General features: G+C 55.4%; 166 protein-coding genes, 1 other RNA gene, 1 pseudogene and 1 riboswitch. Of the genes and pseudogenes, 109 read left to right on the top strand and 59 right to left on the bottom strand.

Annotated features, from left to right (window positions below):
• From ACI9KD_RS00005 to rhlB, 6 genes and pseudogenes are all read left to right on the top strand, one after another.
• Window positions 1-754 (top strand): annotated as a pseudogene (locus ACI9KD_RS00005) (glutamyl-tRNA reductase); the annotation flags it as partial.
• Window positions 751-1,836, top strand: a complete 1,086-nt coding sequence (prfA, locus tag ACI9KD_RS00010; RefSeq protein ID WP_414979083.1) for a peptide chain release factor 1 — start codon at window positions 751-753, stop codon at window positions 1,834-1,836. The pseudogene ACI9KD_RS00005 and the gene prfA, both read left to right, overlap by 4 nt.
• Window positions 1,836-2,672, top strand: coding sequence for a peptide chain release factor N(5)-glutamine methyltransferase (prmC, locus tag ACI9KD_RS00015; RefSeq protein WP_414979084.1), 837 nt, complete (start codon window positions 1,836-1,838; stop codon window positions 2,670-2,672). The genes prfA and prmC overlap by 1 nt, the downstream gene beginning before the upstream one ends.
• Before the next feature lie 43 nt (window positions 2,673-2,715).
• Window positions 2,716-3,468, top strand: a complete 753-nt coding sequence (locus ACI9KD_RS00020; RefSeq protein ID WP_414979085.1) for a HesA/MoeB/ThiF family protein — start codon at window positions 2,716-2,718, stop codon at window positions 3,466-3,468.
• 127 nt (window positions 3,469-3,595) lie between these two features.
• Window positions 3,596-4,180 (top strand): DoxX family protein, encoded by a 585-nt coding sequence (locus ACI9KD_RS00025; RefSeq protein ID WP_414979242.1) that lies wholly within the window; start codon window positions 3,596-3,598, stop codon window positions 4,178-4,180.
• Window positions 4,181-4,237: 57 nt separating this feature from the next.
• Window positions 4,238-5,503: an ATP-dependent RNA helicase RhlB gene (gene rhlB, locus ACI9KD_RS00030; protein ID WP_414979086.1), complete on the top strand. Its 1,266-nt coding sequence runs from the start codon at window positions 4,238-4,240 to the stop codon at window positions 5,501-5,503.
• A 184-nt stretch (window positions 5,504-5,687) separates the two neighbouring features.
• Here the strand turns inward: rhlB and cysZ are convergent, their stop codons facing one another.
• Window positions 5,688-6,416 carry a sulfate transporter CysZ gene (cysZ, locus tag ACI9KD_RS00035; protein WP_414979087.1) on the bottom strand — a complete coding sequence of 243 codons (729 nt, stop codon included), beginning with the start codon at window positions 6,414-6,416 and terminating at the stop codon, window positions 5,688-5,690.
• 163 nt (window positions 6,417-6,579) lie between these two features.
• Between cysZ and smrA the strand changes: the two genes are divergently transcribed.
• On the top strand, window positions 6,580-7,185 hold the full coding sequence (gene smrA / locus ACI9KD_RS00040) for a DNA endonuclease SmrA (RefSeq protein WP_414979088.1): 606 nt from the start codon (window positions 6,580-6,582) through the stop codon (window positions 7,183-7,185).
• 9 nt (window positions 7,186-7,194) lie between these two features.
• Here the strand turns inward: smrA and ACI9KD_RS00045 are convergent, their stop codons facing one another.
• From ACI9KD_RS00045 to gatC, 4 genes are read right to left on the bottom strand one after another with little or no spacing between them, the layout of a single operon-like run.
• Window positions 7,195-7,485 (bottom strand): PA4642 family protein, encoded by a 291-nt coding sequence (locus ACI9KD_RS00045; protein ID WP_414979089.1) that lies wholly within the window; start codon window positions 7,483-7,485, stop codon window positions 7,195-7,197.
• Between the two features lie 12 nt (window positions 7,486-7,497).
• Entirely contained in the window at window positions 7,498-8,952 is a 1,455-nt protein-coding gene (gene gatB, locus ACI9KD_RS00050) for an Asp-tRNA(Asn)/Glu-tRNA(Gln) amidotransferase subunit GatB (protein WP_414979090.1), read from the bottom strand.
• On the bottom strand, window positions 8,949-10,421 hold the full coding sequence (gene gatA / locus ACI9KD_RS00055; protein ID WP_414979091.1) for an Asp-tRNA(Asn)/Glu-tRNA(Gln) amidotransferase subunit GatA: 1,473 nt from the start codon (window positions 10,419-10,421) through the stop codon (window positions 8,949-8,951). Before gatA ends, gatB begins: the two co-directional genes overlap by 4 nt.
• A 1-nt stretch (window position 10,422) precedes the next feature.
• Complete coding sequence (gatC, locus tag ACI9KD_RS00060) at window positions 10,423-10,710, bottom strand: Asp-tRNA(Asn)/Glu-tRNA(Gln) amidotransferase subunit GatC (protein WP_414979092.1); 288 nt, start codon at window positions 10,708-10,710, stop codon at window positions 10,423-10,425.
• A 228-nt stretch (window positions 10,711-10,938) separates the two neighbouring features.
• Between gatC and ACI9KD_RS00065 the strand changes: the two genes are divergently transcribed.
• From ACI9KD_RS00065 to ACI9KD_RS00090, 6 genes are read left to right on the top strand one after another with little or no spacing between them, the layout of a single operon-like run.
• Window positions 10,939-11,976: a rod shape-determining protein gene (locus ACI9KD_RS00065; RefSeq protein ID WP_414979093.1), complete on the top strand. Its 1,038-nt coding sequence runs from the start codon at window positions 10,939-10,941 to the stop codon at window positions 11,974-11,976.
• Between the two features lie 31 nt (window positions 11,977-12,007).
• On the top strand, window positions 12,008-12,883 hold the full coding sequence (gene mreC / locus ACI9KD_RS00070) for a rod shape-determining protein MreC (RefSeq protein WP_414979094.1): 876 nt from the start codon (window positions 12,008-12,010) through the stop codon (window positions 12,881-12,883).
• The gene (gene mreD, locus ACI9KD_RS00075) at window positions 12,876-13,361 is read left to right on the top strand and encodes a rod shape-determining protein MreD (protein WP_414979095.1); all 486 of its coding nucleotides are present in this window, start codon (window positions 12,876-12,878) and stop codon (window positions 13,359-13,361) included. The genes mreC and mreD overlap by 8 nt, the downstream gene beginning before the upstream one ends.
• Window positions 13,361-13,957, top strand: coding sequence for a Maf family protein (locus tag ACI9KD_RS00080; RefSeq protein WP_414979096.1), 597 nt, complete (start codon window positions 13,361-13,363; stop codon window positions 13,955-13,957). Before mreD ends, ACI9KD_RS00080 begins: the two co-directional genes overlap by 1 nt.
• On the top strand, window positions 13,954-15,408 hold the full coding sequence (gene rng, locus ACI9KD_RS00085; RefSeq protein ID WP_414979097.1) for a ribonuclease G: 1,455 nt from the start codon (window positions 13,954-13,956) through the stop codon (window positions 15,406-15,408). Before ACI9KD_RS00080 ends, rng begins: the two co-directional genes overlap by 4 nt.
• Window positions 15,409-15,435: 27 nt before the next feature.
• Window positions 15,436-19,356, top strand: coding sequence for a YhdP family protein (locus ACI9KD_RS00090; RefSeq protein ID WP_414979098.1), 3,921 nt, complete (start codon window positions 15,436-15,438; stop codon window positions 19,354-19,356).
• Here the strand turns inward: ACI9KD_RS00090 and yjgA are convergent.
• The 13 genes from yjgA to ACI9KD_RS00155 all read right to left on the bottom strand — a co-directional run bounded on the left by yjgA (window position 19,307) and on the right by ACI9KD_RS00155 (window position 29,267).
• Window positions 19,307-19,849 carry a ribosome biogenesis factor YjgA gene (gene yjgA / locus ACI9KD_RS00095; RefSeq protein ID WP_414979099.1) on the bottom strand — a complete coding sequence of 181 codons (543 nt, stop codon included), beginning with the start codon at window positions 19,847-19,849 and terminating at the stop codon, window positions 19,307-19,309. The genes ACI9KD_RS00090 and yjgA overlap by 50 nt on opposite strands.
• Window positions 19,842-21,194, bottom strand: a complete 1,353-nt coding sequence (mgtE, locus tag ACI9KD_RS00100; protein WP_414979100.1) for a magnesium transporter — start codon at window positions 21,192-21,194, stop codon at window positions 19,842-19,844. The genes yjgA and mgtE overlap by 8 nt, the downstream gene beginning before the upstream one ends.
• Complete coding sequence (locus tag ACI9KD_RS00105) at window positions 21,191-21,460, bottom strand: HPr family phosphocarrier protein (protein ID WP_414979101.1); 270 nt, start codon at window positions 21,458-21,460, stop codon at window positions 21,191-21,193. Before ACI9KD_RS00105 ends, mgtE begins: the two co-directional genes overlap by 4 nt.
• 8 nt (window positions 21,461-21,468) lie before the next feature.
• Window positions 21,469-22,323, bottom strand: a complete 855-nt coding sequence (gene rapZ, locus ACI9KD_RS00110) for an RNase adapter RapZ (protein WP_414979102.1) — start codon at window positions 22,321-22,323, stop codon at window positions 21,469-21,471.
• Complete coding sequence (locus ACI9KD_RS00115; RefSeq protein WP_414979103.1) at window positions 22,323-22,823, bottom strand: PTS sugar transporter subunit IIA; 501 nt, start codon at window positions 22,821-22,823, stop codon at window positions 22,323-22,325. Before ACI9KD_RS00115 ends, rapZ begins: the two co-directional genes overlap by 1 nt.
• A gap of 7 nt (window positions 22,824-22,830) precedes the next feature.
• The gene (gene hpf / locus ACI9KD_RS00120) at window positions 22,831-23,118 is read right to left on the bottom strand and encodes a ribosome hibernation-promoting factor, HPF/YfiA family (RefSeq protein WP_414979104.1); all 288 of its coding nucleotides are present in this window, start codon (window positions 23,116-23,118) and stop codon (window positions 22,831-22,833) included.
• Window positions 23,119-23,190: 72 nt separating this feature from the next.
• Window positions 23,191-24,672, bottom strand: a complete 1,482-nt coding sequence (locus ACI9KD_RS00125) for an RNA polymerase factor sigma-54 (RefSeq protein ID WP_414979105.1) — start codon at window positions 24,670-24,672, stop codon at window positions 23,191-23,193.
• A gap of 251 nt (window positions 24,673-24,923) precedes the next feature.
• Window positions 24,924-25,649, bottom strand: a complete 726-nt coding sequence (lptB, locus tag ACI9KD_RS00130) for an LPS export ABC transporter ATP-binding protein (RefSeq protein ID WP_414979106.1) — start codon at window positions 25,647-25,649, stop codon at window positions 24,924-24,926.
• A complete protein-coding gene (lptA, locus tag ACI9KD_RS00135; protein WP_414979107.1) occupies window positions 25,627-26,238 on the bottom strand; it encodes a lipopolysaccharide transport periplasmic protein LptA in 612 nt (203 codons plus the stop codon). The genes lptB and lptA overlap by 23 nt, the downstream gene beginning before the upstream one ends.
• Window positions 26,222-26,800 carry an LPS export ABC transporter periplasmic protein LptC gene (gene lptC, locus ACI9KD_RS00140; RefSeq protein ID WP_414979108.1) on the bottom strand — a complete coding sequence of 193 codons (579 nt, stop codon included), beginning with the start codon at window positions 26,798-26,800 and terminating at the stop codon, window positions 26,222-26,224. Before lptC ends, lptA begins: the two co-directional genes overlap by 17 nt.
• Complete coding sequence (locus ACI9KD_RS00145) at window positions 26,797-27,312, bottom strand: KdsC family phosphatase (RefSeq protein ID WP_414979109.1); 516 nt, start codon at window positions 27,310-27,312, stop codon at window positions 26,797-26,799. The genes lptC and ACI9KD_RS00145 overlap by 4 nt, the downstream gene beginning before the upstream one ends.
• Entirely contained in the window at window positions 27,309-28,286 is a 978-nt protein-coding gene (locus tag ACI9KD_RS00150; RefSeq protein ID WP_414979110.1) for a KpsF/GutQ family sugar-phosphate isomerase, read from the bottom strand. The genes ACI9KD_RS00145 and ACI9KD_RS00150 overlap by 4 nt, the downstream gene beginning before the upstream one ends.
• 6 nt (window positions 28,287-28,292) lie before the next feature.
• Window positions 28,293-29,267, bottom strand: coding sequence for a calcium/sodium antiporter (locus tag ACI9KD_RS00155; RefSeq protein ID WP_414979111.1), 975 nt, complete (start codon window positions 29,265-29,267; stop codon window positions 28,293-28,295).
• Between the two features lie 234 nt (window positions 29,268-29,501).
• Here ACI9KD_RS00155 and ACI9KD_RS00160 point away from each other — a divergent pair, with 234 nt between their 5' ends.
• The 5 genes from ACI9KD_RS00160 (at window position 29,502) to hisD (ending at window position 33,821) form a co-directional block, all read left to right on the top strand.
• On the top strand, window positions 29,502-30,203 hold the full coding sequence (locus tag ACI9KD_RS00160) for an MlaC/ttg2D family ABC transporter substrate-binding protein (RefSeq protein ID WP_414979112.1): 702 nt from the start codon (window positions 29,502-29,504) through the stop codon (window positions 30,201-30,203).
• 133 nt (window positions 30,204-30,336) lie between these two features.
• Window positions 30,337-30,579: a BolA family protein gene (locus ACI9KD_RS00165; protein WP_414979113.1), complete on the top strand. Its 243-nt coding sequence runs from the start codon at window positions 30,337-30,339 to the stop codon at window positions 30,577-30,579.
• A gap of 15 nt (window positions 30,580-30,594) precedes the next feature.
• Complete coding sequence (murA, locus tag ACI9KD_RS00170; RefSeq protein WP_414979114.1) at window positions 30,595-31,857, top strand: UDP-N-acetylglucosamine 1-carboxyvinyltransferase; 1,263 nt, start codon at window positions 30,595-30,597, stop codon at window positions 31,855-31,857.
• Between the two features lie 21 nt (window positions 31,858-31,878).
• Entirely contained in the window at window positions 31,879-32,529 is a 651-nt protein-coding gene (gene hisG, locus ACI9KD_RS00175) for an ATP phosphoribosyltransferase (RefSeq protein ID WP_414979115.1), read from the top strand.
• Window positions 32,529-33,821, top strand: a complete 1,293-nt coding sequence (hisD, locus tag ACI9KD_RS00180) for a histidinol dehydrogenase (protein WP_414979116.1) — start codon at window positions 32,529-32,531, stop codon at window positions 33,819-33,821. The genes hisG and hisD overlap by 1 nt, the downstream gene beginning before the upstream one ends.
• A 44-nt stretch (window positions 33,822-33,865) precedes the next feature.
• Here hisD and ACI9KD_RS00185 read toward each other — a convergent pair whose 3' ends face one another.
• Entirely contained in the window at window positions 33,866-34,963 is a 1,098-nt protein-coding gene (locus ACI9KD_RS00185) for a S1C family serine protease (protein WP_414979117.1), read from the bottom strand.
• Between the two features lie 75 nt (window positions 34,964-35,038).
• Here ACI9KD_RS00185 and ACI9KD_RS00190 point away from each other — a divergent pair, with 75 nt between their 5' ends.
• Window positions 35,039-35,800, top strand: a complete 762-nt coding sequence (locus ACI9KD_RS00190) for a Nif3-like dinuclear metal center hexameric protein (RefSeq protein ID WP_414979118.1) — start codon at window positions 35,039-35,041, stop codon at window positions 35,798-35,800.
• A gap of 37 nt (window positions 35,801-35,837) precedes the next feature.
• Here ACI9KD_RS00190 and ACI9KD_RS00195 read toward each other — a convergent pair whose 3' ends face one another.
• On the bottom strand, window positions 35,838-36,314 hold the full coding sequence (locus ACI9KD_RS00195; protein ID WP_414979119.1) for a YhcB family protein: 477 nt from the start codon (window positions 36,312-36,314) through the stop codon (window positions 35,838-35,840).
• A gap of 158 nt (window positions 36,315-36,472) precedes the next feature.
• Here ACI9KD_RS00195 and zapE point away from each other — a divergent pair, with 158 nt between their 5' ends.
• The 7 genes from zapE to ACI9KD_RS00230 all read left to right on the top strand — a co-directional run bounded on the left by zapE (window position 36,473) and on the right by ACI9KD_RS00230 (window position 42,636).
• Window positions 36,473-37,570 carry a cell division protein ZapE gene (zapE, locus tag ACI9KD_RS00200; RefSeq protein ID WP_414979243.1) on the top strand — a complete coding sequence of 366 codons (1,098 nt, stop codon included), beginning with the start codon at window positions 36,473-36,475 and terminating at the stop codon, window positions 37,568-37,570.
• Window positions 37,571-37,721: 151 nt separating this feature from the next.
• On the top strand, window positions 37,722-38,150 hold the full coding sequence (rplM, locus tag ACI9KD_RS00205; RefSeq protein WP_414979120.1) for a 50S ribosomal protein L13: 429 nt from the start codon (window positions 37,722-37,724) through the stop codon (window positions 38,148-38,150).
• 8 nt (window positions 38,151-38,158) lie between these two features.
• A complete protein-coding gene (rpsI, locus tag ACI9KD_RS00210) occupies window positions 38,159-38,551 on the top strand; it encodes a 30S ribosomal protein S9 (RefSeq protein ID WP_414979121.1) in 393 nt (130 codons plus the stop codon).
• Window positions 38,552-38,837: 286 nt separating this feature from the next.
• On the top strand, window positions 38,838-39,461 hold the full coding sequence (gene petA / locus ACI9KD_RS00215; protein ID WP_414979122.1) for a ubiquinol-cytochrome c reductase iron-sulfur subunit: 624 nt from the start codon (window positions 38,838-38,840) through the stop codon (window positions 39,459-39,461).
• The gene (locus ACI9KD_RS00220; protein WP_414979123.1) at window positions 39,461-41,488 is read left to right on the top strand and encodes a ubiquinol-cytochrome c reductase; all 2,028 of its coding nucleotides are present in this window, start codon (window positions 39,461-39,463) and stop codon (window positions 41,486-41,488) included. The genes petA and ACI9KD_RS00220 overlap by 1 nt, the downstream gene beginning before the upstream one ends.
• Before the next feature lie 131 nt (window positions 41,489-41,619).
• A complete protein-coding gene (locus tag ACI9KD_RS00225) occupies window positions 41,620-42,225 on the top strand; it encodes a glutathione S-transferase N-terminal domain-containing protein (RefSeq protein ID WP_414979124.1) in 606 nt (201 codons plus the stop codon).
• Window positions 42,226-42,240: 15 nt separating this feature from the next.
• Window positions 42,241-42,636 carry a ClpXP protease specificity-enhancing factor gene (locus ACI9KD_RS00230; protein WP_414979125.1) on the top strand — a complete coding sequence of 132 codons (396 nt, stop codon included), beginning with the start codon at window positions 42,241-42,243 and terminating at the stop codon, window positions 42,634-42,636.
• 71 nt (window positions 42,637-42,707) lie between these two features.
• Here ACI9KD_RS00230 and ACI9KD_RS00235 read toward each other — a convergent pair whose 3' ends face one another.
• From ACI9KD_RS00235 to ACI9KD_RS00250, 4 genes are all read right to left on the bottom strand, one after another.
• A complete protein-coding gene (locus tag ACI9KD_RS00235; RefSeq protein ID WP_414979126.1) occupies window positions 42,708-43,298 on the bottom strand; it encodes a BON domain-containing protein in 591 nt (196 codons plus the stop codon).
• 7 nt (window positions 43,299-43,305) lie between these two features.
• Window positions 43,306-43,848 carry a phosphoheptose isomerase gene (locus ACI9KD_RS00240; RefSeq protein ID WP_414979127.1) on the bottom strand — a complete coding sequence of 181 codons (543 nt, stop codon included), beginning with the start codon at window positions 43,846-43,848 and terminating at the stop codon, window positions 43,306-43,308.
• Window positions 43,849-43,903: 55 nt separating this feature from the next.
• On the bottom strand, window positions 43,904-44,260 hold the full coding sequence (locus ACI9KD_RS00245; protein ID WP_414979128.1) for a YraN family protein: 357 nt from the start codon (window positions 44,258-44,260) through the stop codon (window positions 43,904-43,906).
• Between the two features lie 71 nt (window positions 44,261-44,331).
• Window positions 44,332-46,191 carry a penicillin-binding protein activator gene (locus ACI9KD_RS00250; protein ID WP_414979129.1) on the bottom strand — a complete coding sequence of 620 codons (1,860 nt, stop codon included), beginning with the start codon at window positions 46,189-46,191 and terminating at the stop codon, window positions 44,332-44,334.
• A 69-nt stretch (window positions 46,192-46,260) separates the two neighbouring features.
• On the opposite strand from ACI9KD_RS00250, the gene rsmI reads away from it, so the two are divergent.
• The 21 genes from rsmI (at window position 46,261) to mutT (ending at window position 70,352) form a co-directional block, all read left to right on the top strand.
• Window positions 46,261-47,100 carry a 16S rRNA (cytidine(1402)-2'-O)-methyltransferase gene (gene rsmI / locus ACI9KD_RS00255; protein ID WP_414979130.1) on the top strand — a complete coding sequence of 280 codons (840 nt, stop codon included), beginning with the start codon at window positions 46,261-46,263 and terminating at the stop codon, window positions 47,098-47,100.
• Between the two features lie 60 nt (window positions 47,101-47,160).
• An RNA gene (gene rnpB, locus ACI9KD_RS00260) (RNase P RNA component class A) lies at window positions 47,161-47,519 on the top strand.
• Window positions 47,520-48,077: 558 nt separating this feature from the next.
• Entirely contained in the window at window positions 48,078-48,533 is a 456-nt protein-coding gene (gene mraZ / locus ACI9KD_RS00265) for a division/cell wall cluster transcriptional repressor MraZ (protein WP_414979131.1), read from the top strand.
• Window positions 48,534-49,460 (top strand): 16S rRNA (cytosine(1402)-N(4))-methyltransferase RsmH, encoded by a 927-nt coding sequence (rsmH, locus tag ACI9KD_RS00270; protein ID WP_414979132.1) that lies wholly within the window; start codon window positions 48,534-48,536, stop codon window positions 49,458-49,460.
• Entirely contained in the window at window positions 49,457-49,735 is a 279-nt protein-coding gene (gene ftsL / locus ACI9KD_RS00275) for a cell division protein FtsL (protein ID WP_414979133.1), read from the top strand. The genes rsmH and ftsL overlap by 4 nt, the downstream gene beginning before the upstream one ends.
• Complete coding sequence (locus ACI9KD_RS00280; protein ID WP_414979134.1) at window positions 49,732-51,459, top strand: peptidoglycan D,D-transpeptidase FtsI family protein; 1,728 nt, start codon at window positions 49,732-49,734, stop codon at window positions 51,457-51,459. The genes ftsL and ACI9KD_RS00280 overlap by 4 nt, the downstream gene beginning before the upstream one ends.
• The gene (locus ACI9KD_RS00285; RefSeq protein WP_414979135.1) at window positions 51,456-52,937 is read left to right on the top strand and encodes a UDP-N-acetylmuramoyl-L-alanyl-D-glutamate--2,6-diaminopimelate ligase; all 1,482 of its coding nucleotides are present in this window, start codon (window positions 51,456-51,458) and stop codon (window positions 52,935-52,937) included. The genes ACI9KD_RS00280 and ACI9KD_RS00285 overlap by 4 nt, the downstream gene beginning before the upstream one ends.
• Window positions 52,934-54,313: a UDP-N-acetylmuramoyl-tripeptide--D-alanyl-D-alanine ligase gene (locus ACI9KD_RS00290; protein WP_414979136.1), complete on the top strand. Its 1,380-nt coding sequence runs from the start codon at window positions 52,934-52,936 to the stop codon at window positions 54,311-54,313. The genes ACI9KD_RS00285 and ACI9KD_RS00290 overlap by 4 nt, the downstream gene beginning before the upstream one ends.
• Window positions 54,307-55,389 (top strand): phospho-N-acetylmuramoyl-pentapeptide-transferase, encoded by a 1,083-nt coding sequence (gene mraY, locus ACI9KD_RS00295; RefSeq protein WP_414979137.1) that lies wholly within the window; start codon window positions 54,307-54,309, stop codon window positions 55,387-55,389. The genes ACI9KD_RS00290 and mraY overlap by 7 nt, the downstream gene beginning before the upstream one ends.
• Before the next feature lie 20 nt (window positions 55,390-55,409).
• Window positions 55,410-56,759: a UDP-N-acetylmuramoyl-L-alanine--D-glutamate ligase gene (gene murD / locus ACI9KD_RS00300; protein WP_414979138.1), complete on the top strand. Its 1,350-nt coding sequence runs from the start codon at window positions 55,410-55,412 to the stop codon at window positions 56,757-56,759.
• Complete coding sequence (gene ftsW, locus ACI9KD_RS00305; RefSeq protein WP_414979139.1) at window positions 56,756-57,910, top strand: putative lipid II flippase FtsW; 1,155 nt, start codon at window positions 56,756-56,758, stop codon at window positions 57,908-57,910. The genes murD and ftsW overlap by 4 nt, the downstream gene beginning before the upstream one ends.
• Window positions 57,907-58,980, top strand: a complete 1,074-nt coding sequence (murG, locus tag ACI9KD_RS00310; protein ID WP_414979140.1) for an undecaprenyldiphospho-muramoylpentapeptide beta-N-acetylglucosaminyltransferase — start codon at window positions 57,907-57,909, stop codon at window positions 58,978-58,980. The genes ftsW and murG overlap by 4 nt, the downstream gene beginning before the upstream one ends.
• Window positions 58,977-60,401 carry a UDP-N-acetylmuramate--L-alanine ligase gene (murC, locus tag ACI9KD_RS00315; RefSeq protein ID WP_414979141.1) on the top strand — a complete coding sequence of 475 codons (1,425 nt, stop codon included), beginning with the start codon at window positions 58,977-58,979 and terminating at the stop codon, window positions 60,399-60,401. Before murG ends, murC begins: the two co-directional genes overlap by 4 nt.
• A complete protein-coding gene (locus ACI9KD_RS00320; RefSeq protein WP_414979142.1) occupies window positions 60,398-61,345 on the top strand; it encodes a D-alanine--D-alanine ligase in 948 nt (315 codons plus the stop codon). Before murC ends, ACI9KD_RS00320 begins: the two co-directional genes overlap by 4 nt.
• Entirely contained in the window at window positions 61,345-62,151 is an 807-nt protein-coding gene (locus ACI9KD_RS00325) for a cell division protein FtsQ/DivIB (protein ID WP_414979143.1), read from the top strand. The genes ACI9KD_RS00320 and ACI9KD_RS00325 overlap by 1 nt, the downstream gene beginning before the upstream one ends.
• A 7-nt stretch (window positions 62,152-62,158) precedes the next feature.
• Window positions 62,159-63,388 (top strand): cell division protein FtsA, encoded by a 1,230-nt coding sequence (gene ftsA, locus ACI9KD_RS00330; protein WP_414979144.1) that lies wholly within the window; start codon window positions 62,159-62,161, stop codon window positions 63,386-63,388.
• Window positions 63,389-63,452: 64 nt separating this feature from the next.
• On the top strand, window positions 63,453-64,634 hold the full coding sequence (gene ftsZ, locus ACI9KD_RS00335) for a cell division protein FtsZ (protein ID WP_414979145.1): 1,182 nt from the start codon (window positions 63,453-63,455) through the stop codon (window positions 64,632-64,634).
• 90 nt (window positions 64,635-64,724) lie between these two features.
• Window positions 64,725-65,645, top strand: a complete 921-nt coding sequence (gene lpxC / locus ACI9KD_RS00340) for a UDP-3-O-acyl-N-acetylglucosamine deacetylase (RefSeq protein WP_414979146.1) — start codon at window positions 64,725-64,727, stop codon at window positions 65,643-65,645.
• A gap of 293 nt (window positions 65,646-65,938) precedes the next feature.
• On the top strand, window positions 65,939-68,656 hold the full coding sequence (gene secA / locus ACI9KD_RS00345; protein ID WP_414979147.1) for a preprotein translocase subunit SecA: 2,718 nt from the start codon (window positions 65,939-65,941) through the stop codon (window positions 68,654-68,656).
• A gap of 54 nt (window positions 68,657-68,710) precedes the next feature.
• Window positions 68,711-69,913 (top strand): bifunctional glutamate N-acetyltransferase/amino-acid acetyltransferase ArgJ, encoded by a 1,203-nt coding sequence (gene argJ / locus ACI9KD_RS00350; RefSeq protein WP_414979148.1) that lies wholly within the window; start codon window positions 68,711-68,713, stop codon window positions 69,911-69,913.
• A gap of 7 nt (window positions 69,914-69,920) precedes the next feature.
• A complete protein-coding gene (gene mutT / locus ACI9KD_RS00355) occupies window positions 69,921-70,352 on the top strand; it encodes an 8-oxo-dGTP diphosphatase MutT (RefSeq protein ID WP_414979149.1) in 432 nt (143 codons plus the stop codon).
• Here mutT and coaE read toward each other — a convergent pair.
• Genes coaE through pilB form a run of 4 tightly spaced genes read right to left on the bottom strand, consistent with a single transcriptional unit; the run spans window position 70,349 to window position 74,879 of the window.
• Window positions 70,349-70,957, bottom strand: a complete 609-nt coding sequence (coaE, locus tag ACI9KD_RS00360) for a dephospho-CoA kinase (protein WP_414979150.1) — start codon at window positions 70,955-70,957, stop codon at window positions 70,349-70,351. The two genes, mutT and coaE, sit on opposite strands and share 4 nt — an antisense overlap.
• Complete coding sequence (locus tag ACI9KD_RS00365; RefSeq protein WP_414979151.1) at window positions 70,954-71,841, bottom strand: prepilin peptidase; 888 nt, start codon at window positions 71,839-71,841, stop codon at window positions 70,954-70,956. The genes coaE and ACI9KD_RS00365 overlap by 4 nt, the downstream gene beginning before the upstream one ends.
• A 42-nt stretch (window positions 71,842-71,883) precedes the next feature.
• Window positions 71,884-73,101, bottom strand: a complete 1,218-nt coding sequence (locus ACI9KD_RS00370) for a type II secretion system F family protein (protein ID WP_414979152.1) — start codon at window positions 73,099-73,101, stop codon at window positions 71,884-71,886.
• Window positions 73,102-73,157: 56 nt separating this feature from the next.
• A complete protein-coding gene (gene pilB / locus ACI9KD_RS00375) occupies window positions 73,158-74,879 on the bottom strand; it encodes a type IV-A pilus assembly ATPase PilB (RefSeq protein WP_414979153.1) in 1,722 nt (573 codons plus the stop codon).
• A gap of 382 nt (window positions 74,880-75,261) precedes the next feature.
• Between pilB and ACI9KD_RS00380 the strand changes: the two genes are divergently transcribed.
• The 5 genes from ACI9KD_RS00380 (at window position 75,262) to ald (ending at window position 80,643) form a co-directional block, all read left to right on the top strand.
• Entirely contained in the window at window positions 75,262-75,708 is a 447-nt protein-coding gene (locus ACI9KD_RS00380; protein WP_414979244.1) for a pilin, read from the top strand.
• A 141-nt stretch (window positions 75,709-75,849) separates the two neighbouring features.
• Window positions 75,850-77,790 carry a hypothetical protein gene (locus tag ACI9KD_RS00385; protein ID WP_414979154.1) on the top strand — a complete coding sequence of 647 codons (1,941 nt, stop codon included), beginning with the start codon at window positions 75,850-75,852 and terminating at the stop codon, window positions 77,788-77,790.
• The gene (locus tag ACI9KD_RS00390) at window positions 77,787-78,554 is read left to right on the top strand and encodes a hypothetical protein (RefSeq protein WP_414979155.1); all 768 of its coding nucleotides are present in this window, start codon (window positions 77,787-77,789) and stop codon (window positions 78,552-78,554) included. The genes ACI9KD_RS00385 and ACI9KD_RS00390 overlap by 4 nt, the downstream gene beginning before the upstream one ends.
• 12 nt (window positions 78,555-78,566) lie before the next feature.
• Complete coding sequence (locus ACI9KD_RS00395; protein ID WP_414979245.1) at window positions 78,567-79,433, top strand: glycosyltransferase family 2 protein; 867 nt, start codon at window positions 78,567-78,569, stop codon at window positions 79,431-79,433.
• An 85-nt stretch (window positions 79,434-79,518) separates the two neighbouring features.
• Window positions 79,519-80,643 (top strand): alanine dehydrogenase, encoded by a 1,125-nt coding sequence (gene ald, locus ACI9KD_RS00400; protein WP_414979246.1) that lies wholly within the window; start codon window positions 79,519-79,521, stop codon window positions 80,641-80,643.
• Window positions 80,644-80,705: 62 nt separating this feature from the next.
• Here the strand turns inward: ald and ACI9KD_RS00405 are convergent, their stop codons facing one another.
• On the bottom strand, window positions 80,706-82,880 hold the full coding sequence (locus ACI9KD_RS00405; RefSeq protein WP_414979156.1) for a malate synthase G: 2,175 nt from the start codon (window positions 82,878-82,880) through the stop codon (window positions 80,706-80,708).
• A 94-nt stretch (window positions 82,881-82,974) separates the two neighbouring features.
• Window positions 82,975-83,940: a LysR family transcriptional regulator gene (locus tag ACI9KD_RS00410; RefSeq protein ID WP_414979157.1), complete on the bottom strand. Its 966-nt coding sequence runs from the start codon at window positions 83,938-83,940 to the stop codon at window positions 82,975-82,977.
• A 136-nt stretch (window positions 83,941-84,076) separates the two neighbouring features.
• Here ACI9KD_RS00410 and ACI9KD_RS00415 point away from each other — a divergent pair, with 136 nt between their 5' ends.
• Window positions 84,077-85,837, top strand: coding sequence for an acyl-CoA dehydrogenase (locus ACI9KD_RS00415; protein WP_414979158.1), 1,761 nt, complete (start codon window positions 84,077-84,079; stop codon window positions 85,835-85,837).
• Entirely contained in the window at window positions 85,837-86,325 is a 489-nt protein-coding gene (gene rraA / locus ACI9KD_RS00420) for a ribonuclease E activity regulator RraA (RefSeq protein WP_414979159.1), read from the top strand. Before ACI9KD_RS00415 ends, rraA begins: the two co-directional genes overlap by 1 nt.
• A gap of 45 nt (window positions 86,326-86,370) precedes the next feature.
• Here rraA and nadC read toward each other — a convergent pair whose 3' ends face one another.
• Complete coding sequence (gene nadC / locus ACI9KD_RS00425; RefSeq protein ID WP_414979160.1) at window positions 86,371-87,216, bottom strand: carboxylating nicotinate-nucleotide diphosphorylase; 846 nt, start codon at window positions 87,214-87,216, stop codon at window positions 86,371-86,373.
• Between the two features lie 117 nt (window positions 87,217-87,333).
• On the opposite strand from nadC, the gene ampD reads away from it, so the two are divergent.
• The 4 genes from ampD to ACI9KD_RS00445 all read left to right on the top strand — a co-directional run bounded on the left by ampD (window position 87,334) and on the right by ACI9KD_RS00445 (window position 91,939).
• Window positions 87,334-87,936, top strand: a complete 603-nt coding sequence (gene ampD / locus ACI9KD_RS00430) for a 1,6-anhydro-N-acetylmuramyl-L-alanine amidase AmpD (RefSeq protein WP_414979247.1) — start codon at window positions 87,334-87,336, stop codon at window positions 87,934-87,936.
• A complete protein-coding gene (locus ACI9KD_RS00435; RefSeq protein WP_414979161.1) occupies window positions 87,933-88,805 on the top strand; it encodes a hypothetical protein in 873 nt (290 codons plus the stop codon). The genes ampD and ACI9KD_RS00435 overlap by 4 nt, the downstream gene beginning before the upstream one ends.
• A gap of 95 nt (window positions 88,806-88,900) precedes the next feature.
• Window positions 88,901-90,517, top strand: a complete 1,617-nt coding sequence (locus ACI9KD_RS00440; RefSeq protein ID WP_414979162.1) for a sigma 54-interacting transcriptional regulator — start codon at window positions 88,901-88,903, stop codon at window positions 90,515-90,517.
• Between the two features lie 42 nt (window positions 90,518-90,559).
• Window positions 90,560-91,939, top strand: coding sequence for a protein kinase domain-containing protein (locus ACI9KD_RS00445; RefSeq protein ID WP_414979163.1), 1,380 nt, complete (start codon window positions 90,560-90,562; stop codon window positions 91,937-91,939).
• Here ACI9KD_RS00445 and ACI9KD_RS00450 read toward each other — a convergent pair.
• Genes ACI9KD_RS00450 through ACI9KD_RS00465 form a run of 4 tightly spaced genes read right to left on the bottom strand, consistent with a single transcriptional unit; the run spans window position 91,936 to window position 96,405 of the window.
• Window positions 91,936-92,808 (bottom strand): ketopantoate reductase family protein, encoded by an 873-nt coding sequence (locus ACI9KD_RS00450; protein WP_414979164.1) that lies wholly within the window; start codon window positions 92,806-92,808, stop codon window positions 91,936-91,938. The two genes, ACI9KD_RS00445 and ACI9KD_RS00450, sit on opposite strands and share 4 nt — an antisense overlap.
• On the bottom strand, window positions 92,805-93,680 hold the full coding sequence (locus tag ACI9KD_RS00455) for a choline/ethanolamine kinase family protein (RefSeq protein WP_414979165.1): 876 nt from the start codon (window positions 93,678-93,680) through the stop codon (window positions 92,805-92,807). The genes ACI9KD_RS00450 and ACI9KD_RS00455 overlap by 4 nt, the downstream gene beginning before the upstream one ends.
• Window positions 93,635-94,201, bottom strand: a complete 567-nt coding sequence (gene pnuC, locus ACI9KD_RS00460) for a nicotinamide riboside transporter PnuC (RefSeq protein WP_414979166.1) — start codon at window positions 94,199-94,201, stop codon at window positions 93,635-93,637. The genes ACI9KD_RS00455 and pnuC overlap by 46 nt, the downstream gene beginning before the upstream one ends.
• A complete protein-coding gene (locus tag ACI9KD_RS00465) occupies window positions 94,198-96,405 on the bottom strand; it encodes a TonB-dependent receptor (protein WP_414979167.1) in 2,208 nt (735 codons plus the stop codon). The genes pnuC and ACI9KD_RS00465 overlap by 4 nt, the downstream gene beginning before the upstream one ends.
• Window positions 96,406-96,455: 50 nt before the next feature.
• Window positions 96,456-96,591, bottom strand: a riboswitch (TPP riboswitch).
• Between the two features lie 105 nt (window positions 96,592-96,696).
• On the opposite strand from ACI9KD_RS00465, the gene ACI9KD_RS00470 reads away from it, so the two are divergent.
• The 20 genes from ACI9KD_RS00470 (at window position 96,697) to ACI9KD_RS00565 (ending at window position 116,767) form a co-directional block, all read left to right on the top strand.
• Window positions 96,697-97,830 (top strand): GGDEF domain-containing protein, encoded by a 1,134-nt coding sequence (locus tag ACI9KD_RS00470; protein ID WP_414979168.1) that lies wholly within the window; start codon window positions 96,697-96,699, stop codon window positions 97,828-97,830.
• Between the two features lie 2 nt (window positions 97,831-97,832).
• Window positions 97,833-98,456, top strand: coding sequence for a carbonate dehydratase (gene can / locus ACI9KD_RS00475; RefSeq protein ID WP_414979169.1), 624 nt, complete (start codon window positions 97,833-97,835; stop codon window positions 98,454-98,456).
• A gap of 80 nt (window positions 98,457-98,536) precedes the next feature.
• Window positions 98,537-99,154: an adenylyl-sulfate kinase gene (gene cysC, locus ACI9KD_RS00480; protein ID WP_414979170.1), complete on the top strand. Its 618-nt coding sequence runs from the start codon at window positions 98,537-98,539 to the stop codon at window positions 99,152-99,154.
• Window positions 99,155-99,167: 13 nt separating this feature from the next.
• Entirely contained in the window at window positions 99,168-100,352 is a 1,185-nt protein-coding gene (gene sat / locus ACI9KD_RS00485; protein WP_414979171.1) for a sulfate adenylyltransferase, read from the top strand.
• A gap of 139 nt (window positions 100,353-100,491) precedes the next feature.
• The gene (gene gspC, locus ACI9KD_RS00490) at window positions 100,492-101,544 is read left to right on the top strand and encodes a type II secretion system protein GspC (RefSeq protein WP_414979172.1); all 1,053 of its coding nucleotides are present in this window, start codon (window positions 100,492-100,494) and stop codon (window positions 101,542-101,544) included.
• 32 nt (window positions 101,545-101,576) lie between these two features.
• On the top strand, window positions 101,577-103,595 hold the full coding sequence (gene gspD, locus ACI9KD_RS00495) for a type II secretion system secretin GspD (RefSeq protein WP_414979248.1): 2,019 nt from the start codon (window positions 101,577-101,579) through the stop codon (window positions 103,593-103,595).
• The gene (gene gspE / locus ACI9KD_RS00500) at window positions 103,592-105,100 is read left to right on the top strand and encodes a type II secretion system ATPase GspE (RefSeq protein ID WP_414979173.1); all 1,509 of its coding nucleotides are present in this window, start codon (window positions 103,592-103,594) and stop codon (window positions 105,098-105,100) included. Before gspD ends, gspE begins: the two co-directional genes overlap by 4 nt.
• A 12-nt stretch (window positions 105,101-105,112) precedes the next feature.
• Window positions 105,113-106,333: a type II secretion system inner membrane protein GspF gene (gspF, locus tag ACI9KD_RS00505; RefSeq protein WP_414979174.1), complete on the top strand. Its 1,221-nt coding sequence runs from the start codon at window positions 105,113-105,115 to the stop codon at window positions 106,331-106,333.
• 4 nt (window positions 106,334-106,337) lie between these two features.
• A complete protein-coding gene (gene gspG, locus ACI9KD_RS00510) occupies window positions 106,338-106,787 on the top strand; it encodes a type II secretion system major pseudopilin GspG (protein ID WP_414979175.1) in 450 nt (149 codons plus the stop codon).
• Between the two features lies 1 nt (window position 106,788).
• Window positions 106,789-107,373, top strand: a complete 585-nt coding sequence (locus ACI9KD_RS00515) for a type II secretion system protein (RefSeq protein WP_414979176.1) — start codon at window positions 106,789-106,791, stop codon at window positions 107,371-107,373.
• Entirely contained in the window at window positions 107,357-107,776 is a 420-nt protein-coding gene (gene gspI, locus ACI9KD_RS00520; protein ID WP_414979177.1) for a type II secretion system minor pseudopilin GspI, read from the top strand. Before ACI9KD_RS00515 ends, gspI begins: the two co-directional genes overlap by 17 nt.
• Entirely contained in the window at window positions 107,769-108,419 is a 651-nt protein-coding gene (gene gspJ, locus ACI9KD_RS00525) for a type II secretion system minor pseudopilin GspJ (protein ID WP_414979178.1), read from the top strand. The genes gspI and gspJ overlap by 8 nt, the downstream gene beginning before the upstream one ends.
• A complete protein-coding gene (gene gspK, locus ACI9KD_RS00530; protein ID WP_414979179.1) occupies window positions 108,400-109,455 on the top strand; it encodes a type II secretion system minor pseudopilin GspK in 1,056 nt (351 codons plus the stop codon). Before gspJ ends, gspK begins: the two co-directional genes overlap by 20 nt.
• Window positions 109,452-110,651: a type II secretion system protein GspL gene (gene gspL / locus ACI9KD_RS00535; protein WP_414979180.1), complete on the top strand. Its 1,200-nt coding sequence runs from the start codon at window positions 109,452-109,454 to the stop codon at window positions 110,649-110,651. The genes gspK and gspL overlap by 4 nt, the downstream gene beginning before the upstream one ends.
• Window positions 110,648-111,127: a type II secretion system protein GspM gene (gene gspM / locus ACI9KD_RS00540; RefSeq protein WP_414979181.1), complete on the top strand. Its 480-nt coding sequence runs from the start codon at window positions 110,648-110,650 to the stop codon at window positions 111,125-111,127. The genes gspL and gspM overlap by 4 nt, the downstream gene beginning before the upstream one ends.
• A complete protein-coding gene (locus tag ACI9KD_RS00545) occupies window positions 111,124-111,885 on the top strand; it encodes a type II secretion system protein N (RefSeq protein WP_414979182.1) in 762 nt (253 codons plus the stop codon). The genes gspM and ACI9KD_RS00545 overlap by 4 nt, the downstream gene beginning before the upstream one ends.
• Before the next feature lie 53 nt (window positions 111,886-111,938).
• Window positions 111,939-112,112, top strand: a complete 174-nt coding sequence (locus ACI9KD_RS00550; RefSeq protein WP_414979183.1) for a rubredoxin — start codon at window positions 111,939-111,941, stop codon at window positions 112,110-112,112.
• Between the two features lie 24 nt (window positions 112,113-112,136).
• Complete coding sequence (locus tag ACI9KD_RS00555) at window positions 112,137-113,930, top strand: aminopeptidase P family protein (RefSeq protein ID WP_414979184.1); 1,794 nt, start codon at window positions 112,137-112,139, stop codon at window positions 113,928-113,930.
• Window positions 113,931-114,007: 77 nt separating this feature from the next.
• The gene (locus tag ACI9KD_RS00560) at window positions 114,008-115,363 is read left to right on the top strand and encodes a sodium-dependent transporter (protein ID WP_414979185.1); all 1,356 of its coding nucleotides are present in this window, start codon (window positions 114,008-114,010) and stop codon (window positions 115,361-115,363) included.
• A 15-nt stretch (window positions 115,364-115,378) separates the two neighbouring features.
• A complete protein-coding gene (locus tag ACI9KD_RS00565; RefSeq protein ID WP_414979186.1) occupies window positions 115,379-116,767 on the top strand; it encodes an alanine/glycine:cation symporter family protein in 1,389 nt (462 codons plus the stop codon).
• A gap of 6 nt (window positions 116,768-116,773) precedes the next feature.
• Here the strand turns inward: ACI9KD_RS00565 and cls are convergent, their stop codons facing one another.
• Window positions 116,774-118,210, bottom strand: a complete 1,437-nt coding sequence (cls, locus tag ACI9KD_RS00570) for a cardiolipin synthase (RefSeq protein ID WP_414979187.1) — start codon at window positions 118,208-118,210, stop codon at window positions 116,774-116,776.
• Window positions 118,211-118,333: 123 nt separating this feature from the next.
• On the opposite strand from cls, the gene ACI9KD_RS00575 reads away from it, so the two are divergent.
• The 3 genes from ACI9KD_RS00575 to ACI9KD_RS00585 all read left to right on the top strand — a co-directional run bounded on the left by ACI9KD_RS00575 (window position 118,334) and on the right by ACI9KD_RS00585 (window position 120,318).
• Entirely contained in the window at window positions 118,334-118,597 is a 264-nt protein-coding gene (locus ACI9KD_RS00575; RefSeq protein ID WP_414979188.1) for a hypothetical protein, read from the top strand.
• 15 nt (window positions 118,598-118,612) lie between these two features.
• A complete protein-coding gene (locus tag ACI9KD_RS00580) occupies window positions 118,613-118,759 on the top strand; it encodes a hypothetical protein (RefSeq protein ID WP_414979189.1) in 147 nt (48 codons plus the stop codon).
• A gap of 380 nt (window positions 118,760-119,139) precedes the next feature.
• Complete coding sequence (locus ACI9KD_RS00585) at window positions 119,140-120,318, top strand: pyridoxal phosphate-dependent aminotransferase (RefSeq protein WP_414979190.1); 1,179 nt, start codon at window positions 119,140-119,142, stop codon at window positions 120,316-120,318.
• 22 nt (window positions 120,319-120,340) lie between these two features.
• On the opposite strand, the gene ACI9KD_RS00590 is transcribed toward ACI9KD_RS00585, so the two are convergent.
• From ACI9KD_RS00590 to ACI9KD_RS00615, 6 genes are all read right to left on the bottom strand, one after another.
• Window positions 120,341-121,435 carry a S1C family serine protease gene (locus ACI9KD_RS00590; protein ID WP_414979191.1) on the bottom strand — a complete coding sequence of 365 codons (1,095 nt, stop codon included), beginning with the start codon at window positions 121,433-121,435 and terminating at the stop codon, window positions 120,341-120,343.
• Window positions 121,436-121,440: 5 nt separating this feature from the next.
• Complete coding sequence (locus ACI9KD_RS00595) at window positions 121,441-122,163, bottom strand: DUF1499 domain-containing protein (RefSeq protein ID WP_414979192.1); 723 nt, start codon at window positions 122,161-122,163, stop codon at window positions 121,441-121,443.
• Between the two features lie 42 nt (window positions 122,164-122,205).
• Window positions 122,206-123,090, bottom strand: a complete 885-nt coding sequence (gene htpX, locus ACI9KD_RS00600) for a protease HtpX (protein ID WP_414979193.1) — start codon at window positions 123,088-123,090, stop codon at window positions 122,206-122,208.
• A gap of 196 nt (window positions 123,091-123,286) precedes the next feature.
• Window positions 123,287-123,637, bottom strand: coding sequence for a hypothetical protein (locus tag ACI9KD_RS00605; protein WP_414979194.1), 351 nt, complete (start codon window positions 123,635-123,637; stop codon window positions 123,287-123,289).
• A gap of 38 nt (window positions 123,638-123,675) precedes the next feature.
• Window positions 123,676-124,383, bottom strand: coding sequence for a molecular chaperone DnaJ (locus ACI9KD_RS00610; protein WP_414979195.1), 708 nt, complete (start codon window positions 124,381-124,383; stop codon window positions 123,676-123,678).
• Window positions 124,384-124,405: 22 nt separating this feature from the next.
• A complete protein-coding gene (locus ACI9KD_RS00615; RefSeq protein WP_414979196.1) occupies window positions 124,406-125,092 on the bottom strand; it encodes a hypothetical protein in 687 nt (228 codons plus the stop codon).
• Between the two features lie 111 nt (window positions 125,093-125,203).
• Between ACI9KD_RS00615 and msrA the strand changes: the two genes are divergently transcribed.
• Entirely contained in the window at window positions 125,204-125,860 is a 657-nt protein-coding gene (msrA, locus tag ACI9KD_RS00620; protein ID WP_414979197.1) for a peptide-methionine (S)-S-oxide reductase MsrA, read from the top strand.
• A 13-nt stretch (window positions 125,861-125,873) separates the two neighbouring features.
• Here msrA and ACI9KD_RS00625 read toward each other — a convergent pair whose 3' ends face one another.
• The 3 genes from ACI9KD_RS00625 to rimO form a co-directional block, all read right to left on the bottom strand.
• Window positions 125,874-126,317 carry a CBS domain-containing protein gene (locus tag ACI9KD_RS00625; protein ID WP_414979198.1) on the bottom strand — a complete coding sequence of 148 codons (444 nt, stop codon included), beginning with the start codon at window positions 126,315-126,317 and terminating at the stop codon, window positions 125,874-125,876.
• A 190-nt stretch (window positions 126,318-126,507) separates the two neighbouring features.
• A complete protein-coding gene (locus ACI9KD_RS00630) occupies window positions 126,508-127,227 on the bottom strand; it encodes a 16S rRNA (uracil(1498)-N(3))-methyltransferase (RefSeq protein ID WP_414979199.1) in 720 nt (239 codons plus the stop codon).
• Between the two features lie 5 nt (window positions 127,228-127,232).
• Window positions 127,233-128,618, bottom strand: coding sequence for a 30S ribosomal protein S12 methylthiotransferase RimO (gene rimO / locus ACI9KD_RS00635; protein ID WP_414979200.1), 1,386 nt, complete (start codon window positions 128,616-128,618; stop codon window positions 127,233-127,235).
• Between the two features lie 74 nt (window positions 128,619-128,692).
• On the opposite strand from rimO, the gene ACI9KD_RS00640 reads away from it, so the two are divergent.
• From ACI9KD_RS00640 to ACI9KD_RS00650, 3 genes are read left to right on the top strand one after another with little or no spacing between them, the layout of a single operon-like run.
• Window positions 128,693-128,983, top strand: a complete 291-nt coding sequence (locus ACI9KD_RS00640; RefSeq protein WP_414979201.1) for a glutathione S-transferase N-terminal domain-containing protein — start codon at window positions 128,693-128,695, stop codon at window positions 128,981-128,983.
• 46 nt (window positions 128,984-129,029) lie between these two features.
• Entirely contained in the window at window positions 129,030-129,803 is a 774-nt protein-coding gene (locus tag ACI9KD_RS00645) for a hypothetical protein (RefSeq protein WP_414979202.1), read from the top strand.
• Window positions 129,804-129,837: 34 nt separating this feature from the next.
• The gene (locus ACI9KD_RS00650) at window positions 129,838-130,611 is read left to right on the top strand and encodes a crotonase/enoyl-CoA hydratase family protein (RefSeq protein WP_414979203.1); all 774 of its coding nucleotides are present in this window, start codon (window positions 129,838-129,840) and stop codon (window positions 130,609-130,611) included.
• 40 nt (window positions 130,612-130,651) lie between these two features.
• On the opposite strand, the gene ACI9KD_RS00655 is transcribed toward ACI9KD_RS00650, so the two are convergent.
• A complete protein-coding gene (locus ACI9KD_RS00655; RefSeq protein ID WP_414979204.1) occupies window positions 130,652-131,155 on the bottom strand; it encodes a DUF2244 domain-containing protein in 504 nt (167 codons plus the stop codon).
• 116 nt (window positions 131,156-131,271) lie between these two features.
• Here ACI9KD_RS00655 and ACI9KD_RS00660 point away from each other — a divergent pair, with 116 nt between their 5' ends.
• Window positions 131,272-132,069, top strand: a complete 798-nt coding sequence (locus ACI9KD_RS00660; RefSeq protein ID WP_414979205.1) for a sulfurtransferase — start codon at window positions 131,272-131,274, stop codon at window positions 132,067-132,069.
• Between the two features lie 7 nt (window positions 132,070-132,076).
• Here ACI9KD_RS00660 and ACI9KD_RS00665 read toward each other — a convergent pair whose 3' ends face one another.
• From ACI9KD_RS00665 to ACI9KD_RS00690, 6 genes are read right to left on the bottom strand one after another with little or no spacing between them, the layout of a single operon-like run.
• Window positions 132,077-132,766 (bottom strand): RluA family pseudouridine synthase, encoded by a 690-nt coding sequence (locus tag ACI9KD_RS00665; protein ID WP_414979206.1) that lies wholly within the window; start codon window positions 132,764-132,766, stop codon window positions 132,077-132,079.
• Window positions 132,763-133,527, bottom strand: a complete 765-nt coding sequence (locus ACI9KD_RS00670) for a pyridoxine 5'-phosphate synthase (RefSeq protein ID WP_414979207.1) — start codon at window positions 133,525-133,527, stop codon at window positions 132,763-132,765. Before ACI9KD_RS00670 ends, ACI9KD_RS00665 begins: the two co-directional genes overlap by 4 nt.
• Window positions 133,524-134,126 (bottom strand): peptidylprolyl isomerase, encoded by a 603-nt coding sequence (locus ACI9KD_RS00675; RefSeq protein WP_414979208.1) that lies wholly within the window; start codon window positions 134,124-134,126, stop codon window positions 133,524-133,526. The genes ACI9KD_RS00670 and ACI9KD_RS00675 overlap by 4 nt, the downstream gene beginning before the upstream one ends.
• A gap of 38 nt (window positions 134,127-134,164) precedes the next feature.
• Entirely contained in the window at window positions 134,165-134,830 is a 666-nt protein-coding gene (locus tag ACI9KD_RS00680) for a TIGR04211 family SH3 domain-containing protein (protein ID WP_414979209.1), read from the bottom strand.
• 41 nt (window positions 134,831-134,871) lie between these two features.
• Window positions 134,872-135,171 (bottom strand): YciI family protein, encoded by a 300-nt coding sequence (locus ACI9KD_RS00685; RefSeq protein ID WP_414979210.1) that lies wholly within the window; start codon window positions 135,169-135,171, stop codon window positions 134,872-134,874.
• Window positions 135,172-135,192: 21 nt separating this feature from the next.
• A complete protein-coding gene (locus ACI9KD_RS00690; protein WP_414979211.1) occupies window positions 135,193-135,891 on the bottom strand; it encodes an inner membrane-spanning protein YciB in 699 nt (232 codons plus the stop codon).
• On the opposite strand from ACI9KD_RS00690, the gene ACI9KD_RS00695 reads away from it, so the two are divergent.
• From ACI9KD_RS00695 to rluB, 4 genes are read left to right on the top strand one after another with little or no spacing between them, the layout of a single operon-like run.
• Complete coding sequence (locus tag ACI9KD_RS00695) at window positions 135,890-136,516, top strand: L-threonylcarbamoyladenylate synthase (RefSeq protein ID WP_414979212.1); 627 nt, start codon at window positions 135,890-135,892, stop codon at window positions 136,514-136,516. The two genes, ACI9KD_RS00690 and ACI9KD_RS00695, sit on opposite strands and share 2 nt — an antisense overlap.
• 54 nt (window positions 136,517-136,570) lie before the next feature.
• The gene (locus tag ACI9KD_RS00700) at window positions 136,571-137,395 is read left to right on the top strand and encodes a segregation and condensation protein A (RefSeq protein ID WP_414979213.1); all 825 of its coding nucleotides are present in this window, start codon (window positions 136,571-136,573) and stop codon (window positions 137,393-137,395) included.
• Window positions 137,392-138,294, top strand: a complete 903-nt coding sequence (scpB, locus tag ACI9KD_RS00705) for an SMC-Scp complex subunit ScpB (RefSeq protein ID WP_414979214.1) — start codon at window positions 137,392-137,394, stop codon at window positions 138,292-138,294. Before ACI9KD_RS00700 ends, scpB begins: the two co-directional genes overlap by 4 nt.
• Window positions 138,281-139,282, top strand: a complete 1,002-nt coding sequence (gene rluB, locus ACI9KD_RS00710) for a 23S rRNA pseudouridine(2605) synthase RluB (protein ID WP_414979215.1) — start codon at window positions 138,281-138,283, stop codon at window positions 139,280-139,282. Before scpB ends, rluB begins: the two co-directional genes overlap by 14 nt.
• Before the next feature lie 19 nt (window positions 139,283-139,301).
• On the opposite strand, the gene ACI9KD_RS00715 is transcribed toward rluB, so the two are convergent.
• The 4 genes from ACI9KD_RS00715 to ACI9KD_RS00730 are packed head-to-tail and all read right to left on the bottom strand — an operon-like array spanning window position 139,302 to window position 142,824.
• Window positions 139,302-140,075 carry a YciK family oxidoreductase gene (locus ACI9KD_RS00715; RefSeq protein WP_414979216.1) on the bottom strand — a complete coding sequence of 258 codons (774 nt, stop codon included), beginning with the start codon at window positions 140,073-140,075 and terminating at the stop codon, window positions 139,302-139,304.
• Complete coding sequence (locus ACI9KD_RS00720; RefSeq protein WP_414979217.1) at window positions 140,068-140,754, bottom strand: HAD family hydrolase; 687 nt, start codon at window positions 140,752-140,754, stop codon at window positions 140,068-140,070. Before ACI9KD_RS00720 ends, ACI9KD_RS00715 begins: the two co-directional genes overlap by 8 nt.
• On the bottom strand, window positions 140,751-141,461 hold the full coding sequence (gene ubiG, locus ACI9KD_RS00725) for a bifunctional 2-polyprenyl-6-hydroxyphenol methylase/3-demethylubiquinol 3-O-methyltransferase UbiG (RefSeq protein ID WP_414979218.1): 711 nt from the start codon (window positions 141,459-141,461) through the stop codon (window positions 140,751-140,753). Before ubiG ends, ACI9KD_RS00720 begins: the two co-directional genes overlap by 4 nt.
• Window positions 141,462-141,492: 31 nt before the next feature.
• Window positions 141,493-142,824 (bottom strand): TRZ/ATZ family hydrolase, encoded by a 1,332-nt coding sequence (locus tag ACI9KD_RS00730; RefSeq protein ID WP_414979219.1) that lies wholly within the window; start codon window positions 142,822-142,824, stop codon window positions 141,493-141,495.
• A gap of 217 nt (window positions 142,825-143,041) precedes the next feature.
• Between ACI9KD_RS00730 and gyrA the strand changes: the two genes are divergently transcribed.
• The 18 genes from gyrA (at window position 143,042) to ACI9KD_RS00820 (ending at window position 162,775) form a co-directional block, all read left to right on the top strand.
• Complete coding sequence (gyrA, locus tag ACI9KD_RS00735; RefSeq protein ID WP_414979220.1) at window positions 143,042-145,705, top strand: DNA gyrase subunit A; 2,664 nt, start codon at window positions 143,042-143,044, stop codon at window positions 145,703-145,705.
• Window positions 145,705-146,784: a 3-phosphoserine/phosphohydroxythreonine transaminase gene (gene serC, locus ACI9KD_RS00740; protein ID WP_414979221.1), complete on the top strand. Its 1,080-nt coding sequence runs from the start codon at window positions 145,705-145,707 to the stop codon at window positions 146,782-146,784. Before gyrA ends, serC begins: the two co-directional genes overlap by 1 nt.
• 72 nt (window positions 146,785-146,856) lie before the next feature.
• The gene (gene pheA, locus ACI9KD_RS00745) at window positions 146,857-147,999 is read left to right on the top strand and encodes a prephenate dehydratase (protein ID WP_414979222.1); all 1,143 of its coding nucleotides are present in this window, start codon (window positions 146,857-146,859) and stop codon (window positions 147,997-147,999) included.
• Between the two features lie 9 nt (window positions 148,000-148,008).
• Entirely contained in the window at window positions 148,009-148,908 is a 900-nt protein-coding gene (locus ACI9KD_RS00750; RefSeq protein ID WP_414979223.1) for a prephenate dehydrogenase, read from the top strand.
• 70 nt (window positions 148,909-148,978) lie between these two features.
• Window positions 148,979-150,289 (top strand): 3-phosphoshikimate 1-carboxyvinyltransferase, encoded by a 1,311-nt coding sequence (aroA, locus tag ACI9KD_RS00755; RefSeq protein ID WP_414979224.1) that lies wholly within the window; start codon window positions 148,979-148,981, stop codon window positions 150,287-150,289.
• 2 nt (window positions 150,290-150,291) lie between these two features.
• Window positions 150,292-150,966 (top strand): (d)CMP kinase, encoded by a 675-nt coding sequence (gene cmk / locus ACI9KD_RS00760; RefSeq protein ID WP_414979225.1) that lies wholly within the window; start codon window positions 150,292-150,294, stop codon window positions 150,964-150,966.
• A 171-nt stretch (window positions 150,967-151,137) separates the two neighbouring features.
• The gene (rpsA, locus tag ACI9KD_RS00765; protein WP_414979226.1) at window positions 151,138-152,811 is read left to right on the top strand and encodes a 30S ribosomal protein S1; all 1,674 of its coding nucleotides are present in this window, start codon (window positions 151,138-151,140) and stop codon (window positions 152,809-152,811) included.
• Window positions 152,812-153,092: 281 nt separating this feature from the next.
• The gene (gene ihfB, locus ACI9KD_RS00770; protein ID WP_414979227.1) at window positions 153,093-153,389 is read left to right on the top strand and encodes an integration host factor subunit beta; all 297 of its coding nucleotides are present in this window, start codon (window positions 153,093-153,095) and stop codon (window positions 153,387-153,389) included.
• An 11-nt stretch (window positions 153,390-153,400) separates the two neighbouring features.
• Window positions 153,401-153,706, top strand: coding sequence for a lipopolysaccharide assembly protein LapA domain-containing protein (locus ACI9KD_RS00775; protein WP_414979228.1), 306 nt, complete (start codon window positions 153,401-153,403; stop codon window positions 153,704-153,706).
• Complete coding sequence (gene lapB, locus ACI9KD_RS00780; RefSeq protein WP_414979229.1) at window positions 153,699-154,907, top strand: lipopolysaccharide assembly protein LapB; 1,209 nt, start codon at window positions 153,699-153,701, stop codon at window positions 154,905-154,907. Before ACI9KD_RS00775 ends, lapB begins: the two co-directional genes overlap by 8 nt.
• 4 nt (window positions 154,908-154,911) lie before the next feature.
• Window positions 154,912-155,616, top strand: a complete 705-nt coding sequence (pyrF, locus tag ACI9KD_RS00785) for an orotidine-5'-phosphate decarboxylase (protein WP_414979230.1) — start codon at window positions 154,912-154,914, stop codon at window positions 155,614-155,616.
• A gap of 342 nt (window positions 155,617-155,958) precedes the next feature.
• The gene (locus tag ACI9KD_RS00790) at window positions 155,959-156,273 is read left to right on the top strand and encodes a ComEA family DNA-binding protein (protein ID WP_414979231.1); all 315 of its coding nucleotides are present in this window, start codon (window positions 155,959-155,961) and stop codon (window positions 156,271-156,273) included.
• A 107-nt stretch (window positions 156,274-156,380) separates the two neighbouring features.
• Window positions 156,381-157,298, top strand: a complete 918-nt coding sequence (locus ACI9KD_RS00795; RefSeq protein WP_414979232.1) for an NAD-dependent epimerase/dehydratase family protein — start codon at window positions 156,381-156,383, stop codon at window positions 157,296-157,298.
• Window positions 157,288-158,268 carry an MraY family glycosyltransferase gene (locus tag ACI9KD_RS00800; protein ID WP_414979233.1) on the top strand — a complete coding sequence of 327 codons (981 nt, stop codon included), beginning with the start codon at window positions 157,288-157,290 and terminating at the stop codon, window positions 158,266-158,268. The genes ACI9KD_RS00795 and ACI9KD_RS00800 overlap by 11 nt, the downstream gene beginning before the upstream one ends.
• An 84-nt stretch (window positions 158,269-158,352) precedes the next feature.
• Window positions 158,353-160,386, top strand: coding sequence for a polysaccharide biosynthesis protein (locus ACI9KD_RS00805; protein WP_414979234.1), 2,034 nt, complete (start codon window positions 158,353-158,355; stop codon window positions 160,384-160,386).
• Window positions 160,387-160,492: 106 nt separating this feature from the next.
• Window positions 160,493-161,452 (top strand): DHH family phosphoesterase, encoded by a 960-nt coding sequence (locus ACI9KD_RS00810; protein WP_414979235.1) that lies wholly within the window; start codon window positions 160,493-160,495, stop codon window positions 161,450-161,452.
• Window positions 161,453-161,457: 5 nt separating this feature from the next.
• Window positions 161,458-162,393, top strand: coding sequence for a LysR family transcriptional regulator (locus ACI9KD_RS00815; protein ID WP_414979236.1), 936 nt, complete (start codon window positions 161,458-161,460; stop codon window positions 162,391-162,393).
• A 55-nt stretch (window positions 162,394-162,448) separates the two neighbouring features.
• Window positions 162,449-162,775 (top strand): hypothetical protein, encoded by a 327-nt coding sequence (locus ACI9KD_RS00820; RefSeq protein WP_414979237.1) that lies wholly within the window; start codon window positions 162,449-162,451, stop codon window positions 162,773-162,775.
• Window positions 162,776-162,867: 92 nt separating this feature from the next.
• Here ACI9KD_RS00820 and ACI9KD_RS00825 read toward each other — a convergent pair whose 3' ends face one another.
• From ACI9KD_RS00825 to ACI9KD_RS00835, 3 genes are all read right to left on the bottom strand, one after another.
• Window positions 162,868-163,284, bottom strand: coding sequence for a DUF6524 family protein (locus ACI9KD_RS00825; RefSeq protein WP_414979238.1), 417 nt, complete (start codon window positions 163,282-163,284; stop codon window positions 162,868-162,870).
• A gap of 96 nt (window positions 163,285-163,380) precedes the next feature.
• Window positions 163,381-164,424, bottom strand: coding sequence for an NADP(H)-dependent aldo-keto reductase (locus tag ACI9KD_RS00830; RefSeq protein ID WP_414979239.1), 1,044 nt, complete (start codon window positions 164,422-164,424; stop codon window positions 163,381-163,383).
• Window positions 164,425-164,477: 53 nt separating this feature from the next.
• Complete coding sequence (locus ACI9KD_RS00835) at window positions 164,478-165,407, bottom strand: cation diffusion facilitator family transporter (protein WP_414979240.1); 930 nt, start codon at window positions 165,405-165,407, stop codon at window positions 164,478-164,480.
• 304 nt (window positions 165,408-165,711) lie between these two features.
• Between ACI9KD_RS00835 and ACI9KD_RS00840 the strand changes: the two genes are divergently transcribed.
• A partial coding sequence (locus tag ACI9KD_RS00840; protein ID WP_414979241.1) for a TonB-dependent receptor plug domain-containing protein occupies window positions 165,712-167,524 on the top strand: 1,813 nt, incomplete at its 3' end.

Raw genomic sequence — 167,524 nt, forward strand, 5'->3', positions numbered from 1 at the left:
GGATCATCTGCCGACGTCGGATATTGTGATTACTTCTACCGCCAGCCAGTTGCCTATTATCGGGAAAGGTACGGTGGAGTCGGCACTCAAGGTGCGACGTCACCGGCCTATGTTGATGATAGACATCGCTGTACCACGAGATATCGAGCCGCAGGTGAGAGATCTGCGCGATGTGTATCTGTACAGCGTGGATGATCTTGGACAGATCGTCGACGGTAATTTGCGAGCCCGGCAAAAAGAGGTCAGCAAGGCCGACGAGATTATTGCTCTGGGTATCGCCAGCGTCGGTGAAGAACAGCGTTCTCTGGGTGCGGTAGATCTGGTCAAAGAGTACCGACAGTCTGCGGAGGCCCTGCGTCAGCGCGAGCTCGAGCGAGCCTTGACTTCTATTTCTCGCGGCGAGGACCCTCAGAAGGTGCTTGTGCAGCTTGCCCGGGCTATTACCAACAAACTGATACATGCGCCCACCACCGGTCTTAAAAAGGCTAGTGCGGAGGGGCGTCACGACGTACTGGGTCATGCCGCGCGTCTGCTGGGCTTGCGGGTCGATGACCTTGACGCGCAGCCTAATACAGCGCGTAGTCCATCAGGTAGTCCATCAGGTAGTCCATCAGATAAGACAGAGCAAAACACCGAGGCATCATCGAGTGAGTCAGCCGCAATATCGCCAATGTCACCAGTGACCAATGCTGCGCAAGCAAAGAGTGCCATCGAGAGCGAGAGTCCCCGGACACCCGGCCCGACGCTGCAGTGAAGCCATCGCTGCTGCTCAAGTTGGAGACGCTGTCTGAGCGTCACGAAGAAGTCTCTGCTCTGCTCAGCGATGCCGGGGTTATTTCTGATCAGGACCAGTTTCGTCGCCTGTCCCGGGAGTATTCTGAGTTAGAAGCCGTCGTCAAATCCTTTAGCCAATACCGTGAACTTCTTGGAGATATCGAGGCTGCTGAGTCGATGCTATCCGATGATGATGCGGATATGCAGGAGATGGCAAAAGCTGAGATAAACGAAGGGGAGGCTCGGCGTGAAGCGCTTGAGGCCGAGCTTCAGCTGCTCTTGCTCCCTCGGGACCCTCGGGACAGCCACAACATATTTCTCGAGATTCGCGCAGGCACCGGGGGCGATGAAGCGGCTATTTTTTCGGGTGACTTACAGCGTATGTATACGCGCTTTGCCGAGCGGCAGGGCTGGCGTATCGAGGTGTTGTCTGAACGCTCCGGCGAGCACGGTGGTTACAAAGAGGTCATTAGTCGCATCGAAGGCACGGATGTCTATGCGTATTTGAAGTTCGAATCTGGCGCGCATCGCGTTCAGCGCGTTCCCGAGACCGAATCTCAGGGACGTGTTCATACTTCGGCCTGTACGGTTGCGATTCTTGCGGAGCCTGAAGAGCTGGAAGCGATTGAGATCAATAAATCAGACCTGCGCGTGGATACCTATCGCGCTTCCGGGGCCGGCGGGCAGCACGTTAACAAAACAGATTCCGCGGTGCGTTTGACCCACTTACCCTCAGGCATAGTGGTTGAGTGTCAGGACGAGCGTTCTCAGCATAAGAACCGCGCCCGGGCGATGTCGTTACTGCAGGCCAAGCTCAACAATAGCGCTGAAGCTGCGCAGGCAAGTGAGCAAGCCGAGCAGCGGCGCAATCTTGTTGGTACCGGGGATCGCTCGGATCGGATACGCACCTACAACTTCCCTCAGGGGCGGGTCACAGATCACCGGATCAACCTTACCCTCTACAAACTTGATGAAGTGATGGGCGGTGATATGGTCTCGATTGTCGGGCCGCTTCGTCAGGAGCATCAGGCCGATCAATTGGCGGCTATGTCCGGGCAGTAATGAGCTGCGTTCGAGACTTGCTCGCCGAAAGCACCCTGCTGGGAGGAGATGAGGCGCGCCGAGAAGCCGAGGTCCTGCTTTGCGCGGCGCTCAACAAACCCCGCAGTTACCTCATGGCGTGGCCGGAAGCCGAAGTCGCCGAGACCCTCGTGCAACGTTACAGAGATTGGTTGCTGCAACGCTCTCAGGGTGTGCCCGTGGCTTACCTGCTAGGAGCACGGGATTTTTGGACGCTATCCCTTCAGGTTAACGAGTCGACCTTGATTCCCCGACCGGATACCGAGTTACTGATCGAGCAGGCTCTGGCGCTGAACTTGTCTGATTCCGCGACTGTGCTTGATTTGGGCACGGGGTCAGGTGCGATCGCTTTGGCGCTTGCTAGCGAGCGGCCGCGGTGGCGCATCGTGGCGGTGGAGCGCAGTACCAAAGCGCTGGAAGTCGCCATCGCTAATGCGAAGCAGCTGGGCTTGGAGCGGGTGCGGTGGCTGTCCGGCAACTGGTTCTCGGGGCTTGATGAACGTTTCGCACTCATTGTTAGTAATCCCCCTTACATTGCCGAGCACGATGCACACCTTGATACCGGCGACCTGCGCTTTGAGCCGCGCGCCGCACTGGTGTCTGGTGTCGACGGCTTAGATGATATTCGCAAGATCGTTAGTCAGGCTCCTCAGCATCTGGAACCTGAGGGTCAACTATTACTCGAACATGGATTTGAGCAAGGCAGCGCGGTGCGTGCTCTGCTGACGGCTACTGGATTCCTAAATGTGGCAAGCTATCAGGATCTTGCAGGTCATGAGCGCGTAAGTGGCGGTTCATGGCCGGGGATGGTGAGATAAAGCTAGCGGGTAATCTTGCCCAAGGGTACCAGGGAGTAGGCCAATGCTGAGCGATCGCGAGCTTGAGCAGTACAGTCGACAATTGATGTTGCCTGACTTCACGCTGGAGTATCAGGAACGGCTCAGGGATGCCTGGGTATTGGTTGTTGGCTGCGGTGGTTTGGGGAGCCCTTTGGCAATTTATCTTGCGGCAGCGGGCGTAGGGCGTTTGATTTTGGCTGATGGTGATACGGTCGAGCGGACGAACCTCCATAGACAGATATTGCACGGTGAGGCCGACATAGGCCGTTTCAAAGCCGCGTCTGCGGCGGCCTTGATCGGTGCGCACTATCCTGATTGTCGAGTTTCCCAATTCACCGAGCAACTGCAGGATGAGGCTTTGTTCCAAGCCGTGGCCAGCGTTGATTTAGTTGCCGACGGTACGGATAACTACCCCACGCGTTTCGCTTTGAATCGCGCCTGTATTCGCGCAGCTAAGCCATTGGTCTCTGCAGCAGCAGCTCGATCCGAGGGCCAGCTTGCCACCTTTGATGTGGCGAGCGGCGGGGCCTGCTACCGCTGCCTGTATCCTCAAGAGGGCGCCGACACTGCGCTGTCCTGTCGTGACAATGGCGTACTGGGTCCTGTAGTCGGGGTCCTCGGCACTCTTCAGGCTCTGGAAGTGATCAAAATACTGACCGGCTGGGGTGATTCACTGCGCTCCCGGATTTTGATGATGGATCTGCGCAGCTACGAGCAAAATATTGTGGACATAGCGCGTCGCGCCGATTGCCCCGATTGCAAAGATCTGACCTAGAGCCAGCTTGGGGCTTGGGCGTCCGGTAATAATTACGGGAACGGGACTCGATGTCCGTGGTCAGAACTATCAGAAGATACACAGTACGGTCTGATAGAAGGTACAGAGGACTAGATTAGTGGGTGCAGTGAGTTCGTTGGTTCATGGCTTTAGTCGCTTTCAGGAGGCGCTTTTCGGGCGTCTTGCTTATCTTGACGGACTCGCGCCGCTCGCGCTGCGTTTGTATCTTGTGCCTGTGTTCTGGATGGCCGGCACACAGAAAATCGGCGGTATGGAAAACACCATTGAATGGTTTGGCAACGCGGAGTACGGACTGGGTTTGCCGTTTCCTGCACTCCTGGCCTATCTCGCTGCTTATACAGAAGCTATCGGTGCTTTGCTGCTGCTGCTGGGCTTGGCAACACGCTGGATTTCGATCCCCCTGATCATCACCATGCTTGTGGCGATCTTTACCGTGCATTGGGGTTACGGATGGGAAGCCATTGCCGATTCCGGTGCGCCGGAAGTGGCTCAGCGTTTAGCTGCTGCCCGAGATTTGCTGCGCGAACACGGTAACTACAGCTGGCTTACGGAAAAAGGGAGCTTCGTGATCCTCAATAACGGCATTGAGTTTGCTGTGACTTATTTGCTCATGCTGCTGTCTTTACTTTTTACCGGCGGTGGCCGATATGTGAGTGTGGACTACTACCTTGGGCGTCTGATTAATCGTTGATCAATTATTCGCCAAAAATGCTAGACTTCGCGCCTTAAATTTAAGGCGGATGTCCCTTTGACCAGTTCCAATAATGTCCGCTCTTCCAAAAATGGTCGAGCAAAATCCGATAGCGCTGACTCCTCTTGGAGCGTCGATGAGTTCGACGTTGCACCCGAGGAAGGTAAGACCCGTTTCCACGATCTGGACCTGCACTCGACGCTGATGCACGGCATTGCTGAGATTGGTTTCGAGTACTGCTCGCCCATCCAAGCACAGGTATTACCCCATACGCTCCAGGGCCATGACGCCATCGGCAAGGCTCAGACCGGGACAGGCAAGACGGCGGCTTTCTTGATCACGATTTTTGAAGATCTTCTGAAAAACCCCCATGAAGGTGAGCGGTTTTTGGGCGAGCCTCGAGCGCTGGTCATTGCACCCACACGCGAGTTGGTCATGCAGATCGCGGCGGATGCGGCAGATCTTGGCAAGTATACCGGTTTGAATACCTGCACCCTCATCGGGGGTATGGATTATCAGAAGCAGTTGAATCAACTCGGCCGGGAGGTGGTGGATTTGGTTGTCGCGACTCCGGGCAGACTCATAGACTTTACCGGTCGTCGCGATCTGGTGCTTGATCAGGTCGAAGTGCTTGTATTGGATGAGGCCGATCGCATGCTCGACATGGGCTTTATCCCCCAGGTAAAGCGCATCGTGCGTCAGACCCCGCACAAGGACTATCGGCAGACGCTGTTGTTCTCTGCGACGTTCACCCAGGACATCATCAACTTGTCGGAGCAATGGACCACCGACGCTGTCACCGTTGATATTGAGCCGGATCATGTAGCGACGGACTCTGTGGATCAGCGCATTTACCTGGCCAGCAGCGAGGAGCGCTTCCGCATTTTGGTTAATCTTTTGCGCAGCGACGACGCGACGTCCGTTATTGTCTTTGCGAACCGCCGGGACCAGGTGCGTCGTTTGTACGAGCGACTGCGCAAAGCCAGTATTACCTGCGGCATGTTGAGCGGCGAGATCGCTCAGGCCAAACGCACCAAGACGCTCGATCAATTCAAGAAGGGTGAGATTTCAGTTCTTGTTGCCACCGACGTTGCGGGTCGCGGTATTCACGTTGATGGCGTTAGTCATGTCGTGAACTACAACCTCCCCGAAGACCCCGAAGACTACGTGCACCGTATCGGTCGTACGGGCCGTGCCGGTGCTAGTGGTACCTCTATCAGTTTTGCGAGTGAGGACGATGCGTTCCTTCTCCCGGATCTAGAGGCGCTGTTAGGTACACCTGTACGCTGTGAGCATCCGCCCGAGGAACTGCTGTCTCGTTGAGTCGGTGGGATTTAGCTGAGGTGGTTTGCGCTGTCGATCGCCACAGCCTGTTTGGGCTTGCGCGGATCGCCAAAAAGCGTCGTCCATGACAGGCTCGGCGCTCGCCATCCATGGCTCGCGACGTCCGCGCAAACCCAAACAGGCTGCGACGCTCGACGCTCGCACTCCGTAGTAGATCCGGCGCTTACCGAAGATCCTCGACATACAAAATCGTCGCACCCACCACCGCGGCGGGCACCACGAAAAAATTAACGATTGGTACGCTCGCCAGAGCCGCAACCATGCCACCGAAGCCGAGACTGGACAGGCGTCGATCCGCCACGGCAATGCGCACGTCTTTGAAGCTCGCCTGATGATTATCCATGGGGTAATCCACAAACTGCAGACTCATCATCCAGGCGCCAAGCAGTAACCAGAGGAAGGGGGCAACCGCATTGACCGCGGGTATAAAGCTGATGATTAGCACCATGAGTGCCATGGGGATGTAGTACATCAGTTTGGCGATTTCCCGAAATATCCCTCTAGGTACGCTCATCAATGCTGCGCCAAGACCCTCAAGGCCTTGAACGGGTTGACCGGTAATAAGCTCTTCGGCTTTCTCTGCCAGTAAGGCATTGAACGGGGACGCGATAATTAGCGCGACCGCAGTGAACATATAGCCGGTCACCAGGGCTACGGTGATACCGATGAGGGGCCAGAGGATCCATTCAAGAAACGACAGCCAATCGGGCAGCCACGCAAGCCAGCTATCTATCCAAGCTATGAAGTTACTGAGCCCCCATCCTATCAGTGAGCCAAAAATCAGCACATTGATAGTCAAAGGCACGATAACAAAGGGTCGTAACCTAGGGTGACTGAGCATCTTGCCGCCCCGAACGAGGCAGCCGGCACCGTATACAAGATCGCCTTCCAATTGTCATCCTGATCTGTGAGGGTGGTAGTTTGCGTAGTTTAACGCGAGCACAATAGCAATGCTGGGCTAACGATGATTCTCGCGTTAGACCGAGCTTGAGATGCGACGAGATTAAATCCTACGCTGATGTGTAGTTTGCGGCCACAACCACAAGGAGGCGCCCATGAGCAGTGATGACGACTTCCTGAGCGAGATGGGGGATGTGACGCCCATCAAAACCGAAGCGCGCGTTCGCCTAAAGCGTGAGGCCGCGGATAAAGCGGCGGCGCAGCTTCGTCGAGAGGCCGCCGTTACAGAGCGGGGTCGTGACAGCAACCCGCTGGCCGATGAAGGCGTAAAACCACTGGATCCGTGGTTTGTGCTGGAGTTCAAGCGTCCGGGCATTCAAAACGGCGTTTACCGCAAGCTCAAAAAGGGGCGTTACACGGCTGAGGCACGTTTGGATATGCACCGGATGAACGTGCAGCGGGGGCGGCGAGAAATCTACGGCTTTATCAGCGAGTGTCATGAATTGGGTCTGCGTAGCGTACTCATCGTGCACGGCAAGGGTGAGCGCAGTCCGAATAGTGAGGCCGTGGGAATACTCAAAGGCTTTGTGGATCACTGGTTGAGAGAGTTGCCCCCCGTACAGGCGTTCCATAGCGCACCCCCTAATCTTGGGGGTACGGGAGCGGTATTGGTGCTGCTGGCAAAGAGTGAAGAGAAGAAACGCGAAAATCGTGAACGTTTTATGCGGGGTCGGGTGTCCTACGAGCAGGGCACTTCTTGAGGGGTCGCTTCACCCCGCGCCGTGCGTCTTGAGTGTCTCGGCGTAGGCTGCCCCGTGATGATGTTCACCCACTTCTTCTAGCAAGGTCTTGCCTTCGCGCCCGGTGGCATTGATATCGCGACCGGCAGTGCAAAACAACGGTATAAAGCGCGCAAAATCGCTATCGCGCATGCTCTGATAGGCCCGTAGCAAGAGCTGAAAATCAGCGTTCTCACCATCGCCTGGCCGTGGCTCAAGAAAGCTCGCCACACGTTCGTCGTCCCACTGCTCATCAAGTACTTTGGCTTTGTCTTTGCGCATCTGTGATGTCCGCTAGTTGCTGTCGGCGTCCAGGCGAGTGACGAGCAAGTCGTTCACCATTTTTGGATTAGCCTGTCCTTTAGAAGCCTTCATGATTTGTCCCACGAAGAATCCGCTAAGCTTTTTACGCTTGGCGGGATCCGCAGCGCGGTACTGAGCCACCTGATCCGGATTGTCGGCGACCACCTGATCGACCATGGATTCCAGGGCGCCACTGTCGGAGACCTGTTTGAATCCTCGTGCCTCGATGATGGCATCTGCATCGCCTTCACCCTTCCACATGGCCTCGAAGACCTGCTTGGCAATCTTTCCAGAAATTGTTTGGTCTTTGATGCGCTCAATCAGTCCTGCGAGCTGCGATGCTTGCACGGGGCAGGCGCCTATCTGCATATCCTCGGCGTTGAGCGCGGCCAGCAGATCGCCCTGTATCCAGTTAGCCGCGAGCTTGGCATCGCCACTGGCTGCTGCTGTGAGTTCAAAATAGTCCGCCACCGCGCGCTCATCGGTGAGCACCCCGGCGTCGTATTCGGACAGGCCATAGGCTTCCTCAAATCGCGCTCTTCGCGCCTGGGGGAGCTCTGGTAGCGTGGCTGCAATCTCAGCGATATCGGCATCGCTGACGATTACAGGCAGTAGGTCCGGCTCGGGGAAGTAGCGGTAGTCGTTGGCGACTTCCTTACTGCGCATAGAGCGGGTTTCATCGCGGTCGGCGTCGTAGAGACGGGTTTCCTGAACGATGCTACCGCCGTCATCCAGGATGTCTTCCTGTCGCAGGCGTTCGCAGTGGATGGCTTTTTCCACAAAACGGAATGAATTAACGTTCTTGATTTCGGTTCGTGTGCCGAGGGCATCGCTACCCTTTGGGCGCAGTGACAGGTTTACATCGCAGCGCATCGAACCTTCGGCCATATTGCCGTCGGATATACCCAGGTAGGTCACCAGACTGTGAAGCGCCTTGAGAAAGGCTACGGCCTGCTCAGCGCTGCGAAAATCCGGATCCGTCACAATTTCCAAAAGCGGCGTTCCAGCACGGTTCAGATCGATGCCGGTCATGCCATGAAAATCTTCGTGCAATGACTTGCCGGCGTCCTCCTCGAGGTGGGCGCGGGTAATGCCCACTTCGCTTTGTGACCCATCGGGGAGGTTGAAGGCGAAGCGCCCCACGCCGACGATGGGCTCTGCGAACTGGCTGATCTGATAGCCCTTGGGCAGGTCCGGATAAAAGTAGTTTTTGCGATCAAAGACCGAGCGTTTGCCAATCTGTGCATCAATAGCCAGACCGAACATAACGGCATAGCGTACGGCCTGCACATTGAGCACCGGCAGCATGCCCGGCATCGCCAGATCTACCGCATTGGCCTGGGTGTTGGGTTCTGCGCCAAAGGTTGTCGCACTGCCGGAGAAAATCTTGGAGCGGGTCGCGAGCTGTAGGTGTACCTCCAGGCCGATGACCATTTCACGGCTCATGCTGACAGCTCCAATTTGGGCGTCTGACGATGCCAATCGCTGCGCTGCTGAAACTGATGAGCCGCCGCGAGGAGGCGTGCTTCGTCAAAATGTTGCCCGATGAGCTGTAATCCCACCGGTAGACCGCTGCTAAAGCCGGCCGGTAGGCTCATGGCGGGAAGTCCGGCTAGATTCACGGATAACGTGTAAATGTCCTCCAGATACATGGCCGTGGGGTCACTGGTCTTGGAGCCCAGTTCAAAGGCAACGCCGGGGGTCGTGGGGCCGGCAATAACATCCACAGAGTCGAAGGCGCTTGCAAAGTCACCTGCGATGAGTCGGCGCACCTGTTGGGCTTTTTTGTAATAGGCATCGTAATAGCCCGATGAGAGAGCGTAGGTGCCCACCAGAATCCGGCGCTGGACTTCGGCGCCAAAACCCTCTTCCCGACTGCGTGTGTATAGATCTTCAAGGTCTTTGGGGTTGTCACAGCGGTGGCCGTAGCGCACACCGTCATACCGCGAAAGATTGGTGGAGGCTTCCGCTGGGGCGATTACGTAGTACGCGGGTATCGACAGTGCTGTACGCGGCAGCGATATCTCGTGCAGCGTTGCGCCCATGGCTTCGTAATCTTTTAGCGCCGCTTCAATGACTGCTGCCACGTTGCTGTCCAAGCCATCACCGAAATACTCTTTGGGGATGCCAATTCGCAGTCCTTTCAGTGATTGCTGTAGATGGTCCTGATAGGCCTCGCCAGGGCGATTAACGGATGTTGAATCTCGGGGGTCATGTCCCGCCATCGCTTCTAGCAACAACGCACAGTCCTCAGCGCTGCGTGCCATGGGTCCACCTTGGTCGAGGCTGGAGGCATAGGCGATCATTCCCAATCGCGAGACCCGTCCGTACGTCGGTTTGAGGCCGGTGATTCCACAAAACGCTGCTGGCTGGCGTATGGATCCGCCGGTATCGGTGCCCGTGGCCGCGGCCACGAGTCCCGCTGCAACCGCCGCGGCAGAGCCACCCGATGAGCCGCCAGGTACCCGATTACGGTCCCAGGGGTTCTTGCAGGGACCGTAAAAGCTGTTCTCGGTGGAGGAGCCCATGGCGAACTCGTCCATATTGGTCTTGCCGATGAGGACGGCGCCAGCACTGCGCAAACGCTCGACCACGGTCGCGTCGTAGGGCGGTTTAAAGTCATCCAGCATTCGTGAGCCACAGCTCGTGCGCAGATTCCGGGTGCAAAAAATGTCTTTGTGCGCGATGGGAATGCCCGTCAAAGGCGCAGCATCGCCCCTCGCTATGCGGGCATCGGCCGCTTGAGCATCCTGCAAAGCTGTTTCGTGATCTACGCTGATAAAGCTGTTGAGTGCGCCATCAAGCGCATCAATACGTGCAAGCGCCGACTCCGTGAGGGCCAGGCTGCTCGTTTCGCCGCTCGCGAGGGCTTGGGCGAGTTCGGCAAGACTTCGTGTGTCGATTTCGAGACTCATGTCAGTCCACCACGCGTGGCACTAAATAGAGACCGTCTTCCGTGAGAGGTGCCACGGCTTGCAGCGCCTCGCGCTGGTTAGTCTCTGTCACCCGGTCTTCGCGCAGGAACTGACTAGCATCCAAAGGGTTCGCCATGGGCTCTACACCATCGGTAGGGGCGGCCTGAAGCTGCTCAAACAGCTCAAGAATTGCGTTGAAACTGATCGTCAAGGCAGGCAGTTCTTCATCTTCCACGTGCAAACGTGCAAGCTGTGCGATTTCTCGAATGGTGTCGCCGGATACAGACATTGCTTTAACTGGAGTTGATCCGTAGAAAGCGCCGCACCATACAACATTTGTTTCTTGCCCAACACCCCTGCGGTTGATAACCTTGCGCGGCACAGGAACGCTGGGTTGAGACCTAAAAAACAGATAAAACTGAGTTCGCTAATGCAATTGAGCAATACAGTTCTGCAACAGTTTCTCCGGCTTTCACCTTTACCTTCACTTTTACCTACATTCGGGTAACAGAATTTCATGCTGAAAAAATTGCGTGGCATGTTCTCAAACGATCTCTCCATCGATCTTGGAACAGCCAACACCCTGATTTACGTGCGCGGTCAGGGCATCGTGCTCGATGAGCCCTCCGTGGTCGCCATCCGTATCCACAATGGACATAAAACCATTGAGGCCGTGGGCACCGAGGCCAAGCGCATGCTTGGGCGCACCCCGGGTAATATCACGGCTATCCGTCCTTTGAAGGACGGCGTGATTGCGGATTTTCAGGTAACTGAGAAGATGCTCCAGCACTTTATCGCCAAGGTGCATGAGACGCGTTTTATTCGTCCTAGCCCCCGGGTGCTGGTGTGTGTCCCCTGTAAGTCCACCCAGGTTGAGCGCCGAGCGATTCGTGAATCTGCCCTGTCAGCAGGTGCCCGGGAAGTGCGTCTCATCGAAGAGCCTATGGCGGCTGCTATTGGCGCAGGCCTTCAAGTAGACGAAGCATCAGGCTGTATGGTCGTTGATGTCGGTGGAGGAACCACCGAAATCGCGATTATTTCTTTGAACGGTGTGGTGTACTCTGATTCTATTCGTCTGGGTGGTGATCGCTTTGATGAAGCCATCGTGGCGTATGTGCGACGACGCTATGGAACGCTCATTGGCGATTCCACGGCAGAAAAAATCAAGCAAGAAGTAGGTTGCGCCTTTGCAGGAAGCGAACTGCGCGAGATCGATGTGCGTGGCCGGAACCTCGCCGAAGGCGTTCCTCGTAGTTTCACGCTTAATAGCGACGAGATCCTGGAGGCTCTGCAGGATCCACTCTCGTCGATTGTTCAATCCGTGAGGTCAGCGCTTGAGCAGGCCCCCCCGGAGCTTGCAGCAGATATTGCTGAGAGCGGTATTGTGCTCACTGGTGGCGGCGCCTTACTTCGGGACCTAGATCGTCTTATCGCTTCAGAGACCGGTTTACCTGTGGTTGTAGCTGAAGACCCACTGACTTGCGTGGCTCGGGGTGGTGGTATGGCCATGGAACGTATGGACCGCCATACGATAGAATTACTCTCTTCCGAATAATTGCGCGCGGCATACGTATTGCCCGCCTTGGGTGCTGCCAATCAAGCCGCTGTTCATACAGGAATCAAATCTCGGCCTTAGGCTTTTTCTAGCGCTGTTGCTTGTGGCGGCGCTGCTATGGGCGGATCTTCGCTACAGCGGCCTGGCAACGGTACGTTCCGCCATAGATACCGCGCTCACACCCATTTATCTGATTGCCGATATTCCTTCGCTTATCGGTGATTGGCAGGACAATACCATTCGATCCCGGCAGCGATTGTTAGAGGACAACGATCGATTGCGGCGAGAGAATTTGGTGCTCCAGGCGCGATCACAGCAGCTGTCATCCATGCAGGCGGACAATGCTCGCCTTCGAACGCTACTGAATTCAACGGCACTGCTGCGCGACGATGTACTGGTGAGTGAGATCATTGGCGTGTCCCCGGACCCGGTGCGCCATCAACTGGTGCTTGATAAAGGCGCCGAGGCCGGTGTGTATTTGGGTCAGCCGCTAATCGACGCCCAGGGGCTGATTGGGCAGGTGGTGGGGGTTGGTATGACCACCTCTCGCGTACTGCTGGTGACGGATTCGACGCATTCCGTACCGGTGCAGGTTAATCGCAGTGGCGTGCGGGCCGTCGCCGAAGGCATGGGCTCCCTTGATCAACTGGCGGTGCACCACGTCACGGCGACTACGGATATTCAGGCCGGCGATCTCCTGGTCACGTCTGGGCTTGGCGGGCGTTTCCCCATTGGCTACCCGGTGGCCATTGTGTCCGCTGTAGAGCGAAGCCCCGGTGAAGCTTTTGCACGGATTATTGCAACACCCACCGCCGAGTTGGATCGTGCTCGGCATGTTCTATTGGTGTTTAGTCGATCACCGTACGTTGAGCCAGAGCTTAATTCCCGGGAAGATCCGGGTGAGTGAGCGTGTCAATGGCTACTGGATCATTGTTGCGTCGTTACTGCTTGCGGCAGTTCTTGCGGTCCTGCCGCTCACTCGATCACTCATTTGGTGGCGCCCTGAGTGGATCCTGCTGGTGCTCCTGTATTGGACCATAGCCCTGCCACATCGGGTGGGACTGGTCACGGCATTGGCCGTGGGCCTCTTGGTCGATGTTATGGAAGGCGCGGCGATAGGGCAGAACATGCTCTGTTTAGCGGTGGTCGTTACTCTCGCGCGGTTCATGTACCAGCGCGTGCGCGTGTTTTCTCCGCTCCAGCAAGCCTTGGTGATTTTTGTGCTCGCGGGACTGCATCAGCTGATTACCCAATGGTTGCAAAGCTTGCAGGGAGTCGGTGCCTCCGAGTTTGCGTTTCTCTTTCCGGCGCTAAGCACCGCCTTGCTCTGGCCGCTCGTGATGCCGGTATTGCGTGAATTACGCCGTAGCTACAAGGTCAATTGATGGACTCGAGGTCACCGGAACTGGTTTTGGGGTCGGCGAGTCCACGGCGCGCTGAATTACTCGCGCAGTTGGGTTTGAGTTTCTCGGTTATCGCGGCCGACATTGATGAAACGCCCGTTCGTGAAGAGACGCCCCGGGACTATGTGCAGCGCATGGCTCGCGAAAAAGCTGAGGCGCTGGTCGGAATCGGTTCAGCCTTATTGTTGACCGCAGATACGACTGTTGTGCTCGATGATGTGATCCAGGGCAAGCCCAGGGATAGAGCGGACGCCCAGCGAATATTGAAAGGCCTAAGCGACAGGTCCCATGACGTTTATACCGCGATTTGTGCGCGGCAAGGTTCGCGCAGCGAGACCGTACTCGTACGCACGGTTGTTGAGTTTGCAGCACTGACTCCAGCGTTGATCAACGCGTATCTGTCGACGGATGAGCCCTGGGATAAAGCCGGCGCCTATGCGATTCAGGGATTTGCGGGAAGTTTTGTTCGCCGTGTTGATGGCAGCGTCAGCAGCGTGATTGGCTTGCCATTGGTGGAAACTCGAGAGCTACTGGCGCGCTTTGGAATTGTCGCGCGTTTGCAGGGAAGTACGGCGTGAACGAAGAAATCCTCGTCAACGTCACTCCCATGGAGGCGCGGGTTGCGGTCGTAGAAAATGGCGCTGCGCAGGATATTTACATTGAGCGGCAATCGAGCCGCGGTACCGTCGGGAATATCTATGTGGGTCGCGTGCTCCGGGTGATGCCCGGCATGCAGGCGGCGTTCGTTGACTTTGGAGTTGAACGCAGTGGGTTTATCCATCTTACAGACGTTCTAGGTGTTGGCGCTGCGACAGAAGAGCGGATTGCAGATCACCTGCGCGAAGGACAGCTCATCACCGTTCAGGTGGCTAAGGACCCGATCAGCAAAAAGGGCGCACGGCTCACCAGTCAGTTGTCGGTGTCGACGCGGTATTTGGTCTTCATGCCTCAGAATGACCACGTCGGTGTGTCCCAGCGCATTGATGATGTCGAAGAGCGGGCGCGACTACAGCAAGTGTTGGCCGAATCTTTAGACAGCGAAGATAGGAGGGGTGGCGGCTACATATTGCGTACCGCAGCGGAAGGGGCGGGCGATAGCGAGATACGCGCGGACCTGAGATTCCTGAAACGGCTATGGGCGGTGGTATCGCGACGCGCAGCGGCTGCTCAGGCCCCGGAGCTACTCTACGAAGATTTGCCCCTGCAGCTTCGAGCAGTGCGTGATTTGGCGCGTCCAGGTATGCAGCGTATTTTGGTGGATAGTCATGACCACTACGCGGTGCTCAGCGAATTCTGTCTTAAGTACATGCCCGAGGTGGCAGGCCTTGTCGAGTTGTACGAGGGCGAACGACCGATTCTTGATCTCTACAGTGTGGAAGAGGATTTACAGCGTGCACTTGCACGTGTGGTACCGCTTAAAAGTGGTGGCCACTTGGTTATTGATCAGACCGAGGCAATGACCACGATTGATGTGAATACCGGGTCCTTCGTCGGGCGCCGCAATCAGGAGGAAACGCTGTTCAAGACCAATCTCGAGGCGGCCACGGTCCTCGCGCGCCAGCTCAGATTGCGCAATCTAGGCGGTATTGTGATCATTGATTTTATTGACATGCGAGACGCAGAGCATCGCCGTCAGGTGCACCGGGCTTTGGAAAAGGCTATGGCGCGTGATCCTGCGCGAAACAAAATCACCGGTGTTTCTGAGTTGGGCCTTGTGGAGATGACCCGCAAACGGACGCGGGAAAGTCTGGAACGAATCCTCTGTGCGGACTGTCCAACTTGTGACGGACGAGGTGTGCTCAAGACAGCCGAGACCGTATGTTACGAGATAATGCGGGAGATAATGCGAGATGCCCGCGCTTATGAAACGGGTGGTTTGATGGTGCTGGCCTCTCACACGGTGGTTGATCGATTGCTGGACGAGGAGTCCGCAAACGTTGCGGATCTGGAGTCATTTATCGGGCGCAGTATCAGTTTTCGCGCCGAGCCGGACTATACACAGGAGCAGTTTGATATTGTGTTGCTCTAAGGCCAGAAACAACTGGGGTCGTCGAGTATGAACGATCACAGGGCAGCAGAAAGCCTGCCGCTGCGAGGTCTGCATGCGCTGGCCCCCTGGGCCTGGCGCCTTCTTGTGGCTTTGATTGTGTTGCTGGCTGTGTATGTCGCCGCAGGCAGCTTTTTGATGAAGCAAATACCCGCGCTTCGAGACCCGGTGCTCGAACAGATCAATCGTCAGCTACCGTTTACCGTTACCGTAGCTAGTCTCACCGGAGGCTGGGACGCGTTCAGTCCCGAGCTGAGTTTCATGGACTTGCGGATCACTCAGACGGATGAGCAGCTCCCACCTATCGCTATCGGGCGTGGCTCTTTTCGGCTAGACGTCCCAGCCAGCCTGTTGGCGGGGAGCCTACAGTTGTCACGTATGGACGTGGCGGGGCTCGCACTTGACGCTGGACTGAGCGAGGACGGTGTCATCGAGATCGCGGGCTTCGCAGCCGGTGGTGGTAGGGAGTTCAAAGACTGGATTGAAGATTTTTTGCCGAACGTAGAGCGTGTGGCACTGTCAGAAAGCGCACTGCGTTTGGATACCCCCGGCGGCGCTATCAGCCTGTCGGTAGATTTGCTCTTGGAACGTGAGGGTAACGACCGGCGTCTTCACGGAATGGTCAAGGGTGACAGCATCGCACTGGAGGTCAACGCCGAGGGCGTGGGAAACCCCTTACGACCTTTGTCATGGACCGGGGATGTCTTTGTCGATGCCAAAAGCAGCGACCTTGCTGCGCTGAGTAACTTGTGGAGCATCCTGAATTTACCCTTTCGACTTGCAGGATCAGCCAGCGCACAGTTTTGGCTGACCCGCGCCGTGGGAAATTCCACGGCGACGATGCGTTGGGAGAGTGCTGCTTTACAGTTAGATGAGCTGGACGGTGCCTGGTCTCTGCCACTGGACGCCTTGTCGTTCGAAGCTGCTCTGGCGCAGCGCTCCCGTCATTGGAGTTTGCTCACCGAGGATTTTCACATAGAGCGCGCCGGACAAGCCTTGAATCTTGATCGGGCACAGTTTGATTGGTTGGGACAGGCGCTGCGTATTCGTGCCAGTGATTTGGGCTTGTCTGGCCTGCCTACTTTGCTCGCGGCGGCACCCGGGTTGCCCCAGGGCCTGCGGGACGTGTTGCCATCTCTGGCGCCGGAGGGAAAACTCAGTGTCCTGGAGTTGCGTCTGGATGATCTTTCGGATCCAGCTGGCAGTTGGCAGCTGCGTACCGCGATAGACGATTTGAGTGTGAGTAGCTGGCGGAACACCCCGGCGTTGACGGGCGTCACTGGTTATCTCGAGTTGGAGCCAGGTTCCGGGCGGTTAAAGCTCGATGCTCAAGATTTCAGCATGCACTATCCCTCGGTGCACCAGGAGCCTCTGCACTACACGGATGCGCTGGGTGACGTTTACTTAAATTGGGACAGCGCTGGCCTGCGAGTTGACAGTGGTCTCATGCGTCTGGTCAGTGATGAAGGTAAGGCGAGTGGTTTGTTTGCGGTGGATATTCCCTTTAGCGAACGGGTGACCGGTGTGGAATTAGAGTTGCTCATTGGTCTGCGGGATTCGCAGCTGCAGGAGCGCGCCAAGTATTTACCCTTCACGCTGCCGGATCCACTTCTGGGATGGCTAAATCGCAGTATTGTGGACGGCAAGGTCGACCGCGCGGGTTTTATCTGGCGCGGCAGTACCAGTCGTCGCAATTTCCCGCATATGACGGTGCAGTTGTTCCTCGATACGAGCGAGGCCACCCTGACATACGACCCGGCTTGGCCGACACTCACTGATGTCCATGCCACCATTTGGGTCGATGATAGACGAACTTGGGGGCGAGTACCGACGGCGCGCAGCGAGGGCGCTCAGCTAACGGATTTGATGGTTCGGGTCTTGCCTCAGGCGCCGGGGGTTTTACTGGATGTTGCCGGACACATCGAGGGGCCTGCGAGCGCTGCTGGCTTGCTGTTGCGTGACTCACCGCTGCGTGGGATTACCAACGATGTGTTCGCGGATTGGCGCTTTGCCGGGTCCCTGGAGGGCGACCTTGCGCTCACCTTGCCCATCGGTGGTGATGCGACCGGCCCCGATGTGGATCTGACCTTGCTGCTGCGAAAGGCCTCTGCAGAAATTGATCAGTTGGGGCTCACGGTTGATGGCATCGAGGGGCAGTTGCGTTATCGCACGCGAGAAGGTTTTACCGGCAGCGCTCTGCAAGGAGAGACCCTTGGCGGACTTGTGTCCTTAACTACGCTTGCGGAGGGTGAGGGTGGCGAAGGGGGCTTGGATCTGTCTCTTGAGGGTGAGCTCGACACAACAGCAATAGCTGCCTGGCTGTCTCAGCCGCTGCTGAACTTTGCCACAGGAACTAGCGGGTTTTCCGGCCAATTACTGCTCAGTGACAGGACTAATCCGCGTTTTCATCTGACGTCCGAATTAGTGGGTGTGACACTTGATGCACCTAGGCCATTTTCGAAGAGTCCCAAGCAGCCCTTAACGCTGAATCTGACTATACCCCTGGTCGCAGATCCCGTTATGGCTATCGAGTTGGGTGAGCGCTTGAGTATGCAGTTGGTTATGGCGGGAAACACGCTCGCTAAGCTTGCTGCGAGCGTGGGCGGGATTGAAGTAGATCTGCTGAGTTGTAAACAACGCCTGTGCCTTACCGGAACGCTATCTTCTTTAGATATCACGGAGTGGAGTGATTTCTACCGCCGTTACTCCAGCATGCCGAGCGAAACTTTATCGGCTGGCAATATGGGCTTTGATGCGAAGCAGTCAATGTTGCCGACGCCATTATCTGAGGCCGCTGTTCCTGACTTTGAGTCTGCCTTGAGTTATCAGATCGATTCTCTGGACGTTGGACATTTGAGTCTGGCGTCGCGGGACTTTGGTCGTGCACGGGTGGATCTTTGGGGTGTGGAGAACTTGTGGCAGGGAGCTATTGAGTCCGGGTCTTTGCAAGGGAGCCTTACCCGAAAGAATGGCCGACTACATTTGTTGCTTGAGTACCTTGATCTCGCGCGTTTCGGTGACGGAGACCCGCTAACTTTGGATCAAGTTCGGGCGACCGTACCGAGCATGCGTGTTGATGTACTGGAGTTGCGCAGTGGGGGTAGAGCCCTGGGTGGCCTGGGTTTCGATTTGGATACCCGTCAAACCGATGGCGCGCTGTACGCGACGGGCATCGGGGGAGAACTCTGGGGAATGCAGCTCGATGCGCCTCAGCCTGGAATGCTGCGATGGTTTAAAGGCGGTGATAGCGAGATAACGGCGCTGGAAATCGATGCGGCCTTCTCGGATTTGGGTGATGTGATGAGCGCTGCTGGCTTTGCACCGACTCTGGAGTCCGAAGCTGGATCCTTGTCTGTACGATTACATTGGCCAGGCCCCCCCACCGCTTTTTCTGCACTCGAAACGGATGGTTCTATCCAGTTGGATGCGCGCAATGGACGCTTGCTGGAGTCCGGCCCCGGAGCCTTGTCGATGATTAGTTTTCTGAACTTTGCAGAAATTTTACGCGGCCTGAGTTTGAGTCACATGTTTGAGTCCGGGATTCCTTTTGTGACTGCAAGTACCGAGCTGTACCTTCAAAGCGGAGTCATTGAGGTGGCGGACTTGCAGATCGATGGCGCTGCAAGTGCATTTGCGTTTACGGGTCTTAGCGATCTGGCCTTGGGGACTATCAATGGCGAGTTGCTTGTCACATTGCCGGTCGCCAACAACCTGCCTTGGGTGGCGGCTCTAGCGGCGGGCCCGGCCGTCGCAGCGGGAGTATTCGTTGTGAGTAAAGTGTTTGAGAAGCAGGTAAACCGTATGTCCTCGGCAGTCTACGAGGTCTCTGGTCCCATAGAGACACCCACGGTGAAGTTTCGTCGCCTCTTTGACGACAAGCTCACGCCAAGGACTGAAGTTCCCGAAGGTAGCGAAACAGACGCCGGCTAGCGGCGGGGGGCTTGTCTGCCGCGGCCTCTTTTTGAGCCTCGCGAATCAGCTGTCTTAGCTGTTGTCGATCAGCCTCCGGGTGTTTGTCGATCACCTGGCCCAGGGCTTGGTCGCCATCGCTAATCAACGTATCCCGTAGAACCTCAAGTTCCTGGAACAAGAGGGTTTTGTCTTTGCGAGACTGATAGAGCGCGTCAAGCGCCCGCTGCAGAGGTTCAGGGTCTATGCGCCGCATGAGTTTGCCGATGTACTGCCGGTGTCGACGCATCGCACTGTTCTGCCTGATGCGCGAGCTTTCCTCTATCGCCGCATGAAGATCCTCATCGTCGATGGGTATCTTTTTGAGCTCCCGGGGGCTGAGAGCACAAAGTGCTTCTCCCAGCTCCTGTAGAGCTGTCATTTCTCGCTTTCGAGCTGACTTACTGGGGCCTTCATCGAAGTCCATGTCCGGGTCGTCGCTTTTGGCGCGTTTTCCTCTAATTGGTTTAGGCATAGAACACCGTTGCAAGTCCCAGGAATGACATAAAGCCCACTACATCGGTGACTGTGGTCAACATCACGCCTCCAGCGAGGGCAGGGTCGATTTTCATGCGTTGAAGAGCGAGGGGCAGCACTGCACCAGTAACTCCAGCGGTAATAAGGTTGATGATGATCGCCAGGGCAATAACCAGGCCCAGGATGTTGTCGTCGAACCACAGGGATGCGGCAACGGCCACGACCATAGCCCAAAGAAGGCCGTTGATAGCCGCAGACGTCAACTCACGACTGACAAGCCAGCGGGCGTTGCGGCGATCGATCTGCCCTAGGGCTAACGCGCGCACAAGCACTGTTAGTGTTTGGGTACCGGCAATGCCGCCCATGGACGCAACGATGGGCATCAGCACTGCGAGCGCGACCACTTGCTCAATGGTGCCCTGAAACAGGTTGATTACCGATGAGGCAATGAAGGCGGTGAGTAGATTGATACCTAGCCACACGGCACGGCGCCTAGCCGTCTTGATGGCCGGAGCAAAGGTATCGTCGTCTTCATCCAGGCCGGCCATGGACATCAGGGAATGGTCCCCATCCTCTCGGATAACGTCCACCACATCGTCAATGGTGATCCGGCCGACAACGTATCCTTCGCTATCCACGACGGGTGAGGATACCCAGTCATTACGCTCAAACAAGCGTGCAACATCACTGTCGGGCATATCCGTATGAATGGGCTTACGCATGGTGAGCATGAGTTCGCGCACCGAGCTGCCCGGATCAGAAACCAGCAGTGTTCGTATAGGCAGCAGACCCACATAGTGATCGTCGCGACTCACCACGATTAAAGTGTCCGTCATCTCAGGGATTTCTTCATGACGCCTTAGAAAACGCAGTACCACGTCCAGGGTCACATCCGCGCGGATCGTGATGGTGTCGGTATTCATGAGACCACCGGCGGTGTCCTCGTCGTAGACCATTACCCGCTCGAGCCGCGACCTGTCCTGCTCGTCCATCGCTTGCAGTACTTGCTGGGTGAACGATTCGGGCAACTGCTGAAGGATGTCTGCGACATCATCATCGTCCAGCTCTTCGGTAATCTGTGCGACCTGGTCCGGGCCCATGGCCTGCAGGAAGTCGAGTTTAAGTTCCTCGCCGAGCTCGTTGAGTACCTCGGCTTCCTGGGAGCCTTCGAGTAGTTGCCATAACACGTGTCTATAACGCGGCGGAGAGGACTCGAGGATATGCGCTACTTCCCCGGGTTCCATTACGCGGATCAGGCGTCGAACGTCGAGCAGAGTTCCGCTCTCCAGAGCCCGAGAAACGCTATCGCGAGAGCGTTTCTGGTCTTCCTGGAGCGTGTTCACTGGCCTTCGCCAAAGAAGTCATTTACCAGCTCGTGAATCGCCGCAGTGGCTTCGTCTTCGTCACTGCCTTCTGCGCGGAGGTTCAAGGTGCTGCCTTTTCCCGCGGCGAGCATCATTACTGACATGATGCTCTTGCCGTTGACCCACTGCCCATCCTTAGCGACCTGGATTTGACTGCCAAAGCGACTCGCACAGCTGACAAACTTGGACGCAGCGCGAGCATGCAAGCCAAGTTCGTTGATGATAGTGAGTTCGCTTTCGATCACGGCGAGTCCTACTGAAGCTCGCGATGGCGAAGCTGGAGCTGGGTGAACTGTCCCTGAAAATAGGTATACAGGCGGTGGGCCATATACACCGAGCGGTGTTGCCCTCCCGTGCAACCCAGCGCGACCGTGAGATAACTGCGGCTACTTTTTTGATAGGCCGGAACCCATCGTTTAATGAAGCCTGCGATATCCTCAAAGAGTTGCCCGGTGATAGCGTGCTCTTCGAGATAGTGTGCGACCTCGGGGTCTACACCGGTCTTATTGCGCAGTTCGGGTGACCAGTGCGGGTTGGGTAGCATTCGCAGGTCAAAAATCAGGTCCGCATCCCCCGGGACACCGCGTTTAAAGCCAAAGGACTGAAAAAGAATAGCCATCTCTTCGGCTTCTGAGCCAACGAGTTTCTGCCTGATGGCATCTCGAAGCTCGTAGATCGTCATCGCCCGGGTATCGAGTGTGAGTGTCGCTGTGGCGGCCAGGGGTTCGAGTAGTTCACTTTCGTAGCGAATGGCTTCGGCCAGCGGCAGACTCTCAGTGGTCAGGGGGTGTCGACGACGGGTCTCACTGAATCTTTTAATTAAGGTCGCTTCATCGGCATCCAGATACAAAATTCTGCACTGTACCTCCGCGGAAAGTGATTCCAGCGTTGCGTTAAAGTCCTGAAGATCGCGAAAGGCATTCCTCGCATCGATACATACAGCGATGCCGCGAAAATGCTCTGGGAGCCCTGGGCCCGTGTCGCGCACCAATGCCGGGAGCAATGAGGCGGGAAGATTGTCGATAGCGTAGTAACCCTCGTCCTCCAACTGATGCAAGGCGGTACTTTTGCCCGAGCCCGAGCGTCCACTGATGATGATTAAGTCCACTACTGTGTGCCCGCAGCCCAGTTGATCACTGTGTTGAACAAGGCCTCGTTACTCTCACAGCTCCGTAAAGCATCACAAAACTCCGCCTGAGAGAAGAGTCTTGCCAGGTCAGCCAGCAGATTCAAATGGTCCTGCGTGGCCTCGCTCGGGACTACCAGCGCAAACAAAAGATCAACATTCTCGTCATCGGGTGCATCGAAGTCGGCTCCGCTGGACAGAGTCAGGATCACGCCGCAGGGCGAGTCGCAGTCGCTGAGACGACAGTGGGGTATTGCGATGCCGTTACCCAGGGCCGTGCTGCCGAGTTTTTCTCGCGCGAGCATGCCGGACACAAGTTCGTCCGGATGAAACTCCTCCCTATCGCTGCCAAGGACGTCCGCGATCAGCTCGAAAATACGTTTTTTTCCGCCGCCGGGTATCTGGCAGAGGCTGCGCGAGGGCGTCAGCAAATCACTGACGCTGGTCGCCGTTGTGGGTAGATCTTCGTTCATTGCTTGCATGCTGTGCTCAATGGGATTGGTGTTTTTCCTTATGCTTGATCAGTTGACGGTCAAGCTTGTCAGCCAGTGCGTCGATCGCTGCATACATGTCTTCGGAGTCTGCCGCGGCAAACAGATCTTTTCCCGCTATGTGCACGGTGGCTTCTGCTTTCTGTACCATTTTCTCTACAATTAAAGTGACGTCAGACTTGCTGATCTGGCTGTAGTGCCGCTGCAAACGTTCAAATTTGGCCTCTACATACTCTCTAAGAGCATCGGTGACTTCGACGTGGTGTCCGCTGATTACAATTTGCATGCGCTTCTCCTTGTTTTTACATTTAGCTACGTCATTGTCGATCTGTTCTTGCGCCTTGAAGCGCCGTTTCTTCTACACAAGCCGTTTGCGCTCGTTAGAAGGTGGAATATTCAGACTGTCCCGGTATTTCGCGATCGTTCGTCTTGCCACCTGAATACCCTGATCTTCCAGAAGAGCCGCAAGCTTGCTGTCGGACAACGGCTTGCGGGGGTTTTCAGCGGCGATGAGCTTGCGAATCAGGGCGCGTATCGCTGTTGACGAGCAGGCGCCGCCGCTCGTCGTTGCCACATGGCTCGAGAAAAAGTATTTGAGCTCAAAAATGCCCCGGGGTGTGTGCATATACTTGCGCGTAGTTACCCGGGAAATAGTCGATTCATGCATCTCAACGGCCTCTGCGATGTCGTGCAGAACCAGCGGTTTCATAGCCTCCTCGCCATATTCGAGGAAGTTACGCTGGCGTCGCACTATCTCTGTAGACACCTTCATCATCGTTTCGTTGCGACTTTGTAAACTTTTTAGGAACCATTTCGCTTCCTGAAGGTTGTCTCGAAGGTAGCTGTTGTCGGCGCTGTTGTCTGCGCGTTTGATCATGCCCGCATAATGGGTGTTGATGCGCAGTCTAGGAGCGGTATCAGGGTTTAGAGCGACCACCCAGCGGCCTTCCTTGCGACTTACAAAAACATCCGGGACGATGTACTCCGTCTCGTCATCGCCAAACTGTTTGCCCGGGAGGGGGTCTAAGGACTGCACAAGCCGGAGCGCGCCCCGCAGGCCATCCTCGGATAGCTTCATGCGGCGCATGATCTGCGCGTAGTCGCCGCTGCTCAGTTGATTAATGTGTCGGTTAATCAAAATCTTGGCCTGATCGAGAGAGGGAGTATCTCGATCCAATTGTTTCAGCTGTAACTGTAGACACTCCTGCAAGTCCCGGGCGAATACGCCCACGGGTTCAAATTGCTGGAGTGCATGCAGTACCGCGGTTATCTCTTCGCTCTCGATTTCTAATTCCGGGGGAAACAGTTCAATGAGGTCTTCGACAGTGCTGTTGAAGCGTCCGTTGGCATCTGTGGCATCGATGATGGCCAAAGCAACAATACGGTCATCATCGGACATCCGCGTCAGGTTTAGCTGCCAGCGCAAATGGTCCTGGAGGCTTTCACTGCCACGGTTCCGACTGTCAAAGTCGAAGTCTTCGCCGCCGCCGTCGGAGGGGGCCGGTGCACTGGAGGGCAGAATATCTTCCCATTGAGTATCAATGGGGAGATCGTCTGGCATGGTGGCTTCAAAGTCATTGTCGGCCGAAGAGTCGTCGGCGTTGCTGCTGCGCTCCGGGTTGTCCATCGGCCCTTCATGGGCACCGGACTCATTGGTAGTCATCTGTTCTGGCACGTCAGAATGCTCTTCTTCTATTTCGAGCATGGGGTTTTCTTCCAGCGCTTGCTCGATCTCCTGCTGTAAATCCAGGGTGCTCAGTTGCAGCAGGCGAATAGCCTGTTGCAGCTGCGGCGTCATGGTCAGCTGTTGTCCGAGCTTTAGGTGTAATCCTTGCTTCATCGCGCGATGTTTCCGCTGTGTTGCGCTGCGCTCCGGCGGTCTCATGCCACTTGCTGAAGGCGCGTTTTAGCGCGCACTCACCTTATCTGGGCGGGCGCGCTTCCCCTGATCGGGGGCGGTTCAATACCGTCCCCATGGGCGCAGTGTAGGCCCGCACTTATAGTCGTGCAACGTCTTGGCGCGCTTATTGCATTGTGCTAGCCGTCAGAAAGGCAGTTTGTGCTGGGGAGTTGCCCAGAGTGTGACCCGGCTCACAGGCGGAAGTTCTCTCCCAGGTAGACTTTTCGGACCTTCGCATTGTCCAGTACGTCCTGTGGGCTGCCCTGGGCAATAATGTGGCCTTCTCCCACGATGTATGCGGTTTCGCAGATATCCAGGGTTTCGCGCACGTTGTGGTCAGTAATCAGGACGCCGATACCACGAGTCTGCAGGTGCCTGATGATGTTCTTGATATCACCCACGGAGATCGGGTCGACGCCTGCAAAGGGTTCATCGAGCAAAATGAACTTGGGTTCCATGGCTAAAGCCCGGGCGATTTCTACCCGTCGACGTTCTCCGCCGGAGAGAGCCTGGCCGAGGCTTTCTTTGAGATGGCCGACGTGAAACTCCTCGAGCAACTCGTCCCGACGTTTGTTGCGTTCACCCCGGTTCAGGTCTTTTCGAGTTTCAAGGATTGCCAGGATGTTGTCACCGACGGTCATACGTCGAAAAATCGAAGCTTCTTGGGGTAAATAGCCAATGCCTCGACGGGCGCGTTCGTGCATCGGTAGCGCCGTTATGCTTTGTTCATCCACCAGAATGTCCCCGGCGTCTGATGCAACGATACCAACGATCATGTAAAAGCAGGTGGTCTTGCCAGCACCATTAGGGCCTAGAAGGCCTACCACCTGAGCACTTTGTACTTCAAGGCTGACATCGCGCACAACAGCGCGGCCACGATAAGCTTTGGCCAGATTACGCGCCGTTAGTGTTGCCATTGGCGTTTTCCTTACGGGTTTCGTTGGGCGGACTGGCCTCGTCATCTTTGGTTTCCGCCTCGATGACAGCGGCGGGAATAATCACCTGTACGCGGTCATTGGCATTTTCCGGGGCGGCGTCGGCGCGAACGCGCTGCTCGGCCATGAAGTAGTCAATGGACTCTCCACTCACTACCGCGCCGTCTTGTTCAATGACAGCGGACTCACGTAGCTGTACCCACTCCCGAGATTTCTCATACACGATACGACCGGCTCTGGCAGTGACAAAACCTTTATCGATCTCTGGTTGCTGTCGTAGGGTGGCGGGGTCGCCCACCGCAATAATGCGATCGGCAGCTTCGCTGTCGTGGAAAATGGTGATCTTGTCGGCCTCTATGTGCAGGCTGCCCTGCTGCATGATGACGTCGCCGCTGTACACCGTGAAACCCGCCCGCTCATCGCGCACGGCGCGTGTGGCGGTGATTTCGATGGACTGCAATCGGTCGTCGGGCAGGGCTGTGGCGATATCAGCGGTCAATAAGGCGGCGACTGTTGCGCAAAGGCCCGCGATTACCGACAGACCGCTGCGCAACTCAATTCTCCGGGACATAGACAGTCCTCACAGAGCCGCTAAGTGATGCTACCTGACGCCTGAGATTGATATAAATTTGATCGGCCAGGGTTTCGTTGCCCGCTTGCCAAATGCGTACGCTCGAGGTGCTTCTGGCGGCCTGTTTTGGCATATTGATGATCATGCTGTCGGTCAGAAACTGCACGCCCTCGTCGGCGTACTGAAGTCTGACCTCGCGGTCGAGAACCAGGACGTCGGTTTCCTCTCGAAGCTGGCCACTGCGCGCGCTTGCAAACCACTCGCCGTCTTCCGTGTAGCTGCGACGCCGGGGTTCATCCAGTTCAATAATACCTTCCCCAGGAAAGCGTCTCAGTGCTTCTGCTTCGGTACGTCCCAGCAAGACGCCGTCTTCGCTGAAGTCGTTTACCGACACATTCAGCGCATAGCTGTCTGGAGTTCGAGCGCTAATTGCAGGTGATGCGCTTTCCTTGATCAGGCGGGGAGTTGGCGCCAGCATGGTGTAGACCAACAGCATGGCACACAAGACTAAAGGAATAGAAAGACGCTTCCTGACATGACGAAAACCTTGAGTGCCCGTCACTTGAAGCTTGCTTCCAGGGCTTCGAGTTGGCCGCGCGCGTGCAAGAGGGTTTCGCAGGCTTCACGCACTGCACCGTCGCCACCACGCTGACTTGATCGCCAATCCGCGGTCGCTAAAAGTACGGGACTGGCATCTGCCACGGTCATACCTATACCGGCAGCACGAACCGCTGCAAGATCAGGTAAGTCATCGCCCATGTAGGCGCATTGGCTTAGCTGTAGTCCTCGGTCGTCACACAGTTCCTGCAACGCGCTCAGCTTGTCCTCACGACCCTGAATGATGGTTCCTATCCCCAGTTCCCTTGCGCGGCGTTCGACGATGTTCGATTGTCGTCCGGTGATGATAGTAACTTCGACCCCGGCGCGTTGCATAAGTTTGATGCCAAGTCCGTCTTTAATGTTGAAGGACTTCAGTTCTTCGCCATCATTGCCATAGGTGATGCGTCCGTCGGTCAAAACCCCGTCCACATCCAAAGCGAGGAGTTTGATGTCGCGAGCGGTGTCCGGATTCATGCGATACCTGCTTCAAGAAGTGCCAGGAGATTGACCACGCCGGCCGTCTCGCCTTTTTCGTTAAGAACGACCAGAGCACTGATGTGACGCTCCTCCATGATGCGCAGCGCTTCTGCGGCGAGTATGCCCGTGCGTGCTGTCGCAGGAGAGCGCGACATGATGTCGCCGATGCGCGTGGCTTTGATATCAACCTCTTCGTCTAGAGCGCGGCGCAGGTCACCATCGGTAAACACACCCAACAATTGGTCGCTTCCTGTGGCTACCACGGTGGTCATACCAAGGCCCTTGGCGCTGATTTCCAGCAGTGCGTCCGATAGCGGGGTGTCTTCGCTGACCCGGGGGATTCCGTCGCCCTGGCGCATGACATCGTCGACCTTGAGTAAGAGTTTGCGGCCCAGGGCTCCACCGGGGTGTGAAAAGGCGAAGTCTTCAGCGGTGAAGCCACGAGCTTCCAGTAGTGCGATGGCGAGTGCGTCACCCATTACCAGGGTGCTGGTCGTACTTGAGGTCGGGGCGAGACCCAGAGGGCAGGCTTCGACAGCTACCCCTGTGTTGATGTGAGCGTCGGATGCTTGCGCAAGTGCAGACTCTGGAGCCCCTGTCATGCTGATAAGCGGTATGCCGAGACGCTTTAGCAGTGGTACCAGCATCAATACTTCGGGTGTTGTACCGCTGTTGGACAGGGCGATAACGCAATCATCAGCGGTAATCATGCCCATATCGCCATGGCTGGCTTCACCGGGGTGAACAAAGAAAGCGGGCGTGCCGGTGCTTGCAAGGGTTGCTGCGATCTTTCCGCCTACATGGCCTGACTTACCCATGCCGGTTACGACGGTGCGTCCGGGTACCTGTAGTATGAGCTCACAGGCTCTTACGAATTCTTCACCGATGCGGGCTTCGAGTGCTGCAACGGCTTCCGCTTCCATGCGGATGGTGCGCTGCGCTGAGAGCAGGTAGCGTGCGGCTTCTGTCATGGCGGTCTACAGGGTGACGTAAAGCCAGTAATAGTACAGGGCATAACCGAGGCAGAACAGCGTGCCGACAGCTCTTCCCAGATACGAATGCCCGGGTTGGGCCCGCTTGTGGCGCAGCCCATGGTAGGCCGCCGCAGCCATGGCCAGCGTGGCGATGCACATGGCTCCGTAATCGCGCACCAGAAAATTCACCGGTAATTGCTCGGGTGCCAGCAGGCCGGGCATGGCCATTACTGCGAGGAGGTTAAACAGGTTGGAGCCAACGATATTGCCGATGGCGATTTCGGCATGACCTCTTAGGGCACTGGCAAGCGTGGCGGCCAGTTCCGGGAGGCTTGTGCCTACGGCCACAATGGTCAATCCGATAACAAGCTCTGGCACACCAAACTGCATGGCGATAGCGCTTGCGCCCCAGACAAGGGCTTTGGAACTGGCCAGAAGCAGTACCACGCCCACGCCGAGGAATGCCCAGGCTTTGGTGGTCGCGAGGTGGGGTAGCTCTTCATCACCAGCTTCTTCAGCGACATGGGGGTCGCGTACTTGGGATCGAACCATTTGGCCGAGAATGAGCACCAATGCCGTAATCATGAGGATCGCGTCGCTACGCTCTAATTCCACATCCAAAAGCAGTAGCCCGGTACCCGCAGTTACGACCAGCAGGGTGGGTAGCTCGGAGCGCATGCAACCCGGGTGCACCTGTATAGGAGTAACCAGTACAGTTATTCCCAGAACCAGACCGACGTTGGCGATGTTGGAGCCCACGGCATTGCCGATGGCCAGGCCGCCGGAGCCTGCGAGAGCGGCTGTTATCGAGACCAGGATTTCCGGAGCCGAGGTGCCCAGAGATACGATCGTCAGACCAATGATCACCGGTGACATGCCAAGATTTCCGGCGATTGACGCGGCGCCGGCGACAAACATGTCGGCACTCCACATTAACAGGGCAAAAGCGATGAGTATTGTCAGCAGTGGGATTAGCATGGCTACTTGGGACTCATCTCACGGGGTATCGACTCTGGTCGCTCGCGAAGAATTCGGGCGGCGCTCTCAGAGTAAGTCGCTGTTGTAAATTGTATCTGAATACTGTCAATGCGGTCATACGAGTCTTAGGCAAAAGCGTGTACACTTTTCGCCCAATTTTTGCTCGGTCCAAGTTGAGGGTCGGCGAGTATAACCGCTCTAATGAAACAGACCAGCAGGCTAGAGGAAGGAAACATGCATTCGCACAGGGAATGGCGATATTCGATCACAGTGGCACTGCTGTTGATCACCGGACTTTTTTTGGGCTCTACGGCATCTGGGGTGAGTGCCCAGGAGGCTGCGGACTCCGAGGGCAAGAGCGCACGGGAGACGCTGCGCGAGACCACGGATAAGGTGTTGGTGGTTATCGATGCAGCGCGAGACTACGTGGATGACGATCCGGAGCGCTATTATTCTGCCGTGCACGAAGTGCTCGATCCCATCGTGGATTTTCGGGGTTTTGCACGCGGTGTAATGGGTGAGTATGCGACGGGAGACCGCTATCGTGGACTTGATGAAGCCGGACGAGATCAGCTTAAGGATCAGCTGGAGCGTTTTACCGAGACTATGCGTTTAGGTTTGGTGAGAACCTACAGCAAAGGACTTCTGGCGTTTGGTGGCTCTCGTGTAGAGCTGGACGACAGTGAGGACGCAGATGATTCAGCCAACAGAGCGACACTTCGACAGCTGATCTTCAGCGATGCGGCACAGCCCTACGTCGTGGTTTACCTCATGGCTAAAAATAAGTCTGGCGATTGGATGATGCGAAATTTGGTGGTTGAGAATGTTAACCTGGGACAGATTTATCGTAGCCAATTTGAGTCTGCCGCCCGACGCTATGACGGTGATCTCGATCAGGTGATAGCGAGCTGGACGGTTGAATCTGCGACGGATTGAGATCCAATCCTGGGATAGTCGCTGGCGGGGAAACTCGCCATTTTCCGCGCTTTTACTTACACTTTTACTGACATTTTGCCCTACACTCCCCCACCTTTAATTTTACCCGGGTCCCGGGAACAGGAGTACAGCTGTGGATGCCAAGACCGTAGAGGCCATGGTGAGCGACGCTATTGATGGCGCGACGGTGAGTGTCGAGGGCTCCGGCGCCAATTACGACATTACCGTTGTGAGTGACATATTTGCTGACCTGCGAGCCGTGCGCCGGCAGCAGACTGTATATGCGACCATCAACGAAGCCATCGCATCGGGCAGCATTCACGCCGTTAATATCCGTACGTTTACCGCTGATGAGTGGGAGGCACAGAGCGCCTGACCGCGCCGCTTAAGTATGGATAAACTTCTCATAAAAGGGGGTACGCGTCTCGACGGTGAGTTGCGTATTTCTGGCGCAAAAAACGCCGCTTTACCGATCCTCGCAGCGACTTTGCTGTCTGACGAGTTGGTGACTATTGGCAACCTGCCGCACTTGCACGACATCACAACGATGATCGAATTGCTTGGCTGCATGGGCGTCGGTCTTACCATCGACGAAAAAATGAGCATCGAAGTTGATGCCAGCAGCTTGAGCGACTGCTCGGCGCCTTACGAGTTGGTCAAGACCATGCGCGCATCGATTTTGGTGCTTGGGCCCATGGTGGCGCGCTTTGGTAAGGCGCGCGTGTCGTTTCCCGGCGGCTGCGCGATCGGCAGTCGTCCGGTGGATTTGCACCTCCGGGGGCTTGAGGCCATGGGCGCTACTATCCATGTAGAGGAGGGCTATATCAACGCTTCGGTGGAAGGGCGACTAAGCGGTGCCCACATCGTGATGGAAACTGTGACCGTTGGCGGTACGGAGAATTTGATGATGGCGGCGACGCTCGCCGAGGGGCGCACGGTGCTTGAAAATGCCGCGCGGGAGCCCGAAGTAGTCGATCTCGCACACTGTCTTATTGCTATGGGTGCGAAAATCACGGGGCATGGCACAGATCGCATGGTGATTGACGGGGTTGAGCGGCTCCACGGTTGTCGCTTCGAAGTCATGCCTGATCGCATCGAAGCGGGTACCTACCTGGTGGCGGCCGCCGCTACAGGCGGAAAGATCCACCTGCGCGAGGCCCGCTCTGAGCATCTGGAAGTGGTGCTGCAAAAGCTGGAGGAAGCGGGTGCTGATATCAGCTGCGGAGAAAACTGGATTACTTTGGATATGCACGGGCGCCGACCGAAAGCGGTGAGTATTCGCACCGCGCCATATCCGGGCTTTCCTACAGATATGCAGGCGCAGTTCACCGCGATGAATGCCATTGCCGAGGGTACGGCTACGGTCACCGAGACGGTATTTGAAAACCGCCTGATCCAAACCCATGAGATGAACAGAATGGGCGCAAAAATCACTACCGAGGGCAATACCGCGATTATCGTGGGGCAGGCAGTTATTGCTGGCGCACCAGTGATGGCAACAGATTTGCGAGCATCCGCTAGCCTGGTGATTGCCGGTTTAGTCGCGACGGGCGAAACCTTGATCGATCGGATTTATCACATTGATCGGGGTTACGAGTGCATAGAAGAAAAGTTGCAAGCCCTGGGTGCCGATATTCGACGGCTAGTGGACTAGCAGGGGCGACAGGCTGAGTTTATGGAAACGGGCAAACTAACCCTGGCTTTGACCAAGGGGCGTATTCTTAAAGAAACCTTGCCATTGTTGGCACGCGCTGGTGTCGAGCCTCTGGAAGACATGAGCAAAAGCCGCAAACTGGTGTTTCCAACCACGCGGGACGATGTGCAGCTGCTTGTGATGCGCGGGGTCGATGTGCCCGTATATGTGCGTCACGGCGCGGCAGATCTTGGCGTCGTAGGCAAAGACACGCTACTTGAGCAAGGCAGTGAGGGCGTGTACGAGCCCCTCGATCTGGGCATAGCCCCTTGCCGTCTTATGACGGCTGCCCCTCTGGGCTTTGATTGGCCTACGCGGCGTTTAAGAGTGGCTACTAAGTTCGTGAACGTAGCGCGAGATTATTTTGCCCGGCGGGGGGTTCAGGTAGAGCTCATTAAGCTTTATGGCGCCATGGAGCTCGCTCCGGTCATGCAGCTTGCAGATATGATCGTCGATATCGTCGACACCGGTAACACGCTGCGCGCCAATGATATGGAACCCTTGGATGAAATTGCCCGGGTAAGCTCGCGACTGATTGTAAACAAGGCTTCCCTCCGCTCTCGCCATGGAGCTATCAATCATCTGATCGACGCTATTGCCGCAGCCGTGGCGGAAGCTGAGTCGGTAGTCTGATGCGCCGTCTCGATAGTGATGCTAGCGATTTTGAGTCCGCACTAGCGGCGCTCGAGGTTCCCATGGACAGTGGTGACAGCGACGTCATATCGACCGTGGCTGCCATTATCGCTGACGTTGAACACCGGGGTGAGTCGGCGCTGCTGGAGTACACGAAGCGCTTTGATCAATTGGATGTGAGCGAGCTGTCAGAGCTCGAAGTGTCCCGAGAAGACCGGGATCGAGCGCTCTTTGAGCTTCCTGGTGAGCAGCGCGACGCCCTGAGTCAGGCAGCACAACGAATTGAAACCTTTCATCGCAATCAGCTGGGCGAAGACTGGAGCTATGAGGATGGCTTGGGCAACCGGCTTGGGCAGCGCCTTACTCCGCTGCAGCGAGTAGGCGTCTATGTGCCGGGAGGTAAGGCTAGTTATCCCTCGTCGGTATTGATGAATGCCGTACCTGCTCGCGTGGCTGGCGTAGCTGAGATTGTTATGGTTGCTCCAACCCCGGGAGGCTATCGAAACCCACTGGTGCTTGCTGCCGCAGCGCTTGCTGGTGTGGATCGGATGTTTTGTGTCGGTGGTGCGCAGGCGGTCGCGGCGCTCGCCTTGGGTACGACGGGCATTCCTCGCGTTGATAAGATCGTAGGCCCCGGCAATCGTTTTGTGGCCGAAGCAAAGCGCCAGGTATTCGGTCGTGTCGGGATCGACATGATCGCCGGCCCCTCAGAAATATTAATTATCGCCGACGGCAGTGCCGATCCGCAGTGGATGGCGATGGATTTGTTTTCCCAGGCGGAGCATGACGAAAGTGCTCAGGCACTGATGCTCTGTCCTGACGAGGCGTATATCGCTGCGGTGGATGCTGCAGTGGAGCGCTTGCTACCGGATATGGAGCGTTCAGAGATTATTCAGGCTTCGCTGGGTAAGCGAGGTGCACTGATTAAGACTCGCGATTTAGCCCATGCCGCGGCCATCAGCAATAGCCTCGCGCCAGAACATCTTGAGCTGGCTGTGGCGGATCCTGAGGCACTATTGCCACTGATTGATGCGGCTGGGGCCATTTTTATGGGGGTGTACAGTTGTGAGGCGCTGGGGGATTACTGTGCGGGCCCGAACCACGTACTACCGACGTCGGGGACAGCACGTTTCTTTTCCCCCCTGGGTGTTTACGACTTCCAAAAGCGCAGCTCAATCATTCACTGCAGCGCTGAGGGGGCGGTTCCTTTGGCGCGAATCGCCCAAGTGCTGGCCGAGGGTGAGTCGCTCACTGCCCACGCCCGAAGCGCAGCCATGCGTATTCCAAGCTAGAATTTAGCCCTGCAGCGCACAGGTCTGTGCGCTGCAGCTCAACGTTATTCGATGCCGATGTCTGGCTGTGTGCCGATGATGGCTGTGAGTTCTTCCGTTGCACTATCGCGAGATACGCTCATTCCAAGCTTATCCCCGGGTCTTAACAGGGATACCTCGTACATTGCCAGGCGAACGTCATCGATGGCGTCGTCATTGAAGTGCGTGATGATGTCGCCGGATTGAAGGCCCGCGCGATCGGCCGGTCCGTCGGGGGCAACGCCGCGAACGATCAAGCGTTGCTCGCCAAGAGTGTCACCGGGTAATTGCTCTACCTGCACGCCCAGCCAGCCTCGAATGACCCGCCCGAAGCGGATCAAATCATCCATAACGAATTCCGCAAAGCTGGACGGTATTGCCAGAGAAATCCCTATCCCGACCATGCCGCCGTTGCTGCCATCGGTGGAGGTGTAGATCAAACTATTGATGCCAACCAGTGCGCCGCTTGCGTCAACAAGCGCTCCTCCGGAGTTACCTGCATGTATCACCGCGTCGGTTTGAATAAAACCTTCGTAGGTGCCGGGGTTGAGTCCAAACCGACCAAGTCCCGACACAATGCCCTGAGTAACGGAGTGACCGAAACCGAGTGGGTTGCCGATGGCTAAAACCACGTCCCCCACGGAGAGCAGATCTGAATTGGCAATGGTCACCGCGCTGAGACCAGCGAGATCGACTTTGAGAGCGGCGAGGTCTGTGGCTCGATCTCGACCGACAACTTGGGCCGCAGCGGAGCGACCATCGCTGAGCAGAACTTGAATAGCATCCGCACCGTCGATCACGTGGTTGTTGGTCAGGATGTAGCCATCTTCGCGCATGATGACGCCGGAGCCGAGAGAGCGCTCTACGCGCTGTCGGGGTACACCCCGGGGAATGGGCATGAGTGGGTTATTGAGCATGCGACTGTCCCCCGTCGCGACGCGCTTCTCGGTGTAGATGTTGACGACAGAGGGTGTAGCGCTGGCGACAGCTTGACGAAAGCTATCGCGCACCACGGCGTCTCGGCCAGAATTCGCCGCAGGCCACACCCAATGCTCGAGGATGAGCAGGGCGCCAAGTAGCCCGGCAATAGCCGGCCACGTGAAGAACTTAAGGAAAGCGCGCATGCGCCCTCGCTAGCCAGAAAGAAAAGCGATTGTATATGATGCCCCCGCATCATACACATCACCGCGGGACACAACATGCCGGTACTACTTCGGGATTTGCTTAAACATTGCGATACCACGCTGGAATCTGCGCGCTTTAAAGACTATTGCCCTAACGGTCTACAAGTCGAAGGCAAGGGCAGTATTCGTCGTCTGGCGGCGGCGGTAACGGCGAATCAGTCCGTACTGGACGCGGCGGTGGCTTGGGGGGCGGATGCGTTGTTGGTTCATCATGGCTATTTTTGGCGGGGTGAGAGTGCAGAGATTGTTGGTATGAAGCGCCGACGTCTCGGTACTTTGCTAGCTGCGGACATGAGTCTACTGGCCTACCACTTGCCGTTGGATGCGCATCCCGTGCTGGGAAACAACGCTCAGTGGGGTCAGCGCATGGGCCTGCAGGGTTTTGAGGCGCTTGATAGCGAAGATCCTCAAGCGGTGGGAAACACGGGGGTGCTGGCTGTAGCGACGTCCTTGGGAGAGCTTGCGGCCCAGGTTCGGGATTTGACCGACCGCGATCCGATGATTATCGGCAACCTGCAGATGCAGGTGGAGAGGGTAGCTTGGTGCACCGGGGCGGCTCAGGGCTACATCGACAAAGCCGCTGCGGCGGGAGCTCAGCTGTATATATCGGGTGAAATCTCAGAGCCCACGGTTCACGCGGCTCGTGAACTGGGTATTGCCTACATGGCCGCTGGGCATCACGCGACTGAGCGCTACGGCGTGCAGGCGCTCGCTGCCGAAGTGGCAGAGACTTTTAGTCTTGAATGGACATTTATTGACTGCGATAACCCGGTGTAGCGACACCGGGCTTGTTCGGATCGACATGGCTGCGCACTCAGCTGCGAGTTGTCGAATCCTCTGGGGGCTTCTCCTCGCCGTCCAAACCAAAGCGCTCGTCAAGTACGCCGGGATCATTTGGCGAGGTCTTCACCGCATAGTCCCGAGGCGCTTCTACCACCACGCTGTCTGCGTCAACAGTGTCGTGCTCTGGCTCGTCTGGAGCCGCCAAAGACCTGAAGCGCGCGGAGTCATCATCCGAGCAGAGTTCCGAGGAGCCTTCGGCTATATGCTGGTACACGTCTCGGTAATTGGCCGTTAGAGTGTTGAGTTTGCTTGCGGTATCGGCGAAATGAGCATTCACCCGTTGCTCGTAGCGTTCTCGAGCCGACTCTGCCTGCTCCAGTTTTTCGCCTAACTCTCTGGCGGTTTCGCTGCCCGGCGCGGTACGCCGACCTGCCAAGTAGCCGATTATTAATCCAATGACGGCGCCAGCAATGGCGATGAAAAGAGGTTCATCCATCCCGGTGTTCACAAACAAGTCCTCAAAAGGTCGAAGTAGGGCAGTGAGTATAGCGTTGCAACGCAGCGGCGTGATAGCGAGATTGCCAAAAGTAGAGGTCCGCGAGTAAGGTAGCGCGCCCCGAAGACTCGATGAGAGGGTCGCGAGTGCTTGCTGCCCGCGACGACATTGTGCTGACACCCTGGCAGCGGTACCAAGAAGACCTGAAAAGCGATGACTTTAGTCATGATGCCGCTCAGGAAGCGGCTGTGCGTCGTTTGCAGGATCTCTATGACCGGGTCGTTGATCGGCATGCACAGAATAAGAGTCTCTCAGGTCGACTCGTCCGTCGTTTTCGCCGAACCGTGCAGCCCGAGCGAGGTCTCTACTTCTGGGGTGGGGTAGGGCGCGGCAAGACTTATCTCATGGACGCTTTTTACGAAAGCTTACCGTTTGAAAAAAAACTGCGGGTGCACTTCCATCGTTTTATGCAGCGTGTGCATCGCGAGCTCAGCGAGTTCGAGGGCGAAAAAAACCCCATAGAGCTTCTGGGTGAGCGCCTCGCAGCTGAAGCAGAAATTATTTGTTTTGACGAGTTTTTCGTCAGTGACATTGCAGATGCCATGATTCTTGCCAAATTTTTAGAGGCGATCTTTCAGCGAGGGATCACTCTGGTGGCAACGTCGAATATTGCCCCGGACGGCTTGTATGCCAATGGGCTACAGAGAGCGCGATTTTTGCCTGCTATTGCCCTGGTAAAACAGCATACCGAGGTGCTGACCGTAGATGCGGGCATTGATTATCGTTTGCGGACGCTCGAGCAGGCGCAGCTTTACCATCATCCTTTGGGGGATGCAGCTCATGCCAGTCTCGTCGACAGTTTTCAACGACTGGCTCCCGATGCCATCCAGCATTGGCAGCGTATCGAGATTAATGGCCGCTACCTTACCTGTCGTTGCCTTGCGGATGATGTTGCGTGGTTTGAGTTTTCTGAGCTTTGTGACGGGCCGCGCTCGCAAAATGACTATATTGAGTTGGCTCGGGAGTTCCATGCGGTCATTCTATCGGACGTGCCTAAGATGACTGCCGCGCAAGATGACCAGTGCCGACGATTTATTAATCTCGTAGACGAGTTCTATGATCGGAGCGTAAAACTCGTGATCGCCGCTGAAGTTCCTGCATCGGAGCTCTACAGCGGTACGCGTTTGACCTTCGAGTTTGCCCGCACCGAGTCGCGTTTGTTCGAAATGCAGTCCCATGATTACCTCGCTCTCGAGCATCGTCCGTGAATGCTGCCTCAGGGAGGCGAGCGCCCCGGTGGGTAGCGCGGAATATGGGGGACAAAACAAGCCGCTAATCTTATTGAAATTCTGGCTTGCCATACCTGTGGGGTTTAAGTAGTATTCGCGCTCTTTTTTTAGCTCTTTTCAGGCGAATCCAATGAAAACTTACAGTGCTAAAGTCGGCGAAATCAGTCACGACTGGTATGTCGTTGACGCAACTGACAAAACACTCGGTCGTTTGGCCAGTGAAATCGCCCTTCGGCTGCGTGGCAAGCACAAGGCCGAGTACACGCCGCACATCGATACCGGCGACTACATCGTCGTTATCAATGCGGAAAAGGTGCACGTCACCGGTGCCAAGCGCACTGATAAGATGTATCACCGTCACACGGGCTATCCCGGTGGCCTGAAGTCCATGTCTTTCGAAAAGTTGATCGACAAAGCACCGGAGCGTGTTCTCCAAGGTGCGGTTAAAGGCATGTTGCCCCGCAATCCGCTGGGTCGTGCAATGTTTAGTAAACTCAAGGTATACGCCGGCGAAGCACATCCGCACGCCGCGCAGCAGCCTCAGCCGCTGCAGGTCTAGGAGAAATAATGAGCGCAACTCAGTATTACGGAACCGGACGTCGCAAAACCTCTACAGCGCGAGTTTTTCTGCGCAATGGCGGCGGCGATATCACTGTTAATCAACGTCCTTTGGACCAGTACTTTGGTCGGGAAGTCGCTCGAATGATCGTGCGTCAACCGCTTGAGTTGGTTGATCTGATTGGCAAGTTTGACATCAAAGTCACTGTCGAGGGTGGCGGAAGCTTTGGTCAGGCCGGAGCGATTCGTCACGGAATTACCCGTGCACTCATGGAATACGATGAGGCTCTTCGCGGCACACTTCGTGGTGCAGGTTTCGTGACGCGTGATGCCCGTCAGGTTGAGCGTAAGAAAGTTGGCCTGCGTAAAGCTCGCAAGCGTCCACAGTTCTCCAAGCGTTAATTCGGCCTGCGGCAACGCCGCACTGCCAGGAAGGCCCGCTCGGAATATCCGGCCGGGCTTTTTTTATGCTATGAATTTGTCCAAGTTTTGAGATAAATCAAGGGTTTGTGGCGTAAAAATAGCCCGCTTTCCTTGTTTGAAACGCGTAAAGACTTTACCATTCGTGCGCCCGGAATATCGCTGCCTGCGCGACTTTGCTGTCCGGCTTTTGGTGAAGGTTTATTGGCCGTGGCCGCGTATTTTTACAAAAATCGTTAGGGTTTAGGTAAACAGGAGACCAATCGATATGTCCAATGTCACAACGACCAGCGAAAACACTGAGTCTAAGGTCGACAACAACCGTCGCCGTTTTCTGACGGTTGCCACAAGTGCGTTAGGTGCCGCGGGTGCTGTGGCAATTGCAGTGCCCTTTCTTGGTTCTTGGAATCCGTCCGCTAAAGCGAAAGCGGCGGGCGCGCCAGTTAAGGCCGATATTGGTAAACTGGAACCCGGGCAAATGGTGGTCGTAGAGTGGCGCGGTAAGCCCGTCTACGTTGTGCACCGTACGGCAGAGATGCTCTCGAATCTTGTTAAAGTCGATGGTGAGCTGAAAGACCCTGATTCGGCTATCTCCACGCAGCCTGCTTATATTTCCAACAAAGAGCGCAGCATACGGCCTGAATTGTTGGTGGTTGTAGGCTTATGTACTCACCTTGGCTGTGCTCCAAAGTACCGCCCGGAAGTGGCCGCAGCTGATCTGGGTGGCGATGCGTGGGTGGGTGGTTTCTTCTGCCCCTGTCATGGCTCCAAGTTTGATCTTGCCGGGCGTGTTTATTCAGGGGTCCCCGCTTCTGCGAACCTGGTGGTGCCCCCATACTCATTTGAATCACAAAGCGTCCTTGTTATTGGCGTTGATGCGGAGGCAGTCTGATGGCCAACATGCTGATCGGATTACGCGATTGGGTTGACGAGCGTCTGCCTATTACGCGCGCGTGGAATACGCACATGGGTGAGTATTACGCACCCAAAAACTTCAATTTCTGGTACTGCTTCGGTGTGTTCGCGCTGCTGATACTGGTCAATCAATTGCTCACAGGCATTTGGTTGACGATGAACTACACGCCCAGCGCAGAAGAAGCATTTGCCTCGGTCGAGTACATCATGCGCGATGTGGATTACGGTTGGCTCCTTCGTTACATGCACTCAACCGGCGCATCAGCGTTCTTTATCGTGATCTATATGCACATGTTCCGGGCTATGATTTACGGTTCATACAAGAAACCCCGAGAGTTGCTCTGGGTGTTCGGTATGTTGATCTTCGTGCTTCTGATGGCTGAAGCCTTTGTGGGCTATGTTTTGCCCTGGGGTCAAATGTCCTACTGGGGCGCGCAGGTGATTATCTCTCTGTTTGGCGCAATTCCGGTCGTGGGAGAGGGTATCGTCACCTGGATTCGCGGCGATTACCTGATCTCAGGCGTCACCCTGAACCGCTTCTTTGCACTCCATGTCGTAGCCCTGCCGATCGTGCTTTTGGCACTAGTTGTCTTGCACATTCTTGCGCTGCACGAAGTCGGTTCAAATAATCCCGATGGCGTTGAGATCAAGAAAAACAAGGGTCCGGATGGTATTCCTCTGGATGGCATTCGTTTCCACCCGTACTACAGCGTGCACGACGTGCAAGCGATCGCGGTGTTCTTGTTTGTTTTTTGCGCGATCATGTTCTTTATGCCAGAGATGGGTGGGTTCTTCCTGGAGTATGCCAACTTCGAAGAGGCGAACTCACTGAAGACCCCGGACCACATCGCACCGGTTTGGTACTTCACGCCCTTCTATTCGGTGTTACGCGCGGTTCCCGATAAGTTTTGGGGATTCATTGCCTTCGCGGCGAGCGTAGCGATTCCCTTTATGCTGCCATGGCTTGATCGGTCGCCAATCAAGTCCTGGCGATACCGTGGCAACCTGAACAAAGTCATGCTGGTGCTATTTGTTGCCTCCTTCCTGATTTTGGGTGTCCTTGGTGTTAGGGGTGTGACGCCGGAGCGAACGTTCCTGGCGCAGATCTGTTCGATCTTCTATTTTGGTTTCTTCCTGTTTATGCCTATCTGGTCGAGGATGGATAAAGCCAAGCCGGTACCTGAGCGGGTAACCATGGATGGTGGTATTGGGATCTTTGGGTCGCTTGCAGGCTTGATCTTGATTCTGGCGTTGACCGTTATCCCCCTCAAAGTCGTGGGTGCGGAATCCGCTTTCGATTGCGGCACAATGCCCTGTGACCGGGTTGAGCTGGATATCGAGAACAAAAGCTCCCTCCAGAGTGGTGCAAAGGTGTTTATGAACTACTGTATGGGGTGTCATTCCCTTCAGTACTCTCGCTACAACCGAGTGGCGACCGACCTGGGTATTCCCAACGACTTGATGCTGGGAAATATCATCGCCGACCCGGATGTGCAGGTGGGTTCGCTTATGGAAAACGCCATGGATATCGACCGCGCAAAAGTGTGGTTTGGTGCCGCGCCGCCGGATCTGACGCTCGTTGCCCGGGCACGGAATCCCAATTGGCTTTACACTTATCTTCGAACGTTCTATGAAGACCCCACCCGGCCTTACGGCGTAAACAATCGCGTGTTTCCGAATGTGGGTATGCCCCACGCGTTATTGGAGCTGCAGGGATTGATGACCTGTGCGCCCTCATCGCACGGTAAGATGGAGCCTCTGTCGGGGACCGAGATGGCGGATCACAGCGATCCTTGCGGTACTCTGGAAGTGCTTGAAGAAGGCCGGATGTCCGTGGAAGAATTTGACGAGACAATTTATGACCTTGTTAACTTTCTGGGTTATGTGGCCGAGCCTATGAAGGCGGAGCGCCAGCGCATGGGCATTTATTCACTGCTATTTATTGCGGTTTTCTTTGTATTTGCGTCGCTACTTAACCGCGAGTACTGGAAAGACGTACACTGACCGCGAGCTAACAGCGGCCAGAACACGAAGGAGCGGTGGTGCGCAGAGTAAAAACTCTGCCCCGCCATTTGTTTGTTTTGCTAACTTCTTAAAACGCACGTTAAAAGCATCATAAAGGCGTATTGACCCCCATGATTTTTTATTCTGATCCGACTTCACACTTCAGTCATCGCGTACGAATTGTACTGGCTGAAAAGGGCGTCACCGCCGACATCATCGATGTGGATCCTGCGCATCCACCGCGCGAGATGTCAGAGCACAACCCCTACAATTCTTTGCCAACACTGGTGGATCGCGAGCTGTCTCTCTACGAAACTCGCGTGATGATGGAGTATTTGGATGAGCGCTTTCCGCATCCTCCGCTACTTCCCGTGTATCCGGTGGCGCGCGCTGAGAGCCGTTTATTCATGCATCGCATCGAGCACGACTGGAGCACCTTGATTGACTCAATCCAGAATTCTCGCAGTGACAACGTTGTAAAGCGGTCGGTCAAGGAGTTGCGAGAGGGTGTTTTGGCAATTGCCCCGATTTTTGCCGAGAAGCCGTTCTTCATGAACGATGAGTTCACGCTGGTTGATTGCTGTATTGCTCCGATCCTTTGGCGTTTGCCAAAACTGGGCATCGATATTCGGCCTAGCAAGCAGTCCAAGCCTTTGTTTACCTATATGGACCAACTGTTCAAGCGGGAGTCCTTCCAGCAGAGCTTGACCGAGCAGGAACGCGAGATGCGCCTCTAGGCGCAGGCTTTATCAGTGAACTCAAGTCGACCTTATCTGCTGCGTGCTCTCTATGAGTGGATCGTCGACAATGACTGCACGCCACACGTAATAGTAGACGCGGCCGCGCCGGGTGTAGATGTGCCTGAGGCGTACGTCAAAGATGGTCAGATTGTTCTCAATCTTTCTCCCTCTGCTGTGATCGAGTTACAGCTCGCTGACGACTGTGTGAGCTTTAATGGCCGCTTTGGCGGCAAACCGACAGATGTCTTTATGCCTATGGCAGCGATTCTTGGCATTTATGCCAGGGAGAATGGTCAGGGCATGGCCTTCGAGCCAGAGGGCGACGATATCGATCCAGCTCCCGAGGGTGGCAATGCGCCCACGCCTTTTCGTCGTGCCGGAAAGCCAAGTCTCACTGTCGTTAAATAGACTGTATCGAAGGATTTTGTAGGCATTCCTTCGCACGGGCCGATTGCGTGTCTGCTATCGGCAATTCGCGCTCAGTCAATATACTCAAATAGGCGCACAACACGCTGAACACCGGAGGTATCGGCGGCTTCTTCTGCGACGCGATCGCCTTCTTCACGCGTGACCATTCCCAACAGGAACACCACGCCATCTTCGGCAACGACCTTGATGCGCAGCCCCGGTGTATCACTCCCTGTAAGCAGGAACGTTTTTACCTTGTTGGCGATCCAGCTATCTGACGCCCGGGTCATGGCGGAGCTTGCAGCGGCAACTTCCAACTCGTTATAGATTCGTCGGACATCCCGAATTTTGCGCACCACGTCATTCGCCTTTTGGCGGAGCGCTTCGTCCGGCACCTGTCCAGCAATGAGAACGTAACCGTTGTAGCTCTGGATGACGAGATGCGCCTGATCAAAGCGATCGTCCGCAGCGTGGAGGTTTACCACGGCTTTCGTTTCTATGGATTCGTCGGCGATACGCTGAGAAAAGGTGCGCTCACCCGGGTCGTCCTCTATAGCGCTGGACTCAAAGGTTGCCAAGATAGATCCACAGCCCTGCAATAGGGCGAGGCTAACAAGGATCAAGATTCTCAAGGTGGTCGCTGAAGATATGCGGCGCGACATGATCAGTTTATTCTCCTAGCAAGGTTTGTTTAATTTCTTCCTGCAGGCAGTGGCTAGCCATCAGGATGAGTTCACTGCGCAAATCCGGGTCTTTGGCCTGCAGTTCAATACAGGCGATACCGTTGATGCTTAACTTTTCAGACATCGCGATCACCACTAGGTTTCGTGTTTCGGCAAAATCCACGCAGCGATGTGCAAGCGCGGCTCCCGGGCCGCTATCTATACACAACAAAACATCACCATCCCGAGAGAGGGTGCGAAGATCTCGCCACAGTTGAGCGCCGCCGTCCTGGACATCGCTATGGAAAGCGAAAGCCGGAAGAGCGGGGCCCGGTTCCTTCGGTGTTCTGAGGGTGGCGGCCAGATGCGTCGCCAGCGTAGCGTCTTCCCCGCAGCCGCAGACCAAGACTTTGCGGTCCTCAAGCACAGCTTGAGTGAGCAGGGCTGTCGCTGCTTCCAGACCTGGGGCCATGTGGTCTACAGCGCTGGCGATTGCGTCGATGCGTCGATGGAAGCTGGCGGCAATGCGCTCGTAACTTTGGTCTGTCATTGTGGTGAAAATGCTCGGAAACGTGACAAGTCTGGCGTAAGCCACAACAGGGAAGTCAGGTGATAAACGCGGCCTGAATCCAGCGAGCCTCCAAGCCCCGCGCAGCGTGGCGTGGTTCCCAGGCGATGACATCGAAACGACAGGGCAGATGGCGCCATCGCGGATGTTGATTGAGGAAATAAGCTGCGCACCGGCTAATTCTACACTGCTTTGCTCTGTTCACCGAGGCTGCTGCGCCGCCATGGCTGCGATGACGTCGTGCGCGGACCTCGACAAACAGCAGTCGATGATCATCGAAGGCGATCAGGTCTATTTCGCCGGCTTTACAGCGATATTGTCTTGCCAGGATTCTCAGGCCATAGGTCTCTAACAGTGCTGCACTGCGCGCTTCAAACTCATCACCATCCAACACAGCTTGTGCCCCCGCCTAAATCGGCTGTATGTGCTCCCACGTGAGTGGACGCGTATAGGGGAGAGTCTAGGTTAGCGTGGGCGTAGTGCGCCTCGGTCAAATTCAGCCGTGTTCAACCGACGTCCAAGTGTGCCACCGGGAGACGCCTGGAGTTCTGCGGTGAGTCCAAAGTAGCTTGGAGCGGCAGCGCTGCGCATACGCCACCAGCGTCGTGATAAAGCGTATGCATCAGCGCCTAGAGCGTGCAATGCGGCTGAACTGCTTTTTGAGTCTCCACCCGGCAGCGTGGCCTCATTCATGCGCCATGGCATCGCCAATAAGCGCAAGCCTCCTAAATCGCGATTAAGGCTGCTGTTGCTGCTTCCGCTATCGGCAGTAGATAGGGCGTAGACAGGTAACTCACCTGCGTAATGGTAGTTAATAAGTGGTTTGAGCGCGCGAGCTTCATCGCCAGTCTTGCTAAGAAGGAACACAACGTCCAAGTCTTCGCGGCGTCGGCCGACTGTTTCGACTCGCTCGGAGAAGAGGCCGCGTAAGGCTGCGCTGCGCTGAGCGCTGTCCCCGAGTCCCAATGCATCGCGGATGGCAGTGGAGTGGGTGTCGGGTTTTCCATAGATTGCGGCAGTAGGTATATGCCCACCCAGTTGGCGCCAGTGTTCTGCGAGGGCGGCTTCCATACGCTCACCCCATTCACCTTCGGGACGGATCACGAGAGCACGGCGGGCTCCCCCTGCGTAAGCATCTCCTGCCAGTTGGCGAGCTTCGTCCTCGGGGGCAAGCGAAAATAACAGCACGCTAGGATTGTTACCCTCGTTAACCTCGGGTCGATTGAGAGCCAATACGGGAACGGCTAAGTCCGGCTGGGCAAGGAGCTCCGCTACCTGTCTCTTTCCAAGTGGTCCTACGATAACGTTTGCACCCTTCGCCTGTGCCTCTGCATAGGCATCGCCGATCCGCTCAAAGCGCCGGCTATCCAGGACATCGATACTGACATTGGCTTCTTGGTCGGCAAAGAATGCAGCGATAAATCCGCGGCTCACAGCCTCTCCAGCCTTTTCCAGGGGCCCTGACAGGGGAAGGATAAGGGTGAGTTTCGTGGTCTGGGCGTCGATGAGGGCGGCCTGACGCAGCGCAGTGGCATGGGGTTTGGCGAGGTGCTGCGGGTATTGTACTTCCCAGGCGGATAGCGCAGCGGCGCTACTCAGGGCGTTATCAAGAGCGTTTGCGATAGCTAGATCTAGCCAGCCCTGCTCGTTCGAATTCGTCGATGTCCGTGCTGTGCCGGCTGTCTCATGACTTGATCGCTGGGCTGCACTCCACACGGATTCACTGAATGGACGGTTTGAGTCGGCGTCCGCTGCGCTCAATGACAGTAAGTGCAGACTCAGCTGCAACTGAGCATTGCTGTCGTTGTTGCGGTTAGCGATGTTGAGTTCGTGAACGAGCAGCTCCCGACGAAGATCGTCCGGCAAGCGCTGGGACTTCAGCTCGATAAGTGCGGTTTCATAGCCTTGTATGTCGCCTCGTAGTAGTGCAATGCGCGCTGTGTAATAGCCTAGCCACAGTGAAGTCGTAGTGGATGCATCTAGATTGGCAGCAGGTGATACGGCCAGTGCAGTGTCAGCGCTCTCGATAGGATGATTGTTGATGGTGTCCATGTGTGGAAGTGCTAGATTGGCGGCGAGCCAGTCGCCGTCTTCAAGTGCGGCGCGTGTCGCTGCAAACAGCGCGAGATCCAAGGTGTTGACCGAGGTGTCAGACGCTGCGGTATTGTCTTCTGCTGCTGACGGCGTGATGTCCGGGGCGTTGGACTCTCCAGGAAATCCTGCTCGACTCGGAAGGCCTCCGGGCGTTGATCCGCAGGCGACCAGCAACCCGGCACATAGTGCGCAAATCAGACTTGTACGCCAGCAGTAGGGCGACCTCAGCATGCTATCCTCGATTCTTGGAGCACGGTATTTACCGTGCAGGCAATCACATTATAAGGAAGCCTGTCACACTTGGAACCGGCGTTATACATTGTCGCTACACCCATTGGTAATCTCGGTGATCTTTCTCGGCGCGCGCTGGAGGTACTCTCCGGTGTAAGCTGCGTCGCCGCCGAGGATACTCGACGTACCGGGCAGCTTCTGAGTATGGAGGGTATCAAGGCACGCATGATCGCCTACCACGAGCACAGTGCTCCCCATGTAGCTGAGCAGCTTGTCGCCCGGGTCGCCCGGGGCGAGTCTGTGGCATTGGTATCAGACGCCGGAACTCCCACCATTTCGGACCCGGGATATCGATTGGTTCGGGTTATGCAGGATGCGGGCTTGAAGGTGGTCCCTATACCGGGGCCCTGCGCAGCTATCGTGGCCTTGTCCGCGGCCGGCTTGCCTAGTGACCGTTTCGCTTTTGAGGGTTTTCTCCCTAACCGGGGTGAAGCAAGGCGGCGGCGCCTGGAGTTACTGGCCGGTGCTGAAGCCACACTAATTTTCTATGAAGCACCTCACCGTATTCTGGCGACGCTCGAAGATATGCAAACGGTGATGGGTGCCAATCGTGAGGCAGCCTTGGCTCGCGAGCTATCCAAAAGCTTTGAAACCATTCGTAGGGCATCGCTTTCGGAGCTCTGTGACTGGGTCCGGGAAGATGCAAATCAAAGCCGCGGCGAAATTGTGTTGCTCTTGTCGCCCGCTCGCGCTGAGCCCGGCGCGAGTATCGATCCTGCGCTGGGAGAATTACTGCGGGGTATGGCGGAGCATATGCCTGCCCGGCAGGCCGCAAAGCTCTTGTCAGCCTACTCCGGGGTGCGTAGCCGGCAGTTGTATGACTATTTGCTGGAGCATCGTCAGGCGTAATTTTTGAATCGGCGCTTTTTAGCGCTTGCGCGCTCACTAATGGGTCGCTAATCTGACCGCGGAGTTGGCCAGACGATCGCTGGATCGCGCATCTTTGATGCGCGGTACGGAGGAAAGTCCGGGCTCCATAGGGCAGGGTGCCAGGTAACGCCTGGGGGGCGCGAGCCCACGGAAAGTGCAGCAGAAAGGAAACCGCCGAGCTTAACTGTTCGGTAAGGGTGAAAGGGTGCGGTAAGAGCGCACCGCGCGGCTGGTAACAGGCGTGGCGATGGTAAACCCCACCTGGAGCAAGACCAAATAGGAATCCGTTAGCTGCGGCCCGCAGTGGATTCGGGTAGGTCGCTAGAGGCGAGCGGTGACGCTTGTCCCAGATGAATGATCGTTCTCGACAGAACCCGGCTTATCGGCCGACTCCTCTAATTTCAATAGCACTTCGTGAGTACTGCAGTGTTACTGCAGTACTCACGTGGAGGCTTTTCGTTCGTGTTTAGCAATACTTGTTTGGTGAGTGCTGCTCCGGGCGCTAGTTTGTATGATGCCAGGCGTCTCTGATCGGGATGTTTGAGGCCGCAACGGCGGTGCATCATCACGCTTGCCACTCTCTTGCCACTCTCTTGCCACTCTTTAGCCGCCTTGGAGCCACTCAAGTTACGACTATCGGTCGCCGTAGACTCTTTCTTTAGACGGAATTCGCCTAAAGCAGCCCGGCAAAATAAGCAAAAGAACTTTAAGTTAAAGTAAATACTTAGCTTAGTGCTTTAGAGCCCTGTTTTTGTGATTTTTTACCTAGTCTGAGCGAGACTGAAAACGTCTCAAAACCTACCTTGTTTGACGCCCAAACCCCTGAAATAACAGGCTTTTTTGTTGTTTCCAGCTTGACTTGAGCTTCGAGGCGCACCTATAGTGTCACCAAGTGGAGAGAAGTGGGAATTTCTGGTGATTTGTGGAAATCATCAGAGCGAAGGGGTTAATAACTAGTGTTCCGTGGTGTGCAGCACATCAATATGGATGCAAAGGGTCGCTTGGCGATCCCTGCGCGTCAGCGTGAGCCTCTGCTTGAGCAGTGTGCTGGCGAAATTGTTGTGACTATTGATACCCAGACCCCCTGTTTGTCGATATATCCGCTCCCAGCATGGGAGAGAATTGAGCACGACCTCCAAAAGCTACCCTCTCTCAACCCTGCCGTAAAACGATTTCAGCGCCTGATGCTGGGATACGCTACGGACGTTCAGCTTGATAGCAATGGCCGCATGCTGTTGCCACCGTCTCTTCGCGACTATGCCCAGCTCGACAAAAAACTCGTGCTTGTGGGTCAAGGCAATAAAATGGAGCTCTGGAGCGAAAGTCTCTGGATTATCGAGCGTGACAAGGCGCTAGAAGACGTCGGGGCGGATGAGCCATGGCCCGACGAGCTGATGAATCTGCCGCTTTAGATGGCAGCCCCCCATGAAACGGTATTGTTGCACGAAGCGGTTGACGCGCTGGTAAGCAGCCCCGCCGGCCTTTATGTCGATGGCACCTTTGGGCGTGGTGGGCACAGCCGCGAGATTCTTGGCAGGCTAGATACGCATGGCCATCTTTTTGCCTGCGACAAAGACGAAGAGGCGGAGCGCGATGCCATTGAGCTTGCAGCCCAGGATAGTCGTTTTAGTTTCGTGCGTGGCTCCTTTGCTGCATTGCCGGCACTGCTCGAAGCCCAGGGCCTGGGTTCCGTAGACGGGATCTTGCTGGACCTTGGGGTTTCCAGCCCACAGCTTGATCAGGCTGAGCGTGGCTTCAGTTTTCAGCAGGACGGCCCTTTGGACATGCGCATGGATCGCAGTCGAGGCGAGTCAGCTGCAGACTGGATCGCCAGCGCTTCGGAGCAGGAAATCATCGATGTGCTTCGAGAATACGGCGAAGAGCGATTTGCCCGTCGTATAGCTGGGGCAATTGTGAGGTCGCGATCAGAAGCGCCGCTAACGACCACCGCGCAATTGGCGACTATCGTGCGTGACGCGCATCCACGCTGGGAAAAGCACAAGCATCCGGCTACCCGAACTTTTCAGGCGATTCGGATTCGCGTCAATCGCGAACTCGATGATCTCGCGGAGCTGCTTTCAGTGGCCCTGTCAGTACTTACTGTCGGTGGTCGTCTGGTGGTTATCAGCTTTCACTCTTTGGAAGACCGTCTGGTTAAGCGTCATCTGCGCGATATGAGCCGCGGGCCTCAGCTCCCGCGCAATTTGCCGATACGCAATGTGGAGTCCGGTGCACAAATGCGTCTGTTGGGTAAGGCGCAGCGTGCCAGTGAAGAAGAGGTAGCGGGAAACCCGCGATCTCGTAGCGCCATCATGCGCTGTGCGGAGAAGCTCGCATGAGTGGCTTGGCACTGAATTCGCTTTGGGCGGGCGTTGCCCTGGTTCTGGTTTTGCTTAGCGCCTTTTCCATCATTGGTAGTACGCATGTCAGTCGCAGCTTTTACGCGCAGCTCCAGGATCTAGAGGCTCGGCGCTGGTATCTGGAGGAGGAGTACAGCCGGCTCCTTCTTGAGCAGAGTACTTTGGCATCGCACTTTCGCATTGAAAGCGAGGCGGGGAGTGCCTTGGGTCTTGTTGCGCCGGGGCACGATCAAACCCGTTTGGTGGCAAAGTGACTAAGGCTGCAAAAACCAAGGTGCAGCACTGGCGAGGTCACGTCGTGATTGCGCTTTTGGTGATGATGTTCCTCGCGCTGGTGGGGCGGGTACTGTCGCTGCAGGTTCTGGATATGGGGCGCGGCGTCGAGTTTCTGAAGAAGCAAGGCGACATGCGCATGCTGCGCACGGCCGAATTGCCAGCTTATCGTGGCCTCATAACCGATCGCAGGGGTGAGCCCCTCGCGGTGAGTACGCCGGTGATATCGCTCTGGGCGAACCCTCAAGTACTGACCGGTAGCGAGCGTCTACCGGAGCTTGCCGATGCGCTTGATGTAAGTGTCTTGGAGCTTGAAGAGCGTTTGGCTCGGTATTCCGGTCGCCAATTTATGTATCTGAGCCGGCACCTGGTGCCTGATCGTGCTCGGGATGTGTTAGCACTAAATATTCGTGGTGTGCGAGCCGAGCGCGAGTATCGTCGGTTTTATCCTGCGGGAGAGGTCGCTGCGCAGCTGGTTGGCATGACCAACGTCGACGGTGGAGGCGTAGCCGGACTGGAGCTGGCCTACGACGAGTGGCTGCGCGGACATCCGGGTAAGAAGCGTTACATCAAGGATCTCCATGGTGACGCGGTTCGAGATATCGGTGTTGTTGAAGCTGTTCGCCCCGGTCGAAATCTCCAGCTGTCCATAGATTTACGCCTGCAGTACCTGCTCCATCGTGAGCTCAGTCGTGCGGTCACCGTTACCGGTGCCGAGGCGGGCGTGATTGTCACCATTGATAGCCGTACCGGCGAGGTATTGGCTAGCGCGAGTTATCCCGACTTCAACCCCAATAATCGCACCACCGTGACCATGAGTCAGACGCGCAATCGCGCCGTAACCGACGTGTTTGAGCCAGGCTCAACGATGAAGCCATTCACCTTGGTCGCTGCATTGGAGTCAGGGCGCTACGAAACAACGACCATGATCGATACAAGTCCTGGGCGCATTCGTGTCGGACGTAAAGTGCTTCCTGATCCACGCAACTACGGTGAAATCAGTCTGTCCCAGGTGGTGGAGAAATCAAGTCAGGTTGGTATCACCAAAATCGCGCTGGATATTGGTCATGAACCTATTTGGGACGTGTTCAATCGTTTTGGCTTTGGTCAGTCGACGGCCACCGGCTTTCCGGGTGAGAGCTCGGGGCTACTTCCTCAGCGCCCGCGTTGGCGCCCCATCGAGGAGGTGACTCTGGCCTTTGGTTACGGCCTAACGGCGACACCATTGCAGCTAGCCCGGGCCTATGCGGTGTTTGCTAATGGCGGGATGCTTCTGGAGCTATCTCTTCTGCATAGAGAGGCCGCAGATTTGCGCAGTGAGCGCGTTGTGGATGCGCAGATGGCAGCCGATGTCCGCGAGGTGCTCCACGCAGTGACAGGCGATCAAGGCACCGCTCGCAAGGCGCGCGTGCCGGGTTATGAGGTGGGTGGTAAGACCGGTACTGTGCATAAGGTGGGCGCGGGTGGTTACTTGGATGATCAGTACGTAGCGCTGTTTGTGGGCATGGCTCCTATTGAAGACCCGCGGTTTGTAACCGTGGTGGTGCTAGATCGGCCTAAGGGTGACAACTACGGAGGCGGTGCCGCGGCAGCACCGGTGTTTGCCCGTGTGGCTGCCGAAACCCTGCGCTTGATGGGTGTCGCGCCGACCCTGGAAACACCCTCCGAGATGCTCGCCGCAACCGTAGCTGGAGGTGGCGCATGACTCCGGGTGTTACAAAGCTGTCTTGCTCCTTACCGGTTCTCCTGGAGGGTATTGTCGAGGGTGTTCCGGCACTTGATGTCGGGGCGCTGCGTTTAGACAGTCGGCAGATAGAAGAAGGCGATCTTTTTATCGCTTTACGCGGGCATGCGCACGATGGTCGGGGATTCCTTCACCAAGCTGCTTCGTTCGGCGCAGCAGCGGCGTTGGTAGAGGACGAGCTTCTCGCTATGCAGCCGCCGCTTCCGCTTCCGACTATTGTGATTCCGAACTTACGGCATCGACTTTGTGAAATTGCTGGGCGGTACTTTCGTGAACCCAGTCGCGAGATGCATGTTACGGCGGTCACGGGCACCAACGGTAAGACCACAGTGAGTCAGTTGTTTGCACAACTTGTGCGCAGCGCTGGCTACGACTGTGGTGTGATCGGAACTCTGGGCTCTTCTTTGGATGGGCGTGTTCATACTAGTGTGCACACTACGCCGGATTCTATCGCAGTACAGGAAATTCTGGCGGGTTGGGCGGGACAGGCGGTGCCATTTGTCAGCATGGAGGTCTCCTCTCATGCGCTGGATCAGGGTCGCTTGAATACTCTCGATATTGATTCAGCGATCTTCACGAATCTGAGCCGTGATCATCTGGACTATCACGGTGATATGCGCTCTTACGGTGAAGCAAAGGCCAGCTTGTTTGCCTTCGATTCGTTGCAGGCCGCGATTGTTAATGCGGATGACCCCTTTAGTCGAACCGTCGTGCAGAGCATTTCATCCGGAGTCTCTGTGCTGCGGTATGGCATTGAGGATGCTTCTGCTGACGTACGCCTGAGTAATCTGCAGCTGAGCAGTAGCGGGCTTGGTTTTCGCTTCGAAAGCCCCTGGGGTGATGCGACTATCAAGTGTCCACTCCTTGGGAAGTTTAATGCAGTGAACTTGTTAGCGGCATTGACCGCGGCCCTGCAAGCCGGCCTGCCATTCAATGCAGTGATGGCGGCCGTAGAGGGTCTGCAAGCTGTGCCTGGAAGAATGGAGCCTTTGCGGGTTGCCGGCGCACCGCTGGTAGTTGTCGATTACGCACATACTCCTGATGCATTGCGACAAGCGCTGGTTGCTCTGCGTGAGCAATGTAAGGGAAGCCTCGTGGCCGTGTTCGGTTGTGGTGGGGACCGGGACAAAGGTAAGCGGGTCTTAATGGCAGAGGCTGTATCAGCTACGGCCGACCGAGCTGTGATAACGAGCGATAACCCTCGAAGCGAGGATCCGGTCGCGATAATTGCTGACATAGAATCGTCCATGAGCGGTGAGTACCGCGTCTGCCCTGATCGTGCGGAGGCGATTCGAGTGGCGATAGAGTCCGCAGGGCCTAAAGACTGTGTACTGATTGCCGGTAAGGGTCACGAGGACTATCAAATTATTGGCGATGAGCGCCTGCCTTTTAGTGATGTTGAGGTTGCTCAGCAGGCACTGGCGAGGTTCGCGGCATGATGTCCGCGCTGACACTCTCAGTAATCGCCGAGCGATTAGGTGTGGCTTATACGGGGGCAGCGCTACAGTTCTCGGGGGTCGCTATAGACTCCCGGGAAGTTGGCCCCGGTGACCTGTTTGTTGCCTTGCCCGGAGAGCGCGTCGACGGCCACGATTTTGTCGATGCCGCTATTGCCCGAGGTGCTATTGCCGCTCTCGTAGAGCGGCCTGTGCAAACATCGGTTCCCTGCTTGCTGGTATCAAATTGCCTGGAGGCGCTCTCGGAGATTGGTCGCGCCAGCCGCGATTTTTCTACGAGCGTGGTCGTGGCGATCACCGGTAGCTGCGGCAAGACCACGGTTAAGAACCTGTGTCGGAGCATCTTCAGTGAAGCAGGATCTACCGTGGCAACCTCGGGCAATTACAACAATGAAATCGGCGTGCCCCTGACGCTCACGCGACTCAACGACGAGACGCGCTTCGCGATTGTAGAAATGGGTGCTACGCGACGTGGAGATATTGCGCATCTTTGTGCTCTGGCGCGACCGACCATCACTACGGTTTTGAATGCTATGGAAGCGCATCTCGAAGGCTTTGGCAGCGTGGCGGATGTGGCGGATATCAAGGCAGAGATCTACGATGGTCTTGGTGGCGACGGAATGGCCGTCCTGAATTCTGATCAACCCTGGGCGCCACTGTGGCGTGCCCGAATTGCTCATGCGGGTGCTGAGCTCTTGAGGTATTCGCTCGAAGACAGCAGCGCCGATATTAGCGTGTCGGGGTTGCGCGGCTACGGGCTGCAGGGCAGCGCTTTCACCCTTCACATTAAGGGGGAAAATCAAGAGCTTAATTTTCCTTTGCCAGGCAGTCACAATGTGGCTAACGCATTGGCCGCAGCCGCGCTAGCAACAGCAGCAGGACTGAGTCTGGATCAAATTGTTACTGGTCTTGAGCAGGCGCAGGCGGAGGTCGGTCGCTTGCGCAGTGAGCAGCTGGCTAACGGAAAGATCCTGATAGACGACAGCTACAACGCGAACCCCGGCTCTGTGCGCGCGGCAATCAGTCTGCTGGCCGCTACCGCTGGCGACAGTCTGCTCATTCTGGGCGAAATGCTGGAGCTCGGTGACGAAAGTCCTCAGCGTCATGCAGAAATGGGAGCGCTCGCGCGTGCTGAGGGAGTTACTCGCTTCGTCGGCGTCGGTGAAGCTCTGCGACCGGCGGTGGAGGCCTTTGGATCAGGAGCGCAATGGGTTTCATCGCGGGAGACCTTGAGTTCGCACTTGGGTGGCTTGCTGGAGCACAGTGACACGATCCTCGTGAAGGGCTCCAGGGGTGCGGCGATGGAGTCAGTGTTGTCGGCGCTTCGCGAGATTGCTCAGGAGGTGGCTCCATGCTGATGCTCTTGGCAGAGTACTTTGCGCAGTTCGAGTCGGGTTTCCGCGTATTTCAATACCTGACACTGCGGGGGATTTTGGCGGCGGGAACAGCACTGCTGATTTCTCTGCTTGTGGGTCCGGTGATGATTCGTCGCCTTAATTACCATCAGGTGGGGCAGGCCGTGCGCACAGATGGTCCCCAGACACACCTTGGTAAGTCGGGTACGCCCACCATGGGTGGTGCATTGATTCTTGTTGCGATTGCTATCAGCACCTTGCTTTGGGCAGATCTATCCAATGCCTACGTGTGGGTCGCGCTATTGGTGACGGCGGCCTTTGGCGCGGTTGGATGGGTGGACGACTATCGCAAAGTGGTTGAACGCGACCCCAGAGGACTGCCGGCGCGCTGGAAGTATTTATGGCAGTCCGTGGCGGGCCTGGCTGCAGCGATGTTTCTTTACCTAACGGCCGACAGCCCGGTGACCACACAGTTATACATTCCGTTTTTCAAAGATGTGGCCATTGGCATGGGTGCGTTTTTTGTCGTGCTGACCTACTTCGTGATTGTTGGCGCTAGCAACGCCGTCAACCTGACGGATGGTCTTGATGGGCTCGCTATTTTGCCCACGGTGCTTGTGGGAACCGCACTGGGCCTCATCGCTTATCTCACGGGTAACGTTAACTTCGCGAACTATTTGCAAATTCCTTACGTGGCGGGCAGCGGAGAGCTGTCGGTTTTTTGCGGCAGTATCGCGGGTGCAGGCTTGGGTTTCTTGTGGTTCAACACCTACCCTGCGCAGGTGTTCATGGGCGATGTGGGCGCGCTGGCGCTCGGGGCCGCTTTGGGTACCGTTGCGGTGATCACTCGTCACGAAATTGTATTTTTCATTATGGGCGGCATCTTCGTGTTGGAGACTGTGTCGGTGATTCTGCAGGTGGCGTCCTTTAAGTTAACGGGTCGCCGACTCTTCAGAATGGCGCCGATTCACCACCACTACGAACTCAAGGGCTGGCCGGAGCCTCGCGTGATTGTCCGCTTTTGGATCATAACCGTGATGCTGGTGTTATTCGGCCTCGCTACGCTGAAGCTACGGTGATGGGGGAGGTGACCAGAGATATGTCGTCCCTTATCAGCAGCACGCGACGCAAGGTTGTGGTGGGTCTCGGAGCTACAGGTTTGTCGGTTGCTCGTTACCTGGCTCGTCAGGGTGAAGAGTTCACGGTGGTAGATACGCGGGAGCAGCCTCCGGGTCTAGCGCAGTTGCAGGCTGAAATGCCAGAAGTCCCCGTAATGCTCGGTACTGACCTTCAAGACGTGTTGGATACCGCAGCGGAACTTATCGTCAGTCCCGGGATTTCGCCGGAAGAGCCCTGGCTGCAGCGAGCGGTCGAGGCGGGTGCAAAGCTGTGTGGCGACATCGATCTTTTTGTGGCGGCGGCAGCCGCACCGGTCATTGGCATAACAGGCTCAAATGCCAAGTCCACCGTCACCGAGATGCTTGGTGCAATGCTGAAGGCGGCGGGCCGGCGTGTGGCGGTGGGCGGAAACCTGGGTGTGCCTGCTTTGGACCTGCTTGCAGATGGCAACGAATTTTATGTACTGGAGCTGTCCAGCTTTCAGTTAGAGAGAGCTGGGCCGCTCGATCTTGAGGTCGCCACGGTGCTTAACCTCACGCCAGATCACCTTGACCGACACGGGAGCATGCCGCGCTATCACCAAGCCAAGCATCGAATCTTTAATGGATGCACTACGGTGGTCTTTAATGCGGGCGATCCACTGACGATTCCTCCTTTGGCAGCTGGTCGGCGGCACATTAGCTGGCGACTGGGGGAGCCTGACCTCCGAGGTTTTGGTCTGCGGATGATCGACGGCGAGCAGATGATCGTTGAAGGTTTTGACCCATTGATGAAGGCCGAAGAAGTTTTGTTGCCCGGGCGACACAACCTTGCCAATGCTCTTGCCGCTCTCGCTTTGGGCGCCGCGATAGATTTACCTCGGGACGCAATGCTGGACGTTCTGCGCAGCTTTCCCGGATTAGAACATCGTTGTGAGTTGGTTCTTGATCAGGATGGTGTGCGCTGGATCAATGATTCCAAAGCCACCAATGTGGGTGCTACTTTGGCGGCGGTAAACGGTCTGGGTGCCAAGCACCGTTTGATACTGATTGCCGGTGGACGGGACAAGGATGCGGACTTCCATCCTTTACGTCCTGCGGTCGCTGCTCACTGTGATGTTGTTTTGCTTATCGGTGAGGCCGCGGATTCAATTGCCCAAGCCCTGGCTGATAGCTGTGACAGCGTAGTTGCCGAGACGCTTGAGCACGCTGTGGAGCTTGCAGGAGAGCGCGCGCGATCTGGGGACATTGTGTTGCTGTCGCCGGCTTGTGCCAGTTTTGATCAGTTCGAGAGTTATGTCGCTCGTGGCGAGCGATTCAAGCAGCTGGTGCTCGCAAAGGTGGCGCAATGAGTACTGCGCGCGTGACAACGGCAGTAGCTGCGGGGCGGTTTCCGGATCTCATGTTGCTGGCTATCGCGGTTGCGCTATTGCTCATTGGTTTGATCGCGATCAGCTCGGCGTCAGTGGGCTATGCCGAAGCAACCTACGGCAATATGTGGCATCACAGTCTTCGGCATCTTGTGTATCTTGCCCTTGCGCTCACCAGCGGGTTCGTTTGCTATCAAGTGCCTATTGAATTTTGGTATCGCAGCGGTTGGCTGTTGCTGCTGCTTTCAAGTCTGTTGTTGATTCTGGTGCTGATTCCGGGTGTGGGCCGCAATGTGAACGGGAGTCAGCGGTGGCTGGCACTGGGGCCGCTGACACTGCAGCCCTCAGAGCTGGCCAAAGCATCGATGATTGTTTATTTGTCGGGGTATCTGCTCCGGCAGGGTAAAGCCTTGCAAGAAAGCTGGCAGGGCATTCTCAGGCCGCTGATGATTCTGGGTTTAGTCGCTGTGCTGTTGCTGGCCGAGCCTGATTTCGGGGCCGTAGTTATTATGTTGGCGACCGCTTTTGGGATGCTCTTTCTCGCGGGTATGCGACTCATGCATCTCAGTGTGATTGTCGTCGCTACGGGCTTTCTGGGGGCGCTGCTGATCCAGGCTGCGCCCTATCGGCTTCAGCGTCTTATTGCCTACACCGACCCCTGGGCAGATCCTTTCGGTTCGGGCTTCCAGCTCATTCAGTCACTCATCGCCTTTGGTCGTGGTGAGTGGTTTGGAGTGGGGCTTGGAAACAGCGTGCAGAAATTGTTTTACCTCCCCGAGGCGCATACGGATTTTGTGTTTTCAATCTGGGCGGAGGAAACAGGGTTTGTCGGTGCATTTTTACTGATCAGCTTGTTTCTTGCGCTGGTCCTCCGCATTTTTCATCTGGGCCGCCAGTCGCAGAAAGACGGGCAATTGTTCGCTGCTTATCTCTGTTTTGGCGTGTCGTTGATGTTATCCGGGCAGGCGTTCGTGAATATGGGTGTAAGCGCAGGGTTGCTTCCTACGAAGGGACTCACACTGCCCCTGATTAGTTATGGTGGCACCAGTCTTATCACTAGCTGCGTGCTGCTCAGTATGGTGCTTCGCGTTGCTTACGAGCGACAGCAGCCCAAACGAGGCCGCAAGCGATGAGTGCGCCTATGGCCATGATGCTTGCAGGAGGCACCGGGGGGCATGTATATCCGGCACTTGCCGTGGCTCTTGATCTTCGCGAGCGTGGGTTTCGTTTAGCCTGGGTTGGGACTCGTCGTGGACTTGAGGCACGGGTGGTTCCTGAAGCCGACATTACTCTGTATCAGTTGCCCATGCGCGGACTGCGGGGTAAAGGTCTTCTTCAGCAGTTGTTGGCAGTCTTGTTATTGGGTTTGTCCCTGCTCCAGTCGCTGTGGTTGATGTTGCGTTTGCGCCCGGCACTGGTTGTGGGAATGGGGGGCTACGCGTCGTTTCCTGCTGCATGTGCAGCGTGGTTAACCCGTCGCCCTTTATTGCTTCAGGAACAAAACGCCGTGGCGGGGAGCGCAAACCGCGCGCTGGCTCGTTTTGCCTCACAGATCGCGACAGGCTTTCCCGATGTGCTTCAGCAGTATCCGACGGCGACGTACCTGGGTAATCCTGTGCGCAAGGATCTGCTATCAGTCGCAGGGGATCATCCTTGGGATAGACCAGCCGGCGCACCGTTGCGTGTGCTGGTGCTCGGTGGCAGCCTGGGTGCGAAACCATTGAACGAGGCTATGCCCGCAGTCGCTGCCGTGCTCGGCGTCCAGTGTGAGTGGCGTCATCAGTGCGGTCCTGCGCATGCTGAAACGACGCGTGCTGATTATTCAGCGGTGAGCAATACCCAGTGGGCAGTCGAAGCCTACGTCGAAGATATGCCCGAGGCCTATGCCTGGGCACAGCTTGTCATCTGTCGCGCGGGTGCGTTGACCGTCGCGGAACTTGCAGTGACGGGTAGGCCATCGATACTCATTCCACTGCCCTATGCGATCGACGACCATCAGACCGCCAATGCGCGCTTTCTTTCGGAGGCCGGAGCAGCGGTGTTACTTCCTCAATCGGATCTTCATGAGCGTCTGGAAGCAACGCTGCGACGTTTACTTGCCGATGCTGGTCTATTGGCCGCAATGTCCGTTGCAGCGCTTGAATGCGCACGACCCGAAGCGACCGGCATGATTGCCGATCGTGCAGAGGCACTTATGCGATGACGGCCTTAGCAATGCCAGGAGCTTCCGAGATGCGTCGGGTGCGTCGTATCCATATGGTAGGCGTTGGCGGCAGCGGTATGAGTGGTATTGCTGAGGTGCTGGTTAACCTCGGTTTCTCTGTCAGTGGGTCTGATTTACTGGACGGCAGTGTTACCCAGCACCTTAGCCAGATTGGGGTCAAGGTCACTATAGGGCATCGTTCTGAGGCAGTCAGTGACGCTGATGTCGTGGTGATTTCCAGCGCCGTAAAAGCGAGTAACGCCGAGTTAGTGGCTGCGAGAGAGCAGCGAATTCCAGTAGTTCCCCGTGCTGAGATGCTTGCGGAACTTATGCGGCATCGCTACGGCATCGCTGTAGCGGGCACGCATGGAAAAACAACGACCACGAGTCTCATCGCTGCATTGTTTGCGGCGGCTGACCTCGATCCGACCTTTGTGATTGGTGGTCGCGTGAACAGCACTGGGACGCACGCGCAGTTAGGCGCAGGGCGTTTTTTGATTGCGGAAGCCGACGAGAGCGATGCATCGTTTTTGCATCTGCAGCCAATGGTCACCGTGGTCACCAATATCGAAGCGGATCATATGGAAACCTATGGCGGTGACTTCGCAAAGCTACGTCGTACTTTCGTTGAGTTCTTGCACAACCTTCCGTTTTACGGTCTTGCGGTGCTGTGTATTGATGATCCTGTGCTCGACGGCCTTGGTGAGGATCTCGGTCGACCAATGCTGAGTTATGGATTCAGTGAGTCGGCTGACTATCGCATCACGAATCTTGAGCCTGCAGGCCTACGCACACGTTTTACCGTTGAACGTCCAGATGCTTATCCGGATTTGCCGATTACGCTCAACATGCCAGGCTCTCATAACGTGCTCAACGCTACTGCTGCCGTAGCCGTGGCTACGGATCAGGGTATCGAAGACCGCGTTATCCAAGAAACGCTTGAGAGCTTTAGTGGTGTGGGGCGTCGATTCAGTGTCTATGAGGGGGTTCAGCTAGGTCAGCATCTAGTAACTCTTGTGGATGACTACGGGCATCATCCAACGGAAGTTGCCGCCACATTAGCTTCGGCGCGTCAGGCTTGGCCGGACCGTCGCATCGTCATGGTGTATCAGCCGCACCGGTTTACCCGTACCCGGGATCTTTACGATGATTTTGTCAGTGTTCTTTCAGATACGGATTTTCTGGTACTCCTTGAAGTCTATCCCGCCGGCGAAGAAGCCATTGCAGGCGCCGACAGTCGATCTTTGGCGCGCTCTATTCGACAGCGAGGGCAGTTGGATCCCCTGTATGCGGCCAACGCTCTGGAGGTGCCGGCTTTGCTGAGTGATGTGCTTGATGCGGGCGACGTGCTTGTGACCCAGGGAGCAGGTGATATCGCTCGCTTGGCGAACCAGCTGCGCGACGCGAAGGTCTTGTCATGAGTGCTGCGACACAGCTGCAGGGATTAAAAATCGCGGTGTTGTTCGGTGGGACCTCGGGTGAGCGAGAGGTTTCTCTTGCCAGCGCCGAGACGGTGCTGACCGCACTTCGCGAAGGAGGTTACGAGCCTCGCGCTTTGGATACCGGTGAGCCCGCCTGGTGGGTAGGACTGGAAGGTGTGGATATCGCTTTCAACATCCAGCACGGCGTTGGTGGAGAGGATGGTGTTACTCAAGGGCTGCTGCAGTCCATGGGTGTTGTGGGAACCGGTAGCAGTGTTCTGGGCTCGGCTTTGGCCATGGATAAGTTGCGGAGCAAGCAGATCTGGCGCGCGCTAGGGCTTCCTACGGCGGCCTTTGCCCTTGTAAATGCTGATACGGATGCGCAAGCCTTGCTGGCTGCTTGGGGCGCTGCGTTCATCAAGCCCTGCATGGAAGGCTCTAGTCTCGGTATGACCCGAGTTGATAGTCCCGAGAGCTTCTCTGTGGCATGTGAATCCGCCGCGGTGTTTGGTGATCAAATACTGGCGGAGCAATTTATTGATGGTCCCGAGTACACCGTGGCTATTTTGGGAGACCGAGCACTGCCACCGATTCATATTGAGGCAGCGCGAGAGTTCTACGATTACGAAGCAAAGTATAAGGCGAACACTACCCGCTACAACATACCTTGCGGTCTAAATGGAGATGACGAGAAGGCGCTGTGCGAGCTCGCTCTCGAGGCTTTTGCGGCGCTAGGCTGTTCCGTCTGGGGGCGCGTAGATTTAATGCGCGACAGTAACGGCGATTTTCAGCTTCTCGAAGTGAACACCGTGCCGGGTATGACCGATCACAGTCTCGTGCCTATGGCGGCGACTGCAGCAGGATTATCGCTTCTAACATTGCTTGAAGAAATATTGCTCTTGTCCTGGCAGGCCGGGCAATCGGGTTTGGGAGGTGCTGTCTGATGTTGGCTTCACGTCGCAATGCCCGTCGCCGAGCTCCCGAGTCCCTGGGTGAGCGCTTGAAGACGCTGATGCCCAGAATTCAGAGTGGCTTTAGTACTCTGCTTAGCGTATCCGCCATGCTCGCATTGGCTGCTGTTGTCTACCTTGGTGTTGAAGCTCTGCGTAAGCTGCCAGTTGAGCGCATCGTAGTCACAGGAAAGCTGGAGCACTTACGCCAGGATGCCCTGCGTGATGCAATGTCCGATGAACTGGATCAGGGGCTGTTGTTTCTCAGTCTTGCTGACCTGCAGGTGACGCTTGAAGCGCTGCCCTGGGTATACAGCGCAGAGTTGCGCCGCCGCTTCCCCGATACCTTGGAAGTTAGCGTGGTTGAGCAACTGCCGATCGCACGTTGGGGTGACGAAGCCTTTTTGAATCACGAAGCACGCATTATCGAAGTTACTGACAGGGAGCGCTGGAGGAGTCTTCCGGAAATTCGCGGTCCCATGGGGAGTGAGGCGCGCCTCATGAATCATTATCAGCGCTTGCTCGAGCGTTTGCGGCCCCTGGCACTGACACCCATTTCTTTGAGCGAAGACGATTACGGGCAACTCGTTGTAGGACTAGATAACGGAGTTCAGCTGCAGCTTGGGGACCATGACTTTTCGCTCCGCCTGCAGCGATTCTTGCAGCTGTGGAGTAGTGATCTTCAAGAGGCTGACCGAGTCGTACAGCGCGTAGACATGCGTTACGACGGCGGTGCAGCCGTGGCATTTGACCAGACTCCCCGGTTGGCGGGTCTGACCGAAAACACCCAGGGCAGGTAGAAAGCTAATGGCAGCGGTTAAAGACAGGCGAATGATTGTCGGACTGGATATCGGAACCTCCAAGGTCGTCGCTATTGTCGGTGAAGTGACGGCCGACGGGACTATGGAGGTCGTGGGGATTGGTTCGCATCCTTCTAAGGGGATGAAGAAGGGTGTCGTGGTCAATATTGAATCCACAGTGCAGTCTATTCAGCGTGCAGTGGATGAGGCGGAGCTCATGGCGGGCTGTCAAATTCATTCGGTGTATGTAGGCATTGCCGGCTCACACATTCGAAGCCTGAACTCCCACGGCATTGTTGCGATCAAAGAGCGGGAGGTCGTGGCGCAGGATCTTGAGCGAGTTATTGATGCTGCTCGAGCGGTGGCGATACCTGCAGATCAAAAGGTGTTGCATGTACTCCCTCAGGAGTACGTGATCGACAATCAGGAAGGCATCAAAGAGCCTCAGGGTATGTCCGGTGTGCGTCTCGAGGCCAAAGTGCATCTCGTGACCTGCGCTGTGAACGCGGCACAAAACATCGAAAAGTGTATTCGCAGGTGCGGCTTGGAGGTGGAGGACATTATCCTCGAGCAACTGGCCTCTTCTTACTCCGTATTGACCGACGACGAGCGCGAGTTGGGCGTGTGTCTTGTTGACATTGGTGGCGGCACTACAGACATCGCTATTTTCACCGAGGGTTCTATTCGGCATACCGGCGTCATACCGATCGCCGGGGATCAGGTGACTAACGACATCGCGATGGCATTGCGCACGCCCTCGCAGTACGCCGAAGAAATAAAAATTCGTTACGCATGTGCGCTCACACAACTTGCCGGGGCCGATCAGACTATCAAGGTTCCCAGTGTTGGCGATCGACCGCCTCGGGATCTCTCCCGACAGTCTCTCGCAGAAGTGGTAGAGCCGCGTTACGACGAGCTATTCACTTTGATTCAGGCTGAGCTGCGGCGATCGGGTTACGAAGACCTTATTCCCTCAGGCATCGTTCTTACTGGAGGCACCTCGAAGATGGAGGGCGCCTCAGAGCTTGCTGAAGAGATTTTTCATATGCCAGTACGCGTGGGCTATCCACAAAGCATCGACGGCCTTGCCGATATTGTTCGCAATCCCATTTATTCCACCGCAGTGGGGCTATTGCTTTACGGCAGCCGCCATGCTGGTGAAGTGCACAGCGGCCGTCGCGCGCCTTCTGAGGCCTGGTGGACGCGTTTAGCGCAGTGGGTCCGCGACAGTTTTTAGATCACGATTTTTTTGGGGAAGAAAGGTCGCCACTAGGTGACGTTATTTTAAGGGGAAGGAAGCTATGTTTGAACTCGTAGACAACGTACCGCAGAGCGCTGTCATCAAAGTGATCGGTGTCGGAGGCGGCGGCGGAAATGCCGTAAAACACATGATCAGCAATAACGTGGAAGGAGTGGATTTTATCTGCGCCAACACGGACGCACAGGCTCTATCAGATGTGGACTCGCCCACAGTGCTTCAGCTCGGTGGTGAGATCACCAAGGGTCTGGGCGCGGGCGCAAATCCAGAAATCGGCCGAGCCGCCGCTATGGAGGATCGAGAGCGAATTGCCGATGCCATCCGCGGTGCGGACATGATATTTATCACCGCAGGCATGGGCGGTGGTACGGGTACCGGTGGAGCGCCGGTAGTGGCTGCGGTGGCCCGGGAGATGGGGATTCTCACCGTCGCCGTGGTGACTCGGCCCTTCACTTTCGAGGGTAAAAAGCGCCTTTCAATTGCAGAAGCGGGTCTTGCGGAACTTCAGCAACATGTTGACTCTCTAATCACCATACCCAACGAAAAACTGCTGGAGGTTTTGGGGAAAAATACCAGTCTCTTGGATGCCTTCAAAGAAGCCAATGATGTATTGTTGGGCGCGGTTCAGGGTATTGCTGACCTCATTATTCGCCCAGGAATGATCAATGTCGACTTCGCGGATGTGAGAACGGTGATGTCCGAAATGGGCATGGCCATGATGGGCACGGGAAGCTCTCGCGGCGAGAACCGGGCGCGCGAGGCAGCCGAGCGCGCCATCAATAGCCCGCTGCTGGACGACATAGATCTGGAAGGCGCACGCGGGATTCTGGTCAATATTACTGCCGGGCTTGATTTGTCGCTCGGTGAGTTCTCTGAGGTGGGAGATACCATCGAGGAGTTTGCCTCTGACGAGGCCACCGTTGTAGTCGGGACGGTTATTGATCCCGAAATGAACGATGAATTGAGGGTTACGGTAGTCGCAACGGGGCTTGGCAATGCAGCGTCTCGTGCGAAGTTGCAGGTGGTCGAAACACCGCGCGCTGCGCGTTCTGAAGAGCCGCAAAGCGAGATGGACTCGCTGACAGCTCCTGACTATCGTGATTATGAAAAGCCGCCGGCTCGGCGCGCAGCAGCGCGAGGGGGTTCGGCAGCCGCCGCTACTGCGGAGAAACTGGGTGATGATTATTTCGATATCCCGGCTTTTCTGAGGCGACAAGCTGACTGATCGTACGACTGTCATCTTGTCGGCCACACGGCAGGCGCTAAAGCGTCTGGGTATGCCATTGGCATAGCGGGGCATTGACAAGGAGGTTGTATGATTCGACAGCGGACGTTGCGCAACGCCATTAAGGCGACTGGCGTTGGTTTGCATACCGGTGAAAAAGTGTACCTGACTCTGGCGCCTGCGCCGGTAGACAGCGGTATCATTTTTCGCCGTGTCGATCTCAACCCGATTGTTGAGATTCACGCCAAGGCGTCGAATGTGGGCGATACAACGCTGTCGACTACGCTGGTTCATGACGGACACCGTGTGTCCACCGTGGAGCATTTGTTGTCAGCGATGGCCGGTCTCGGCATTGATAACGCTTACGTCGATGTCAGTGCTAGTGAAGTGCCGATCATGGATGGTAGTGCCGGACCGTTTGTTTTTCTGATCCAGTCTGCGGGGATAGAAGAGCAGGCAGCGGCGAAGAAATTCATCCGTATCAAGCGCCCGGTGACGGTACAGGACGGAGACAAGGTAGCCAGCTTTCTTCCCTTTGATGGCTTCAAGGTCTCCTTCACTATCGATTTCGACCACCCGGTGTTTCGCGATCGCTCAGCACACGCCGAGATCGACTTTTCGTCCACGTCTTTTGTCCGAGAGATCAGCCGAGCTCGGACGTTCGGCTTTATGCATGAAATCGAGTACTTACGCTCAAAGGGCCTAGCCCGAGGCGGCAGCGTTGACAATGCCATTGTTGTTGACGAGTACCGTATTTTGAATCAGGACGGACTGCGCTACGAAGATGAATTCGTGAGACATAAGGTTCTCGATGCTATCGGGGACGTCTATTTGCTGGGTTACAGCCTTATCGGCGAGTTTCGTGCACATAAGTCAGGCCACGCACTGAACAACGCTTCATTGCGTGCTCTGATCGCACAACCCGACGCCTGGGAAATGGTGACCTTTGACGATCCTGAGAACGCGCCTATTTCTTACGTTTCCGCGCCATCAACAACTGCCGCCATTTAATCACGCCTTCGGGTTCCGGATGGAATAACGGGAGTGTCTGTGAGACACTTTCGCGCCAGTTTTTGGCCCGTATATCTCCCTGCAGGGCTTGATTCATGGGTAGTTAGCCCCCATGAACAACCTGCATGCTTTTTATTTTCCCGGGCACCTTACGAAGCAAGTCTTCAGGCGGTGTTCAAGACAACCAGGAGTATCGGCAATAGTCGACTTAGACAACTTAGACGACTTGCTGAGATCCACACACGGATGGACTGCGTGGGCTTATGGCCTATAGCGGCGAAATGAATGACTGAATGATTAACTCTGCTCTGAAAAAAGTTTTTGGTACGCGCAATGACCGCGAGCTCAAGCGTATGCGCAAGGTGGTGCGTCAGGTCAACGCCCTGGAAGAAGGTATGGGGGCGCTTGATGACCAAGCGCTGGCTGCCAAAACCGGGGAGTTTCGTGACCGTCTGAAATCCGGTGAAACCCTCGACAGGATTCTTCCGGAGGCGTTTGCTGTTGCTCGGGAAGCGGGCAAACGCGTGATGGAGATGCGTCACTTTGACGTGCAGCTCATTGGGGGTCTGACGCTCCATGAGGGACGCATCGCTGAGCAACGTACCGGTGAGGGAAAGACGCTGGTGGCGACTCTCGCGGCGTACTTGAATACGCTTACGGGTAATGCCGTGCATCTCATTACAGTCAATGACTATCTAGCCGGGCGAGATGCTCAGTGGATGTCACCGCTATATAACTTTTTGGGACTCAGTGTCGGCGTGGTTCGATCGGGCCAGACCCAGGAAGAGAAGCGCGAGGCCTATCAGTCGGACGTGATTTACGGCACCAACAATGAGTTTGGCTTTGATTACCTTCGCGACAACATGGCCTTTGCGCTTGAAGACAAAATGCAGGGTGAACTTAGCTTTGCCATCGTGGACGAAGTCGATTCAATTCTCATTGATGAGGCCCGTACGCCGCTCATTATCTCTGGCTCGGCTCAAGACAGTTCTGAACTCTACAAACGCATCAACAAGCTGGTACCCCTTCTGCAGCGCGACGAAGAAGCGCAGGAAGGGCATTACACCGTCGATGAAAAACTGCGGCAGGTGGAGCTCACTGAAGCTGGACATGAGTTTGTTGAAGAAATGTTGGTTCGTGAAGGTATGCTTGAGGAGGGCGACAGCCTTTATGCGTCCACGAACCTGTCTCTACTGCATCATGTGCACACAGGCTTACGATCCCATGTGATGTTTCATCGCGATGTCGAGTACATCGTACAGGACGGACAGGTAGTGCTGATTGATGAGCATACTGGACGCACCATGGCCGGGCGTCGACTGTCCGAAGGCTTGCACCAAGCTATCGAGGCGAAGGAAGGCGTAGCCATTCAGAGCGAGAGTCAAACGCTCGCGTCGACAACGTTCCAGAACTATTTTCGTCTGTACGACAAGCTGGCAGGCATGACCGGTACTGCGGATACCGAAGCCTTCGAATTTCGTCAAATCTATGGACTTGATGTGGTGGTTATTCCCACGAACAAGGACATGGTGCGTAAGGACATGAACGATCTTGTGTACCTTACGAGCGAAGAGAAGTTTGATGCGATCGTCGAAGACGTCAAGCATTGTATTGATATTGGTGCCCCGGCGCTGGTGGGCACAGCGTCTGTTGAAACCTCAGAGGAGTTGTCAGCGCGCTTTAAGCAATCCAATGTGCCGCACAAAGTCCTCAACGCCAAGTATCACGAGCAAGAAGCCGAAATCATCGCGCAGGCCGGGCGTCCGGGCGTTGTGACCATCGCCACCAACATGGCCGGTCGTGGCACGGATATTGTGCTGGGTGGAAATCTAGAAGCGGAACTGCGTCAGGCAGGTGACTTGAGTGATGAGCAGCGCGCAGCGATTCAGACTGACTGGGACGGTCGCCATACGGCGGTTCTTGAAGCCGGAGGACTGCATATTCTAGGCACCGAACGTCACGAATCTCGACGCATCGACAACCAGCTTCGAGGCCGTGCGGGTCGCCAGGGTGACCCTGGCGTGTCACGATTCTATCTGTCCTTGGAAGACAATCTGATGCGTATTTTTGCATCAGATCGTGTGAAGAACTTCATGCAGGCCCTGGGAATGGAGAAGGGTGAGGCGATTGAACATCGCATGGTGAGCAATGCTATTGAGAAGGCCCAGCGTAAGGTAGAAGGTCGAAACTTTGATATTCGTAAGCAGTTGCTTGAGTACGATGACGTCGCGAACGACCAGCGGCAGATCATTTACCAGCAGCGGAATGACCTGCTTACCGAGGCCGACATTTCTGAGACGATCAGTGCTATTCGTCAGGATGTCGTGAATCAGGCAATCGATAGTTACATTCCGCCCATGAGCGTGGAAGAGCAGTGGGATATCCCCGGTCTTGAGCGTCAGCTAGAGGCGGAATTTGCGATAACACTGCCTGTTCAGCAGTGGCTGGACGAGGATGACAAGCTTCACGAGGAAGCTATCCGCGAGCGCGTGTTGAGGGAAATTCAGGAAGCATACGATGCAAAGGGCGACAGTGTAGGCCCCGATATGCGGCGCATCGAAAAGCAGATCATGCTGCAGGTCCTCGATACACTCTGGAAGGAGCATCTTGCGACCATGGATCATTTGCGACAGGGCATCCATCTGCGGGCGTATGCGCAAAAGAATCCCAAGCAGGAATATAAGCGCGAGTCCTTTGAGTTGTTTCAGGAGTTGCTGACGAGCCTGAAGTACGAAGTTATAAAATTTCTCAGCCACGTGGAGATCAAGAAAAAGAACGAGGCTGAACTGATTGAGCAGCAACGTCGCAATGTGGCGGAGCAGGCTACGTTGGCGTTTCAGCACGCGCAAGCGTCTGGACTGGCACAGGATCCGGCTGAGACGCCGAGTCCCGAGCAAGTGGGGGTGCGCTCTGGGCAGCCGATGACTCGTAGTGAGCCTAAAGTGGGTCGGAATGATCCCTGTCCTTGCGGAAGTGGCAAGAAATACAAGCAATGCCACGGTGCGCTCTAGACTCGCTTATTTAATGTGATGACAGATTCTGCGAGGGAGGCAAGCACTGCACCGATGACGGCACTTCCGGTGCCGGGTGTGAGTGTTTCTGCGGTGGAGGCCGGCATTCGTTACGCGGATCGTAGCGATTTGGTTGCACTGATTTTTGACGAAGGCACCACCGCTGCGGCCGTCTTTACGCGAAACGCTTTTTGCGCGGCACCGGTAATTGTTGCCCGAGAGCATCTGCTTGAGTGTGGCCTGATGCCCCGGCTTCTCCTGATCAATACGGGTAATGCCAACGCGGGAACCGGCGACCCCGGGATGCTGGTGGCAAGACGCTGTTGTGAAGAGGCTGCGGTTGCTCTGGGTTTGAATGTAAATGAGGTTCTTCCGTTCTCTACCGGTGTGATTGGTGAGGACTTGCCGGCAGACCGCATAATCAATGCGCTACCCAAGCTATTTGCAGGAAGATCGCCTGATCTTTGGGAGCAAGCTGCTCGAGGAATCATGACGACTGACACGCGGCCCAAGCTGGGCTCCCGTCAGTTTGTTGTGGATGGCACAGCCTATGTTCTTACTGGCATCGCCAAGGGCGCAGGCATGTTGCGCCCTGATATGGCGACAATGCTGTCGTTTTTGGCAACCGATGCTGCAATCGCCCCTGAACTATTGGACACCTTGCTCCGTCGTGCGGTGGAAACCTCTTTTCATCGCATTACTGTCGATGGTGATACCTCGACTAACGATGCGGCACTGCTCGCGGCGACAGGGGTGAGCGGTAAGCAGCTTTGTGACGACCCGGACTCCGAGTTAGCGCAGGTATTTGCCGTAGCGCTGGAATCTCTTTGTCTTGAGCTCGCCCAAGGTCTGGTTCGCGATGGTGAGGGTGCGAGTAAGTTTGTTGAGATACAGGTGAGTGGGGGGGGCGACGAAGCAGAGTGTTTGGATGTGGCGTTCACCATTGCACACTCTCCGCTGGTAAAAACCGCGCTCTTTGCCGGGGATCCGAATTGGGGTCGCGTACTGGCCGCAATTGGTCGAGCAGGCCTAGCTGACCTTGATGTCACGGGGGTTCGCATCTTTATCAACGACTTAATTATTGCAGAAAACGGTGCCCGCGCTATCAACTATGTTGAAGCTGACGTGGCCGAACTCATGCGGGGCGAAGATCTGCGACTAGGTATTGAACTGGGTCGCGGAGACGCTCTAGTTTCCGTGTGGACCTCGGATTTTTCCTACGACTACGTGCGCATTAATGCCGAGTATCGGAGCTAGCGGCGTTATGCCTGGCGGCACCGGCCATAACGAGAACGAAGCGTCGGTAACGGTTCATGTTGCGGTCGCGGTTATTTTTGATGCAGATCAAAAAATACTTCTGACAAAGCGCCATGCTGATAGCCATCAAGGTGGGCTATGGGAGTTTCCCGGCGGTAAGGTAGAGCCTGGTGAGAGTCTTGCGAAGGCGCTGAAGCGAGAGCTTCAGGAAGAGCTGGGAATTGATATATTGACTCATCATAGCTTGCTGCGGATCGAACATGACTATGGTGACAAGCGGGTTTTGCTCGATGTTCACAGTGTCACTGCGTTTGCAGAGCAGCCGAAACCTCGTGAAGGACAGCCTATGCGCTGGGTGCGCATTTCGGAGCTTGTGGACTACGAGTTCCCTAAGGCTAATGGGGCGATCGTGAGTGCTCTCATTGAGGGTAAACGCTAGCCCGCTGCGGACAGACTTAAGAGTTTTTTATGCAGCGACGCGATCTGCTCATCCAGTGCTTCCAAAGCCCCACTGTTATCAATGACCGTGTCGGCCGAAGCCAGACGTGAATCTCGGGGCATTTGTGCAGCCATAATTGCGCGCACCAACTCTTCGTTGTTGTTGTCCCGTGTTGTGGTTCTCGCTACTTGCACTGACTCGGGTACGTCCACTACCACGATATGTTGAACAAAGTCGCGCTGGGAACCCTCCAGGAGTAAGGGCGAGCTCAATACTACATAGGGCGATGTTGCTGCCGCGAGTTGCTTAGCGATGCTTTCACCGATGAGTGGATGGGTCAGGTTTTCCAGCCACAGACGTTCCCTAGGGTCTGTAAAAACCACACGTCGCAGCGCTGCGCGATTCAGGCTTCCATCTTCACTGAGGATGTCGTCACCAAAATGCAGCGCTATTTTCTGCAGTGCTGGGCTCCCTGTTTCCACGACCTCCCGGGCAACGATATCGGCGTCTACAACTTCGATGTCCAGCGATTGCAGGCGCTGAGTGACTGCGCTCTTGCCGCTGCCGATGCCGCCGGTAACGCCTACCCGCAGTGGTTCGCTCATGCGGACCCTGCCAGCAGCATGGCTGAGAGAGTGCCTCCCCACAAAAGGCTGATCCAACCAGCGGTCGCTAGATACGGTCCAAAGGGCAGTGGGTGGGAGCGATCCTTGCCCCGCACTACGATGATCAGTATGCCGAGAACCGCTCCCACAGCGGATGACAACAAAATAATGATGGGGATACTCTGCCACCCAAGCCAAGCACCCAAGGCTGCGAGCAGCTTAAAGTCGCCATAGCCCATCCCGTCTTTGCCTGTAGCGAATTTGAACAGCCAGTAGATAGACCAGAGTAAAAGATACCCGGCTGCAGCACCCAAAATTGCATCGGCCGGTGAAATTGGACCCAGGAATAAGTTAAAGAGGAGTCCACCCCACAGCAGCGGCAGAGTGATGTCATCTGGCAGCAACTGTGTATCCATGTCGATGACCGCAAGTGTAATAAGTGACCAAGTCAGCAGCAGATACGGGAGCAGTGCGGGCTCCACACCGGTGTGGACGGCCACCGTCACAGACGCCACAGCCGTTGCTAGTTCGACAAGTGGGTATCGCCAGCTAATCGCGGTTGCGCAGCTTGCGCAGCGGCCACGCAACACCAGAAAACTGACTACCGGGATGTTCTCCCAGGGTTTGATCGCATGTTGGCAATGGGGGCAGTGCGAGCCAGGAAACGATAGCGAGAGTTTTTCTGCACCATCCCTCGCTTCATCGTCTTCTAGCTCCAGGAGGGCACGACAATCGCAGCGCCATTCCCTTTGCATCATTTCCGGCAGGCGGAGGATCACGACGTTTAAAAAGCTGCCTACAATTAAGCCCAGCGCGCCCACGAAGAGATAGAAATATAGGGGGTACTCAATCAGAAAGTCGCTGAGCATTGGGGAATCCGTCATTGTGATATCTCGTTAGGAGCCTGCTTTCGGCTCACAAACTGTCTAGATGACTGATCCCAGCATAAAGATAGGTAGGTACATGGCGATCATCAGACCGCCTACCAGTACCCCAAGAACAGACATGATGATCGGTTCCATGAGGGAGCTGAGGCTGTCTACGGAGTTGTCGACCGCTTCTTCATAGTGTGTGGCCACCTTGTCCAGCATTTCGTCTAGCTGACCAGATTCTTCTCCAATGGAGATCATCTGGAGTAGCATATTTGGAAATAGGCCGGTGCTCTTTACCGAGTTGTATAGCGTGGTGCCAGTGGTGACATCATCCCGAATCTGCAAGATTGCCTTGCTATACACCGCATTACCCGCCGCGCCCGCCGTGGACTCGAGGGCCTCAACTAAAGGCACGCCAGCGGCGAAAGTGGTGGCCAAGGTTCGAGAAAACCGCGCCACCACGGAATCCTGCACGATACCGCCAAAAAGCGGCAACTTTAGCATCAGTCGGTCGACACCATCGCTGAATGATTTGGATTTCAGGCGTAGTTCTTTGAATGCGTATACGAGCGCGACTATGCCTATGACAATGATGAACCACCAGGCCTGCATAAAGTCAGAAAGCCCCATGACCATCAGGGTGAACGCAGGCAAGTCAGCGCCGAAGCTAGAGAATGTCTCCGCAAATTGTGGGACAACCTTTACAAGCAAGATGCCCGATACCACCAGCGCCACAACGACAACCGCTATGGGATAAGTCATCGCTTTCTTAATCTTGGCTTTTAATTGCTCGGTCTTTTCTTTGTAGGTGGCAACGCGATCCAACATGACTTCGAGAGTACCGGAAGATTCGCCTGCGCCGACGAGGGAGCAAAATAGATCGTCGAAGTAGCGTGGAAACTTGGCAAGCGAAAGAGCCAGCCCACCGCCGGCTGAGACATCGTTCTTGATGCCATTTACCAAGTCCTTCATCGACCGATTCTCTAATCCATCACTTACAATATCGAAACTCTGTACGAGCGGAACGCCCGCTTTCATCATGGTTGCCATTTGCCGAGTAAAAATAGCGATGTCAGCGGGTTTAATCGGTTTCTTCCGCGCGGTGAACAAGGGTTTTGGCTTGCGTCGTACCGAGCGGGGGTTGATACCCTTCTGTCGGAGTTGCGCGCGCGCCATCGCTTGCGACGGTGCATTGATTTCGCCTTTGGTCTGGCGCCCGTTCTTGTCGGTGCCACTCCAGATAAACAGTTCGCTGGTAGCCGTCGTCGCCATGGTGTTTGGCTTATCTCCTGTCGTTTTCAGGCAACCTGAATAAATCAGGCCGGTTATCAGTCAATCGTAACTCGGTTTACTTCTTCAAGACTAACTAGACCTTGGGCACATTTTCGCAATGCCGATTTACGTAGATCCGCAAAACCATGCGCTCTGGCCTGCCGAGCAATCTCCAGAGAGTTCCCATTTTCCATAATAGTGTTAGCTATCCCCTGGGTTATTCGAACCACCTCATAGATACCAACCCGGCCTTTATAGCCATCCTTGCAAGCGTCGCAGCCGACAGCTTTCATGATGGTAGCTGAGGCAAGCATCTCCTCACTAAAGCCTTGTTCGAGCAAAGTTTCATGAGGGATTTCTGCCGGTGCGGCACACTCTTTACACAGGCGGCGACCCAGACGCTGGGCGATAATGAGACTCACAGAGGTCGCGACATTGAATGCGGGGACACCCATGTTAAGCAGGCGACTGATGGTTTCGGCGGCACTGTTGGTGTGCAGCGTCGAAAGCACAAGGTGGCCTGTTTGTGCTGCCTTAATGGCGATTTCGGCAGTCTCCAGGTCACGTATCTCGCCGACCATGATGACGTCGGGATCCTGACGCAGAAAAGAACGTAGGGCTTCGGCAAAGTTGAGGCCGACTTTGGCGTTCACATGAACCTGATTGATACCCGAGAGGTTGATCTCTACGGGGTCTTCCGCCGTGGAGATGTTCCGCTCGGGTTCGTTGAGTATGTTGAGGCCCGTATATAGCGACACGGTTTTACCAGAACCCGTGGGTCCCGTGACAAGAATCATGCCCTGAGGCTGCTTGAGCGCCTTCATAAACATTTCTTTTTGTTCCGGATCGTAGCCGAGCGCGTCGATACCCATTTGCGCACTCGTGGGATCCAGGATCCGCAGGACTATTTTTTCACCAAACAGCGTGGGCAGCGTGTTGACTCGAAAATCAATGGAACGGTTCCGAGACAGTTTCATCTGGATTCGACCGTCTTGGGGAAGTCGGCGCTCGGAGATATCCATTTGTGACATGACTTTTAGGCGCGCAGATAATCTCGGTGCCAGATTTCGAGGCGGACGAACGACCTCTCGCAATACGCCATCCGTACGAAAACGCACCCGGTAATCTTTTTCGTAGGGCTCAAAGTGAATATCCGATGCCCCCTGCTTGATTGCATCAACGAGCACCTTGTTAACGAATCGCACGATCGGTGTCTCGTCAACGCTGGCGTTGCCGTCATCTTCGGGAGCCACATCATTATCGACGGCGCCAATATCAATTTCGTCGAATTCGTCAGAATCAAGGTCGTCGAGACCACCGGTCATAGCATCCTGTGCGTCGGTCCATTGCGCTATCGCTTTTTGCAGGCTCTTCTCATCGACAAGAATGGCTTCGGTGTTCAGACCGGTGTGGAACTTTATTTCATCAAGTGCGGCAAGGTTGGTGGGGTCGGAGACCGCGATGAACAGACGCTTGCCCCGGCTGTATAGCGGCAGTGCATGATGCTTGGTGACCAGTTCGGCTTCTACTACGCCCTGGGGTAAGAACTGAGAGTCAAAGGCGCTAATATCGAAGCGAGCCGCACCAAATTCTTGGGAAGCGATCTCAGCCAATTTGTGACTATCGATTTTGACTTCGTCGACTAAATAGCGAACGAAAGGAATCCGCTCATTGGCGGCGGCGGCCTGAGCCTTGGACGCTTGCTCTGCATCCATGAGGCCCTCGCTTACAAGGCGGCCGGCTAGGCCGGAGGGTTTACCGCTGACTCGTTCGTTCATGCGTAGCTGCCCTTGATTAAGCGTCAGAGTATAGCGGTAGCGCTTGCGTGGCTGAAGTGCCTAATTGACATTGATAGCGGGGATTTTGCTAGGCGCTGACGGTTTTCTGTCGGGTGTACAGCTTCATAGCCCAGGAGATGTAGGTTCTGAACTGACAAAAAATGTCAGTTAGTGGGCAAACACGGCGAGATGTTTGTTTCATTGCCGCTGTTTAGCAGTAACGGGTGCTACCGGAAGTTATTTAACCAGTTGTATTTTATAGCTTTTTTATTTTTCTGGAGGTGTTGGCCCGTAAGCTGCTTTGTTTATCGTGGACTAAGTATGTTTGTGAGGCGCTGATACGCCTTCGGTTAACTGGAGAGAAACCATGAAGAAAGTAAATATGAAGCGGCAGCAGGGCTTTACGCTCATCGAATTGATGATCGTCATCGCGATTGTTGGTATTTTGGCTGCGATTGCGCTGCCTGCTTATCAGGATTACACCGTACGAGCACGTATGTCTGAGCCCTTGGCGCGTTTGGCTGAAGCTAAGACCACGATTGCTGAGTATTTAGTGTCAACAGGTGGGCTGCCAACATCAGCGCAGTCCGGTATTAATTCAGCTCCCACGCTTATTATTCAAGAGATCAGCTACGCCTCAACGGGCGGTCAGCCGATTTTACGGGCAGTTGTTTGGCAAAGCGTAATGCCTGGGGCGACGGCTAACTCGACTTTCGAGCTTATCGGCACGATAGACGTGAATACACGTGGTATTAGCTGGGTGTGCCGGCCCGGGACGCAGGGGGTAGCAGTAGAGATTCGTTATTTACCGGCCACTTGCCGGGGTTGATTTGAGTCTTTTTTGTCACCGAAAGCCCGGGCTGGTATGCCCGGGCTTTTTTTCGCCTGTATGATGCGTGCCGGGTAGGCGAAATATTGGTGATCAATAGAGTGGACGATGTGACTCAAGCAATATTTATGGGCACGGCAATTGATTCATAGGACTCTGCGTAACGAACTGACGGCACTCACGGTGCTGTTGTTGTTTACGGCGCTACTCTATTTCCCCGGTTTGTCAGGGCCATTTCTTTTTGATGACGCGTCCAATATCGTGGACAACAGTCGGCTCACAGGGACTAAAGAAACCTTACTCGACTGGTGGGGCGCTGCTCAGAGCTCTGGGGCGGGAACGTTGCGCCGACCAATTCCCATGCTTAGCTTTGCGGTGCAACTGCAAGACGGACCTCCATCCTCCGCGTTCTCACTAAAACTAGGTAACCTCGCGGTCCACCTCGTCTGCGGCGTTGCGCTGTTCGTATTGGCAAGCTATCTGTGCCGGGCTATGGGCTTGTCCGGGGATAGTCGTTATCGCTATTTTCCTTTGTTAGCTGCGGCCCTGTGGTTAACAAGTCCACTTTTGGCTTCAACCGTGCTTTATCCTGTTCAACGAATGGCGCAGTTCTCGGCGCTTTTTGTGATCAGTGGGCTGGCCTGCTACATGTATTACCGATCAAAGTGGGTCGAACGAGCGGCGACGCCGGATGAGGTCGCAGCGTTGGCGCTTTGGTTGGGCATCTTTACGTTTTTGGCTGTGTTTTCTAAAGAGAATGGCATTCTGCTGCCATGGCTCGTCGTTGTTTTGGAAGCGTGCCTGTTAGGTGGGCGGTGGGCGGGGCGGAGGTCACTCTTTGCAGTGCGCTGCGCCCGGGTGGCTGCACTGCTCCCAGTTCTAGCGGGGATGCTGTTTACTCTTTACCAATGGGATTGGGTTGTAGGCGATTACGCAAATAGAGATTTCACTATTACTGAAAGGCTGTTCACCGAGCTTCGACTATCTTGGGAGTATTTAGGTTGGTTCTTTCTGCCTCGGATAGGTGAGCTAGGCCTATACCATGACGACATCCTACTATCGTCTGGATTTTGGTCGCCAGTCACCACCGCGATCTCTTTGTTTGCATGGTGCCTAGTTATTGGTTTTGGAATTGCGATACGACTTAGGTTCCCCTGGCTACTTATGGCGGCGTTGTTTTTTCTGTCAGGTCATAGCATCGAGTCAGGGATTTTGCCGCTCGAGATTGTTTTTGAACATCGTAATTATTTGCCTTTGGTGGGGCCAGTACTGCTTTTGGCTGCAGTTCTCCATTCACTGGCTTTTGGGCTGAAGCGGTTGTCGCTGCATTTGGGACCTTGGCTTCCTGCAGTATTTGTGTTGATTCTGTTTAGTTCTTCGCTTGGATTGCGGGCGTCAGTGTGGTCATCTGATCTCGAACTGGCATCGGCGAGTTATGGCCGGCACCCGGATTCTCAGCGTTCGCGCCACTTCTACGCCAGTACACTTATTCGGCATCGGAATAATGCGACGGTGAGTGGCCGGGAGGCTGACGAGTATCTCTTGGTGGCGCGTCATGAGTTCGAAAGGAGCCATATAGACGACCCACTCGATTTGAGTGCCTTAGTCATGCTGTACACTATCGATTCGTTGCACGCGACTGAAGCTGCAGACCCAGAACGGTGGTTTGCGGGTATTGAACGCAGCGTGTCCAAGCTAAAACTTAGGGCTACGGAGTATGCTTCGATGCGCGTACTCGTCGCATGTGTAGCCGGAGGGGGATGTCAGCCAACTGAAAGTCGTATGGCTGAGGTAGTGCGTGTTTTTTCTGAAAGATTCCCTGGTCCGTATGCGGGAACCCAGTTGCGACTACAGCTACTTGAAGCGGTCGCTGCGTCATCCACCGAGCGGATTTCGTTGTTAGAATCTGCTTTAGAAGACTCGCCTCATCAACTGTCTCATTATTATCCATTGATTTCAGCGTGGCTGGATGAGGGTAACTTTTCGGCAGCACACTTAGTTATATTGGCTCTGATCGATGCCGATGAAGACTATCGGCATCTGTCGACCATCGCTGCTATGTTCAAAGGTGGCTCTTCGTGAGTTTAGCGCGAACAAACTTCAGCTTGATTGTAGTTGGGCTTGTTTCGACATTGCCGCTTGTTGTTCTTATGGGCTGGGCTTATGCGCCCGCGATGCCGCATGCTTATCCCTCCGTTGAGGAATTACTGCTGAATACTTATCATTCGGCGGCAGCGCCGATGTCGATTACCCACTTGTATCTAAGGCAGACACTGGTTCTTGTTTATGTGTTCGCAGTGGTTTTGTGCTTGTTACGCCGTACCGATACCTTTTTTGGTGCGGCATTAGCGGGTGTAATGGCCTCCTTTATCCTCACAATACCTGCAATCGTGCCAGCAGTGCTGGCTGGCGCAGGTGTCTTGAAAGCAGTGGTCTGGCTGCTAGCATTGGGTGCGTGTGCGGTCATCGTGCAAGGAGCGGCGGTTCGTATGCCGGCGGTTGTTGCGCCTTTAGCTGTTGCCTTTGTTTTGACTGGCTCTTACCTCAGCGTGAGAACTTCCGCGGAGGTTGTGATTCGTAGCAACCCGTCGCTTTTTGTACTTACGAATGCAGCACGTAATCCTACGCTACCCAGCGCACAGCTTGCGTTGGGAATGCACCTGTTGGCTATCGGGGGCGGTAGGGAGGTAGAACCCATTCTACGTGAAGCCGGCAGAGGGTTGGTGAAGAGGTTTCGAACGTCGGGCGATGACGATTTATTGCCCATAGCAATGCAAGTGGCCGCTTGGTCTTATATGCCAATTAGTCAAGATGTGATTGAAAAACCTAGTAAATCTAACGAGTAAGACATATTGAAAGTGTCAATTGTTATCCCAGCAAAGAATGAAGTATCTACGATTCAGGATTTGCTCGTGGCTTGCCAGAGTTACGATTCCGACTACGAACTGATTGTTGTGGACGACGGCTCTACCGACGGCACCGGCGAAATCGCCGCGGCCGCCGGGGCGAGGGTGATCACCCAGCCCTACAGCAAAGGAAACGGCGCCGCCATAAAACGCGGCGCCTTGGCAGCTACCGGGGACGTGCTGGTATTCATGGATGCTGATGGTCAACATGACCCGGCGGATGTTGAGCGCTTGCTCTATAAGTACGATGAGGGTTACGACCTTGTGGTGGGCGCTCGATCTGGGTTGGGTTCTCAGGCTAGCGTTGCACGCTGGGGGGCAAATAGCTTCTATAACAGTTTTGCAAGCTGGATGGTGGGGCAGCCTATTGATGACCTGACGTCGGGTTTCCGTGCCGTTAACCGTCGAAAATTTTTAAGCTTTCTGTACCTGTTGCCCAATGGCTTCAGCTACCCCACAACATCAACCATGGCGTTCTACCGCGCGGGCTACTCTGTGGCATTTCTCCCCATTAAGGTTGCCAAACGTCAGGGCAGTGGTCACATCAGTTTGCTACGGGACGGCCTGCGCTTCCTGCTGATTATTTTCAAGGTTGGGACACTCTATTCACCGCTCAAAGTGTACTTTCCCTTTTCTGTCATAGCGGCGGGATTGGGGGTCTTTAACTACTTTGCTACTGCGATAACGAGCGACTCCTGGCGCTTTACGAACATGTCCGCACTGTTGGTTTCCTCGGGTGTGATTATCTTCCTACTGGGCTTGCTATCTGAGCAGTTGACGAACCTGCAGTACAAAGACGTCAGGGTCGACGATGACTGACTGGCCACCCTAAAGAGGTAGCGCGTATTTGCTGCGGGGCAACTAATATGTGAGCCGTTCTCACAGTCTTCAGGAAGTAGTTCTCATGCTCATTGGTGTTCCCAAGGAAATCAAAAATCACGAGTATCGAATAGGCCTCACACCGGCAGGTGTGAGTGAGCTGGTGCACGCAGGACACGAGGTCCTCGTTGAGACTTGTGGTGGTGCATCCATCGGCTTTGATGATTCTCAATACGAAGCTGCGGGTGCCCGTATTGCTAGCGACGCAGCCTCGCTGTTCGCCGAGGCCGAGATGATCGTTAAGGTCAAGGAGCCCCAGCCGGCAGAGTGCCGAATGCTTCGTCCAGGGCAACTTTTGTTCACTTATCTTCATTTGGCGCCGGATCCCGAGCAGACGCGATTGCTTGTGGAGTCAGGTGCCACTGCGATTGCCTATGAGACGGTGACAAGTGCTCAGGGGGGCTTGCCATTGCTCGCGCCTATGAGCGAAGTGGCGGGGCGCATGGCCATTCAGGCGGGCTGTCATAGCTTGGAAAAAGCTCAGGGTGGAAGTGGGACTTTGTTAGGTGGTGTTCCCGGTGTTGAGCCAGCGCGAGTACTGGTGATCGGCGGCGGTGTTGTTGGTGTTAACGCAGCGCGCATGGCTATGGGACTTGGAGCAGATGTCACCATCGTTGATCGGTCGATCAGCCGGCTAAAAGAGCTAGACACTCTCTTTGAGGGTCGTATGAAGACCCTGTATTCCACCCGTGATGCCATAGAACGACATGCGCTGGAAGCCGATCTTGTGGTCGGGGCGGTGCTCATACCCGGAGCAGCCGCACCCAAGTTGGTTTCTGCGGACCTAGTCTCTCGCATGAAGCCAGGTTCTGTACTGGTGGACGTGGCCATTGATCAGGGTGGGTGTTTTGAAACCAGTCGACCGACTACGCATGAGGACCCGGTTTACATCGTTGACGACGTGGTGCATTACTGCGTGGCAAACATGCCCGGGGGGGTTGCCAGAACCGCTACTTTGGCTCTCACCAACGCAACGCTGCCCTATGTGCTCGCGCTTGCCAGTAAGGGCGTGAAAAAGGCGCTGGAGGACGACCGCTACCTGCGCGATGGTCTCAATGTGCACGCTGGGCAGGTTACGTATCAGGCGGTTTCCGAAGCCTTGGGTTACGAGTATGTCCCGCCGATTGAGGCTCTGGCTAATCTGAGCTAATAGACTCTGACTGTCTAAAGAGGACCTGGCCGCTGCGGGTGCGCACCGGCCAGGCCCTACCATTAACCGATGGCCTTCGCCTCCCGGCGTCGAGCATGCAGCACAGGTTCGGTGTACCCGCTGGGCTGTTCGGTACCAAGGAACACCAGGTCGCAGGCGGCGTGAAAGGCCACACTGTCATCAAAGCTGGGAGCCATGGGCTTATACAGAGGATCGGCGGCGTTTTGTTGATCGACTACGGCGGCCATGCGTTCTAGCGTTTCTCGTACCTGGCTTTCGCTGCAGACACCGTGGACCAGCCAGTTTGCAATGTGTTGAGAGGAAATTCGCAGCGTTGCGCGATCCTCCATGAGGCCAATATCGTTGATGTCCGGTACCTTGGAGCAGCCCACACCCTGATCAATCCAGCGTACGACATAACCTAAAATGCCCTGAGCGTTGTTGTCGAGCTCGCGTTGAATATCCTGGGGGCTCATGTCGGCAGCGCCGCGCAGTGGTATCGCAAGAATGTCGTCTACCGATGCGGGTGTACGTTCTTTGAGCAGCGCTTGCACATCCGCGACATTCACGTCGTGATAATGCGTGACATGCAGCGTAGCTGCTGTTGGTGAGGGAACCCATGCGGTGCTGGCGCCTGCTCGCGGATGACCAATTTTGGCTTCGAGCATGGCGGCCATCAAGTCCGGCATGGCCCACATACCTTTGCCAATTTGCGCGCGGCCCAGCAGTCCACAGGCCAGTCCAGCGTCTACGTTGTGATCCTCATAGGCGCTTATCCAGGGCTCGGACTTCATGTCGCCTTTGGGCGTCATCGCGGCGGCAGCCATGCTGGTGTGGATTTCGTCCCCGGTGCGATCGAGAAACCCTGTGTTGATGAACACAATACGTTCGCTGGCTCTGCGAATACACTCACGGAGATTTATCGTGGTGCGCCGCTCTTCGTCCATAATGCCAAGCTTTAGCGTGTTTCTGGGGAGGCCTAAAGCATCTTCGACACGACCGAACAAATCGACGGTAAAGCTGACCTCGTCGGGTCCATGCATCTTTGGCTTTACGATATAAACGCTGCCACAGCGTGAATTATGCAGATCGCTGTCGCCTTTCAGATCATGCATCGCAATCACCGCGGTGAACATGGCATCCATGATCCCCTCAGGAATTTCTTTTCCCGCGCTGTTGAGGATCGCTTCGTTGGTCATCAGGTGTCCGACATTACGTACGAACATCAGACTGCGCCCCGGTAGCACTAAATCACCGCCATCCAGCGCTGTGTAGTGACGATCAGGATTGAGTTTGCGTATCTGGGTGGCGCCACCTTTCTTAAACTCTTCGCTGAGATCGCCACGCATTAAACCTAGCCAATTGCTGTAGACCACTGCCTTGTCGTCGGCGTCTACGGCCGCCACAGAGTCCTCACAGTCCTGAATGGTGCTGATCGCAGACTCCAGGAGGAGGTCTTTGACGCTGGCTTTGTCCTCGGCGCCAATGGGGCTGCTTGCGTCGATCTGGATCTCTACGTGCAAGCCATTGTGCTTTAGGAGGATGGCAGTGGGAGCGTCGCGATCGCCGCGATATCCGCGCAATTGATCCGCTTGCGCTAATCCGCTGCTTTCATCGCTGGCTCCCAAACGCACACGTAAATCACCGTCGCCAAGGTGATAGCGGGTAGCGTCGTGATGGCTGCCGGTCTCAAGCGCAAAGTGCTTATCGAGGAAGTCCCGTGCCCAGGCAATCACCTTTGCGCCGCGCAGGGGATTGTAGCCGCCGGCCCGTTCTGCACCACCGTCCTCAGAGATCACGTCTGTGCCATACAAGGCATCGTAGAGACTCCCCCAGCGAGCATTCGCTGCGTTGAGCGCATAGCGTGCGTTCATTACGGGGACCACTAACTGAGGGCCCGCCAAGCTTGCAACTTCTGCGTCCACGTTTTCGGTGGTAATCGAAAAAGGCGCGGGTTCGGGAAGGAGGTAGCCTATCTCTTGAAGAAAGGCTTTGTAGGCACTTCGATCGTAGTCAGCCCCTGGATGTTCCCGGTGCCAGTTGTCGATTTGTTTTTGCAGATCTTCACGAATAGCCAAAAGCTCTTCGTTTCGAGGCTGCATTTCTTCGAGGATATCAGCGAGAGATGCCCAAAATTCACCGGGGTCGACACCGATACCCGGACAAATCTGCTCTTCCAGTAGTTCTGCGATGACCGGCGCAACCTGTAAGCCTGCTCGTGAAACCCGAGTTGTCATGATGAAGACTCCTTAAATTGAACCAATTGGTAGACGAATTCCCTGATTTTAATGCCGAGACAATGATTCCCAAAGCTAATAGATATGATCGCCATCATTTATTTGATGAATTTTGGTCCAAAGCTACGATTTGCCTCGCGGTGTCTACAATGAGCTTGCGGAGCCAGCGATTACCGGGGTTATGTTGGAGTAACGGGCTCCAGGCCATTTTTAGTTCAAGAGGCGGTATTTCCAGCGGGGGATCTCGGCGCACGAGACGGGGGTTGTCCCTTTTCAGGAGGGCCGCACGGGTAGGAAGAGTCACAATTAGATCGTTGTGTTCGGCAAGCGTCATTGCCGCCTGATAGTGGCGCGTAAAAACGCGAATTTGACGTTTTTTGCCCAAACGATTGAGTGCCGCATCCACCCAACCCAGGCGTTGAACATCGTCAGGGTTCACACCTACGCCCACCCCCATGCCGGTTTTACTCACCCACACGTGGTCTGACAGCAGGTATTTCTCCAAGGTGAAGTCATTGAGAATCGGGTGATTGGGGCTGAGAAGGCAGGAAAAGCTATCGTCCCAGAGAAGGATTTGGTGGAAAGACTGTGGCATGGAGTCAAAGCGGTTAATCACCATATCGACTTTGCCGCGCTCTACATCCAGAAAGCTGACATCGGAGGGCGTCATAATATCCAGAGTGACGCCGGGCGCCTGATTCCGCAGCTCTCCCAACACCTTGGGGAATAGCGTCGATTCCGCGTAGTCACTGGCCATGATGCGAAACACGCCTTGTGCCTCTTCCGGCCGGAATGCCGCGCGGGGCTGCACTGCCTGATCGATACGCGAGAGGGCTTCTCTGACAAGGGGTTCCAGTTCAAGTGCGCGCTCTGTGGGCGTCATACCCTCGGATGTGCGCACCAGCAGCGGATCGTCAAATAGCGTTCTGAGTCGACGCAAACCATTACTCATGGCGGGTTGTGACAGGTTTAGTTGCTGCGCGGCCTGGGTGACGTTGCGCTCGCGTAGGAGAACGTCGAGGTAGACCAGTAGGTTGAGATCAATGCGGTGCAGATTCATAGTGGCAGCCGAGTGCTTTTCGGACCGTGCAGTATCGCGATGATGCCGCCTTCCTGCCAAGCCTTTATACTTGCGTGCTTTGGCGTCTTATCTGCGCTCCTAATTTACAGCCGAACCACTAAGAGGTTTCTTTGCTATGTATCGTGCGCCCCTGGAAGATATGCGCTTTGTCATCGACGAGGTACTTTGTGCTGGCGAAACGCTGGGTAATTTACCCCGTTTTGAAGAGTTGGGCGTGGGCGAAGACTTGACCGCTGCACTCCTTGATGAGGCGGGTAAGCTTGCGGGAGATGTTCTTGGACCACTGCGGCGAGTGGGCGATATGCACCCGGCTCGCTGTGAGGACAAAAAGGTCGTAATTAGCCCTGGCTATGCCGATGCGATGAAGCAACTCGCTCAGGGCGGTTGGTTTGGGATATGTGCGGATGCCGATTTTGGTGGTCAGGGTCTTCCGGAGCTGTACGGAACAGCGGTCTCAGAAATGTGGAATGGCGCTGATATGGCCTTTGCTTTGGCACCGTTTCTCAGCAGCGGCGCAGCACTAGCGATTTCCTCGCACGGCAATGACGCACTGAAAGCGACCTACCTCGAAAAGCTGCATACCGGTGAGTGGACAGGAACCATGAACCTTACCGAATCCGGGGCGGGGTCCGATCTGGGTGTTATGAAAACTCGGGCGGTACCCAAGGGTGATTATTACTTGATTACGGGCCAGAAAATTTACATAACCTGGGGTGATCACGACGCGGTGGACAATATTGTGCACCTGGTTCTGGCTAAGCTGCCGGATGCACCCGAAGGTTCAAGTGGTATCTCATTGTTTCTTGTCCCGAAGTTTTTGGTTAATGCTGACGGCAGTCTTGGCGAACGCAATGATGTTTATCCGTTGTCTACGGAACACAAGCTGGGGATTCACGGAAGTCCTACCTGCGTGATGGCTTTTGGCGATGATGGCGGCGCGATTGGCTATTTGGTGGGCGAAGAAAACCGCGGACTCACCTGTATGTTTACCATGATGAACGAGGCTCGTCTGAAAGTAGGGCTCCAGGGTCTGGGGGCATCAGAGGGCGCTTATCAGCAGGCACTTGGCTACGCCAAGGAGCGGGTACAAGGCGGCGTTCCGATCATTCAGCATCCTGACGTGAAACGTATGCTTCTGACCATGAAGGCACTCAGTGAAGCCATGCGGGCGCTTGCTTATAGCGAAGCGGTGACTATGGATTTGGCGCATTACGGGGCTGATACTGAGCGTGCTGCGCAGCAAGCCCGCATCGACTTGATGATTCCGGTGATCAAAGGCTGGATGACCGAGGTGGGGGTGGAGCTCACCTCGCTGGGTGTACAAGTGCACGGGGGCATGGGTTACGTGGAGGAGACGGGTGCAGCGCAATACCTGCGCGATGTTCGGATCACGCCTATCTATGAGGGTACAAATGGTATTCAGGCCGCGGATCTGGTGGGGCGCAAGCTCGGTCGAGACGGCGGCTCAACTATGGCCTCCGTGCTAGATATGATTCGTGCTGATGCTCAAGGCTATGTAGACATTAGTGGGGAGCTTGCGATCATTGGCCGATGCCTGCTTAACGCTGTGGCACTGCAGAGTGCGTCAACGGAAGTGGTCCTACAGATGCTGTCGGAAAACCCTGAGGCAGCCGGGGCTGCTGCATTCGACTACATGATGCAGACTGGATTTTTGTTTGGTGCCTGGCAGCTCGCACGGGGTGCCCAGGTAGCGCAGGCTGCGCTTCAGGCAGGCAACGATAATGAGTTTTACGCCCGCAAAGTCGCTACCGCTACCTTCTTTGCACAAAGCGTGTTGCCGCGCTGCGAGGGCTATGCGGGCACCGTGGCGAATGCCGGTGGAGCCCTTCAGGACTATCCTGTGGGTTGGTTGTAATGACCGTTGTATTTACTACGCCGGATCTTGCCGACAGCGCCCCCGAGGCCCGGGCCCTACTGCACACCTGGCATGATTATGGCGCAGTGTCGTGCTTCAGTGGCGTTGCGCTCACAGTTAAGTGCTTTGAGGACAATTCTCTCGTAAAAGAACTGGTACAGCAGTCGGGGGACGGGCGAGTGATTGTCGTTGATGGTGGCTGTTCTTTACGGCGCGCCTTGTTGGGCGATCAACTGGCAGCGAAAGCTGTGGCAAACGGATGGTCGGGATTGGTGATTGCGGGCGCCGTTCGTGATGTGGAAATTCTCGAGACGCTTGAGCTGGGTGTTAAAGCTCTGGGTGCCTGTCCGCAAAAGACAGACAAGCGTGGTGAGGGACAGCTCAATGTTTCTATTGAAATTGGAGGCGCCACGGTCTGCAGTGGTGATTATATTTATGCCGATCGCAATGGGGTGATCGTAAGCGCTGAGGCTCTATTGCCTCTGTAAGCGCGATGGGGTTACCACGAACCCTCGCACTTTTGGTTGCCAGTTTTAAGTGAGACGCATAGACAGATCCAAGGGCTTGCAGTCCTTGGTAAGTGCTCCAATGGAAATGAAGTCAACGCCGGTCTTGGCGATCGAAAGTAAAGTCTCCAGCGTGACGTTACCGGATGCTTCAAGTTCGGCTCTGCCATTGGTGAGCTGAACCGCCTCCTGGAGCGTCTCAAGGTCGAAATTGTCCAGCATCACACGTTCGCAGCCCGCATCAATCGCTTGTAGCAGCTCATCGGTACTCTCCACTTCGACTTCTACCGGTTTTCCCGGGGCACTTTCTCGCGCACGAAGTACGGCCGCATGAATGCCGCCGCAAGCGAGAATATGATTTTCTTTGATGAGGAATGCATCGTAGAGGCCGATACGATGATTGTGGCATCCACCGCAAAGCACGGCATATTTTTGCGCCGCGCGAAGTCCCGGTAGCGTCTTTCGAGTGTCCAGTAAGCGTACCCCGGTACCTTCCACGCGCCGCGCGTAGTCTCGGCAGCGTGTCGCCGTGCCGGATAGCGTTTGCAGGAAATTCAGCGCGGTACGTTCTCCGGTCAGCAGACCGCGAGCAGGGCCCCGAAGTTGAAAGACTGTTTGTCCGGCTGTCAGGCTATCGCCGTCTGCCGCAGACCACTCAATGGCGATGCGATCGTCAATGCTGGCAAACACCGTTGTTACCCAGTGCTGGCCACACAGCACGCCGTCATCCCGGGTAATGACCTTGGCTTCGGCCATGCGATCGGCGGGCAGCAAATCAGCTGTGATGTCTCCGCTGCCGATATCCTCCGCTAGAGCGATTTCGACGTTGCTGTCGACAATGGTTTGGGGGACTCGAGTAAGGCTGAGACTCATACGGTTTTCCGGCTTGCGGGATAAGGGGACTTCGGGCGTCATGGTAGCAGCGCGGGCTTAGAGACGAAAAGCATCACCGAGCTTGCCGTGGACTGTGTTGATGAACACAATACACCGATGTTATCCCCAAAAACGTGGGATGGGTGGCTTGAAAGCGCCCGGCATTGCCCGTCCCCTAACTGTAACGCCCGACCGCCAGCTTGCCTGCCGGAAATGCTGGTTGTGCACAATATTTCACTCCCTCCCGGTTGTTTCGGTACCGGGGATGTCGAGGCGCTTTTTTGTAATACGCTCGACTGCTCCCTAAATCCTGCATTTACCGCCCTAGAGGGGCTTGAAGTGTCCGCACACTTTCTGATCGACCGTCAGGGTGAATTGACCCAATTCGTATCCTGTTTTGAGCGTGCCTGGCATGCGGGTGTCTCCTCCTGGTCCGGAAGGACCAATTGCAATGATTTTAGTATCGGCATCGAGGTAGAGGGTACGGACAGCAAGGCATACGAAGCCGCCCAGTACCGGGCGCTCAGTGAGTTGATTGTTGAGCTTCGCCGCTTTTTGCCCACGCTGGCGCCTGGGCCTGTAGTCGGGCACAGTGATATAGCGCCAGGTCGCAAGACTGATCCTGGTGAGGCTTTTGATTGGGCAATGCTTCGACGTTTGCTCCGGGCTACCACGAACCCAGCCGCTCACTCACTGATAGAGGAGTCCATAGCGCGATGACATTCCTTGCCATGATCATTGCATTGTCCTTGCAGCAGGTAATCCAGCCAGGCAATTTTTTACAGCGCGACCTATGGCTTTTTCAATGGGATAGTTTTGTGGCTGGGCGTTTGTCGGCACAGATGCTGCGTGTGGTGATTACGCTTGGCGTCATTGCGGTGTCCGTGTACTGGGCACTATCGACACTGGATGGATGGTTGTTTGGATTGGCCGAGTTGCTGGCGACCGCGGGCCTTTTTGTCTGGAGCTTAGGGCGCGATGACTTTCACACGGCACTTGAACGGTATGAAGCGCGGGCTTCTGATAATCCCCAGGCAGCCTGTGAGGCTGTACAGCAGCTGTGGGCGCCTCTGACGGGTGCGGATGAACGCGTTCAGGCAGGGGCCGACGCGGAGGAGCTTGAGGGTTCGCCGTCAGGTGATGCTGACGAAGTAGAGCGTGAAGACATCACTGCTGAGGAACAGGATCAAGCCTTACAGCGTCTGGTTTACTGTGGTTATGCTCGTTGGTTCGCGCCATTGTTCTATTTTGTTCTGGCTGGACCTATCGCTGCTGTGCTGTATCGCGCCTTAGCGTCTCTTGCGGCGGATGATCGCGGTCCGCAGTACTTACAAGTGCTGCGCTGGGCAGACTGGATCCCCGCACGTATTCTGGGACTGACCTTCGCATTGAGCGGCGACTTTATGGCGGTCAGCCAGCGCGCTCCATTGGCGCATTTCGCTGATGCCACGTCAGCACCACAGCTTTTGTGGGAGCTCGCAGGAGTTGCCTGTAATAAAGCATCCGGTGCGCGGATTTTCGGGGATATTCTTTATCGAAGCGCAGGTCTTTGGTTGCTGGGACTCTCAGCAGTCCTGATTCTGGGCTAAATCGATGGGTTAGGGCGTCGAGTCCCGGGCTGCTATGCTCAGAGCATCCGCCGGGGCGGAACCTTTGGATAACGTCCCAGTTACAGGGGGTTCAGGTGAGTGATCCGGACAGTGGCGACACGACTCGCTTAAGCGATGCGACAGATGAGACGCTTTGGGATTCAGTGATCGATCAGGGCATACATCAGGAACTGTGTGTTGTGATCGCTTTTCATCCCGACACCTCGCGTATTGGTGAGCTGTGCACGATTCCCTGGACGGACGACTTCCTGATTATCGGGAGACACTACCCTGAATTTGCCGCCTCGAGCGCCTCTGTAGCCAACGGCATCGACGACAGTTCTGTGAGTCGTGAGGCTTTTTTTCTGAAGCATGATGGCGGGCAGTGGCAGATTGGCCGAAAAGCGGGGCGCTCGCGATTACGCCTTAATTCGCAAGAGTTGTTTGAAGAAGCGCAGATTTCTCAGGAGTGCTTGCAACAGGGCCTGATTGTCACTCTGGCACAGCGCGTAGTCCTACATCTTAGATTGCAGTCTCCAGAGTCTTGCGAGCAAAACAGTTCACCGGAGTTAGCCTCTCTCGCGGGCGTGAGTCCTGCCATGCGACAGTTACGGCAGAGCACAGCTGTTGCCGCGACATCAGCGGATGATGTGTTGCTCATTGGACCGACCGGGAGTGGCAAGGAACGTATCGCTCGTGCCATTCACGCCTTAAGTAGCCGATCCTCAGGCCCCTGGGTTGCCGTGAATATGGCGGCGATGCCAGTCGAGATTGCTAGTGCGAGTCTGTTTGGCGCGCGCAAAGGTGCTTATACCGGCGCTGATGCAAACCGTTCTGGCTTCTTTCAGCAGGCTGATGGAGGCACATTGTTTCTGGATGAGGTGGGGGACACTCCGGCGGTGTTACAGCCTATGCTTCTGCGTGCATTGCAAGAGCGGGAAATCCAGGTGGTTGGTGGAAAAACCGAACGCGTGGATTTGCGTGTGATCGCCGCCATGGAGCAGGATCCGGATGAGTTGCGGGAGCACTTTCGTCCCGCACTACGCTACCGACTCGGTGCGCAGGAGATACGTTTGCCGGCGCTGGCCGAGCGGAGAGAGGATGTGGCGCTGCTGGCTGCAAATTTGTTTGGCGAACGAGGGCAAGTCGATGGTCACCCTTGGGATGTAGGTCCAAGCGAGACTAGTGTCAGGTCGTGGGCGCGATTGTTTGAGCAGCTCCTTGGTTACGCATGGCCTGGTAACATCCGTGAGTTACAGCATACTGTTGCGCAGATCAGCAGCTTTTCTAAGGCGGGCTTAGAGGTCCCAAAGGCGGTGAGAGCACGCCTCGCCACTACTCCGATCATTCCAGTAATATCCACCGAGGAAGAGCCGCATACTGAGGTGAAGGAGATGCCCGCTTTTCGGCTCGCCGAGCTATCGGATGCGGATTTTGTTGCGGCCTGGCGAGCTGCCAAGTACGAGGTGGCTAGCATCGCTCGCCAGTTGGGCGTGTCACGTTCCGCTATTTATCGACGGCTTCAGAACCTGCGAGAATGCCGGCTCGCGGCAGATGTACCCTTGGGTGAGATGCTATCAGCACTGGATGCTTGTCGGGGTGATTTGGCCTCCACAGCAGACCGTTTGGCTGTGTCTCGGCGCGGTCTACAGACGCGCCTGCGAGCCAGTGGTGTCAGCACCGCGGACTTGCCTGAGATTCTCGAGCCTTAGGGTTTCGGTTGATCGGTGATACGGGGGCTCTCACAGTATCGCTTGCTACGCAGACTGGGCGCCGGAGGGCAGGCAGAGGTTTATCTGGCCTTTGATACACGGCTCAAGCGCCGAGTCTGCATTAAGCTTTATCACCTCACGGGATCGCTCACTTCTCGCCGCCGGGCGGTTGTTGAGGCTCGGCATCTCATGCGGGTTGAAAGCCCGCAAACTATTACAATACACGACGTAGTCAGCGCAGGCGCCCGACTTGCCCTTGTGGTGCAGTACGTGCCTGGCTGCACCTTGAAGGAACTGCTGGCGCAAAATCACCGCCTTCATCCCCAAAACGCCGTGGCCTTAGTGACCGATATCGCTGCGGCTCTGGCAGCTCTTCGTCAAGCGGCTGTTGTTCATGGCGACATAAAGCCAGCAAACGTGCTCATTACTACTAGCGGACGCGCGGTATTGACGGATTTTGGTGCTTCTCAACTTGTGGGTGAGCAATGGTCGGCCTGCAGTCCTGAGGCCCTTTCTCCGGAGCAGTCTCGCGGCGACGCGGCGGCTATTGCGAGTGACTTCTTTTCCCTGGGGTTGCTGTTGTATCGCATGATTTATGGCGTGCACCCATTCTTTACGGGGGGTGAGCTTGATATCCGTCAGCTACGGGGAGGCTTGCGGGAGCTGCCAGCCACATCCGGTCTTGGTGCACCGGAAGACGCGGCCTTAAAGGAACTGCTACTGACGTTGCTGGCCCCTGAGCCAGATGATCGGCCCACCGGGACCTTTGAGCTTCGGGAGCGCTTGCGCCAGCTGCGTAGTCTGCTTCCCGCTGCGGATTTGACGGGAGTTCCGTTGAGCACTGAATCGCAAGCTGTTCCCAACGGCTTTTCTGTTGCGCGGCTTCCTCGGAAATTGGTGCGTGTGCCCATGTGGCAAAGCGCTAATGCATGGTTAATCGACTATTGGTCTCGGGGCAGCCTGGGAGCCCGGGGTCTCCTCGTCGCTTCAATGTTACTGCTTGGCGGCCTTCTGACTGTTTTTGTGACGATGCCCGGTCCGTGCGTCGCTATCGCGATGCCCCAGATCAATGTTCTGCAGGATACAAAAGCGCCTGCACAGAACGAGCAGGAGCTCCGCGTGCTTCTTAGTCTATTGCTCAAAGAGCGAGCTCAACAGGCTGTAGTGCTTGGTGCCGGCGTGGCCAGCGATAGCAGATATACACTAAGCGCTGCGGGTACACATAATGCCTGTATTGCGCAGCGTAAGTTGTATTTGCAGGTTGATTGCGAGTTCGGGAGATGCCTTTTACAGCTCCAAGGGTTCAGGGACTCTCAGATTCAGGAACGACAATTATCGGTGCCCCAGGGGGCTACGGCTCAGGAAGTGGAGCGGGCTCTCGCACAGCTGGTCAGCGAGCAACGAGCTTTCTTGATGGACTAGCGTAAGGCGCTTACCAGCGCCTGATTTAACGGTAGCTCAAACTCAAAATTTTCTGCCCGACGGAGGAGTTCACCATTGAGAAAGTCAATTTCCGTAGGGCGGCCAGCGAGTCGATCCTGCAACATAGAGGATTGGTTTTGTGCCGTGCTTTGGCACACGTTTGTCGCGGCGCTGAGTAAATCACTTTGCCTACTCCATAGTCCGAGTGCATTCAGTAGGGGCTCACTTTCTTCACACAGAGCCGTAAGTTCAGGGCCGGCTGCGCCGCTTTGTAGCAACTCACCATTGCGGCATTCAAGCTGTGCTGTGAGTGGGTTGATGACGCAATTGATCGAGAATTTTTCACCGATGGCCCCTTGCATATTCGACTCCCAGCGCCAGCCGTCAAGAATTGCGAGGCTATCGCTAAACCACGTGGGAGGGGAGGCAGATGATTCTGGTAGTCCGATGCGGGTGATCCCATCAGAAACAATATGCACCACGGCGTCATGATCTCTGAAGGCCGCCGCCGTGCTGGTCGCGCGATGCAGACTGCGGCCGGGAAGTACTTCGGAAAAAGCCTGCTCAAACCCTAAGCCATTGGCGGTGCAAGCGATTACAGCGTCGTCTGACAGGTATGGAAGGGCTAACTTGAGAGCATCAACGAGTTGGCCAGCCTTGGTGGTGAGCAGTAGCCTGTCGATGCTTGCAGGAGCGAGTGCCCTTAAGGATTGAATGGGTAGTCGTGCTGTGGTTTTACCATCGAGTAGCAGTCCTGAGCTGCTGCTTTGGTGATGGTGCAGCAAGGTGCATGCGCAATTCGATTGCATCATGCGATGGGCGATGAGGCTTCCGATGGCCCCGGCGCCAAGGATGTGCCACTGACTCATCTTGAGGCACCGCGCAACAACATACGTTCGAGGTTTTTATGGGAGCGCCCCGTCTGATCAGAGTTGGCGTGGTAAATACTGAACCAACAGGCTTCGATGCAGGCGTAAATGAGGCATTGAGCGCTAAAACGTCTTTCTTCTGCCTGCGTCGGCCTGCGCTGTAGATAAAGCGCCAAAAGCTGAGTGGCTGCGGTTTGGCGCAGTTCAGACGCACACACCGCTAGATCAAACAAAGGATCTCCCGGTGCTGCATATTCCCAATCAAGCGCATACAAATGGCTCTTGCCCTGTAGGCGGTTCGCGCAAAGAAGATCGTTGTGACAAAGCACCCGGTCGACATTCCCATCCATAACGATGTCATTCATCGCCTTATCGATACGAGGGTTTTCAGCACTGACCAGTTCTGCCAATGGAGATTGCGGTGCTATCGCCGTTCGGTAGTCTTGCAGTACGTCGATAGACTCGACTGGCTTGCCACGTGGCCTTAGGACATGAATGTTTCGTAGAAGCTGTGCGAGTGCAGCGGGTCTGTTTTGCGTGTCCTGCTGTCCATCGATCCACTCCATGACCGTCACGCCGCTCTTGGGGTCACCGTAGTCTATTCGGGGGGCGATATTGTGGGCCGCTGCCTGCGTTTGGATTGCGAGTTCCAGTTCGCGTTGGGCATTATCGCGGGAACGCTTGTCGATGCGCAGTACCCAGCGCTGGGTTGATCCCTCGATCAACTGGACGTGGTGATTGTACCCGCCTTGAAGCATCTCGCCCGGTATCGGCGGGCATTGTAACTGCGGAGCCCAGCGGCTAAAGTTTCTGCAGACTTCTTCGACTATGTGCCGTCTCGAAGGCGCAAGCTGTTCCGCCACTGCTTCCATGCGATAAACGCCAATCCTGTGTAAACCAAGTAGAGCGCTGATGATGCCAGTAATCCCGCGTCTAAATATAGTCCAGCGGTAAGTACATCAATCCCGATCCAATAGAGCCATGCTTCAAGCTTCTTACGTGCCACCATCCAAGTGGCGAGGACGCCTCCCCAGCTGCTGCTTGTGTCGACGATTGACTGGGTGTCAGTCAGCGTATCGCGAGCTATGAGGGTCGCTGAACTCAGCGCAAGCAGGCTGATGATCACAAGGGCATGGTAACGCCAGGTGACGAGACTCACGCTGCTTGTAGTCTCGGAACCGTCTTTGCCCCAATGCCACCAGCCCAGCCCTGCCATCGCCAGGTAGAAGACTTGCAATAGCGCCTGCATGGGGAGTCCGGCTTGCCAAAATATCCCTCCAAAGATGATTGAGGCGAGGGCTCCGGCAATCCAGCAGCTGCGCTTTTCGCGAATCGCAAGGATCAGGTAGGCAAGTCCCAGTACAACTGCCAAGGCTTCCAATGCTGCATTCAAAGACGAAGCTCTAGTGAGAGACCCAACTGTCTGGGATCGGCAAATTGTCGATAAGCCTCGGTGACGTAGCCTTTACGGGGATCATTGCCGAAGCTTCCAAAGCCTCGGGTGAAGTAATCTTCATCTAGCAGGTTGCGGCCCCAGAATGCGAGTTCCCAATTCTCACGCTGATAGGCAACACGCAAATGTAGCAGCGTATAGGCGCCTGATTGTTCATCATGGCGGTCTGAGAAGTAAAAAGTGTCACGCCCTTCCCATTGAAGGTCAGCCTGCCAGTTTTTGCTCGGACGCCAGTTGAGACCTGCTGCGAACTGATAGCTCGGCGCGTGTGCCTGTTCACGACCTTCAAGGTCTCGGCCGTCGGCATTGATGTACTCGTCAAATTGCGCTCGCAGCAATCCAGTATTGAAGTAAACCTCCAATGTGTCGCTGGCTGCAGCGCGCAGCTCCCACTCCAGCCCCAGGTTGTACCCGGCGGCGGCATTGTCCGTATAGTCGACAAAAGCAGTGCTGCCATCCTCCCGGGGAATGACAATTGAGCCACGTACCTGTTGATCACTACGATCCATATAGAACAGTGCCACGGCGCTCTGCAGGCGACCATCGAGAAATTGTCCTTTGTGGCCGATTTCGAGATTGTAAAGCAGCTCTTCATCGAAAAAGCGCAAGCTTGCTAGCGTGTCTGACGCGTCACTGTCGTCAGCGGGAAACGCCAGAATACCGGCGTTCACTCCGCCTGCGCGGTAACCCCTGGAAACAGCGGCGTACAGCATTCCCAGTTCATCCGTTGCATATTTCAGAGCAATTTTTCCGCCCCATAAGTTGTTGTCCGGCTCACTGGATATTGCATTGGAGTCGTCGTACTGCATAGAACGATTGGCAAGACGAATCCCCGTGCTAAGCGTCCAGTTCTGAGTCAGCGCGAGATCCAGCTGGCCGTAGGCTGCGACGGTTTCAGCTTTGAATTGACTGCGAAAATCCTCGCTTAGAAATGTGTACTCTCGACGCAGGGACTCATCGTCTTGTAGTGCATAAATTCCTGCTGTCCAATCAATGGCGCCTACAGAAGTGATAAGCGGCTCGATTGATGAAAGTCTCAGCTGCGCGCTGTAGCTGTCTCTGTTTCGCAAGTAGCGGTCAAAAGATGAGTATTCGAGATCCGGGGCAATGCCTACAAAGCTCCAATCTTCGTCAAAGCTGTAGTCGGTGTCGGATGTAGCTGCGCTAGCCATGACTTCTGTCAGTATTTGGTCGCCTTCCCAGCGGTAATGAATCCCCGCAGTATCGCTCTGCTGGCGATCGTTGCCTGGCATATCCGATAGCGTCGTGCGTGTGTTATCCAAAGAGAACGCATCGTAGCCATTGTCCATGTCGATGTGAGCTAGTGTGATGTCTATGCTTTGGCGTGCGCTTGGAAGCCAGCGCAGGCGTCCGCGCAGAACCGTTTCGTCTCGTTCATTGTTGTCGCTGCGGTTGAGGAAGCTGTTATCCATGAACCCATCGCTGCGATGCTGGAACGCCGCGACACGAAAGAGGAGTGTGTCCCCGGCGAGGGGGCCGGTCACGCTGACGCCGAGCTCGCGGCGTCCGTAATCGCCAATGGTAGTTTGCAGTCGGGCGGCAAATTCCGACTCGGGAGCTGCGCTGCGCATATTGATCAGACCCGCCAGGGCATTAGCGCCATGGAGCGTTCCCTGTGGGCCGCGTAGAATTTCTACCTGCTCGATATCAAATAGGCTCGCGCCACTGCCAAGGCCGCTAAAATCGATCCCATCGATAAGCAGTCCTACAGAGGGATTCAGTGGGTCGACAAACTGACTGCGCTCTCCCACGCCGCGTATCTGATAAAAGCGCGCGCGGGAGCTTCCGCCCGCCAGATTCACATTCGGAGCAAGCTGCAGAAGGTTCTCCAGATGTATGGCGGTGCGCTCTTGGATTTGGGAGGCATCCATTATGCTGCTGCTGGAGGGTTGAGACAGCCAGGGTGTATCTCGAAATTCTGCGCTAACGATGATTTCTTCGAGAGCTGGAGCTGTTTCTGTCGGGCCAGCTTGGGCCTGGGCTTGCGCGCTTGTCGCGCCTCCCATAGCAAGTAGAGCAACCAGGAGCGAAGCTCGGGCGCCGGCTGCTGCCGACAGAGCCTGAACTACAGGCCTTGTAAGCGTCTGACTATTGTTGGTTTGTACAGGTATTGACTGTTTCATCATTGTTCCCTTAGACGCGGGAACGAAGAGCCTATGGCAAGAAGTCGATACACCAAAGCCACAACCATTCCTACGCCGGTATTGCCCGGATCAGGTTCAAAGGGTTCGCTGCGCTGCTTCACCGTCTCTTGGAGGAGTACAGTGAAGGGCAGGCGTCTCAGGCTTGAGCCACCCCTCGGTTTGCTGAGTGGAGTATAGTGGCCTTACATTGGTATATCAAACCGATTGCGTATCCAAAGAGTTCGCAGGAGATTGTCTCGTGGCGCATCAACAGATTAAGAACGGCTTAGCGTGAGCGACGAAAAAAATACAGAGCCTCAGGTCACCGACATCGAGATGACCGCGCTCCCGGTGGAGGCTGACGACGGTGAACGTGACGAGGTGGTCTTGTCCTTACACGTGCATGTGTTGCGTCAGCTGCGTCAGGCGCAGCGTACCTTACTGGCGGTTAAGAGCCTTTCAACGCTGGTCAAATATCTTTTGGAGGATTTTCCACAGGTGTTTGGCTCGACCCAGTCTGAGCTAAGGCTGTATGACCCCGAAGAGCAGATAGCCCGTCTATTACCCGTCCGCAAGTTGTTCGGTGCTTCCTTGTCACTCAAGTCCGATAACTATGCGCTTTACCAGCTTTATCCCGATGTGCCTGACGCTGTGATTATCGATCTTGATGATCGACGCATGTTCACCATTTTGTCTGGAGCATCAAAGGCAGCAGGGGCGGTCATGATGCCGCTCCTCGATGGCAATCGACTGGTCGGGAGCTATCACATTGCGCTCACCGAAAGCATGACGACTTATGGAGACTCGGAGCGCGAGCTTTTTGCGATGCTGGGTCAGTTGGTTGCTGCGGCGCTTTTACGCGTAGTCGAGTACCAGCGGGTGGATCAGTTGACTCTCCTGAATCCTGTGACCGAAGTGGGTAATCTGCGCGCCTTTCGCCGTGACATGTTGCGTGAGATCTACTGGGCTCGTCGTGTGAATCACTCCATGACCCTGCTGTACATCTCATTAGATGAATTAGCGGATATCTGTAAGAGCTACGGAGAGGTGGCCTGTCACTTTGTGCAGCGCCGGGTTTCCCAGCGACTGTGTTCTGAACTACGAGCCACGGATTACATTGCACATATCTCTACGACACACTTTTCTGTTTTGTTACCTGCCTGTAACGAACCTCACGCCCACGACATCGGTGAGCGTATGCGCCAGGACATCAATGAGTTTGCTATTGATGATGGCCGAGGAGCCGTACTGCACGTTTCACTGAGCGTAGGCTTGGTGTGCTGGGAGCCTTCCCGGCATCCCGTCGAGTCTAGTGAGCGCTTGGCGACGCAGATGGAGTCTGAGGCTGAGGCGGCCATGCAAAAAGCAGAGCGCGGGGGCGGCAACCGGATATCTGTGGCTCGCCTCGGCCTGCTGATGCTTTAGTCATGGAGGGGCTGAGAGAGCTTCTTGCGAATAACCGAGACTGGGCTGAGCGCGTCAGTACTAATAATCCGCAGTTTTTCCCTGAACTTGCGGCACAGCAATCACCCCGTTATCTGTGGATTGGTTGTTCGGATAGTAGGGTGCCGGCCAACGAAATAGTTGGCCTTAAACCCGGTGAGGTTTTTGTGCATCGCAACGTCGGCAACGTGGTCGCGCATGGAGATCTCAACTGCTTGTCGGTTCTGCAGTACGCGGTGGATATTCTTGAGGTGTCGCATGTCGTCGTGGTGGGGCATTACGGCTGCGGTGGGGTGGCTGCGGTGCTCGATCCCAAGCCCAGAGGTCTGATCGATAACTGGCTCAAGCATATCGAAGATGTGGCCATCGAAGCGCGTGACAAACTTGACGCGGAGCCCGATGAAACCACAAGGGTCAATATGCTCTGTGAGATGAATGTTCAACGTCAGGTTGAAAACGTGGCGAGAACCTCCGTAGTAGAGGCCGCTTGGGATCGCGGGCAGACTCTCGGTGTACACGGCTGGATTTATAGTCTGCATGATGGCCTGCTTAAGGACCTCAAGTGCAGCCGGTTTGAGCCAGGCTACACGGCCGATACTGAGACCTAGCACCCATTTTCGATCCTACCCACGGTAATACACCGTGATAAACTGCGGCGCCTTAAATCAACGCCTGTCAAGGAACCAACATGGCCGAGCAAAAAGCCACCAATGTGCACTGGCACGAGGGTGATATCACACGGGATCACCGTGCCAAGCTACTGGGACACCGGGGCGCCACTGTCTGGTTTACGGGATTGTCTGGCAGCGGCAAGAGTACCGTGGCAGTGGAACTTGAAGGTGTTTTAAGCGAGCGAGGTGTTCTGACCTATCGTTTGGATGGTGACAATGTCCGCATGGGGATTAATAAGAATCTCGGCTTTTCGGCCGAGGATCGTACCGAGAATATCCGCCGCATCGGTGAAGTAGCTAAGCTCTTTGCTGACAGTGGGGTTATCGCGCTGTCCAGCTTTATTAGTCCCTACGTGGCGGATCGCGACACGGTGCGTGAGTTGCACGCGGCGGCGGGTATCGACTTCATAGAGGTTTTCGTGGACTGCTCCTTAGAGGCGGCGGAAAGCCGTGATCCTAAGGGCCTGTATAAGAAGGCCCGGGCGGGTGAGATTAAAAACTTTACGGGTATTGATGATCCTTACGAAGCGCCGCCATCGGCGGAGATACACCTGCATTCTGATACGCAAACACTAGACGACGAGGTTGCACAGATTCTTCGCGAGTTGAGCGACCGCGGCATCATCGCCGCCTAAAGAGGAATTTGAAATGATCAAGCCCCACGGGTCTGCGCAGCTACGTCCTTTGTACGTTTATGACAATGACGCCCGAGCCGCTCTAGCAACCGAAGCTGAGTCCTTACCATCCATGCTGCTTAACTCTGCGGCGGCCGCTAATGCCGTTATGTTGGGGGCTGGCTACTTTAATCCTCTAACCGGTTATATGACGTTGGGTGACGCGCTGTCTGTTGCCGAACACCTTAAGACAGAAGCCGGCCTATTTTGGCCAGTGCCGATCCTGAACGTCACCAATGACCCCAGTGTTCAGGCCGGCACGCGAATCGCGTTGCGTGACCCCAATGTAGATGGCAACCCCGTGTTGGCAGTTATGGATGTGACGGCTGTGGACGAGGCCAGTGATGCCCAGCTTGAGCAGATCGCAAGCAAAGTGTTCCGCACACTGGATCCAGAGCACCCTGGCGTTGCCACATTCTTGAGCCTTGGGAGGAGAGTGGTCTCAGGCCCGATACAGGTGCTGAATTACTCATACTTTGCGAGCGAGTTTCCGGATACGTTTCGTACCGCGGTGGATATTCGCGCAGAAATTGTCGAGCGAGGTTGGGAGACGGTTGTCGCTTTTCAAACGCGTAACCCGATGCATCGCGCGCATGAAGAGCTGTGCCGCATGGCCATGGAGGATCTGGGTGCTGACGGCATTTTGATACACATGTTGCTTGGCAAGCTCAAGCCAGGGGACATCCCTGCCGAGGTGCGGGATGCGTCAATCCGTAAGATGGTTGACGTCTACTTTCCGCCGAATACGGTAATGATCACTGGCTACGGCTTTGACATGCTTTACGCCGGTCCCAGAGAAGCCGTGCTGCATGCGGTTTTTCGTCAGAATTGTGGTTGTACACACCTAATCGTTGGCCGCGATCATGCGGGTGTCGGCGATTATTATGGCGGTTTTGATGCGCAGACGGTGTTTGATGAAGAGGTTCCTGAGGGCGCTCTGGAGATTGCTATCTATCGTGCAGATCACACGGCCTACAGTCGTAAACTTGATCGTGTTGTGATGATGCGTGATGCACCGGATCACAGTAAGGAGGACTTCGTTTTATTGTCGGGTACTGCTGTGCGGGAAATGTTAGGTCAGGGTATTGCTCCCCCGCCAGAGTTCTCCCGTCCGGAGGTCGCAAAGATCCTCATGGATTACTATCACAGCCAGCAGTAAAAGACCCTGCGCGGCGCTGGCGAGACGGTCATATTAGTGTCACAATTTTGCCGTTAAGTGTCGTCTCCCCGAGAGGGTCATTGAAGTCACACAACGGGTAAAGCTGGGGGCAGCGGTGACAGCGCTTTGGCAGACACGGTTGGCTAGCTTCGCATCCCAGCTCACAAATCGGGCTGCGACGGCGTTTCGCTATTTTTCCCAGCCGACTAACTTACTTCTTTTGCAGCGTGTTCTTGCGCTGCTTTTGTGTGTCTGGCTCGGGCTGTCTGTGTGGACGGCGCTTTGGAGTTTCTTTCCTGAAGCACCTCCACTGCCAGCGGCAATAGTCATTAATCCTGTTTCGAGTGACACGGCAACGCGCGCCCGCGCTGCAGTCGACATAGACGCTCTTGTGGCAGCACAGCTCTTCGGTCAGCCCGGAGCGGTGGTAAGCCCGGAAACTCTTGCCGCGGCTACCGGCCGAGTGCCTGCTATGAGTGAGGCCGACGCTAGCGTGGCGCTGGCTGGCATTGAAGATGGCGCTCCAGATACCCGATTGCCCTTACTGTTGCGTGGTGTTTTGGCGGCGTCGGAGGCCGGTCTTGGTCATGCCGTAATCGAACACCGAAAGTTACAGGACCTGTATCAGGTAGGTGACGAATTGCCGGTAAACGGTGACGTGGTTTTGGCAAAGGTGCTGTCTAATCTCATTGTGTTGGATAATGGCGGTCGCTACGAGGTGTTGCGTTTGTTTGAAAACAGTGGACTAACTGCTTCGATTTCACTGCCGCCTTCCTCGACGAGCTCGCGTTTTACGCCGAGCGAGGCTAGCGAGACTGATTCTCCGTCGCGAAACGTATCAGCAGCGGGCGACGTCTCGGAAATTGCGGCGGACTATCGAGAGCGCCTTTATCGCGATCCCCGGTCTCTGGCAGAGGTGGTCCGGGTGGTAGCGGTGCGCGAGGGTTCTCAGTTGCAGGGTTATCGCATAAGCCCGGGAAGCGCTGCCAATGAGTTTTCTGCCTTGGGTTTTGAGTCTGGCGACTTGGTGACTGCGGTAAACGGAATGTCGCTTGCGGACCCAGCAAACACCGTGAGGCTGTATCAGGCGATGCGTTCAGCCAGCGATGCCAGTTTTGAGCTACAACGAAAGGGAGAGTCTGTGACGCTTAACGTAAGTCTTGGAGCATCCGCGAAGGAGGGTGATCTGTGATCGCCTCAGCTATCCTTTGGCGTCAGGGCCTTATGCGATCTGCGGTCATATTGCCGCTGCTTGTGGCTTTGATGGTGCTCCCCGCAAAGGCGCAGGATTTCACCGTTAACCTGAAAGACACGGATATCCAGGAACTCATCAAGTTTGTCTCGGAGGCCACCAACACCACCATTGTTGTCGATCCTTCAGTGAAGGGTAAGGTTAAGGTTGTGTCGTCCCGGCCGGTCAATGCCAGCGAGCTTTACGATCTCTTTCTTGCGATTCTTGACGTGCACGGTTACACCGCTGTGCGCTCCGGTGGCGTAGTACGGGTTATTCAGAACAAAGACGCACGCTCGGCATCGGTGCCCGTAGCTGATGTGGCCGGTGCTGGCGGTCAGTTGAACGACGAGTACGTTACCCAGGTTTTACGTCTGGAGAATATCTCTGCGTCGAAGCTCATCCCGGTGCTAAGACCTCTCGTTCCGCAGCAGGCACATATGGCAGCCTACGCGCCCAGCAATGCGATTATCATTTCTGATTCAGCGTCTAATATCAGCCGTATTCGCGACATTATTGAGCGTATGGATCAGTCTGCGGTACAGGAGACTGATGTTATTGCCATGCGCTATGCGGTGGCAGAAGATGTCGTGAGAATGCTTGAGACTCTCAATGCCACCGAGGCAAAAAACAACGGTGGCGAGATTGACGTGTTGCTAGTGCCAGACAAGCGTACCAATAGCCTACTGGTGTCGGGCGACGAGCTGCAGCGAGCCCGTATCCGTAAACTAGTTGCTTACGTAGATACGCCGCTTGAGCAGACGGGTAACGTTAAAGTGATCTACCTAGAGTACGCACAGGCTACGGCGATCGCCGATGTGCTTACCCGGGTTATGCAGAACATCAGCAAGCTCGACACGGGAGATGGAAAGGTCGCCCGTTCCTCCAGTAACACAGCAACCATCGAAGCTGATCAGGGTACCAACTCACTCATCATTACCGCTGATCCTGACGAAATGGCGGCGGTGGAATCTGTAATCACTCGCCTAGATATCCGGCGTGCGCAGGTGTTGGTGGAGGCCATCATCGTAGAGCTGGAAGTCACAGATGGACAGGATTTGGGCCTGCAGTGGTTGTTTGCCAATGACAAGGGATTTTATGGCAGCAGCATTAACGCCTCGGACGCTCGGGCCCGGAATATCGCAGGTGCGATACTGCCATCAGATGGTAATGCAAGCTCGGGCACTACTACGGGCGACTTCGATGTAGGCAATCTTGCGGGAGCGTTAGCGGGTTCTGCAGGGTTATCCCTGGGTTGGGGTGTAGTGGGCGAGGATCTGAGCATGACGGTTATTCTCAATGCTCTTGAGGAACAAAGTAACGCGAACATCTTATCTACGCCGAGCCTGCTTACCCTGGACAATGAAGAAGCCTTCATCACCGTGGGGCAACAGGTTCCCTTTATCACGGGCTCTTTTACCAATGCTGGTGGTAACAATGGCGCCCAGAACCCGTTTCAAACAATTGAGCGGCAGAATGTCGGTATTACGCTGACCGTGACGCCCCAGGTGAACGAGGGGGATTCGGTGGTGCTGGAGATCGAGCAGGAAGTGAACTCACTCACCGGCGCCACGCTCGTCGCATCCGCTGCGGCGGCCGATCTAATAACGAATGAGCGAAAAATCCGCACCAAGGTACTCGCAGAGGATGGTCGTATTGTAGTGCTCGGCGGATTGATAAAAGACGATGTGCAAAGCACCGAGAAGCGCATCCCTATTCTGGGCGACATACCCTATTTGGGAAGGCTCTTTCGTAACGATGCGGTTTCTGTGAGTAAAACGAACCTCATGATCTTTATCCGTCCCACGATCATTCGGGACGAGAAAGCGCTGGCGGGGGCTACCGCACTCAAGTATCGACACATTCGTGATCAACAGCGGGCCCAGCGAGAGCAAGGTTTGCTGTTCTTTGGGGAGGGTGAGGTACCTGTGCTGCCGGATTGGGAGCAGCAGATACTGCAGCTTGAAAAAATCCGCGATGATCTCCGTGCGCCTGTCCCGGAGTCGCCGTGATAGAGGCTCAGTCCGCTCTTGAGTTTGCGGAGGTTGTTCCCGGTAAGCTGCCGTTTACTTTTGCAACGGCCCATCGCGTTGTCATCGATCCTCAAGCAGGCCATCGTGTGTTTCATGATGGTGCCTTGAGTGTCAATGTCCTCCTGGAGCTTCGCCGTCGCATTGGCAAGGGGCTTGACCTGCAGAGGCTTTCCGCCACGGACTTTCAGACTCAGCTATCCCTTGCCTATCAGCGTGATAATAGTGAAGCGGTGCAAATGGCTGCGGATATCAGCTCAGATGTAGATTTGAGTCGTCTTGCAGAAGAGATTCCAGACACAGGTGATTTGATGGATGCGGAAGATGACGCGCCGATCATTCGTCTGATTAACGCTATTCTTTCTCAGGCCGTGCGTGAAAAAGCCTCAGATGTTCACATTGAGACTTTCGAAGAAAAGCTCAGTATTCGCTATCGCATTGATGGCGTACTCGCGGAGGTTTTGTCTCCCAAACGGATGTTAGGGCCTTTGCTCGTATCCCGACTGAAAGTAATGGCTCGTTTGGATATTGCTGAACGGCGTATTCCTCAGGACGGTCGGATATCTGTGCGCATAGCGGGTCACGCGGTGGATATTCGGATGTCCACAATACCGTCGGCCTACGGTGAACGCGTGGTTCTTCGTTTGCTGGATAAGCAGTCGGGTCAGTTACAGCTCGCTCAGCTGGCGATGCCCGAAGCCGTGTTTGACGGATTTAGAGGCGCGCTAACACGTCCCCACGGTATTATTTTGGTTACCGGACCGACGGGTTCGGGTAAGACCACCACCTTGTATGCCGGGCTATCTGAGATCAATGACGCCGCGCGCAACATCATGACGATCGAGGACCCTGTGGAATATATGCTGCCAGGTATTGGGCAGACGCAGGTCAATGCCAAGGTGGATATGACCTTTGCCCGGGGGCTGCGAGCGATTTTGCGTCAGGATCCGGATGTCGTGATGGTGGGGGAGATTCGGGATCTTGAGACGGCGGAGATAGCCGTACAAGCGTCCTTGACCGGCCACTTGGTCCTGTCGACCTTACACACCAACACCGCTATCGGTGCTGTGACGCGACTTCAGGATATGGGGGTTGAGTCCTTTTTACTGTCCTCGAGTCTGATTGCGGTAATGGCTCAGCGCCTCGTGAGATTACTCTGTCCCCAATGCCGTCAAGCGGCCGTGCCGACCAGCGCGGAAGCGGCGATGTTAAGACTTGAGAACGCAGACGTTGCGGGTACGACAATCTATCAACCCGGAGCTTGTGCGAGCTGTAACCACAGTGGATATCGTGGGCGCAGTGCGATCTATGAGCTTATTGAAGTGGATGATCAGTTGCGGACGCTCATTCACGACGGCGCCTCAGAGCAGGCTATGAACGAACACGCCCGGCGACATGCGGCAAGCATTGAAGATGATGGCAGACGACGAGTTCTCTCTGGTGATACAAGCCTGCAGGAAGTCCTGCGTGTCACCTCGGTGGTTTGAGGACACTGAGTTATGACAGCCTATCGCTATAGAGCCCTCAATCCAGGTGGCAAGGTGGTGCGGGGCGTGCTGGAGGCGGATTCCGAGCGTCATGTTCGAGTCCAGCTGCGCACACAGAAGCTTCGGCCCATCGAAGTACAAAATGCGGCTCGTTCTGAGGCAGCTAATAGCAGCCTGAGGCAGCGGTTTCTCCCGACGCGGATTAAAGGCGCGGATCTCGCACTTTTGACACGTCAACTGGCTACGCTGGTGCAATCAAACTTGCCTTTGGCCGATTGTCTTCAGGCGGCGGCAGAACAAACACGGCGACCTCGCGTCAAAGCCATGCTCCTGCAAATTCGGTCCCGGGTGAGTGAGGGCCACACACTCGCCTACGCGATGGCTGAGTTCCCCCTGGCGTTTAATGAAATGTACCGCGCTATGGTGACAGCGGGTGAGCACGCGGGCTTTTTGGGCTCCGTACTTGAGCAACTCGCGGATTACGCTGAGAGACGCCAGCACAGTGGCCAGCAATTGCGTATGGCGATGATCTATCCGTTTATTCTGCTGGCAGTGGCTGTTGCCGTGATCGTGGCGCTCATGGTGTTTGTGGTGCCAGAACTCATTGGTATTTTCTCCCAGAGTAATCGAGAGCTTCCTGCATTGACTGTGGCGTTGATTGCGGCCAGTGATTTCTTCGGTTCTTACAGTCTTTGGTTGTTGGTGGGTTTGGTGTTAGCGGGTATCGCTATGCGTCGACTGCTTCGCAATCCTAAATGGCGATTGGCCTGGCATGCTTTTTTGCTGCGCCTACCCGGTATCTCAGGGCTAATCATCGCACTGGATACTGCACGATTTGCTTCTACGCTCAGTATCCTGATGGCAAGCGGGGTTCCCTTGCTGGAAGCTCTGCGCATTGCCGGTCAGGTGTTAGTAAATCTCGTGTTGCGGGCAGAAAGTGAGGATGTTGCTCTGCGTGTACAGGAAGGCAGTAGTCTCAGCAGGGCGCTGGCCAGTGCGGGGCACTTCCCACCGATGATGGTGCATATGGTCGCCAGTGGTGAGAGCAGCGGCTCTTTGGAAGATATGCTCGAACGATCAGCCAATAATCAGGAGCGAGAGCTCGAAATGACTCTGGGCACGGTTATGGGTTTGTTTGAGCCGCTCATGGTTGTTTTCATGGGAGGGATGGTTCTGCTGATTGTGCTGGCCATACTTCTACCAATTTTTGATCTCAATACAATGGTGAGGTAAGCAGATGCAGCGCAGAGTTGGCACAGGTGGGCAGGGCGGTTTTTCTCTGGTGGAAATTCTGGTGGTACTGGTAATCATGGGATTGCTGATTAGCATTGTGGCACCTACGGTGCTCAATCGCGCAGATGATGCGCGTATCCAAAAGGCGCAGGCGGACTTTAAGGCCATTGAGACAGCGCTCAAAATCTATCGGCTGGACAACTATGTTTATCCGACAACTGAACAGGGGCTGGAAGCTTTGGTCAGCGCTAGCTCAATCGATCCGACACCCCGTAATTTCAAGGATAGCGGTTATCTGGCAGAGTTACCTCGCGACCCCTGGGGGCGGCCGTATTTGTATCTGAGCCCCGGGGAGAATGGCGAGATCGATATTTACACATTAGGCGCTGATGGTCTTTCTGGGGGTGAAGACCAGAACGCGGACATTGGTAACTGGAAAGAAGATCAGGGCTGACATGTCGATGCCCGATCGCGGATTTAGCTTGATCGAAATGCTGGTCGTGCTGTTTGTGATCGTATTGATGACCAGTCTTGTGACGCTGAATGTTAACTTCGGATCCAGTGATCGGCTTGTTCAGGAGCGCCTGGAAACGCTGATCGCGGTAGCGGGCTTTGCGCTGGATGAGGCGCAGTTTAGCGGCAGCGATTTCGGTGTTCTCTTTGTTAATAGCGTCAATGAACGTGGAAAGTCTACAGTGACCGCGCACTGGCGGCAGCGCCTCATACAGGGTTGGCGTGAGCCCCAGCAGTCCAGCGAAATTTTTGATTCTCTGGTGTTCCCTGCGAGCGTGCGTCTGCAGATTATGCTCGACGATGTGGAACTGGTGTTCGCCGCGAATGATGCCGTTGATCCCCTTGCGGGGGTGCTGCCTCAGTGGCTGATGTTCTCCAGCGGCGAGACTCAGACGGGGGAATTGCTGATCCGAGATCGAGACGACGATGTTTTACTCTGGCGCTTAAGCTGGGATGCATTGGGAAGGTTTGAGCAGTTTCGCGGCGAAGACGATGATGCGGTGGGCGAGTATGCGGCTGCCCGCTAAGCGCTCTGTAAACTCATCGGGCTTTACCTTGATTGAGGTGATGGTTGCTCTGGCAATCGTCGCGCTTGCTGTTCCCGCACTGCTTTTTACTATGGATCAACAGATCGATGGTACGGCCTATATTCGTGATCGTTCCCTCGCTCAGATAGTCGCCGGCAATCGGCTTGGGGAACTGCGTCTAGCGCTTCGCGGCGGTGGGCAAACACTTCGGGGGAGTAATACGGGGATCGAGGAGATGGCGGGTAGAGAGTGGCAATGGCGAATTCAGAGTCAAGCCACCGAAGTTCCGGATTTTTCCCGCGTGGAAATTCAGATACGAGCTAGCCAGAGCGATGATGGGCCGGCGCTCTATACACTGGTCGCCTTTCTAGCGGCACGTAGCGATGGAGTAGCCAGTGGTTGAGCCACGGGAGCGGGGATTTACTCTTGTTGAGGTGCTCATCGCCTTGGCGATAACCGTGTTCGTCGCCGCAGCCTCTTACAGTGGGATATCGACGACACTGACCGGGGCTGAGCAGCTGCGAGCTGCCAGTGAGCGTACTCGCGATCTGAACAGGACCCTGTCGTTGTTAAACAGAGACCTGCGACAGTTTAGCAATCGCTCTTTGCGAGACGAGTTTGGTGCCATGCAGCCCGCACTGTCTGGCGGACCCTTGGCGTTTTATCCGCTGTCGCTGACGCGGGAGGGTTGGTCTAATAGCCTCCAGCAGCCTCGCAGCGAACTTCAGCGAGTGTTTTACTACCTGGAAGATGACACGCTTTGGCGCGCGTACTACACCGTTTTGGATCGCGCAGTTGATGCCGAGCCCAAGCGAATGGCGCTGCTTCGTGGCGTAAACACCTTGGAGCTGCGTTTCCTTGATGCACTAGAAAACCTTGAGGTTGATGGTGATTTTGTGATCGATACTCGCGCCTGGTCGCGAAACTGGGTGGCTGATCCTGGCGCCGGAGCCTCCGTACCTCCACCGCCGGTGGCCCTCGAACTACGTCTGGAGCTAGATGATCTTGGCGAGTTGAGACGATTCTATGAGCTGCCTGCGCATTAGCTTAGGGGATATTCGTTCCCAAGACGGTGTCGCTCTGGTCGTGGCCTTGCTGGTATTCGCCATTTGTGCGGGGGTACTGGTGGCTCTGCAGCGTGACTTTGACTTGAGCTACCGTCGGGGACTCAATAGCTTTGTCGCTGAGCAAAGCTGGGCTTATCTTCGCGGGGCAGAAGATCTCGCCTCACTGGCTCTCACACTAGACTACGATGCCGATCTGGCCAGTGAGACATCCCGGGATGACCTCAATGAAATTTGGGCCCAGCAAGCCACGCCCTATGCTCTGGATGAGGGGGGGTGGATGTTCGGGAGCCTTACTGACCTTCAGGGACGTTTTAACCTCAATAGCCTTGGCGACCCTGCGGCTGCAGGCACTTCGAGTTACAGTCCAGCGCAACAGACCTTTATTCGCCTTCTGCAGGCGCTGGAATCTGCGGAGCTTGATCAATTCGCAGCAATTGCCGTTACTGAAGCTGTCGCCGATTGGATAGACGCCGATGACGAGCCTCGACTCAACGGCGCGGAGAGCGCGTATTACGTTAGCCTCCAGCCGTCCTATCGCCCGGGGAATCGCCCTATGATGAGTGTGAGCGAGTTGCTTGCCGTTGCCACAATGACGCCGGAGATCTTTCAAGCTCTTCGCCCTCATGTAACCGTCTGGCCCCAGGTGCCCGCCGCCATCAATATTCATACTGCTTCACAGTCGGTGCTGCAGGCTCTGAATGTTGATGGAAACCTCCAGCCCCTTTCGCGCAGTGAGGGAGAGTCCTTGGTGCAACTCCGGGAGGGCGCGGGTTTTACCAGTCTCGAGGAGTTTCTACAGCTGGCAGTTTTCTCCGGTGAGTCAAACTCTGGAATTGCAACTCTACTCACAGAGTCTTCATCGTATTTTTTGCTGGCTTCGCGAGTGGAGATTGCCGACCGTGAGCAGCGGTTGTACAGTGTGCTTCGCCGTCAGGCCCGTGAGATTGACGTACTGCAACGAATCAACGCAAGCCTATACGATATGCCGAACCCTGCTGCTGAGAATTCCCAGTGAGTGAAAATCTGAGCGTGATCTGCCTTCAGGATGAGGCCTTGTACTGGCTGGATGCCGGCGAGGTTCATGCCTTGAGCGTCGATGCGCCCATAATCATGGATCGCTTGCGGGAGACTCTGAAACAGAGCGAACACGGTGTTGTTTTTGCGGCCCCCGGTTCCGAAGCGCGCCTATTAGAACTCACCGTGACGCCGGAAGAGCGCAAGCATTTAGGCGCATCTTTGCCATTTATGCTCGAGGAATCGCTCACCGACAACATCGATGACGTACATTTTGCGCGTATGGCTCTGGATCGGGACCAATATGCGGTGGCCATGACGGATCGGCAGAGCATGCGGCGCTGGCAGGAAATTCTGGGTGAGTTCGCGAGTCTTGTTCCCTGGATGCCGGAGCCGCTGTTACTCCCCTGGTCGTCAGGGGAGTGGACCCTGGTGATAGAGAACGAATCTACCTTACTGCGTTATGGACGCAGCTCTGGCACTCGGATAGAGAACGACTTGCTACCGCTCCTACTTGAAACGTTGGCCGAAGAGTCGCCGCCGCTGCGTATTGTCGTTTATGGCGAGAATGAATCGCTAGATTTGAGTTTTCTAAGTCCTCTGGGCGCAGTAGCTACGCAGTGGCGCAAGGGCGGCGTTGCGGCAGCAATGCTGCTTCACGACTCTGGTGAAGCTATCGTTAATCTTTTGCAGGGGGATTTCGCTCCGCAGTTGCCCTATGCCCGATGGTGGAGTCAGTGGCGCAAAGTTGCTGCTTTAGTTCTTGTCGCTCTCAGTATTCATTTATTGTCCGCAGGGCTGGACTTAAGACGCCTGGCGCGTGAAAACCTGGTCCTGCGTACGGAAATTCAATCGGTGTATCGAGAAGTCAATCCGCAAGGGGCGGTTGTTGATGCACAAAAGCAGCTTCAGCGTCAGCTAGACGGTTTACGAGGGAGCGGGGGCGGGAGCACGTTTACGGGATTGCTGGCACCTCTAGGCGCGCTATTTTCGCCAGAGAGCGAATTGGTCTTGGCAAGCCTTAGTTATAGTCAACGAAATGCAGAGCTGAGGATCAATTTGTTAGCCGCGAACTTTGCAGATATTGAATCTCTCAGAGTTTCACTTGAGCGCGCGGGATATGTGGCAAGTTTGGAGAGCTCGTCGCGAAGTGGTGATCGAGTGCGGGCACGGCTGCGCATTGGAGAGAGTTCATGAGCGCCTGGTTTGACCGGTTTTCGCTGCGCGAGCAGGTGGCGCTCTTACTTATGTCAGCTGTGGTTCTTGTCTATGTGTTGGCATTGTTTGTGATTCGCCCATTGGGCCAGGCTCGGGATGAGCTCTCGGCCCGAAACGCGGCAACCGCCGCTGTGTTGCGCCGGGTGGATGCTATGGCAACAGAAATTCAATCGCTCCGGGGCGCACAGAGCGACAGCAAAGGCGCGTCTTCCGTGAACCTCAGTGCCTCTCTAAATCAGAGTGCCGGCCGTTATCAACTCAGGGTAAGCCGACTCCAACCAAACAGTCAGGGGTCAGTACAGTTGCGCTTTGAATCAGCTCCCTTGGATGCACTATTGCGTTGGATTTACGAGATAGAGACTCTCCAGGGGCTGCGAGTCGATGATTTGTCGCTGAGCCAAACCAGCACTGCTGGTGTCGTCAGCGCGACCCTTCGTGTAGCCGCCTTCCAATGAAACCCCGTTTTTGGCTTCCGATCCTGGTCGGCGCCGCGCTCTTCTTGTGCGTTCTCAGCTTGAGTATGCCCGCCCGATTGCTGCCGTATTTTCTCGACGCCGAAACGCTGCAAATTTCGGGTGTTTCTGGAACGCTCCGCGCCGGCACGGCATCACGAGCGCGATTGAAAGTCCCCGGCGGCTACTTTCATCTCGGAGAACTCACCTGGAACATGGCGCCATGGAGCCTGCTCCGGCTGGCGCCTACGGTTCAGGTCAGCAGCGTTTGGGGCGACCAAAGAGCCAGTTTGGAGCTTCGCCTGGAGGGAGAGAGCCTGCGGATTCGTGGATTAGATATGAATCTGGATGCGGGACTCCTCAAGCAAGTGCTGCCCGTCGAGTTAAAAGGGCGTCTGGGAATACTCTTTGATGAAATCCTGGTTTCCGCCGGCGATTTATTGCGCGCCGATGGTCGTCTTGTGTGGCAGGGGGCAGCCTGGCAGTCACCGGGAGGCCGGCGCGTACTCGGGAATTACGTAGCTACTTTCACGAGTCCTGCGAGTCAGCAGGTAAATGCGAGCATTGATACTTTGAGTGGCCCTGTTAAGGCAACCGGGACGGTGAGCCTGAGTCAGCGACGTTACGCTGTGGATTTATACATCGAAAGTTCGGGACAAGAGCTCGACGCTGCGCTAGCTCAAGCACTGTCACTCATTGCCAGCCCAGAAGAAAATGGCTACCGTCTGCGCCTCGATGGCGATCTGACGCCGGGCCCCTGAGCCTAGGTAGCAAATCTTAACCTTCAATTGTGGTATCCGGAGACCAAAGCACTATGAGTGAAAAGTCCTTTCGTAAGTTTGAATGTATTGTCTGTGGCTTGATTTACGATGAGGCCGAAGGCTGGCCTGATGACGGTATTCCCGCGGGAACGCTTTGGGATGACGTTCCGGAAGATTGGTTGTGCCCAGACTGTGGTGTGGGCAAAGAAGACTTTGAGCAGATCTAATTCATAACGAGGACGGTGAACGAAATGGCAGCAGCGGGTCAGAAAGCGAATCTCGAATCTTTACGCAAAGAGCTCGCATCCCGCGGTGTGGATGCTTTTTGCATACCGCGAGCGGACGAGTATCTCGGTGAGTATATTCCTGCGCACAACGAGCGTTTGCGCTGGCTCACTGACTTCACCGGCTCTGCGGGTATGGCTGTTGTCACAGCAAAGGCGGCCGCCATTTTTACTGATGGCCGCTATACGGTTCAGGTGCGTCGTCAGGTTGACGGCGAGCAGTATCAATATCGTCGGCTGATCGAAGAGCCGCCATTGTCCTGGTTAACGGTAGAACTGGACGCGGGCAGCAAAGTTCTTATTGATCCGCGAATGTGTACTTTGGATTGGTACCAGCAAGCTCGAGACGTTTTGGGAGGGGCCGGTATTGAGTTAGTCCTGAGTATTGATAACCCCATCGATCGATGCTGGAAAAGTCGCCCCGAGGCCATGGTCGCCGAAGCTTTGCTCTTGGAGGAGTCCTTCACTGGGGAAAGCAGTCTGTCCAAGCGTAAGCGCTTGGGCAAACATATAGCCGATCTTGGTGCTGATGCGGCCTTGATCTTCGCCCCTGATTCTGTGAGTTGGCTGTTAAACGTACGCGGGCGCGATGTACCGCGTCTGCCTGTGCTTTTAAGCTGTGCGGTGCTTGAAGCCACCGGCAACTTACATTTGTTGGTGGACAAGCGACGAGTGCCTCAGGGCTTACATGACCATACTGGCGACGGCGTTTCGATCGTTGATGAGGAAGATGCTAGTCGGCTCCTAGGCGCCTGGGCGGGCAAGACAGTACTTGCAGATCCGGCGACGGCAAATGCCTGGACGCAGCTAAGCCTAGGCGAAGGTGGTGCCAAGCTGATCGCCTGCGAAGACCCGGTCCTGCTCCCCAAGGCTTGTAAGAATTCCGTAGAGGTTGCCGGCGCCCAGGAAGCACACCGTCGCGACGCGGTCGCCGAGATACGCTTCCTTGCCTGGCTTGACGCTGAGATATCAGAAGGTCGATACCATGATGAGGCTCTGGTGTCCGATCGCCTAGGTGCGTTTCGTGCCGAGGGAGCACTGTTCCACGAGCTTTCTTTTGACACGATCTCTGCTTCCGCATCCAACGGCGCCATGTGTCATTACAACCATCAAGACAATACGCCGGCACCATTACTCCCTGACAGTTTGTACTTAGTCGACAGTGGTGGCCAATATTCTGATGGCACTACAGATATCACGCGGACCGTTGCTATTGGCGTGCCGACTCAAGAGATGCGCGAGTTGTTCACCTTGGTTCTCAAGGGGCATATAGCGCTGGACCGGGCGCGTTTCCCCAGTGGTACTACAGGTACGCACCTGGATGCACTGGCGCGGCAGTTCCTGTGGCAGACCGGTCGTGATTATGATCATGGAACCGGGCACGGAGTTGGTGCATTTTTGAGCGTGCACGAGGGCCCTCAGCGCATTGGCAAAGCCTGGAACGCAACGCCGCTGGCTCCGGGGATGATCGTCAGCAACGAGCCCGGCTATTATCGGGATGGCGACTTTGGTATCCGCTGTGAAAATCTTTGCGTGGTGCGTGAGGCCGATACGAGCTCACAAGAGACTCCGATGCTAGAGTTTGACGCCCTGACACTGGTGCCTTTCGATAAGCGCCTGATCGAAGTCGCCTTATTGAGCAGGCACGAGATTGACTGGATCGACACCTACCACGCTCGTGTAGTTCAGGAGATCATGGGGCGCTTGGAGAATCCCAGTGACCGCGACTGGCTTGCCGCTGCTACGACCTCTCTCGCTTAGAGACGGTACGCACTTTGGCTGAAGCGCTGGGCGCTTTTGTGTAGACTCCGAGACTGATTAATCCTTGGAGTTTCATTATGGCGTCTGCCGGCGGTGCGAATTCGCACTGGACCTCGCGCTTCGCATTCCTTATGGCCTCTGTAGGGTTCGCCGTTGGCCTTGGCAATATCTGGCGTTTTCCCTATGTAACGGGTGAGAACGGCGGCGCGGCCTTTGTGCTTATCTATCTTGGCTGTGCCTTCCTTATTGGCGTACCGATTCTCATGGCCGAGCTGATGATCGGGCGTCGAGGCGACGCCGCGCCGCCGATTGCGATGGCGAAGGTCGCCAAGGAGAGCAAACGCAGTGCTCATTGGCGCTGGGTTGGCGGTATGGGCTTGCTTGCGGCGTTCACGATCGAGATCGTGTATTCAGTGGTCGTGGGCTGGGTGCTTTGGTACCTCTTCAAAGCGATTACCACCGGTTTTGCCGGCGTGGATGCGCTTAATGCTGAAGCTCAATTCGCGGCCGTACTCGCCGATAACTGGGGCATGCTGTTTTGGACACTGGTGGGTTTGGCAATCACCGGTCTGATTGTTTTCGCCGGTGTCAAGAATGGAATCGAGCGGGCAGTCACGATCATGATGCCGCTGATGTTCATTTTGCTACTGGTACTGGCTGGATTCAACTTCTTTGCCGGAGGTTTTTGGGAGGCGGTTGCCTGGTTGTTTACACCGGACTTCAGTAAGGTCACTTTTGCTACGGTGCTTGCTGCTATAGGCCAGGCTTTTTTCTCAATCGGTGTTGGTATGGGTGGAATGATGACCTATGGATCCTATTTGCCCCGAAGCATTTCTATCACTCAATCAGTCCTGATTATTGTGGTTGCGGATACTGCTGTAGCCCTTTTAGCCGGTTTGGTGATCTTTCCCGCCGTATTTAACTTCGGGCTTGATCCCGCCGCGGGCGCTGGATTGATATTCCAAACCCTTCCCGTAGCCTTTGCGCAAATGCCTGGGGGATACGTCTTCGCTGTGCTGTTCTTCGTGATGTTGGCAGTAGCGGGAATCACCTCTATGGTAGGGCTGGTTGAATCCGTCAATGCCTGGATTGAGGAGCACTATGGTATGCCACGGCACGTCAGTGCTCTGGTCGTTGTGGGCTCTGTTGCGGTTCTCAGCGTTTTGAGCATTTTGTCGTATAACGTCATGGACGGTTTACGTTTGGGCGATAGGAACTTCAACGACGTTATGGACTACTTCTCCAATCAGATTCTTCTGCCTTTGGGTGGCTTGTTTATCGCGATCTTTGCTGGTTGGTTTATGCGTAAGGAACACTCTAAAGAGGAGTTCGCTGCGCTTAGTGCTCCAGGATATGCGATTTGGTACTTTCTTATTCGCTATGTCGTACCGCCGGCACTCTTGATCATCTTTATCTTGGGCGTCATTGAGTAGACGCGAGGAAGCACTATGCTGTCAGTGTTGAGTGACCTTCTGTGGAGCAAAGTACTTGTCGTAATGCTAGTGGGCATTGGTTTGTACTTTACTGTTGCCTCGCGCTTCGTGCAGTTTCGATACTTTGGACGCATGTTCGCTGTATTGGGAACAGCCTTACACCACGAAAAGGGGCACGTCAGCTCGTTTCAAGCCCTGGTGGTGAGTGTCGCGGGCCGGGTAGGTGGTGGCAACATTGCGGGCGTAGCGGTTGCGATCACTCTAGGAGGGCCAGGCGCAGTGTTCTGGATGTGGGTCATTGGCCTCATGGGAATGGCGACGAGTTTCTTTGAATGTTCTCTGGCTCAGTTGTACAAGAGCTACGAGCCCGATGGTAGTTTTCGCGGCGGTCCGGCCTACTATCTCACCCGCGGGATCAATCAGCGCGGACTCGCAATTGTTTATTCGCTACTGCTGTTGATCACTTTTGGTTTTGGTTTCAATGCGGTTCAGTCCTATGTTGTGGCCACTTCTCTGGATGTTTCTTTCGGAGTTCCAACCTGGGTGAGCGGTCTTGGGCTGGTGGCTTTTCTGGGTTTTGTGATTTTCGGTGGCATCCAGAGAATAGCCTCCGTGTCTGAGATTGTTGTACCCATCATGGCTGTCAGCTACTTCGCTTGCGCGCTTCTCGTGATTGGTCTGAATATTCAGGATGTCCCTGCGGCCTTTGCAAGCATTGTTAGCAGCGCTTTTGGTCTGGACCCCGCGTTGGGAGGTGGCATTGGTGTGGCGATCATGCAGGGCGTTAAGCGAGGCCTGTTTAGCAACGAGGCGGGCTTGGGTAGCGCACCTAACGTGGCGGCAGTCGCTTTTGTGCCGCATCCTGCCAATCAAGGTATTGTTCAGGCCTTCAGTGTCTTCATAGATACAATTGTGATGTGCAGCTGTACGGCTATGATCATTCTGCTGTCTGACGTTTATCAGCCTGGTGACGCGAGCATCTCCGGAGTGGCCTTGACTCAGAATGCCTTGGCAGACCATTTGGGCGCTTGGGGCGGTAGCTTTGTAAGCATCGCGCTGGTGATGTTTGCGTTCAGCTCCATCATGTACAACTACTACCTGGGTGAGAACGCGCTTAACTATTTTAGTGAAAATAATCGAACGCTGTTTTCGGTGTTTCGCGTAACTGTTTTGGCTCTGGTGTTCTGGGGTGCGGCACAGGATCTCGGCACGGTGTTCGGTTTTGCTGATCTGACCATGGGTCTCCTGGGCGTCGTGAACCTTATAGGCTTATTGTGGATGTCAAAGCTGGCCTTACGTATTTTGAAGGACTACGACCAACAGTTGGCCGACGGTAAGGAGCCTCGTTTGCGCGCTGATGATTATGCAGACCTCGATATTGACCGCCGTGCCTGGCCCGACTGAAGGCCGCTATAAAACCGGGGACATCAATCGGGCTGCTGCCGTGGCCAAAGGGAACCAGAAGGGTTTTCTTGCCAACTCATCGACGGTTACGAGACGAGATTGACTAAAGTCAGTGAGCAACATGGTCTCGACTTCATCGCAGAACGCTTCATCGTGAACAAGCGCAGTGATTTCAAAGTTGAGTCGAAAAGAACGGTTGTCAAAGTTTGCCGTCCCCACACCCGCCAGCTCCCTGTCCATCAGTAGCACCTTTTGATGCATGAACGCAGGCTCATAGCGATATACCGCTACGCCGGCGGGCAGTAGTTCTCGCGTGAACGACCAGTTCGCAAGCCCCACGACAGGGCCGTCCGCAGTATCTGGAATCATCACGCGAACATCGACCCCTCGCAGCGCCGCAAGTTGCAATGCCGCAATAATTCCCCGGTCGGGAACGAAGTAAGGGCTGGCTATCCATATGCGATCCCTGGCCTGAGTAATAACCTGATGAAACATCAGTCCGGCCTCATCGAATTCACTGGCAGGATCCGAAGGGAATAGCAGCACTGAGCAGTTGCCCGGTGTGTAGCGCTCCACTTGCCAATTGATATCGAGTTGTTCTCGACGTGCCCATAACCAATCAGTGGCAAAGGTGAGCTTGGCACCGATAACGGCAGGTCCCTCCACTTTTACATGAGTGTCCCGCCAAGGTCCGCGCTTTTTGCTCTCTCCCAGGTACTCGATACCCACGTTGTGTCCGCCTATCCAGGCACTGGTGCCATCTACCACTACGACTTTTCGATGGTTGCGAAAGTTGATCTGGAATCGGTTGCGCCAGCCTTGTCGGGTGTCGAAAGCGGCAAGCTGTACACCCGCCTTCTGGAGTGTCCTATGCAGCTGGCTGCTTCCAAAGCTTCGAGAGCCCACCTCATCGTAGAGGAGGTAAACGCGGAGTCCTGCTTGGGCTCTTTCTGCAAGGACTGCACCCAGGCGTTGGCCTAGTGCGTCGTCTCGCAGAATATAGAACTGAAACAAGATGTACTGCTTCGCACTCCTGAGTCCGGCTTCGATACTGTCAAAGGTGGCATAACCGTCGATCAACAGCGTAACAGCGTTACCTCGCACGGTGGGAAGGCGAGCGAGACTGTGCAGGCTGCGATAAAACGCTGCGGATGTGTCGCTTGCTTGGAAGTCGAGGAGTTCGCTGCGGGGGATTTGTAGCCTCGCCTCAGCCTGGGCTTCGATCTGCGCTCGTTCCCGGATATAGCCGTCAAACTTGTTGCGGCCAAACACCAAATACAAAGGCACGCTGATGTAGGGAACAGCCAGTAGTGAAACTACCCAGGCAATGGAGCCCTGTGCGGTGCGTCCTTGAAGAAGCGCATCGACGGCGCTGGCAATTGCCATCACGTAGATGAGCGCGAGAACAATTCCGATAATCTCGGGACTATAGTTAAATTCCATATATTTATTCTAGCAGCGCAATGAGGGGCCGTGGCTAATAGAACTTGCACAAGCGTTCATCTGGTCTAGGCTGAAATGAGTCACGTATTGCGTGATCAAGCCGTGACCGAGAGGACTATAACAATGAAAAAGATACTAGTCGCATTACTCTTCTGTGTTCCGATGCTCGTCAGCGCACAGGATAGCTATGAGCAGGGGTCTTACTGGGGGGTAGCCAGTGTAGACACTAAGTCCGGACAGTTTGATGCCTACATGGATGATCTTAGCAGTCTGTGGAAAAAACAAATGGAGATGATGCAGAAAGCGGGAAAGGTGAAGAGTTACAAAATCTTCTCAAATGTTCATGCCCGGGTCGGTGAGCCTGATTTGTGGTTGTTTGTGGAGTAGGCATCAGCCGGCGCGATGATGGACACCAGTATGGAGGAGTGGGAGACGATGACGAAGAAGCTCACGGGTTCCATGGATAAGAGTCGTGACCTGAGTATGAAGCGAGGCGAAATCCGGTCGATTATGAGTGACATTTTGTTGCGCGAGTTGAACTTTCGATAAACCCTTCTGCGCCAAAACGTCGTTTTAAGGTTCGCTACCCGGGGTCAGAAGCTCCGGGTCTTTTTGCGCCTCAGCGCCAAGCACACCCTTATCTTCCCGAGGATAAGCACGTCAGTGTGTCTCCGGCGTATTTGCAGCGTCGCCAGCAGGTCATTGCTGAACTGTAGGCTCCTGTGTTGACGGTGTGGTTTCGCCGGGAATAAATTGGATCACCCCCAACACCAATAAAAACAGGCTTAGAAGAAGCCATTTGATACCACCTTTCATTCAGGTATTCCCCTCGCTCCTACCGCGTAATGAATTAGATTAGCACGCGCCGAAGCGAAGCTGACTCCTTGGCTGCGGTATAATTGTTCATCATTTAAATCGGTTGTTGCTGTATGTTTACTCCGAGGTATGCCCAAATTACAGAGCGTCTTTCCTCAGAAGACAGCGATGTCTGGGCTGTGCATGAGAAGGCGCTGGAGATGCAACGCAATGGCGTGGACGTCATCTTGTTGTCCGTGGGCGATCCGGATTTTCGAACCCCCGAACCCATCATCGACAACGCGGTAAGCCATCTGCGCGTGGGACGGACTCACTACTCGGCGTCCCTGGGCGAAATTAAGTTGAGACGCGCTGTTGCAGACCTCGAGACTCAGAGTTCACCACACCCTTGCACAGCCGATGAGGTGGCGATTTTTCCAGGTGCTACGTCAGCTATTTACGCTGTTCTATCTTGCCTCCTGAATCCTGGGGACGAGATCGTTGCGCCAGAACCAATGTACGTTGGATATAAGCCGATTTTTAAGGGCCTGGACCTGCAGCTTCGAACCATGCCCTTGGACGTGGGGCATAATTTTTCTTTGAATATTGAAGCGTTGAAATCGACGCTCACGGACAGAACACGGGTGTTGTTTATCAACACCCCAGGTAACCCCACGGGAGCAATTATCCCCGCAGCCGATATACGCGAGCTCGCGGCCTATTGTCTGGAAAAAAACATCTGGCTGGTATGTGATGAGGTCTATTCGATGTTCTGCTACGAGGGGAAACACATGTCTGCTCGGGCGAGTGCCGAGTGTCTGGACAATATTGTGATGATTGATGGCTTGTCAAAGTCGCACGCTATGAGTGGTTGGCGTGTCGGCTGGGTAGTGGCGCCATCGACGCTTATTAAGCGGCTTGGTGAGTATGCGGGTGCGACGCTGTTTGGCAGTCCTCAGTTCATTCAGGACGCCAGCGCCTTTGCTCTGGAGAACGATCAGCAGTACGTGCGAGAAATGCGAGACGAATATCGCGAGCGCCGGGACTACGTTTTGGACAAATTGTCGAAAGTGAAAAACATTCACTGCAGTCGACCCCATGCAGGCATGTTCATTATGTGCGATGTATCCGGCACCGGGTTGAATGGCAAACAGTTTGCAGAGAAGTTGCTGGAAGAGCAGGGCGTGTCAGTTATTCCCGGCGATGCGTTTGGGCCATCCGCAGAGAACTTTGTGCGAATGGGCCTGGCGCAAAATCGTTCGGTACTTAAACGCGCCTGTAAACGTATCAAACATTTTTGCGCATCGCTTTAGCGAGGTAAAGGTCGTTCCGAGTTCATTGAGATTCGGTGAGTCTAACGTCCAGTTCCAGCTCCGCATCGCCGCGAAGGGCATGCACTGAGATAATGTCTCCGGCCTTATGGTCTTCCATAATGGTGAGGTAATCATCGTGGTTGTTGGTGGGTTTTCCATCTATCGCCATGATGATGTCACCGATCCTCAAGTCACCTCGAGAGCTGCGAGAAATGCCTCGTAGTCCCGCTTCGGCTGCAGGCAGGCCTGGGAACACCCGCACTACAGGCAGGCCTTCGATTCCGAAGCGGCGACGCCAGCGATCACTTGCCAGCTCGAGTCCCATAATGGGCCGCAGTATCCTGCCGTAGCTGATGAGCTGTGGCACAACCTCTTTAACCGTATTTACAGGAATAGCAAAACCAATGCCTGCGCTTGCGCCACTGGGACTATAGATCGCGGTGTTGACGCCGATAAGTTGTCCCAGAGAGTTAAGTAGTGGCCCGCCGGAGTTCCCCGGATTAATAGCGGCGTCTGTTTGTACGACGCCGCGTATCTGACGTCCGCTCGGTGCGCGAATTTCTCTTCCTAGCGCGCTGACAACGCCCGTCGTTAGCGTTGTATCCAAGCCAAAAGGGTTTCCTATGGCAAGCACTTTTCTACCGACGGAAAGTTCGGTGGAGTCGCCAAGGGGTAAAGTTGTCAGGTCTTTTGGGGGCTCCAGAAGCCGCAGTACTGCCAGATCTTTCTCCGGAGCACCGCCAATGAGCTCGGCTATATAGCTGCTGCCGTCTTGCAGGGTCACCCGCATGCGGTTCGCATCCGCTACCACATGGTAGTTAGTGACGATCAGGCCACTGGCATGCCATATAAAACCCGACCCCGACCCTTTGGGTATTTCCATGACGTCCAGAGAAAATCGACTACGTCGGCGCAGGGTGGTGGTGGTCACATAGACTACCGCTGGACTGGCCTTACTGAAAATCTCTGTGCTGTTGGCTTCGTCTTCGGTGGCAAAGCTCAGGTAGTCGGTTGTCTCAGGCGCAGCGCTTGCGCCGGGAGTCAGCAACAGCAGCGGAAGAATCGCCTTTAGCAAGGCAGCCCTCAGCGATTTAGAGCCTGACAATCCGAACAACATCAGAGTTAGCCCTCTGCAGCCGCCTGAAATTCAGACATAAAGCGGCGAATGCGATTAGCGTTCGCGCCCAGATCACTCACGCCAACTCGCGATACGGAGCGCATGTCAACCAGACTGCCTTCAGCGTTAGTACGCACGCGAACCACTACGTCGTCTTTAAAGTTCATGATCGATGTCGTGTCTACCGCTTCTATCACCCCAGCGTTGGCGTCTTCTGTCACGATTTCCCACCCCATGCCTCTGGCAGTAGTGAGTGCGATGTTATAGCTGCTGGCGTAGGAGCGAGGGCTCTGCAATGTCTGCAGGTCCGGGTATGCGGCGAGTTGCTGCTTGATCACTTCGTCTGTGAGGTCCAGCGGATTGCTGTTGTCGCCGCGAAGATTCACGATTTGCTCAAAAGCAGGAGGGTCTTGCAGGTCAGTAGCGATATCGTGAATCGGCGGCACGTCTCGAGCCTGCATGGCCATGAGCAAAAGCACAGCGCCGGGCACAGCGGGCAATGCACGTTTGAGCACGCTCATGCGCTCACCGCGCCAGCGGGGGATAAGGCTTTGTATGGCCATGACTACCAGGATAATCAGGCTCAGCAGGCAAGCAATGGCGTACAGCATGAGTCCCTGCTGCCAGTTGCCACTACGTACTACAAATACAGAAACTGCCAGCACCGCAAAGAAAAACAAGGCGATGTATCCAGGCCAACGTATCCACGCTGAAGTATTGTCACTCATGGTTCTTGCCTCTCGATAGTTAAACGGTGTGTTATTCGTAGTCTAGGCGCCGCTGCGCAGCGCCGCTATTCGTTGATCAAGGGGAGGGTGAGAGCTATACAAGGCTTTGATGCCTTGTTTTGCAGTCTCACTGATGCCAAAAGCAGTGAGCTCTCCCGGAAGATCCTGTGGCGTGTTTTGGTTTCCCTGTAGTCGCTCCAGTGCAGCGATCATATCGCCCCGACCTGCAAGGTTGGCGCCCGCCGCATCTGCGCGAAACTCCCGCCACCGAGAGAACTTGAAGACGATCATGCTCGCAAGCATCCCCAAAAGGATTTCTGCAACGATGCTGACCACGAAGTATCCAATACCGAAGCCACGCTCAGTCTTGAACACCACCCGATCTACGGTATGGCCGATGATTCGTGCAAAGAACATGACGAAGGTATTCACCACGCCCTGAACCAAGGTCAGTGTCACCATGTCGCCATTGGCGACGTGGCCGATTTCATGTCCGATGACGGCACGTATTTCGTTCGCAGGAAAGTGCTTCAGCATGCCGGCGCTAATAGCTACCAAAGCCGCGTTCTTGTTCCAACCGGTGGCAAAGGCATTAGGCCCCTCGGAGGGGAAGATACCCACTTCGGGCATACCTATTCCAGCTTCTTGCGCAAGCTCTGCCACGGTGTCAACCAACCATTTTTCGTCACGGTTACGCGGTGTTTCGATGATGTAGGTGCCGGTGCTGCGTTTGGCCATCCATTTTGACAGGAACAGCGATACTAGAGAGCCGCCCATGCCAAAAAGACCGCAAAACACCAAGAGGGCCTTAAGATCCAGATCCACGCCATTGTCTGCGAGAATGCCTTGAAAGCCGAGCATAGTGAAGACCGTGCCTACCAAGATAAGTACGGCAAAGTTAGTCGCAAGAAACAGCAGAATGCGCATGCTTAAGTACCTGTATCAAGCCTAAGGTGTTTCCTGATTCACAGGAGAACACTGGAATAACGGTCAGTCCGCAAACCAACCCACTAGGCAAAGTAGTGGGGGCGGCCAGCCGAGTTTCAAGTCACATATGCGAGCCGATGTCAGTACTTAGTAGCGGCTGTGGAAGATCAGACTGCGGTACTTATGGGGGGTTCCGTTACATCGCGGTCTGTTGCGCTGCTTCCTCAGCGCCTTCGTCGAGCCCGCCTTCGTTGGCGGCCGCAAGACGTGCTTCCTCAGCGCGTTTCGCGGCGGTCTTTTCGGCAAGCGTTGGTGTCAGGTGAGCGCTCGCCTCGACTGCGGGTTCTTTGCGAGCGTCTAAATCACAGGCAAAAACCTCTCCTCGAAGCTCAATATCCTTCGCGCTAAGTTCAACCAATTGATTGACGGCTTCATCGTGATGTTTGATTTTGAGCAGGCGCTGGGGTTCTCGGCCATCGACCCACTCTCCAGCTCGAGTCCAAAACTGGCCTAATTGATTTCGGATGACGAACACTCCATCACTCATGCTGCTGAATTTCCCTTGTATCGTGTTGTGTGAACGCGTCAGTCCTGGGTGAGCAGGTCTTTGGCTTGATTGATTTTAGCGGCGAGGTAGTCTGAGCCACCGCGGTCAGGGTGAAGCTTTTGCATGAGCTTGCGATGCGCATCGACGATCGCGTCGCGATCTGCGGCATCGTCTAAGCCCAGTATTTCGAGGGCTTCTTTTCGACTCATCCCGCCCGCGTCCGGGGGTACCTGAGCGCCGTCGTCTTGAGGCGCGTCCTGAAAACGTTGCTCGAGATAGCCTTCCAGAAGTTGCAGTGATTCAGAATCGTTGCTTTCGCAATATTGTCGCAGGGAATCGAGCTGCTCTCGATCCATTTCGTTTAGCAACCAGCCTTTGAACGGGCCATCAAGGACTTCACCCGACAGTGCACCGCTCTCGTGATTCAGATGCATACGCAGGAAGCGTGTCGTTACCGTGGATTGTTTAGCGGCGCCCGCGCCCTGAGACTTAAGTGAGGAGAGCATAGGGAAAAGACGAACAAGTATGGGTAGCGATTGCCTGGCTGCGACCAGAAGGCCTGTGATCGCAGCGCCGATCCAGTGCATTTTACCTGCAAGTGTCAGTAGAACCACGGCCACCACGGCTACGCCAAGACCGAGCTTGAAGTATTCGCCGCGCCGAAGGTGGGGAGGCATGGCGGCTACACGCCGGAGCAATATGTAAACAACCGCAGCAATGGCCAGCAGAAGTATCAGTTTAGGCATGAAGGTCTCGTTTTCCCTGAATCTAACGCTTTAGCTGCTTGAGAAGGCGCTGAGCACCTGCGGTCGGATTGCTTTCCAGAGCCTTCCGGCCCCCGGCGGCATAACGAGCGACGGCTCCGAGTAGGTCACGTAGCCGCTGCGCGCTTTGGTGGTCAAAATATTCATAAGCACCCCCGCTGATTTTCGCCATTTTTTCGAAACAATGCCGCGCGTCGAGAGCATTACCTTCTTGAAAAATAAACAACGGTAGAGATTGGAGCCGACATTGTCCGGCCAACTCTTGTAACACGGTGCCGTTTTCTTCGACGGCGTCGCCGATGAACACCAGTGCCTTGGCGTTCACAGCGGACTGTTGCTTTAACACCGCCCGCAGCAACCTCGCAATCTGCGTGCGCCCCGCGGCACATTGAACCTGACTCATACGTTTGGCAAGCGTTGGCGCGTCGCTTTGCCAGTCATCCAGATGTAGCTCGCCCAGACCCCGATAATACGCAAGCTGAATAGCCAGCGATGAAAGGTCTCCCGTGGCGCGAAACATGTCCGCCTGAAGCTCACAGGCCAAATCCCAGGTAGGTTGCCGGCTTGCCGTCGCGTCGATAGCAAACAGGAGTCTCGATCGTCCGGCACTAAAGCGCTGAACGCTCCGCGCGCGCTGTAAAAACGCACGAACTTCGCCGGAACTGGCTTGTTCAGCGGGAGGGCGAGGCATCGTTGAAGTGAACCGACATGATGTGAGAATGGTATACCCTTGTAGTCGAGGCTCCAAGCGAGTTTGCTGATTTCAGTACGCGGCCTCTATTCATGCAGATGGAGAATGTAGGTGAAACTGTTCGAATTGCGTAAGAAGCATGCTCTGCCCGACGCCCAGAGCGCGCTACCGGGAAGAGATACTCCGCTGGCGGTCGCCGAGCGTCATCAGGTCCTGGATGCCCCTATGCGAGGGCCCTTTCCTGCGCCGATGCAGCAGGTGGTTTTCGGAATGGGGTGTTTCTGGGGCGTTGAGCGCCTCTTTTGGCAGCGAGAAGGTGTGTTTACTACTGCCGCGGGCTACGCAGGAGGTCACACCCCCAACCCTGGCTACGATGAAGTGTGCTCAGGGCGAACTGGTCATACCGAAGTGGTCCTGGTGGTTTTTGATCCCGCACGCGTCGCCTTTGACGATCTATTGCGAATTTTTTGGGAAGGACACAATCCTACGCAGGGGATGCGTCAGGGTAACGATATGGGGACCCAGTATCGATCGGCTATCTATGTGAGCGATGAGACTCAGCTGACTGCGGCAAAGGACAGCATGGCGGCGTATCAGTCGCAGCTCGATGATTCGGGTTACGACGGTATTACGACTGACATTGATATGGCCGGCCCGTTCTACTATGCCGAGGATTACCATCAGCAGTATCTGCACAAAAATCCCGCCGGGTACTGCGGTCTAGGCGGCACCGGCGTGACCTGCCCCATTGGGCTTGGCGTGGCTTGAGCCTGACGGATGGCTAGAAGTCGTCTTCGGGTTCAACCATTTCAAGTTGTTCCATCAGGACGATAGCGACTTCAAGAAAGTCTGAGTCCGTAATAATGCCAACGAGTTCGTCGTCCCGCATGACGGGTAGGCATCCCAGGCGTTGTTTGCGTAAAAATCCTGCGACGCTGCGTAGTTCGGCATCTTCGTTGACGGTCTGTACCGGTGAACTCATTACCGCTGATAGCGCTACGTAGTTCTCTTTACCGCCAGCCAACATGTCTTCGTGTACCAATCGAGAGTCGCTCGCCGCTAGCAGGTCGCGATGAGACACCATGCCGATGACATTGCCATCATTGGACACGATGGGAATATGCCGGATGTGGTGCTCACGCATAAGAGAGGCGGCTTTTGTGAGGCTGTCGTCCGGCCTCAGGGTATAGGGTTGGGCGGTCATTACTTCTGCAACACTTAACATGGTGAATCCTCAGCCTCGTTGCGGGTTGCTCGCGGCATCCTTGGGCTCCTGAGAGCTAACAACCGTTTCCGGTACTTCAGGCGCCAAGTCTGGCGAGGGGGTCACCAAAATAGAGAATAGAGCGGGGGAGGGAATTGATCCGCGTCAAGGATCGGCGCTTTAACAGCGGTGAATGCTGCGGGACCTGCGCCTAATTCAGCAGTGTCAGATGTCGCCCGACAGCGCAGTGTAGGGCGGTCTCCACGCGGAGCATGCGCGGACCCAGCCCAACACATCGGGCGCCGGCTTGTTGGATCAATTCGCGTTCAAAAGGAATGAAACCACCTTCGGGGCCCACGACAAGCAAGCTTGGTGCTGAGGGGGCTTCGGGATAGCTGTCCTTGGCCCCAAGGTCCGCGAGTAAGGCATCTCGGCCCTGGCAAAGACCAGGCAGGCTGTCTTCGGCAAAGGGGCGAAACCTCCGGTGTAGACTCACCTTCGGCAGTGCTGTGTCCATGGCTTGCTCCAGACCAGCAATCAGAGCCTCATGGAGTGCTTCACTTTGCAAAAGAGGGCTCTGCCAGTAGCTTTTTTCAACGCGAAAACTGTTGATCAGATGGATTTCTTTGACGCCCGTCTCTGCAAGGCCACGCAAGATTCTACGCAGCATCTTCGGCCGCGGTAGGGCCAGCACCACGCTCAGCGGTAGAGGAGCGGGGGGGGCTTCGGTCAGAGAAATATCGATTATTGCCAGGCCGGAGTCTATGGATCTTACAATACCCAAGCCGACCTCACCCTGTAGTTCTCCGACTCGAACCTTGTCGCCGACCTGGAGTTTTAGGATCTTGTTCAGATGCTGGACACGACGGCCGCGCAGTTTCAACTGCTGATTGGAGTCCAGTTCATCCGTCTCAAAGATCAGCAGATTCACAGCGACTAATCGATCCAGAGGTCGTATTCATCGGCGTGGGATACTGTACCGCGCACCCAATCTCCGGGCCTTAAGTCAGAGGCGCCGAGGATGTGCACCCGCCCATCTATCTCCGGAGCATCAGCACTGGAGCGGCCGATGGCACCTTGATCGTCCACGGTGTCGATGAGGACTTCAATTTCGCGTCCCACGCGAGCCTGAAGCCGCTTTGCACTGATGGCCTGCTGGCGAAGCATAAATCTGTCATAGCGCTCTTGCTTGAGTTCTTCAGGAACGTGATCTGCAAGTTCATTCGCTGCGGCGCCCGTGACGGGGGAGTACTGGAAGCAGCCCACGCGATCCAGTTGCGCCTCGTCGAGAAAGCTCAGTAATTCTTCGAACTCTGCATCGGTCTCGCCGGGGAAGCCCACAATAAAGGTGCTGCGCAGTGTGATATCAGGACACTGTGTTCGCCAGTTGTTGATACGGTTAAGCACTTTTTCTGTAGCCGCGGGGCGCTTCATGCGTTTGAGAACGGCATGGCTAGCATGCTGAAAAGGGATATCCAGATAGGGAAGGATTTTGCCTTCCGCCATTAATGGGATCACTTTGTCCACATGGGGGTACGGATAGACATAGTGCAGGCGTACCCATACGCCGAGCTCGCCCAGTGCAGCGCAGAGACTCTCCATACGTGTCGACAAAGGGCGGCCCTGCCAGAATCCCGTGCGGTACTTCAGGTCCACGCCATAGGCACTGGTGTCCTGAGAGATTACTAGTAGTTCCCGAACGCCTGAGCGCACGAGTGCTTCGGCTTCATCCATGACGTCACCGATGGGCCGACTAACCAGGTCTCCGCGCATGGACGGAATGATGCAAAAGCTGCAGCGATGATTGCAGCCCTCGGAGATCTTCAGATAAGCGTAGTGACGCGGCGTCAGCCGCACTGCGGATGTGGGTATAAGGTCGGTGAATACATCCCGAGGTGGGGGCGCAGGCACGTATTGGTGAACCGCGGCGACCACCTCCTCATAGGCAGCCGGTCCCGTGACCGAAAGTACCTTTGGGTGTTCGGCACGAATGCGCTCGGCATCCGCGCCTTTGCCCATGCAGCCGGTAACAATGACGCGACCATTTTCGGAGATCGCTTCGCCGATAGCCTGAAGAGACTCTTCCTTGGCGCTGTCGATAAAGCCGCAGGTGTTGACCACGACGAGTTCCGCGTCAGCATAGCTTCCAACGATGTCATAACCGTCCAGCTTGAGTTGCGACAGAATCCGCTCGGAGTCCACCAATGCTTTTGGGCAGCCCAGGCTTATAAAACCTACCTTACTGTTACTCGCGCTGGGCTTGTTCACGTTGTTCTTTTCTTCGGCGCTGTTGGCCGAAATGTTGCCGGGATCAGAAGACATAAAATTGATCGATTCGCAAAAAGCGCGAAGGGTAGCATGGTCGGCACTGTGCGAAGTAACAGGAGTACCCCCTGATGTTGTCGAGTGACTTGTTTCCCCTAAGTCTCTACGGATCGAGTATTTCCTACTTTACGGGAAAGCTGGAGATGTACTTTCGGGTTCGGGGGATCCCCTATGTCTTAAAGCCGCGTACCGAAGGTGCGGTGGCGAACGAGATTATGGCGCAGTTGGGCTCCACGCAGATGCCCGCCGTGCAGCTTGCGGATGGACGCTGGATGAGCGACAGCACCGTAATCATTCAATCGCTTGAGCAAGAGTTCCCCCAGGGCGGTCTCTACCCGGATAACGCACTGTTGTTTTTCTAGTCTGCTTCTTGAGGATTATGCTGACGAGTGGCTATGGCGACCCGCGATGCACTATCGCTGGCACTACAGCCTGAGCGCGCATTATGCCGGACAGCTTCTTGCTGAGGAGTTGGTGGTCGGCTCCCTGTTGCCGTTGGCATTTCACCGGCGGTTGATTATTCAGCGCCAGCGATGCGGATACACCCGGGGCGATGGCATTGCCCCGAAGTCTGTGGAAGGCGTGGAGGCGATTTATTTAGACACACTCAAGCAGCTGCAGGCTATTCTCCATAAACAAGATTTTATTCTGAGCCCACGTCCCAGTCTCGTGGATATTGGCTTTAGTGGGCCGATGTTCAGACACTGCGGTCTGAATCCGGTGCCGGCCGAAATCATGCGCAGCCGCGCCCCGGCGGTTTATGCCTGGCTGGGCCGTCTCTGGGGTTATCGTGAGAGCGGCGATACACAGCCGTGCGCTTCGAATGCGAATGAACCGGTTCCGGCCGCTTGGCGAGCGATGCTCGAATCTGTTGGGGAATCGTATCTGCACTATTTAAATGCCAATGTAGATGCCGTCGCGGGGGGCAAGTCGGTGTTTGATGCAACGGTTGATGGCGTTAGCTATCACAGGGCACGCTCTTCGAAGTATCGCGTTTGGTGTCTGCGACGATTGCGTGAGGCCTATGCGGATTTGCCACACGGTGAGCAGGCTGCGGCGAGGGTGATTATGGAGAACTGCGGTATCTGGGAGCCACTCTGGGAAAAGCTTGAGTTGCCCATCGATGACGCGACCTGTAGCCAGTTACCGTTTTACGTCGATACCAAGATGATCGACGTGTAAAAATAGCCCAAAACAAATTCAGGAGCGAACGAGAATGACTGTGGTAGCAGAGAGTATTGGGCGAATTTTGCGGGTGACAATCAACCGTCCTGAAAGTCGCAATGCGGTAGATGGACCTACAGCAACGCTCCTTGCCGAGGCGTTTCGCGAGTTTGATACTGATGATTCAGTGGACGTGGCTATTTTGCAGGGCAGCGCGGGGACTTTCTGTGCCGGCGCTGACTTGAAGGCCGTGGCCAGCGGCGAAAATATGAACCGTATGCAGGCTTTTGGGAATGGCCCTATGGGTCCTTCGCGCATGCAATTATCCAAGCCGGTGATTGCCGCAGTAGAGGGGCATGCTGTTGCGGGAGGGCTTGAACTGGCTCTTTGGTGTGATCTGCGCGTCGCTGACCCTGCGGCAGTGTTTGGGGTTTTCTGCAGGCGTTGGGGCGTTCCTCTGATTGATGGAGGCACTGTGCGGCTGCCTCGGCTTATCGGTCAGTCCCGAGCAATGGATATGATACTCACCGGTCGACCTGTGGGAGCCGCAGAAGCGCTGGAGATGGGGCTGGTTAATCGATTGGCAGCGCCCGGTGAGGCCGGTTCTGAAGCGCTGGCGCTCGCCGAGCAAATAGCGGCTTTTCCTCAGGCTTGTATGCGAGCAGATCGCGCTAGCGCCTTGGCACAATGGTCACTTGGCGAGCAGTCTGCTCTTGCGAATGAGTATGCCGGGGGGGAGGCGGTTGTTGTAAGTGGTGAGACGCGTCGTGGTGCCGAACGCTTCAGCAGCGGCTTGGGACGTCACGGTGACTTTGAGGACATCTAAGTCCGAGCGTGAGCCCAGCGATTGTCGATCGCGGAGCGGCTCATATCTTCATACTACTGACCGGGCTGTGAGTTCGTACTAGCAGCTCTTTGCGAAGCAAGGCCATCAGTGACATACAGTCATCACGGTTTAGAAACTCGCCGACAACCACACTCTCTTCTGTGCCGTGGACAGTGAGTCCCGGACCTTCCCAGGGGTGTTTCTCGGGTGTGATCGCCAGGGCAACCTGATCTCTGGCAAAGCGCCAGCGGCGCTTGGGGGCGTAATAGCCTTTGTCTATGGAAACGGTTTGCTCGTTGAGGGTGATGACGTGGCGATACTCGAGTTTCCAGTTGACGTAATACAGCGCCGATGCCAGGGCGAGAAGCTCTGCACCGGCAAAAGGCAGGATCGGCCACGCCCCCAATGCTGTGAATCCAATAGCCGCTCCTAATGAGGGCACAGACACAGCCAGTAGGGCTAACTTATTGTTACGCCAGCTCGAGGAATGGTTAGGCTTGGCGATGATTACCAGCGAAGCATCGCTGCGACTGCTGCTGACCACTAGGTTCAATCCTTTTATGATGCGGCCTGAGTATAGTGCACATTAAACGGCGTACACATTGAGGCAACACAATGCCTGATGATTGTACGTGGAGCTTGTTTCAGGAGATCAGGATCATGACTGGCTTTCTTACGGTGGCTGAGTTGGATGCATTTTCCGGCGTGGTCGTCGACTGCAGGTTTTCTCTTGCGGATGAGACCACCGGAGCTAGGGAGTATTCCCTGGGACACATCCCGGATGCACGCTATTTGGGTCTCGCCGAGGACATGTCTGCTGAGGTGGCTGTTCATGGGGGACGTCATCCATTACCAAGCCCGCCTAAGTTCGCGTCCAAACTTGCGGCTCTGGGCATTGGGCCGGACACCGACGTCGCTCTTTACGATGATTCCCGTTTCGTTTTTGCCGCGCGGTGCTGGTGGATGATGCGCGCTCTTGGGTACCGCGAGCCGAGTCTGTTGAATGGTGGTTATGCGGCTTGGTTGGCCCAGGGTGGAACGCCTGATACGTCGTCTCCCGTTATACAGGCGTCGGCGCTTCCGGCAATTCCCGATGAATGGCCCGGCTGTTGTGGCCGCGAGCAGTTAGCGACGCTCCAGGGGCAGTCCGCCGTCTTGGTCGATGCTCGGGAGGGGCCGCGCTATCGGGGAGAGCATGAACCCATTGACCCTATCGCAGGACATATTCCGGGCGCGATCAATCTTCCCTGGCAGAGCTTTAGCACCCAAGACGGTATTTTCCTTGAGGTCGCAGCGCTGCGCGGATGTTGGGGAGCGACCTTGGAAGCTTCACCACTCGTGGTCTACTGCGGCTCTGGTGTATCAGCCTGTGTGAACCTGTTGTCTCTGGCCATGCTTGGGCGCGATGACGTGATCTTGTACGGCGGCAGCTGGAGTGACTGGTGTAGCTACCTGTAGATACGGTTTAAAAGGGCGCTGGGCAGTGCCCGACTATTTTTCGTCCGGTGAATGGATGCGCAAAGGCGATGCGCGTGGCATGCAGCATAAGCCTCGGTGCCGAGCCGAGTATCGCGGGAGGTGCATACATATCGCAGCCTAAAATGGGATGCCCCATCTCCCGGCAATGTATGCGCAACTGGTGTGTGCGCCCGGTGGCGGGTTGTAGCTCGAGCAGGCTATTGCCTTCTTCTCTGGCCAACACCTTGAAGTAGGTAAGAGATTTTTTGCCGGTTTCCTCGCAGATCTTTTGTAAAGGTCGATTTTCCCAGTCCCGGGCGATAGAGAATTCTACTTTGCCTTCGTCGGCGCTCACAGTGCCTGAAACCCATGCTCGGTAGTGCTTTTCAACCGCGCGCTCCTGAAAGAGTCGTGAGAGCGCGCCCTGGGATGCTTTTCCCCGAGCCACCATCATTAATCCAGAAGTGTCTAAATCCAGGCGATGAACTACCAATGCATCCGGGAATCGCTCCTGAAGGCGCGTGATCATGCAGTCGTAGTTCAGAGGATGGCGACCCGGGACCGAGAGCAGTAAATCGGGCTTGTGGATCAGCAGTAAATGGTCGTCGGCGTAGATGAGTCTGACGGGCTCGGGGCTGTGTGGAACAAGATAAGGTGGTAGCTCCAGGGGCTCCTGAGTATCAGATGATGCGGTCACCGGCCTGCCAGTACAGCCAGATAGGCTGCGACGGCAGCGGGCATACCCATACGCAGCGCGTCGACGGTGAGCGCATGACCGATGGACACCTCCATCAAGCCGGGCAACTCTCGAAAATAGGGTAGATTGTGAAGAGTGAGATCATGTCCCGCATTGATGCCTAAACCTGCTTCTCTTGCAGCTTCAGCGGTGTCCCGAAAGCGCTCGTAGCTTTGCGCAACCCCATCGCCCTGCGCGACGGCCATGGCAAAGGTCTCGGTATACAGTTCAATTCTATCGGCGCCTATCTCAGCAGCTAACGACATTTGTTCGGGAGAAGGATCCATGAAGAGGCTGCTGCGAATGCCCAGCTCCCGGAGCTCGGCGAGTATGGGCCTCAGTTCCTCGGCTTGACGACTCAGGTCAAAGCCGTGGTCGGAGGTGAGTTGCGCATCACCATCGGGCACCAGCGTGCATTGTGTGGGACGCAGCTCGCGAACCAGCTCCATAAATCCGGGATAGTCGTTCACGCCTTTGCGGTCACTAACGCGAGGGCCTGCAAAAGGATTGCCTTCGATATTAAATTCGACGTTGAGCATTGCCGCCAGATCCCGACAATCGTCGGCACGGATATGTCGTTGGTCCGGCCGCGGGTGCACTGTGATGCCATCAGCGCCGGCTTCTATGCACATTCTTGCGTGCTCCGGGACGCTGGGTATGACGGTATCCCTGGAGTTGCGAATCAGCGCGATTTTGTTGAGATTTACCGATAGAGCGATCATAGAAGGCTTTTACGCTCGATCTTGGTGATGATGATTGGGTCTGTGGGCACGTTGGCGTGCGGCCCAATCTGTGCCACGGGCGAAGTACTGATGTAGTCGACAATGCTCATCCCATCAACAACCTCGCCAAACACGGTGTAGCCTTCGGCACCCGGCTGCCAGTCCAGTCGAAGGTTCGTACGCTGATTGATAAACCATTGTGCAGTGGCTGAATCGGGATCTGATGTTCTAGCCATGGCTAGGGTGCCACGAATATTGTGTAGACGATTTTTTGATTCGTTGACGATGGGCTCGCCTACGGGCTTTTCCTGTAGGTCCGGGGTCATCCCGCCGCCCTGAATCATAAAGTTAGGAATGACGCGGTGGAATATTGTGCCGTCATAAAACCCCGCGTCCACGTAGGCAAGAAAATTTGCCACTGACACGGGTGCTTTGTCCCTGAACAAGCGAACGCTGATAGCACCCGCGTTTGTTGTGATCGTCACCTGGGGATTGGGCAGAGGCGTGGGCGTAGAGGATTGAGCCAGCGCTGCGCTGCTCAACGCGCTTAGCAGCAAGCCGCTGATTGCGACACGCAAAAGATGTCTAAATTTGTTCATGGTGTATCTCCTGTCTGGTTTGCGCATGGCGAGCGATCTTAGGCCCAGCTTGAACTGTTTTTGCGTTTCGGCCACAGGCGCGGCACTACGAGCGTGATGATGACGCCTAAAAAGACCGCGAATGCTCCATCCATGAATGCGCTGCTGCGCACGCGCTCTTGAAGACGCTGGTTATCGGCTTCGAGTGTGTCCAGAGTTGTCCGCATGGTCGCCGACTCTTCGACGAGTTGCCGATTGTTCTCTGCGGTCTCTACGGCGCTGCCGGATATCTGACGAAGTTGCGCGAGTTCCTCGCTCAGCTGTTGTAAATCGGTGTTGCTCTTCGTGAGTTGTGTATTGGCTTGGCCTTGACTGGCACGCAACTCTGCCAGACTGCTCCGTAAAGCTGCAGATTCCTGCTGAGCCTCTTCTAGCTGGCGTACGACAGCGGGCAGACGAACTTGAGCGGGCGGTTCTGTGGACAGATACTCGGCTTGCACCCAGCCCTCGGTGCCCCTGGAGGTGGCCACCTCGGCCCAGTTGCCATCGGTGGAGCGGCGTTTCTCAACTAACTGGGTCCCGGGTATGAGCTTGCCGAGCCAGCGATAGTTTGACCCAGGCCCCGCATGCAGCACGACGAACACTTCGTCACTGATGTAGCGGGATTCCTGAGCGAAAGCGGCGGAGCTCACGCTCAGCAGCAAGATCAGCAGAAGTCGAATCACGGATGGTCCTCGTTTAACGGTATCGATATACATAGTGTTGTTTAGGGAATGACTATCTTGAAAGGTTTAACCTCGACGTGGGAAAACACGCCAGAGGTGGTGTAGGGATCTTCACTGGCCCAGTGCTCCGCATCCTTTAATGAAGGAAACTCCGCGATAATGAGACTGCCGGTAAAACCACTCTCTCCAGGATCCTCACTGTCGATCGCCGGGTGAGGGCCACCCACGAGTACACGGCCTACATTGGCCAGCTCCTGGATGCGAGACAAGTGCTGCTCGCGGACCTGTTTACGCAGGGGCAAGCTGTTGGGAACGTCGTATCCGAATATCGCGTAATACATAGGTTTCTCGATAATTTTGGTTTAATCGCTATCCGCATCAGCTGCGGCCTCGGCGGCCTGCAGGTGAGGGCTAACTATTAATGCTGTGAGCACGGTGAGAAGCAGAGTGAAGCCTATGGCGGAATACAGCTTGTAGCTGACCCACGTGGACTCGCTGTACCCATAAGCCACATAGAGGTTAAGCCCGCCTACGATCAGAAAATTGCTAATCCAGAGCATATTGAGACGGGCCCAGATATCTTTCGGAAGTTCTAGCTGTGCGCCTAAGGTGCGCTCCAGAAGGTTGCGTTCCCCGATAAAGTGGAACACGCCAAAGGCAATGGCCAGGGCCCAGTTAAAGATGGTGGGCTTCCATTGGATAAACGTTTGGTCACGCAGAATCAGGGTGGCGCCTCCGAAGATGCCCACCGCCAGAAAAGTCCAAAGACCACGCTTGTCCCAGTATCCGCTGGCAATGCGCGAAATCACGACCTGTAGCGCGGTAGCGATGATGAGCACTGCCGTCGCGCTAAAGATGCCGTCGAATTCATGCTGCCAACTACCCAGACGGAGGGTCTCTCCGTCGAGTTGATAGACGACAAAGAATAGCGCTATGGGAATAAATTCTAAGAGTTGCTTCATACCAATCGCCAGATCGCCCGACAGTGCTAGAATGCCGCGCGGTGCTAAAAGGGCCGCATTGTAAAACAATTCACAGGGCAGCGCGGAGCGGACTTCCATGAGTCAGTTCTTCCAGATACATCCGGATAATCCTCAGGCACGCTTGGTTCGCCAGGCGGCTGATATTGTGCGTGGGGGCGGGGTAATCGTATACCCCACGGATTCGGCTTATGCATTGGGCTGTCACATCGGAGACAAAGCCGCGCTGGACCGCATTCGTCGTATACGCAAGCTCGACGATCGGCATAACTTTACGCTGGTCTGCCGGGATCTTTCGGAAATCGCAACTTATGCCCGCGTTGATAACGTGGTGTACAGGCTTCTTAAGCAGTACACGCCGGGGCCTTATACCTTCATCTTGCGGGCTACCACGGAAGTGCCGCGACGGCTGATGCAGTCAAAACGCCGTACCATCGGCCTGCGAGTGCCGGATAACGCAATAACGCAGGCCCTCCTTGCTGACCTGGGAGAGCCGCTGATGAGCGTTTCGCTCATTATGCCGGGGGAAGAGCTGCCACTGATTGACCCCTACGAAATTCGCGAAATACTGGAGCACGAGGTGGATTTGGTGCTGGACGGCGGATACTGCGGTATGGAAGCGACCACCGTGGTGGACCTTGCTGACGAAAAGCCTATGTTGCTCCGCGCGGGTAAGGGTGATCCAACGCCCTTTGAGGCTGCCTGAGGTATACTCGCCTCACTATCACTCGGTGTTTCTGTGACTAACGAAAATCAAAAAATGGCTGAGCCTAGCGTTTCGCTGCTCGGGCCGAAGCTGCCTTCTCAGGGAGAGATGCCCTTTGCTGTGGTGATGGGTAAAGCCGTTACCGAGTTGCCCAAGGATTTGTACATACCGCCACAGGCTCTGGAAGTGTTTTTGGAGGCCTTTGAGGGTCCGCTGGATCTGTTGCTCTACCTGATACGCCGCCAAAATCTGGATATTCTGGAAATTGACGTTTCTCGAATCACCGAGCAGTACATGCATTACGTCGATCTTATGGACGCCATGCAGTTCGAGTTGGCAGCTGAGTATTTACTGATGGCGGCAATGCTCGCCGAGATTAAGTCTCGAATGTTGTTACCCCGGGCTAAGGTCGAGGAAGACGACGAAGAAGATCCCCGGGCGCAGCTTATTCGTCGCTTGCAAGAGTACGAACGCTTTAAAAAAGCCGCGGAGGATATCGAAGATATGCCGCGTATGGAGCGCGATACCTGGATAGCAACGGTGGCACCTCCGCCGGTAGAGCAGGATCGCCCCGAGCCGGATGTCGATATGCGCGAGCTCTTGTTGGTGCTGTCTGACGTGCTCAAGCGCGCACAAATGTACGAGAGTCATCAGGTCCAGCGAGAGGCGCTGTCCACTCGGGAGCGAATGTCCCAGGTGCTAGAAAGGCTCCAGGGTAAGCAGTTTGTGCCCTTCGTTTCGTTGTTTTCCGCGGACGAGGGAAAGCTGGGCGTTGTGGTGACCTTTCTGGCCATCATGGAGCTGATCAAGGAGTCGTTGGTTGAGATCGTACAGACCGAGAGTTTTGGCCCAATTCATGTCAAGGGGCGTGCCGAATGAGTGAAAGCACAGGACTCGTACAAATTATCGAAGCCGCATTGCTCGCGGCGGGTAAGCCCTTGAGTGTGGCGCAACTGTCGGCCTTGTTCGAAGAGCGTGAGCGTCCGGCGAATGAGGATATCCGTGCCTCGCTAGAGGACGTTCGCGAGCGTTGTGACGGTCGAGGTTATGAGCTTGTTGATGTTGCCAGCGGTTTCCGTTTTCAGGTGAGAGAGCACATGAGCCCCTGGATCAGTCGTCTATGGCAGGAGCGTCCCCAGAAGTACTCCCGCGCGCTCCTCGAGACGCTGGCATTGGTAGCTTATAGGCAGCCCATTACCCGCGGTGAGATTGAAGAAATCCGCGGTGTGGCGGTGAGCACCAACATTATCCGTACCTTGCACGAGCGCGAATGGATTCGTGTTGTGGGCCATCGCGATGTACCCGGACGACCGTCTATGTACGCAACTACGCGTGATTTTCTTGACTACTTTAGTCTTAAGAGTCTGGACCAGCTTCCTACGCTGGCTGACATTCGCGATCTGGAAACCCTGAACGCCGAGTTAGGCTTTAGTGAGCCACTTCCTGAGGCTGCGAATGCTGAGCATCGGAACCAGCAGGAGGGCGTGAGTCCTTCCCAAGAGCATGCGGATGATGAGACTGATGTCGGCCCCTCAGACGGTGTCGACACGGAAAACGTCGCAGCGAATGACGTTGAAGCTGAAGTGGCGGCAACAGGCAGTGCCGAAACCGATAGCGGCGCAACAGATAACACCGAAACGGGCACCGCGGAAGCGAGGAGTGTCGAAGCTGATGATGGAGTGTCGATGACATCGCAGGAAAATTCTGTCCCGCCCGAAGATTCCCTGGAAGAGTGGGAATCGAATACTTCGGAGCAGGTGACACATGGCAAAGGCTGATAAACCAAAAGACAGTGCGAGTGACGCTGCCGCCCCCCCTAAAGAGGGCGAAAAGCTTCAGAAGGTACTCGCGCGAACAGGTCTGGGTTCTCGTCGAGAGATGGAGCGCTGGATAGAGCAAGGACGTATCACCATTGATGGCAAGCTCGCGAGCCTGGGGGATCGGGTGGGTGCAGAGCAGCGTATCGAGGTTGATGGACGGCCGCTGGCGGCGGGGGACGGAGAGAAAACTCGTTGCATGCTGTATCACAAGCCCACCGGAGAGGTTTGCTCACGCAAGGACCCGGAAGGTCGACGCACCGTATTTGAACGACTCCCAAAGGTAAAATCTGGTCGCTGGATATCGATTGGCCGTTTGGACTACAACACCTCGGGTTTGCTCCTGTTTACCACTGATGGTGAGCTCGCCAATGCCCTGATGCACCCCAGCGCGAATATTGAGCGCGAGTATATGGTGCGTGTCATGGGGGATGTCACCGAGGAGGCCATTAAAGCGATGCTCGAGGGCGTGATGCTTGACGATGGCGTTGCTCGATTTACCGATATTCAGTCCGGCGGCGGCGACGGTATCAACACTTGGTACTACGTGGTGTTGATGGAAGGGCGTAACCGTGAAGTAAGGAGGCTGTGGGAGTCTCAGGGTCTGACCGTATCGCGTCTCAAGCGCGTTCGCTACGGCGATTTATTGGTTCCCTCCAAGGTCAAGCAAGGCCAGTACCAAGAGCTTGCTACCAACGAAATTAACGGTCTCTATCGTATGGCCGGTATGCCGACTAAGGATGTCGCGCCGCCCTCGCGTGAAGACCGCAGTAAGCATAAGCGCATGGAAGGTAAGCGTGGTCGGGTCCGGGGTAACAAGAGCCCCGTAGACGACTTTGGTAGTCGTGATGCGCGTAAAGACGCACGTAAAGATAGGCCGACGAAAGGCCGTAAGTCAGGCTCAAAGAGCAGCTCTGCCCCCAAAAATAAACGTCGTACGCGCGCCTGATTCGCTTGCCTGCCGGATGTTACTGCGCGTTAAAGCTATACCCGGTTTTGCCCGTACTGGCGTCATCCATCAAGTACAAGTAGCTGCGCATTATAGCGTCGGGCGACGGGTTGCTACTGGGCTCTTCGGCCGGGTAGGCGTTGCGACGCATCGCGGTATTGGTCGCTCCGGGATTGATGCAATTCACGCGCACGTTGCTGGTGTTTTCTGTTTCGCTGGCAAGCACCTGCATCATGCCCTCGGTGGCAAACTTGGATACAGCGTAGGCGCCCCAGTAGGCTCGACCGGTGCGTCCAACACCTGACGACGTAAATACCACGGAGGCCCTGGGTGCTTCCCGTAGAAGGGGCATTAGGCACTTGGCTGTCAGAAACTGACTGTGAACATTGAGTTGCAGGACATCCCGCCAGTCGTTCCATGCAGATTGCTCCAGCGCCCGGCGTTGGCCGAGGATGCTGGCATTCAAAAGCATCCCATCGAGCTTCCCTAGCTGCTCTTCAATCACGCGCGCCAATTCGATAAAGGCTTCTTCGTTGTCCTGAGCGAGATCAAAGGGAATGGCAGCAGGTTGAGGGCCTCCGGCCGCGTCAATCAGGTCGTAGACCGCCTCGAGTTTTTCAACATTCCTTGCCAAGAGGATCACGGTTGCACCGTGGGCAGCAAAACTCAGTGCTGCACTGCGGCCGATGCCATCACTTGCGCCGGTAACGAGTATGGTTTTTCCCAGTAGCGCATTGGCCGCGGGTTGGTAATCCGGTGGAATCCCTATTCCAACCATTTGTTGATCAGACATAGGCTTGCTCCTCTTGGGGAAATAGTAGTCCGTGAAGATCCTCACTGCGCTGTGCTACGGCATCAGCGCCCCAGCTGTGCGCACTGTCACCGGATTCGATGTAACCGTAAGCTGCGGCGATGGTGTACATGCCTGCGCGCTGGCCTGCCTGGATGTCACGTAAATGATCGCCCAGATAAATCGCCTCTCTGATCCCGCAGCGTAGTTCGCGACAGCCTTTCTCAAGGCTTTCTGGATGTGGTTTGGCTTGAGCGACGTCATCCGGGCAGACGACGCTAGCGGGTGTCAGACCGAGTTTTTCCAGCAGCGGTATCGTGTACTCCCGAGGTTTGTTGGTGGCAATGCCCCAGGCGACATTCTTATCGTTTAGTTGTTGCAGCAACGCTGCCACACCTGGGTAGAGCGCCGCATGATGTCCAAGTATCTCGGCATAGAGGGTCAGTAAACGTTGGCGATGCGCCTCGAAGTGCGGGGCTTCTTCGTCTATGTCCAGAGCAATTCTCACCAATGCTCGGGAGCCGTTGGAGACGCTGGATCGTATGCGTTGGGCTTCCATGGGTGGTCGGTCGCACTCCGAGCGGAGTTGCTGCACTGCGGGTATGAAATCGTCCGCCGTATCAATAAGAGTGCCGTCCAGATCAAAAATTACCGCACGCAATTGAGCGCCCGGATGCATCATGCGGCTTTGCTCGCATGCACCATAAAATTAACCGATACGTCGCTGGGGTTCAGGCGATAGCGCTTGCTCAGCGGGTTGTAGACCAGCCCCGTCATGCCTTCGAGTTGAAGGTTCGCGTCGCGAAGCCACTGAGCGAGCTCCGAGGGACGGATAAACTTCCCGTATTCGTGGGTCCCTGCGGGGAGTAGTCGCAGGATGTGCTCGGCGCCAACGATGGCAAACAAAAAAGCTTTTGGGTTCCGGTTGATAGTAGAAAAATACAGATTGCCACCGGGTCGCGTCATGTCAGCACAGGCTTTGATCACCGCGCCGGGGTCGGGAACGTGCTCAAGCATTTCCAGGCAGCACACGACGTCAAAGTGCGCGGATTTTTCTTCAGCAAACTCCTCGGCGGTAATTCGCTGATAGTGTACGTCCACGCCAGACTCAAGTTGGTGCAGACGGGCGACTGAAAGCGGGCCTTCACCCATGTCGATGCCGGTGACCTCTGCGCCGCGCAGGGCCATGGATTCTGCCAGGATGCCGCCTCCGCAACCGACATCGAGCAAGCGTTGGCCCGCAACCGGGGAGCGGCTGTCTATCCAGTTGGCCCGCAGTGGGTTGATTTCGTGTAGGGGGCGGAACTCGCCATCCATGTCCCACCACCGCGCAGCGAGGGCCTCGAACTTGGCGATTTCCGCGTCATCTACGTTTAGGCTTCGAGTCATTGTCATGTTCGTTAGGCGTCCAATATTCGCGTTATTGAGGGGTTGCGCTGATCTTACGGCCCCAGTGTTTTGCTCGCTCCAGGGTGTCTTCTAAATCCAGCGTCAGGAGTTGGCGATTCTGTAGCAGTGCTTGACCGGCTACCCAGCTATGCGTGACCTCGCCGCCCGTGCAGGCGTAAACCAGTTGCGAAAGTGGATTATAGAGTGGCTGGGTCGCGGGTGCAGACAGATTAATCGCGATGAGGTCAGCCTGCTTGCCGGGCTTAATGCTGCCGATTTCCTGATCAAGGCCCAGTGCCTTGGCGCCGCCCAATGTTGCCATATGCAAGGTGCGATGCGCTGACATTGCCGTAGGGTCGCCACTGCTGAGTTTGGCCAAGAGGGCAGCGCTATGCATCTCGTTGAACATATTGAGGTCGTTATTGCTGGCAGCGCCATCGGTGCCCAGAGCTACATTGACTCCCGCTGCCTGCAGTTCCGGCACGGGGCAGGTGCCCGATGCGAGCTTCATGTTTGACTGAGGGCAGTGGATAACCTGCGCTCCGGTCTCGGCAAGACTGGCGATGTCTTGCTTTCCTAGCGAGGTCATATGCACGCATTGGGTGCGAGGTCCAAGGAGTCCCAGACGTCTGAGCGTATCCAGGGGCCGCTCTCCCGTCGCTTCCACAGCGCTGAGTACTTCACCTGCGGTTTCGTGTAAGTGAATGTGCACGCCCATATCCAGCTCCGCGGCGAACAGGGCAACTTTCTCAAGCGTCGGTACGGATACTGTGTAAGGCGAGTGAGGGCCGAAAGCGACGTGCAATTGATCGAGGTTTTTGCAGTCGTCCCGCAAAGCCAGAGCTTTGCTTATGTAGTCGTCAGGGCCTTCGCCATAGGCTGTGGGAAAATCTAACACGGGTGCTGCCAGTTGCGCTCGCATTCCGGTCTTCCTACACAGAGCTGCGACAACCTCAGGGAAAAAGTACATGTCGCAAAAAGTGGTGGTGCCTGAAAGAAGCATTTCGGCCATTGCCAGGGATGTTCCATCGTGCACGAACTGCTCACTCATATGTGCGGTTTCAGCGGGCCAGATGTGGTTTTCGAGCCACGGCATGAGCGGTAGATCGTCGGCAAAGCCCCTAAGCAGGCTCATAGCGGCATGCCCGTGCGCATTGACCAGTCCCGGTAAAACAACGTGCTCCGGGAGTTCCAGGCGCTCGATGCCGAGGTCGTCAGGCAGTTGACTGTTCGGCAGGACCGCCTTGATACGACCATTTTCAACGGCAATAGCGTGCTCGCTGAGAACAGCTTCGCCAGGTTCCATAGAAATAATCCAGCCGGGCTGGATGATGAAGTCGGCCGTGAGAGTGGGCTGGTTCATGCTAGTGATCTCAAGAGTGCAATGGGCGCAGCGGAGGGGCGTGCGGGCGGATTATAGCGCGCCAAATGGATGCTGCTGAGCTCAGCTTTTGCCTGCCTCTGGGCATAGCTTTGAGGGGCTTTGAAAAGGTATACTTGCCGGCTGTTTTGGGGCGCTGCGGCGTGGCGTCCTGAGCGTCACAAAACTCCAACGACCTAACACGACTTCAAGGCGATTTATGGGTGAATTAGCGAGAGAAATCTCTCCCGTCACGATTGAGGACGAACTCAAGCAGTCCTACCTGGATTATGCGATGAGCGTCATCGTTGGACGGGCGCTTCCTGATGTTCGTGATGGACTTAAACCCGTGCACCGGCGCGTTCTGTTTGCTATGAACGAGCTGAACAACGACTGGAATAAGCCGTATAAAAAGTCGGCGCGGGTCGTGGGTGACGTAATCGGTAAATACCACCCCCACGGGGATTCCGCGGTATACGACACAATCGTACGCATGGCGCAGCCGTTTTCCATGCGCCACATGCTCGTCGACGGGCAGGGAAACTTTGGCTCGGTGGATGGTGATTCGGCCGCGGCAATGCGGTACACCGAAATCCGCATGTCCAAAATCGCTCATGCACTGCTGTCTGATCTGGACAAGGATACCGTTGATTTCGTCGATAACTACGACGGCACGGAGCAGATTCCTGTGGTGTTGCCCACCCGCGTGCCTAATTTGTTGGTTAATGGCTCATCCGGCATCGCTGTGGGCATGGCCACTAACATTCCACCGCACAACCTGCGGGAGGTGGTTAATGCCTGCCTGGCGCTGATTAACGACCCAGAGATCACCATTGATGATCTTATGCGCTATTTACCGGGGCCTGATTTTCCTACAGGCGCCATCATCAACGGCCGGGCAGGCATTGTGCAGGCCTACCGTACCGGGCGTGGCCGAATTTACGTGCGTGCCAAAGCCGAGGTCATTACCAACGAAAAGACTGGCCGTGACACCATCATCATTCATGAGATTCCCTATCAGCTGAACAAGGCGCGCCTTATTGAGCGTATCGCCGAGCTGGTTAAGGAAAAGAAGCTTGAGGGTATCAGCGAGCTTCGGGATGAGTCAGACAAGGATGGTCTGCGAGTAGTCATCGAGCTGCGAAAAGGCGAGATCGGCGATGTTGTCCTGAACAACTTGTATGCGCAGACCTCATTACAGAACGTTTTTGGTATCAATATGGTGGCCTTGGTTGACGGCCAGCCGCGGGTTCTGAACCTAAAAGAGATTCTTGAAGCCTTTTTAAGGCACCGTCGTGAGGTGGTTACCCGCCGCACACTGTATTTACTCCGTAAGGCGAGAGATCGCGGTCATGTGTTGGAAGGACTCGCTATTGCCCTGGCTAATATTGACCGAGTGATTGAGCTGGTGAAGGCGTCGCCAAGTTCGGCAGAAGCGCGTGAGAGCCTTTTGGCGCAGTCTTGGATGCCCGGCGATGTGACGAGCATGCTTGAGCGTGCCGGTGCCCAAGCTTGTCGTCCGGATGAGCTTGAGGCGTTCTACGGCTTGCACGACGGTGAGTATCGTCTGTCTCCGACCCAGGCCCAGGCGATTTTGGATTTACGACTTCACCGACTTACGGGGCTCGAGCATGAAAAGCTGCTTAAGGAATATCAGGACAGATTGGTTGAAATAGCCGATCTGCTGGATATTTTGCAGGATGCTGAGCGCCTGTTGACTGTGATTCGCGAAGACCTCGAAGAAATAACTGTGGAATTTGGTGATGAGCGTCGCACCGAGATTCGCGACTCCCAGGAAGACCTTACCGCAGAAGACCTGATTACACCTGAGGACCGGGTGGTGACGCTTTCCCACGGCGGTTATGCAAAGACCCAGCCTTTAGCGGAGTACCAGGTGCAGCGTCGCGGCGGCATGGGTAAGGCTGCCTTGTCTGTAAAAGACGAGGACTTCGTTGAACACCTCCTGATTGCCAATACTCACGACACCTTGTTGTGTTTCAGTAACTTAGGGAAGGTGTATTGGATCAAGGTCTATCAGATTCCGGTGGCCGGACGTACCTCTCGTGGGCGCCCCATGGTCAACCTCCTGCAGCTGGACGAGGGCGAGCGCGTAACATCTATCCTGCCTCTTGAGGAGCATACAGATGACCGCTTTATCTTTATGGCTACCGCCAACGGCTATGTGAAGAAGACCGATCTTACGAGCTTCGCACCCCGTTCTGCCGGCCTGCGGGCCATTGTTCTGGGTGATGACGATGTTCTCGTGGGTACTGCTATTACTGACGGCAATCAAGATGTGATGCTGTTCTCCAGTGAAGGTAAGGCCACGCGATTCGCAGAGAGTGCTGTGCGACCTATGGGCCGGGCAAGTCGAGGTGTTCGAGGCATAAATCTGGCCGACGGGCATCACATGATTTCGCTGCTGGTGCCTGATGCCACAGGCACGGTATTGACCGTGAGTGAGAACGGCTACGGAAAGCGAACGGCTGTTGATGACTTCCCCGCCAAAGGGCGCGGGGGTAAGGGCGTAATTGCGATGGCCAGCTCCGAGCGTAACGGGCGTTTGGTAGGCGCACTGCAGGTGTTTAGCGGTGATGAGCTTATGCTGATCTCTAACCAGGGTACCCTGGTGCGAACTCAGTGCGATCAGGTGTCGCAGCTTGGACGAAACACGCAGGGTGTGCGCATTATTCGCACCAAACAAGGTGAGACGCTGGTGCAGGTTGAACGCATTGTCGAGAGCGAAGAGGCCCTTGTTGAAGGCATCGAAGGTACGGAAGGCGCTAAAAGCACGAAAAGCGTCGAAGCCGAAGGTGGCACTGACAGCAGCGACAGCTCTGACAGTACTGACAGTACTGACAGCATTGAGAACGGCGACGACTAATGACTCGGCCCTATAATTTTTGCGCCGGCCCGGCGGTACTTCCTGAGGCGGTGCTGGAGTGCGCTGCGCAGGAGATGCTCGATTGGCATGGTACCGGCATGTCATTCATGGAGATGAGTCACCGCTCTAAAGAGGTCGTGGAGACTGTTGATGCCGCAGAAGCGGCCTTGCGTCGCTTGTTGGGTATCAGCGATGAGTTCGCCGTGTTGTTTGCTCAGGGCGGGGCGTCATCTCAATTTGCAGCGGTGCCGCTGAATCTGGGTGCGGGCGATAAATCTTTTTCCTACGTGAATACAGGGCAATGGTCGGTCAAGGCGATGGCCGAAGCCAAGCGCTATGGCGATGTTGTAGAGATCGCGGCGGCCTCCAAAGAGCTCCCCCGGGCGATACCTTTACAGGACGCGTGGTTGAGTGCCGATGAATCTGCTTACCTGCATTACACACCCAATGAAACCATCGACGGTATCGAGTTTCATTGGATGCCCAAGAGTCAGGCACCCATCGTTGCCGATATGTCTTCTACGCTGCTATCTCGCCCATTGGCTGTCGATGATTTCGACGTCATTTATGCGGGTGCACAAAAGAATATTGGTCCCGCGGGACTGGTCATTCTCATCGTGCGTCGCGAGCTCTATGGTAGGGCGATGAGTAGCTGTCCTTCCATGATGAATTGGGAAGTGACTGACAAGGCCGGCTCTATGCTGAACACGCCGCCGACCTATTCTATTTATCTCGCAGGGCTGGTGTTTGAGTGGCTCGAGTCCCAAGGCGGTTTAGCCTCGATGGCCGAGCGCAATCGAAAGAAAGCGACGAGTCTGTATGCTGCCATCGACAGAAGTGAGTTCTACGGAAATCCCGTGGCAGTCGCTGATCGCTCATGGATGAATGTGCCCTTCACGCTTGCAGATGCAGCGCTCGAAAAGCTGTTTCTTGCGAACGCCGATGAAGCGGGTTTGTTAAATCTCAAAGGGCATCGCTCTATAGGCGGTATGCGCGCGAGTATTTACAACGCAATCCCCCAGGCCGCGGTCGATACTTTGATCGAATTCATGCAGGACTTTGAACGCCAGCACGGCTAGGCGTCAGCGAATCCTTATGCCCATCCCCTGCAGACGTACCCCCATGTCGCGTACCCCGGGAGCCAAAAAGCTATGACTGACGACCTTCACGATACTAAGGCTGATGATCGTGATCTCGCTCAGGTGCGTGCCGATATCGATGCAGTGGATGCCAAGATTCAGGCCTTGATCGCGGAGCGTGCGCGCTGTGCCCAGCGGGTCGCGGCCATTAAGCTTGATGAAGTGCAGGCAGCCCGGGCGAGGGGAGAGGCTGACCAGGAAGTGGTCTACTACCGCCCGGAGCGTGAGGCGCAGGTGCTTCGCCGGATTATGGAGCGCGATAGCGGCCCGCTTGAGGGTCCGACGGTTGCCCACGTTTTTCGCGAAATCATGTCGGCCTGTTTGGCGCTCGAAAAGCCTCTGCAGGTAGCTTATCTCGGGCCTGAAGGTACCTTCACGCAGGCCGCGGCGCTAAAGCACTTTGGTCATGCCGCTATTTGCGTGCCTCAGGTCACCATCGACAGTGTGTTTTCTGAAGTAGAGTCGGGGCACTGCAACTTCGGCATCGTTCCGGTCGAAAATTCTACCGAGGGCATGGTCAGTCACACCTTGGATAGCTTTATTGATTCGCCGCTAAAAATCGCGGGTGAGGTGGAGATGCGCATCAGCCATCACTTGCTCGCGTCCCCCGGAACCCACATGGACGACGTGACGCGAATCTGTGCTCATCAGCAAGCACTGGCTCAGTGTCGTAACTGGCTTGATGCACATTGGCCAAAGATCGAGCGTCTGGCCGTGAGTAGCAATGGTGAGGCTGCGCGCATGGCAGCCGAGAATTCGGGCACGGCTGCTATTGCGGGAGACATGGCCGCTGAGGCTTATCATCTTGATCGGCTGGCCGAGCATATTGAAGATGCTGCAGACAACACCACGCGGTTTCTGGTTATAGGGCGCAACGAAGTGCCGCCCAGCGGTCAGGACAAGACGTCTATCGTTGTATCTAGTCGTAATAAACCCGGCGCACTGTTTACGCTGCTGGACCCCTTTCGCAGGCATGGTGTGAGTCTCACACGTATCGATACCCGGCCCTCACGAACCGAAAAGTGGGCCTACGTCTTTTTTATTGAGTTCGAAGGGCATGTGCAGGACCCGGCGGTACTCGAAATCATGCGTGAACTCGAGGAACAGTCGATTCTTCTCAAGCCTCTGGGGTCTTACCCTCGTGGCGTGCTTTGAGCCCCTCCTGTGAGTGATTCCAGGCGTTATCGAATAGGCTTTGTTGGGCTCGGACTTATTGGCGGCTCTCTTGCACTTGCGCTAAAGAAAGCAGGCTTTGCAGCGTCGATTACGGCCTGGGATATCGATTCCTCGGTCCTAGGGCGCGCAGGGGATTTGGGTGTTATTGATTCCGCGGCAGACAGTATTGCAGCGCTCATGCAATCAGTGGATATCGCGGTTCTGGCGGCCCCAACGCAGGCCTGTGAAAGTCTCATTTTGGAGATGCTAAAGTCCCCCGGGGGCACGATCTGCGTCACTGACGTTGCCAGTGTTAAAGGCGACCTCTATCGGGCAGTAGCGGCTTCGGCTCCGGAGGCGGCTGCTTTATATGTGCCGGGGCATCCCATTGCGGGTTCCGAGCGCTCGGGTGTAACGGCGGCTGATGCTGGCTTGTTCGAGGGTCATCGGGTCATTCTTACGCCGGATACGAACGCGGATCCTCAGGCTCTGGGGCTTGTACAGCAGCTCTGGACAGCGGCAGGGGCTACCGTGCAATGCATGGACGTGGATGAGCATGACCGTGTGCTGGCCGCCACTAGCCACTTACCTCATGTGCTCGCCTACGCTCTGGTCGATGCGCTTGCCAAGTCACCGATTCGGGATGATATTTTTCGTTTTGCTGCTGGGGGTTTTAGGGATTTCACGCGAATCGCGTCCAGTGATCCGGTAATGTGGCGCGATATTGCGCTGGCAAACCGAGATGCATTGCTGGCCGCCATGGACGATTTTTGTACACACCTCGATGCATTGCGCACATCGATTGCAGATCGTGATGGTGTCGCCTTGGAGCGGAGATTTCGATCCGCAAAGACGGCCAGAGATGAGTTCGCCAGAGATTTGGCGATGCGTGACAGCGGCACTATTTGAGCAATGCTGGCAGGCTATAGTGTCGGGCTCGAACAGCGAACTTCACCCGATTTAAAGGAGATAACACAGCGTGGAATTTTTGGTAGCCCCCGGAGGCAGTATTCACGGCGAGGCACGCGTTCCCGGTGATAAGTCCATTTCGCATCGCTCCGTAATGTTGGGTGCCTTGGCGACTGGCGAAACCTCTGTCACTGGCTTTCTTCAGGGCGAAGATGCACTGGCAACGGTGGCTGCTTTTCGTGCCCTGGGTGTAGCGATTGATGGCCCAAAAAAAGGCGCGCTGCGCATTCAGGGTGTGGGCCTTGACGGGCTTCGGGCAGCATCGTCCAGTTTGGATATGGGTAATTCAGGTACCAGCATGCGATTGCTCGCGGGCATTCTCGCGGGGCAGAATTTTGCTAGTGAGCTTGTCGGCGATACCTCTTTGATGGGAAGACCGATGCAGCGAGTGATTACTCCGCTCACGCGCATGGGGGCTTCTATTGAGGCCGGTGATGGTGGTAGGCCGCCATTGCGAATTGCCGGAGGATCGAAACTACGGGGCATTCATTACGATTTGCCCATGGCCAGTGCGCAGGTTAAATCCTGTGTCCTGCTCGCGGGGCTCTTTGCTGATGGTGAAACATCGGTAACCGAGCCAGCTCCCACTCGAGATCACACAGAGCGGATGCTGCGCGGCTTTGGCTACGAGCTTGAGTCTTTGGATGGTGCTACCAGACTACGTGGCAGAGGCGAACTACGTGGCTGTGAAATCGATATCCCAGCAGATATTTCGTCGGCCGCGTTTTTGCTGGTCGCCGCGAGTATTGCGCCAGGCTCAGAGTTGCTGCTGACACATGTTGGAGTCAATCCCACCCGTACCGGTGTGATTAGTATTTTGCGACTGATGGGTGCAGATATCACTCTGAGCAACGAGCGTGAGATTGGTGGCGAGCCCGTAGCCGATATTCTGGTTCGATCCGCAGCGCTGCGGGGAATCGATATCCCTCGGGATCTCGTGCCTCTTGCGATTGATGAATTCCCCGTACTCTTTATAGCTGCCGCCTGTGCTGAGGGACGGACCGTCCTGCGCGGCGCGGAAGAGCTGCGGGTTAAAGAGAGTGATCGTATCGCCAGTATGGCTGAGGGCTTAACGACGCTTGGCATTAGCAATGAGGTTCTCGACGATGGAATCATCATAGAAGGCGGCACTCTGTCCGGGGGGACTATCAGGACCTTCCATGATCATCGTATCGCGATGTCGTTTGCGGTGGCGGCTTTACGCTCTGAGGCGCAGATCAGAATATTAGACTGTGATCACGTGGCGACATCCTTTCCGGGTTTTGACTCCCTGACTCGCGGCCTCGGTCTGCAGATCGCAGCTCGAGACGCTGGCGAGTGAGTATGCCGGTAATCACTGTTGATGGCCCTGGAGGCGCTGGAAAGGGGACTTTGTCTTACAGTCTGGCGAGTCAGCTGGCCTGGCATATGCTGGATAGCGGTGCGCTTTACCGCGTGACGGCGCTCGCTGCTCTAATCAGCGCGACTGAAGTAACCGATGAGTTGGCGGTCGCGAGTATCGCTCGTGGCCTTAAGTTGAAGTTTGTTCCGGCGGCAGAGGGTTTAACGCAGGTCTTGCTGAACGGCGAGGACATCAGTCTGGCGATTCGCACAGAGTCCTGCAGTGCCGCGGCATCTCAGGTCGCTGCTATGGGCGGTGTTCGTGCGGCTTTGCTTGAGCGCCAGCGGCAGATGGCTATGGCCCCGGGCCTCGTAGCCGATGGCCGGGATATGGGTACCGTTGTTTTCCCCGATGCACCCCTAAAAATCTTCCTCACAGCGAGTGCCGAAGCTCGGGCAGAGCGGCGCCACCTTCAGTTGATGGAAAAAGGCGAAAGTGTTACCCTCGCGCGCCTTCTTGAGACCATCGAGGAGCGGGACGCTCGCGATAGGAATCGAGAGGAGTCCCCGCTGATACCCGCTAATGATGCCTTAGTCATTGATAGCACGGGTATTTCGGCAAGTACGGTGCTTGACACCGTACTCCGGGAAGCACGTCACAGGCAGCTGATCAGTTGATGTCCTGTTGCGGAATCCCCGGGTTTACGCCGACGTAAATCTCTTGAATTGTTTGCTTTTGGTGAAGCTTGATCCAGTACCGTTTCACCAAGGCTTAATTGAAACAGGAGTCGTTCCTGCTGGAGGAGCGGCAGGCGCTTAGCGCCAACCCAACATATAGGTAACTACGTAATGAGCGAATCCTTCGCTGATCTTTTTGAAGAAAGCCTTAAGACCGTCGATATGCAGCCCGGCGCCATCGTCACTGGTGTGGTAATCGATATCGACAATGAGTGGGTCACCGTGCATGCGGGCCTCAAGTCCGAGGGTGTCATTCCCCGGGAGCAGTTCATTGATGCGGCGGGTGAATGCAACCTGAGCATTGGTGACGAAGTGCAGGTTGCGCTGGAAACGGTTGAAGACGGATTTGGTGAGACCAAGCTGTCCCGTGAAAAAGCCAAGCGTGCCGAGTCCTGGAAAGATCTCGAAGCAGCCTTTGCCGCTGAAGAAGTGGTCAAGGGTGTTATCAATGGCAAGGTCAAAGGTGGCTTCACTGTTGATGTAAATACTATCCGTGCGTTCCTTCCAGGATCGCTTGTGGACGTCCGTCCTGTACGCGACACAGCACACCTCGAAGGCAAAGAGCTGGACTTTAAAGTCATCAAGCTCGACCAGAAGCGTAACAACGTTGTCGTTTCTCGCCGCGCGGTTATGGAAGCGGCTAACAGTGTTGAGCGTGACGCTCTGCTTGCCGGTCTCCAGGAAGGTCAGTCTATTAAGGGTGTGGTTAAGAACCTCACTGATTACGGCGCCTTTGTTGATTTGGGCGGTGTTGATGGTCTTCTGCACATCACTGATATGGCGTGGAAGCGTATTAAGCATCCATCCGAGATTGTAGAAGTCGGTCAGGAACTGGATGTTAAAGTTCTTAAGTTCGATCGCGAGCGTAACCGTGTTTCCTTGGGTCTTAAGCAACTGGGTGAAGATCCCTGGGTTGAGATCACTGGTCGCTACCCAGAAGGTAGCCGCGTGATGGCTAAAGTCACCAATCTTACCGATTACGGCTGTTTTGCTGAGATCGAAGAGGGTGTCGAAGGTCTGGTACACGTATCTGAGATGGATTGGACCAACAAGAACGTACACCCGTCCAAGATTGTTCAGCTCGGCGACGAAGTTGAAGTCATGGTTCTGGATATCGACGAAGAGCGTCGTCGCATCTCGCTGGGTATCAAGCAGTGCCAGCAGAATCCTTGGGACGCTTTCGCCTCTGGCGCCACTAAGGGTGACCGTATCTCCGGCGTCATCAAGTCCATCACCGATTTCGGTATCTTTATTGGCCTCGATGGCAATATCGACGGACTGGTACACCTGTCTGATATCAGCTGGAATGAGACTGGCGAAGAAGCCGTACGTAACTACAAGAAAGGCGATGAAATCGAGACGGTTATCCTCTCGGTTGATCCCGAGCGCGAGCGCATCTCACTGGGCGTTAAGCAACTCGAAGATGATCCGTTCAGTAACTACATTGCGGTAAACGATCGCGGTAGCATTGTAACGGGCGAAGTGATCGAAGTTGATCCCAAGTTTGTGACCATCAAACTGGCAGAGGAAGTCGAAGGCATTCTCAAGGCGGTTGATATTAGCCGTGAGCGCGTAGAAGATGCACGCAGCCTGTTCAAGGTCGGCGATACGGTTGAAGCGAAGATTATCTCTGCTGATCGTAAGAATCGTGGCGTAGCGCTGTCGATTAAGGCGAAGGACTTTGATGACGAGAAAGAGGCTGTTAAGTCTCTGAAAGATGCTGATGAGGTTTCATCACCCGGTACTATCGGTGATCTGATCAAGGCTCAGATGAGCGGTCAGTGATCTTGACCTACTGATCAGCGCCTAATCAGCGTTGTTCGAATGAGGGGCCCTTTTTAGGGCCCTTTTTTTGTGGATGATCCTTAGCTTAGCTATCCAAGAGCTTTAAAACTTTTTCGGCGAAGTGTAAATTTTCCATAAAAAATAAGACGTTGCGTGATTTCCGGGAAGCGTACACAATGACTCCAAAGGCAGTGTTGAGCTACCAGCGGTGAAGTGCTGCTCCCATCATTGCCCTAAGTCCGCCATGAAGCGGAGTTACAAAAGACTGAGGCCGACCCACAATGACTAAAAGCGAACTCATAGAAGCCATCGCCCTCAAGCAAAGCCAGCTGTCTACCAAGGATGTAGAGCTAGCAGTGAAAACGGTGATTGAGCAGATGTCGAATTCATTAAGCAGTGGTGGCCGAATTGAAATTCGCGGCTTTGGCAGCTTTTCTCTGCACTTTCGAGAGCCGCGTCGTGGGCGTAATCCCAAGACCGGTGATGCGGTGGAGCTTACGGGTAAGTATGTTCCGCACTTCAAGCCCGGCAAAGAACTGAGAGATCGCGTCAATCTTGGCTTACAGGGAGGTTTCTGAGTACGGTTTTGATGGGTTTTATTCGCAAGCTGTTTGCCCTGATTCTGGCGGTCGCTATGGCTGCTCTGGGAGTGCTTTTTGCCCTGCAGAATGCCGAGCCGGTTCCTTTAGATGTGCTGTTTATGATTCTTCCACCGCACAGCCTGGCGCTTTGGGTGCTGGGTGCACTGGCTTTAGGCGGCATACTTGGCCTGCTGCTTTCGTCCATTGCGGTGCTCCGTCTGCGAGCGCGACTCATGGCGGCTCGTCGCCAGATGGCCAATAGCCAGGTCGAACTAGATCGGTTGCGAGTTACAGGCCTGGCCACGCGTGAATGAAACTCTGGTTTTTCTTCTGCTGTTTTCTGCGGTCGCCAGTGGCTGGTGGCTGGGTCGTCGAAGTCTAAGCAGTTCCGCGAACAGCTCCTCGGGTCCGCCCAGCCAGTATTATCGCGGTCTGAATTACCTTCTTGACGGACGTCCTGACGGCGCCGTAGACCAGTTTATCAGTGCCTTGGAAGTCAACAGCGAAACTCTGGAAACGCATATCGCGCTAGGCAATGTGCTGCGTAGACGCGGTGAAGTTGATCGGGCTATCCGAATTCATCAGAACCTTCTTGCGCGTCCGAATCTTCCGCGCTCACAGATGCACATAGCGCACCTTGAGCTTGCCCGGGACTACATCTCCGCGGGATTGTTGGATCGTGCCGAAACACTCTTACTTGACCTGGTGGCTGAGTCCGACGAGCAGCGGGATGTCAGTCATCAGTACCTTGTGGAGATTTATCGTTCGGAGAGTGAGTGGCAGCGAGCGATTGAGCAAGCTAAAGCGCTGCTTCCCCTGCGCAGTCTGTTGCGCGGTGAAGCTCAGGCGCCGCCACTTTCAGGGCAACCTATACCCTTGCAACTGGCGCATTTCTATTGCGAACTTGCCGTCGAGCTTGCGAAAGCGGAAGACCTCGATCAGGCGAGAGGGCTCTTGCAAGATGCCGTGCGCATTGATCCGGCCTGTGCCCGTGCGTCGTTGGAACTGGGGCGTTTTGAAGCAGCAGCGGGGAACTATCGTCTCGCTATAAGTGCGCTAACCCGGGTGGTTGAACAGCACGCGGAGTTTCTTCCCGAGGCGATACCGGCTCTTCGGGAATGTTACGCGGCGCTGGGTGAGGAGAAGGATCTATCGGCGTATCTTCGAAGCTGTCTTGATGAGCATCCCTCTACGCCCCTTATGATCGCCGTGGCCGATGACATTCGTCGCGATGAGGGGAGTGATGCTGCACATACTTTCTTGGCTGAGCGTTTGGCGCAAGCTCCATCAATGCGCGGATTGCTTCGATTGATTCGTATACAGCAAGAAGAAAAGCCAGAAGCCCCTGGGGACTCATTGTCCATGTTGAGTGTTTTACTCCATCGACTTATTGAAGTCCGTCCTGCGTATCGTTGTGATCACTGCGGCTTCTCTGCGCGGCATTTGCTGTGGTTTTGTCCGGGTTGCAAATACTGGGGCACTTTTCGAACCATTCGCACAGCAGAAACGGAGTGAATGAATGAGTGCCTCATCGCCCGTTATTGTGGCCCTTGATTACGCCCAGATGACTCCCGCTTTGGAACTTGCCGCATCCTTGGACCCTTCCGCATGTCGGCTCAAAGTCGGCAAGGAATTATTCACTGCGGCGGGACCGGTACTGGTGGAGCGTTTGCAATCTATGGGTTTTGAGGTGTTTCTGGACCTCAAGTTTCACGATATTCCCAACACCGTGGCGGGCGCACTGCGGAGTGCCGCCGCCCTGGGTGTCTGGATGGTAAACGTACACGTCAGTGGCGGCCGGCGGATGCTCGAGGCTTCTGCAGAGGCGCTGTCCGGCTTGACGGCACCGCCGCTGCTGATTGGTGTCACCGTGTTAACCAGTATGGATGCAAAGGATTTTAGTGAGTTAGCTTGTGCGAACTCTTTGCCAGAACAGGTACTGCGACTGGCGAGCCTCGCCAAGGACTGCGGTCTTCAGGGTGTGGTGTGCTCTGCTCAAGAGGCAAGCACTCTGCGAGAGCAGCTAGGCTCGCCTTTTGCTTTGGTTACACCGGGTATTCGTCCCGCGGGCGCCACGCAGGATGACCAGCGTCGTGTGCTCACGCCGGTAGAGGCCATGGATGCGGGCTCGAGCTATTTAGTGGTTGGGAGGCCGATCACTCGCGCCGAAGATCCCGCGGCAGCCTTGCACGCCATCAATGAGTCCTTGTGCGTATCGCGTTAACGCTGTTCGGCCCGATGTGACCAAAAGGTCTATGCTGAACGAACCCAGTGCTAGTCTTTTGTGGTAGCCAAAGTACACAAGGTTCTTTGGCTCACTCGTGGTCGCGCAGGCATGCAACGGTTTTACATCGCTGTTTGCCGTCTTGCGCCACACACCAAGCTAATCACGCGATGACAAGGAGGTCTCACCGTGAATGATATGACGACTGTTGGTTCGACATTCCCCCGGGTAATCAAGCGGCTCTTAACACAGCCCCTAACACAGCCCCTAACACAGCCCCTAACACAGCCTGTTAAAAAGCCCCCAAAACCAAGTGCCCGTGATAACTTCCGACGGCCACTAGTGCTGGCACTTTTCGCACTTGGGACGCATTTTTCGCTACAAGCGCCGGTAGTACTCGCCCAAGCAGAGTCCGCAGACTCTGTGACCGCAGTTGCCATGGCTCGAGAAGAAATTGTGGTGACCGTGAATCTCAATACCGCGTCGGCAGATGAGCTTGCGAGCCAGCTTGTCGGTATCGGCGGCAGTAAAGCTGAAGCCATTGTTCGCTATCGAGAGCAATTTGGGCCGTTTGAGTCGGTCGATGAGCTATCCGAAGTTACAGGCATTGGGGCGTCTACCGTGGAGCGAAATCGCAGCGTGTTGCGGACGCAATAGCGGGTAATACCGTGTTTTGGGGGCACTGCCCCCTTTATTTTTGGGCGTCATACGCGCACCATTCTGCCGCGACGATTGAATGGAGAGCTTAGAGCGTGCATTGCCTGGTGACAGGAGGAAGCGGGTATATTGGCCGTGCTTTGCTGCCGGTCCTTGCTGAGCAGGGGCTTCGGTTGAGCGCGCAGTATCGTCGGGGCTTTGTGCCGGTGCTTGCGAACGAAAATGTAGGCTTCCTTGAATATGAATTTGCTGACGGTCGGGCCGACCTCAATCTCGACGGTGTCGATGTTGTCTTTCACCTGGCCGGCATTGCCCATCAAGATGCCGATGCACAGGCCTACCAGCGTGTGAATGTGGATGCTCCCCTGGCGCTGGCCGAGAGGGCTCGAGAGGCGGGAGTGCGGCGTTTTGTGTTTGTGAGCAGCGTGAAAGCCGAAGCTGCAGAGCATGATGCACTAGGCGGATTGACGCCTGTGTCTGAGGCGAGCAGTCCCTACGCGCAGTCTAAGGCCTTAGCGGAGTTAGGCTTACAGAAGCTTTGTCGAAACTCCAGTCTCGAGCTCGTCATTGTGCGTCCTGCATTGGTTTACAGCGAACACGCGTTGGGTCATCTGCGCTGGTTGCGCCGGTGGGCGACCTGGCATTTGCCTACACCCCCGCGCGGGGGTGGGCGCAGTATGATTGCATTGGATGATCTTGTTCGCCTTCTAGCACAACTCGTTACTGTCCCCATCGAATCACCCTGTCTCATCACCGCAACAGATGGCGAAAGTTACAGTACGCGACGAATACACGCTGCGATGTGTTTGGCTCTGGATCGACGTCCCTGGTTGCCATCTCCCCCCGACTTTGTTTGGCGGAGTGTTTGCCGACTATGGGATACGGTCCGTGGACAAGAGTCAGGAGGTACCTGGGCGCGGATGACGGCCGATGAGTTGTATCGCAACTCTGGCCCTGAGTCTCTCGGATTTCGACCGTCCTTGAATTTCGAAGCGAGTTTGAGTGTTGTTGTCGATGCCTCTTAGCTTCGGACTTTTGGCGCTGGCGCTTACGCTCATTGCTACGGCGCTTTACCTCCCGCTGGCGCGACGATTACGCTTCCTGGACTCACCAAACCACCGTAGTGCGCATGCGGTGGTAACGCCAAGCTCGGGCGGTTTGGCGGTCGTTGCGGGCATTGCGTTGACCATACAAATCGCACAGTTGTTCGGTGGGGCCCTGTTGGACGCTCCGGAGCGTTTGATGCAACTGCTGGTGATCGCACTCTGCGCTTTGGGAGCTTGGGACGATCGCCGTCCCGTGCCTGTCTATCTGCGTTTGTTTTTGTTTTTCTTGCTCTCTGGAGTCGCCGTATCTGGCTATCTCGACCAGGGGTTTTTGTCTCTCTGGCTGTGGCCGGTGCTGATACTTGGGCTCGCGTGGCTGATCAATCTCTACAATTTTATGGATGGAATTGATGGTCTGGCTACCCTACAGACTGTAGTGGTTGCGGGGTCTATGTTCGGGCTGGGGCTTGTCGCGGGCGCCGCGAGTGAGTTTCTTTTGGTATGCGCGATCGTGGCGGGAGCCTACGGTGGTTTTCTTGTCTTTAACTGGCCTCCGGCAAAGCTGTTTATGGGTGACGCGGGAAGCCTCAGTGCGGGCCTGTTCGTGGGCTGGCTGGGACTCTGGGTGTGGCGAGATGATCTCATGCCCGTGGTCGTATGGTTTCTGCTGATGAGCCCATTCTTGTTAGATACTAGCGTCACCTTGATTGCTAGGGCGTTGAAGGGTGAGCGACTCACTGAGGCCCATAGTGGGCACTGCTATCAGCGCTTGTCGCGGCACTGGGGCTCGCATCGCCGGGTGGATCAGGCGCTTCTGCTGTTGCAGGCTGTTTGGCTGATACCTTTGGCGTTAATGGCCATTCTAAGCTCGCTACCGCAATGGACGTTAATGGCCCTAGGGTTATTCCCGCAACTCTTACTCATAGCGAAATTGCGGCGTTTAAAGTAAGCTCCGTTTCCAAATTCGGCACAAAATATAGCGTTCTAAATTAAAAGCCGACAAGCGCATAACCAGCGCGGAGTAACTAGTGCATTGAATAAACCTGCCCAAAATCTGCTGGAGAAAGTGCGCATATGGGTGGACGTTCCTGTCCAGCTGTTTGTTCGCATTGTAGAGGTGCCCCGCAACGTCAAGCAGGCTATGGTCCTCGGTGTGGACATGGCTTTTGTAGCCCTGTCGCTCATTGTTTCCTTTGGTTATCCCTTTGCTTCGTTTTCTCAGCCTCCCGGCAGTGTCGAACTGTTTTGTGCAGCACTCACGATGGTGGCCAGCGCGGTGGTGTTCCTGCGCATGGGTTTGTATCGAGCGATCATTCGCTTTATGGGCCAGCAGGCGATCTGGACGATTATCCAAGCGGTTAGCTATTCCACATTGGCGTTGGGTGCGGCGATATTTTTTACTCAGGCCGATGTGCCACGATCCATGCCATTTGTGTACTGGGCGATGGCGATGTTCACCATTGGTGGCTCGCGGCTGATTGTCCGGGCAGGCTATCAGGCAAGACTTCGATCGAGTAGCAAGAACATACTGATTTACGGTGCAGGCGAATCCGGACGACAATTGCTGACCGCATTGCATCATGGCGATCAATATCGTGTCGTGGCGTTTGTGGATGATGACCCCCGGGCTCAGCATGCGGTGATTAATGGTCTTCAGGTTGTCTGGGCTCGGGATCTTGAGCGCCTGATTGAGCAACACGCGATTACGCAGGTTCTATTGGCAATACCGTCTGCCTCTGCAGAACGGCGGCGCGAGATCATTAACTCGCTGGTCGGACTGCCGGTGCATGTTCGTACAGTCCCCAAGATCAATGAATTGGTAGGCGGAGCCGCAGCGGTAAGCCAGATTCAGGATATCGATCTGGATGATCTTTTGGGCCGTGATCCGGTTCCCCCACACCCCGAACTTATCGATCGATGCATTACCGGCAAAGTCGTTATGGTCACTGGCGCCGGTGGTTCTATTGGTGCCGAGCTGTGTCGCCAAATTCTTGAAGCCAATCCGAAGCAAATAGTGCTTCTGGATAACTCCGAGTACGCACTCTATCAGATCGAGCGGACCTTAAAGGAGATGCTGGCTAGATTGCAGATCCACGTGGACACGGTGTGTTTACTTGGCTCTGTGCGAGACCAGCGTCGCATGGAAACGATTTATCGCACTTTTTCTGTACAGACCGTTTATCACGCTGCGGCCTACAAGCATGTGCCCATGGTTGAGCATAACGTTGCAGAGGGTGTGGCAAACAACGTCTTTGGTACCTGCCACGCGGCAGAGGCCGCACGCTTGGCTAATGTAGAAACGTTTGTACTGATTTCTACCGACAAAGCCGTACGCCCCACAAACATCATGGGCGCTTCTAAACGCTTTGCAGAGCTGATCTTACAGGGGCTTGCCGGTGAGGAGAGCGCGACGCGTTTTTGCATGGTTCGCTTTGGCAATGTTCTCGGGTCTTCGGGGTCGGTAGTACCACTGTTCCGTGAGCAAATTGAGTCTGGTGGGCCTGTAACAGTGACCCATCCAGAAGTATCCCGTTACTTCATGAGTATCCAGGAAGCCGCTCATCTGGTTCTTCAAGCCAGCGCCATGGGTACCGGCGGGGATGTGTTTGTACTGGATATGGGTGAGCCCGTGCGAATTGTTGATCTTGCCAAACGTATGATTCGTTTGAGCGGACACGAAGTGGGCACGGGCCGCGATGTGCTTGACGCAGTGGATATAGAGTTTATTGGTTTGCGACCCGGCGAGAAGCTACATGAGGAGCTATTGTTGGGCTCATCTGTTAGCGGCACTGGACATCCTATGATCATGCGTGCGGAAGAGGAATGCCTCTCCCATGGGCAGGTTTGTGTAGCGATCAAAGAGCTGATGCTTCACTGTGATGGCATGGACTGTCAGGGCATTACCCAGGTGCTGCGTGAGGCTGTCAGTGGTTTTGCGAACCATGAAATTCGTCACGATCATATTTGGGTGAAGCAGGGGCGTGCAGGTAAGCGCCGCGCTATTCCCGCAGACACCGAAATTGCCAATGTGAAAAAGCTCTTTCCGGATACTGCAGCGGACGCCTAGTTCGAGCAAGCTTGCTTGGATTTTAGGTTTTGTGCCCTAGAGTGGCTTTAAGCTGACGGCGGATGCTCGCCTCGACCCTCCTCAAAACTCAATGCATACTGATCCCATGAAAAACTTTGATGTGTTTAATGGCGATGCCGACGGCATATGTGCGCTCCTGCAGTTACGTCAGGCTATGCCGCTGGAAGCGGAGCTGGTTACCGGCGTGAAGCGTGATATTCAACTTCTGGAGGTCATCGATCCCCAGGCCGCCGCTCGTGTGACCGTGCTGGACGTTTCTCTGGATAAGAACCGCCAACCGTTGGGGGCCTTGCTAGAGGCGGGCGCGCAAGTGTTCTACTGCGATCACCACTTTGCGGGTGATATACCGGAGCACCCCAATCTCGAGGCGCTGATTAATACAGCAGCTGATGTGTGCACTAGTCTGCTCGTTAATGGGTATTTACGCGGTGCTTATGCGCATTGGGCTGTGGTGGGCGCATTCGGGGATAACCTGGATGAGAGCGCCATGGCCGTAGCCCGAACGCTTGAGCTTGATGCCGACACTGTTGATCTGTACAGACGTTTGGGCACCTACCTTAACTACAACGGTTACGGTGCTGTGCTTGGTGACTTGCACTTTCATCCTGCGGAGCTTTACCAGCTTATGCGCAGTTACAGTGAGCCCCGGTTGTTCGTTAACGATGCAGTATCCAGTTTCGAAAGGCTCGAGCAAGGATATGAGGGTGACATGGGTAGCGCAGCAGATCTGTTGCCGGAATGGAAAACTGATACTGCCGCGCTGTTTGTGCTGCCAGACGCCCCTTGGGCACGTCGGGTGAGTGGCGTCTATGGCAACTCCCTGGCCAATGCGACACCGGCGCGTGCACACGCAGTACTCACACGAAAATCGAATGGCGGATACCTCGTGAGTGTTCGGGCGCCTCTCAGTGACAAGCGCGATGCGGACACACTATGTCGTCAGTTTGAAACCGGCGGTGGGCGCGCTGCAGCCGCCGGAATTAACGAACTTCCCGGCGATCAACTCAGTACCTTCATTGACGCCTTCTCAGCGATCTATCCCTGACGATTATGGATTGGGATGATCTAAAGATTCTCTTGGCTCTATCGAGGAAGCGTTCGGCGCGCGGTGCCGCGCAACTTCTCGGCATCAGTAACTCTACGGTGACCCGACGTTTAGACGACTTCGAACGCGATCTTGGCGCGCGTTTGTTCGATCGTACTCCCGAGGGTTATCGCATGACCCAAGCGGCGGAGAACCTTCTGCCCACCGCAGAGCATGTGGAGGAACTCATGCTGGCGGCGGAGCGCAAGGTCACTGGAACAGATCAGGAGTTGGAGGGAACGATTCGCCTGACGCTGCCGCCCGCCAGTGGATTTAACGTCCTTATGCCACGCCTCGCTCAGTTCGCAAAGGACTATCCAGGGATCGATTTAGAGATTATCAGCAGCCCGGATGCTCTGGACTTGGGTCGCCGCGAAGCGGATATTGCGATTCGCGTGTTTCGCACCGGAACGTCGCCGCCGGACAACCTGATTGGTCGTAAAATTTCGGGTATGACGGCATCGGCCTACGTTCATCGTGACCTTCTCAATCCGGATAATCCCGAGGATGTGAGCCATCTCACCTGGATTGGTCTGCACAGCAATACTTATGACGATTCCTGGAAAAAGGTGTGTAAAAACGGCCACTTACCTGTCCATCATGCGGTATCTGCTTTCATTCTTCAGGTGGAAGCTGTGCGTTCGAAAATGGGTATGATGTTCGCGCCCTGTGCGATGTTTAGAGATCATCCGGAGGTTGTTAGAGTTCCCGGAGAAGATGTGCACTACTATTTCGATCTGTGGGTTTTGACACACAAAGATCTGCGCTTGTCAGCGCGCATGCGTATTCTTCGTGAAATTCTTGCTGAAGAGCTGGGTGAGCTTCGCCCGTACTTCGACAGCTGTTGTGATTCTGAAGAGGTGTTGCAAAAATGCAGCGAGCCTAGTCAAAATCGGTCATAACGCTTCATATTTGGAGTGGCTATAGTGTCTCCCATCAACCCTCAGGAGACGCCCCATGAAAAAAATCATTGTTTCAACTATCGGCATCGTTCTAGCCGCAGGCGCAGTATCAGCTTTTGCGGGCAAGGCAGATCGTGAAAGCCTTGCACAGTGCACAGCGGACATCGAGTCCTATTACGGCGATAGCACCCGCACACGACTACGCAGTATCAAGCGTAGCTCGGGTGAAACGCATCTTCGTCTTATGGTTAACCCCAAGGACGGTGAAAACACTGTAGTCGTCTGCTCTGTCGGTAACGATGGATCCAGCAGTCTGGCAAACGGCGATGGCGTTGCTCTGATAACTCCGAAAGCTGAGCAGAAGGTCAGCTACACCCAGTAAGCATGTCGAGCTAACCCCGCGGAAGCCCATTGGAGCGACCGCTTTGTCCCGAGACCCCATAGGGGATCTCGGGTTTTTTTGCCTCAACGTTTTTAGTCTTCGACGTCGTCCACGTCCAGTTGTCCGCTCATTCTGCGCCTGAGGTGAGACCAGGACATACCAGCGGCCAATAGTAGCGATACCAGTAGCAGGGCAAGCCAGGTGAGTGCGCCGGTGGCATCTGTTGAGAGTAATCCAAGATCAATGAAGAGCCAGATCATACAACCGAAGAGGGCCGCGCCTAGGGCAATACCCAGCCAACCCAGAGAGTTGAAAGTGGCGCGCAGGTAGACCAACCAGGCGATAAGCAAAGCGACGCCCACTAATGCTGGTAGAGGCCCAAAACTGAAGTTTTCAGACATTAGCCAACCCACGTAGGAGAACGCTGTAGGGTTGTAGGTACCAAACACTAGGGCTACCGCAAACAACCACCTCACCAGGAAGCTGTCTAGGCCAAAAGACTTTGCCATACTATTCTCTCCGTTATTCTGGCTACGATTTCAAGGTCTAACAAAGGGCTCTAAGCTAGATTAAAGCCCTCACTGAAGCAACGATACATGCCCAGGCTAAGGTGCCGGAATTCTGTACTGCTGGTGAATTCCTTCGATCCTTTTTAGCAGTTCCTTGTCGAGCTTGACGTCGACGCTGGCAATATTAGTGCGTAGCTGCTCCATGGTGGTAGCGCCAATGATATTGCTGCTGGTGAACTGTCGACTATTGACGAAGGCGAGAGCCATTTGCGCGGGATCCACGCCCGCCTCTTGGGCGAGTGCCACGTAGGCATCAGTGGCGGCTTCGGATTGTGGGTTGCTATAGCGACTGAAGCGTTCGAAGAGTGTGAGTCTGGCTCCGGCCGGGCGCGCCCCACCTTGATACTTACCGCTTAGCATCCCGAACGCGAGGGGCGAGTAGGCAAGAAGGCCTGCTTGTTCTCGTATCGCCATTTCGGCAAGGCCGAGTTCGAAGCTGCGATTGAGTAGGCTGTAGGGGTTTTGAATGGACTGTACGCGAGGCAGGTCGCGTTCTCGGGCAATACGTAGATACTCCATAAGGCCCCAAGGTGTTTCATTTGAGATGCCAATCGCGCGTACTTTGCCCGCTTTGACGACCTCGGCAAGTGCTGAGAGTGTTTCCTCGATGGCAATGCCATCATCGTCTCTGTGTCGATAGCCCAATTGACCAAAAAAGTTCGTGGTTCGCTCCGGCCAATGTATTTGGTAAAGATCGACATAATCGGTCTGCAGGCGTTCCAGCGAGGTGTCTATTGCGGCATGAATGTGCTCCCGAGACAGTCGAGGCCCTCCGCGAATATGGTCGAAGTCTCCGCCGGGTAAGCTTCGTCCGGCGACTTTAGTGGCCAGCACGATATCCTCGCGTTTGCCCCGGGCATGAAGCCATCGCCCAATAATTCGCTCAGTTTCACCCTGAGTTTCTGGCCGAGGCGGTACGGGATACATTTCTGCGGCGTCAAAGAAATTTACGCCCTGATCCACGGCATAGTTCATTTGTTCTGCGGCATCTTCGTAATTGTTCTGCTCACCAAAGGTCATGGTGCCCAGACAGATCAGACTCACGTCGATGTTAGTGCTGCCAAGCTTTTTGTATTCCATAGTGTGTTAGTTCCGACTCTGGGTAATGATTAAATTTCGGCGCAGATAAAATCTCACTCGCCGCTTTGCCAGCGCTGCAGCTCTGCAACGCCGGCGGGGTCCTGATGTATAACGATATCAGCCCCCGAAAAGCTCTTAGAAATGGCGGTTTCGACTTCTTCTGAGATACGGTGAGCTTCATTTAATGATATGTCGGCATCCATTTCGAGGTGTAGCTGAATGATGGGTGTGCGTCCCGATCGACGGGTGCGAAGATCATGCATGCCTCTTACCGCAGGATGGGCCAGAGCAATCTCCGTGATCGCTTGTTGTTGCGCCTTGGGTAGTTCTCGATCCAGTAGTTCGTTCAGTGCTTGGCGGAGTATTTCTCGCGTAGAAACCAATAAATAAACAGCAATGAGAAGTGCGAAGACAGGATCGGCTTGAGGAATGCCTTGTCCAGCAATCACGAGTGCAGCCAGCGTGGCCGCGTTACTGAGTAGGTCCGCTCGGTAGTGAACCGAGTCGGCATGAATGGCCATAGACCCGGTGCGGCGAACAACGTGGCGTTGAAATGCCACCAACACAGCGGTCACAGTCATGGCGAAGAGCATCACCATCACGCCCGAATTCACCTTGGTCAAAGGCACTGGCGCGAGGAGTCGATGGGCGGCTTCATGTATCAGGAAAGCGCTGGAGGCAAGGATAAATCCCGCCTGAAAAAGCGCGGCCAGAGACTCCGCTTTGCCGTGCCCAAAGCGATGATTTCGGTCCGCGGGTGTGAGTGCATACCGGACTGCGATCAAGTTGATCAGCGATGCACCCGCGTCCATTAGGGAGTCGAGTAGGGAAGCCAGAAGGCTTACAGCGCCAGTGTTCAGGTAGGCAAATGTTTTGACAGCAATCAACACGCATGCCGTAGTGACCGAGGCAAGCGTTGCCAGCGTGAGGAGCCGTGCTGCATCTTTCTCGGACGGTTCTATGTCGCGGTGACTGAAATTCATAGGTTACGAAGTGTTGCGCACCCACCTTTTCTGGATAATAACTGGTTTGCACCTGCAGACGGATGTGGCCAATAGCTGCGCGAGGGTTTAAGTCGGCGGCTCGAATGCGTACAGTCGCAACCTTTAATGGAGCCCTAATTCTATCATTATGCCCGTAATACTTTATGCGACTGCTGCACGGTTGTGCCTTGGTGTCGCAATCAGACTGATGTTTGTCGGCGAAGCACCACTTATGCGGTGGCCAGCACGCTGTTCGTTGCCTTTAGTTTGCTTAGGTCTTGTCTGCCCGCCATTGGGGGTGACTGTGGAGGCGGCTGAGCTTGAAGAAGTAATGGTGGTTGGACGCCGTGATGTTTTGGCAGCTGCGTTGGGTGCTGGTACTGCCGACTTAGTGGCATTCGATGAGCAGGTCTCACTAAATCGAACGGTAGGGGACTGGATAGAGCAGCTTCCCGGGGTAACCCTGAATGGCCAGGGCGGGCTGTTTCAGGCATATAGTATTCGGGGCTTCAGTCGCTGGCGTATCCGCACCGAAGTCAATGGTGTGCCGATTATCACTGACAGGCGCGCGGGCAACTCAGCATCCTTTGTGCCTCCAGATCTTATTACGCAGGTCGTGGTTCAAAAGTCCGCGTCATCCACACTCTATGGATCGGGTGCCATGGGAGGGGTGGTCAGTCTCGACACTCGACCGGCAAACGGTTTGTCGGTGAAAGCTGAGGGCGCCAACAACACAGAACAGTTTTCCCTGACAGCGCTTTCCGGTAGGGCAGATGGTCTTTCAGCCGGTATTAGTGTGCGTCGCGCGGGCAATGCTGATGATGCAAACGGAGATAGTCTCAACACGGGTTTTGAGCAGCTTGCAGGCTTGTTGGCGGGAGACGCTCATCTAGGTGAATTCAGTCTGAATTACAGCTGGATTTCAAGTCTTGGCCGCGATATCGGCAAAAGTAATTCCCTTCATCCTGAGCGACGAGTAAGTAGCTACCCACAGGACAGACACTCCATGGGGCAGCTGGAATTGCGCTCTCGCGGTGCTTGGTTTTTGAGGGCGTATCACCACTATCAGGATTGGGAGGCCGATGTTGAACGAGTCGGCGAACGTCGAAATCTAACGCGTTACAAGTCTCATACCGTCGGCGGGCTGTTTCAGGCTTCCACAGCATTGTTGTCTGGGGACGGGAGTGTGGGTTTGGAATGGGTCGGGCGTCGCGGTGTATCTATCAATGATAAGGAGTTTGGCCCCGATGGACTGCTGCTGGTTCAGCAGCAGTTGGTCGACGGAGATGAAGATACCCTTGCGGTGTTTGCTGATCAGCAGTGGGTCTTTGGTGTGCTGACGATGAGCGGTGGGCTGCGTTATGACCACATTGAACAATCCTCTGACGGGCGCGACGATTCCGACGGGCAATGGTCGGCGAGTGCGGCGGTAGATTATGCTCTGGGAAGTAGTTGGTCGGCACGCGCCGAACTAGGCTCGGGGTACCGTTTTCCGGGCTTAAGTGAGCATTACTTTAGTGGCACAACTCCCCGTGGAGAGGTTCTGGGGAATCCAGAATTGGAGGCCGAAACGCGACGCAGTGCAGAGTTCAGCCTGGGTTTTACGCCGCCTACTGCGGCCCTGCGAGGCGAGCTGTCGGTTTACTACAGCGATCTTCAAGACTATATCGAGCGCTATTCGATCAGCCCGGAACTTATTTCTTATCGCAGTCTGGACGGCGCGAGTATTCAGGGCCTTGAACTCGACGTCAGTGTTCAGACGGGGCAGCTGAATCACCGTTTAAGCTACCAGTGGCAAGAGGGTGAAGACGATCAGGGCAACACGCTTGCTGATCTTAATCCCGCTGGGCTCAGATACTTTCTAAGTTGGGAAGGAGAGCGGCAGGGGCTTTACAGTGATCTCAGTTTTCGCCCATCGAGGGACGAATTTGGGGCCGACGAGAGGCCATTAGATTCTGCTTTGATATGGAATGCGAGATTCACCCAGCGTTTAGCCGGCAACTGGCGCGCCGAACTCTTCTTTAGCAATATCCTGGACGAGGCCTATCGTTCCACCGCGGATGATGTTGCACCCTTTCAACCGGGTAGAACGGTGGGCTTGCGTCTGGAGTGGCGCA

This window comes from Congregibacter sp., from assembly GCF_047617445.1.
In the GTDB taxonomy this organism is placed as follows: domain Bacteria; phylum Pseudomonadota; class Gammaproteobacteria; order Pseudomonadales; family Halieaceae; genus Congregibacter.

Bases quoted from the DNA above. Each gene is read 5' to 3' on its own strand.
- ACI9KD_RS00435 (WP_414979161.1), top strand. From the start codon at position 87,933: ATGACATTCCTTGCCATGATCATTGCATTGTCCTTGCAGCAGGTAATC.
- serC (WP_414979221.1), top strand. From the start codon at position 145,705: ATGACTCGGCCCTATAATTTTTGCGCCGGCCCGGCGGTACTTCCTGAG.
- gyrA (WP_414979220.1), top strand. From the start codon at position 143,042: ATGGGTGAATTAGCGAGAGAAATCTCTCCCGTCACGATTGAGGACGAA.
- lptB (WP_414979106.1), bottom strand. From the start codon at position 25,649: ATGGCAACACTAACGGCGCGTAATCTGGCCAAAGCTTATCGTGGCCGC.
- cysC (WP_414979170.1), top strand. From the start codon at position 98,537: ATGGCCGAGCAAAAAGCCACCAATGTGCACTGGCACGAGGGTGATATC.
- rpsA (WP_414979226.1), top strand. From the start codon at position 151,138: ATGAGCGAATCCTTCGCTGATCTTTTTGAAGAAAGCCTTAAGACCGTC.
- petA (WP_414979122.1), top strand. From the start codon at position 38,838: ATGTCCAATGTCACAACGACCAGCGAAAACACTGAGTCTAAGGTCGAC.
- ACI9KD_RS00405 (WP_414979156.1), bottom strand. From the start codon at position 82,880: ATGACAACTCGGGTTTCACGAGCAGGCTTACAGGTTGCGCCGGTCATC.
- ACI9KD_RS00650 (WP_414979203.1), top strand. From the start codon at position 129,838: ATGACTGTGGTAGCAGAGAGTATTGGGCGAATTTTGCGGGTGACAATC.
- rraA (WP_414979159.1), top strand. From the start codon at position 85,837: ATGACCGTTGTATTTACTACGCCGGATCTTGCCGACAGCGCCCCCGAG.
- ACI9KD_RS00220 (WP_414979123.1), top strand. From the start codon at position 39,461: ATGGCCAACATGCTGATCGGATTACGCGATTGGGTTGACGAGCGTCTG.
- rsmH (WP_414979132.1), top strand. From the start codon at position 48,534: ATGGCAGCCCCCCATGAAACGGTATTGTTGCACGAAGCGGTTGACGCG.
- ACI9KD_RS00185 (WP_414979117.1), bottom strand. From the start codon at position 34,963: ATGCGCGCTTTCCTTAAGTTCTTCACGTGGCCGGCTATTGCCGGGCTA.
- prmC (WP_414979084.1), top strand. From the start codon at position 1,836: ATGAGCTGCGTTCGAGACTTGCTCGCCGAAAGCACCCTGCTGGGAGGA.
- hisD (WP_414979116.1), top strand. From the start codon at position 32,529: ATGCGCCGTCTCGATAGTGATGCTAGCGATTTTGAGTCCGCACTAGCG.
- ACI9KD_RS00730 (WP_414979219.1), bottom strand. From the start codon at position 142,824: ATGAACCAGCCCACTCTCACGGCCGACTTCATCATCCAGCCCGGCTGG.
- lpxC (WP_414979146.1), top strand. From the start codon at position 64,725: ATGATTCGACAGCGGACGTTGCGCAACGCCATTAAGGCGACTGGCGTT.
- ftsL (WP_414979133.1), top strand. From the start codon at position 49,457: ATGAGTGGCTTGGCACTGAATTCGCTTTGGGCGGGCGTTGCCCTGGTT.
- cls (WP_414979187.1), bottom strand. From the start codon at position 118,210: ATGGAATTTAACTATAGTCCCGAGATTATCGGAATTGTTCTCGCGCTC.
- gspF (WP_414979174.1), top strand. From the start codon at position 105,113: ATGACAGCCTATCGCTATAGAGCCCTCAATCCAGGTGGCAAGGTGGTG.
- ACI9KD_RS00045 (WP_414979089.1), bottom strand. From the start codon at position 7,485: ATGCGCAAAGACAAAGCCAAAGTACTTGATGAGCAGTGGGACGACGAA.
- ftsA (WP_414979144.1), top strand. From the start codon at position 62,159: ATGGCAGCGGTTAAAGACAGGCGAATGATTGTCGGACTGGATATCGGA.
- gatC (WP_414979092.1), bottom strand. From the start codon at position 10,710: ATGTCTGTATCCGGCGACACCATTCGAGAAATCGCACAGCTTGCACGT.
- rluB (WP_414979215.1), top strand. From the start codon at position 138,281: ATGGCAAAGGCTGATAAACCAAAAGACAGTGCGAGTGACGCTGCCGCC.
- ACI9KD_RS00560 (WP_414979185.1), top strand. From the start codon at position 114,008: ATGGCGTCTGCCGGCGGTGCGAATTCGCACTGGACCTCGCGCTTCGCA.
- rimO (WP_414979200.1), bottom strand. From the start codon at position 128,618: ATGTCTTCTGATCCCGGCAACATTTCGGCCAACAGCGCCGAAGAAAAG.
- murA (WP_414979114.1), top strand. From the start codon at position 30,595: ATGGATAAACTTCTCATAAAAGGGGGTACGCGTCTCGACGGTGAGTTG.
- pheA (WP_414979222.1), top strand. From the start codon at position 146,857: ATGACTGACGACCTTCACGATACTAAGGCTGATGATCGTGATCTCGCT.
- ubiG (WP_414979218.1), bottom strand. From the start codon at position 141,461: ATGACTCGAAGCCTAAACGTAGATGACGCGGAAATCGCCAAGTTCGAG.
- htpX (WP_414979193.1), bottom strand. From the start codon at position 123,090: ATGCGCATTCTGCTGTTTCTTGCGACTAACTTTGCCGTACTTATCTTG.
- gspG (WP_414979175.1), top strand. From the start codon at position 106,338: ATGCAGCGCAGAGTTGGCACAGGTGGGCAGGGCGGTTTTTCTCTGGTG.
- ACI9KD_RS00155 (WP_414979111.1), bottom strand. From the start codon at position 29,267: ATGCTAATCCCACTGCTGACAATACTCATCGCTTTTGCCCTGTTAATG.
- ACI9KD_RS00065 (WP_414979093.1), top strand. From the start codon at position 10,939: ATGCTGAAAAAATTGCGTGGCATGTTCTCAAACGATCTCTCCATCGAT.
- gspM (WP_414979181.1), top strand. From the start codon at position 110,648: ATGAGCGCCTGGTTTGACCGGTTTTCGCTGCGCGAGCAGGTGGCGCTC.
- ACI9KD_RS00575 (WP_414979188.1), top strand. From the start codon at position 118,334: ATGAAAAAGATACTAGTCGCATTACTCTTCTGTGTTCCGATGCTCGTC.
- gspK (WP_414979179.1), top strand. From the start codon at position 108,400: ATGAGCTGCCTGCGCATTAGCTTAGGGGATATTCGTTCCCAAGACGGT.
- ACI9KD_RS00080 (WP_414979096.1), top strand. From the start codon at position 13,361: ATGGACTCGAGGTCACCGGAACTGGTTTTGGGGTCGGCGAGTCCACGG.
- murD (WP_414979138.1), top strand. From the start codon at position 55,410: ATGTCGTCCCTTATCAGCAGCACGCGACGCAAGGTTGTGGTGGGTCTC.
- gspD (WP_414979248.1), top strand. From the start codon at position 101,577: ATGCGATCTGCGGTCATATTGCCGCTGCTTGTGGCTTTGATGGTGCTC.
- pyrF (WP_414979230.1), top strand. From the start codon at position 154,912: ATGAGTGCCTCATCGCCCGTTATTGTGGCCCTTGATTACGCCCAGATG.
- ACI9KD_RS00615 (WP_414979196.1), bottom strand. From the start codon at position 125,092: ATGCCTCGCCCTCCCGCTGAACAAGCCAGTTCCGGCGAAGTTCGTGCG.
- ACI9KD_RS00590 (WP_414979191.1), bottom strand. From the start codon at position 121,435: ATGTTGTTCGGATTGTCAGGCTCTAAATCGCTGAGGGCTGCCTTGCTA.
- ftsW (WP_414979139.1), top strand. From the start codon at position 56,756: ATGAGTACTGCGCGCGTGACAACGGCAGTAGCTGCGGGGCGGTTTCCG.
- can (WP_414979169.1), top strand. From the start codon at position 97,833: ATGGAGGGGCTGAGAGAGCTTCTTGCGAATAACCGAGACTGGGCTGAG.
- ACI9KD_RS00550 (WP_414979183.1), top strand. From the start codon at position 111,939: ATGAGTGAAAAGTCCTTTCGTAAGTTTGAATGTATTGTCTGTGGCTTG.
- gspI (WP_414979177.1), top strand. From the start codon at position 107,357: ATGCGGCTGCCCGCTAAGCGCTCTGTAAACTCATCGGGCTTTACCTTG.
- coaE (WP_414979150.1), bottom strand. From the start codon at position 70,957: ATGAGCGAACCACTGCGGGTAGGCGTTACCGGCGGCATCGGCAGCGGC.
- ACI9KD_RS00825 (WP_414979238.1), bottom strand. From the start codon at position 163,284: ATGGCAAAGTCTTTTGGCCTAGACAGCTTCCTGGTGAGGTGGTTGTTT.
- ACI9KD_RS00675 (WP_414979208.1), bottom strand. From the start codon at position 134,126: ATGAACAAATTTAGACATCTTTTGCGTGTCGCAATCAGCGGCTTGCTG.
- hpf (WP_414979104.1), bottom strand. From the start codon at position 23,118: ATGCAAATTGTAATCAGCGGACACCACGTCGAAGTCACCGATGCTCTT.
- ACI9KD_RS00565 (WP_414979186.1), top strand. From the start codon at position 115,379: ATGCTGTCAGTGTTGAGTGACCTTCTGTGGAGCAAAGTACTTGTCGTA.
- ACI9KD_RS00285 (WP_414979135.1), top strand. From the start codon at position 51,456: ATGACTCCGGGTGTTACAAAGCTGTCTTGCTCCTTACCGGTTCTCCTG.
- yjgA (WP_414979099.1), bottom strand. From the start codon at position 19,849: ATGCCTAAACCAATTAGAGGAAAACGCGCCAAAAGCGACGACCCGGAC.
- ACI9KD_RS00290 (WP_414979136.1), top strand. From the start codon at position 52,934: ATGATGTCCGCGCTGACACTCTCAGTAATCGCCGAGCGATTAGGTGTG.
- murG (WP_414979140.1), top strand. From the start codon at position 57,907: ATGAGTGCGCCTATGGCCATGATGCTTGCAGGAGGCACCGGGGGGCAT.
- mutT (WP_414979149.1), top strand. From the start codon at position 69,921: ATGCCTGGCGGCACCGGCCATAACGAGAACGAAGCGTCGGTAACGGTT.
- argJ (WP_414979148.1), top strand. From the start codon at position 68,711: ATGACGGCACTTCCGGTGCCGGGTGTGAGTGTTTCTGCGGTGGAGGCC.
- ACI9KD_RS00455 (WP_414979165.1), bottom strand. From the start codon at position 93,680: ATGGAAGCAGTGGCGGAACAGCTTGCGCCTTCGAGACGGCACATAGTC.
- ACI9KD_RS00815 (WP_414979236.1), top strand. From the start codon at position 161,458: ATGGATTGGGATGATCTAAAGATTCTCTTGGCTCTATCGAGGAAGCGT.
- ACI9KD_RS00555 (WP_414979184.1), top strand. From the start codon at position 112,137: ATGGCAGCAGCGGGTCAGAAAGCGAATCTCGAATCTTTACGCAAAGAG.
- ampD (WP_414979247.1), top strand. From the start codon at position 87,334: ATGTTATCCCCAAAAACGTGGGATGGGTGGCTTGAAAGCGCCCGGCAT.
- ACI9KD_RS00720 (WP_414979217.1), bottom strand. From the start codon at position 140,754: ATGATGCATCCGGGCGCTCAATTGCGTGCGGTAATTTTTGATCTGGAC.
- ihfB (WP_414979227.1), top strand. From the start codon at position 153,093: ATGACTAAAAGCGAACTCATAGAAGCCATCGCCCTCAAGCAAAGCCAG.
- ACI9KD_RS00020 (WP_414979085.1), top strand. From the start codon at position 2,716: ATGCTGAGCGATCGCGAGCTTGAGCAGTACAGTCGACAATTGATGTTG.
- ACI9KD_RS00150 (WP_414979110.1), bottom strand. From the start codon at position 28,286: ATGACAGAAGCCGCACGCTACCTGCTCTCAGCGCAGCGCACCATCCGC.
- ACI9KD_RS00235 (WP_414979126.1), bottom strand. From the start codon at position 43,298: ATGTCGCGCCGCATATCTTCAGCGACCACCTTGAGAATCTTGATCCTT.
- cmk (WP_414979225.1), top strand. From the start codon at position 150,292: ATGCCGGTAATCACTGTTGATGGCCCTGGAGGCGCTGGAAAGGGGACT.
- ACI9KD_RS00800 (WP_414979233.1), top strand. From the start codon at position 157,288: ATGCCTCTTAGCTTCGGACTTTTGGCGCTGGCGCTTACGCTCATTGCT.
- rplM (WP_414979120.1), top strand. From the start codon at position 37,722: ATGAAAACTTACAGTGCTAAAGTCGGCGAAATCAGTCACGACTGGTAT.
- ACI9KD_RS00380 (WP_414979244.1), top strand. From the start codon at position 75,262: ATGAAGCGGCAGCAGGGCTTTACGCTCATCGAATTGATGATCGTCATC.
- sat (WP_414979171.1), top strand. From the start codon at position 99,168: ATGATCAAGCCCCACGGGTCTGCGCAGCTACGTCCTTTGTACGTTTAT.
- ACI9KD_RS00835 (WP_414979240.1), bottom strand. From the start codon at position 165,407: ATGAATTTCAGTCACCGCGACATAGAACCGTCCGAGAAAGATGCAGCA.
- ald (WP_414979246.1), top strand. From the start codon at position 79,519: ATGCTCATTGGTGTTCCCAAGGAAATCAAAAATCACGAGTATCGAATA.
- ACI9KD_RS00325 (WP_414979143.1), top strand. From the start codon at position 61,345: ATGTTGGCTTCACGTCGCAATGCCCGTCGCCGAGCTCCCGAGTCCCTG.
- ACI9KD_RS00450 (WP_414979164.1), bottom strand. From the start codon at position 92,808: ATGAGTCAGTGGCACATCCTTGGCGCCGGGGCCATCGGAAGCCTCATC.
- ACI9KD_RS00685 (WP_414979210.1), bottom strand. From the start codon at position 135,171: ATGTATTACGCGATATTCGGATACGACGTTCCCAACAGCTTGCCCCTG.
- ACI9KD_RS00715 (WP_414979216.1), bottom strand. From the start codon at position 140,075: ATGTCTGATCAACAAATGGTTGGAATAGGGATTCCACCGGATTACCAA.
- pilB (WP_414979153.1), bottom strand. From the start codon at position 74,879: ATGAACGAACGAGTCAGCGGTAAACCCTCCGGCCTAGCCGGCCGCCTT.
- ftsZ (WP_414979145.1), top strand. From the start codon at position 63,453: ATGTTTGAACTCGTAGACAACGTACCGCAGAGCGCTGTCATCAAAGTG.
- ACI9KD_RS00410 (WP_414979157.1), bottom strand. From the start codon at position 83,940: ATGAATCTGCACCGCATTGATCTCAACCTACTGGTCTACCTCGACGTT.
- ACI9KD_RS00660 (WP_414979205.1), top strand. From the start codon at position 131,272: ATGACTGGCTTTCTTACGGTGGCTGAGTTGGATGCATTTTCCGGCGTG.
- murC (WP_414979141.1), top strand. From the start codon at position 58,977: ATGACGGCCTTAGCAATGCCAGGAGCTTCCGAGATGCGTCGGGTGCGT.
- ACI9KD_RS00365 (WP_414979151.1), bottom strand. From the start codon at position 71,841: ATGACGGATTCCCCAATGCTCAGCGACTTTCTGATTGAGTACCCCCTA.
- ACI9KD_RS00605 (WP_414979194.1), bottom strand. From the start codon at position 123,637: ATGAGTGATGGAGTGTTCGTCATCCGAAATCAATTAGGCCAGTTTTGG.
- ACI9KD_RS00465 (WP_414979167.1), bottom strand. From the start codon at position 96,405: ATGAAACAGTCAATACCTGTACAAACCAACAATAGTCAGACGCTTACA.
- ACI9KD_RS00515 (WP_414979176.1), top strand. From the start codon at position 106,789: ATGTCGATGCCCGATCGCGGATTTAGCTTGATCGAAATGCTGGTCGTG.
- secA (WP_414979147.1), top strand. From the start codon at position 65,939: ATGATTAACTCTGCTCTGAAAAAAGTTTTTGGTACGCGCAATGACCGC.
- nadC (WP_414979160.1), bottom strand. From the start codon at position 87,216: ATGAGTCTCAGCCTTACTCGAGTCCCCCAAACCATTGTCGACAGCAAC.
- lptA (WP_414979107.1), bottom strand. From the start codon at position 26,238: ATGTCCCGGAGAATTGAGTTGCGCAGCGGTCTGTCGGTAATCGCGGGC.
- ACI9KD_RS00610 (WP_414979195.1), bottom strand. From the start codon at position 124,383: ATGCCTAAACTGATACTTCTGCTGGCCATTGCTGCGGTTGTTTACATA.
- ACI9KD_RS00690 (WP_414979211.1), bottom strand. From the start codon at position 135,891: ATGGAAGTCCGCTCCGCGCTGCCCTGTGAATTGTTTTACAATGCGGCC.
- ACI9KD_RS00125 (WP_414979105.1), bottom strand. From the start codon at position 24,672: ATGAAGCAAGGATTACACCTAAAGCTCGGACAACAGCTGACCATGACG.
- ACI9KD_RS00415 (WP_414979158.1), top strand. From the start codon at position 84,077: ATGTATCGTGCGCCCCTGGAAGATATGCGCTTTGTCATCGACGAGGTA.
- ACI9KD_RS00775 (WP_414979228.1), top strand. From the start codon at position 153,401: ATGGGTTTTATTCGCAAGCTGTTTGCCCTGATTCTGGCGGTCGCTATG.
- gatA (WP_414979091.1), bottom strand. From the start codon at position 10,421: ATGAGTCTCGAAATCGACACACGAAGTCTTGCCGAACTCGCCCAAGCC.
- ACI9KD_RS00090 (WP_414979098.1), top strand. From the start codon at position 15,436: ATGAACGATCACAGGGCAGCAGAAAGCCTGCCGCTGCGAGGTCTGCAT.
- ACI9KD_RS00145 (WP_414979109.1), bottom strand. From the start codon at position 27,312: ATGAATCCGGACACCGCTCGCGACATCAAACTCCTCGCTTTGGATGTG.
- mraY (WP_414979137.1), top strand. From the start codon at position 54,307: ATGCTGATGCTCTTGGCAGAGTACTTTGCGCAGTTCGAGTCGGGTTTC.
- ACI9KD_RS00645 (WP_414979202.1), top strand. From the start codon at position 129,030: ATGCACTATCGCTGGCACTACAGCCTGAGCGCGCATTATGCCGGACAG.
- ACI9KD_RS00160 (WP_414979112.1), top strand. From the start codon at position 29,502: ATGCATTCGCACAGGGAATGGCGATATTCGATCACAGTGGCACTGCTG.
- ACI9KD_RS00320 (WP_414979142.1), top strand. From the start codon at position 60,398: ATGAGTGCTGCGACACAGCTGCAGGGATTAAAAATCGCGGTGTTGTTC.
- ACI9KD_RS00820 (WP_414979237.1), top strand. From the start codon at position 162,449: ATGAAAAAAATCATTGTTTCAACTATCGGCATCGTTCTAGCCGCAGGC.
- hisG (WP_414979115.1), top strand. From the start codon at position 31,879: ATGGAAACGGGCAAACTAACCCTGGCTTTGACCAAGGGGCGTATTCTT.
- smrA (WP_414979088.1), top strand. From the start codon at position 6,580: ATGAGCAGTGATGACGACTTCCTGAGCGAGATGGGGGATGTGACGCCC.
- ACI9KD_RS00370 (WP_414979152.1), bottom strand. From the start codon at position 73,101: ATGGCGACGACGGCTACCAGCGAACTGTTTATCTGGAGTGGCACCGAC.
- ACI9KD_RS00115 (WP_414979103.1), bottom strand. From the start codon at position 22,823: ATGCAAGCAATGAACGAAGATCTACCCACAACGGCGACCAGCGTCAGT.
- ACI9KD_RS00625 (WP_414979198.1), bottom strand. From the start codon at position 126,317: ATGTTAAGTGTTGCAGAAGTAATGACCGCCCAACCCTATACCCTGAGG.
- ACI9KD_RS00810 (WP_414979235.1), top strand. From the start codon at position 160,493: ATGAAAAACTTTGATGTGTTTAATGGCGATGCCGACGGCATATGTGCG.
- gatB (WP_414979090.1), bottom strand. From the start codon at position 8,952: ATGAGCCGTGAAATGGTCATCGGCCTGGAGGTACACCTACAGCTCGCG.
- ACI9KD_RS00240 (WP_414979127.1), bottom strand. From the start codon at position 43,848: ATGACAGACCAAAGTTACGAGCGCATTGCCGCCAGCTTCCATCGACGC.
- ACI9KD_RS00640 (WP_414979201.1), top strand. From the start codon at position 128,693: ATGTTGTCGAGTGACTTGTTTCCCCTAAGTCTCTACGGATCGAGTATT.
- ACI9KD_RS00695 (WP_414979212.1), top strand. From the start codon at position 135,890: ATGAGTCAGTTCTTCCAGATACATCCGGATAATCCTCAGGCACGCTTG.
- ACI9KD_RS00190 (WP_414979118.1), top strand. From the start codon at position 35,039: ATGCCGGTACTACTTCGGGATTTGCTTAAACATTGCGATACCACGCTG.
- ACI9KD_RS00585 (WP_414979190.1), top strand. From the start codon at position 119,140: ATGTTTACTCCGAGGTATGCCCAAATTACAGAGCGTCTTTCCTCAGAA.
- ACI9KD_RS00700 (WP_414979213.1), top strand. From the start codon at position 136,571: ATGGCTGAGCCTAGCGTTTCGCTGCTCGGGCCGAAGCTGCCTTCTCAG.
- ACI9KD_RS00670 (WP_414979207.1), bottom strand. From the start codon at position 133,527: ATGATCGCTCTATCGGTAAATCTCAACAAAATCGCGCTGATTCGCAAC.
- ACI9KD_RS00225 (WP_414979124.1), top strand. From the start codon at position 41,620: ATGATTTTTTATTCTGATCCGACTTCACACTTCAGTCATCGCGTACGA.
- ACI9KD_RS00595 (WP_414979192.1), bottom strand. From the start codon at position 122,163: ATGAGTGACAATACTTCAGCGTGGATACGTTGGCCTGGATACATCGCC.
- scpB (WP_414979214.1), top strand. From the start codon at position 137,392: ATGAGTGAAAGCACAGGACTCGTACAAATTATCGAAGCCGCATTGCTC.
- ACI9KD_RS00830 (WP_414979239.1), bottom strand. From the start codon at position 164,424: ATGGAATACAAAAAGCTTGGCAGCACTAACATCGACGTGAGTCTGATC.
- ACI9KD_RS00545 (WP_414979182.1), top strand. From the start codon at position 111,124: ATGAAACCCCGTTTTTGGCTTCCGATCCTGGTCGGCGCCGCGCTCTTC.
- ACI9KD_RS00250 (WP_414979129.1), bottom strand. From the start codon at position 46,191: ATGCTGAGGTCGCCCTACTGCTGGCGTACAAGTCTGATTTGCGCACTA.
- ACI9KD_RS00580 (WP_414979189.1), top strand. From the start codon at position 118,613: ATGATGGACACCAGTATGGAGGAGTGGGAGACGATGACGAAGAAGCTC.
- rpsI (WP_414979121.1), top strand. From the start codon at position 38,159: ATGAGCGCAACTCAGTATTACGGAACCGGACGTCGCAAAACCTCTACA.